The organism is Shewanella acanthi, assembly GCF_019457475.1.
GTDB lineage: Bacteria > Pseudomonadota > Gammaproteobacteria > Enterobacterales > Shewanellaceae > Shewanella > Shewanella acanthi.
The window spans coordinates 3,171,935-3,402,620 of record NZ_CP080413.1 but is presented as its reverse complement, the minus strand read 5'-3'; the positions used below and the strand labels follow the sequence as shown (position 1 = coordinate 3,402,620).

Genomic DNA, 230,686 nt, shown 5'->3' with positions numbered 1-230,686 from the left:
CTGTTACTGCGGTGGATAATGCTGGCGTGCTTGAAATCAGCGGTGTTGCCAGCGATAGCGATGGCAGCGTGACGCAGGTGTCGGTGAGTATTTATCTGCTCGATGGTGCGACGCAAACCCTGATTGGCATTTTTAGCACGAGCAGTATTGGTACCAATGGTAGCTTTCAGCTTTCGAGCCAAAGTCTGAGTGATGGTCTGTACAAGCTGGTGGTTCAAGCAACCGATGATGTGGCTGCTGTGAGTGTGCCTTCGGAACTTACCGTGCGTGTTGGCCCCGAGCCTGCCAATGAGGCGCCTATCTTAAGTGGGATTCAGGTGAATGTCTCTGGTGAATGTGCGACCGTGACGGGGACAGTTGTCGATGTAAACCAAGACTTGGCCTCTATCACAGTGAGTTTTAGTTCTGGTCAACAGGTGGCTGCTACTATCAATGGCACCCAATACAGCGCCCAGGCCTGTAGTTTACCCGGCGGTTCAAACCTAGCGACGGTCATGGCGCTAGATAGTGCTCAGTTATCTAGCCAAGACAGCATTAACTTCAATATAGATGCGGGCGTTACTGGGGATTACAACCTTCACATTAACCAAGGTCATATTACCTGGGGTGTGGGTTATTCAGCCTGCTATCTTGCCTTTGGTACAGGCCAGTTCACTATGCGTGAATATGCAGTGGGCACGTCACAATGCCAGTGGGTTGCCGATGGTGCTGCGAGCTGTGCAGGCCCTCAACAGGCGTGTTCTGGTAGCACGGGTGGCACAACTGAGCCAACCGACAGTGACAATGATGGTATTGAGGATGGGCTTGATAACTGCCCGAATGTCGCCAATGCGGATCAGGCCGATAATGACGGTGATGGTCTAGGTAATGCCTGCGATACCACGCCAAACGGTGGTACCTATCAATGTACTCAGGTTACGGCATCAAACTATGCCCATGTGGTTGCTGGCCGAGCAACGGCGACGGGCGGTTATGCCTACGCCAAGGGGTCTGGTCAATTAATGGGGCTCTATAACACTTTCTATAGCAGTACCTTGGCTAATACTGCGGCAAATTACTATGTGGTAGGTAATTGCCCTAACTAGTTAAAACGTGTGGAATGGTCTTGATTTAACTTGTTGTATTTAATTGAAAAGGCGAGCCTATTGGTTCGCCTTTTTGCTTTGATGAGATCTTTAATGCTTTTGCCTTTATATATCGCGGTTTATCTATACGCCTTTTAACAGGACTCACATTCAACATCAGTTTTACGTTGGTTGTGTGGATTCGATTGTCAATTACTCGCCTATGAGTCGCCAATTACACAATTTAATGTTTCTAGCCACTTATGCGTATCGGCTAGGATAAATTCATAGGATTGCTGGTTAGATAAGTTGATACGAATGGCGTTATAGGTAATGGGGATGATGCCTCCAGCTTTGCCGGAGCAAGGCTCCACTGAAAGGATCTCATCTAACGCTAAGCAGTAGGGGCCTAATCCCAATCTATGGTTAAAGGGCACAAAGGAAAGAATGTCCTCTGTGAGTGTCAACTTGCCATCGGCCTTGGCAACGCCAAGTTGCAGTGTCGCAACGGTGGATTTAGCGAGGGAGATAGCGCCCCTTTCAAGGGAGATATCTTGGGTAAATGAGGCTGCTTGAGAACACGTTGATTGAGTCATTGTTATTCCTTAAGGTAGTTAAGACCTTGGTTTTAAAGTGTTAGCTACTTACGAATACTCGTCCTTTCTTGCTGCCTTGCATTTTTACATGGCGCATTCTTATTTAAGAGGAATAAGCTGATTTTGCAAATAAGTTAATGACTTAACTTAGATTTGAATATAGCTTAATCATTTAAAATCAGATAGTTAGGTTTTAGATAAAATAAAGCACCTACCAAGGGAATCTTTTGTAGGTGCCTGAAGGGAGATTGGGCGAGAGAATAAGTTCGGTCTTAAGCGGTTTAGCTTTAGAACCTGCTATTTAGGCTCAGCTAAAAACTCCGCGATGAGTCGATAGGTCGCAAGGCACTCCTCAGTCACTAAATCCTGCAGCAACATATAGGCGTGGATCATATCCTCAAACTGATGGTGTTTAACCTTAACGCCTGCCGCTGTTAACGCCCTTGCATAGGCTACCCCCTCGTCTCGCAGCGGGTCGCAACCTGCGGTAAAGATGAGAGTGCTTGGGAGATTAGCGTTGATCTCACCATGCAAGGGCGAGGCTCGTTTGACGAGCTCTGCATCCTTTGCTGCATCTTGGAAATATTGCTCGAAGTACCATTGTACGCGTTGGGTTTCGAGTAAAAATCCCGTGCCATTACTCTGATAAGACGCGCCCGACATAGTGTAATCAACACTGGGGTAAACCAATATTTGCTTGTCTATCCTAAGCTTAGGATCCGATAGGCTGAGCATACTTAAGCTTGTGCAAATCCCGCCGCCCGCGCTGTCGCCCATAATGCTCACGCCTTGCTGATACTCCACCTCGGTAAGCACGCTTTGATAGTGGCGTAGCGCATGTTCACAATCCTCAAGCCCAGCTGGATAGGGATATTCTGGCGCGAGGCGATATTCCACACTGACCACAACGCAGTTCGCAATGCTCGCTAAGTGACGACAAATAGGGTCGTACAGCTCCACACTGCCGCACATATGGCCGCCGCCGTGAAAGTGCAGCACAACGGGCAGGGCCTGTTCTGGCGAAGGGCTATAGACTCGGCAAGCGATTTCACGTTCACCAACTTGCCAAGCCTTATCGGCGATATAGCTAACCTCGGGTTTTGCACTCATTAAGGCGGCTAATTTATTCAGATTTTCCCGCAATAATTGCGGAGTGAATTGAATGTTTTGCGCCTTGGCAAGAGCGATATTTTGGTTCGCGACCTTTAAGAATTCCGCCAGTTTTACCGAGGCGGAGCCTCTTAGTGATGTCTGCATGATTACTCCTTAACGCGTCCGGTTTCAGGAAGGAAATAACTACCGATAAAAACAGTGGTGCTTAGTAGGGTAATTAGGACGAAAGAGGCGAAATAACTGCCTTGATTTATATCCACTAACTTGCCAAATATCCACAGCACAAAGGTTGAAACCAGATAGCTGATAGACCAAAACAGGCTGAAAATAACCGTGATTTTTTGGCCGTTCATTTGGGGTAATTCGTGTGGAATGGTGACCAATGCAGTGACGGGTAAGAAGATACAAAAACCCAGCACAATCGCGCACAGGGTTTGTATCCAAGGCGATGAGCTAAAGGATAACCCGAGCACAGTTAAAAAGATAAGCAGGCCACTTAGGCGAATAATTGGCAGACGCATGGGTTCTTTGCGGCTATAGAGGATGCCTGCAACAGTACCGACAATCCCAAAGCCAATGACCCACTTGCTTTGACTAATCCCTGCCTGTGGATAGAAGGTAAACAGGCAAATGTAGAAGGACAGTAGACCAGAGTATGTTAGGGCGTAAGTCCAGTTAAAGGGATCTTTAATGCCATCCCAATAGGAATATAGACTTTGTTCTTGAGTCGAACTCTGATTATGGTGTTGAAAGCTCTCAAATTTTACCAGTAGCCACAGTAGCGCTAAGGCCAAGCTGGCAAGTGAAAACGCCAATAGACTGTGCTGCCAGCCGCCAGTGATGGCGTTAATCGATGGCATGCCCCAGAGCACGATAGCGGTGCCGATATTAAAGGCCACAGCGTTTAGGCCGTTTATCACAGGTCGCTCTTCGGGGGCGAACCAATGCATCACAATTGGGTTAAAATACACAATCATAAAAGCCCCCCCCAGCCCCATCAAAAAGCGACTGACGAGCAGTAATTCATAGTTAGGGGCATAGGGGGTCATTATCCCTGTCACAATTAGTAGTGCTGCCACTAGAAACGCATATTTCACCCCAAATTTTAATGTCAGATAGGCCGCGGCAAAGGTGCCGACAATTTTCGCTAAGGTCACGGCGCCGCTGATTAAACTCGCCGAGGCGAAACTCTCAATATGCATCGATGCCATGATGCTATTCATACTTGCGGTACCACCAACCCAGGCCATGGCGAACAAAACATAGCTGGTGAAAACCAAGCCTTCTACAAGATATTTATGGGTTATTTTCATAGACGTATTGTTTAAAACCTCGAATCAACATTGAGGCTAGGTTAGCGGATAGGGGGGGATAAATAAGTACTACCTTAGTGCACTGCGTGGTTGGCAAATGTTTAATGTTTTGTTGCATTAGTGTAGCTTGTGACCATGTTCACAAAATGGGTTGGGGTATACCTTGCTGGCTTGGTTGTCTGTTGATACTTGGTGGATCAGTGTTTTATCGATTGCGTACTTGGCTGTGTTGTTTATTGTCGCCCAATGGGGTCAAAATCAAGAAATAGGTCAATGGCGTAAGAGACCTTGGGTTTATAGCCTTTCTCTTGGGGTTTGTGCGACATCGTGGGCATTTTACGGCACTGTCGGTCAAGCGGCGGTAACGGGCGCTTGGTTAGCCCCTATTTACATAGGCTCTATCCTCTGTTTGGTGCTGGCTTGGCCTATGTTGATGCGTACCTTGCAAATCGTTAAAAGCCAAAACTTGACTTCGATTGCCGATTTTATTGCTTGCCGTTTCGACCGTTCTCCCAAAATTGCTGCCAGCGTTGCGATTGTCTCTCTGCTAGGGACCATTCCCTATATTGCGCTGCAGCTTAGGGCCATTAGTACCAGCTTTGACTTACTCACCGGCACCTTTCAATCGGGGATCAGTACCGCATTTATTGTGACGATAGTCCTCATTGTATTCAGTATTTTATTTGGTACGCGTCAGCTTGCCGCCAGCAATAATAATCAAGGGTTAGTATTAGCCATTGCCTTTAGCTCTGTGGTGAAACTGGTTGCATTAACCGCCGTGGGGATATTTGCCACTTTCTATATTTTTGATGGTTTTAGCGATCTGCTCTCCAAAGGTGCGAGTTTGCCACCCAGCAATGATGAGGGGTCAATTTACTTTGTCCTATCCCAGATCCTACTTGGGGCGATTACTATTTATGCCCTGCCGCAAGAATTTCACATGATGATGATTGAAAATCACCATGGTAAAGAGCTCAAAGCCGCTCGTTGGATGGTTCCCTGTTACCTATTGATGCTTAATATTTTTGTGTTGCCAATTGCCATTGCAGGGCAGCTAAGTTTCCCCGGTGGTAGTGTCGATGCCGATACCTATGTGTTGACCCTGCCGCTGTTTTATCAGCAGGCATGGCTAGGAATTTTGGTGTATATCGGAGGGCTTGCAGCGGCAACGGCGATGGTGATTGTGGCAACGATCGTGCTCAGTACTATGATATCGACTGAAATCTTAACACCTGCCCTGTTACAGATATCCAAATTTAATTCCCAACAAACCCCTCAACTCTCAGGTATTTTGCTGCGCCTAAGACGAATTTCAATTGCGGTCATTCTGCTGTCGGCCTTCGCCTTCGAGCGATACATCGACCAGCAAAATCATCTAGCGAGTATTGGTCTGTTATCCTTCGTGCTGTTATCCCAATTTGCCCCCGCAGCCGTAGGGGCGCTCTACTGGCGCCGTGCAACCACACAGGGAGCCTTTACTGGCTTATTGATGGGCAGTCTAGTTTGGCTTTATACCCTGTTATTACCTGTGACTTTAGCCGAGGCGCAGTGGGTACAACTTGGGCCTTGGGGGATTGATTGGCTAAAACCCACGGCACTCTTTGGTTTAAGCGGGCTTGATAATATCAGTCATGGTCTCTTTTACAGTTTATTGATTAACATCAGCTGTTTTGTACTGATTTCTCTATTGAAAGACCCAAGCGTTGGCGAAGTGCTACAGGCTGATGTGTTTGTGAACCGTAAAGTTCTGCCTCTGGAGCGGGATCTGTCCATCGAGGATCTTGCAAGCCTATTACACCGTTTCATTAATCGTGAGGAAGCACAGGAGCTACTTGCCAGGGCGAAAGTGCTTGGTTCAGAGGTGAACTTGCAGTCGCGCCGAGAGGAGTTGGTGGACTATACCCGACTTAAACTTTCGGGCGTGCTGGGTTCTGCTTCGACCCGAATGGTGATGAATGCGGCTTCTCGCTCGCAGCAGGTGCCGCTAGAGGATGTGGTGAGCATAGTCGATGAGGCCAACCAGATATTCGAGTTTAACCGCGAGCTGCTGCAATCTGGAGTAGAAAATATCGAGCAGGGTATTAGCGTGGTCGATGCCGATATGCGCCTTGTTGCTTGGAATAAACGCTATATCGAATTATTAGATTATCCAAAGGATTACGTAAAAGCGGGTATTCCGATTGAGAAGCTACTGCGTTACAACATCGACCGCGGCATTATCAAAGGTGATGAGGCCGAGGAGCTTATCGAAAAGCGCCTCGCCCATATGCGTAGCGGCAGTCCCCACCATTTTTTACGTACCATGTTAGATGGTAAGGTGTTGGAAATTCGCGGACAAGCCATGCCGGGTGGCGGCTTCGTCAGTACCTTTACCGACATTACCGACCATATTCAGGCCGAAAAGGCACTGCAACTGGCTAATGAAACGCTAGAGAAGAGAGTCGAGAGTCGCACCATGGAGCTGGCTAAAGCTAAGGCCGAAGCCGAAGCCGCCAATAGTAGCAAGACCCGTTTTCTCGCAGCGGCGAGCCACGATTTAATGCAGCCATTTAATGCCTTAACGCTTTTCACCGAAATGCTAAAACAGAAAGTCACCTCGACCGAATTGCATGATTTAGCGACCCATATTGAAGAGTCGTTAAATGTGGTGGAAAGTCTCTTGTCTGATTTAGTGGAAATCTCGCGTCTCGATAGTAACTCATTAAAGACAGAGCAGAGTCAGTTTGCGATTGATGATTTACTGTCGACCTTAGTGAATGAATTCAACGCGCTTGCTAATAAGCAGGGAATTGATTTTTCCTATCAGTTTTCCTCGTGTTTTGTGCAAAGTGATCAACGACTCCTAAGGCGCATCATTCAAAACTTTTTATCTAACGCCTTTCATTATTCGCCCGCAGGGGCGATGGGCGCGAATTCCAGTCGAGGTAAAAGCAGTCTGAATGGCACTAACGCCGAAGTTAGCGCCGAGGCTGATGGATTTATATCCTGTGACTTCAAGCCGAAGGTGACCCTTGGGGTGAGAAGACTGGGGAACAGCTTACTTATTCAAGTGTGGGACAATGGCCCTGGTATTCCAAAGGACAAACAGCAGGCGATTTTTGGGGAGTTTGAACGATTAGAGTTAACCCGTGAAATCCCAGGCCTTGGCTTAGGCTTAGCGATTTGTGACCGTATCGCTAAGCTGCTCGGGTTGAAAATCCACTTACACTCTGAGGTCGGAAAAGGGACCTGTTTCAGTATTGAAGTGCCCCGTATTTGCGAGCTTAAAAAGCCGAGTAATGTGGTGCAGTTGCACCGTGAGGAAGAGCTTGCCGCAGACAGGTTTAACCTAAAAGTGCTGGTTATCGATAATGACGAGCTTATGCTAAAAGCGATTTCATCCTTACTCTTAGGTTGGGGCTGTCAGGTGATTACCGCACGGGATAAAGTCACCGCTCTGCAGCAAATGACCGAGCATGGCCGACCCAAGCTTATCGTGGCGGATTACCATTTAGATGATGATGTTAATGGAGTGGATTTAGTGACTGAATTACTCCAGCAGCCGTTGATGACAGCACCTATGACTGAGAGCAAACCAACCTGTGTGATTTGCTCAGCCGATCCTTCGGAGTCGGTGCGTCAGCATACCAGTAGCGCCGAATTTAGTTTTGTGCGTAAACCGGTTAAGGCCATCGCCCTGAAGCGAATCGTGAAGCAGTTAGTTTAGGCTTTGATAGTAATGCGATTTGGTCGGTTTATTGGTATAGGATTGGTAAAACAGTGGCTGTAATTGCCACTGTTTTATTTTGGAGTGATAAATGGGAGAAAAGGACTAGCCGTTAACCACTTGCTTATCGTGATTGCTGTCGTTGTTGGTGAGCATCAATTGCTGGAAGACCAGTCCCGCTTGGGTACGGTTATAGACTTCGAGTTTTAATAAAATTGCCGACACGTGCTTTTTAACCGTGGTTTCTTTGATATCAAGGTCATAGGCGATTTGCTTATTGAGGCGGCCATTGGCGATACTGGCGAGCACTGTGTATTGCTGCGGTGTCAATTGGGCTAATTGTTTAGCGAGGCGTTGATGCTCGGCGGCGGTTTGCAGGTCGACATTGATGTCAGTGTGTTCGGGGAGCCAGACTTCGCCCTCTAATACGGTGGCAATCGCCGTTGAGATTTGGGTGAGATTTGCCGATTTAGGAATAAAGGCGCTAGCGCCTAAGTTAATCGCTTTACGGACAATATCGGGTTGATCGTCGGAGGACACCATAATAACGACGATATCGGGAAAATGATTTTGTAAGAGAGTTAAACCGGTAAATCCATCATTTCCTGGCATATGTAAATCGAGGAAAATAATTTCAATATCTGCATTTTGTTCAACGATTGAAATTAATTCTTGAAAGTTTTCAGCTTCCAATACTTCAGCACTATCAAAATTTTTTAGTACCGCCTGCGTCAAGGCAGTTCTAAATAGTGGGTGGTCATCTGCAATAGCCACTTTAATTTGAGACATAATCCATTCCCTTTGTTAGTCCAATGCCAGTTTAATCCCATTAGAAATTAATGCTAGAGAATCTTTCCCTGGTTTAAAAATAATAACCGACTCAGTTGAGTCGGTTATTTTAGGGCGAATATACAATATTATTCTAGAAGCTATAGCCGACTGTTAGTGAAATAGTCTCTGGATCGCCATAATAGGAAACTAATGTAGTGTCACCGCCGGTTGATGGAGTATATCCGCCGTTACCATCTGGAGTTACGAAGGCATAGTTACCCACCATATACTCTTCATCCGTGATATTTTTCCAGTGAACGCCGGCATTCCAATGACCATCGTTGCTATACCAGTTAACACCAAAGTTCAGCAGGCCATACCCATCTTGGGATAACAGGTTGTTTTCAACCGCTAGGTCGTACTCACCGCGATAGTAGTAGTTGCCATTGGCGACGAAGCTACCGATATCTGTGTCCATGGTATAACTAAAACCAACGTTTGCCGTGGTATCTGGCGTATAGGTAATAGTGTAATGGTCGGTGATGTCGATGCGGTTGCCGCTGTTGTCGTAGGAGAATACTTTATCGAAGCTAGAGTCGATTAAGCCTAAGGTCGCGAATAAATTCAGTGACTTAGTGGCTGCGTATTCGACTTCAAGCTCAAGACCTGTAGCGTTAGATGTACCTATATTACCTAAGCGTTGGTTAACTTGAGATGCGTTTTCTGCAGGCAGCGCAGTAACGAACTGTCTGTCCTTATGATCTAAGTAGAAGGCAGTAGCGTTTACACGCAGGCTATCAAACCACTCACTCTTCATACCCAGTTCATAGGAATCAACAACTTCTGGATCTACCGCAGGTTCTGCGAAGGTCGCACGTGGGTTGAAGGTACCCGACTTAAAGCCCTGTGAGTAGCTAGTGAACAGCATCATATCGTCGCTCAGTTGATACTCTAGACCTAGGCGAGGGTTAAGTTTTGACCAAGTTTCTTCATCGTCTAACACCTTAGGAATACTTGCGTTGATCGCATCTTCATCGCGAACATAACCTGGATACCAGCCTGTTTCTGGGTATAGCGCAGTAAACATGACGCCGTTATAAACGGTGGCATCCTTAGTTTCACGGGTATAACGCAGGCCAGCGGTCATCGATAATTTATCTGTGATATCGTAGGTACCTTGAGCGTAGGCAGCATAGCTTTCGCTGTTGTTACAACCACGTACCTCACGGGTTAGACCGCCTAGGGCTTTATAGTATTCATACAGGATGGCATCGAACATACCGCATGAATCGCCCTTAAAGTAATACAGGCCTGAAACAAGTTTCAAATCATCGCCATCGTAGTTAGCCTGGAATTCTTGGCTGAATTGCTCGTCATCATAGATAGCGGGTACGTCGAAAATACGCAGGCTAGTGTTATCGAAGTCGATGTTGGTCGGTGAGTAACTTTCACGTGATGAAGTCACTGATTTCAGTGTCCAATCATCGTTTAGACCATATTCAATCGTGAGCCCCCAACCCTCAGTATCGAGTTTGTTCCAAGTCGGTAAGCTGGTATAAGAATCGTATTTGCTGTCCGGTACTGGCGCATTGGTCAGAATACTTGGCAGCATACGATAACCGCCCTTTGAATTCGACTCGTCCTTGGTTTTATCGTAGTTGAGGCGCATAAACAGGTTATCGGTTGGCGTGTACTCTAAGCTCATACGGCCAGCCATAACGTCTTTGTTATAGTTCTCAGTATCTTGGCTCGGTAATGCCGAGGTTAAGAACTCACCGAAACCATCGCGGTTTAAGCTCGCGAAGGCACCGCCAATGTATAGCTTGTTGTCAATTAACGGTAATTGACCCGCAATTTTGTAGTCCTGTTGATTGTAGCTACCGATGGTGGCATTGAGGTTTAACTCGGCATCGCCACTCATCTTCTTGGTTACGTATTTAACCGCGCCACCGATGGTATTTTTACCATAGAGGGTACCCTGAGGGCCGCGCAGTACTTCGATACGTTGCACATCGAGAATGTCTAATACTGCACCCTGTGGACGGGCGATGTAGACGTCGTCGATATAGATACCGACACCTGGCTCATAACCCCAAAGCGGGTCATCTTGACCTACACCGCGGATAAAGGCGGTGAGGGTAGAGTTAGTTCCACGACTGGTTTGTAGCGTGGTATTTGGCGAAAATTGCTGGATCTCAGTGATCACGCTGATGCCATTTTCCGCTAGATCGGCTGCGCTGACTGAAGTCACGGCGACAGGCACGTTTTGAAGGCTTTCAACCGACTTACGGGCGGTGACTTCAATGTGTTCTAAGATGGCTTGCTTCTCCCCGGTGCCAGCAACATCTTCTTCAGCGATAGCATAATTCGCTGCAAGAACAGATGAGATAGCTAAAGCAATGCAACTCATTTTGATAGTATTCTGTTTCATACAGATTTCCCGTTGTAGTATTTATTTTTTAGAGGTTAGAACTTACTACTATTTTTCTTCACCTTGACTCTATAGTAATTCTTTAAAATTTAAATCGGTACTATAGTAGTATGTGTTTTTATTAAGCTATATTTGTATTACGATTAATTACGGGTGTTTAATTTTATATTTTTAATTTTTATTCAATCCTATATCCCCCAGGTTTTAATTATTTCAGGCATGCTGCTAATTGGTGCGTTAAGTAAATAATCACCTTCAATTCCCCCGTTTTTAACAGTGGAATTAACCGCAATTCCGTGCCCCATATTATTTATTTCAACCAGTGAGATGACGGGTTGATTATTTGAATCTTCCCACGTACTAAATTGATAATCGTTAAATTGCTCAACTTTCGCAGTGGTATTAATTTGGTTGAGATTTAACCATTGCGCCGTCAATCGATGGGAATTCTCGGGATTTACCACTTGATCGTTTTTTCCCGTCCACACCGTAAGCTTGGGCCAGCGTTGCTGATTTGGGTGAACCTGCTTGGCTAAACGGCTGAGTTCCTCAGTCGATTCGGCAGGCCCCTGCTTCATACAGGAAATGGCCTTTGTCAGGTTATCTGCGCAGGGATAGGGCAAACCAGCTATCACCGCGCCGCCTGTAAACAAATCTGGATAGTTAACCAGTGCAGCACTCGCCATAGCGCCACCTGCCGAGAGGCCGATCAAATAGACCTGTTTAGCGGCAGTTTGGCTTTGCAGCTTAGTGACCATGTTTTTGATTGATAACATTTCGCCGCTATCGATCTGTGTATCCTGAGCAGAAAACCAGTTATAACAACGCTTTACATTGTTTTCAAAACTTTGCTGAGGCACCAACAAGGCAAACTTTTTCTCCTCGGCTAGCGCCGTTAACCCGCTTTGATTGGCAAGTTCTACTCCGTCCTGCACGCAACCATGAAGCAGAACCACCAGAGCAGAAGAGTTTGCAAGTTGTTGATTGCTTGGGACCAAATAGGAGGCGGTTAGCTCACCTGGGTTACTGCCAAAATCCGTGAGTGCTTGATAAGCTGAAGTTTCTGCTTGGGCATGAATCGAAAATAGTCCCTCAAGGCCGAGGCTTAGCGTGAGGGCTTTTAGGGTAAAAGATGTTGGTTTGCGCATAGGGCGGATTCCACGTTTGTCAGATCTAAACTTTTATAGTGACAACTTGCGCGGATCCCAGGGCACTTACAATGGCACTTTAGTTCCAGATCCCTTTAACCCATTTTTCTAAAGGCATTGAACTTCACCATAGCCTAAGACTGCTAGCTGTAAAGATGTTGATTTTTCAGACAAAAATTTTCAAATCTTTACCTGATCTCGACATTTCCTTCGTCTACTCGAATCAATTAACGCTATATACTGGTTCAATTATTTTTCGCTGCTAGTACAAATCACTCAACTGCCCGACGTGAACGTGCCCGCAGATTTAGTCGGCCGTCGCCCTGATGTGAAATCGGCGCTGTATCAGCTGCGCTCATCCCTTGCCAGCAAAGATGCGACCTATGTCAGTTACTTCCCGACCTTAAGTTTTACAGGTGCTATAGGTGAATCGACCTCTGGGCTTAAGAAGTTGCTGTGTAACCCCGTGGGCAGTTTAGGTGCAGGCCTAGTGCTGCCGTTTTTGCAGTGGAATCAAATGCAAATCAACAATGACATCGCCGACATCGGTTATCAAACCGCAATCGTTAATTACCGCAAGACGCTCTATAGCGCCTTTGAGGGATGTCGATAATGCGATTTGTGCTAAGCAGCAGTACGCTTATCTGGAAGAAACTCGCCCTGCAATTTACCGCGCCGGCCAAAGCCGAGGTCATCAATGAGAGTCAGTACCGTAACGGTGCCGTCGGTATTCAGGATTGGTTAGATGCCCAGGAGAACAGACGCACGGCCGAGGCGTCGCTGCTTGAGCATCACGATAACCAGCTCTCTGCCCAGTCGATGCTTTATCAAGCCCTCGGTGGCAGCGAAATTGCGCCAAAGCTGACTGAGTAATGTCAATGGCAAGTGATGACTTACAGTCTGTTTAAAAGCAAAAACCGCGAACACTTATTGGTGTTCGCGGTTTTTAAATTTGCGTCTTGCTTTTTGCGGACAGTCTAGCTTCGCAGTATTTGCAGTGGCAGGCTGAGCATCTCATCGCCTGTGCCTGCTAAGTGCCAAATGATACCGACAAGGGCGGCAACGGTAAGTAAATACCACACAGTCGAGAAGACTTGCCCGTATCTGTCCAGTGGTAACAAATGGCTCTGGTGGCGGCCGCGCCACTCGAATACGATTTCTAAACTACCAATTAACAGCAAGAAACCGAGTAGCGCCAGTCCTAAGGTATAACTGATATAAACCCCAAAAGCGGCCCCAATCACGCAGGCAATCAATCCCATGATGCTGTTCATGGAAAAACTGATGCTCTTGAGGATATGGCCACCATCGAGCGGCAAAATGGGCAGCAAGTTAAACAAATTCAACAGGGCATTAAAGGCCGCAAGTCCGGCGAAGAAGATATTATCCGTCACGTAGTAGGCAATCAGTGAGGCGATGGACATCAATAGCCCGAATGTCGGCCCCATGATGGAAATCACCACATCCTGCCAGCGGGTGTTAATTTTTTCATCGCTGAGTGCGAGACCGCCCATAAAGGGGATGAGGTAAATGCCCTTGGTTTTCATCCCAAAGTACTTCATTGCCCGAATATGTCCGTATTCATGGAATACTAAGCAGGCAATTAAGGCTAACGCAAACTGCAATGAAAACAGCCAAGAATAGGCCGCAACACTGGCGCCTGCGAGCAGCACTTTGACAACCTTGGCGCTTTTTAGCAGTTTAAAGCCAAGAGAGGCTAATCCCACAAAGCTGAATTTTTGGGTTGCCACGACAGGGACTTCTGGGGTTTGGCGTTCTATATCCTTCTCGGTGCGTGTGCCTTCGGCAATGATTTCATCATCTTGTATCAGACGGTAATCGAAGCGGAAGGGCTGCCAGACGACATCGGTTTCGAGCCGCATGTTGATTTTGGTTTCTTGAACTTGGGTTTCGTCCGTATCTGGAAGGGCAATGCTGCGCTGCGCCGTGATTTCAAATTGATGCACTCTTAAGCCACCATTATCAACGCTGGCGGCCTTTTGTGATACTAGGTTGTTGTCCCAAAACAGTTGTTGCCAACCCGCGAGTGAGGCTTCTAAACGCAGTTGCTTACCAAGGCAATCAATCTTAAGTAGTTCCAATTTAGGTTCCGTTTATTTTATCGCTAATAAGTCCTGATCTCTGCCATAGGTGACCAAAAGATGCTGTTTGCATGATGTTGGTGCCGTAATTCTGGCAGTACGACAAATTATGCCTGTGATTTTGCGTCGAAGATATGCGCTTTTGGGCTTATACAGTGATAAAAGTGGCACGTCCGAGCACTATTGCTCATCTAAACTGCGAACTATGTCGATGCCTTGGCTGATAGTGGTGAATGCAAGTTTCGCGATACAACATTGGCCAATCGCATTGGCGTGGTTTTGAACCCATTTAATAAAATCGGTTAGTGGCAACTTTTGCTCTTGCTTGAGCAGCACCGGCAGCTCAGCAATCGGATCTTCGTTTTCATGGGTAGGAGCGGTTCGAATTGAATATTGCTGACCTTTACTATCGAGTAAAAGGTCGGTATTGATGAAGTGATGTTGATTTAGGCAGGCGATTTCGAGCCAATCTCGCTGGTGGGCGAGGTAGAGCATTTCATCATTTTCAGTGAGTTTGATAATGGCGGGCCATTCAATCTCGGCCATTTTTACCTGGGTCATTCACACTCCTTGATGCGGCTTGGGCGAAATTGGATTTAACACTCAGGGCTTATCTTGTTGGCAGTATGCCATGGGGTCAATAGGGATTAAAAGCGCGGCGGTCATATTGGCCGCCGTGTTAGGGTGAAATAGGCATATGCCTAAGATCAGGCCTTAGCCTTTGCGTTGTAATCAAAGTGAATTTCTTGATTCTCATTACTAATGGTGCAAGTGCCGTATTCCCGCGTACTGCGATAGTTGGCTTGACCTATGTGAAACTCGACATTGAGAAACACATGCTTGAGCACAGTGATACGGTAGTTCTCATAGTAACTCTCGACTTCCTGTCTGAGGCTATCAAACTCCAATTCCTCACGGGTGCGCTCATCAAGGATACGTTTCTTCTCATCGAGCATGATTTTGATTTGCTCAATCATAATAGGGTCATCCTGCCATTCGGATTTTGGCGGGAGTTTTTTGATTTTCGCTTCGATATCAAGGCTGGCGACTACCATGGCCTTTACGCTTTCATCGAGCTGTTTAAGTCCTTGCTTTAACTCGCCCTGCTCCATGGCGCAGTAGACTTCGGTTTTGGTGCCTGCAGTCGCACCAAATACCACTGCGGTGACGCCTTTTTCCGCATGGGCGACACCGCCCACTAAGTCACCTCGACGGCCACTTGGATCACTGACCGTAAGCGTGCCAGCGGTTTTTGTATTGCTATGGAGTAATTGTTTCGTGACCAGAATATCGCCTTTTGCAGTGAGCTGGGAATACTGCACAAATTGAGCGCTGATTTGGCCTTGGGCATTCAGACTAGTTGAGAATTCATTGACTCTCACCTGTCTGCCAATCACCCCTTTACTGACGGTGATATCGCCTCCAGCTTCAAGGGTTGCTGATTCGACAAAGCCCATCACGGTAATGTCGCCGGTTGCTTTAACTATCATGCTTTCGCTGACATTGCCCGAGATCAGTACGCTACCCTTAAAGTTGATATGGCCAGTCCCTACATCCACATCCTTAAGCACTAAAACATCATCGACATTCATGCCACTGCGGGTTTCGACGGGTTGGCCACTGACAGAGGCGATAAGCTTGTTGGGGTCGTCTGGGTGCAGCTCAGTGCCTATTCCCGCCTGCATTGCTAAGTCTTTGCCGACCTTTTGTGGCAGCGCTTGGCCTTGGATGTTATAGCCAGGAGCGCCTTCGGTGGCGCAGTGTTTGACCATGAGTAAATCCTTGGGTTTTACCATGATCAGGGCGCCGAGGTTACGCATATCCACTGAGCCGTCTTCGCGTTCTTGGGGTTGTAGCAGACGTTCGCGGGCGAGGGAGACTTTACGTTCTAGAAGGGCATTTTCGCCATTGATAGGTTGTTTGCCGAGGGCAATTTCACCTTGGCAACTTTCACCAGGTTGTAGGGAATGTAATTTTTGCAGCAGTGCTTGAATACGTTGTTTACTTAAACCCATGGAGACATTATGGGACTTAAGTTCGTGAAGAATATCAGGTAGGGTGACTTCTTTACCGCCCCAAGGGGCGGTAAGAGTCAGTGAGGCATGCATTTTATCTTCGCTGATTTCTACACTGACACTGCCATCGCGCCTTTCGGCGAGTACTGCAAATAATTCAAATTTACCGTCATCTTGATGGCAGAGGCTGTTGGTTTGATTGATGATTTTATCTATAGCTGGTTCGATGGGGAACAGAGTGGCAAATTCGGGTACAGACAATAAGCGCATGATATCGTCACGGGTGATGGGACCGTGCACATTTGGAACGAGGCGTAATTCAGCCTTGGTATGATCACTGCTTAGCTCAAGAAGTTCAGGGGCTAACATAGCTTACTACCTACCCAGTTGTTTTATTATTGTTCGAAGTTCAATTCGAGTATAACAGTAGAAACTTTATGCAAAAAAGCGTTTTCGGCTTAAAAATCAACAAATGTTGTAAATTTGTTATTCGAGAATGTGGCGTTGATTTTTAAACCATCTTCAATGCTGTTTACTGTCTACTTAGGTTGGTTGGGTTATTTCACCGCCCAGGTTTCGACTCGACATCCCCTCGTTTAATAATATGATTTTATTAGTAATATTTTTATTTGTTCAACAGATTTGTATCAGCTTGTGAAGGAATCCACAGAATACGGCTGAAAAGCGAGCTGAAAGCGTGATTATGCATTAGAAATCAGGGGGTAATAGAGGCTTATTCAGGGCGATTCCGGGATGGAATCTTGGCCACTTAAAGGATTCGAGTGGCCGGAATGTGAATGTCAAAATGAAAGTATTGGGCTTAAATCTTCTGAAAATAGTACAACTTGTATTTGTTATTCTCCGCTGGCACTGTCAGTTGGCCAAATTCGGCGGCAATGGTATCGGAATAGGGCAGATGGCGGTTAGCAACAATCTGCCAAATACCATTGTGCTGCAATTGTTTCGCACTGTCGGCCACGAAGCGCTGGGCAATGCCTGTTGTGCTGGCTAAGCCATCGTGAAATGGTGGATTAGAGATAATACCGTTAAAGCTGCCTGTGGTTTGTGCAAGGCCGTCGGAGGGATAGACCTTAGCCGTCATACCGTTGGCTGCTAATGTCAGTTCGCATGAGGCGAGCGCCATGGCATTGATATCGACACATTCGAGTGACAGACTCGGCTGCGCCTTTAACAGTGCAGCGGTAATCACCCCTGCGCCGCAGCCAAAATCGAGCACGCGGCCCGAGAGCGTTGGCAGGTGCGATAAGAGTAATTCGGTGCCTTCATCGAGGCGTTTCTCGCTAAATACCCCGACTAAGTTGCAGATAGTCACTTTACCCTGCGGCGTTGCCAGTTGATATTGGCTCGTCCAATCGCTGAGAGAAATGGCTGGCGCATCGCCAATCAGGCTACTGCCATAGAGCAAACAATGTCGAGCGTTATCGAGTTTTACAGCGGTTGAGAAGTAATCCGGCAGTAGTTTGACCAGTGATTTAATCCCACCTTTGTTTTCACCTACTACGAGCAGTTGCCCATCGGCGACCAAGTGTTTGGCGGCGAGGTTAAACAGGTAAGGGGCTAAGGGTTTGGCCTTAGGGAAATACACAATAACCGTATCGTATTTGTCATCGTGCGGGAGCTGATGGCCAAAGTAGCAACGTAGCTTGCTGTTCGCCTGTGGCTCAAGCTGTAAATAGTGATGGTAATCTAAGGCGAGGGCATCGATAGACTCAGCGACATCAAGTAGCGCCTTTGGCAGCGAATCCGCCTCATGGTTTAGCACGAGGACCCGCTGCTGGCTTAGGTGGTCTTGGTTACGAATGATGATCTGCGATGGATTGGTTAACACTATGCTGGTACCGATAGGAATAATTGAGGCCATTATAACCCTAAATCGGCCCTCGACCAGTTAGCTCTTATTGGAAAAGCAGACCCACTAACTTGTAATGGGTCTATCGGATGCTAGGCTATATTAGTTAACTGCCGAGTTAGCTGGCTCTTTTACTTTCTTCGGTTTTGGCAGCAGGCTAAAGATTTTATTGGCGATATCGGTATTGTCCTGATGGCCATTAAAGAGTCCTGCAGCAGGGCCTGCGGCAAAAACCTGTACATCCATGCCAGTGTGGCCTTCGGTTGTCCAGCCTGTTCCAGTACGGTTATCAATCACATGGCGAACGGCAGTTGACATGGTTTCTAGTCCCTGCATGCGAGCGACGTTTAACTTAGCAATTTCTTCTTCAGTTAATTCAAAACCTAAGCCGCGGGATAAATCGGTTTTCCATTCATCGCCACCTATGGCGGCCTTCGCAAGCGTGTCTGGACTGGCGGAGATATTACGCAGCACTGCAGGATCCCATTTGTAGTTTCCATCGGCGCCGATAGATAAGCCACCCGTGTTATGGTCCGCGGTGATGACCATCAGGGTGTCTTGGTGTTCACGTACATATTGCTCAACGACTTCGATGGCATTGGCAAACTCGTCCATTTCGCCCATGGCAGCGGCGATATCATTGTTATGGCCTGCCCAGTCAATCAGGCTGCCTTCGACTAATAGCACAAAGCCTTGGTCATTTTGTGACAGCAGATTTAGCGCCTTTTGGGTCAGGGAGCTAAGTCTGTGGGCATCCTTTTCATCCACCGCCCACGGTAATTGCACTTCGGCGAACAGACCGAGCACCTTAGGTTGAGTGATAGTGGCCAAGTCCTCGAAGCGGGTAATGTGTTGGTAACCCTGCGCTGTAAACTGGGCTAACAATTCGGGCGGAAAATAGCTTTGTCCACCGCCCAATAACACATCTGCGTTAGTACTTAGATAGCTTTGGGCGATAGCATCGTAGTTTTTACGGCTCTCGTTGTGGGACAAAAAGGCCGCTGGCGTCGCGTGATTAATCTGACAAGAAACGGCAACGCCGGTACTTAGTCCCAGCTCCTTCGCCTTTTCAAAAATAGTCGGTAAAGGCTGCTTTTGGGTATCAACCGAGATTGCCCCATTATAGGATTTATTGCCCGTTGCCAGCGCAGTCGCCGCCGCCGCAGAGTCGGTCACATAACCACTTACGCTCGCTGGATAAGTGCTCGCCATGCCCACGAGTAGCCTGTCGAACACGGTTTGCTCAACTTCTTCGGTGTCCGGATTGTCTTTGTAATAGCGATAGGCGCTGGTGTAAGCAGGCCCCATGCCATCGCCTACCATGATAACGATATTTTTCGGACGCGCAGGCGCCTTGGCTGGCCCAATATCATCGGCAAAGCTTGGGGAGGCGAAACCTAATCCCAGCGCAAGGAGCAAGAGTGGCGCTTTGGTAAAACTCATATCGGATCCTAGAATGATGCGGCGCCAATAACGGCGCCTTAAATCAGTAAATTGTGTCTCGCTTTCAAAAATGAACCTAGGCCTTAACGCGCGCTTCAATGGCGTCCATCAACATGCCAGTGATATCCACATCGAAGGCCGCTTGGATTTCACGAATACAGGTTGGACTGGTCACGTTAATCTCGGTCAGCTTGTCGCCAATCACATCCAGACCGACAAAGATCAGGCCGCGTTTTTTAAGCTCTGGGCCAATGGCGCGGGCAATCTTCCAATCGGATTCAGACAATGGCTGGGCGACACCGCTGCCACCTGCGGCTAAGTTACCACGGGTCTCGCCCTTTTTTGGAATGCGCGCGAGTGCATAGGGCACAGGCTCGCCATCGACCACCAGAATACGTTTATCGCCCTGGGTGATTTCAGGGATAAAGGCCTGAGCCATGGCATATTGGTTACCGTACTGGGTTAAGGTTTCGATGATCACCCCAAGGTTTGGGTCGTCCTGCTTTACGCGGAAAATCGAGGTGCCGCCCATACCATCTAAGGGTTTTAAAATGATATCGCCCTTAGCTTGGTGGAAGGCGCGAATGCGGTTGGCATCGCGGGTCACGATTGTCTCTGGGGTAAATTCGCTAAACCAGGCGGTAAATAACTTCTCGTTAGCATCACGCAGGCTCTGCGGTTTGTTAACAATCAGCACACCTTTTTCTTCAGCGCGCTCAAGCATATAGGTCGCGTAGATAAATTCGGTATCGAACGGTGGGTCTTTACGCATTAATACCACGTCGAGGGCTTCGAGCGGCGTATCTTGTGCTTCACCGAGCTCAAACCATTTACTGGCATCGTTGATGACTTTTAGCGGGCGCATATTGCCCATAGCCACGCCGTTCACCATGGCAAGGTCGGCCATTTCCATATAAAACAGCTCGTAGCCACGCGCTTGAGCTGCCATCAGCATGGCAAAACTGGAGTCTTTCTTAATGTTGATCTCACTGATGGGGTCCATCACTATGCCGAGTTTTATCATTAATCTGTTCCTTATTGATTGCCATGGTTGGCGTAAAGCTGGATGAAGGCTGAGTTTGGGTTAAGTCGTTTAGCCTAAATCACCAAATCTAAGTTGTAGTGCGGTAATGGCCGTGAGCGAGGCGGTTTCGGTTCGCAGCACTCGGGGGCCGAGGAGCACATCGGTAAACTGATGCGTCTCTGTCATGGCGATTTCTTCCGCCGATAATCCGCCTTCAGGGCCAATTAACAACCGCACCCGGCTATGGGACAAGTCCAAGCCGTTAATACCGTGAGCCGCACGCGGATGCAGGTTAAGTTTTAATGCTTCAGTTGGCTCGCTGCACCATTCCTGTAATTCCATTGCAGGGCGTACAACGGGAACTTGGCTGCGACCGGATTGCTCACAGGCGCTGATCACGATCTTCTGCCATTGCTGAATTTTCTTCTCGAGGCGCTCGCCACTGAGTTTGACGCCGCAGCGGTCTGAAAACAGCGGCGTGATGGTATTCACCCCAAGTTCAACGGATTTTTGAATGGTAAATTCCATTCTATCGCCACGGGAAATCACCTGACCTAAATGCAGGTTTAATGGAGATTCGGAATGATTGGCATCGCAGCTAAGTACTTTTACCGTAACTGATTTTTTACCCGCATCGATAATTTCGGCAAGATAATCATGACCATCACCATTAAACAGGCTGATTTGTTCACCCGCACCCATGCGAAGCACTTTGCCGATATGGGCCGCACCATCTTCGTCCAGATTTAACTGTTGATTGAGGGCAAGTGGCAGAGGTTGATAAATTCTTGGAACTCTCATTGTCGACCTTATTCGGCTAATTGTGGGCTCGGTGGTGCCTTACAGGCACTTTGCACAAAGGGATTATGGTTTCCCTGCAGCTTAGCGATGGCGTTATCGCGTTTGCATTCAATAGTATCAACTGGATAGCTTTTATCCCATGCTTTAAATAATTTTAATTGCTGTGAAGCGATCTTTAAGCCATAGGTTTTTTGCATGTACAGGTAGGTTCGGGCGATTTTGCCACGGGCGTGGGGCGCGGGTTGTGCCTGACGATTTTTAAAATCGATAACCATGTCGCATTGCCCGTATTGCTCAGGTTTTCCGTTCCATTGACTGAAGCGAAAGTTACTGCGATCGCCATTCACTTCGCCAATCGCGGGCACCAAATTGTGCATATCCGCTTCCATTTTATTGAACTCGGTGCTGCTGTCGGCGCAATGTTTACGACCACCCTTTTGCCAACACTGTAATTGATGGCCAAATTCCCAAGCGGGGACCACGTGTTCCCACTCGATTCGATTGGCACGCGTTTCCAGTTTTCGCACTTGATAACCGCAGCTATTCAGATCTGGTTTCCAAGATTTACCTTTGATTTGAATGTCACAGCCACAGTAAAAATCCACCGCGGGCAGGGCATTGGCGCCCTTGTCCTTGTAGAGGGACTGGGACAACACTTTGGCTTGACTGAAACTGCTGGGGTGAGAAGGGGAGGCATTGGCGGGCAGCGCAATGCTGGCAACACTGGCGAGGCACAATAAGAGCGCTCGGCAATTGGAGGTAATGGCTTGCTTATTCAACATTTATCCCAAAATCATCATACTACGTGGGCCTTGGGCCCATCTTTTATGGCGTGATGTTAAGGGAAATGCCAACTCTTATGCAAATTGAGACTTAAGCTAAGCTGAACAATTGTGAATCCTATACCGATTCGGCTCGCAAAAGTTGGGTTTTACAGCGTTTACATAGGTAACGAGTCTCACCGCGCATCACCTTATTATGGCGACGAATACTGAGTCGAATTGGGCCACATAGGCAGCGGTATTCGACATCGTTGCTTGTCACAGTCTCGGTATTAAAACTGTGGGTGGTTTTGGGATTCACCTTAAAGACTCGCCGCATTAGGGATTGCCACTCACGGCCATGGGGTTTGGTTTTGCCGTAGAGGGTGAAGCACAGAAGGTGGCAAATTTCGTGGGGCACGACTTCGGCTAAAAAAGCCTCACTGTTTTCCTTGAGTAACACAGGATTAAAGCGCAGACGATTTTGCTGTAGATGGGCCGTACCCGCACTTTTCCCCCTGAGGGTAAATTGAGTGATGGGGCGGATAAAGCTGCGTTTGAAATAGACCTCAGCCTCTTGGTAGCAGGTTTCGATTCTATCGTGAATTTGCTGTTCAAGCGGGCTAACTGCTTTGCTTTTTAATGCTTTTTTCGCACAGGGCTGGGATGATGCCTTCGACAAAGAAGCTGTTGGATAATTTTGCCCAAGTGAGTGCGCCGCTTTACGGCGAATAGAATTGAGAAGGGCGCTTGGGGATAACAGGGTCTTTGGCGATAACATCTTAGTGAGTACTAGCTCTCTGAAATAAGTCTATATCTTGGTGTGATAGGCCAAGTGGCATCATTAACAGCAATGCAGCTTACCCTTGGCATGATAACTAAGGGGGAGCGGCATTGCTAGCAAAGGGCTTTTTATCAGCCCCTATTCTAGAACTTTACTTAGCAGGGTTTGCTTACAGGCTTGCAGCGGCCTGCATTACCATGGCGCGAACCTGCTCAACAATTTGTTGTTCGGTTGGATTGTCGTAACCTTTTACCCTAGGGGTATGGATATGACCAACTTTAGCGCGGGAGTTGAATTTTTGCTGTAACACTATGGAGCGGTAGGATATTTCATTTGAGAGATAACCGCCGCCAGAGCCTTCGACCGAGGTAGCAGTTTGTAACTCGGCGAGGGATGTGGCCTTAAACTCACCGCGCGCTAAGGTAAAGACAGTTTGATTATCGTTAATCTTCCACTTGCCCTCCTGCAATTGCATTGCGGCAACGGGCAATGAAAACTCCACGAACTCTGGTCCCATAAATTCTTTGTTATTCAGCTTAGGCGCGAGCGGCGCTGTTTTGCTTGCGCCAGTGAGTACATTTTGGTTATCTGGCGCTGCCGCACTTCGGTTGCGGCCAGGGAAGCGTTCGAGGTCAAAATCGCTGCGGCCCATACTCACGGTAAACACCAACTGGGTTTTAGGGTCGCGATAAATTGGACTTAACAGAGATTCGATAATGCCTTGATCGAAATCGGCGAAACGTACTGGGATCATCGCGGTTTCAATCTGGGCTTTTTTGCCGTTCACATCGAAGCGAAATCCATCCAGCGCTAGGGCAACTAAGCCTGACGGATTACTCTGACTTATATCTTTATCGAGGAAGAAGGGATCGAATCCGGTCAGGAAGATTTTAATCTGCACATCGTCTTTGTATTGGATATCGCTAAAACCACGGGAGGACTTTTCAACGGCGCTGAGGAGAATTTTTTGTTGCCAATCTGCCATCTTAAAATCGGCGCTGGCGGTTTGCAGGTTTTTCAGCATGGATAATCGTCCCCAATAGAGGGAGCGATCGTCTGTATGGCCAGATTGCACGTCACGCACCGCCTGTTGCCATAGTCTTTGTCCTTGACGGGCGGCAATTTGCGTCGCATCCCGCTCATTTTTTTGTGCCGCTAATTGTGAGGCAAGACCTTCTTCGAGCGCTTGATAACGACTAACCACCTCGCCTAGGGACAGCTGCGCCGTCGGTAAACGGGAAATTTCAACATCACCGAACAATTGCACTGCGCTGGCCGTTTGAATAAGACTTAAGGTGAGGGCGAGGGCTAAACTGGTCTTCAACATGCTAATTTCCTTTTATTTTAATCTGTTATTCCCGTAATGGGGGGACTCCTAAGGGCGGCGTGCATAGCCAATGTTGCTCAAGGGATTACACCATTCCACTTTTCTGCCGAAAATAGGAGCCAAAAAATGAGCATCGATGGTTTGAGTATAAGAGTTTAGCCCCTGTGATTCGAGGAACTTATTGATCTTTTGAATAATTAGTCAGGAGCGGTTTGGGTAAAGAGAGTGGTTAGTGCGATGGAGATTTGAATAGGACTCGCACCTTTCGGCCAGATTTTTCTGGCCAAAGCGTAAAAGATTGGGGCAGCTTAAAAACTCAATCCTTTAATAGGGTTAACCCATTAAGGATTGGAGGCTTTCTTGGCTACTAAAGCGTTTTACAAAGAAGTCGAGGAAGGCGCTAATGTTGGTCGCTAATTGGCGGCGGCTCGAATACACCCCATAGACCTTAAAGGGCTCAATCGGCCATTCCTGCAAAATTGGCACAAGTTGGCCGTTAGCAAGCTCGTTTTTACAGGCTGAATTGGAAAGTAGAGCAATACCAAAATCGTCGATGGCGAGTTGCTTCACCATTATCGGACTATTCACCCGCACCTTACGTTGGAAGTTTACCATGGTTTTTCGTGCCCCCTTGCCTAGCGGCCAGATAGGTGCCGAACGTGAGGTACCGAGTAAAATCCCACTGTGTTCACTGAGTTCTTTAGGCGTGGCGGGGGTGCCACGTAGCTTTAGATAACCAGGGCTGGCAACCAGAATTGGCTGACGCTCAAACAGCAGTCTTGCCACTAAGTCTGAGGATTGCAATGGGCCATATTTGATAGCGATGTCATATCCTTCGCCCACCAAACCAATATCATTGTCAGTAAACTGGACATCTAATTCGACATTGGGATATAAACGCATGAATCCGCTACAGAGGTTAGCGATTAATTCTTGGCTAAATGACACCGGAATCGCGATTCTAAGTGAGCCCGCTACGTCTTCGTGAGTACTCTCAATCACAGCCTTAGCCGCTTCTACCTCATTGCGAATGGAATCACAGTGTTGGTAAAAAAGTGCCCCCACTTGGGTGAGGCTCAAATTGCGGGTGTCGCGCTGTAATAATCTTACTCCAAGCTCCTCTTCGAGCTGCGCGATCTTGCGACTAATGGTGGATTTTGGATGGCCGGTTTCCCGGGCTGCCTGGGAGAATCCCTTGGCTCGAACTACCGCTGCAAAGAGCATCATACCGTTTAAATCTGGCATGTTTTTCCCACTGTCTCATATTTGGAACATAGCGTCTTGCGCAGTTTAATGGCATTTGACGCGATAACAAAGCTATATTTATTGGCTAAAAATTTTCAGAGGCTAAAGCAGAGGATCTTTTGATGACCAGCAATAATCAGCCCAAACACACGACTCAAGCCCAAACGCCCGATCCGCTTTTTTTACAAGCCGAGCATTTGGCAAAAGATTTTTCGCTGTTTCCTAAGCACAGCAAACAGAGCCTATCAGACGAAATTAAAGGTCTGTTAAACGATGACGCCATTCAGGCAAACCTGAAGGATTTAGCATCGTTAGATGTCGACGGATACGTCGCTAAAGTTATCCAGCCGACCCAAGATAAAGGTCGTCCTGGCGCTAAGCGCATTATCGCCGATTTAAAAGGACGTTTAATCACCGAAACTCACTTGGGCTCTTTCTATAGCGCCGAAGTTGAATTGAATTTCGGTACTCGCACCCGTCGCGTCGGTTTTATCGCTCAAGAGCGTACGACCTCTAACGGCGCTTGGATGCCAGAACACCATTATGCGGCCTGTAAAGCGATTCGTCATTTTGCCGAATTGTCTATGCCTATTATCTACCTCATCGACACCCCAGGGGCCGATGCGGGCGAAGTGGCTAACAGCCAAAACCAAGCTCACTCTATTTCTAAAGCGATTGCCGAGAGTGCCAACGTTGACGTACCTACAGTAGGTATTGTTATCGGTGCGGGTTACTCGGGCGGCGCGATTCCATTAGCGGCGGCTAACATCCTGTTATCCCTACGCGATGGTATTTTCAACACCATTCAACCACAGGGTCTGCAAAGCATCGCCCGCAAGTACAATCTGTCATGGCAGGAATGTGCTAAGTCTGTTGGTGTGTCTCCAGAAGAGCTTTACACAGCAGGTTGTATCGACGGTATCATCGATTTCTCTCCGAGTGACCGCGATGAGCGTCAACACAATTTGCGCCGCGCTATCATCAGCTCTATCGAGGCTGTTGAACGTGCAGCAATGAACTTTGTGCGTGAATCTAAAGATTTACGTGAGCATTATGACCGCAGCTTAACCCGTTTCTTAAATCCATCAAAAAACCTGATGGCGCTTGAGTTAAACGCGGAATTAGCGGTAGCTAACAGCCCAACTAACCACCACAACTTATTCGGTAGCGCCTACCGTTACCTGCGTTATTTAACGCTGCGTAGCCGCATCCATTCAATCTCTCAGGAGCAATACGGACGTCTGTCACGTGTTAGCGTGCCTGAAGGTGACTTGTTAGCGCGTATCCAGCAAGAGCAGGACCGTGTTTTCCAAGCTTGGTTATCAAGCCCTGATAAGCTGGTTTACGATGAAGATCTAAACAAGCTGTGGGCGAACTTTATTGCTAAGCGCGATGAGGTCTCTACCGAGCGTAACATGCTGACGCGATTGATTTTGGGTGAGCCAAAAGAGAACTACAAAAAAGCACGTAAGGCGCTGTTATTTAACATCGGTTGGTCTTTATATCACCGCTGGAAGAGCAACGCGGCAAACAACTTCAAGGGCTTAATCCAGCACCTTGAAAATCTGCCAAAGTCTGTAACTCAAGCTAAATGGCCTGAACTGAATCAACTGACTGTGCTCGATGTGGTTGTTAACGATGAGCTGCGTGAAGATTTTATTTGGCAATGCCATAACATCCTGATCTTCAACTCACTTTACGACAACGTTGTGGGCAGCCTAGCGTCTATCGCGAAAGAAGCCATGATGTCTAAGAGCTTATCTCGCAACTCAGTGAACAATCTGCTGCACAAGTCGATTGATACTGCGCTGTCTACTCAAGATACCGCTAACGACAAGGCCAAGTTCTACAAGTGGCTGAAGTACTTTATGGGTCAATCTAACCGTGCCGATTTATTGGTGCGTGTAGAGCAATGGAAGAGCGTGGGTTTCCCGCAGCTTAACGACAGTCTGTTCGTTATCCTGACCTACTTCTTCGAGCGTTTACTGCCTGAATACTTCGACAGTGAAAGCGATAACAGCAAGTACACTGGCGCGATTAACCCTGTGCGTATCGGTCGTCGTAAGGACTTCTGGAACCGCTTAACTATGGGTTATCAAGACTTACTGATCCAGAAAGTACTCCGTGACGAGAAGCGTACCGGCAAGATGACTTGGGAAAACGTCATTAAGCAATTCTTCACTCACTTCGATGAAATCAACAGCGATAAGATGTCAGCTAACCTGCTGAATTTCCCTGGTTTCCGTTTATCAATCGAAGATGCGTTAGAGAAAGGTATTCGTCCTTGTGGTTTGATCACAGGTATCGCTGACTTTACCGAAAATGGTCAAAAAGTCCGTGTGGGTGTGGCTGTGTCTAACACGGCATTCCAAGCGGGTGCCTTCGATATGGCGAGTGCCGAGAAGTTCTCTGCGCTGTTAATCGAGTGTGCTAAGCGTAAATTGCCAGTGGTTTGCTTTATCAGCTCAGGCGGTATGCAAACTAAAGAAGGTGCGGCTGCACTCTTCTCTATGGCGGTTGTGAACGACCGTATTACCCGTTTCATCCGTGACAACGAGCTGCCAGTACTGATGTTCGGTTTTGGTGACTGTACCGGTGGTGCACAGGCGAGTTTCGTGACTCACCCATTAGTGCAAACCTATTACCTGTCGGGTACTAACATGCCGTTCGCGGGTCAAATGGTGGTACCAGCGTACTTGCCTTCGACGTCGACGCTGTCTAACTACCTGTCTAAAGTGCCAGGTGCAATGGCGGGCCTAGTCCACAACCCATTCAGCGAAACTTTAGATTCGCAATTAGCGAGCATCGATCCTTTAATGCCAATGCCAACGGCTAAGATCAATGACGTTATCATCAACGCATTGTCTACCCTAGTGGTTGAAGCGACGGTTGAAGATGATGTGATCGTACAGAACGACCCACGTCAGCTAATGAAGCCAATCAACAAGGTACTGGTTCACGCCCGTGGTTGTACTGCGGTGAAACTGATCCGTAAGGCCCACGACAACGACATCAACGTGGTGTTGGTGGCGTCAGATCCAGATATGACAGCGGTGCCTGCTGACATGCTGAAAGAGTCTGACAAGTTAGTCTGTTTAGGTGGTAACACCTCAGACGAAAGTTATTTGAACGCTTACTCAGTACTGAAAGTTGCCGAATACGAGCAAGTTGACGCACTACACCCAGGTATCGGCTTCCTGTCTGAAAGTCCACAGTTTGCTGCATTGTGTGTGAATAATGGGGTTAACTTCGTTGGTCCTAGCGTGCATTCGATGACGACTATGGGTAACAAGTCTAACGCGATTAAGACATCACAGGGCCAAAACGTACCTGTGGTTCCTGGTTCACACGGTATTCTGTCAAACGCTGAGCAAGCGGTGAACGTGGCGAGCGAAATCGGTTACCCAGTGCTGCTTAAAGCGGTACAAGGTGGTGGCGGTAAAGGTATCCAGGTCGTTAAACGTCCTGAGGATATGATTGGTTTATTCCAAAAAACCTCTACCGAAGCGGCTGCGGCCTTTGGTAACGGTGACCTGTACTTAGAGAAATATGTGACGTCATTGCGTCATATCGAAGTGCAGTTACTCCGTGACAAGTTTGGTAATGCCAAGGTATTAGGTTTACGTGACTGTTCGGTTCAACGTAACAACCAAAAAGTGGTTGAAGAATCTGGCTCAACCATGCTGCCGGATGAACTGAAGAAACAAGTGCTGGATTATACCCGTGCACTAGGTGATGCGACCGATTACATGGGTGCAGGTACGGTAGAGTTTATCTACAACCTCGATGCGAACGAAGTGTACTTCATGGAAATGAACACGCGTCTGCAGGTAGAGCATCCAGTAACGGAAGCGACTTCGGGTATCGATATCGTGAGCGCCCAGTTTGATATTGCTGCGGGCCGTTCAATCGAGCATTTGGAACCGAAGGAAATCGGTTACGCAATGGAAGTGCGTGTGACTGCTGAGAAAGCGGCGCTCGATAGCCAAGGCGTACTGCAACTGGTACCAAACCCAGGCAAGATCACTGAGTGTGTGTTCCCAGATCATCCCGATGTGGAAATCATCTCAATCGCTGCCGAAGGTAAAGAAGTCTCACCTTACTACGACAGCTTAATCGCCCAGGTGATTATGCGCGGTGAAAACCGTGAAGATGTTATCGCGAAACTGCACGCTTATTTAGACAGTGTAGTGCTGAAGGGTATTGCAACTAACATCCCATTACTGAAGCTGATTTTAAGTGACGGTACCTTCAAAGAAGGCGTCTACGACACTAACTACCTGCCGCGCTTTATGGCTGAGTTAGACATTCCAGCGTTAATCGCTGAAATGGAAGCTGCCGCTGAAACCGTTGGCGTAGATACTGAATCACTGCGTGTTGGTGAGAGTAACGAGCTGAAAGTACTGGCCCAAGGCGCGGGTATCTTCTATACCTCTCCAGCACCAGGCGAGCCTGACTTCGTGAAAGAAGGTGATATCGTGACTGCGGATCAAACGCTGGCGTTAACTGAAGCCATGAAGATGTTCTCGCAAGTGAACTTAGCGGGCTTCAACCGTCAAGGTGCAGTACTGTACCCAGAAGATAAGAAATACCGTATCGAACGTATCCTCAACAGTAATGGTCAGCAAGTATCTCAAGGTGACCTGCTGTTTGTGGTTTCACCGATTGAAGACTAATCATTCAGCCATAGCTGATAACTGAGTCGTTCTACTGAAAATCCCCGCCAATGGCGGGGATTTTTTTATGTTTTAAAAGTTTCTCAGTGCAAAGCAATGTTGATTGGCATTGTATTATTAGTTCACTTACCCCTTAACTAATTAAGGTTAATTGGTAAAGTTTGGATATAAAATGTACACTTTTAAACCAATCTAAATCGGATTTATTTTCACTCAGGGAAGGTAATGGGACGTTATGCCAGTGTCATCCTACTTTGTTTTTGCCTCCCTTTAGTGGCGAATGCCGAACGATTGGCGTCTATCTACTACCATTCCAGTGAAGATCAGCCCGCCACTATCACGACATCAATTCGTTACTGCGTCGACCCTGATTGGTTACCCTATGAGGCGATACGCGATGGCCAGCATGTGGGCATATCCTCTGATTACATTCAATACATCGAAGCCCATTCCCCGTTAAGATTCAATTTGGTGCCAACCACATCCTGGTCGGAAACCCTAAGTTTTCTGCAAACGGGTCGCTGCGATTTAACCCCGCTCCTCAATCAAACCGCCTCACGGGAAGAGTATCTTAGATTCAGCCATGTGTACTTTCGCTCCCCCAATGTGCTGGTGTCATTGAAGGATCAACCCTTTTTGCAGGGCTTTGAAAATATTGGTTCGCGAACCTTAGCCGTGCCAAAGGGCTACCGACTGGATGAATATGTGCAGCAGTACTATCCCGGAGTGCAAACGCTTGAGGTAGATAATGAGCCTGAGGGGCTTGAGGCTGTGCTCGATAAACGCGCTTCACTGTTTGTGGGCTCAATGTTCTCTGTGAATGCCTATATTCAACAAACGGGCTTTAATCATCTCAAAATTGCCGGTTGGGGCGGGCCAGAGGATGAATTACGAGTTGGGGTTACTGCGGGTAGTGAAGAGCTGCTGCCGCTGATTAACCAAGTGCTGGATAATGTCGAAGAGTTAGAGCGGATCAAGATTTATCAAAAATGGAACAATGTGGCCATTATCGACGAAACTAATTATCAGCTTATATATCAAGTGATTGCCGTAACACTGCTCATTGTGTTTTTACTGCTAAGTCGAACTTACCTCGTGAGTCAGTACAATAGGCGACTCACAGGCAAAAATGAGCAGCTCGAGGCGCTGCGCCAGCAATTGGTTACAACTAATGCTGAGCTGGAGTTTTTATCCAATCATGATCCACTCACTAAACTCTACAATCGGCACTATTTCAACCGTCAGATTACAGAAGACCTTAGGAGTGAAACCCAAGATGACAGTACCTGCCTCATCATCCTCGATATCGATTACTTTAAGCAGATCAACGATAACCTAGGCCATGCCATGGGGGATAAGATCCTGATGGAATTGTCCCATTTATTGCAGCAGGTGGTTCGTGAGACCGATGTGGTTGCCCGTTGGGGCGGGGAGGAATTTGTCATTTTGTGTAGGCACACCTCCCTCAATGCGGGGACCGCACTTTGTGAGCGTATCACCCAAGTGATTGCAGAATGTCACTTTAGTGGTGAGATCAAATTGACCTGCAGCTTTGGTATCGCCCAGCTTGGTGATGATGAGCCAATGCAGTCTTGTTTTGAACGAGCCGATAAAGCGCTGTATCAAGCTAAATCCTTGGGGCGAAACCGGATTTATATCGATGACAGCCATAATTAGTCGGTTGACCTTATTGACGCGTCACTGATGAGCAGTCAGTTGTTATTGTGCTTAGGCTGTGAAATTTAAGGATTTTGTGATTTTTAAGGGCCGAGTAGCAGTCTGAAGTGAGGATTTTTGCCTAAAGCTTCGCCATTTGATGCAATGAAAGAGGTTATCACCGTCACAAAAAATTCAATATCCGAGAAATTATTTGTATTTTGCAAAAATTTATTAAATGTATGAAAAATAAGCCTAAGTAATTTATTTTGTTGTTTTTGTGTATTTTTCTACATTTTTTTAGCGATTTTTACGCGACTTTATCGTGAAAAATTGCAAGAGCCATTTGCGCATAGCTGGGTTCCAATTTACAATATGCGCCTTAAATCTGATGTGCGGTGTGTCGGTTGTTTGTCGCATACTCCGTCTACTTCTTAAACTAATCATTAAAGTTGAATCATGACCGAATTATCCAAATACAGAAACATTGGTATCTTCGCTCACGTTGACGCGGGTAAAACCACGACCACCGAGCGTATTCTTAAGCTAACCGGTAAAATCCATAAGATCGGTGAAGTTCACGATGGTGAATCAACAACTGACTTCATGGTTCAGGAAGCTGAGCGCGGTATTACCATTCAATCAGCAGCTGTAACCTGCTTCTGGAAAGATCACCGTTTCAACGTTATTGATACCCCTGGACACGTTGACTTCACCGTTGAAGTTTACCGTTCTCTGAAGGTTCTTGACGGCGGTATCGCTGTATTCTGTGGTTCTGGTGGTGTTGAGCCACAATCAGAAACCAACTGGCGCTATGCTAACGAATCTGAAGTTGCTCGTATCATCTTCGTAAACAAGTTAGACCGTATGGGTGCTGACTTCTTACGCGTTGTTAAGCAAACTAAAGACGTTCTGGCTGCTAACCCACTGGTTATGGTTCTGCCAATCGGTATCGAAGACGAATTCACTGGTGTTGTTGACCTGTTAACTCGTAAAGCTTACGTGTGGGACAACACTGGCTTACCAGAAAACTTCGAAGTACAAGACGTTCCTGCTGACATGGTTGACTTAGTTGAAGAATACCGTGAAATGCTGATTGAAACTGCTGTTGAGCAAGACGATGAGCTGATGGAAGCGTACATGGAAGGCGAAGAGCCATCTATCGATGACCTGAAGCGTTGTATCCGTAAAGGTACTCGTGAACTAGCATTCTTCCCAACATTCTGTGGTTCTGCATTCAAGAACAAAGGTATGCAACTGGTTCTAGACGCAGTGGTTGATTACCTGCCTGCGCCAAACGAAGTTGACCCACAACCTTTAACTGACGAAGAAGGTAACGAAACTGGCGAATACGCTATCGTTTCTGCTGACGAAACCTTAAAAGCATTAGCGTTCAAGATCATGGACGACCGTTTCGGCGCCCTGACCTTCGTACGTATCTATGCTGGCCGCCTGAAGAAAGGTGACACCATTCTTAACAGTGCAACTGGTAAGACTGAGCGTATCGGCCGTATGTGCGAAATGTATGCAAACGATCGTATCGAAATTGAATCGGCTGAAGCTGGTGACATTATCGCTATCGTTGGTATGAAGAACGTACAAACTGGTCACACTCTGTGTGACGTGAAGAACCCAGTTACGCTTGAAGCGATGGTGTTCCCAGAGCCAGTAATTTCTATCGCAGTTGCGCCAAAAGACAAGGGCGGCAGCGAGAAGATGGCTATCGCTATCGGTAAGATGATCGCAGAAGATCCATCATTCCGCGTAGAAACTGACGAAGATTCAGGTGAAACCATCCTTAAAGGTATGGGTGAACTGCACTTAGACATTAAAGTGGACATCCTGAAGCGTACTTACGGTGTTGAGCTGATCGTGGGTGAACCACAAGTAGCATACCGTGAAACCATTACTCAAATGGTTGAAGACCAATACACCCACAAGAAACAATCTGGTGGTTCTGGTCAATTCGGTAAGATCGAATACATTATCCGCCCAGGTGAGCCAAACTCTGGCTTCGTGTTCAAGTCTTCAGTTGTTGGTGGTAACGTTCCTAAGGAATACTGGCCAGCAGTTGAGAAAGGCTTCGCGAGCATGATGAACACTGGTACTATCGCTGGCTTCCCAGTGTTAGACGTTGAGTTCGAACTGACTGACGGTGCTTACCACGCAGTTGACTCTTCAGCAATCGCGTTCGAAATCGCTGCTAAAGCGGCATTCCGTCAATCTATTGCTAAAGCTAAACCACAACTGCTTGAGCCAATCATGAAAGTTGACGTGTTCAGCCCAGAAGACAACGTGGGTGACGTAATCGGTGACTTAAACCGTCGTCGCGGCATGATCAAAGACCAAGTTGCTGGTGTAACTGGTGTTCGCGTTAAAGCTGACGTACCGTTATCAGAAATGTTTGGTTACATCGGTACTCTGCGTACTATGACTTCAGGCCGTGGTCAGTTCTCTATGGAGTTCTCACACTACAGCCCATGTCCAAACAGCGTTTCGGACAAAGTTGTTGAGCAAGTTAAAGAGCGTAAAGCTGCTGAAGCTAAGAAGTAATTCTTAACTCTCTGAGATAACTTCTCAAATAAAGACCGCTGCAAGCCAAGGCTAGCAGCGGTTTTTTTTATGGGCGAAATAAAGTGAGTGTGAAGTGAGTGCGCTCTGGTAAAACTCTTTCTTGGCGTCTTATTAGGTGCAAGGTTAGTAACGGACGTGCGTAAATCTTATTAATCCATGGCTCTGAAGAGCCCCTTTATCACTTGTTTTATACGTTTCTAAATAGGTTTAAACATCTGCTTGAGTGGTAATCTTTAAGCCTAAATCAGCAACAAAAAAAGCCACCCAGAATACTGGATGGCTTTTTAGATTCAGACGGCTTTTACAGATGAAATCAAATTATTTACCGTATTGATTTTCAACAATTGGGGTTTTATTTTCCGCCTGCGCTACGTGGCACTGGGTGCAGAAATAGTTATGCCCATTTAAGGTGCCCTTATCATCAATCACATGGGATTTGGCTAAAGGCGTTGCCTTCATGCGTGGCGCTTTATCCCAGCTATGGCAGCTCAAACAGCTGTTCTTATCCTTGGTAATTTTATAGTCATCCTTGTGGGGGATGAGGGGCGGTTGCTCGGCAAAGTTACGCTCAATGGCGCTGCCCTTAGCGGGGTAAACTGGCATAGCATCGGCTGGGCGCACATCGGTTATCTTGCTGTCGCCTGCAAGGGACTTAACATTGACAGGCTCGCCGATAGCGCCCTGTTGACCTGAGCAGCCGCTAATAGCAAATAGAATTGCGGCTAGGGTGAGTAATTTTTTCATTTGTCATTCTCCGCCTTCAAGGCAATTGTTGACGAATTTTTCATCTTAAAGTGATGGCGTTATGCCATTCATCCAGTGTTTGCATTGCGCTATTGCAGGTATTTTGGGGATTGAGTGGTGCGCCCTTGGGCTTATCATTTCCAATTGCAGCCTCGTCAAAGGCTGCAAACCCTGCTAATTAGCTCAAGCCTTTGTAACTTTCACTGGGCACTTCTTAAAGTCAGTTTCCTTCGACAGTGGATCGGTTGCATCGAGCAGTAGCTTATTGACTAACTGACGCGCATCGAAGAAGGGCATAAAGGCCACACCGCGTGGTGGTTTGTTACGGCCTTTGGTTTCGACGCGGGTTTTCACTTCACCACGCGGGGAAGCCACAACCACCTCATCGCCACGTTGTAGACCGCGCGCTTTAGCATCTTCAGGATGCATAAAGATTTGTGCGTCTGGATAGGCTTTATAAAGCTCAGGAACGCGTGCTGTCATTGAACCTGTATGCCAATGCTCGAGTACACGGCCAGTTGACAGCCAGAGATCAAATTCGCTGTTTGGCTCTTCGGCTGCAGGCTCGTAGGGCAGGGCGAAAATCACCGCGCGGCCATCGGGCTTACCGTAGAAGTTAAAGCCTTCACCCGCTTTGACATAAGGGTCGCTGCCTTCCACGAAGCGGCGTAGGGTTTCTTTGCCGTCCACAACTGGCCAACGCATACCACGGGTCTCGTGGTAAAGGTCAAAGTCGGCTAAGTCGTGACCATGGCCACGTCCGAAGGCGGCGTATTCTTCGAAGATGCCCTTTTGCAGATAGAAACCAAAGTGGGCGCTTTCATCGTTCAAATCGCCTTTACAATCGCTGCTTGGGAATTTGTTGATCACGCCGTTAGCAAACAGGACTTCGTATAGGGTTTTATCCGCGTAGGCTGGTTGCTTCGCAATCAGCTCTGCAGGCCACACTTCGGATACTTTGAAGCGCTTTGAAAACTCAACTAATTGCCACAGGTCCGATTTAGCGCCCTCGGGGGCTTTAACCTGTTGGTGCCACATATGGGTGCGACGCTCGGCGTTACCATAGGCCCCTTCTTTTTCTACCCACATTGCCGTTGGCAGGATAAGGTCAGCCGCCATTGCGGTGATTGTTGGGTATGGATCGGATACTACGATAAAGTTTTCTGGGTTACGGAAGCCAGGGTAAATTTCATCGTTGATGTTGGGACCCGCCTGCATGTTGTTGGTGCACATGGTCCAATAGCAATTAAGTTTGCCATCTTTAAGCATGCGGCTTTGCAGCACGGCATGGAAACCTGGTTTTGGCGGAATTGTGCCTTCGGGCACTTGCCAAATTTTTTCGGTAATGGCGCGGTGTTTATCGTTCGCGACCTCCATATCCGCAGGTAAGCGGTGGGCAAAAGTCCCAACTTCGCGGGCCGTACCACAGGCAGATGGTTGGCCTGTTAATGAGAATGGACTATTACCTGGAGTGGCGATTTTACCTGTGAGCAAGTGCAAGTTGTAGAGCATGTTGTTTGCCCATACGCCGCGCACGTGTTGATTGATACCCATGGTCCAAAGACTCATGACCTTCACCTTAGGATCGGCGTAGGCCTTGGCTAAGGTCAGGAGTTTTTCAGGTTCAACGCCACTCATTTTGGCCGCATATTCTAAGGTGTAAGTGCTGACGAACTTGGCATACTCATCGAAGTTAATTGGGCTCGATTTTCCGTTGCCAGGGTTTTTGGCCTTTTTCTCCAGCGGATGGTCAGGGCGCAGACCGTAGCCGATATCGTCGACACCCAAGGCAAACTTAGTGTGTTTATTCACAAACTCGAGGTTTACCGCTTTGTTTTGGATAATGTAGTTCGCGATAAAGTTAAGGATCACGAGATCTGACTGTGGGCGAAACACCATTGCGTTATCGGCCAAATCGAAGCTGCGGTTTTCGAAGGTCGATAACACATGCACGCGAGAATCGGTATGGCTTAAACGGCGATCCGATAACCGTGCCCAAAGAATAGGGTGCATTTCAGCCATATTGGCACCCCATAGCACGAAGTGGTCTGCGGCTTCTAAATCATCGTAGCAACCCATTGGCTCATCGATACCAAAGGTGCGCATAAAACCGCCCACGGCCGATGCCATACAGTGGCGAGCGTTAGGGTCGATGTTGTTAGTCAGGAAACCTGCCTTATGCAGTTTAGAGGCGGCATAACCTTCCCAAATGGTCCATTGACCCGAACCGAACATACCGACTGAGGTTGGCCCTTTAGTGGCGATGCTATTTTTCCACTTAGCGGCCATAGTGTCGAAGGCGACATCCCAGCTCACAGGGGTAAATTCACCTTCTTTGTCGTATTTGCCATCTTTCATACGTAGTAATGGCGTGGTTAATCTGTCCTTGCCATACATGATTTTTGATAGGAAATAGCCCTTAATACAGTTGAGGCCTTTGTTCACTGGGCTTTCAGGATCGCCCTTAGTTGCAACCACTTTACCCGCTTGAGTACCTACTAATACGCTACAGCCTACGCCACAGAAACGGCAGGGGGCTTTATCCCATTTGATGTTATCGGACTCGGCGGCTTCCACCATTTTAACGGGAAGCGTTATGCCAACGGCGGTAGCAGCGGCAACCGCTGCGTTAGCCTTGAGAAACTCGCGGCGGCTAATGCTCATAGTGTTTCCTCACTTTCTTGTTCTAAAGAATCTACTTGGTGGTAAATCAAGCTGGCAGATAACACGCCAGTCAGGGCATTGATGGCTTCAACATTGTCGAGAATGGTTTTTTGGCTATTTCCTTCAAGGGTAACGACTAACTTGCCCTCTGGAGTAATTGCGTGGATATCGCACCCGTTGAGGGCGCTAATTGACGCTTCAACCTGTTGTAAGGCATGGGGGGCGGCATGTACCACTAGGCTGGTGACATGGTATTCCTGACTCATAGCGGTGACCTTTAATTGATAGCGGCTCAATTGACTCCTAAGGGACAATTGAGTGTTGGTACTACGAGTCTAGACCCAATTATTTTTGTGGGTATACCTCTTATGAGGTAATGGGAGGGATAATCGATCGGGATCAAAGTTTTCGATGTGATCCAATTCTCAGTTTGAAATTTGGCCACGATTCAATCTGGACAGAAACGAGTCCGTCATCTAAGTCAAAGATTCACAGACGGTTTCAATGGGGCTTAAGACGTTATTGGTTGTTAATTTAGTATCCTGTCAGCTCCATATATCCAACTCCAGAATGGCTGCCATTGAGACTGACTGGGCCTTCCCAATAGGAAGTGGATAACGCCATTGAACTATTGGGATTTAAGGGGGCGACCTTCAGGTCAATTTGCTCACTAGGGATGGAGATTTGCCACTCTACGGGGTAGCGGGCAGTTTGAGTGTCATGAAACTTAAGGGCTTTCATTTCAATGGCCTTAGGATTATCGCGCGAAGTGATATTACGTCCCGTGCCATCCTTGAACATGCGTCTTGCGCTATAAAAGCCCTTTTGGGGCGACTGTGCAGCAGAGGTATTCCTCAACTGAAACACCATCAGGGTGGAATCATCGTCAAGGCGAAGAGCAAACCAGTCCCAGCCTTGTTGAGCTTTGGTCAGAAACTGTGAGCTCCATTCCCTATCTAGCCAGCCAAATCCGGTAACGTCTTCGAGATGGCCATTTCGTTCTATTTGCCCGCTGACTTCGATAAAAGGTTGGCTGTAGTAATAGGATGCGACTTCACCATCTAGGCTCTTAATGCTGAAGCCATTATCTCCCTGAAGCTGCAACGGGGCTTGGCTGCTGAGCTGTAGATTGAAGCTGAAATCACTGTTCCTGACCTTTAACGTGGCAGGAAATAGGTCGTCAGATTCACTCTGCCAGCGCCAATCATCAAGGTAAATCTGGTAGGGGCTTGGGTTTACATTCGCAAGTTTAGGATGGGCGCGAGACCATTTCTCGTGAGCAAGGTGCTGCTCCTGAGAGGTCAGGGCGCTATGGGCAAAATACAGCTGCTGTGTTGCCCAATCGGATTGAGCATCTTCGGATGAAGTCGCATCAAGCGAATTCTTTTGGGAGACTTGGAACTCTGACGCAAGTGCCACTCTAAATTGGGTCCATTGCAGCCCCAAAGGCTCGCCATTTTTTGTTTTAAGGTTGGCGGTGAAATACCACCATTCCTGCCTAAAGCCATTGTGGGCTAAGTGATCTTGAGGAAAGCGCAGGGAGGCGTTGGGCGTGACAGCCAAAAAGCGATTACCAGCAGTAGTGTTAGGGCTTCCCAAAATGTTGCCCATGGATTGAGTCGAGGGAGTATCGCAGCCTGCTAGCTGCAGTCCCATAAAAACGAGTGTTGTTAGGATGGGCAATTTGCGGCTCATAGGGTTTCCTGTTGCAAGCTGGAGACCAATGGCCTACGGGTTTGCCAATAGAGGGGAAAACCAACCGCAAGCGTACAGGTCACTAGCGCAATTCCAATGGCCTTGGCGTAGGCAAGCCAATCCCAACTCATTTGTATCGTCCAGCCAAAGGCCTGCAGGGTAATTTTATGGATAAGCAGATACCCAAGCAGTGCGCCCGTCGGCATGGCAATGAAGCAGGTAAGTAGGACAACTAACAGCATTTGAGTAAAGACTAAGATGCGTAATTGACTACGACTAACCCCGAGGGCATAGAGTCTTGCTAGTGGTGCTTGCCGCGCTTGCGTGAGCATCAAGCAAGTGCTGAATAAACCAATGGCGGCGACCAAAAGGGTCAAACTGTTCAGTACTAATGTAATGGAAAAGGTACGCTTAAATAGAGCTATTGCCTGGGTTTTGATGTTGCTTTGGCTATAAACCTGCGCAGGGGAGAGGTTTAGTTCAGTGGTCATTTGCCGCTGCAGTTTTTCAAGCTGCATTTCATCGACATTATTGCCAAACATACGACTTACACTGAAGGCCAAGCTAATCGGAAGCTCGGGTAAATGTGCCTGTTGCCAAAGGCTATGGCTAATGAGTAATTCGTTTGCAGTATTGCCATGGTCGAAATAGATGCCAGCAACCTTAGCGTGGGTGTTACCAGTTCTTGCGAACACATCCAGACTCACGTCATCCCCAAGCTTCAGGTTGTGTTTAATGGCAAGCGGCTCGCTCACGAGAAGATAATTCCCCTCGAAAAAAAACGACCACAGTTCGGGAAGGTTTTCCTTCATCACGCTGGTGTTTTTAATGGACTCTCTATCGCGGCTAATAAGGTTAACATCAATCCCTGGAGAGTCCCCTTCATGGTTCGAGAGTTTGGCCGTAATAGCCCACTGCTGATACAAGTGCTCCACCCTTGGATCCCGCTGTAATTTGGCTTGCACTTCGCCCATGCGCTCGGCGTTAGGACGCAGATAGATATCGGCATGAAGGCGGGTTTCAAGCCATGCCTTAAGTGTCCGTTCAAAGCTGCCAACTAAGGTATTCATCGACACATTGGCGCTCAGCGCCAGCAATATCGCCATCATCGCAAGGGAAAGCGGCGCAATCAGTTCACGGGTTTCCTGAACTATATAATGACGAAGGCCGGTTTGTGCTAGGGGCTGTAATCCTCTCACGCCCCAATGTAGTAGTTGTGGCAATAGCAGCGGAATGGCGACCGCAACCATCCCCAGCAGGACTAGGCTTATGTTGTAGTCTTGGCTGAAGGGAAAAACGATTACAGTAAGTAGCAGCAGGCTACAGGCAAAGATAAATTGCCCGCGGTGTTTTTGGCTAGCGGCTTGGGATTGTTGATAGCGCTGCGCACCTTGGGCGAGGGGTTGCCTCGTTAGGTCAAAGTACAAGGGCAGACAGGCTCCAAGCGCTGCAACTAGGGTGAGCGCAATCGCCTGTGCCAACCACTGCCATTGCCAAATTCCTGGCAGTAGATGCGCGCCATACAATTGCTCCAAAGTGAGCGACACCATAGGCTGCAGCCAGTGACTGAGTTGCAGACCCAATATAAATCCAAGTCCCGAACCTAAAAACACTAACACCAGAAGTTCAGTGAGCAGGGCAAGCATCATGTCCGACCGTTCTAATCCCTGCTGCAATAATTGGATGAACAGTCGCTGGCGTTTCATCAGGCTGTAACGTACGCCGTTGTAAGCGATAAAAAGCCCAACCACAAAGGCAAGCATACTCATCGCATTAAGGTTGAGGTGAAAGCTTCGAGTAAGGGCAATGAGTCCCTGTCCTTGATCTTCTTCGCTAAAACTGGCTCTAGCTGGGGTAATCCCTATTTTGGCGAGGTGTTGTTCAAGCTGTAGGTTGGTTTTATTGGCAGAGGAGGCTGTATGCTCCTCGGGATGATACAGCGCGATGTAACTCAATCTGCCCTCCATACCTAATAGGCGTTGGGCAAGGGAGATATCACCTAGAATCGCACTGCCTAGGCCTAAGTCATCATCGACCATCACGACGTCGACCTTGTGTTGTGCCAGTACTAACTGGCCATCGGGAGCGATTTTCTGTGCTTGGCTTTGGCTCATTAGAACAATCGGCTCGCCACTGAGTAGTGCTGCTAAAGGCAGTTCGCCAAGACTATTGCGAGCATTGCTTTGGGGGGCTTTGGATTGTCTTTGCAATGTCATTGCCGCAATAATATCGCTACCCGATATCGTCCAGAACTGTCCATTAGTGCCTGCGACTCGACCTGTCACTACCGCAAGACTTTGGCTCAATCCCGCTTGCCTTAAATCAAAATAGACTGACTCATCTAGATATTCTTGACCAGCGGGGGCAGTCAGCAGCGCATCGGCGCGTTGACTCAATAATTCGGTCGCTTCACTGTAGCTTCGAATCGCATTGTCGTTGGTGGCTTTAACGCCGATGAGTAGCGTTACTGCCAGGGCAAGTCCCAGTAAAATCGCTCCTGCTTGCAGCGGCGCTTGGCGATAGTGGCCGATAAAAACCCGCAGCAATAGGCTAGCTCTGTTGAGCCTTTGAGCCATATTTGAGGAAGTGCGAGTGACATGGGTTTGCATAGCCGCGTTTAACCGTAAATGGCGACATTGCCATGGGACAAGTGCCAGCGTTTTTGCATAAAGGCTGCGCACTCTTCGCTGTGCGTCACCATCAAAATACTGGTTTTACTTTCTTTTGCGAGCTCACAAAGGAGTGACATTACCTGTTTTCCCGACACATCATCGAGGTTGCCCGTCGGCTCATCGGCCAGCAATAAACTGGGTTTATGGGCCAGTGCTCGGGCAATGGCAACTCGCTGTTGTTGGCCGCCGGATAGCGCCTCTACGGATCTATGCAGCATTGCTTCAAGCCCAAGTTTTTCGACCAGATAATCACACCATTCTGACCATGTCTTACCGTTCAATTGCAACGGAAAGGCAATGTTGTTTTTTACATTGAGAGGCGTGAGTAAATTAAATTGCTGAAATACGACGCCTAAAGATTGGCGCCTAAACTGACTCCAGTGGGCATCTTGCCATTCATGGGTGGGTTGCTGATTCAGTGATATCTGACCTTGGTCTGGTTTTTCAAATCCGGCAATCAAATTGAGTAGTGTGCTTTTGCCGCTGCCACTGGGGCCGGTCAATGCGATAGTTTCACCCGCGTGAAGGGTTAAATCGACGGCTTGCAATACGCTGTGGCGAAGCTCGCCATCGCGAAAGCTTTTAGAAACCTGGGTCAGTTGGGCGACGACTGTCATGCAATCTTCCATGGCAAAACAAGTACTAAAGATAAAGCATTCTAGGGCATTTTCGGTACTGATATTTAGTTTCACCTCAGAAAATTGGGTGTTTTTATTTTGTATGACTCCATAGGCTTGAGCTCATCGCGGATTTATTGCATTCTGTGCGTCCTGTTAGGGGCAAGGCAACTTGCGCTTTAACAATCCGTTCGGATGAAGGTAGCAGGAGAGTGGGGAATTGACCCCACACCGACGAGGCAACTTTGTTTTGATGATTAAGACAAAGCACTCTTTCAGGTGCCATAGGGCGTGGACTGTTACTGGACGAGCCTCTGGAGAGACTACTTACCACAGAGTGTTAGGTGGCGCCGAAGGCGAAAGTAGTACCTCACTCTAAAAGGTGCTGCGAAACGCTCAGGCAAAAGGACAGAGGAGAGGATGACTGCATTTCCCTGTCTTGGGCGTTGAGGTATTTCCGTTGATTGATGGATGCCTATTACTATACTTCTGGCAGCGATGTGTCTCAGGCATTTCTTTTCCTCCTCCCTTATTAATTAAGCTGTTTAATAATTGAGGAATATCATGAGCTTTGAAGCTGTACTCAGCGAGCTAAATGGCATCGTCTGGGGACCCATTACCTTATGTTTGCTGGTGGGAACCGGCGTCTATCTCAGCGCACGCCTTAAATTAATCCAAGTATTACGTCTGCCTATGGCATTAGGTTTGTTATTTAAACCCGCTAAAGGTCAAGGTGACTTATCTTCCTTTGCTGCGCTTTGTACTGCACTCTCGGCCACCATTGGAACTGGTAACATCGTTGGGGTGGCCACCGCAATTAAGATGGGCGGGCCCGGGGCATTATTTTGGATGTGGCTTGCGGCCTTTTTTGGTATGGCGACTAAATATGCCGAGTGTATGCTTGCCGTCAAATACCGCACTATCGATAAACGTGGGCAAATAGCCGGCGGCCCTATGTATTACATTGAGCGCGGTTTGGGGCTCCCTTGGATGGCAAAACTCTTCGCCCTCTTCGGTGTGGGGGTAGCCTTTTTCGGTATCGGTACTTTTGCCCAAGTTAATGCGATCAGCGATGCCCTAACCATTGCCTTTGAAGTGCCGACTTGGGTGACCGCACTCGTGTTGACTTTACTTGTGGCGACAGTGACTTTAGGGGGCGTGCAGCGCATTTCTAATGTGGCTCAAAAGGTCGTACCTGCGATGTCGATTGGATATGTGCTCGCTTGCTTGTGGATCCTTATAAGCTTTAATGATGCCATTGTTCCCGCACTGAGTCTGGTGATTGAGTCTGCCTTTACGCCCGTTTCTGCCGTTGGTGGATTTTTAGGGGCAACCGTTGCACAGGCAATTCAAATGGGAATTGCACGCGGTGTATTTTCCAATGAATCAGGCCTTGGCAGTGCCCCCATTGCGGCGGCTGCGGCTAAGACCAAGGAGCCCGTCGAGCAAGGGCTGGTGAGCATGACGGGCACCTTTTTCGACACTCTTATCATCTGCACTATGACGGGATTAGTACTTATTATCACCGGCGTGTGGAACGGTGAAACCGCAGGGGCAGCTATGACCAGCGCTGCCTTTAGCATGGGCAGTTCGGCGCTTATTGGGCAGTATTTAGTGACCATAGCGTTAGTGTGTTTCGCCTTTACGACCATTTTAGGTTGGCATTATTACGGAGAGCGCTGCTGGTATTATTTGGTGGGTGAACGTGGCCTCAGAATCTACCAGTTGCTTTTCCTTGGACTCATCGCTGGAGGTGCTTTTATTAAACTGGATCTGGTATGGCTACTGGCCGACACGGTGAATGGTTTGATGGCTATCCCGAATTTGATTGCCATTATTGGTCTTAGAAAGGTGATTATCACTGAAACTCAACTGTATTTCAGTCGAATGTTTGATAAAAGTGTTGTGGAAGCCGCTTATTAAGGCATTTTAAAACAATATTTTAGTTCGAGTAATTCTAATTTTGGATTGTCGTCCCACGGTTCTTCGTTTACTTTATAAAGTGCTGTTCAAAAAATGAGTGCATTTAAAACGGGGACTTTGGGGCGACGCCATGGACAAAAGTAAACTTCGTACTTTCCGCAGTAGGATTCTATCCCATATCGCACTGCCTTTGATTCTGATTATGACGGGCGTTTATATGATAAACGCTTGGTTTAGCTATCGTTCTTCCGAAAGAGTCGTCTACGAAAAACTCTCGCAGGATTCAGCTGCGGCTGCAAATAAGCTACAACAATTGCTTGAACGTGCCCAAGCGAACACCCAAGGTTTGGCTGATTTTATTACGCTGCTCGCGGATAAAGGCGATATGAACGATCCTGCAAAACTTAAGCAGGTAATGATCAGCAGATTAGAACGAAATCCAGACTTTTTTGGCACATCGGTTGCGTTTAAAGAGAATACTTTTCCGGGCAAACGCCTGTTCTCTCCCTATGTTCACCGTACTGAAAACGGCTTTAATTATCTCGATATTGGCGCAGATGGTTATGACTACACGGATGGTAAATGGGACTGGTGGAGCAATGCCATCAATCAGCCTGGCGGTTACTGGTCTAAGGCCTATTTTGATGAGGGCGGTGGCAATGCGCTGATGATTACCTATTCAGTGCCCTTTGGGCCAGCCGATAATTTCACTGGGGTTGCAACAGTCGACCTCGATCTCGAGCGATTACCCGAACAGCTTGGCATTGCAGGGGATAAATTAGTCGTACTGGATGATCAAAGTAGACTTATCTATCACAAGGATAGAGATAAGGTCCTCAAATCGACTCCCGCCCAATGGCTCGACATTAACTCAAATCGTAATTCTGAGTTTTGGTCACTGCAACAAAAGGGAGAAAGTGGCCAGGCGAGTTTTGTTGATGCCAAAGGGACAGTTAATCTCGCCAGTGTTTCTAAGGTGCCTAAATTGAATTGGCACGTCATCATTGCAGTGCCGCAGAAGGATATTTTTACCTCAATGATGGATGAGTTGGCAGCGATAGTGCTCAATTTGTGTCTGTTAACACTTCTTCTTATCTTAACCTGCTATGTTGCCGCGAAACGATTAACACGACCATTAGAATTGTTAGAGGCTGGCTTTGTTGCCTTTGGTCAGGGTAAAGCGCGTAGGCTTGACATCCCCGATGGCGCCGTTAGCGAGATAGTGACGCTAAGCGAAAGCTTTAACCACATGGCCGATTTATTGGATGAACGGGAGCAAGCGATTCTTGATTCCCGTGGTAATCGATTTGCCCGTTTGATTGATGGTATGAGCGATAAGTCGTTTTACTGTTCACTCAATCCCGATGGGCAGCTCGCTCAGGTCAGTGATGGGGTGACTAAAGTGTTGGGGATTTCCCCTGACTTGCTAAAGCGCAAATATGAGCGTTTGTTCTCGGCCAATTCACTGAATGAGCAGAATTGGGAATATACCAATATCGCCCTCAGAGGTAAAAATGTGCCTCCCCATCAGGTGGAATTGCTTAATGCGGATGGGCAATTGCGTCGGTTGGATTTGTTTATGCAGCCGCTGCTGACGGATACGGGAGAGGTAATGTCGGTTGAAATGTTATTTACCGATGTTACCGAGCAGTTTTCTGCTGCCGCTTGGTCAAATGCCGTACTGGAAGCCGCACCCGAGGCCATGCTGATTGTGGATCAATCCGGCCAAATCATTTTTACGAATACTCAGTGCCAACAACTGTTTGGATACAATCCTCAAGAAATGCTCGAGATGCAGATTGAGGCGCTGTTACCTGAAGATCTTAAACAAACCCATATGAAGGAGCGAATTCAGTTCTTCAAAGAAGGGCGTGATCGCCCCATGGCAAATGCGCGTAATGTGCGTGCATTGAAGGCCGATGGCGAAGAATTTATTGCAGAAGTTGCCTTGAGTACCTTACCAGTCGATATCAATGGCCGAAAACAGGTGGCAGCATCGATTCGCGACATGACTCAAAAATTGGCGGTTGAGCAAAAAGTCCGTGACAGTGAGCTGCGATTCCGTGGACTTGTTACCAATATTCCCGGTGCAGTATACCGAACTCGAATTGGTGAAGAGTGGGTGATGGAATATGTGAGTGACAATATCGTCGATATTACCGGTTATGCCGCGAGTCAGTTTATTGAAAATCGCCAACGCACATTTGCTTCGTTGATCCTCGAAGAGGATCTGCCCGAATGCCATAAGCATATTGATAGGGCGCTGGCCGAACAAGAAACCTTTGAAGTGGAATATCGTATTCGTCACCGCGATGGCAGTATTCGTTGGGTCCATGAAAAGGGTAAGGCTAGTTATTCCGAGGACGGTTTTCCCCTTTGGTTTGACGGCAGTATCGACGATATAACTGAAAGTAAACTCGCGTTAGTCGAGTTGGAGTTTTCCCGTAAACAGTTAACCAGCATTACCGAATCAATTCCTTGTACCGTGTATCAATTGCGCTGGATATCGCCTTCAGAACGCTCATTTACCTTCCTATCGGGCGCGGCGTTCCATATGTTGGGGCAACACCGTGAGGATCTCATCGAAAACTTCAATCTGATAGCTGAACGCATTTTCGACGATGAACGGGCCGATATCGTGTTAGCACTCACCGGTAAGAGCGACGATAGGCTGCAGTGGGTACGTGAATTCCGCTATCGCCATCCTAACGGTAGCATTCGCTGGATGGAAGCCGGTGCCAGTGGCTTTGCTGAAGATGATGGCGCGATGATTTGGAACGGTTACATCATGGATATTACCTCCCGTAAAAAAATCGAGGAGGAGCTCGAAGTGAGTGAGGCGCACTTCAGGGCACTGTTTGACGGTTCTGCGATCAGTATTGTGAACGTAGATATCAAGGGGGTCATCCTCGACTGTAACGATCAATACTGTATTGAGATGGGGCAAAGTCGCGAGGAGCTTTGTGGCAACTCCATTTTCGAAGTATTAAGCCTGCAGAACAAAGAGGAAGCCAAGGCGCAATTTAAAGAGTTGGCGGAGGGACGCGTTAGCGAATATCGCGGTGAACGGCGCTTTGTTCGCCAAAATGGCGAGCTGCTGTGGATGTCGGTTAACGTCTCTGCGCTGTATGATGGCCAAGGTCAATTTGAATCCGCTGTGGTCAGTATGGTCGATATGACCGAACTGAAAACCTTGTCGAATGAGCTGATGATGGCGAAGGAAGAAGCCGATGCGGCCAGTAAAGCCAAGGGCGACTTCCTTGCCAACATGTCGCACGAAATCCGTACTCCAATGAATGCCATTATTGGTATGTCACAACTATGCTTGCAAACCGAGCTTGATACTAAGCAGCGCAACTATGTCGAAAAAATAGAGCGGGCCTCTAAGGCATTGTTATCGATAATTAACGATATTCTCGACTTCTCGAAAATTGAAGCCGGTAAGCTTGATATCGAGTCCGTGCCCTTCCAGTTAGACACTATGCTCGAAGATCTCAGTGATATGTTCTCCGAGAAAGCCGCAAATAAACAGCTCGAATTGCTGTTTGCGGTTTCCCCCAATGTGCCACGCCACTTGTTCGGCGATTCGCTGCGCCTTGGGCAAGTGCTCATTAATCTAATGAATAATGCGATTAAATTTACTGAGCGCGGTGAAGTACTGTTATCCCTCAATCTAGTCGAGCAAATGAACGATGATGTGGTACTGCGCTTTAGCGTGCGTGACAGTGGTATCGGTTTAACTGAGGAGCAACAGGCCAAACTGTTTAAATCCTTTAGTCAGGCGGATACTTCAACCACCCGTAAGTACGGAGGCACAGGTCTTGGGTTAGCTATTTGTAAACAATTGGTCGAATTGATGGGCGGAACCATCGGGGTGGAGAGTCAGTTTGGCCATGGTAGCACCTTCTATTTTACGGTTAAGTTGCATATTTCTAGTGGTCAAAAATTGGCTATCTCTCAAGAGCTAGAAGGCATGCCGATATTGGTGGTCGATGATAACGCCACCGCCCGTGACATTATGCGCACCACTCTTGAAAGTATGGGCTTCAGAGTCGATACCGTGCGATCCGGTGAGGAGGCTGTTACCCGTTGCACCCAGCAGGATTACGCAGTGGCGTTGATAGATTGGAAAATGCCGCAAATGGATGGACTCGAAACTGCGCGGCAAATGATTAACCAAGCGAAGAATCCTCCTAAGATTTTGATGGTGTCGGCCCATGCAAACCAAGAGTTCTTACATCAAATAGAAGAGCTTGATCTGGCGGGTTACATCAGTAAGCCCATTAGTCCCTCAAGACTCCTCGACGGCATTATGAACGCCATAGGTCGAACCGGTGTGTTACCGGTTAGGCGTAATAATGAGACGCTTGACCCTAATATGCTCATTCCGCTCAAGGGCAAACGTATTCTATTGGTTGAAGACAACGAGATGAATATTGAAGTGGCGACCGAGTTTTTGGAGCAGGTTGGCGTCATCTTATCGATTGCTACGAATGGCCAAATAGCATTAGATAAACTCGCTCAGCAGAGTTTTGACTTGGTGCTCATGGATTGCCAAATGCCAGTAATGGATGGGTATCAAGCCACTAAAGCCTTGCGTAAACGTCCGGAATTAGCCGATTTGCCTGTGATTGCGATGACGGCAAATGCCATGGCTGGAGATAGGGAAAAATGCATCGAAGCAGGCATGAATGATCATGTAGCTAAGCCGATTGAAGTGAATATTCTTTATCAAACTCTGCTCGATTATTTAGGGGACAAAGCGTTGCCCGCACAGGAGAATACAGAGCCTGCAGCAGAAGTTAAAGCCAAACCTATCAATACCGATCCATCGGATGTGGTGAAATGGCCTGAACATCCAGAACTGGATATCGACAGGGGATTACAGTTAGTTCAAAACTCGACTCGTTTATATCAGCGGATTTTCGATCGTTTCGCTAGCAGTCAGCGTAATGTCGTTGAGCAAGTGAATAAGGCCATGTCTGCAGGTAAGTCCGATGAGGCGGTCCGAATTGCCCACACACTTAAGGGACTGGCTGGTAACTTGAGCTCGAATAAATTGGTTGCCCTTGCGCGGCAGCTAGAACAAAACCTCGGTGAAAGTGCTCCCTATCAAGAAGAGCTAGACCAAATTAAAGTGTTAGTGGCTTCAATTTGTGATGCCATTGATAGGGCAAAACCCCAAGCGGTGGAAGTGGAAGTGTCTGATGTTGCACAGTTACCCAAGGAAGAATTGGTTCAAGCCTTAACGTCGTTAATTAAGAGCTTAGAAGAGGCTGACTCGGACGCGGTTGCACAAATTGATGCTTTAAAACCCCAAGTCAGCACGAATTTATGGCGGCAGTTAAGCCCAGCCCTGACTATGATTAATCAATACCAATTCGATGAGGCCATCGATTTGATCAATGATGTTCTCGCTGATTTAGGCTCTTAGGGGCGCCAGACTTGAACAGCGTCGTTCGAAGAAAAAGGTCGGTAGTGTGTTTGACAAAGGTAGGTTGTTAATGGAAAAAGCAACGATTTTAGTCGTAGATGATACACCTGAAAACATTGATATTTTAGTTGGGATTTTGGGCAACGATTATAAGGTAAAAGTGGCCATTGATGGGCCGAGGGCATTGGCACTGGTTGCCAAAACTCTACCTGATTTGATTTTGCTCGACGTGATGATGCCGGGGATGAATGGTTATGAGGTGTGTAAGCTACTAAAGCAGGAGCCTATGACCTGTCATATTCCGGTTATCTTTGTGACTGCACTTTCTGAGGCCGCTGACGAGACTCAGGGCTTTGAACTGGGGGCCGTTGATTACATCACTAAACCGGTCAGTGCGCCTGTGGTTAAGGCGCGGGTGAGAACCCATTTAGCACTCTATGATCAAAAGCGTTTGCTGGAGCAACAGGTCAAAGAGCGTACTCAGGAACTTGAAGAAACCCGTTTCGAAATCATTCGGCGCCTCGGCCGTGCTGCTGAATATAAAGACAATGAAACGGGCCTGCACGTTGTTCGCATGAGCCATTATGCAAGGTTGTTAGCAATTCAATTAGGCTTACCTGCAACCTTCTGCGATTTACTCTATAACGCTGCCCCTATGCATGATATTGGTAAAATTGGCACCCCAGATGCGGTACTGAAAAAACCTGATAAACTCGATGCTGAAGAGTGGGAAATCATGCAGCAGCATGCCACTATTGGCGCCGAAATCATCGGGGAACACGGTGATCCTTTATTGCAAATGGCGAGACGTATCGCCTTAACCCACCACGAAAAATGGGATGGTTCGGGTTATCCAAAGGGCTTAAAGGGAGAGAGTATTCCTATTGAAGGTCGCATAGTGGCGATAGCCGATGTGTTCGATGCGCTTACCTCGAGGCGGCCCTATAAACAACCTTGGACAATCGAGGCAACCATTAACCTGCTCGAAGAGCAAGCAGGTAAGCACTTCGACCCTAAACTGGTTGAAGAGTTTAAGAAGATCCTGCCCGAAGTTATCGCGATCCGTGACGACTATTTGGAGCATTAACGGAATTGATGAAGTAGAAAAAGGCGCCGATGGCGCCTTTTCTGTGTTCAAATCTTGCTTAGGCATTTGCCTACGCAATTAATCTTCTAGCGAATAGGGTAGCGGCAAAATGCTCAGGCTTGACTGTTCATCTTCGGCAAAGCGCAGTTTGGCATCACTCTCGGTATCGTTGGCCAATACCGCAGTTAATAGCACTTGGTTACCCCGTTGGACGAATTCAATGATCTGCCCACCGCGACGGAATCCGTCTTCCATGGCGATTTCAAGGGCTGTTTCAAGATCCACAGTCAATGAGGTGTGTCCCTGGAGAATATACAGGGCGCGTTTATTGCCGCCACGGTATTTCATCCGAGCAACGGTTTCTTGGCCCATATAACAGCCCTTGTTAAAGCTAATGCCATTCACTGCCTGAAGGTTGCACATTTGCGGCACATATTGATTGGCGTGGGATGCCGCGAGGTTAGGATAGCCTGCGAGGATTTCGATTGCTTGCCAAGCGCTGGCATCAAATACTGACTCGACGCTAGCGGCGATATCAGCCGCAGTCTCTGGGGTTAATGCCAAAATATAGCGCTCAGCATCCTTAATAATGGTTCCTTGTTCAGTGACAGTGAGCTCTAGGGTGATAGCGCCAAAACGGGCCTCCACAAAGGCCTTTGCCTCATCTCCCGCAACCCCTAACAGCACTAATTCGTCGGAAGCATTGGTAAGAGTCGCTTTGCTAAACACGGCGTATTTTTGTAACTGTGGCAAGTCGATGGCAACGGTATCCCTTGGCATCAGCATAAACAGCGCATCGTCAATGGCAAAGGTGCGGAAACTGGCAATCATCTTACCCTTAGGATCGCAGTGTGCGCCCCAGCGCCATTGATCCTTCGCTAAGGAGACGATGTCGGTAGTGACCTGACCGTGGATAAAAGTGCGACCCTGTTCGCCGACAATTTTGATAAGGCCTAGGTGGCTGAGGTTGGCGATCATCAGAGGAGGTAAAGAAGCGTCTAGCGCCCAAGTTGGGGTAGAAACTGAAATAGTCATAGCCAGATCCTGAAAATGAATACGGTGCGAGTGGCTGATTGTAACGGAATTAAGCCTCGCTCAAAAGTACAAGCCGCTCAAAAGCATAAGGCGCCGTTATCTTTGTGGGATAGGGCGCCTTATAAAGCCTAATCGGTGGAGGATTAATACTTAGAAGAGAACGCGGGTGCGTAATGTGCCTTCAATCGCTTTAAGCTCTACCAGAGCCTCTTCGGCCTGATGCGTATCAACTTCCATCACCACGTAACCAATATCTGCAGTGGTTTGCAGGTACTGTGCGGCAATGTTGATGCCTTTTTCAGAGAAGGCTTTGTTGATTTTGATGAGGATACCAGGGCGGTTTTGGTGGATGTGCAGTAGGCGAGAAGTGCCTTTGTGCATTGGCAGCGATACTTCTGGGAAGTTAACTGCAGATACCGTTGAACCGTTGTCTGAGTATTTCGCCAGCTTGCCTGCAACCTCGATACCGATGTTTTCCTGCGCTTCAGCTGTGCTACCACCTACGTGAGGTGTCAGAAGTACGTTGTCTAAACCACGTAATGGACTGATAAATTCATCATCGTTTGATTGTGGCTCGACAGGGAATACGTCGATAGCGGCACCTGCAAGGTGGCGCTCTTTGATGGCGACCGTTAACGCATCGATATCTACCACAGTACCCCGTGAGGCGTTAATAAAGATACTGCCCTTGCGCATGGCGGCAAATTCGGCGGTACTGATCATGTCCTTGGTTTGTGCCGTTTCTGGGACGTGCAAGCTGATGACATCGGCCATACCTAATAACTGCTCTAGCGAATGGATTTGCTGGGCATTACCCAGTGGCAGTTTGTCTTCGATATCAAAGAACACCACACGCATACCTAAGGTTTCAGCCAGAATACCGAGCTGAGTTCCAATATGACCGTAGCCAATCACGCCTAAGGTTTTACCACGGACTTCGTAGCTGCCTGCAGCTGTCTTCATCCAGCCACCACGGTGAGCAATGGCGTTACGTTCAGGGATACCACGCATTAGCATGATGATCTCACCTAATACCAGCTCAGCCACGCTGCGGGTATTAGAGAATGGGGCGTTAAATACTGGGATACCGAGAGATTCGGCAGTTGCTAAGTCCACTTGGTTTGTTCCGATACAGAAACAACCAATTGCAATCAGTTTTTCAGCGCGCTTTAGCACGTCGGCTGTGAGTTGGGTACGGGAACGGATGCCAACAAAATGCGCATCTTTGATGGCTTCAAGCAGGGCTTCATCGCCAAGGGAGGCTTTGTGATATTCAATATTAGAATATCCAGCACGTTCAAATACATCTACCGCAGATTGGTGGACGCCTTCCAACAACAGGATCTTGATCTTATCCTTGTCAAGCGAGTGTTTCGCCATGATTGGGTACCCTCTAATTAATTGAAATGGTTCTTGTATGCTATGCTGACAGCCTTCAGCCAACAAAGTAGCACTTTTTTATCGCACTGTGGAGGGCTAGATGGCTAAAGTTAATATTCTAGATTTAGAACAATATCTCATAAGAGTGATAAACAATGAATAATAAACTCGTTTGGACTGCTATCTACTTCTCTGTTTTAGCATGGTCAGCTATCAATCCTGCGGATCCTTTTACTTGGTGGCTCGAAGCGCTCCCCGCATTAATCGCTCTGCCAATCCTATTCTTCACTCGAAAAGGCTTTCCGCTCACCCCATTAGCCTATGGTTTAGTACTAGTACATTGCGCTGTATTGTTTGTTGGCGCCCACTATACCTATGCCGAAGTCCCCTTGTTTGACACTCTTGCCCAATGGATGGGTAGCGAGCGCAATAACTACGATAAAGTAGGTCATTTTACTCAAGGCTTTGTGCCAGTGATGCTGGCTCGTGAAGTGATGCTTCGACATCAAGCCGTTAAAGCCGGTGGCTGGTGTGCCTTTCTATCGACTTGTTTTGCATTAGCACTGAGTGCCTTTTACGAGTTAATCGAATGGTGGGTGGCAGTGGCAACTGGGGATGATGCCGAAGCGTTTTTAGGCACCCAAGGGTATGTTTGGGATACCCAATCGGATATGTTTTTAGCCCTGATAGGTGCTGTGGTTGCTCTGATTAGCTTGTCTCGCTTGCAGGATAAACAAATCGCAAACTTATCAAACTAAGTAGCCCCGCCCTCTTTTGAGCTACTTGCGATTATGCTGGCAATTTTTAGGGAAGTGGGGGAAAGCTAAGGAACGCGCAGATGTGTTCCTTAGATTAAGCCAAATAAGCACGGGCGAGTCGGGTCTATACTAGTTAGGCTTTGATTCGTCAGCTTCGGGCGGCGTCTCAGCAAGGATCTGAGTCTTACGATCGCTTAAATGCTTGATTGAACTGTCGTTACTTAAGGTCAGTTCATTGAAACGACCGTTAATATCTTGAACCGCTTCGATGTACTCAGGATCGTCCTTGCCCTTATTTTGCCAGTAGCGTTTGCGCTCCAGCTTTTGAATTTCACTCTCCCGTAAAATCTCGAAGTAGTTATTCTCTTGCTTGAGACGATAAATCTCACTATCGAGCAGCTTAACTAACTTTTCCTTGGAAATGGTTTGTTGTTTGTTTAGAAGTGCTTGGAATGGGTCTTCAGGAATATTGCGCTTGTCGGAATCGGTTTCTCTGGTGATCCCCAATTGGTATTCAATCTTGTGTTGGCTAAAGTCTTGGGGGCAGGCGGTTTGGCTAAACACAATTTTATCCTGCTTTTGACATTTATAGACAGTATTGGCCTGCGCAATCACAGGGAAAAGCAGCCAGCATAGAGTCGATATCAGTCGAGCCATTTTTATAAGTCCTTTTAAGCCTGCAAAATGGGTAATGATGGCGCTTAGGTGGAGCAACGCTCTACGGAGCAAGGATGCAATCCAGTAAGTATAAGCCTAAGTTGTTTGATTCACTGTGAATTCCAGTGAATTTAGGTGCGCTAATATGACTTAAATTTATATGAAATGCCAGTAATTTGACGTTTGAAGCTTGTTTGTCGTACGGTTTGAGTCGTTTGATTATAAAAGAGAAAATATAGACTTTGGGTAATATCTTAAGCATAAAAAAGGAGCCGAAGCTCCTTTTTATGTCAATCTAATCAGCGATCGAACCGTAAATTATCGATAAGCCGAGCCTTACCTAAATAGGCTGCGGCCAAGATGACTAGTGCACTATCGCTCTCTGATGCCTTGGCTAAGGTAAAAGCATGGCGCACTTCAAGGTAATCGGGTGTAAAGCCTGCAGCGATGATATGGTGCTCGGCGTTTTGAGTGACTAGCTCAATACTCTCGCCGCGTTTAATGCCTGTAGCCATTGCATCAATCGCTTGCTTCAGCGCAGGAGCTGCGGCTTTTTCTTCAGCAGTCAAGTAACCGTTACGTGAGCTCATGGCAAGGCCTGTTGCTTCACGAATGGTATCGATACCAATGATTTCAATAGGCAAAGATAGGTCTTCAACCATAGTGCGGATCACGAGCAATTGCTGATAATCCTTATTGCCGAAGAAGGCGACATCGGGCTGCACGATATTAAAGAGTTTACATACAACGGTTGCAACACCTCGGAAATGCCCAGGACGGCTTTCACCGCAGAGCACATCCGAAATCCCCGGCACTTCAACATAGGTTTGCTGCTCTAAGCCCTTGGGATAGATAATGGCCGGCGTTGGCGTAAACAAAAGTTCGGCACCTGCAGCAATTAGTGCCTGACTGTCGGCTTCCAACGTGCGTGGATAGGCGTCAAGGTCTTCATTTTTACCAAACTGCATTGGGTTGACGAAGATAGAAACCACTACATGGTTACACTTCTTAGCCGCTTCCTTCACTAAGGTGATATGCCCCTGATGGAGATTTCCCATCGTGGGCACAAAGGCGACGGTTTCGCCTTTTGCACGCCATGCTCGCACTTGGGTGCGAATATCATCGATATGGGCGCTAGTGATCATGACTACTTACCTTGCTAAAACAATAAATGAGTTGAACTTGTGTTCGGCACTCTTGGTTAAACGTGTGCTCCGCACTGTTAATTAAAGGTGTGCTCCGCACTTTTAGTTGAACGTGTGCTCTGCACTTTTAATTGAACGTGTGCTCTGCACTTGGGAAAGTGCCATTAGCTACTTCTTCGATATAGGCACGTACGGCCGCACGGATTTCGCCAGTTTGTTTCAGGTAGTTTTTCGAGAAACGTGGAATATAACCACTGGAGATACCTAAAACATCGTGCATCACGAGGATTTGACCGTCGGTCGTTGCGCCCGCGCCTATGCCGATGACAGGAATAGTCAACGCTTGGGTGATGGCGGTCGCAAGTGAGCTTGGAATACATTCAACCACAAGTAATTGGGCGCCAGCCGCTTCTAACGCCTTGGCTTCATCGATGATGCGCTGAGCATTTTCAGCATCACGACCTTGTACTTTAAAGCCACCGAAGACGTGTACCGATTGTGGCGTCAGACCTAAGTGGGCACACACAGGGATGCCACGTTCAGTCAATTTAGTCACGGTTTCGAGTAACCAATGACCACCTTCAAGTTTGACCATATTGGCACCCGCCTGCATTAGCATGGTGGCGTTTTCCATGGCCTGCTCTGGAGTCGCGTAGCTCATAAAAGGCAAGTCGGCGATAAGCAAAGAGCGTTTAATACCACGTCGTACGCAACGGGTATGGTAGGCAACCTCTGCTGTCGTTACAGGTAGGGTATCATCATGGCCTTGGAGCACCATGCCGAGGGAGTCACCGACCAATAGTACATCGACACCTTCATTATCGAAGGCGCCGGCGAAGCTGGCATCATAGGCTGTCAGCGCAGTGAACTTTCTACCTTCCTGTTTAAATTTCAACAGGGTTGAGCTAGTAACTTTAGACATAGGGATAATCTTCAAACCAATTGAGAAGTGGTGTTATAAGCTAACTGAACAAGGTCTTCAATGATCATTATCCAGTCGTTGTAACTCGGCCAAAAATTTGTCACTAATAAGACTGCGTAACGTTGTCTTACAAGGTAATACAAGATCCGGGGCGATGGCACTTAATGGCACCAACACAAAACTGCGCTCCTTCATCCCGTAGTGGGGCACTTTTAATCTAGGTTCATCAATGATCTCATCGCCATATAATAGCAAATCGAGGTCTAAGGTTCTTGGCCCCCAGCGTTCCTTGCGTACACGCCCTTGGGTATTTTCAATCTGTTGCAAAGCATCGAGAAGGGCTAAAGGCCTAAGCTTAGTGTTAAAGCTTGCCACGGCATTGATGTAGTCGGGCTGAACCACATCACCCATAGGTGTCGAACAATAATAGGGTGAGACCTTGAGGCTATCTTGCTCGGCTAAAGCAGACAATGCCGTTACGGCATTGTCTAATTGAGCTTTAGGATCCTCAAGATTAGCGCCGAGGGCGACAAAAACCTGGGTCATTACTCGGCCGCTTTTGGCTTAGGTGCGCTTGGGCGACGGCGACGGCGCTGGGGTGAGTTACGATTGCGGTTGCCACTGGCTTTGTTACCGCTGCGGGCAATCTCTAAACGCTCGGTTTCATCCGCTTCAACAAATTGTTGCCACCAGGCGGCGCTCTTAGCCAGATTGCCACCTTCGACTTCACCACGTAGCAGTAGTAAATCGTAGGCCGCTCTGAACTTTGGATGCTCTAAGAGTTTAAAGGCTCGCGTGCCTTGGCTGCGATCGAAACGCAGTTGTAACTGCCAAATATCCTTTGCAGGAGTACTGAAGCGGCGTGGGATGCTGATCGTTTGGCATTGCTGCTCAATCACATCACCCATGGCGGCGAAAAACGCATCGTACAATGTCAGTCCGCTTTCAACGGCAATATCTTCGGCGCGTTGGCGTAGCGGATACCACAAAATGGCGGCATAGAAGAAGGAAGGCGTAACCGGTTTGTCTTGGTTTACACGCTCGTCGGTGCTCTTCATGATGGCCTGCACCATCTTCATTGCATGGCCTTTTGGCGCATCTTTTAGCTGGGCATCGACCTGTGGAAACAGCGGTGCAAACAGCTTGTATTCCTGCATCATTTCGAAGTTATCGACGGCTTTACCGGCGAAGAATAACTTGAGCACTTCTTCGTACATGCGAGCCGCAGGGATATCTTTCAGTAGCGGTGCTAACTGACGAATCGGCTTGGCTGTGACATCTTCAATCGCCATGCTGAGTTTAGTGGCAAAGCGCACCGCCCTTAACATACGTACCGGATCTTCACGGTAACGGGTTTCTGGATCGCCAATCAGTCTTAATGTGCCAGTTTTGAGATCGTCCATACCGCCGCCGTAACTGCGGATAGAATAGTCGCTGATATCGTAATACAGGGCGTTAACGGTAAAGTCACGGCGCTCGGCATCTTCGTCGATGTCGCCATAGACGTTGTCACGCAGTAAACGACCTTCTGAGTTCGCCTTCGAAATCTTGTCGTTGCTTTCACCGTGGTGACCACGGAAGGTCGCGACTTCAATCACATCGCGGCCAAACACTATGTGGGCTAAGCGGAAACGACGGCCAACGATACGACAATTACGGAACAGCTTTTTGATTTCTTCCGGTGTTGCGTTGGTGACAACGTCGAAATCCTTAGGTTCGAGTCCGAGGAGGAGATCGCGTACACCGCCGCCAACTAAGTAGGCTTGAAAGCCAGCTTTATTGAGGCGATATAACACCTTAAGCGCATTTTCACTGATCTGCTTACGGGAAATAGAATGTCCATCCCGTGGCACAACGGCCAAGCTTAAGCCACCTGAAGAAACTTCAGGGATCTGGAGTTCAGTTTGAGCTGGAGTTGGAGCGGTCTTTTTAGGCGCGTCTTCAAATAGCTGCTTACAGAATTGGCTGATACGGCGAAAAATGGGACACCTCGAAATGTATCTGTTAAGTGATTAAAAATCTGGCGGCTATGATATACCAATTGGGCCGCAATGGGTATATCGCTGTCTTTAGCCTATGATGTTGCGCGTGATTCAGGTAACTATCTTGTTGGGCCATTAGTTTGCAATCAGGATTTCTCCCTGACGCGGTATGGCGTTGACATCGAATTGGGCGACAGCCTGCGCAATCATATTGGCGACATTGGCATCATTTTCAACCTTAGGTTGACCTAAAAACGCCAGCGCGGCATGCAAGCTTTGCTGCGGTTTATGGGTATCTATAGCTTGGGCATGGTTTTGTTTAGAAAGCTTAAAACCCGGTGTGAGGCAGGCCAGGGGTAGATGTAGCCATTCGGGGGCTTTAAGCCCTAAGGTCTGATAGAGACTTAATTGGCGACAACTAGCTTCAATCAGATCAAAACCCCTTACCACTTCGGTAATGCCTTGGTGGGCATCATCGAGCACCACGGCGAGCTGATAGGCGTATAAACCATCGCTGCGTTTAATAATAAAATCTTCGGCGGCGAAGGCACTCTCGACGCGGATTTTACCCATTATGGTATCGGTAAATTCAGCGACCCCTGCATGATTAACAATTCTTACTGCACCTTGCGTATGTTTAGGCATTAACTGATGGCAACGACCATCGTAAATGCCGCTCATTTCCTCTTGAATAAGCTTACGGGGGCAGCGGCAAAAATAGGCTTTATCTTGGCTGAGTAATGTGTCGATGGTGGTCTGATAGACCTCGGTGCGCTGGCTTTGATATAACAAGGTATCGTCCCACTCTAATCCATAGGCTTCGAGGGTGCGTAAAATATCATCGGCGGCGCCTGCAACTTCCCTAGGCGGGTCAATATCTTCGATGCGGACTAACCATTTCCCCCCAAGCGAACGGGCTCTTAAGTAACTGCCCAGTGCCGCAATGAGCGAGCCAAAGTGCAACGATCCCGAAGGTGAGGGTGCAAAACGGCCAATATAGGGCTGAGTGGGATGAGTTGTGTGAGTCAACATAATAGCGAAATAGTTGTTACGCGGGCCTGATAAGGCTGAAGTCTAGGGGGCGAGTTTACTAAAAGCGAGTGGTGAAACCATTCAACGACACAAACAATTAGGCGGGGAAATCCCCGCCCAAAATGGCTGATTAGCCTGCCATTTGTTTTTCTTTGATCTCAGCAAGGGTTTTGCAGTCGATACATTGGTCAGCGGTGGGACGTGCTTCGAGACGGCGGATACCGATTTCGATACCACAAGAATCACAGAAGCCGAAATCGTCTTCTTCAATTTTTTGCAACGTTTTTTCGATCTTTTTGATCAGTTTACGTTCTCTATCACGTGCACGGAGTTCTAAGCTGAACTCTTCTTCCTGTGCCGCACGGTCTACAGGATCGGGGAAGTTTGCTGCTTCATCCTGCATGTGACTCAGTGTACGGTCGACTTCCTCACGCAATTGATTACGCCATGCTTCAAGAATGGTCTTGAAGTGACTCAATTGCTTAGTGTTCATATATTCCTCACCCGCTTTTTCTTGGTAAGGATTTACACCTGCGATAGCGAGTACGCCAAGTTTTTTGGTGCCTTCAGGCATAACGCATCTCCTGTCATCATTTGCGTTTGTTGTGCGTCCTTTAGAACGGCCGCTATCTATAGCAGAATCTTCTTAATGAGGCAAATTTTTATTTTACGCTTATTTGAAAAAGTTGACTGCCTTCGCTTATTGAAAATTCATTAGAATTTTACTTAATCTTAACATCATACCCGCACCGAGCATGCTTGGGCTAGATGAATCTCATTTGAGGTAATTTCACAGCGATAGGCGAGCACTTCAACACCGGATATAACAGCTTCTTTCAATAACTTGGCATATTCAGGGTCTATATGTGCCGCCGCAGAGACGCTATTTATTTCCGTATGTTGAACCACAAACAGCAGCACAGCCCTGTGACCAAGGCTTACCATATGCATCAGTTCCCTAAGGTGTTTTTGGCCCCTTAAACTGACCGCATCGGGGAAATAACCTTGTCCATCTTCTAGCAAGGTGCAACTTTTGACCTCAATAAAGCAGGCGGGTTTATCTTTGGCTTCGAGGAGGATATCGATGCGGCTGTTTTCTTCGCCGTATTTTACCTCGCGGCTAAATTTGTCATAGCCTGCAAGTTCACTAATGATGCCGTTATTAATGGCTTCTTCGGCAAGCGCATTGGCATTGCCCGAATGAATACCGATTAGGCCGCCACTTGGGGTGGTCATCAGCTCCCAGGTATGGGCATATTTACGTTTAGGATTAGCAGATGTCGAAAACCAGACGGTCTCGCCCTCAAAAAGGCAATTGCGCATCGAGCCGGTATTAGGGCAATGAATGGTGATTTCGCTGCCATCATCAAGCTGTATATCGGCGAGGAAACGCTTATAGCGTTTGAGTAATTTCCCCTGTTTAAGGGCGGGAATAAACTGCATACGTTAACCTTTATTGCTTTTATCAAGCCTGCAGACTACCAAATTTCGCAATTGTTTACAGATTTTACCTAGCTAACTCGGGTTTATGGCTTTTCGTCCATGGCCTGTGTGAGTAAACTGCCGAAAAGAGTTTGTGAAATATCACAAATAGAACACAAAGGACCCCTCATGAGTGAACTTAACGTGACTGAAGTAATGAGAGTTGGATTAACCAAAGAAGCCCCTGCTGCCCATTGGGGCAAAGCCGATGTAACCTTCAACGCTGAGGGTGCATTAGTGCACTTAAGCACCAATGATGACCTGCGCCAAATTCAAATGGCGGCCCGCAAACTCCGTAGTCAAGGCTTAAACCATGTGGCGCTTGCTGGCGAATTTTGGGATTTAAACCGTCAATGGGTATTCGCCCAAGGGTTTGCCACGGCCAAATTAGGCTACAGCATTGCGTGGACTGGTGATGAAGCGACTCAAGCGGAACTTGAGCGCCGTTTATCGGCAGCGACCTTTGCACGTCAACTGATTAACGATACGCCAGAAAATCTATCGCCAGTAAAGCTTGCACAGCAAGCGGCTAACTGGTTGGCCGATGTGGGTGGCGATAAGGTGAGTTATCGTATTCTTGAGGGCGAAGCCCTGTTAGCAGAGCAATGGATTGGTATCCATGCCGTTGGCCGTGGCAGTGAGCGTCCGCCAGCAATGCTAGAACTGGACTTCAACCCACTTTCAAGCGATGCCCCTGTCTCAGTCGCCCTTGTGGGTAAGGGAATTACCTTCGACTCTGGCGGTTACAGCATTAAAGCTTCTGAAGGTATGCTGGGCATGAAATGCGATATGGGCGGCGCCGCCACTGTGACAGCGGCCTTAGGCCTAGCGATTAAATCGGGTCTGAATAAACGGGTTAAGTTATTCCTGTGCTGCGCTGAAAACTTAATCAGCGGCCGCGCTTATAAGCTAGGCGATATCCTGACCTACAAAAACGGCGTTACAGTCGAAGTGGTTAACACAGATGCTGAAGGTCGTTTAGTGCTGGCCGATGGTCTGCAGGCGGCTTCTGCCACTGGTGCTCCCTTTATTATTGATGCGGCGACTTTAACTGGCGCAGCGGTCACCGCTGTTGGCTCGAACTACAACGCGATTTTCTCGCCACAGGTTGAGGTATTGCAACTGGCGCAGCAAAAAGCGGCGAGCGTTGCCGAGCGTGTATGGCCACTGCCATTAGACCCTTGGCACAAAGACATGTGTCCATCTGCTTACGCTGATACGGCTAACAGCCGTGCAGTTAAAGGTGGTGGTGCGGGCGGCGCCTCAAATGCCGCTGGCTTCCTGTCACGCTTCGTCTCACCAGAAGCTAACTGGTTACACGTGGATTTAGCGGCAGCTTTTGAAGATTCGGCTTCAGCCCTGTGGGGCGCGGGCGCAACGACTCACGGCGTATTGACTATTAGTGAGCTGATTAAAGGCTAAGTTGGTTGGCAGATTGGCTTGTCAATCCCTCAGTAAAAACCGCCCTCGGGCGGTTTTTTTATGCTTTATTGGCATTGACCCCAAGCATTCATGTGGTTATCGCATAGCCTTAGCACTTGGCGAAAGCACTTCCCCATGCCATCTTAGGCTAGAGATACATTCATCATTTGTTGAGTCAGCCGATAGGGAATGCAATGATAAAAATCCGTAAGGCCACACAGGATGATGCTAAGGCGTGCTGGGATATCCGCAATGCAGCGATAAAATATGGCTGTACGGGATTTTACGATGCCAAGGAGTTGGCTATCTGGACCGAGGGTGAGTTGACCCAATCCTTTTGCCACATTGTGGCTGCACATTTCTATGTGGCGGAATTATTAGATATTCCCCCCCATAATGGCGGTAACCTTTCTCGAGTGGTCGGGACCATTATGTTGGATGAACCCTATGCCCAACTTGAGGCGCTCTTTGTCTCTCCAGAGGTGATGGGGCAAGGTGTGGGCAAACGATTGCTGCACTTTATTGAAGTCAAAGCCTTTAATCTTGGTCTTGCTCAATTGCGATTGCAGTCGACCCTAAATGCGGTGGACTTTTACCGACATTGCGGTTTTGGCGGAGAGGGACTGGAAGAAGACGCTATATACTGCTCGCCTCGGGGCATTAGGCTCGAATGCAAGGTGATGTATAAAAATCTTGCTTAAGGTTTTATACGGAATACGGATGCTGGCTACCTAAGGGTATTAGCAGATCAACATAGATGTGGGAAATAACCTTTATAGATTCGTTGAAGAATTGGGGGCTGGCATACACAAGGAAATCAGCAGATCAACATAGATGTGGGAAATAACATTTATAGATTCGTTGAAGAATTGGGTGCTGGCCTACTCAAGGAAATCAGCAGATCAACATAGACGAGGGAATTAACCTTTATAGATTCGTTGAAGAATTGGGTGCTGGCATACCCAAGGAAATCAACAGATCAACATAGACGAGGGAATTAACATTTATAGATTCGTTGAAGAATTGGGTGCTGGCATACTCAAGGAAATCAACAGATCAACATAGACGAGGGAATTAACATTTATAGATTCGTTGAAGAATTGGGTGCTGGCATACTCAAGGAAATCAACAGATCAAGATGGGGGAATTAACTCCCGAGAGTATGCCAACTATCGTTCTTTCGCCTGAAATCCCGATGCCAATAATCTTACTGAAATCGACTTAAACCAAACTTAATCAATAATTAAAAATGATTTCGTTGAAGTGCTTGCGGACTTTTTAGACCGCTGGAATGGCTGGTGAGTTAATTCGCCTGTGGGCTATTTAATTGTTTACGTTTTTCCATCAGATCTTTAATTAGCGGCGTGAGTATAAGCTCCATCGCCAGCGACATTTTACCACCCGGCACTACCAACGTGTTGATCCTAGACATAAAGGAGCCCTGGATCATGCTTAGGTAATAGGGGAAGTCGACATTGTTGATACCGCGAAAACGTATCACCACAAAGCTCTCATCTAGGCTTGGGATATCTTTAGCACTAAATGGGTTAGAGGTATCGACAGTTGGCACCCGCTGAAAGTTAATATGTGTACGGGAGAACTGCGGCGTCATGTGTTTAATATAGTCATCCATACTACGCACAATTGACCCCATCACCTTCTCACGGCTATGGCCGCGCTCCGAAGTGTCACGGATAATCTTTTGGATCCACTCCAAGTTTACAATTGGCACCATGCCAATCAGCAAGTCCACATGCTGGGCAACGTTGGCATCGTCTGTGACGACACCGCCGTGTAAGCCTTCGTAATAGAGCATGTCGGTGTTTTCGGGGAGTGGTCGCCATTGGGTGAAAGTGCCTGGCATTTGGTTAAAAGGCACAGCTTCATCAAAGGTATGTAAATAACTGCGGGTTTCGCCTTGACCCGTAGTGCCGTAGTCGCGGAAACATTGCTCTAGGCGGGCAAAGTTATTTGCCTCGGGGCCAAAGTAGCTAATATTACGATTCTCAGCTTGGGATTTACGGATCATCACTTCCATCTCGGCACGGGTATAGTGGTGGAAGCTGTCGCCTTCGACAAAGGCGGCATTAATGCTGAGCTGACGGAAGATATGACTAAAGGCCGTGGTCGTGGTGGTGGTTCCCGCACCGGATGAACCGGTGACTGCGATAATGGGATGTTTTGCTGACATTTTTTCTACCTAGGAACCAAAGTGCGGCTTGTTTGTTATCTGTATACGCTTATTTATACGGCACTGTGACGGGGGCGGTCAATCCTGCCGTTTTGCCACTTCATCAAAGTGACGAATAGCAAAAGATTCATCATCTTCGCTGTATTCAAGCACTAACTTGCCCTGTTTCAGTGCCTGTTGGCATTGGGCAATGGCAGTTGTGAATGCCTGATCATCTAGGCTGGAAAAACTGCCATCTTCGATTTGCCCAAGCAGATATTCCCGAATCAAATTGACTAAGGTTTCCTGTGGTAGCTGCAGTAGCGCTTCGTAGGGGATTAACATGGTTTGTCCTTAAATGGGTCAACGCTAATAACCAAGCGATTGTTAGGTAAGTGCTTAATTAGCTTAGTTCAGAGGGCGCGAGCAAAAATGCCAGAATGCGGCGCTCTAGATAGTAACGCGGTTTCCACGGCGTGCCGCCATCAATAAAGCCGACATGGCCGCCGTGGTGGTGCAGTTCATATTCCACCTGCGCCGAAATCTGACTCGGGTGTGGGATCACTGCATCTGTCATAAAGGGGTCGTCCTTGGCGTGCAGAATAAGTGTGGGTTTTGTAATCAGGCTCACATAGGGCAGACCGCTGGCGCGAGTGTAATAATCATCAACGCCTAAAAAGCCGTGCAGTGGCGCGGTCACCTTATCATCGAAATCATAGAAGGTATTGAGTGAATCGACCTGCTGCGGACTCAGCGGCATCGATTGCGCCAAGTGTGGATCAGACAATTTATGGCGAATTTTTTGTTGCAGCTGTTTAATCAAATGGCTTTGGTACACCTTAGAAAAGCCATTTTCCAAGCGTTTGGCACAGGCTGAGAGTTGCAGCGGCGCCGACACCACCACAGCTCGATTCAGCAGGCTATCATCCTGATATTCGCCCTGATACTTTGTTAGCACATTACCACCAAGGCTGTAGCCCACGGCGAGCAGCGGCGAGTAGGGATAAGCTTGTTGCAACAGGCTCAAGCTAAATTGCAGATCGTCGGTGTCGCCACTGTGGTAACTGCGGGCTAAGCGGTTGGCTTCACCCGAACAACTGCGGTGGTGATGCACCACTGCGGCAAGTTGCTGCGCCTTACAGGCCTGTAAAATCCGTCTGGCGTAGTGGGATTGGGCGCTGCCCTCAAGGCCATGAATAATCACCACAATCGGCTCGCCCGCCTTTGGAGTGTCCTGCCAATCTAAGTCGATAAAGTCGCCATCGGGCAGCTCAACACGCTGTCTTGTGAGTGTCGGTTTTGCCACTTTAGTAAACACGGGAAGGATGGTCTGAACATGGGGACTCTTGGCCCACCAAGGCGGTACAAAGGCGTTTGGCATCAATTATTATCTTATTTTTACAAAGTTCGAAATTAAAACGTTTGTTTGATATCTGATCGCTGGTATTGTAGCACAATTGTTTAACAGCATGAGACTTAGGAGAAATAGATGAATAGAAGAACCTTTTTGTTAGGCACCTTTGCCACTACGGCGGCAATTGCTTTAGGGGTTAATCTCTATTCTCCAGAGTTTAGTTCTACCGATGAGCAAACAGAAGGTAAAGATTACCGTCTGCTATTTAGTGTGTTATTGCCCGTATTACTCGATGGAGCGCTACCCGAGGTAGCCAGCCATAAGTTAGCGGCGCAAAATCGTACCTTAGATGCCATCAACCAATCCATTGCCGCCTTATCCGAGTCCCAGCAAGACGAGTTATTTCAATTACTCGATATGCTGGAGAACCGTTTGGGACTGTTAGTGCTGACCTCAAGCATGACGCCGTTATTAATGCGCAGCCCAAGCGAATTAACCCAAATGTTAGAAAATTGGCGCTACAGCTATTTTTCACTGATGCAGACTGCCTACTTAGGGTTAAGGGAGTTAGTCATGGCAAGCTTTTATGCTTGCCCTGAGCATTGGAGCCGAATTCATTACGCAAAACCTGTGTTATTTAAATAGTTAGCTCAAGATGCGCCCTAGCAATTCGATAATAATAAGAACATAAATCTGGAGTACTTAAATTGGCAATAGTAGATCCCATTATCAATGGACTTAACTCGGGGTGGCTACACACCGATGGTAGCCAGTTAAAAGAAAATCAACAATTTGAAGCCGATGTAGTGATCGTTGGTACTGGCGCTGGCGGGGGAGTCGCGGCAGAAATTTTAAGCCAAGCAGGGCTTAGCGTGATCATGATAGAGGCGGGACAACTGCGCTCATCCACCGATTTTAATATGGAGGAGCGCGTCGCCTATCCCAATCTTTACCAGCAGGCTGCGGCAATGAAAACCTCAGACAAGGCGATTGGTATTTTTCAAGGTCGCTCTGTGGGTGGCTCGACCACAATCAACTGGACAACCTCCATCCGCACCCCAACTGAAGCCTTAGCCTTTTGGGAGCAACAAAAATCCGTTAAGGGCCTTAGCCGCGAAACACTCGACCCATGGTTTGAGCAGATGGAGCAGCGTCTTAATATCCATGAATGGAAATTCGAACCTAATCGTAATAATGCCGCGCTAAAGCAGGGCTGTATTAATCTTGGTTGGGATTACACTGTCATTAAACGAAACGTGGCGGGCTGTTGGAACACAGGTTATTGCGGCATGGGCTGTCCGGTCAATGCCAAACAGTCGATGTTAGTGACGACCATTCCTTCGGCGCTCGATAAAGGAGCCCAACTCTTTAGCCGTGTTAAAGTGGTTAAGATTGAGCACCATAACGGCAAGGTACTCGCCCTTAAGGCGCAGGCTCTCGATAGCAACTCCAAACCGACGTCCGTTGAGCTGATGTTTAAGGCCAAGCACTATATTATGAGCGGTGGTGCCATTCACACGCCTGTGCTGATGATGCGATCCGATGTGCCAGACCCACATAAACTCTTAGGTAAGCGCACCTTTTTACATCCTGTTCTGCTCTCTGGCGCCATCTTTAGTGACGCCATTAATGGTCACAGTGGTGCGCCTCAGTCGATTTATTCCGACGAATTTGTCTGGAAAAACGGCGTAGCGGGAGAACTGGGTTATAAGCTCGAAGTGCCGCCGATCCATCCTGTGTTAATGGCGTCTAAGTTGCTCGGTCACGGTAAAGAGCACGCTGAAGCCATGGCTAACTTTAATCAGTTTCAACTAACGATTGCCCTCGTCCGAGACGGCTACCATCCCGATAGTCAAGGCGGTCAAGTGCGTTTAACTGACAAGGGCTTTGAGCTCGATTATCCGTTAACTGAGACCTTCTGGCGCGCAGCGCGCCGCTCCTTTGCCAGCATGGCTGAACTGCAGTTCGCTGCTGGTGCGATGAAGGTGATGCCAGTGAGTGATGGTATGCCGTATTTCACCTCTTGGAAGGATGCGAAAGAGGGGATTGAGCAGATGACGTTGGCACCGCTTAAGACTGTGGTGGCTTCGGCCCATGTGATGGGCGGCTGTCCATTTGGTGAGGATGAAAAGCTCTCAATGGTAGATAGTTATGGCCAGTCCCATTACCTCGAAAACCTCTCAGTAATGGATGGTTCTATCTTCCCAACCAGCCTTGGCGCTAACCCGCAGCTGTCTATCTATGGTATTACTGCGCGTAATGCCACGGCGTTAGCACAAAAGCTCACCGATGGCCGCGAGCCGCAATAGTGTGGGGTCTTTATGGGATCGGTAACATCCTTGGAGGGCGGCTGTTTATGTGGGGCGATACGTTATCGGATTGAGGGCAAGCCCTTCGACGCCGATTATTGCCATTGCCGCATGTGCCAAAAAAGCATTGGGGCCGTATTTGGTGCTTGGATGGATTTTAAGCTGCAACAGGTGACTTGGGTTAAGGGGCAAGTGACTGAGTTTGCTTCATCTGAGTGTGTGAGACGTGGCTTTTGCGCCCACTGCGGCTGCTCATTGTCCTACAGGCACACTGAGTATCCCGACTATCTCACCCTGACGATCGCAAGCTTAGACGATCCGAATTTAGTGCAGCCTAATTACCATATTTATACCGAGCAGCAGCCAAGTTGGCTCAAGATTGAGGATAACTGCCTACGCTATCCTCAGGCGCGTACTAAGTAAGCTAACGTTCGGTCTATTAAGGCGCGATAAAATCCAGCGCGTTAACATCCGCTGCGGATAGGCCAAATAGGGTGAGGTAACTTACCAGATTGGTTTGTTGGCCGGTTGGCGATAACCCATTGACGGCATTTAGAATCGTGCGCTGCGCCTTACGTTCCAACATCAGCTCAACAGCAAGCATCTGCTCGTATTCCGTTTGGCTTAGGCGATCCTTAGCAAGACGTCGCAGGCGGCGATAGGGGACGATTAATTTATCGTCCCACTCCATCACGCCTGTGATTAAGATCTGCCACTGCTTACTAGAAAAAAGATTGCTTGAGGTCTGTTTACTCGAAGTATCGGCGCTTACACCTGTCCTTGTATTATCCAAATACAAAGCCAGTAGCAGCAGATTCACATTCACCGCATAGCTGTCCTGTAGCATTAGGCACAGGGCTTGATTCTTCGCGTAGCAAGCATCTCCCCATTGCCATACTTGGTTGTCCAACGGTTTATTTTCCACTTTTCAATCCCTTGAATACTAGTGTCAGAAATAGAATGCCTTACACTTAAGCCTAAATTACTGGCTCATCAGCTCAAGTTCAATGGCATCGATTTCTTCTTGCAGTTCGAGCCATTGCATTTCGCTGTCTTCCAGCGTTTGGGTAAGGCCCGTTCGTTCGGTCAGTACGGCTGTTAGTTTGGCCTTGTTGTCCTGCTCGTAAATATCGCCATCGGCGAGCATGGTTTCTAGTTCGGCGAGACGGTCGTTCAGCTTTTGCTGCTCGGTTTCTAACTTGGCCTGTTTGCGTTTTAGCGGCGATACCTTTTGGCGCAGCTCGGCCTCTAATCGTTTTTGCAGTTTCTTATCGACAGCAGGTTTGGATTCTTCGCCACAGCTAGCTTGGTTTGCGCTCGCTTTAGCAGCATCGAGCAACCATTGGTGGTAATCCTCTAAATCGCCGTCGAATGAGCGCACTTCACCCTGATCTACCAGATAGTAATCACTACAGGTCAACCGCAGTAAGTGGCGGTCGTGCGAGACGATAACCATTGCGCCTTCAAAGGTTTGAAGTGCCATAGTTAGGGCATGGCGCATCTCTAGGTCTAAGTGGTTGGTGGGCTCGTCGAGCAGCAGCAGGTTAGGGCGTTGCCACACTAATAGTGCCAGCACTAAACGGGCTTTCTCGCCGCCCGAGAAGGGGCTAACGGGGCTGAGCGCCATATCGCCGTTAAAGCCAAAACCGCCGAGGAAGTTACGCAGTTCCTGTTCGCGGGCGTTTGGCGCAAGGCGCACTAAATGCTGCAGCGGTGAGTCGTCTAAACGTAAAAATTCGATTTGATGCTGGGCAAAGTATCCGATATTGAGCCCTGGATTTGGCTCGTACAGGCCTGTCATCGGCGATAATTGACCCGATAACAGTTTGATCAGCGTCGATTTACCCGCGCCGTTGCGACCCAAAAGACCGATACGGGCGCCGGGCACTAAGTTCAAATGCACTTTACTCAGGATTTGCTTGTCGCCATAACCCACGGCGACTTGCTCCATTTTAATTAATGGATTGGGCAGGGCTTCGGGCGGGCGAAACTCCATATAAAACGGGCTATCGGCTTGCGATGGCAGTAGCTCTGTCATCCGCTCTAGCGCCTTTAGGCGGCTCTGCGCCTGCTTAGCTTTACTAGCCTTGTAGCGGAAGCGGTCAACGAAGGACTGCATGTGCGCCCGTTCTTTTTGTTGGCGCTCAAAGGCGACCTGTTGCTGCGCCATTCGCTCGGCGCGGATGCGCTCGAAGGCGCTGTAGTTGCCTTTGTAATAATTGAGTTTTTGATTTTCGACGTGAACAATCTCATCGACAATTTCGTCGATAAAATCCCTGTCGTGGCTGATTAAAATCAGCGTGCCTTGATAGGACTTAATCCAACCTTCGAGCCAGTACATGGTATCTAAGTCTAAGTGGTTGGTGGGTTCGTCGAGCAGCAGTAAGTCGGAGCGGCACAGTAGCGCTTGGGCAAGGTTAAGGCGCATCCGCCAACCACCCGAAAAGCTTTTCACAGGGTTGTTTTGCTCGGCTTCACTAAAGCCTAAACCCGCCAGCAGGGCACCCGCGCGGGCGCGAATGGCGTAGCCGCCAATGGCGTCGATTTTACCGTGCAAAGTCGCAATCGCATGGCCATCGTTGTGTTCCTGAGCGATATGCAAATCAGCCTCAAGTTGGCGATATTCTTTATCACCATCAAGCACATACTCAAGGGCAGACACTTCAAGCGCTGGGGTTTCTTGGGCAACGCTGGCAATCAGCCAGCCCGACGGCATGCCAAACTCGCCTTTATCTAAGCTCAGGTGACCCATAATTAATGCCAGCAATGAGGATTTACCCGTGCCGTTGGCACCGACTAGGCCGACCTTATGGCCGGGATAGATGGTCAGAGAGGCTTCATCGAGCAGGGTTTTGCTGCCACGGATTAATTGTGCTTGGTTGATGCTGATCATTAACTACAACTTGGTCATATCGTGAATGGTTAAGGGCTGTGATGATAGCGTACAAGCTAATGGCAAACCACAATTTAGGCCGTGTTGCTGAGTATTTCTTACACTTTTTACCTCTTCTTTTTGGCGAGTGTTGTGGCGGCTTTTATGGCGCTCTTATGATGAGTGGTAAAGCGAGTGTACGGCCGATTTGGCAAATCCTTCTTGAGTGAATCCCGCAAGATGCTAACACCTGCTCACCTTTTATGGCATCACAACTTGGTTTAAAGGCTGGCAATAGCTGGGCACTGTGGCAAAATAGCCGCCAATTTCGGGCTCACGCTTTCGGTTTATCAAGCTAAGCGTAGTCATCTTCTGATTCAACTGTACTGGTCTGTGCGTAAAGGTATTAGCATGACAACCAAAATCAAAAAGCGCTTCGTAGCTGGCGCTAAATGCCCTAAATGTGGCGCCAAAGACAGCATTCTGCTGTTTAAAGAAAACGGTATCGAAACCGTAGAATGTACCGACTGCGATTACCGCGAACAGCAAACCGACGTTAAAGTCGCTGAAAAAGCGACTGGCGCCGTGATTGGGGTGTTTAAACCAGACTAGGTTTGGGTTCGTCTTAACTGTTAAAAACAGAATTTAAAAAGTTCCTTCAACTCGCGGCACAGGATTATCATTGTTTCCCCTGTGACACGCCATAAACACATCCTTGAAGGCTCGACGGCGACATCTGTTGTACATAGATGTACTAATGGCGCGATCACATGGATGTGAAAGAGCGGCCATGCCGCCAACAGTAACAGTTGCAACAATGCCAATCTTTACGACCATCGAATTGTTCATCTGACTAAAAGCTTTTTTGCCCCATTGCGCATTATCGGGGCTGCTAGCAATTAACTCTACAAGCTGTAAGTTGACCAAATTTTAGTAATGCTACGGAATAACTAAAGGACTCTGACTTTATAGTGTGTCTAACGGACTAGTTGTCCCTGCGAAATGTTGGCCAAGTACATGGGTATAGATTTGTGTGGTACTCACATCATTATGCCCAAGGCGTAAAAAACTCGCGCTCATTAAGCCACACTTGCATCAATCTCAGCCAGCCATAGCGAGTCCAGCGGTGAAGGAGCTCTATACGTGGCTCTGCCCAAAATGTCAGCACGGTCATCTGCAATTTCAGGGGGTAATAAAGCCTGCTGGATTACTGATAAATACAGCTCAGTTTGAGTTGCCTCGCGCCGCAGGGTTGCCTTGAACTCGAGGATAACGTAAGCGGTAGTTAACGTGTGAGGGGATGAGAGTGGATGGCGTGATGCCTATGCAGGGGAAGAGTCATGTTTGTCACTTGAACTTACGGGCCAACACGCGTAATCGGCAGCACTAAACACGGCCAAAACCGTTGCTGAGGAGGTTAAAGCACAAAATAATTCAAGCAATTAGTCCTCAATTGGTTAAAGAACCCCCTACCGTAAAAAAGCAAATTCCTATAGCATGATTAATACCAAATAGTACGGATGTGGCAGCGGCCAAGTCCAACAATCGATTGATGCCCAGCAAACAGCACAGGGCATCAATACTAAGACGTTAGGCGAAAAGAGAAGTACGTCATGAATCAAGAGCATAAAAAAGAACTGATACAAAGAGGCATCGATAACGGGAATTTTCCTAAGCTGCTATATAAGTACAGGACAATAGATCAAGCAAAACAAATATTAGATAATTTCTCATTTTGGTTTGCTACTCCAGACACATTTAATGACCCATTTGATTGTGGTCTTTCAGAGAATCCGGCTCCGACTTTGGGTGACGCACGAAAGCACTTTAAGAGGCTGATGATCCCTGAAGAGACAATAGAGCAAACAATAGAGTGGCTACAAAGAAATCCAGAAAAATTAGCTGAACTTGTAAAAACTACAAAGGAGAAGACTATTTATACTAAAGGTGTTCTATCTCTCTCAGAAAGATTTGATGACATCTTAATGTGGTCACATTATTCTCAATATCACCAAGGGGCTGTTTTCGGCTTAGATATGGAAGCCGACTTAGATTTCTTTGTGACACCGATAAGAGTCGATTACAAAGATAGTTATGAAGAGCTTAATTACTTAGATGATCCAGAAAAGTCAACCATTGATACACTAAAGATTAAATCGTCTCAATGGAGCTATGAAAGTGAAATAAGGATATATAAAAATAAATCAGGGCTACACAAAATTAGTGAAAAGGCTATTCGTGAAATCTATTTTGGAATCAACACTACTCAAGAAGATATTGATGAAATACGTAAAATATGTTGTAGCAAAGGTTTAACTGACATTAACTTTTTTAAAGGTGAAAAAGCCCACGGCTCATTCAAAGTAGAGTTTAAGGCTTTGTAATCGCCTAACAAGCGCATGTTGTCGGACTGGTTTCCCGCTGCGCTCCAAACCAGCCGCAAATACGGGCGTTATATGGCATCATGATTAAGAAGATTGCGATTACCTTTGGAGTTTTACATTTAAGCTTTGTCATATTTATGGCTTACGTAATTGCTACGTCATCAGATCCCGTGGCAGTTAATGCGTGGCTTTTATTTATTCCTTTAGATTTTCCCATTTCTTTAGGTATGTTTCCTGTCAGCTATATTTTCGACGGTAATTGGCTTTTAAGCTCTATTGACGAAAATGGTAATTACAATATATTTAGGGATATTAATAACTTTTGGGTGCCAGCTATTTACACCGGAATTGTCGGTACGGCATGGTGGTATTATTTACCAATTCTGTTTCATAAATTCGTTTTGCTAATAAAAACCAAGAAAGGTTAACCAGCCATATAACAAGCAATTCAACAGGGACAAATAACAGTTGGCTTTTGTTCACTTCGTTCACTATTTTAGCCAACTATTATTTGCCCGTTAGGCATCACTATGAACTTAGATGAGCTAGTCAACTCCGTGCAAGAGCCAGAATTAAGAGAAAGGCTTTCTCATTTGGTCGGGGAATGGAAGCAAGATGACAAAGATGTGGAAGCGCTCGCGTATCTAATTAGCAAGTGGCATGGAAATGTTTGGTTCCAAGATACGGAAGCTTCAAACAAATTTCACTCTGATTTTCATAATTTCAAAAATGCCGCCATAGACAATATTGGCGGCTTAACATTAAACGAAAGGCTATATTGGTTTGGTCTTTTTGGGGCATGGGAAAACGCTAATGAAACTAATCAACAGCGCTTGCGTAGTAAGCTCCATGCAAATGCCTAACAAGGCCAGCCAGAGGGAACAAAAAAACCGCCGCTTCGCTCTGGTTTTTCGTCCCCTGCTGGCGGCGTTATATGGCAAGGTGATTATGTGGGAATCGTTCGAACCAAGTGATTGGGAAAGCTTGCCTCACTTGTCTGGTAGAGTTGCGACCGAAGACGATGTGAAAAATGGTGTTGCTGTTTTTTACATCCCTGAAGGAAGTTTTGCACTGAATGCAATGTTGCCAACATGTGTTATTCAGATCGATGAAGATACTGGAGAGAGAACGCCTGCAGTTGTAATTCAGGCCGAACAAGCTGGGGACCAAGTCTATTTGGGGCTGCGTTATTTAACTGGCGGTAATGGAATTTGCGGTCTAGATGAAGTTGAGCAATTGGAGGAGCCTAATGAAGAGTTTGCCATATAACAAGGCCAGCCAACATCGCTCCCTTCGGTCGCTGGACCTCGTTACACTCGGCCGCTGCTGGCGGCGTTATGCCTAAGGAAAACGTATGAGCATCATCTCAAATGCAAAAGAAGTCGCAGAGTTGGTAAAAAAGTTAGGCGACATTGAGCTATATCGTAAAATTGTCGAGTTAGAAGGTGAAATTATTGACCTTTCGCGAACGAATCACGCATTGCAAATAGAAGTCGACGAGCTAAAAAAGAAGGTGCTATTAAATAAATCACTTTCTTTCAACGCGCCTTTCTACTATAGCGAAGGAGATGCTACACCTTACTGCCCGAAATGTTGGGAAAGCGAAGGAAAGGCCGTTCACCTGGTTAATGAAGGATATCATTCAGATTTGAATCAAACAGCATTCGGCTGCGTACCTTGCAAACATACCTATTGGTATAACGGGCGTCATGCATAACAAATTGCTCCATTTGACGCAGCGGTCTACGTTCCTTTTTGTGCATTCGCTTCGCTCATTGTTGCACAAAAATCCACTACAACCGCTGCGCAAATGAGCAAGGCGTTATAAGCCAGGGAGGGTTCGTGCCATCACAAGTTTTTGACAAGGCTTTGAAAATATTTTTTGAGGCAGAAGCGCAAAACATCTTAAGTGGTGTAAGTGAACGTAATCTTTGCGCTAGATTGGCTATGCATCTGCAAATATTAGCCAATGAAAATGGCTTCGCCGGGTACTATGCAGATCCTGAATACAACAGAAAGCAAAATGGCAAGGTGAAAACAATCCTTGATGAGCAAATGCAGGTTGTAAATATAACTTGTGATCTCATTTTGCATAGCCGAGGTGAGATCATGGAAAAAGATAATCTCATTGCCATCGAAATGAAAAAGTCAGAACGGCCAGAAGAAGAGAAATCTAGCGATAGAGCTAGATTGAGGACTTTAACAAAATCTAGTTTTGATGGCGTCTGGTCTTACGACGGAGAGACACATCCAGAACATGTTTGTGGCTATGAGCTCGGTTACTTTATAGAGCTGGATCGTGAAAATTACTCTTACATAGTTCAAGTGTTTAAAGCAGGAAATCTGGTTAGTGAGTATGGCGGCAAGTTCAGCTTATAACAATTTGCTGTACTCGGACCCAACTACGCGCCGCAAGCTTGTGGTTTGCTGCGCAAGCTTTACAACAAGCTTGCTCTGCTCCGTTGGGCCGGTAAGCAAGGCGTTAATCCATAGAAATTTTTATCCGAAACTGACTAGTTAGAGTTAATGCTTTAACTCAAAAATGTCCCTTAAGATGACGAAACGGTTGTGCGGATGTGTAAATTGCCATTGAAGCACCTGTGACCGTTGGCGACATGGATGTCGCCGTCGAGCCCTCATGGATGAGTTCACGGCGTGTCACTGGAGAGACAATGGCAATTAGCTGCACTAGCTCTGCACTTGTAAACCGCTCGCTCGCTTTTATTAAAACTCTATCTCACGGATTTTCTCTTTTAAACTGCTAGTCCTTAAAGGACTTTGCTTGTTCAATGTATACATTTACCAAGAGTGAACCATTCTACTTTTTCGAATAATCCAAGCGTGATTTCGCGTTATTCTTTTGTAAATTTCCTTGATATTCTTTCCTTCATATTAGGCAAATGGCGTTTAGGCTGTTTTGTCAGCAAGCAATGCCAGCAAGCAAATTGTGGCGGTTAAGCCTAGGAGCGCGTAATGAAAGTATTAGGTCAGTTTTCTGCCAGACCTGCGATGGATGGCGATGGGGTGAATATTCGTCGTGTGGCGGATTTTGTCACTACCCATTTCGACCCATTCTTGATGATGGATGAGATTAAATCCGATGATAAACAGGATTTTATTGGTGGCTTCCCGCCGCATCCGCACCGTGGGATGGAGACTTTTACCTATATCCGTAAGGGGGGCTTTGAGCACCGCGACCAGATGGGCAATGTCAAGGCGATTCGGGCCGGTGATGTGCAGTGGATGAGTACGGGTTACGGCGTGGTGCATTCTGAAATGCCGCTGGCCGATGCGCTCGATGGCCTGCATGGCTTCCAAATTTGGGTCAACATGCCAGCTAAAGACAAACTGCGCCCAGCGACCTATCAGGACACTGCATCAGTCCCCAGTGTTGAAACCACTAACGACACTGGCGCAACCCTAAAAGCTTTAGCGGGGGATTGGGCATTTGCTGGCCAAGCGGCGATTAGCTCTAGCATTCAGGGTTTGTCGGGTGAGGCGGCGATTAGCGATATGATGATTAACCCTAACGGTGAAGCGCAGCTCGATTTATCCAAGCATGAGTTTGCGGCGCTGTATCTTTACCAAGGCGGCCTGAAGAAAGGCGATAATTCACAGTGGTCATTCAATGAAGGCGAGTTTTTAGTCCTCGATAGCCAAGCGCCATTGCACTTTAAGGCCGATGAGCGTGGAGCGGGGATGTTACTGTTTGTGGGCAAACCCATCCGCGAAAAGATCGTCCAGATGGGCCCCTTTGTAATGAACACCCAAGCGGAAATTCAGCAAGCCATTCGTGACTACCAAGAAGGTCGCTTCGGGCAAATTGCTTAAAGCAAGAAAAAGAACGCTTTTAAATCTAAGGCCCATGAAAGTTTAAGCCCAGCCCTGCGCTGGGCTTTTTGTTGTGGTTGGGAAGCAAGCGGAGGTGCCCCTTCAGTATGTTTTATTAAACCAGTTGAAGACGTTTTACCAAAGCCTGCAGAAGACACTTCAAAGACTTCAGGAAAAGCGTGCGCTTTATTGCTACAATAGCCGAGCTTTGGGAATGGGCTTTTTACAAGATATATGTAAGTGATACGCATGCGTTAGCAGACTTTCCCTCAGAATGATTCAATTTTGTTAGTAAAAACAATGCATTTTCAGTGACCTGCTAAAGCGATTAACGCTGCTAAATCAACGAGCAGCTACCAATGGCGCGGGTTACCCACCACAGGATATTCGCCTTGAGCAATTCAGATACTCAGCCTTCAATGGCTTTCTCGACTCTTAAGCTAAAAACCGAACTGCTTGAGAACCTTACCACTATGGGCTACAACGAGATGACGCCAATTCAGGCGCAGAGCTTGCCAGCCATCTTAGCAGGCGAGGACGTGATTGGTCAGGGCAAGACAGGTTCGGGTAAGACTGCCGCCTTTGGTTTGGGGTTGCTGAACAAGTTAGACGTGAAACGTTTTCGCATTCAGACCTTAGTGCTGTGTCCAACTCGCGAGCTTGCAGACCAAGTCGCGCAGGAAATCCGCACCCTTGCCCGTGGTATCCACAACGTCAAAGTCTTAACCCTGTGTGGTGGCGTGCCTATGGGGCCGCAGATTGGCTCATTGGAACATGGTGCTCATATTATTGTTGGCACGCCGGGTCGGATTGTCGATCACTTAGAACGCAACCGTTTAGACCTGAGTAACCTCAACATGCTGGTGCTGGACGAAGCCGACCGTATGCTGGAAATGGGCTTCCAACCCCAGCTGGATGCGATTATCGAGCAGTCGCCACGCGAGCGCCAAACGCTGCTGTTTAGTGCGACTTTCCCTGAGCAGATCCAATCGATCGCTAAGCAAATCATGTACAACCCTGTGATGGTGAAAGTGGCCGTTACCCACGAAAAAAGCACCATTGAGCAACATTTTTACCACTTAAACGACGATAAGGCGCGCATGCAGGCGCTGCAATTATTACTGCTGGAACGCAAACCTGAGAGTGCTGTGGTGTTTTGCAATACCAAGCGCGAAACCCAAAAAGTGGCCGACGAGCTCAGCGATGCTGGCTTTAGCGTCATCGCCCTGCACGGCGATTTAGAGCAGCGTGACAGGGATGAAACCCTGCTGCAATTTGCCAACAAGAGTGCCTGTGTGCTGGTGGCAACCGACGTTGCTGCCCGTGGTTTAGATATCGACGCGCTGGACGCAGTATTTAACTACCACGTTGCCTTTGATACCGAAGTGCATATTCACCGCATTGGCCGCACCGGCCGTGCGGGCAGTAAGGGCGCTGCTTTTACCTTCTATAACGATCAGGATGGCTACAAAATTGCCCTGTTAGAAGAGTATTTAGAGCGCGATATTCAAAGTGAAGCGCTGCCATCATTAAGCTTGTTGGGTACCGCGCCCAATGCGCCAATTATGATCACCCTGCAAATTGATGGCGGTAAAAAGGAGAAGTTACGTCCAGGCGATATCTTAGGAGCCCTCACAGGGGAGAATGGTATCGAAGGCTCGCAGGTCGGCAAAATCCTTGTGACGGACTACCGCGCCTATGTGGCGGTAAATCGCAAGGTGGCTAAAAAGGCGCTCAGTAAAATCACTAGCGGCCGCATCAAAGGTAAATCTTATCGCGCATGGTTGATGAAATAAGCGCTAACGTTTAGTGAAATAAGCATTTGTCAGGCTAAAAAATCGGGGACGTAACGTCCCCGATTTTTTATCATATAGCGCTAATCCACTATGGGCAGGGCAGTCTGAATTTATCCGATAACTCGTTGAGTCGAGTGAGTAACTCGGGTGACAGGCTGACCTTCAAGCTGTCGATATTTTCTTTCAGCTGGTACAAGTCCGTAGCTCCGATAATGTTAGAGCCCACAAATTTACGAGAATTAACAAAGGCTAATGCCATTTGCGCAGGCGAGAGGTTAAACTCGCGGGCTAAGTCGACATAGGCTGCTGTGGCGTCGAGGGCGATTTGCGAGCTGTTGTAGCGGGCAAAGCGTTTAAACAGGGTTAAGCGCGCACCTTCGGGCCATTGATTATTACAGTACTTGCCCGATAATGCGCCAAAGGCTAAGGGCGAATAGGCCAGCAGTGGCAATTCTTCACGGTGGCTGATTTCACTCATGCCGACTTCAAAGCTACGGTTAAGCAGGTTATAGGGATTTTGTACCGAGATGATGCGCGGTAGGCCGTGTTTTTCCGCCAGCTGTAGGTACTTCATAATGCCCCACGGCGTCTCGTTCGACACACCGATATAGCGCACTTTACCCTGACGAATCACTTCGGCAAGCGCCTCTAGGGTTTCAAGGATGGGGGTTTGTTGCTCAATCTCTTGTTCGTCGTAGAAGAGTTGTCCGAAGAAGTTAGTGTTGCGATCCGGCCAGTGCAGTTGGTAGAGATCGATGGTATCGATTTGTAAGCGCTCAAGCGATGCATCGACCGCCTGATGAATGTTGTTCCAGTCCAGCGCCATCTTTTTGCGAATGTAGTCGCTCTTTCCACCGGGAGCCGCAATCTTAGTGGCAATAATCAGATCGTCACGGTTACCGCGCGCCTTGATGTATTGACCTAAAATTCGCTCGGTTTCCCCTTGGGTTTCTGGCCTAGGTGGCACAGGGTACATTTCTGCGGTATCGATAAAGTTGATGCCATTTCCGATGGCGTAATCGAGCTGAGCAAAGGCTTCTGCCTGTGTATTCTGCTCGCCCCACGTCATTGTGCCTAAACAGATTTTACTGACTTCGAGATTCGAATGCGGTATGCGTCTGTATTCCATCTATCTCTCCTGCTCAATCGTCTTACTTCGAGGCTATCAAGCTTTTGCTTTAAAGCAAAGGTTAATGCGAATGGTATTAATGATGTGCTTTAAAAATAACCAGTTAAAGTTTCAAGGCAGGAGACGGATTGGGCTGGATTTTGGTTTAAATTTAATCGCTAAACGAGGATTTTGGCTTTTTCAGTCGAAATGACGTCAACAACGGCTATTTTTGTTATTTTTCATAAAATTAGCACTTTCTAAATCAGATTTTATCTCAGTTTTACTTCGTTCGTTATAAAACTACATTTAAAGTTCATTGTTCCACCATGTGGCGATGAATGTCACAAAAGGATGTAAATTTACGTATGTAAATTACGAAAATGCGCCGAAGTGTGACCTCAATAGCGGAATATCTGTCCATAAGCATCTACTCTATTTTTATCTAAAAATTTTTTCATGGTTGATATTTGTGATGGCAGATCTTTCAAACCAAATTATAACGATCAAAAAAGGCCTTGACTTGCCGATTGCTGGCGAGCCTCGGCAGATCATTGAACCCGGAAATAGGCCATCGCAAGTGGCACTGCTGGGCGAGGAATATGTTGGCTTAAAACCGACTATGCTGGTGGAAATTGGCGATAGGGTTAAAAAGGGCCAACCTTTATTCGAAGATAAAAAGACCGAAGGCGTGCTGTTTACTGCCCCCGCCAGCGGTGAGGTTGTTGCTATTAACCGTGGGCTGCGCCGTGTGTTGCAATCGGTCGTGATCCGCTGTGACGGCCAAGATGCGCAGGAGCAAATCCGCTTTGATATTCATCAAGATATTGCTTCGCTTTCCTTTGAAGTGGTGCAGGCGCAATTAGTGAAAAGTGGTCTTTGGACTGCGCTGCGTACTCGTCCTTTCTCCCGCGTTCCAGCACTTGACACTAAACCTGCTGGTATTTTCGTGACGGCGATGGATACCAATCCGTTAGCGGCCGATCCGCGTTTGATTATTAGCGAACAAGCCGATGCCTTTAAGGCGGGCTTACAGGTGCTGAGCCATTTGACCGAAGGCAAGGTTTACCTGTGCCAAGACAAAGGTGAAGCCTTAATTGATGCTAACTTCGCTCAAACAACGTTGCCTAAAGTAGAACTGCGCCGTTTTGCCGGTGTGCACCCTGCGGGTTTAGTGGGTACTCATATTCATTTCATTCTGCCTGTGAGTATTGAGCGCCAAGTCTGGCATATCGGCTATCAGGATGTGATTGCCTACGGCAAACTGTTCCAGACTGGTGAGTTATATACCGACCGCGTGGTGGCTATTGGGGGTCCAAGTGCGCTTAATCCCCGTCTATTACGCACCCAACTTGGGGCGCAATTAAGCGCTGTTGTGGCCGATGAAGTACGCCCTGGCAATATTCGTGTGGTTTCGGGCTCAGTGCTGTCGGGGCATACCGCTAAATCAGTGCACGACTTTTTAGGGCGTTTCCACAATCAGATTTCATTACTCGCCGAAGACGATAAACACCGCGTATTGCCTTGGGTTCGCGGTGGTTCGGATAAGTTTTCGATTACCCGCACAGTGACATCCCGTTTATTCGGCCTCAGTAAAACCTTCGAATTTACCACCCGTCAGGGCGGCTCTGCCCGTGCCATGATGGCCTTTGGTCAGCTCGATCGCGTGATGCCGTTGGATATTTTGCCGACGCTGTTAGTGCGCGACTTAGTGGTGCGCGACACAGACGAGGCGCAGGCCTTAGGCGCACTGGAGCTGGATGAGGAAGATTTGGCCCTGTGTACCTTCGTGTGCCCTGGGAAATACGACTTCGGTAAAGAGTTACGTGCCTGTCTAGATGTGATCGAGAGGGAAGGTTAATGACCAAGCAATCTAAAAAGCCTGATTTACAGGAAGACTATTACGCTTCGGGCAAGTCGATTAAGGGGTTTGTGCGCTCTCTAGTGATCGCCAACGGTCGCAGTACTAAGGGTAAAGTACATGTCCGTGACGCGATTGACGTAAAACGTACCATGACCTTAGTGGGCCTGTGTTTATTACCGACCATTCTTTTCGGTTTATATAACTTAGGTTTGCAAGCGCAAATCGCACTGGCGAGTGGCCTAGGCACACCCGAGACTTGGAAATTATTTCTGTTCAATACTGTTACAGGCGGCTTAAGTGCCGATACCGGTGGCGTTGGACGTTTTTTCTACGGGTTAAGTTTTTTCCTACCGATTTATCTGACAGCTTTACTGACTAGCCTTTTCTGGGAAGTGGTATTTGCTAAGGTGCGCCGTCAGGAATTACATGAAGGTTTCTTCGTTACCGCACTGTTGTTCACTTTAATCCTGCCGGTATCGACCCCGCTGTGGATTGTGGTGATTGGCATCAGCTTTGGTGTTGTAGTGGCTAAAGAGCTGTTCGGTGGTATGGGATATAACTTCCTTAACCCTGCAATGGCGGGTCTAGCCTTTATCTATTTTGCCTACCCAACCGAAGTGCAAGCGCTTAAGCAACTGGTGGCCGTGGATGGTTTTTCGGGTGCAACGGCCCTGACGCAAGCTGCTGCAGGCAAGCTGCAATTTGCCGACTACAGCTGGTATAGCGCCTTTAGCGATCCAAACTGGTGGAATAATTTCTTTGGCTTTACCGTGGGCGCCATTGGTGAAACTAGCACATTGGCTATTCTTATCGGCGGTTTAATGTTGCTCGTGACCCGCTTAGCCGATTGGCGCATCGTAGCGGGCGTCATGGTCGGCATGATTGCGACCGCAACCCTCTTCAATGTTATCGGTTCTAGTACAAACCAGATGATGTCTATGCCGTGGACATGGCATTTAGTCACGGGTGGTTTTGCTATCGCGATGATGTTTATGGCGACTGACCCTGTAACAACCGCGTATACCCGTCAGGGCAAAATTGCCTACGGTATTCTGATTGGTTTTATGACGGTTCTTATCCGTGTGGCGAATCCTAAAATGCCCGAGGGCGTGATGTTAGCGATTCTGTTCGCCAACCTTTGGGCACCACTTTTAGATTACATGGTGGCTCGTGCCAACATCAAACGGAGAGTAAAACGTCATGGCCTTTAAGAAAGATACTGTGGTGGGGACCATGATCTTCACCATCACGCTCTGCTTGCTGTGCTCATTTATGATCACCGGCACTGCGGGAATTTTAAAAGAGCGCAAGCTGGCTAAAAAACGCGATGAACTGCAACGCTTTGTGCTGATGGCCTCCGATGTGGGTTTAGGCGAAGGCACTGAGTTTAGGGATATTTTTGCTAAGTCGGTGAAGCCATTATTGATTAACCTCGATACCGGTAAAGTGGATTCTGACACTAATGTGCTCGATTTCGATGAGCGCATGGCGGCGATTAATCCCGATACCTCAAGCACGCCGAAAAAGGATATCGCCAAAATCAAAACCCGCGCTAACGATGTGCGTGTGTTTAAGGTGTTCGATGATAACGGCAAGCTATCGAGTGTGGTTGTGCCATTCTACGGAAAGGGTCTTTGGTCGATTATCTATGGTTATATGGCGGTGGAGCCTGATCTCAATACCGTTAAGGGCATAGTGGTTTACGAGCATGGTGAAACGCCAGGTATTGGTGACTTTATTACCGATCCAGATTGGCTAGGGTTGTGGAAGGGTAAAAAACTCTTTGATGACAATGGCAAGTTTGCGATGCGTCTTGTTAAGGGCGGCGCCAAAGAGGGCGACACCCATGGCGTGGATGCGGTAAGCGGCGCGACCATGACGGGCCGAGGCTTACAACGTGCCGTTGAGTTTTGGTTCGGTGAAGAGGGCTTTCAGACCTTCTTCAAACAGTTAAAGGCAACTGAAGGTCTGGCTGATCCGCAAGCAGGCTCTCAAGGTGGCTCTCAACTAGAGAATGGAGGTGCGCAATGAGTCACTCTTTATCGATGCGTGACATGTTAGCGGGGCCGGTGTTTGCCAACAACCCCGTGGCGATGCAAGTGCTGGGCGTGTGTTCGGCACTGGCGGTGAGTAACTCAATGCAAACCGCCGTGGTGATGACGCTGGCGGTGACCTTCGTATTGGTTTTCTCGAACCTGATTATCTCGAGTATCCGGAATTTTATCCCTAATAGTGTGCGGATCATTGCTCAAATGACGGTCATTGCCTCATTGGTGATTATCGTGGATATGGTGCTTCAGGATGTGGCCTACGAACTGTCTAAGCAGTTGTCAGTGTTTGTGGGACTTATCATCACAAATTGCATCATCATGGGACGCGCCGAAGCGTTTGCGATGAAGTATCCACCGCACCTTGCCGTTGTCGATGCAGTGGGCAACGCCGCGGGTTATGGTTTTGTGCTTATCAGTGTGGCTTTTGTGCGTGAGTTATTAGGCACAGGTAATTTGTTTGGCCATAGCGTGTTAACCACGGTAGAGAACGGTGGTTGGTACTTACCCAACGAGATGTTCAAGTTACCCCCCAGCGCCTTCTTCCTGATTGGTGTGCTGATTTGGACCATTAACGTGATCCAGCGTAAACGCGGTTAAGGAACGGATATGGAACACTATATTAATCTCTTTTTACAGGCCACATTCCTCGACAATATGGCGCTGTCGTTCTTCCTCGGTATGTGTACCTTCTTAGCCGTGTCTAAAAAGGTATCAACAGCCTTTGGACTGGGTATTGCGGTCATTGTGGTGATGACCTTGGCTGTGCCGTTAAACCAGCTGATTTATGCCAAGGTGTTATCACCGGGTGCGCTGGCGTGGGCGGGCCTACCCAATATCGATTTAAGCTACTTACAGCTCATCACCTTTATCGGGGTTATCGCGGCATTAGTACAAATTTTGGAAATGTTTTTAGATAAATACATTCCTAGCCTCTATGACTCACTCGGGATCTTCCTGCCACTGTTAACAGTTAACTGCGCGATTTTTGCCGGGGTGATTTTTATGGCAAACCGTGACTATAGCCTTGCCGAATCGGCGGTATTTGCCATGGGTTCTGGTACAGGTTGGGCGGTGGCCATTGTGATGCTGGCGGGTCTTCGTGAGCGGATGAAATTCCATGCAATCCCAGAGGGGCTGCAGGGCATTGGGATCACCTTTATTACCACTGGGCTAATGGCGCTGGGCTTTATGTCTTTCTCTGGTATTTCACTTTAACGGGTATTTGTACCTGAGACATAGAACAGCATTCTTTTTATAAAGAGCTATAAAAGGGTTTATAGAATGGAAATGGCAATTGGTATAGGCATGTTCACCTTAGTGGTGTGCTTGCTGGTGATAGTGATCCTTATCGCCAAAAAGAAATTAGTCTTGTCTGGTGAAATCACCATTGGCATCAACGACGATGCCGAAAAGACCATTAAAGTGGCCGCGGGCGACAAATTATTAGGCGCGTTGGCGGGTAAAAACATCTTTATTCCATCGGCCTGTGGCGGCGGTGGTACCTGCGGTCAGTGCCGCGTTAAAGTGAAATCCGGCGGTGGCGATATTCTGCCAACCGAGCAGGGCCATATCACCAAGAAAGAAGCCAAAGAGGGCTGCCGTTTAGCCTGTCAGGTGGCGGTGAAAGCTGATATGGAATTGGAGCTTGAAGAAGAAATCTTTGGCGTGAAGAAGTGGCAATGTGAAGTGATATCTAACGATAACAAAGCCACCTTTATCAAAGAGTTATTATTGAAACTCCCTGAGGGCGAAGATGTGCACTTTAAGGCGGGGGGGTATATTCAAATTGAGGCGCCCGCCCATGAGGTGAAATACGCTGACTTTGATATTCCTGCGATGTACCGCGACGACTGGGAAAAATACGGCCTGTTCGACCTCGTGTCGACCGTGAAAGAAGACGTGTTGCGCGCCTATTCGATGGCGAACTACCCAGACGAGAAGGGGCGCATTATGCTGAACGTGCGTATCGCGACCCCGCCTTCAAATGATTTGCCACCGGGTAAGATGTCATCCTACATCTTTAATCTTAAAGCGGGTGACAAGGTGACTATATCAGGTCCGTTTGGTGAGTTTTTCGTGAAGGATACCGATGCCGAAATGGTGTTTATCGGTGGTGGTGCGGGTATGGCGCCAATGCGCTCACATATCTTCGATCAACTTAAGAGCAAGCACACTAAGCGTAAGATGAGCTTCTGGTATGGCGCCCGCTCAAGTCGTGAAGTCTTCTATCAGGAGGACTTCGATACCTTAGCCGCTGAGAATGACAACTTTGTTTGGCATGTGGCGCTGTCGGAGCCGCTACCAGAGGATAACTGGACGGGTTACACCGGTTTTATCCATAACGTGCTATATGAAAATTACCTCAAAAATCATAAAGCGCCCGAGGATTGTGAGTTTTATATGTGTGGCCCACCGATCATGAACTCATCTGTTATCAATATGCTTGAGAGCCTTGGTGTTGAAAGCGAAAACATTATGCTCGATGACTTTGGTGACTAATTTGAGGGCTAGTATTTAGGCTGTTTTTTTGAATTGAACTTGGGCACTAAGACTAGAAGCTCAATCATCAAATCGAGTGCATAAGTTTTAAGAAGAACCCGCGTTAAGTAGCCTTAACGCGGGTTTTGTTTTGCTGTTTGAAGCTTACTCTCGCTCAAGTGTTTGCGATTAATTACCGCCGCTAGCTTTGGGAGGCAAGGTGCTAATTTGGGCGTTTTCCACCATAAAGGGCTTGCTAAGCCAGGTAAAAATCTCAGTGCTGACCGCCTTAAGATGACTGCCGCCCACGGTCCAGTGGCAAGCTCCGGGTATTTCAACTAGCTTGGCGATAGCTCCGTATTTCTTGGCGATGGCTCGCTGGATTGTGATAGGCGTAATTCGGTCAGCCGTTCCACCAACGATTAACATGGGGCACTGAATACGTTTAGCATCGACTCGTGCAAAGCCATTGGGAAACATACCACCAATCCCAATTTGGAAGGTCGCTCGCCCTGACTCGTAGGTAGCGTTATCGGCGATAAAGCGCTGCACATCAATACTCTGGGTATTGGCAATGCCGTATTGCACATTGGCAAGGCCGATTTCGGTGACTTTCTTCCACAGTGGAAACAGTAATAGATTGCGACCAAAGGTACGAATCATCGACCAACTCCAACTGTTAATCCCCCCTGGCGCAGCCGAGGAGATAAGCACCAGTTTGTTAACATGTACCCTAGTGGCGACAAGCTGTGCGAGTACCCCCCCCATGGAGTGACCCACCAAAATGGGAGGCACTTTTAAGTTGTCCACCTTAGCGATGATAAAGTTGACATAATCCTCAAGACTCGTTTGCGCCAAGGCATTTTTATCGGCATTAGTGTAACTGGCTTTAGGTTTGTGCATAGGTAAACATAGGGCCTCGACACTGTAGCCCTGTTGTTCAAACTCGGCTTTCAGTTCGAACATGGCTTCATCTGTTCCCCACATTCCGTGGATGAGCAGCACCGGCGGTTTAATCAATTCAACTGGCATCATGGAAATCTCTCCATTGCTTAAGCGATAGCTTTTAAATCCTCGACCACTTGCTTTGCACTTTGGTGCGCCGAGGTGAACTGTAAAATGCCGTCTTCAATGGCATCCTCGGTGAGGATCTTCTTGTCTTTGCCATAATGCATTGTCACCTGCCAAGGACCTGCTTTGCCTTGTCTTGGCATTCTCGCGGTGGCGCGAGCCATATAACCAGGGGCGAAACCTTCAATCATACTGACACCCGTGTTGTTATTGGCGGTATCAATGGCTTTAGCTACAGCATAACCATTTTTTTGCATATGGCTGAATAGATTACATAAATAACGACCACCTATATCAGCTTTGAGGGTCCATGGCGCGTTGGTATAACCGAATATCCAGCCGTAATTGGGTAGCCCCTCGATCATAATGCCTTTGTAGATCATGCGCTCTGGCACATTAACTTGAGCACCGTTCACTGAGAATGCCATACCCCCCATCAGCTGCATTTCGAGCCCTGTGGCTGTCACTATGACATCGGCATCTAAATGTTGACCCGATTTAAGCCTGATCCCCTTCTCAGTGAAACATTCGATGTGGTCAGTGACGATATTGGCTTTCCCAGAGCGAAGGGCGGTAAAAAAGTCGCCATCGGGAGCGGCACACAGACGTTGTTCCCAAGGATTATATTGGGGTGAAAAGTGGCGCATATCGACATTTGGGCCAACTTGCTTTTGCACATGGGACAGCAAGCGTTTACGCATCATATTGGGCCACTTGCGACAGGCAAGATACAGTCCGCGTTGCAGCAGAATATTGCGCTTACGGGCGAAGTCGAAGACCCACTTTTTGGGGAGGATGCGGTTGAGCATCATAGATATTTTATCTACCGAAGGCACCGACATTATGTAGCTGGGCGAGCGCTGTAACATGGTCACATTCGCCGCCTTGTCGGCCATGCTCGGTACTAGGGTGATGGCGGTGGCTCCGCTGCCGATAACGATGACTCGTTTTCCGCTGTAGTCTATGTTTTCGGGCCAAAACTGTGGATGAACAATTTGCCCCTTGAAGGATTCTTCGCCTTCGAAATGTGGGCGATAACCTTGGTCAAAATTATAGTAACCGGCGCAGTTAATTAAGAAGGCGCAGCTGAAGAGCTTCTCCTGACCTGTGGCTTCGTGGCGGGCGGTCAGTGTCCAGCGCTGAGTGGCATCGGACCAATCCGCTTTTATGATGGCAAAGCCGTATTGGACCTTCTCATCAAAGCGAAATTCTTTAGCGGTTTCGATGACATAATTGCGGATGTTAGTCCCTTCGGCGAGGACCTTGTCAGAATACCAAGGTTTAAAGTCGAAGCCAAAGCTGGCCATATCCGAGTCGGAGCGAATGCCAGGATAGCGGAATAAATCCCAAGTTCCGCCCATTTTTTGCCTGCGTTCGAGGATGGCGAAGTTTTTATTGGGATGTTCCGTCACTAAACGGCAAGCCATACCAATACCTGACAAACCAGCCCCAATGATGATTGTGTCGTAATGCTTTGAGTCCATTGTGATTTCCTTTTTATAGTTATATTGGTTTACACCAACTTTACTATTTCAGGAATCGCGCGGGACAATATTGACTAATAAGGACATTTTTTTGACATAATGCGACAATTTTTAAAAAAATGTTATAAAGTACCGACTGATTTGGGTGACATGAACGGCGGTAGGTGCTGTTTAAACCGGATAAACGGGGAGGGAGTGTGCAGATTCTCATTAGAGCTTCTAACCTAAGGGGGTTCGATAAGTTAATGAAATCCCTTGGCGGGGATCCAATCGCGTTATTGGCTAAGTACCATCTCCCGATTGAGGCAAAACGGGATGATAATGACTATCTTATCTTTCGCAATATGATTGGTTTGCTGGAAGAAACCGCCCAGTCAATTCATTGCCCTGACTTTGGTTTGCAGCTCGCCGCTTACCAAGGGATGGATATTCTGGGGCCAATCTCAGTGATCGCCCGTAGCTCGGCTACCGTGGGTGATGCCATCAACAACATTGCCAATTATTTACACCTGCACTGTTCGGCGTTAAAAGTGCAATATTCCATTGAACTGAATAAGACTCCACGTACCATCAAACTGGAGTACAGCATTCAGGGGCGTGGTCTTGATTATTCTGTTCAGGCCTTTGAGCTTGGGCTTGCAAATTCTGTACAAGTGATAAAGCTACTTTGCGGTGGCACCTTTACGCCAATTTCTACTCACTTTATGCACGCGCAGTCGGGTAAGGTCGAAATATATCAGCAAATTTTCGGTGGCAAAGTGAAGTTCAATCAACAGTGGACTGGATTTGAATTGCCGCTTTCAACTTTTTCCAGGCCATTAAGCAGTGTCGATGAGCCAACCCGTAAACTGGCAAAGCTCTACCTAGACTCGCAGTATATATCCCTTGAGCACTCAACAGCGGAGGAGGTGAGTCGACTTATTCGGCGCTTACTGCCAACGGGGCAATGCAGCAGCAATACTATTGCCTCCCATCTCTCGATTCATAAACGCACGCTGCAGCGGCGACTCGCCGAGGAGAATACTTCCTACGAGCAGTTACTCTTAGCTGAACGTCAGGAAATGGTGCGCTTCTATCTGCAGGACCCTAACTTTAAACTCAGTCAAATTAGCGGCCTATTGGGCTATTCTGAGCAATCGGCCTTTAACCGTGCCTGCAAAGACTGGTTTGCAATGACGCCAAGGGCCTATCGGCAACAGCTAAAAGCTTAGTTTAAAGCGAGGTGCTCAGATTTATCTGAACCTAAGGTCAGGATAAGCCTGAGCAATACCAAGCTTTAGGGATACAAAACGCTAGAGGCTCAGCAACATAGGGATTTCACAGGCGTCGTGGCCTGTGTTGCCAAGTGGTGCGGCGAGGTGACTAAAACCCAGTTTCTCATAGAGTTTTAGAGCCTCAGTCAGTACGGCTGTAGTCTCTAAATAACACTGCTGATAACCCGCCCCGCGGGCAAAATCGAAACAAGTGAGGGCTAAGCGTGTTGCGAGTCCCTTACCACGGGCTTCTGGTAAAAAGTACATTTTTTGCAGCTCACAAACCCCGTCATTATCGGCGAGCGGGGCAATACCGGCGCCGCCGACAACTTTGCCTTCGCACTCAATTACCCAGTATTTGGCACCAGCTTGAGAGTAGACGTCACTTAGACAATCTAAGGTTGGATCAGCAACGCTATAGCCCTTATCCGCTGTTAGGCCGTATTCGGCGGACACATCACGAATCACTTGCGCGATGGCCGCATCATCTTCTTGGGTTGCTTGACGTATTTGATAACTACTTTGCAATTTCGCCTGTTGAATGGCTTGGTTGTATAGCATGAGCGCCTGTTCGATTTGTTGAGTTTGTTCTTGGGTCAATTGCGCCAAAATGTCTTTAAAAAGCGTATTTTGCTGCACGTCCAATTTTGCCAGCAGCTTTTTGCCCGCAGGGGTGATTTGCACGACGAGACAACGGTGATCCCTTGCGTGCATTTGACTATGGGCGAGATTCTTATCGACTAAGTGCTTGATGGCGCGACTGGCATTGGATTTATCAATGCTCAGCTTGGCGGCCAGTTCCTTAATGGTTAAAGCTTGGGTGCCAATTTCAAAGAGAGCATGGGCTTGAACTGGGGTGAGGGGTAAATCCCCATAGGCCGCGTTGAGCATGCCAAGGCTTCTCACTATATAGCGAGAAAGCTGCCTAAGCTGACTCGAAGAGGGTAAATCCTGTGTCATAGATAAGGGCTTGTACCTGTGTGAGTATCTGTCGGTACCAAACGATGACTCAGCTTAAGTGAGTGTCTGGCAAGAGGTTTTAGTTGTAAGCAACAACTAAATTAGCGAGCTTTGATGGGCTTTGCAATCATCAATTCGCTGTCACGGGTACAGTTCTGGGTTTAACAATGGCGCCATCGCGAGGATGATCGCCTGGGTGTAGTTACTCTGCCGCGTCGCATGGCCATGGGTGAGTAGGCCAATCGCACCGCCCTTTTGTTTGATATTGACCGTATTGAAGAGTTTATCCATCACATGACCTAACTCTTCGCCCGCTTCGAGTGCGCGGTAAACTTGAATTGGCAGAGGGAGTAAGGCTCCGCGGCCAATGGCAAGTTGTTTCTTGTGGGCGATGGCGATGTAGGCAAAGGTCGCGGGGCCAAATTCGAGGTAATCCACACCGCCTTCCATTGCAAAGTAAAAATCAGCTTCCTGTTGCTGTTGGCAGTATTTCACCCGATTAACTGCACCGTCGCGGGTCTCTTTGTCTGTCATAGGTTGGGCGCGTACGCCTGAGGGGGCATCCATCCCTTGAACTAGGATTTTATGGTCTGGGAACAGCTGTTCCATGGCGCTTTTGGCGGCATTCACTTTGACGGGGTTCTTGGAGCCCACGATGATATTGATAATATTTTGTTGCATATAAGTCATTTATTTTTTAGCTAGATATGGACGCTAATTAAAATCATTGATTAAATGGTCGGAGGTGTCAGCGCCTGGGCCTTCTATTTTGCCATAGTCGCCATTTATTCCCATAGACAGCGTACGAAAGGGGATACGAAATAGCCAGCGCTGGGATCAGGATGTGACATTCCACCATTGTGCCTCAGTCTGTTCTGCAGGACGACAATAAAGCGATGTCTTTGAAGGAACACAAACCAAGAGATAATAATAATGAAATTCAACAAACTTGTCCTTGCTATGGGCATGGCCTGCGGCGTGATGCTGGCTGGCTGTAACGATAGTGAAGATAGCACCTCAATCGACGCAACTAATGAACTGCAAACCTTTGCGCCTAATGGTCTGTTAAAGGCGAATATCAGACGTACCACCTACGGTGTGCCACATATCCAAGCCGATAACCTTGAGAGCTTAGCTTTTGGTAGTGGCTATGCCCAAGCGCAGGATAACCTGTGTGTGCTCGCTGATGGCTTTGTTAAAGCTAACTCTGAGCGTTCAATGTATTTTGGGCCACACGCCTCGATTGATTTCACCACGGGAATGCCAACCGCTGAAGATAACGGCAACTTAATTTCTGACTTTGCCTACAAAGCGTTAAAAATCCGCGAAAAGGCAGAAGAGAAATGGCCACAGCTTAGCGAAAATTCACGTGCTCTCGTCCAAGGTTTTACCGCGGGTTATAACCAATATCTCGCGGATGTCGCTGCGGGTAAAGAAACCGCAGAACCTTTCTGTGGCGGCCAACCTTGGGTTAAAGCCATTGAGCCAGAGGATGTGGTGACTTACCTGTTCTCTATCGCCCTGTTACCGGGTGCGGCAAACTTCCTCGATTTAATTTTCTATGCTAACCCAGGTGACGCGCAGGAATATTTACCGCGTATCGTGGGACCAGCACCAAGCTCAGCGCAAACCGCCTTTATCGCCGATATGCAGTCAAAACTGATTGCACGCGCTGGCCGAATTACAACCCCTGAGACTAACCCACGCGGTATGGGCTCTAACGGTTGGGGTTTAGGTAAGGATAAGACCGAGAACGGTAAGGGGATGGTGTTAGGTAACCCGCACTTCCCGCACACCGGTAACCTGCGTTTCTGGCAGTCTCACATTACGATTCCAGGTCAACTGGATATGATGGGTGGCTCATTAGTTGGTATGCCGGGTTTAGTGAACATCGGTTTTAACAAAGACTTAGCCTGGACCCATACATTCTCAACCGCTGAGCATTTCGTGATGTATAACCTCGAAATGGTTTCCGGTGACAGAATGCAGTACTTGTTCGATGGCCAGCCGATGCCAATCACTAAGGAAACCGTGTCTATCCTCGTTAACGGCGGTCCTGCGGGCATGCTGGTGGCCGAGAAGGACATATACACTACGCCAAAGGGACCTATGGTTGAAGCACCACCGTCCTTAGCCCCATTTGGTTGGGATGACGGCGGCGCCTTTATGATCCAAGACGCCAACATGGCCAACACCGACGTACTCGACCATTGGTTGGCGATGAACCGTGCAACCAATAAAGCTGAGTTCCAACAAGCCTTTAAAGACTTTGATGGCGTGATCTTCAACAACACCATGTACGCCGATAAAGAGGGTAATACCTTCTATATCGACGACTCAACGGTACCTGGATTATCCGATGCAGCGGTTGTAGTGTTAAGAACATCACCCGATGTTAAAGCGGCAAGAGCGCAGGCGGGCTTTACCATTCTGCCGGGTAACACCTCACTGTTTAGCTTCGACGGCCCAACGCCATACGAGCGTGCTCCAAAGCTTGAGCGTACTGACTTTGTTCAGAACTCTAACGATTCGTTCTGGATGACTAACCCTAACGAGCCTTTGACTTACGTTTCGCCAATGTATGGTCCAGAGGGGAATCAATTAAGCCTGCGTACCCGCATGGGCTTAACCCTGATGGAAGATGCGGCGGGAAGTGACGGCAAGTTTAGCTTAGAAGAGTTAGAGGCTGCGGTACTGTCTAATCGTAGCTATCTGGCTGAGTTAGTTGGTGATGAACTGATTGCTCAGTGTGAGGCTCAAGGTGCTACGCCTGTGGTTGTTTCTGAAACCTTATCTAAGGATGTCAGTGCAGCTTGTGCGGCGCTGAAGGCGTGGAATGGTCAGCAGGATAACGACAGTGTTGGCGGTGCTCTGTGGCGTGAGTTTGCCCATCAGTTCAGCCAAAGCAGTATGTTAACTGTTGGTTTTGATAAGACTAAACCTACCTCAACGCCTAATACCTTAGCGACTGACGGTAGTGCGCTAGTGGCCTTGGCTCGTGCCGCGCTTAACTTAGAAGCGGCAGGTTTTGCCGTAAATGCGCCTTTAGGTGATGTGCAGTTTGTAGAGAAATCTCTACCCGACGGTACTGCTAGTGGCGTGCGTTTACCTTGGCCTGGCACCCACAATGCTGAGGGTGGATTTAACGTGTTCTCTACCAGTTTATCGGGTGATGACACACTCATTCCACAGCACAAATACGCGCCAGTAATGGACGTCGTATCGGGCAAAGCATTGGCCTCTGGTTTAACTCAACAAGGTTATCAAATCCGTTACGGTTCTAGCTGGATGATGGCGGTAAGCTTTACCGATGAGGGTCCTGAAGCGCGCGGTATTTTAACTTACTCACAGTCGAGCAATATTTTGTCGCCATCCTTCACGGATCAAAGCAACCTCTACTCTAGCAGCAAGAGCTTCCGCCCACTGCTGTTTAAAGAGGACGATATTGCTCCAGCGGTGGTTTCAACGACTGAGCTCAGCTTACAAAAGTAGGTCTGCAGTAGTTGGCTTAAGCTTAAGTTGAATAACAAAAATGGCTCACCTAGGTGAGCCATTTTTTATGGATGTCATTTGATGCATACAGGGGTTATTTTGCCGCGGGTTTTTCTTCGTACATCAGGTAGTAACTTTGTTCCATCCCCAACGCCTGATAGGTTTGCTGAGCAGGCAGGTTTTCCTGCTCGACATATAAACGAAAGCTCGCCGCACCACCATTAGCCGCCGCTAAGGCTTTAACCTCAGCATAGAGTTTGCTGTAGATCCCCTGACGACGGTTTTGCGGGCGAATATACACGCTCTGGATCCAGTAATAATCCTTAGCACGCCAATCGCTCCACTCAAAGGTCACCATCAGTGAGCCTAGGATTTCTCCCCCTTGTTCGGCGACCAGATAAAACCCCTTATCTGGGTGATTCAGCAGGGTGTTCACCCCTTTCACTAAAGTGGTTTCGTCTAGGGCTAAGCCTTCGGTTTCGAGTGCCATCGCCTGATTAAATTGCACCAAGGCGTTAAGATCTTGCACTTTTGCTTTACGGATCAACATGTATCTGCTCCTAGGCGGTTAGGTCTCTTACCGCTCTTAATTCTTGGGATATATGGGCTGGAATAAATGGGCGGCACACTTTAACACGGAATAGGGGAGGGGGACGAGGGGCTGTACTTGGCAAGCGATGAAAGATTTTTATACGACTAAAGTCTAATCTGCTAGGCTTGAAATAAGGTCGATTGGAACAACGGGAGTGAGTGATTATGGGATTCGTAAAATCAACTCGTCGCTATAAACCCCAATTTTCACATGTCTATGATACCCAGCAGGAACAGCAGATTAATCACAGTTTGCACTTTGTCCTTACCTTGCTGACCTTTGGCCTATGGGGCATTATCTGGTGGCGATTGATTTTGAAATCCCAGGGCGGTAATGAGTCCCTCTTCAGTGGTTTTGACGATGACTATTGGAGTTATCTTATCGAGCGGGAGCAACCCCCCGCATCATTGTATCCACAGCGTTTTGCACCTTCCGCCGACTCTGTCTATTTTGATGCCTAACTACTAATGCCGAAGGTGTTCAGAGAAGCCGTTGGTCTCAACGTGATACAGATCATCCATGGTATTTTGTGCCCTATGTTAGACTCTGCGGCCGCATCGTAAAAACGGGCAAAATCTGTACGCTAGGGATAGACCAAACACCTAATCATTCCTCTTACTCAAGGTTATAAACATGTCAAAACAACGCTCATCGGCGCTGGGCCGAGCTTGGTCTGCTTGGATGTCAGTACCGTTATGGCTGCAAATTTTTGTTGGTATGGTGCTCGGCATTGTGGCAGGCGTCAGCTTAGGTGAGCAGGCAGTATTGCTAAAACCCATTGGCACACTGTTTGTGAATACCATCAAGATGCTTATTGTGCCTTTGGTTTTCTGCTCGCTGATTGTGGGTGTTACCTCGATGGAAGACACCGCTAAGATGGGGCGAATAGGCTTCAAGTCCTTCGGTTTCTACCTTTGCACGACCGCGATTGCGATCAGTTTGGGCTTAGGCGTGGGTTACATCATCCAACCTGGTGCCGGCGTGCCGCTAATGCAGCATGAAGAAGTAGTGCAAACCGCTAAGGAAGCCCCCTCGGTTATGCAAACCTTGATTGATATCGTGCCCACTAATCCCGTTGCTGCATTAGCCAGCGGTCAAATCCTGCAAGTGATTGTATTTGCTGTGGCGCTTGGGATTGCTCTGGTACTGATAGGCGACCATGGAAAACCTGCCGTTAAAGTGTTTGAGAGTCTCGCTGAAGCCATGTACAAGCTCACCGACATGGTGATGAAGCTAGCCCCTTATGGCGTGTTTGGCCTGATGGCATGGGTTGCAGGCGCCTATGGTATCGATATGCTCTGGCCGCTGATTAAAGTCATTATCGCCGTGTACTTAGGCTGTGCTTTGCATATTTTAGGTTTCTACAGCTTAGTGCTGAGCCTGTTTGCAAAGCTTAATCCGCTGCAGTTTTTCAAAGGCATCAGCAATGCGATGGCGGTGGCATTTACCACTTCAAGTTCGGCGGGCACCTTACCTGCGAGCATGAAATGCGCCAGCGAATACCTTGGGGTGAATAAGAAGATTTCAAGCTTCGTGCTACCACTGGGTACTACCATCAATATGGATGGCACTGCACTTTACCAAGGCGTAACGGCACTGTTTGTGGCCCAAGCCTTTGGCATCGACTTAACCTGGGTCGATTACCTCACCATTATTTTAACGGCAACTCTTGCCTCTATTGGTACCGCTGGTGTGCCGGGGGCGGGTTTAGTGATGCTGACTTTAGTGCTTTCAACTGTGGGCTTACCCCTTGAGGGCGTAGCACTGATTGCGGGTATCGACCGTATTTTGGATATGGCGCGCACGGTCGTGAATGTCTCTGGTGACTTAGTGGCTACCACTGTGATTGCCAAATCGGAGGATGAACTTGATGAGGATCATTACAACGCCGATATGGAGCAGAGCATGGTGATTGCCCAGCAAAATGCGGAGTCTGATATGGAAACAAAGCCGCTCTAAACGATTGCACAGTGATAGCATCGAAAAGGAGGTTAGGCCTCCTTTTTTGCCCTTATACGCGCTAGAGATAAAAGGGGCTCCACAAATGGATTTTTTTGGGGCGTCAACCTAAGCAACTGTCTCTTATGGCATCTTTGCCGTGCTAGGGCTAAAATTAGCCACTAAGCCGCAATCTCAAGCCGCTGTAATGCAGGTAAATTCGATGGGACTTAAATTAACCAATACCGAGATATACCGCGACGAGTTGTTGGCATATTTGGAACCTACGATGAACCGCATGATGCTAATCGGCGCTTTCGGGGCTTTTATTTCCTTTATCAATACCTTAATTATCCGACCCGATGCATGGGTTCATGTGTTCTTTACTTCAGCCACCTTCTTTTTGTTGATCAGTCTCTTTCTGCTGCGCCGCAGGGTTTCAGCTGATATGAAAATTAGTACTGTAACCGCATTTTTAACCCTGTACAGTTCGGTTTTGCTATTAACCGATAACGAGCTAGCGGGCATATTACTGGTCTTTCTCAATGCTGTGATTATCGTATTTCTTCAAAAGCCAAAATCACAATGGCTACTGCTCAGTTTGACCACAGTGGTGGTTATTGTCAGTTTTTTCCGAAGCGCAGCGGGTGACATTTCTGCGCTGAGTAACTATGCCTACAGCCTAGCCATTTACCTAGTTCTGATCAGTATTATGCCTATTGCCTTTCGGGCGATTTATTTTTTCCTCTACAACAAGCTAGAACTACTGCAACTAAAGCTAAAGGAAGAAGAACAAACTACAGAGTTGTTGCAGCAAAAAACTGACGAAATTGAACTGTTGGCTTACTTTGACAGGCTGACTGGGCTGTATAACAGATACCGGCTGTCTCACCTTATCAATCAGCAGTTGAGTCAGCGCCATTGCAAAGCCTTGGTCTTTATTGATATCAAAAACTTTAGAAAAATTAATTCGCTCTATGGACTGAAACATGCAGATGCCATTCTGAGCAATATCGCTGGTTTAATCCAAAAACAAGTGCAGTTGGGGTTAATCGGCTACTTAGGCGCCAATACCTTTGTGGTGTCAACGCAAAAAAAAGTTAGCCAAAACGAATATTTGCAGAAGGTAAAGGCCTTACAAGCGGATATCAACCAAGCGGCAAATCTGGCTCTGAATCTTGAACTCTATAGTCTCTGCCTACTCCCCGAAGATGATGCCTTGAAGGCAGAAGATTATTATAAGTTGGCAGAGGATCATCTGGCGGCAATGAAAGCTCAGGGCATTACCTCTAAGTACGTCGATGAAGCGGAAAAACAAGCGCTGCAAGCCGACGCAGAGCGTAAACAATTTATCCTCGAATCTATCAACAACCACAGCTACGAAATTCACTATCAGGAAAAATATAATGTCGTCACAAAGCAGGTTGTGGGTATTGAAGCCCTAGCCAGACTGCAGCGCGACGGTCAATTTATCAGCCCTGGGATTTTTATTCCTATAGTCGAAGCCGATGAACATATTATCAGCTTCGGTTACCTGATCCTTGAGTTGGTGTGCCGCCAGTTTAATCAAATTACCGACTTATACGGCCCGATTCCAGTTTCGGTTAATCTGTCGCCGAAACAACTGGCTGATAAAGATATTGTCAGCAATATTCGGGCGACGTTGGCCCACTATCAGATCGATCCAAGCCGGCTGGAACTGGAGATAACCGAGAACGAACTGATAGGCAATTTCACTGAGTTTAATCAGGTGATTACAGAGCTGAAGCATCTAGGGATTAAATTCTCCATCGATGATTTTGGCACTGGCTACTCCTCGCTTGGTTATCTGTCTGTGCTACCGGCCGATGTATTGAAAATAGACAAATCCTTTATTGATACCATTCATACTGATACCAAACAGCAGGCCATAGTGCGCGCCATATTGGATATAGCCGGTATTTCAGGAATGGAAATCGTGGCCGAGGGCGTAGAAACCACAGACCAACTGGATGCATTGCAGCAACTGGGGGTTGATGTGATTCAGGGGTATTTGTATTCGAGGCCTCAGCCTCTGGACAAAGTGGATACTCAAACTCAGGCGAAACTAAGCTCGGATGGGGCAGCATCAGCCTAAACCCGGTAAAAATACAAAGGAGACTAGGTCTCCTTTGCTATACACATTTACTTAAAAAGTGGATGCATTAATGGTATTAACACGTCATGTGTGATCTTTAACCGCCCAAGGGCGGATTTTTACGAATGGATAAGCGGTGTCGTTGTTTCGACTACCTACAACTTGAGTTTACTGAGTAGTAGCACGGTTTTGCCATCTTCACTTAAGAGGCTTAAACGGCCGCCATCGAGTTTGGCTTTTGTGACTTGAGGAAGCGCCTGCATCACTTTATTTTCTTGCATCATAAGCGCATTGACACAGGCTCGTCGGGAGGTGCCGGCTGTCGTTAGCGTCAGTTGTTCGCCCTGCTGTTGGTATTGACCAAATATCTGGTTGCAGCTGTTATTGCCTGCGAGTTTGCCATCGGCGGCGAAGGTCAGTTGTGCTGGGCTGTAATCGATAGTGGCTTGGCCGAGGACCATTTCGATATGCCAGCTGCCCTCTAGGGGAACAGGTTCATTTGCTATGTTGGCAGAAGATTGGCAGGCAGTCAGTCCAAAAAGAAGTGCACCTAACATGAATGTTTGCTTTAACATTGTCTTGGTTCCTTTTATCTATTCATGGCCACAGTGTACAAGTTTAGTCTGAGATCAAAAGAGGGTTGTATGTCGGACGCTATAAAAAGCACGATGAACTTGCTTAAGTTTTTACATTGGTTAGGTTTTTTGATGCTTGGTTGCGGTGCTGTGTTGTTTTTGTTGACGGACTTGAGTTTGAAGGTGTCTGGGATGTTGGTCATTTCAAGCCTAATAGGGCTCGGATTGGTTTTGATGTCGCCCTATCCCGTAGTGCTTTTTATCCAGTGGGCCAAAAAACAGGATGAAAGGACTAAGCCCTAATTTAAGCCTGATTTCATCCTGTCTCAGTTGTCGTGCATCATGTTGCTTATTGATGAGGATTAGAGCTCTGCAGAATTGGCCGCGGGATTATCATGCTGCGCTGAATCTATACCCAGGGTTGGTTGCTCTGGTTCATCGGTAACGGGATTCATGGAGCGCAATTTACCACGTGCCTCATCCATCATCGGCGCTAATTTGGCACTCGATTCTGGGGTGAAAAAACTGTAGCTGGTATCGAGCTTAAAGTCCTGATGTTGCTCAATCTGTTTTTCAACCCGTTTGATGATATGCAATATATCCCTTTCATTATCGACAAAGGCCAATACCACGAATTGGGTTGTACTGTAATGGGCCGCAACATCGGCGGTGCGAATGGTATCTTGGACAATATTACCTAATAACCTGTGGTGTTTTTCTTCTGGTGCCCCTTTATTGCCATAGGAAGATTCGATGAGCTCAAAAAAGATAATCCCCGCATGTGCACCGAAGCGTCGGCCGAGGTTAAGTTGCCTTGGTGCCATCATCATAAAACCATAACGATTGAGCATGCCGGTATCTTGGTCGCGCATCGATAGGGATTCCATTCGATGGTTCTGACATAGCAGCGACAAATCCTGTTGTAGCAAAATTTGGAAGGGCTCCATCATGGCGCTATTGCCCATACTTTCAGTCATGCGCGGATTGAGTACACACAGCGAGCCAAATTGAGTGCCATCGGGCCAGGTAATCGGGCGTGATAAGATATGTTGAATGCCGTCAAAATCCCGAGGTAATTCATCGAGCATAAAGCTGCCTAGATTGAGAAAATCGCCTTCGCTGGGTGAATTTTTCATTTTTTGAAACAGCGGAAAATCTTCGGGGTAGAAAGTACCCGAAGTGAATAGAGGCTTTTCGCTGACAGAGCTGACAATAATCTCAAAGCCTGATTGAGTTAATTGCAGCACAAAGGCACAGGTAGCGCTGTAATAGCTTTTGATCAATTCGCATTGGTGCATCCAGCGGCCTAAGTTGATTTGCTGGTGGTCACTATCGAGCAGACTGACATTGGGGTTTATTGTCTCAGGCAGCATGGATGAACCTTACTATTCAATAAGATGGGTTAAGTTTAGGAAAATAACAGGTTTTTTTGCAAATCGACAAGCTAAAAAATCAACAATTCATCTGCCGTATAGCTCAAGACTTAGCAGACTGGGGTATACTGCGGGCAATCATCGCTGTTAATAGCCCTTCAATGTACCGAGAATGCCAGTGAACACACGTTTAGCTACCCTTACAGATGTCGATGTTTTAGCCGTATTAGAAAAGCAATATCTGAATGATGAACTGAGTTCGACGGGCGGTAATCTTGAGGGACAATCTTTTAGTCGGGCCGAATTGATTGAATTGGTAAACCAGCACTGGATTATGTTGGCCGAGGACAAAGGCCAAATCATTGGCTATGTGATAGCGGGGCGCTGGTCATTCTTCGAGGCTTGGCCGATTTATCGCAACTTGCTTAATCGCTTGAGTAAAATTGGCGCAGGTGCCAGCGACGAGTTTCGCAGTTTAACTAAACAGAATAGTTGCCAATACGGACCTATTTGGGTGAATAGTCAATATCGCGGTCAAGGTGTATTTGAGGCGCTGGTTAAGGCTTTAAGCCATGAGATCCGTGCCCATTTTCGCTATATGGTGACCTTTATTGCCGAGGAGAATGAACGCTCCTTTGCCGCCCATACCCGTAAAGCCTCAATGCAAGTGCTCGATTATTTTAGCTTTAGTGGCCGGGATTATTACTTAATGGCGGCGCTTACCGAGTGATTTTTGTTAAACCGAATTACTTTGGTTAAACCGCGTGACTGTGGCTAAACCGAATGCTTTGCGCCTAAGCAATCTGAATTTAAGGGGCAGGAATGAGTAATATGGCTGATATTGCAGAAGAAATAGATAAGACGGTAACTCAGCTGTTAGTAAAGTACGCAGAAGTTAATTTATCCGCCTGGGATAATCTGAGGGTGCTGTTATCTGAACTTGCTTTAAATGGATTTCAAGCCGAAGGATTTGAGGTGAGCTTCACTGAGGCGAAACCTCACTACTGGTTAACCTGTGCTGGAGTTTGGCTCGATTGCGGCAGAACCAATGCCTATTTGGCTCAAATCGAATTGCTGAATGACTCGCAGGTGAGACTGGCTCAAGGGATGAAACAACAGGAATGCGCGCTGTTATCGGACGAGCAAATTACGCTGTTGTGTATGCAGAATAGCCATTTTGATCATTGCTAGAACGAACTGAGTTGCACTGATAATACTTGCGTCAAATTAAAGACATAAAAAAACCGCTCATTAGCGGTTTTTTTATGTCTGAATCACTTATCAAATCAATAAATCATGAATGACAGTGATTAGAAACCCGCGTCGGCACGCAGTGCATCAGCTTTATCAGTCGCTTCCCATGGGAATTCGCTGCGGCCGAAATGACCGTAGGCAGCGGTAGCCTGATAAATTGGGCGAGCTAGGTTCAACATTTCAGTCAGGCCGTATGGGCGCAGGTCGAAGTGTTGACGTACTAACTTGATTAAGACTTCTTCAGAGACTTTGCCTGTACCGAAGGTCTCAACGCTGATAGACGTCGGTTCAGCAACACCGATGGCGTAAGATACTTGGATCTCACAACGGTCAGCTAGGCCTGCTGCAACAATGTTTTTAGCGACATAACGGGCAGCATAGGCCGCACTACGGTCTACTTTAGATGGGTCTTTACCAGAGAAAGCACCACCGCCGTGACGCGCCATACCACCGTAGGTATCAACGATGATCTTACGACCCGTTAAACCACAGTCACCCATTGGACCACCGATAACAAAACGGCCAGTTGGGTTGATGAAGTATTTAGTGTCCTTGTTCAGCCATTGTGCTGGCAGAACAGGCTTGATGATGGTTTCCATCACGCCTTCGATCAAATCGTCTTGTGCGATGTCAGGGCTGTGCTGGGTAGACAGAACGATCGCATCGATGCCCACAATCTTGTTGTCTTCGTAAGCAAAGGTGACTTGGCTTTTCGCGTCAGGGCGTAGCCATGGCAGAGTGCCGTCTTTACGGACTTCTGATTGGCGTTTCACTAATGCGTGGGCATAGGTGATAGGCGCTGGCATCAGAATGTCAGTTTCGTTGCTGGCATAACCAAACATTAAACCTTGGTCGCCTGCGCCTTGCTCTTTTGGATCGGCACGGTCAACACCTTGGTTGATGTCTGGAGATTGTTTACCAATCGCGTTTAATACTGCACAAGAATCGGCGTCAAAGCCCATATCTGAATGGACGTAACCAATTTCGCGGACAGTTTTACGGGTCAGCTCTTCAATATCAACCCAGGCAGAGGTAGTGACTTCACCACCAACTAATACCATACCGGTTTTGACATAGGTTTCACACGCCACGCGTGCTTTAGGATCTTGAGCCAGAATCGCATCTAGCACAGCATCAGAAATCTGATCTGCAATCTTATCGGGATGACCTTCTGAGACCGACTCAGAAGTAAACAAGTGCTTTGCCATAGTAGGAAAATCTCGTCGTTAAAAAACAAACGTGTAGAAGCATCTACATCTAGACGGCTATTTTAGTGGAAATTCACTTCGATGACACCCCCTAATCTAAATATTTGTGTCTAAAGTGAGGCGTCGCCCAAATTCTGCCTTAAATGCATTAGTCGATTTTTTATCCTAACTAAATGAAAAAACGGCAGTATGTTTATGCTGGAATTATCACCGTTCTCATTATTAGTATTTTGGGGAGGATAACGTCGATAGATTTTTTATACTTGGGAGGGTTTGTTGCTGGGTTAAAAATGAATATCTTTATTTGAGTTATTGTATTACAAATGAGTGGTGCGGTGTTGGCTTAAGGGAAAATCTTCCACCAGTTAGCAGCCGCTATCCGTCATACTTTGGCTATTTGAATGCAATTTTCGTTTGCGTCAGCCCGTTATGTAAGGGAAAATATGCGTCCAAATTGCCCGCTAGACCTCACAAATTAAGCAGGAGAGAGCATGTCTTCCCGTAAAGTACTCGCCAACGCGATCCGTGCGTTAAGTATGGATGCAGTTCAAAAAGCAAACTCAGGTCACCCAGGCGCCCCAATGGGCATGGCAGACATTGCTGAAGTGCTGTGGAACGATTTCCTAAAGCACAACCCGAACAATCCAAAATGGGTCGATAGAGATCGTTTCATCCTATCTAACGGCCATGGCTCTATGCTGATCTACTCTCTGCTGCACCTAAGCGGTTACGATCTGCCAATTGATGAGCTAAAGCAATTCCGTCAATTACACTCTAAAACCCCAGGCCACCCAGAATACGGTTACACCCCAGGTGTTGAAACCACAACTGGTCCATTAGGCGCGGGTATCAGCAACGCTGTCGGTATGGCGATTGCAGAAAAAACCTTAGCTGCCCAGTTTAACCGTGAAGGTCACGATATCGTTGACCATTACACCTACTGCTTCCTCGGCGATGGCTGTTTAATGGAAGGTATCTCCCACGAGGCCTGTTCATTAGCGGGTACCTTAGGTTTAGGTAAGCTGATTGCATTCTGGGATGACAACGGTATTTCAATCGACGGTCACGTAGAAGGCTGGTTCACCGACGATACGCCAAAACGTTTCGAATCTTACGGCTGGCACGTGATTGCTGGCGTAGATGGTCACGATAGCGATGCTATCCGCGCGGCTATCGAAGCCGCTAAAGCGGTTACCGACAAACCAACCATGATTTGCTGCAAAACCATCATCGGTTTTGGTTCGCCAAACAAATCAGGCAGCCACGATTGCCACGGCGCGCCATTAGGTGATGCTGAAATTGCTGCGGCTCGCGAATTCCTCGGCTGGCCACATGCGCCATTCGAAATCCCTGCAGACGTATACGCGGGTTGGGATGCAAAAGATACGGGCGCGTCACGTGAAGCTGCATGGAACGACAAGTTCGCCGCTTACGCTGCTGCTTACCCAGAATTAGCCGCTGAATTTGATCGCCGCGTAATCAAGGGTGAATTACCTGCTGATTTCGAAGCTAAAGCTCAAGCATTCATCCAAGAATGCCAAACTAAAGGCGAAGGCATTGCGAGCCGTAAAGCGTCACAAAACGCGATTGCAGCCTTCGGTGCTATTCTGCCAGAACTGTTAGGCGGCAGCGCTGACTTAGCGGGTTCTAACCTGACCCTGTGGTCTGGCTCTAAAGGTATTCAAGAGGATCCTGCCGGTAACTACGTCTACTACGGTGTGCGCGAATTCGGTATGAGCGGCATCATGAACGGTGTGTCTCTGCACGGCGGTTTTATCAACTACGGCGCGACTTTCATGATGTTTATGGAATACGCTCGTAACGCGGTACGTATGTCTGCGCTGATGGGCATCCAAAACATCTTCGTTTACACACACGACTCTATCGGTCAAGGCGAAGACGGCCCAACTCACCAACCTGTTGAGCAATTAGCTAACCTGCGTATGACCCCAAGAATGGCGGTATGGCGTCCATGTGACGCGGCAGAAACTGCTGTGGCTTGGAAAGCAGCTATCGAGCGTCGTGATGCGCCAACCTCGTTAATCTTTAGCCGTCAAAACCTGAAGGCTCAAGCGCGCACGGCTTCGCAATTAGCCGACGTTGCAAAAGGTGCTTACGTACTACAAGATTGCGCTGGCACACCAGATTACATCCTGATTGCTACCGGTAGCGAAGTGCAGTTAGCAATGGATTCTGCCGCAGCACTGACTGCAGAGGGCAAAAACGTACGTGTGGTGTCTATGCCTTCAAACACTGAGTTTGATAAGCAAGATGCAGCTTACAAAGAATCGGTACTGCCAAAAGCGGTCACTAAGCGTGTTGCTATCGAAGCGGCTCACACTGACTTCTGGTACAAGTACGTTGGTTTTGAAGGCGCAGTTGTTGGTATGACCACCTTCGGTGAGTCTGCGCCTGGCAATGTGCTGTTCAAACACTTCGGTTTCACCGTTGAAAACGTAGTGAACACGGCTAAAGCCTTAGATTAATTGCCCGAGCTTAAGATTACCGACAAAAGGTTAAACTTTTGAAAGGTTAATCTGTATAATGCGGCCTGCAATCGTTTGCAGGCCGTTTTTGTACCTACAGCATTATTAAATGAAGCCTAAGAGGAAATAGAAACCTCAATGATCCGAGTCGCAATCAATGGTTATGGCCGCATTGGCCGCTCAATTCTGCGTGCGTTATATGAATCGGGAAAACGCCAGCAAATTCAGATTGTCGCGATTAATGAATTGGCTAAACCCGATGCCATAGTCCATTTGACTCAATACGATACTACCCACGGTCGTTTCCTGCATAAGGTCAGTCTTCAAGACGACTTAATGTTGATTGGCGATGATGCCATCAAACTCCTACACCAAGCCGATGCAGCAAAATTACCTTGGCATGAGATGGATATCGATATCGTCTATGAGGCCACAGGCGTGTTAACCGACCGCCAAAGCTGCGAAGCCCATATCCACGCTGGCGCTAAGCAAGTGCTGATTAGTCACCCCTCATCGGCGGATGTCGATGGCACTATCGTCTATGGCGTGAACCACGATTTACTGCGCGCCGACCACACTGTGGTGTCTAATGCCTCCTGCACCACTAACTGTATTGTGCCCGTCATCGATGTGCTCGATGAGCATTTTGGGGTCAAGAGTGGTGCTATCACCACCATTCATTCGGCGATGAACGATCAACAAGTGATCGATGCTTACCATGACGATCTGCGTCGTACCCGCGCCGCGGGTCAGTCGATTATTCCCGTCGATACTAAGCTTGCCCGTGGTATTGAGCGCATTCTGCCAAAGATGAAAGATAAGTTTGAAGCCATCTCAGTGCGGGTGCCGACGATCAATGTCACAGCAATCGATCTTTCTGTCACCCTAGCGAAATCCGTGGATATTGTGACCGTCAATCAAGTGTTAGAATTGGCGGCAAGCGGACGATTCCATGGCATCTTGGGCTATACTGATGAGCCGTTAGTCTCGTGCGATTTTAACCATGATCCCCGCTCCAGTATCGTCGATGGAACCCAGACTCGCGTGAGTGCAGGGCACTTAGTGAAGCTATTACTCTGGTGTGATAACGAATGGGGCTTTGCCAACCGCATGTTGGATACCAGCTTGGCAATGATTGCAGCTAAACAGCGCTAACTAAATTTTCTTGCCAATGGGTGAGTGAAGATTTGTGAATTCGAATGGACGTCGAAAGCCTAGAGAATCATCACCACCGATTGATCTGTAACAGTTTGTTTTTAAATCTAAAAGGAAGAGTTACCATGGCAATTATCAATATGTCAGATTTGGATCTTACTGGTAAGCGCGTGCTTATCCGTGAAGATCTTAATGTGCCAGTCAGCAACGGCGTTGTGACCAGCGATGCCCGTCTACGTGCCTCTCTACCAACCATCGAGTTAGCTCTTGCCAAAGGCGCGGCGGTGATGGTGATGTCCCACTTAGGTCGTCCGACCGAAGGCGAATTCAACGCCGAATTTTCAATGCAACCTGTGGTCGATTACTTGGCTAAGGCTTTGTCTTGCCCAGTACGTTTAGCGACTGATTACTTAGACGGTGTTGAAGTGGCGGTAGGTGAAGTCGTTGTATTTGAAAACGTTCGCTTTAACAAAGGCGAGAAGAAAAACGACGAAGCCCTTTCTAAGAAAATGGCGGCACTGTGCGACGTGTACGTGATGGATGCCTTTGGCACCGCGCACCGCGCCGAAGCCTCGACCAATGGTGTTGGCTTATTCGCCCCTATCGCCTGTGCGGGCCCTCTGCTTGCGCAAGAATTAGATGCCTTAGGTAAGGCGTTAGACAATCCAGCGCGCCCATTAGTGGCTATCGTGGGTGGCTCTAAAGTATCGACAAAGATCACCGTATTAGAAAGCTTATCTGGCATCGTTGACCAATTAGTTGTGGGTGGCGGTATTGCTAATACTTTCATCGCAGCGGCTGGCCACAATGTGGGTAAGTCACTATATGAGGCTGATTTAATTGATGAAGCAAAACGCTTAGTGGCTAACGCTCAGAGCCGTGGTGGCGATATTCCAGTGCCTACCGATGTGGTCGTTGCGGGCGAATTTAGCCCAACGGCAGCGGCAACCCTAAAGCCTGTGAACGCGGTGGGTGATAGCGATATGATCTTCGATATCGGCCCAGACAGCGCTGAAGCCCTTGCGAAAATCATCGAAGCTGCGGGTACTATTGTATGGAATGGCCCAGTAGGCGTGTTCGAATTCGACCAATTCGGTGAAGGCACTAAGCGTATTGCTCAGGCGATTGCGGACTCTAAGGCCTTCTCTATCGCAGGCGGTGGTGACACCTTAGCCGCAGTAGATAAGTACAATATCGCCGATAAAGTTTCTTATATTTCTACCGGCGGCGGCGCCTTCCTCGAGTTCCTCGAAGGCAAAGAACTGCCTGCAGTAGCAATGCTGAAAACCCGTGGTGCCTAAGTCACCACATAGCGGCACTTAAGCTATAGTGGCAGTTAAGTTTTAGAAGAACTTAAGTGTTAGCGGAGCTTAAGTGCCGCAATTAAAAAAATTATAAATAAACCGCTCATTCGCTTAAGTTTATTTAAACTGACTCAAGTGTTTAAGCATAAGAATCGATCCAAACGATAGCGACCTCGGTGACTAAGCGTTTAAGAATGTGATAGTCACCCTATTATTGGAGTTAAAAATGGCGTTAATTTCCCTACGACAACTGCTAGACCACGCGGCAGAGCATGGCTATGGTGTTCCAGCGTTCAACGTAAACAACCTCGAACAAATGCGTGCCATCATGCAAGCAGCAGAAGCGACAGACAGTCCTGTTATCGTTCAAGCTTCAGCCGGTGCTCGTAAATATGCCCGTCCTCAGTTCTTAAAATACCTGATGACTGCAGCCCTTGAGCAGTACCCAGATATTCCGGTCTGTATTCACCAAGACCACGGTACCGATCCTGATATCTGTCAGCGTTCTATCCAATTAGGTATGTCATCTGTGATGATGGACGGCTCGTTAATGGCCGACGGTAAGACACCTGCGTCTTACGAGTACAACGTTGACGTAACCCGCCGTACCGTAGCCTTTGCCCACGCCTGTGGTGTGTCTGTAGAAGGTGAAATCGGTTGTTTAGGCAGCTTAGAAACCGGCACCGCCGGTGAAGAAGACGGCGTTGGCGCAGAAGGCATTTTAAGCCACGATCAACTGCTGACTAGCCCAGAGGAAGCAGCTCGTTTTGTTGCCGATACCCATGTTGATGCTTTAGCTATCGCCATCGGTACCAGCCATGGTGCATACAAGTTCAGCCGTAAACCAACGGGTGATGTACTGCGTATCGACCGTATCAAAGAAATCCATGCCCGTATTCCTAACACTCACTTAGTAATGCACGGTTCTTCTTCTGTGCCTCAAGAATGGTTACAGATCATTAACCAATACGGTGGTCAAATCCCTGAGACCTACGGCGTACCATTAGAAGAAATCGTTGAAGGTATCAAACACGGTGTGCGTAAAGTGAACATCGATACCGACCTGCGTTTAGCCTCTACCGGTGCAGTACGTAAATACTTGGCTGAACACCCAAGCGAGTTCGATCCTCGTAAATTCTTAAAAGCGTCAATGGATGCGATGGCGGACATCTGTACCGTTCGTTACGAAGCCTTCGGTTGTGCCGGTCAAGCCTCTAAGATCAAGCCATTGTCTCTGCAAGCGATGTACAAGGCTTATCAATCGGGTGCATTAGATCCTAAGATCAACCTGTAATCGCTTAACTTTTATACCCTTAGCATCGCCTAAGGCATAAAAATTAACGCCCCTCAGTGACGCCATTTTTTGGTTAACTTAGGGGCTTTTTTTTGGATGCTTTTTGTCCAATTTTCAATCTGTTGCTCTAGCTGTTACTATTGCCAGGCTTTTTAAGGGGATACACAAAAAAGGAACGGATAAACATGAAGAAAGTATTGACCGCAGCGATATTAATGACTGCACCATTAATGGCCAATGCGGGTGCCGATTTTGTAAAAGGCGACAAGACCTTCGCAGGTGAAGCCGAGTTAGGGGCAACCTTAACAACAGGTAATACTGATACCTCGTCCTACAAGGGACGCCTCAATCTTAAACACGAATTAGGCAATTGGGAAAACCAATACCTGTTTGAAGGACTCTACAAAGAAGATACCGATGAAGTGACCGCTAAGCGTTATTTTATCGGCGCTCAAGGTAACTATAAGCTCAATGATAAGAGCTACTTATTTGCTAACACCAACTTTGAAGCCGACCCTTTTACTGGTTATGACTACACTGTCTCTGCCGCGGCGGGTTATGGTCACCGACTCTATGATACTCGCACCGCATTCCTAGATGTGGAAATCGGTCCCGGTTATCTGTACCAACGACTCGATGAAGAGCAAGCATTACTCGAAGGTTATAGTTCTGAATCCAGTATGGTTGCCCACGGCGTAGTGAACTTCGAGACTGAAATTTCTGACACTTCTAAGTTTCAACAACGTTTTGTGGCCGATTACGGTGAAAAGTTAGATGCCCGCTCTGAAACGGCACTCACTGCCAATATTATCGGCGCGCTTGCGATGAAGTTCGCGATTATCGTGCGTTATAACAGCGAACCGCTGGATAACAAGAAGAGTACCGATACTGAGACCAACATGACGTTGCTGTATTCTTTCTAAGTCACTAGCGAATCTAATTGAAATCAATAAAAAAGCACCGAAAGGTGCTTTTTTATTGGACGTTTATGAACTAATTTTTTAGGAAACGACAGTGATGCTTTATTAGTAAACGCTGTCGTTAACAAGAATTAATCATTTTTACTCCCTTGGGGGAGAGTTGAGCAACTAAAAGTTTGCGTTTTATCAACATTTACTGATGTATAGCTGTGGTAATTTTCGATCTAATTTCCTTCGAGAGATGAAACTTTGATGAGATTACAGCGGTGGTTTAAAGACAGTGGAATGACGCTGTTTAGCGCTTTATGTGTTGCAACTTTGAGTGGATTTTCACCTACAGCTTGGGCAATGACTGAGGGAGCGGAAGGACTTAATTTAACGACAGCCTCTGTGGGTTATATTGCCGTGGGGGTATTCATCATTGCCTATTTACTGGTGATGGCTGAAGAGGTGCTGCATTTACGTAAATCAAAACCTGTGTTGGTCGCTGCGGGATTAATTTGGGGAATGATAGGCTTTGTTTATACCCAAAACGGCATGTCTGAGGTGGCTGAAGCCGCTTTTAAACATAACCTGTTAGAGTATGCTGAACTGCTCCTGTTTTTGCTTGTTGCTATGACTTACATCAACGCCATGGAAGAGCGAAATCTTTTCGATGCTATTCGTGGCTGGTTAGTCGGGCGGGGATTTAGTTTAAGAACCGTATTTTGGTTAACGGGATTCATGGCGTTTTTTATCTCGCCCGTCGCCGATAACTTAACGACGGCCTTGTTGATGTGTGCTGTCGTGATGAAGGTTGGGGCTGGGCAACGTAAATTTATCACTTTAGCTTGTATCAATATTGTGGTGGCCGCTAATGCAGGGGGCGCATTTAGTCCCTTTGGCGATATCACTACTTTGATGGTGTGGCAGAAGGGACTAGTGCACTTTGGCGATTTCTTCCATCTGTTTATTCCTGCGCTGATTAACTTTGTCCTACCTGCAGCCATCATGAGTATTTTCATTCCCAGTTTTGTGCCTGAGCCGGAAAAGGAACAGATATATACCAAAACCGGCGCCAAGCGGATTGTCGCGCTGTTTTTAATGACTATTGCTACCGCCGTGTGCGCGCATTCGTTCCTTGGGATGCCACCAGTACTCGGGATGATGACAGGCCTAGGTTTCCTGCAATTTTTCGGTTTTTACCTGCGTAAAACCTTTGAGCGTTCGCTTGAACGTGAACGTGCTAAGGCAGAGCTGCGTCAAGATTTACATCGTTTAAAAGAGCTTGGCAGTGTGGTGCCCTTCGACGTGTTTAACCGTATCTCCCGTGCAGAATGGGATACGCTACTGTTTTTCTATGGCGTAGTGTTATGTGTGGGCGGATTAGGCTTTATGGGGTATCTGAGTCTTGTTTCTGAGGCCATGTATTCCCACTGGGATGCCACCTATGCCAACGTTGCAATCGGGGTGTTATCTTCAATCATTGATAATATTCCGGTGATGTTCGCAGTGTTGACGATGAACCCGGATATGGCTCTTGGTCAATGGTTACTGGTGACCTTAACCGCAGGTGTTGGGGGCAGTTTACTATCAATTGGCAGCGCTGCAGGGGTGGCACTGATGGGGCAAGCTCGGGGAATTTATACCTTTGGCGCCCATTTACGTTGGTCACCTGTTATTGCTTTGGGTTATGTCGTGAGTATTTGGGTTCATATGTGGCTCAATTCTGCAATGTTCTAAAAACAACTGAAACAGTTTGTATCTATCACTTTTTTTAGCATTAAATGTTTTGTTGATTGCAATCACAGATTATTTCACTACTCCTGTTAGAGGGGGTGAGATCACAGTGATTTTTTAGCGCAAAATGTATACTCAGCCCTCGTAAGAAAGTGAAGGGGCCGAGATGCAGATTGGTACTTGTTGGTTTAATGCACAGGAACAAGTGCTTGTAGATGCAAGCTCAGGGAGCAGCTGGTTATTAAGTGAAGATGAGTTCAACATTCTGACTTTGTTAAGTAAACAAAGTGGGAAGGTTGTGTCTCGTCTCGAATTGCAGCAGGTGATTGCTCCAAAAGTTAAGCCATCAAAAGCCGATGAACGGCTTAATACTTGTATCCAACGGTTGCGTTCTTTCCTTGGCAGAGAAGCTACACATCTGCTTGTGAATGTTGCCGATCAAGGATTTATACTCCACGCGATACCTCGAAACCAAGCTAAACAAGCGCTTTATCTTTCTAAGCGGACGATTTCCACTAAGCAGTTTTTTTTCATCATTGCGCTTGCAGTAAGCCTAGTGTTTTGGATGGGGTCACGGATTTCCCATCCGACGGTGATTGCTCCCGATTACGCTAAACAACTGCCGATGCAGGATGGTACTTTATCTGAAATTCAGTTTTATACTGGTCAGCGTAAGGACCACGCTATGCGTCCGCTGGTCAATCACTTTTTAACACAGATTTCTTCCTGTTCTGTTTTCCCGTGGCAATCCATTGCGGCAACGATTTCCGAGGATCGTCGATTAGTCAGCTTAGTGCTCAAAAATCAAGATGCTAATGGATTGCGATTTGAGACTATAAAAATGATGTCGGAAGATTTTAATGCCGATGTTATCGATGAGTTTTGGTTAAAAATGGTGGGGATCTGTGCTTAATCGAATCAATTCAACGCTATTTGGTCGTGGGCTGCAATTATGGCATCTGGTTGTGTTAATGGTGCTTTTATTCAGTCTGTTTGTTGTATTCAAGGCTAATGCTGTGAACAATAAGCATATTGCTTTGACCTGTGATGCTAGGTTATATAAATCGCCGTTCAATGTTAACGCTGCGCACTTTAGCCAATCCCTGAAACTCGACGTTGAGATCAAGGATAAGAGGGTGAAATTGAATTATCGCTATCGCATCGATGATCATGACTTGGCAGCCATTATTTATAATGGAACAGTCTCGACATTAGAGGCAGGTACTATGACCTACAAATTGGATTTAGACCAAGCCAATTTGAAAATGGATTTACTTGAAGATGAAGTGCCAGAACCTATCCGTGATGAAATCAAACAGGCCCGTGTATCACTCTTAGAGTTGGGTGAAATGAGTTACGATCTGCAGATTGTGGAAATGGATAGGATCAATGACTTTACTTTGATCAAGTTTTATCCAAGCGGAAACCTCTGGGCTTGCTCTGGTCGATAATTTGGCTTGAATAGAAACTATTTTTAATGAAAACGGCCTCTAATTAGAGGCCGTTTTGCGTAGGTACAACTAGGGTGCGATAGGGACTAAATTAAATTCGCTGTTGGCCTTGGCGCCATAAATTAACATCGAGACTTTAACTGTGGATGCTGCACCACTTGGATCCTGTGCCTGCCAGTTCAAACCCGGAATATCGAATTGATACTGGCCATTTCCCAATTCGGTTAAGGTGCCGGTACATTCGCCTTCAGTCTGGCAGCGATAGGTTTGGGTAACATGCCAACGCTTCCAAGCCTTAGGGTTCGAAGATTTTTTATCAGCAAAACCAAAGAAATAAGCATCATAATATTGAGCACCAATAATGGGTTTTTGTTCGCCGTCATTAAGGGTGAAGAGCAAGCTCTGACTATCGGCGCGATATTCATCCACGGTGAGATTAATTTGTTCTGCGTCATCGACATTGATAGTGCTAATGACAGGTTGCTCAGGAGTCGTGGGTTTATCTTCGATAGTCTCGCTATCGCTGCCACAGCCCGATAAAAACAGTGCGGCTAAGGCAGCTTTGAGCAATGGATAGTTCATCATACGCTCCTTAGTTAAAGTGTCCTGTGTGGCAAGTGGTGCATTCCATATCGGTTTTCACGCTTGCCGCTTGTTCATCAATAGTGCCACTGGCGCCATGGCAGCTTTGGCAGGCTTGAGTTTCACCTGAAGGTTTAGTGGCTACAAGGGCGCTGATGTCTTCACCTTTGTAGGCGCGATTGAGTAAATCGACTATGTAATAGGTCATTGATGCGGATAGACGTAGACAACGTTCGCCCTTTTTCGCGAAAGGGAGATTAGAGGCGCGTGACCAATTACTGATTGAGGAGTGGCATAGCACACTGTTGGAAATCGACGTTTTCCCCGCTGCCACGGATTTTTCTGCTGTAGTGGCTATGCCTGTAAGAAAGGCATCGTCGGCATATGGGAGGGGGGTTTTCTCATAGTAGCGGAAGGCATTGGCGATAATCGCGCTATTTTGGTCATTGATATCATCTAAAATATTGACCAGCATACCTATGCCATTAAGGTTACCGCAAATAGTACCTTGGCTTGCGATCCCACCACCGCCATAGGCAGTTAACGCGGTTGGAATTGTTTTAAATTTATCCGCATCGACACTCGCCGATTGTGCAAGCATAGTGATAACTGAGTGGAACACTTGGCGCATGCAGCCGCCACTGGTCTCGTAGGCAAGTTTTGCCGTTGCCATAGCGTCAAGTGGGACGTACTTAAGTTTTTCTCCCATCTCTAATTGGTATTGACCATTTTCGTCGGTTGCAGCAAAGGCAGATGTTCCGACTAAGGTAGCACCTGCTGCCGCGGTGCTGATACCGATAATGCGTGTTAATGCTTGGCGACGATTCATACTCATCATTAATATCCTCATGTCATTACTTAATTTATCAATCAGTTAATTTGGCTGATGACTTAAGTTTATTAAGCCAAGGGATAAATAATGTGATTTGCACTCGGGGATCATAATGCCCCAATTGGGCTGTATCTCTAGGGTGGTATACAGTGATTGATTCTTGTTTTAGATTAAAGGTTAAATCTTTTGTTAGCTAAACCGATTGTACTTTGTGATAGATCACGTCATTTGTCACATTTACGTGAATTTATGTTGAATTGACTCTCTGATAAATGTCATTTACGACTGTGATCTGGCTTGGATTTTTATCCATCGCTGTTAAAGCAAGCATGCGATTAGTTCACGAAATCAAACTCTTTACCGCTTGAGGTTAAGGGGATCACAGTAATCATTAGTTATCTTGCATAGACTCAATGCCATGCTTTTATTTACGCGAGGGTGGGGTTATGCAAGTGGGGGGCTGCTGGTTTGATCGAGAACGGGGCTTACTCATTGAACAGACCAGTCAAGAGTCTTGGCACCTGCCTCGTGCTGAGCTGCAGGTGCTTTGTCTGCTGGTTGAGCATCAGGGGAAACTGGTATCTAAGCATGACCTCAAAACGGGTGATGGAGTCCACACGCCGCTAACCGATACATCCCTAGCACGCGCGGTGTTTAAAATACGCTCTTTTCTTGGGCCGCAACATGAGGGTCTAATTGAAACCGTTAAAGGTCAGGGCTATTTACTCCATTCGGTACAAGGGGGGGCATCTAAGCGCCTGCTTACCTCCCAATTACTTGCTTTGCCAAGCTGGAGTCTATGGTTGGTTTTTGGTTTTATGCTGGCATTTATCGTTTTCTATATCCGCCTCATCGACCATAGCGCTCCGACCAATGCAATCCAATCCAGTCAGATTTATTTACCATCGGGTCAAGTGATCCAACAGCATCTCTATGCCCAGTCAAAAACTAACAATACCTTGTTATTCGAGTTGGGGGAGCGTCTTAGTCAGAGTTTAAGTCTGTGTTCAAGTAGTAATTGGCAGGAGGCATATATTTCTCTTTCCCATGATAAACAAGTGCTAAACATTACCCTTAGAGGGCAAAAACTGGGGCAGTCGGTTGTGAGAAATCTAAAAATTAGCGATCTGAGTAGCCCTAAGAAGTTTATCGATTCCGATTGGTTACAGGGGGTAGAGATCTGTGACTAAGTGGTTTAAGTGGCTATTAAATTTTCTGATCCTGACAGCGCTTATTGTGGCCTGTGGGGTTATTTACCAACAATGGTTGGCCAGCAAAGCTGTCATTTTGAATTGCAGTTCCGAGTTATTTGACCGTCAGATGCAACAGGTGGATGAAGGCCGGTATTACCTACTTGTCGATGTGCTTATTTCGGCAAAAAATGCTCAGATTAATTATCGCTATTTTAATCTCGATGGCAGTAGTGCAGGAATGATTGCGATGCAAGGAGACTTGGCGAGCATGGAACTGAATCGCAAAACTTACAATGTGTCGGTCAAAACCAAGACAGAATCAGAGGAGTCCAACAAGAAGGATTGGCCAGAACATATGAAATACCTCTCCTATATCAGCAGCTTGCACTTTAGTGAGTCTGGTAGACATAATTTGAGTATCGAGGTGTTAGATAGCGATAATCTTCAAGATTATGCCGTGGTGTTATTTCAGCCAAGTAATACGGTTTGCGGCTGTAGAATCGTAAATAGTCGAATTTAATCAGTGTATTTGTGCGGTTTTAGGTTTAGATTATATTTTAATATCCTGTGTTGGGCTCCTAAGTTAAAAAGGTTTTTGTGTCTAAGGTCCGAATTAAGCAAGAAGAATCCCTGTCGATTAAATTCAGCCATCAAATGGAGCAGGGTGATAACCGCCAGCTCGATTTGTACTTCTTTTTGCCTAAAGAAATGGGCATTGATTCACATACCTTAAACGAAGAAGAGTATTACTACAGCGCCATTGTTGGGCGACGTTCCTATTACTCAGAAGGATTACATTTGCCTTTAGTGCAGGGACGATTCGCCAGTATGAATCGTCGCACGGTCGAAGAATTCAGGCTGTACTTAAATCTCTTTGCATACCAATTTGCCCTTGCCATTGAAAACGACGTTAAGGAGCTAAATCGCATCACTGAGGTTGCGAGCTTTTATTCTCAATTGAGTGAAGTGTGCGATCAAGTCACTGTGCTACTGAGGAAATTTCGTCGTAATGAACCGAGCGATCCAAAATGGAAATCCTATTTTGCTAACTCGGATAACTATCTTTCATGGTTTTGCGAGCAGCAACTGTTAAAAGCCATCGCCCATGCGCCACGAAGCAGCGAATTTACTGAGGTGCAGGACAAGGTGTTAACTTTGTGCCGTAATGAATCAGCTTACCGAAACGCCAATAATTACAATTCGGCGCAGACCCAACTAGATGCCAACCGTATCTCCAATAAAATGCTGTTGTTAAGACGCTTAATTCAGCAAGGTGTGGTATTGAAAGAGGAATTAAAACCTCTCGGTGTAGGGCTTAAAAAGTTTACGACAGGGCTTGCTACTGGTTTGGTCATGTTAGTGGTGTCGGCGCTGATTATTGAAGCACAGGGCGTTTTTAGTGGTTTTACCATTGCGTTGGTGGTCACTCTTGCGGTGATTTATGCCTTTAGGGAAATCTTCAAGGAAGATGTACGTAATGCGATGTGGCGGATTATCCAGCGTGGTCGACCCCGTTGGAGCCGTATTTTAAGGGATACGACAACTCAAGCCGTTGTCGCGAAACAATTGGTGTGGCTGGAATTTATGCGCTCACAGGATCTCCCTGAAAAAGTGCATGAAATCCTCAAACACCGCCACAGCCAAAACAAGGTTGATAGCGAAATCCTGCACTATAAGATTGCCACTAAGGTGAGTAATAGTGAGTTTCAAGCCGGTTATTCGACAATTCAGGAACAGGTAAGTTTTAACTTTGTGCCATTTGCCCGCTACTTAGAGCGGGGAAAGGCCAAAATTTATCGTGAACAAGACGGTAAAGTCAGCCACGAATCGGTAGAGCGTCGCTATCAGGTAAACCTAATTTTAGTGCTTCGGGATGGTAAAGAAGAGCCATTTTACGAGCGCTATAAGATCACCATGAATCGTTCTGCCATTGTTGAAATTACCCAGAGCGTGTTACCTGATTCGATAAATCCCCCCACTAAACCTGATGGCGAGTAAAGGCCTGACCGATATTGTGCTGGTTATTTTGCTTGGCGCGTTTTAGTGCGACTTCAGCATTAATAATATATTGCTCAAGGCTTTGCCCTTCTAGGAAGCCTGCAATGCCCACGCTAATTCCCTCTCCTAGCCCATTGCTATTTAGCTTTTCTAAGGTGTGAAGCGCAAAGTAATGTGCTTGAGTCGCATCGGTATCAGGCAATAAAATCAGAAGCTTACCTAGTTGCCAATGCAGTAATTGATATTGGGTAGGCACTTCGAGTAGCAATTGCACTTCGACTTCCTGTTGGCGGGTTTCAAGCTGATCAATGTCGCTCATATGGCTTAGCATACCCTCGGGGTTGATATCCATTAGCATCAGGCTTGAGCCATTGCGACTTTGGGGCGACAGCGAGTTAAAATAGCGCTCAAGATCCGCAAGGTGTTTGAGCACTGTGCTGCGGTGGGGCACAAAACCACGGGGTTCGTTGCCACGAACACTCTCCGCTTGCTCTAGGGTGCAGATGATATAATCGACCTCACCGTCGCTCCCCAAGTGTCCCTTAAGTGTAGCCTGCAGGCAATTTGACTGACGTCGATTGGGTGAGCAAAGTATTTGCCCCTGCCATTGCCCCTGCATGCTAATTTGGGCGCTAATTCGAGGCCACTGGTTACCTATATCGTTTGCAAGCAGCGATCCTAAATCCTGTGTCAACTCGCCGTTTAATTGCATCCATTGGTCGAACAGCGGATTGACTTTGATGAGTTTACCATTTGCATCGGTCAAGGCCGCTGCGACCGTGGTATCGCAGAGTAATTCGTTTAAAAAGGCCTGTTCACGGTTATGGAGGATTTCACTGATATCCTCAAGAGTGACCAGTAGATGCGGTAAACCGCGGCCGATCCGCGGGGCTTGTTGCACTTCCACTTGTAATCGGCTGCCGCCATTAGCCTCCAGAGAGAGTTCATGACTCCAGTTACCCATGAGCTGAACCTGCTCAAGCATCTGGTTAAATGTTGCATCATCTAAATTGAGTGCGCGTTGTAAGCTGCGGTCATCAAGTTCATCGAGTGCCAAACCTGTGGCCGCTGCAGCTTTGGCATTTGCACTGATGATCCTAGCCTGTTCATTGGCGAGGATAAATCCTAGCTTGCTGTTAAACAAGGTATTGGCGACGTCAATACTGTATTGGCGTGAGCGGTGCTGTAGGCGGTAGGTATGACTGAGCAGCAGTCCCCAGCATGCCAGAAGGGTAATGATGAGTGCGGCAACGATGACCAATTGTTCCCATTTAGCAAAGCGGGAAGCAATATCATCGTTACGAATATAGGACAATAAAAAGTACTCTCGGCGGAGTTCAGGTTGCGCCGTCAGTTCGACCTTGAGGTAAACAAAGGTCGCATCATCACCATGGAATTGCCCAAAATTACTCATTGACATTTCCCGCCACAGTGCCGGGTATGTTTGGCGCAGGCTGGCTCCTAAGGTATCGGGCATATGGGTGAGTGGTTCTAATTCACTCACTCCCGCATAGAGCAAACCTTGAGTATCGAGTAAAAGCATGGGCGATTTATTGCTTGAAAACGCGGGTTTAATTGCTTCGAGCATCTGCACCATTGAATGGTAAGTCACCAAATAACCAATGGGTTTTTGGTTGGGCTTCTCAAGCTTTGTCAATTGATACAAGTAGGGCTCAAGCATGCCGTTGTGGGGGGTAAACTCCAGTGCCGAGGTAAACACTTCTTGGCTGCTCAGTTTACGCTCTAATCCAACTAACGAAGGCGGTAATGACTCACTCGTAAAGTTATCAGGGGTGGCAAACTTGAAATTACCCTTTGCATCGTAAAGGGCGATACCTAAAAGCTCGGGAATGTGTTGAACGAGATCATTCCAGTTAGTTTGAAGCTTTTGCTGTGAGTAGGGGGTCGGATATTTAAGGAATTGTCTTAATAATTCATCCTTGGCGAACTGCTGACTGCGAAACTGCTGAAAAGTGACTTTATCGGTAATCAGTGTACCAATGGTTTGCAGTTCACTGTATCTCTGGGTCGCCCATTCTTCTTGAAGGCGGCGCTCTCCAAGGGTGATGATGAGATTCGTCAATATAACCATGCAAACAACCAGCATTGAGATTTGGCTAGCTACGGCCAATATACGCTGATGGGACCAATGAAGCCCCTGTGTCAGGGAAAGTAGGGGGGCAAGAGGATGTATGCTCGATGTGTTATTCAGCATGGGCCGCTAGGGTTGTGAACTGTTAATTCGCCTATGTTAACACGAATGCACTCTTACGACAGCGACAAGTCGCTTGCTAAAGGGGGGCTAATCCAGAGTGACGGCTATCCTATTACTCCTAATACCCTCAGTTTAAACTCGCAGTCATGGGCGGTTACTTGTTCGCGGCACAGGTCGATATCGACCCCCTCTAATCCTTCAATCGCCGAGACTTGGACCTGGTCGATATAGTGTGGTGCTAGGGCGATAAATTGATTCACGGCAGCATAGGAGTTGGCAAGTTTTGGGCGACAATGCTGATTATAGGCCGCTTCATTATCGGCATTGAGGGAGATAGACAAACTGTCAACGCATTCGGCGAGTTCAGGCAGAATGTTTCGCCTATGAACCAGATTACCTAAACCATCGGTGTTGACGCGCACCCGTCCGCCAAGACGCTTAATCTCTTTCGCAACGCTCAGCAGGGTGGGTAAATTAAGGGTTGGCTCGCCATAACCGCAGAACACGTATTCTTCAAAATTGCTAACCTCACCCAGCAGAGGAATGATTTCTTCTGATTTAGGTTGATGGCTTAAATCGAGTTGGTATTCGTGGACTTGTTTACTGCCATTATGCTTTGGACAAAAGGCGCAGCGCAGGGTGCAGCGGCCTGTGATATTGAGATAACGGCTTTGACGAATGTCGTAAACTAGGGTGTCAGACGAAGCATTATCACGGGTGCAGATTTTATGCGGTGTATTGTGCGTGCGTTTTTTATCAAACATCCTTGAATTGGATGGACTTTTCGCTTGAGTTAATGGATTGGGGCTTGGCATAAATTTACTCTTAAACACACTCTGCATTAGGGCAGTGTAACTAATACGCTTGTGAAGAAATGTCTGTGAGATCCCAGTTAGTGGTAAATTCTTTGTCTTGAGAGAATCGGTATTTGCAACTCTTGTAAAAAAAAAGAGAGCCTAAGCTCTCTTTTTATGGGTCTTTATCTTATTTGTAGTGCTCGTCGCCCTTAAGATTAAGCTCAATACTATGGCTTTGCTGCTGAGTAGCAACTTCACGTGCTTTGGGGCGCCACCACCAGTGGAAGAAACGCGAACCGACACGCCTTACATCATCCAGAATGATGTAGAGTAGCGGCACTAAAATCAAGGTCACGACGGTCGAGAACAGGATACCAAAGGCCAACGACGTTGCCATCGGAATGACTATCTGTGCTTGTAAACTGCGCTCAAGGATGATGGGGACTAAGCCTACAAAAGTCGTCAGAGAGGTGAGGATAATCGCTCTGAAGCGATAACACCCCGAATCTACTGCGGCTTGCTTAATAGATTGTCCCTGTTCGCGGGCGCGGTTAACAAAGTCCACTAGAATTAGCGAGTCGTTTACCACCACCCCTGCTAGCGCCACGATGCCGCATAGGCTTAAAATGCTTAATGCAAGACCTTGGATCAAATGACCAAACAGGGCACCAATGATCCCGAAGGGGATCACAGACATAATGATCAGCGGTTGGCTATAGGATTTGAGCGGAACAGCCATGAGTGCATAGATGGCAAATAAGGCAAAGAAGAATCCCTGCAATAACCCAAGCAAAGCATTTTGTTCATCTAAACTGCCACCATCGAGGGTAGTTTGGATCTTGGGATACTTAAGCTGAAGCTGGGGGAGGAAATCCTGCTGAATTTCATTCACGACCTTTGAAGGTTCAACCTTGTCTTTATTGGCGTTAGCAACAATAGTGATTGCCCGTTTTCCATCGACTCGGGTAATAGATGCGAAGGATTCACCCTTCTCAATCTCAGCCACAGTCGAAAAGGGCACAGAGGTACCCTGCGGAGTTCGAATAAGCATGTTTTCAAGGTACCCTACGCTGCGGCGCTGTTCAGCAGGGTAGCGAACCATGACTTTGACTTCTTCTTTATTACGTAAAATACGTTGGGCTTCATAACCATAGAAGCCGTAACGTACCTGACGCGCTAAATCAGACAGGGTTAATCCTAGAGCTTCGGCTTCAGGGCGAATTTTTAATCGGATCTCATGGCTGCCCGAAGAGAAGTTATCGGCAACATCATAAACGCCTTCGTAGGTCGCCAGCTTTTGCTTAAGATCGCGAGCAGCTGCTGATAACTCTTCGAGATCGCTCGATGTTAAGCGGAAGGAAATATCCCCACCAGGACCTGAGCTCGTGCTGGCGTTAAAGTCGAGTTTTTTCACCGACAGTAATTCAGGGATCTGTTCACGCCAAGCTGTAGCGATGGCATCACCATTAACCTTGCGATCTTCCCCTTTCGTAAGCTCGGCGAAAATAAAGGCTGAAGTACGTGAGCTCATATCGATAAAGCTGTGTTTTACGACTTCACCACCGTGTTCTTTAGCCATATTGGCATTCATGCGGTAGAGGGCTTCTTCGATTTCTTGCACAACGCTAAGCGTGTTTTGCTCTGAGCTACCCTCATCCATCTCTAGCTGTACTTGAATAAAGTCAGAGGGAATACTCGGGAAAATCACCCAGCGTACCTTGCCACTGGCGACTAGGGCGATGGAGAGAATAAGCACCCCAATAAACACGGCCACCACGTTATAACGGTGCGCGATGCACCGCTCTAGGAAATTGCGGTAATTATGGTGAATAAAGAACTGTACTCGGTCGTTAAATTTAGCCTTGAAGCGTGCGAAAAAGCCGTTAGCTTCGCTCGGTTTTTTAAACTTCATATGGGCTAAGTGGGCGGGCAGAATGAACTTAGACTCCACCAGTGAAAATGCCAGCGACAGAATCACGACTATACCAATGGATTTCCAGATAATCCCCATCGGACCAGACACTAAGAGCATAGGAATAAAGGCGGCTATCGTGGTGAGAACCCCAAAGGTGGCTGGCATTGCTACTTTTTGTGCGCCGCGAATGACATTATCTAGCGAATGTCCGTGGCGCTCTACCTCGGTATAGGCGCTTTCACCAATCACTATCGCATCGTCAACCACTATCCCTAGCACGAGAATAAAGGCGAATAGGGTTAACATGTTGATTGTCATTGAGAATGGTTCTAATGGCATCACCAACATAGTGCCAAGGAAACACACAGGTAGACCCATCATAACCCAGAAGGCGAGTTTTAGATCGAGGAACAATGCCATGATCACAAAAACCAACAATGCGCCGTAAAACATGTTAGATAACATCATGTTTAGGCGACCTTTAAGGTAGTGTGTCATGTCACCCCAAGTGTCAATTTTGGCATTGGCCGGCAGGGTGGCGCGGCGTTTTTCAACATAGTCCTTGACTTGTTTGGCGATATCAAGGGCATTTTGATCGTTTACGCTGGTCACTTCGATAATGGCGGCGGGTTTGCCATTAAAGCGAGTGTATTCCAAACGTTCTTCAAAATCGTCTTTAATGGTTGCGACATCGGGGAGCATCACTCGGCTACCGTCGGCTCGTGTACTGACAACGATATTGGCAAAATCATCGCCAGTATAAGCTTGGCCCTTAGTGCGTAGCAAAATATCGCCATCTTCGGCGCGAATTGAACCACCGGGTAAGTCGATAGAGGAATTTTGAACAGCTAAGGCTACCTGTGAGAAAGTTAAGCCGTATTCACGTAACTTATCTTCGGAGAGTTCGATTCCGATTTCATAGTCACGCACCCCTGTCACTTTAGCGCGGGTAACAGCGGGAAGTTGCGTCAGGTCATCACGGACGGATTTCGCTAACTCCTTCATATCGTGTAAGGTCATATCCCCATACACTGACACCCAAATTACATTGTTTTCAGGCTCAATCTTGTAGATCTGTGGCTTTTCAATGTTAACAGGGAAGGTGGAAATAGCATCCAATCTGAGCTTGGCTTCATCCAGTACGGTTTGCACGTCATAGTTGTCTTCAACCTCGACGGAAATAGAACCTACCCCTTCACTCGCCACTGAGGTGACTTTTTTGATGCCGTTGATATCTTGGATGGCTTCTTCAATTTTGATATTGATGCCTTCCTCAATCTCCTGCGGCGCTGCGCCTGGATAGGCTACTGAGATGGTGAGCAGATTTAGGTTAACAGAAGGAAATACCTCTTTGTTGATCAAAAAGGTACTAAATAGGCCGCCAATAAGCAGTGCCCACATCAACAGGTTTGCAGCAACCGTGTTGCGCGCAAACCAGGCTAAGATCCCTTTTTGAGTGTCCATTATTTCACTCCAGCGGCCGCAAGACTCGATTCGGGCGCTTCATCCTTGGGCGCCGATACAGGTTTTGCATCATCCCCAATGATCTTAACGACTTGGCCATTAGCCATATTGCTAAAATGAGTAATGGCGACGCGCTCACCTGTTTTAATGCTGTCTTTGATAAATACATGCTCAAGATCGCTTCGCACGACATTGACGTGGCGCATTTCAATCATGTTTTGATCATTCACTATAGCTACTTCATTGTTACGCACTACGTGTCGTGGTAACTGAACTATCCCGGTTACAGTGCGACCTTTAATCAGTGCATTAACAAAACTGCCGTATTTGAGTGGCAGGCTACCCTTGGGTTTGCTGTTACGTAGGTAAGGGTCTTTAATTTCAGCGACTAAATACACCATGCGGTTTTCTGAATCGATCACCCCTTCACTGCGGGTGATGTTGCCAATCCAAGTATTTTCCTTTCCAGCAAGGGAAGCACTTAGGGTGACTTGAGTGTCTGGATGTTCAACGGATTCAAGGTAAGCTAAATCACTGTTAGTGATGGGTAAGCGAATTTCAGCCAGAGAAGTGTCGTAAAGTTCGCCTAGGTTGGTACCTAAGGTGATGTATTGACCTAGATCGACATTTCTTGCCTTGATAATACCGTCAAAGGGCGCACGGATCACAGTTCGTTCTAGGTTGCGTTTAGCACGAGCAAGAGCGGCTTCGGCGTATTTAACGTTAGCCTGTTCTTTTTTCAGTTGCGGAATACGCAGGCCTAATTCTGGTGGCAAGCCCTTGTCGTAACCTTTGAATTCAATTTTGGCGACTTCACCACGGGCGATTTCCTCATTGAGGGCTGCAGTTGCTTGGGCGAGTGAGGCTTCGGCTTGCATTAAATCTGCCTCGTAATCTGAGGGCTCAATTTGTGCTAGTTGCTCACCTTTTTTGACCATGCCACCGGCAACAAATTGTGGAGAAATGCTTAGCACTCTTCCTTGGACTTCAGTGACCAATTGGGTTTTATATTTTGGAGTAACAACACCGTAGGATGGCAGGTTTAGTGAAACCGTTTGCTGTTCCACCAGAGTCACATCCACAAGCGGAATGGGCATTTCCTCGGACTTTTGCTCCGGTGCTTCCTTGGTGCTCATTAGTATTTTCGCGCCAATGATAAACACTATCAGGATCAAGAATGGAGAAAATCTTCGTAGAGCAGTCTTCATCATATGATTGTTACATCCGTGCTAATCGCAAGTGTGCCTAAAATATCAGAGTCGGCATTGCCGATACATTAATTTTTGTAAATAAAATGTATCTAAAGATATTATCGAAGCAGCTGAGGTTTTACTATCTCTTTTGCTAATGAAACTTAAAGATATTCAAATAAATATTAAGTAAAACCGTTAACTAGAAAAAATCGGTGCTGAATTTTGCCATAAAAAAGCCGCGTTAACGCGGCTTTCATGTCATTAAATGTAAAGAAACTTACTGTTTCTTTTTGGCAATTTTAGCCGCCTTTTTCGCTGCCTCTTTCTTGTTATTCTTTTTCGCTGCTTCCTTTGCCTTCACTTTGGCTTTTTTCTTAGTCGGCACTCGGGCTTCTTTATGCTTTGGACGCAGTTCTTCGATAACACGACGCTTCAGCGGTTGCTCGATATAACGCTCAATCTTACCCACGATGCGCATATCATGGGCTTCAGCTAAGGAAATTGCAGTCCCTTTAGCTCCCGCACGACCTGTGCGTCCGATACGGTGAATATATGTGTCGGCCGAGCGTGGCATGTCGAAGTTAATCACATGAGTGATGTCGTCGATATCGATACCACGGGCCGCAACATCGGTCGCCAATAACACATTCACTTCACCCTTAGTAAAACGGCTCAGTGCTTGGAAGCGTTTCTTCTGTTCCATGTCACCGCGCATAAAGGCGCAGGGAATTCCAGCTTTAAGCAATTGACCTTCAAGGCTTGAAACGATGTCCCGTGTTTTTACAAACACGATAGCGCGCTTCACTTCTTCCTGTTGTAGCAAGTGGCAAAGCAAAGCGAACTTGTGAGTCTTATCGTCGGCTAAATGAATCCATTGGTGGATTTTGGCCTTTTCTTTACGTGGTGCATCGACATCGATTTCAATCGGATTGTTCAGGAGTTCACGGGCAAAACGGATCACGCCACCGCCTTCTAAGGTCGCGGAGAATAGCATGTTCTGTTTACGGCCTTGGGCTTCAATCGCGATGGACTTCACTACTGCAGAGAAGCCCATATCCAGCATGCGGTCAGCTTCATCGATAATTAATACATCGACGGATTCGGCACTGAATTTACCTTTGTCTAAGTATTCCATCAGCCGGCCAGGGGTAGCGACGAGGATATCGATGTTGCCCTTTAGGGCTTCTTCCTGCGGTGCATATGGCACACCGCCGGTAATAATCGCGATGTCCAGACCTTGGCCTGTGGCTAAGTGACTGGCATAACGGTGAATTTGGCTTGCAAGCTCTCGGGTTGGGGTGAGGATTAGAACGCGAGCTTGACCCGAATAGCGGCGAGGAAAGTCGATTAAGTGCTGCAGCGCAGGCAATAAGAAACTGGCGGTTTTACCTGTTCCCGTCGGGGCGCGTGCCAGAATATCCCGCTGCTCTAGGGCGTGGGGAAGTGTTTCTTGCTGGATTGTGGTGGGCGAAATATGCCCCATGGCTTTAAGTGACACTAATAAGCTAGGGTCAAGCTGGAAATCTTCAAATTGCATGCGCAGTGTCTCGACGAATAACAGCCCAGCATTATACAAGGTTATGGGAATTAACTTAAATCATTTAAGCCGATGGGATTAAACTTTTGTATCTTCCCTGCCGCTAGATGATTTTGCCTTAGCAAAACAATGGCTGCATTCTGCTTTGACAGAACGAGTTATATTAACAGGCTGATATTTTTTTAAAGATGTATATGATTAAGTTGGATGTAAATCGGCTTTGTTGAGGTGTCAGTCAAGGGATTGAGTGCGCGATCGGCCTTGATGATAAAAGACAGTGCATGCTGATTGGCAGTACCACTGCATTCCAAGCCTTAGCCCCGCTTGGTGAGTCAGTTCAATGGCGAGTTACGATTGAGTTTTACGTATGTGAAGGTGGGCTTTAACGAATGACATTTGACAGGTTATCGCAGTTTTTTATCATTGACTCAGACAGTTTACTGTTGAATGTCTATTACAATCCTTTTTTGGTTTCCCTCTCGATTATTATCGCTATTGCAGCCTCTTTTATGGCGTTTCAGGTGGCATCTCAAGCACTGGTCAGTCAGTCACACCTAAGACAACACATCATGCTTTTTACTGGCAGCATGGTACTAGGGGGCGGAATATGGTCGATGCACTTTATTGGTATGTTGGCCTTCGATTTATGCTCACCTGTCAGTTATAACTTCAAATTGACGGCATTTTCTTTACTATCCAGTATTGCCGCTTCTAGTGTTGCACTGAAATTATTATCCCGCCCAAGTGTTGATTTCGGTCAAGTCGTGGCAAGTGGTGTCTTGATGGGTACAGGGATTGGCGTGATGCATTATGTGGGGATGGCGGCCATGGAAATGGCGCCACTGCTACGTTATGACCCCGTTTTCTTCGTTATTTCAATTGTCGTTGCCATCATTCTCGCCATTATTGCCCTCTGGGTGCGAACAGGACTAAGAAACCTAAGGGGAGCAAGGTTCGGTTCTTTCGGCTGTAATTTTGTTGCCAGTGTTGTGATGGGGTTAGCCATCAGTGGGATGCATTACACTGGCATGGCGGCAGCACGATTTATTAGGCCTGAAGGGCTTGAGTTAAGTCAGCAATCATCTGATATATCAACACATTTGGCGTTATGGGTTGCTGTCATTACCTTTATGTGTATCAGTTTGGTGATGATAGTTAACGTGATTTATAAGTACAAAGAACTGTCACAATTGGCTGAGTCCAATGAAGATAGAATGCGTGCCATGATGAATACCGCCGTTGATGGCATTGTGACCATCGATGGCCGTGGCATTATCGTCAGTGTAAACATTGCCGTCACTCAGATTTTAGGGTGGAGTGCCGAGGAGTTAGTGGGAGCGAATGTCAGTAAATTGGTTCCCGAGCCACTTCGTCAGCACCACGATGGCTACATTGCTAGCTATATCAATACCCTAGAAGCTAAAATAATAGGTGATAGCCGCGAGGTTGAGGCGCTTCATAAAAATGGGAATTTAATTCCTATTCGGCTAAGCATTGGCCATGTGCAGCAGGGCAAAGCGCATTACTTCGTTGGATTTGTTTCAGACTTGACCCTGCGAAATGAGATGGAGCAGGAGATTAAACATAATGAAGCTAAATTTCGCTCCCTTATCGGCAATATCCCGGGGATTGCCTATCGCTGCCAAAATACCGAAGGCTGGCCCATGGTTTTTATCAGTGATGCAGTTGAAGGCATCACAGGTTACCCTGCAACTGATTTTATTCAACCTCATCCTAAACATACCTTTGTAGAGCTTTTTCATCCCGATGATGTTGCCCTGATTTATGAGAAGGTTAAACCACCTAGCTTTAAGCTTGAGTATCGCATCATTCGTCGCGATGGGGAGGTTCGTTGGTTATTAGGACACGGTAATTACATCCATGATGCCATTAGCGATGTAGAGTGGATTGATGGTTTTATCATGGACATCACTGAACGAAAGTTGATGGAGCAGGATCTGCTGACCGCAAAGAACAATGCTGAGCAAGCTGCAGCGGCTCGGTCTGCCTTCCTTGCCAATATGAGCCACGAAATTCGCACACCGATGAATGCCATTATTGGCTTTAGTGACATCATGCTGGAAAGCCCCCTTCAATCGGAACAAAAAAAACAGCTTTCTACTATCAATCGTTCTGCCAAGTCTTTGCTGCATCTGTTAAATGATGTGCTCGACAGCGCTAAGTTAGACAAAGGCAAGCTGGAGCTTGAACAGCGATTATTCTCCCTTACCGATGAAATCGACACTGTTATTTCAACGTTGTGGCTGCAGGCAAAGCGTCAACGATTGAGCTTAGAAGTGGATATCGATTCAAGTTTATCTAGTCATTATATTGGCTCGCCGGAGCGTATACGTCAGGTACTCATTAATCTCGTGGGTAATGCGGTCAAGTTTACGAATGAGGGACGGGTGAGTATCAGGGCATTCCCCGTTGCGGAGGCTAAGGTTTGCTTTGAAATTGAAGATACTGGCATTGGTATGTCGGAGGAGCAATTAAAGCGGGTATTTGAGGCTTTCTCTCAAGCTGATGCTTCGATGAGTCGCAAATATGGGGGCACAGGTCTTGGTACGACGATCAGTAAACAATTGGTTGAACTCATGGGGGGGGAGATTGAAGCGCATAGTGTGTTGGGGAAGGGCAGCTTGTTCCGTTTCTATATTCCGCTGCAGGAAAGTAGCCCTGTCTATCACTCTAAGGATAAAAGTAAAACCGCCTTGCCGGAGTTAACCGTCTTAATCGTCGATGATATTCAACAAAACATCGACCTACTCAACCTGTGGCTGACAAGGCAAGGCCATAGTGTGATTACCGCTAGAGATGGACAACAGGCGTTAGTTCGCATGGCTAATTCACAGATCGATGTGACGCTGATGGATTTACAAATGCCGATTATGGATGGGCTAAGTGCCGCTAAGGCCCGTCGCAAGCAAGAGGTATTAGAAGGTTTACCCCACATGCCAATAATTGCGCTTACCGCCAGTGTGCTTGAACAGGATAAAAGTGCTGCGCAGGAGGCGGGGATGGATGGCTTTGCCAATAAACCCGTGGATTTTGATCTCTTAACCCTTGAGATAGCGCGGGTGCTTAAGCTCGATTTATCATCCAATAACACTAATTCTAAAACACTTCAGCCAAGTTTATGGGTCGATGAGGCGAGGGGCATTAAATTGTGGGGCAGCAAGTTAATGTTCATTAAAGAACTCATGAAATTCATTGCCCAATGGCCTGAAAAACAGTCAGCATTGCTGCAGGCTATCCATCAGACAGATCTCCTCACCCTAAGACAATTGAGCCATAGCATTAAAGGGGTCAGTGGAAATTTAGGTTTGAGCCAATGGATGGAGCAGTTTTCCCAGTTAGAAGCGCTGACCCTCGCCGAAGAAGTGTCCTATGATGCAATTCAAGCGCAATTAGAGATGATTACCACCTCGCTCGTCGCGATTGCTGATTATGTCGAGGCGACGACTTTTGAGGTCAAGGCGAGTGCGAGTGAAGCCGATGTTCCTTCATTAACCACTGAACAACTCCTTGGGCATATTAATGCGTTAATCGCTGCAATTGCCCACCACAGTTTCGAAGAGTCAGATATTATCGCCCTTGAAAACCAAGGGGATGAACATTTTAGGCTCCGTATTGCTATTATTTCTGAAGCACTAGACAACTTCGATTTTGAGATTGCAGAGCGCGATTTGTTAGCCTTAAAACACATCATCAGCCAAGAGACGGAATAGCGAGCATGAACAATGCAATATTGCGCGACGTTCAGACGAGTAAGAAGACCCTGCTATTAGTGGATGATGAACCCGTGAATTTGCGGGTGTTAAAACAAGTCCTGCATCAGGATTACCAGCTGGTATTTGCCAAGAGTGGTGAAGAAGCGCTTAGGCTAGCCAAGCTTGAACATCCTGCCTTAATCTTACTCGATATTATGATGCCTAATATGACGGGGATTGAGGTGTGTCAGGCATTAAAGCGCGACCCAACTACCCAAGCTATACCGGTTATTTTTGTGACGGCGCTTAATGACGAGCACGATGAGGCCGCGGGATTTGCCGTAGGGGGTGTCGATTATATTGTTAAGCCCATTTCTGCCACCATAGTAAAGGCTCGGGTAAAGAACCATCTATCACTGGTGCAGGCCGATGAGCTGCGTCGCACTCGGTTGCAGGTTATACAGCGTTTAGGTCGCGCAGCGGAATACAAGGATAATGAAACTGGCACCCATGTGATTCGTATGAGTCATTATTCCAAAATTCTTGCCCTTGCCTGTGGGATAAGTGAGACACAGGCCGATGATTTGCTGCATGCCGCCCCTATGCATGATATTGGTAAAATTGGTATCCCCGATAGTATCCTCTCAAAGCCAGGCAAGCTGACGCAGGAAGAGTTTGAGGTAATGAAAACCCATCCGCTCATTGGCGCCCAGATTATCGGGGATGTGGATTCTGAGCTGTTAAGATTAGCAAAATCGGTTGCCTTAACCCACCATGAGAAATGGGACGGTTCGGGTTACCCTAAGGGATTAAAAGGCGAGGATATCCCATTAGAAGGGCGCATAGTGGCGCTGGCCGATGTGTTTGATGCGCTAACCTGTAAGCGCCCCTATAAGGAGGCGTGGTCGATTGACAAAACCGTGGCTTATATTCAAAGCCAAAGTGGGATTCATTTCGATCCAGAGTTGGTCAAACTATTTACAGAAAACCTCGAGTTATTTATTGAAGTTAAAGATAAATGGCTGGATACCTAGCACTTAAAGCTTAAGATAAAAATCTTTGGTTAAGGCAACCATCTCATCTGTGTAGTCACCGTCATTTGTGCGAACGCACAGCTCACTCTCTTTGCAATGCGCTTTTTCCCCCTTGCCCAGTAATAACAGCATGCGATTAGCCGTTTTACCCACAACACTTTTTACTGCTACCCGTTCTATGGCATTGAGCCCCGAATGATTCAAGCAGGTCATAAAGCGCGGAATACTTTGTACTGGTAGCACTATACTCGCTTGGCCATCAAAGCTTAGGCAAAATTCAATGGATTGGAGTAATTGGCTAAAGCTAAGGGAATCCGTGTGTCTTGCCATTGCTCGCTGATTGTCAATGGCTTTAGGGCCATGCTCAAAATAGGGCGGGTTACAAATAATATGATCGAAATATGCTTGATATTGCAGGTTTTGACAAAGGCTTAAAATATCGCCCTCAATTACCTTACACCTGTTCTGCCATGGGCTGTTGCTAATGTTATAACGGCAGGCTTCAGCGGCTTTCGGATCTAATTCGACACTTGTAATAGCGGCTTGACTGCGCTGCGCCGCCATCAAACTTAACAGGCCACTACCAGCTCCGATATCGAGAATGTGTTTTGCTTTGCCTAGCGGCGCCCAAGCCCCCAAAAGGACCCCATCGGTACTGACGGCCATGCCGCAACTTAGGTCATCAATGTGGAATTGTTTAAAGGTAAATGGCATGAATACTTATTACTACATTGAGTGAAGGGAGCTAATACAAACGCCATTCTAAGGGGATACATGGGCATTTGGCTAACGATTTTATACCCTGCTTTCTGTAGTTTTTTAATATAAAAAACAGATATTTTTTGACATTTTATGCTGCATTGATGGCGAGTGGACAAGTTGCAAGGCATAAATTGTTATTTTGGTAACCCTTGATTAGCATGGCGTTATCAACTGTCTGCTTTTTTGAGCATAAAATGTCGAATTGGTTGTATTGCTCTATTTATTTTGATATTAGTTCTGCCCCCATTTTCAATCGATTTAATATGTATCGGTACGTTTAGTGGGGTTTTAGATCAAATAATCGTCAGATTAGTCGTTTTTACTTTTCATTTGGTTAATTGTTCATCAGTCGTTTAAATATTTACTTCTTTTATAGTGTAAACATAATTAAACGCGCGTGCGGCTTGACGTTTTAGCTGTGGCGAATAGTCACAGGATCAATTAAGTTTATTGAAAACAATAAGACAAGATGGGGCTTTCAGTGCAACACAATCACATGAGTATCTCTGATACATTAGGCTTAGGTTTTATGACCTTTGCATTTTTCTTAGGGGCGGGTAACTTGATTTTCCCGCCATTCGCAGGAATGTTAGCTGGGCAAAATATGCCCCTCGCCATGTTAGGTTTTCTCATCACTGCCGTAGGTTTACCTTTAGTCGGGCTCATCGCTGTTGCTAAGGCTCAAGGTAAGGTTATGGCGATGCTGCCAGTATTTGCTGCAACCGCGCTGGCTGTGGCTATTTATATCATCATTGGGCCTGCATTTGCGGCGCCGCGTACCGGCCTTGTAGCTTATGAAATTGGCGCTAAGCCCTTTATCGACAATACCACCGCGACCATCATGTTTGGCTCAACAGAGCTTAATCTGTCACAACTGCTTTATACCTTGGGCTTTTTCATCGTGACTATGTTGCTGGCGCTATTCCCCGGCAAATTGCTCGACAGCGTGGGTAAAGTGTTAACCCCAATTTTGTTAACTCTTTTAGTCGGCCTAGCTATTTCAGTGATGTTTTTGCCTGCAGTGGATGCAGGTGTTCCTGTTGCCGAATATGCCCGTCATCCGCTGACCAAGGGGGTGCTAGAAGGCTACAACACTATGGATACCTTGGCGTCTTTGATGTTTGGTATGCTGATTATCGATATTCTGCGTAAGAAGGGCGTTGATGCACCGGCTGCGCAAACTAAGTATCTTATTCGCGCAGCGTTAATCGCCGCGAGCGGTTTAGCCTTTGTCTATGTTTCACTGTTTTTCCTCGGGGCAACTGCGGGTGATATCGCAGCGGGTGCTAAAAATGGCGGTGAGATATTAACTAACTATGTGACTCATGAGTTTGGCGGCCTAGGTACTGTACTATTATCGACTGTTGTGACCTTAGCCTGTTTAACCACTGCGGTGGGCTTAGTGAGTGCGTGCTCAGAGTTCTTCAACGAGTTAATGCCGAAATTATCTTATCGTTTCTTGGTGATTTTCTTCAGCGTCATTTGTGCACTGGTGGCAAACGTTGGTTTAACTCAACTGATTTCTATCAGTATTCCCGTGCTGATGACGGTTTATCCTGTAGCCATTGCTTTGGTTGCTGTGACCTTCTTAACGGGCTTTTTCCGTAATCCGCAGTTTTCCCACCGTGCAGCCTTATTGGTTGCGCTGTTCTTCGGTATCTTAGACGGCATGAAAGTCGCTGCGGGAGGCTTAGTTGGTGAAAACGGTCAGGCAACCAATGGCTTAGCCCAAGGCTTTGTTGATTTAGTTAACGGCATGGCGCCAGCCCTGTCTAAATTGCCTTTATATGAAGAGGGCATGGCATGGTTAATGCCGACGGCGATAGTGATTGTGTTGTGCTTATTTGTTGGTAAACCACAGCAAGCGACAACAGTTTAAGTTAGCCCTCCCTTTAGCGGGGCTGTTAAGTTAATATCGACGGCGTATCCTTTGAATACGCCGTTTTTTATGGAGTTTTTGTGGCTAAAACCTCTCAGGGCGAACAGTCCTACCAGTGCGATCCGTTAATTGATGCATTTCTCGATGATCTATGGTCCAGTAAGGGCTTAAGTGACAACACCCTCAATGCCTATCGCACCGATTTACGTCATTTCGACCGTTATCAATTTGAACGTGGAAGAAAGTTAGTCGATGTTACCCAAGGTGATGTCAGGGATTATCTAGCCTTTCGGGTCGAGCAGAAGTTTGCCCGCACCAGTAGTGCAAGGCTCCTCAGTAGCTTAAGGCGATTTTACACTTACCTAGTACAGACTAAACAGATCTCGACCGATCCCATGGCCTTAATCGAGTCGCCTAAATTAAGCCCTCAGTTACCCGACTCCTTAAGTGAAGCCCAAGTCGATAGATTACTCGGTGAGCCCAATGTGGAAGACCCTATCGAATGTCGCGATAAGGCAATGCTCGAACTCTTGTATGCCACTGGATTACGGGTGAGCGAGCTGGTGGGACTCACCATGGAGCAAATGAGTCTGCGCCAAGGCTTAGTACGGATTGTGGGTAAGGGGGGCAAGGAGCGCTTAGTGCCCATGGGCGAACTGGCTATTACTGAGGTAGAGCAATACCTCAAATATGCTCGCCCAGAGCTCTTGAAAGGCGGTCAGTCTGACGTGGTATTTCCTTCAAATCGCGCACAGATGATGACCCGTCAAACCTTTTGGCATCGAATTAAACTCTATGCCCTGAGGGCGGGAATCGAAACCGAGCTTTCACCCCACACACTACGTCATGCCTTTGCTACTCACCTACTAAACCACGGCGCCGACTTAAGGGTTGTGCAGCTTTTGCTGGGACATAGCGATCTTTCAACAACTCAAATTTATACCCATGTGGCAAGGGCAAGATTGCAGGAGCTGCATCAACAGCACCATCCCCGAGGTTAAGGTGGAGTGCCATTTTAAGTGATTGAGCGAAGGTATTTCTCACTCATTTAGTTACAGTATAAAGTTGCATTCTTAATGGCTTGTCTGTAACTTTTTGCCCCCATGCAGGGTCTATTACATTACCGAATGAAAAGTCGAATACAAAGTCTGGTAATCGTCGAACAAAAATCGAACAAATGACCCAATTACTTGCCGTTGCGATATCAATTTATAGGACGTCCCATGAAGTTGACCCGAGCCTTATCCTTAGTTTTCGCCCTTGTTGCTCTGCCTATAGCGGTTGCGCCTTTTGCTAGCGCAGACACTGCGCCAAAGTCTGACACATCAGCGCCTGACACCGCTGCGATTAAGCAAAAACTCAGCCAGATGCTGGATCTTGACGTGATTTCAATGCAGGACTCACCGATTGATGGCCTGTACCAAGCGATGACTAACCGTGGTGTACTCTATATCAGTCGTGACGGGTCTAAACTGTTCCACGGTAGCCTTTACGATATGGATAAGGGCATGAAAAACCTGACTGAGTCTGCCATGGCTGGCCCTCGTCTAGAAATGATGAAGCCATTGGAAGACCATATGCTGGTTTACAAGGCCAAGGATGAAAAACACGTAGTGACAGTGTTTACCGATGTTAGCTGCGGTTACTGCCGTAAATTGCATAGCCAAATGGCCGACTACAACAAGCTAGGGATTACCATTCGCTACTTAGCCTTCCCGCGTGCGGGCGTGCCTTCGGCGAATGCTGACGAGATGGAAGCTATCTGGTGTGCGAAGGAGCCATTAAAGGCGATGACAGAAGCTAAGGCCGGTAAAAAAATCTCTTCTGCTACTTGTGATGCCAAAATTGCTGAGCAATATAACCTAGGTGCTACTTTCGGTGTTAATGGTACGCCTGCTATGGTGCTTGAAGATGGTAACATGGTACCAGGTTATCAACCGCCAGCCGATCTGCTGCGCACCTTAGAATCGCGTCGCTAATCCAAGCACGCATCTAAGCGTCTAAAATTATCTATTGAAAGGTGAGCTTAAGGCTCACCTTTTTGTTATCCTCCCTATTAACGAAGTCCCCATTATTTACAAAGAGTTTGTCGCCCTTGATCCATAAGATTGTCCGTCGAAAAACCGTTGATGATAGCCATTTACCCGCCCATCTACCGCCACTCTTAAGGCAGCTTTATGCTCGCCGTGGTGTCAAGTCCCATGAGTGTGAACTTGGCCTTAAAGGGCTGCTAAGACCCGAGACTATGCTCGGTTTAACGGATGCAGCAAAGCTTGTTGCCGACGCCATTGAGCAGGATAAATCGATTTTGATCGTCGGCGATTTTGATGCCGACGGCGCAACCTCAACCAGTGTGTGTTTGCTAGCACTGCGGATGATGGGGGCCGTTAAAGTGGATTTCCTTATTCCGAATCGCTTCGACTATGGCTATGGCCTAAGCCCTGAAATTGTCGCCGTTGCGGCTTCGAAACAAGCAGAACTATTAATCACGGTCGATAACGGTATTTCATCCATCGAGGGTGTCGCAGCGGCTAAAGCCTTCGGTATGCAGGTGGTCATTACCGATCACCATCTGCCAGGGCAAAGTCTGCCGCTCGCCGATGCGATTGTGAATCCGAATCAGCAGGGCTGCCAGTTTGCCAGTAAGTCGATTGCCGGAGTGGGAGTTGCCTTTTATTTGATGACGGCGCTTCGCGCGGAGCTTCGATCCCGAAACTGGTATGAAAGACGCGGCATAGCCGAGCCTAATCTAGGGACATTGCTCGACATTGTTGCCCTAGGCACAGTCGCGGATGTGGTCTCGCTCGATGCTAATAACCGCATCTTGGTCGAGGCAGGTTTACAAAGGGTGCGTAGCGGTCGTTGCCGCGTAGGGATCACGGCGCTGCTTGAGGTTGCGAAACGCAATCCCGCCCGTATTGTGGCCTCGGATTTTGGCTTTGCCGTCGGGCCAAGGCTAAATGCGGCGGGCAGGCTCGATGAAATGGCGCTCGGGGTTGAAACCCTGCTCTGTGAAGACATTATGTATGCGCGGCGGATGGCATCGGAGCTCGATGGCTTAAACCAAGAGCGCCGTGAGCTTGAGGTTGGCATGCAGCAGGAGGCGCTTAAGAGCCTCGAATATTTAAAGCTCAATGAAGATGAGCTCCCCTGGGGGATTGCGTTATTCCAAGAGGATTGGCACCAGGGCGTAATTGGGATTTTAGCCTCGCGAATTAAGGATAAATACCACAGGCCAGTAATCGCCTTTGCCGATGCAGGAAATGGTGAGATTAAAGGTTCTGCGCGCTCTATTAAGGGCTTGCATATGCGCGACCTGCTGGAGCTAGTCAATGCCCGCCACCCTGGCCTTATCATTAAGTTCGGCGGCCATGCGATGGCGGCAGGATTAACCCTAAAAGCGGGCGGTTTTGCCCAGTTTGCCAAGGCCTATGATGATGCGGTGCGCGAGCAATTGAAGCCTGAGCAACTCACCGGCGAGTTATTCTCGGACGGCGAGCTGACTCCCACCGATTTAACCCTTGAGCTAGCGCAGCTGTTACGTAATGCCGGCCCTTGGGGACAATCCTTTGAGGAGCCGATGTTCGATGGCTATTTTAGAATTATTCAGCAGCGGATTGTCGGTGAGCGCCACTTGAAGCTGGTGCTCGAAACCGAGTGCGGCGCTGTGATGCTCGATGCTATCGCCTTTAATGTGGATTTACACACTTGGCCGGATGCGACGATTTCCCATGCGCGAATCGTCTACAAACTGGATGTGAATGAGTACCGCGGTAACTTCTCGCTGCAACTCATGGTAGAGCAAATCGAGCCAATGTAGCTTGTGGTTAACAGTCATCGAAGCAGATGAATTGCATTGTTTGAGGCGCAAATGAGCAAACAAAAAAGCCAGCTTTCGCTGGCTTTTCTTTTGAAATCTATACTTGAAATCAAGTTTAGATTTCATTGCTTAATCGATTGATTAAGCTGCTTTTGTATCTGTGCTTTTTGTTTCAGTGCTGTCATCGCTGTGGCGGATTAAGTAATCAAACGCACCCAGTGAAGCATTGGCACCGCTACCCATAGCGATGATGATTTGCTTGTAAGGTGAGTTAGTCACGTCACCTGCGGCAAATACACCTGGGATAGAGGTTTGGCCGCGCTCATCGACGATGATTTCGCCGTGTGGGGTTAATTCCACAGTACCCTTTAACCATTCAGCGTTTGGCACTAAACCTATTTGCACGAAGATACCTGCTAGCGCGATATGGTGGTTTTCACCTGTCGCACGGTCGGTGTAGTTCAGGCCGTTTACACGGGTACCATCACCTGTCACTTCGGTCGTCAACGCCTGCGTAATAATATGGATGTTACCCATAGAGGCCGCTTTACGTTGCAATACGTCATCGGCGCGCAGTTTGCTATCAAACTCGAGTACAGTGACATGCTCAACGATGTTTGCTAAGTCGATTGCCGCTTCGATACCTGAGTTACCGCCACCGATAACCGCAACGCGTTTACCTTTGAATAATGGGCCGTCACAGTGTGGACAGTAGGCAACGCCTTTACCACGGTATTCCTTCTCGCCTGGTACGTTCATTTCACGCCAGCGGGCACCGGTGGCTAGAAGAACGGTGCGGCTGCGCAGTTTAGCACCGCTTGCGAGTTCCAGTTCGAATAAACCATCGCTCGCCAGTTTAACGGCTTTTTGGTTATCCATGATGTCGACTTCGTAGTCACGCACATGGGCTTCAAGGTTAGCCACCAGTTTTGGACCTTCAGTCTCTTTAACCGAAATAAAGTTTTCGATACCAACAGTCTCGCTTACCTGGCCACCGAATTTATCGGCAACCACACCGGTGCGAAGACCTTTACGGGCAGCGTAAATCGCAGCCGCAGCCCCAGCAGGGCCCCCACCAACAACTAAGACTTCGTACGGGGCTTTTTGGCTCAGTTCTTCGGCTTTACGGCTTGCTGCGCCAGTATCGAGCTTGTTTAAGATCTCACCGATGCTGATGCGACCCGCGGCAAATACTTCGCCGTTTAAGTACACCGAAGGTACGGCCATCACGTTACGTTCAGCCACTTCATCCTGGAATAGGGCACCGTCGATCATCACGTTGGTAATGTTCGGGTTGATTGCAGCCATCATGTTCAGCGCCTGAATTACGTCAGGGCAGTTTTGGCAGGTGAGTGATACATAGGTTTCAAACTCATATTTGCCCGGCAGATTACGGATCTGCTCAATGACTTCATCGCTGAGTTTGATTGGGTGTCCACCCGTGTGCAGCAGGGCTAACACAAGTGACGTAAATTCGTGACCCATAGGCAGACCAGCAAAGCTAATCTGAGTATTGAGTTCTGGGTTAACTACTGTCATTGCCGGCGTACGAGAGCCCTGAGCTTCTTTGATGCTCACTAAAGAGGAAAGGCTGGCAATGTCGTTAGCTAAGCTAGCTAATTCTTGAGACTTTTTGCTTTCATCTGCAGACACGACAAGTTCAACTGGTCTCTTGAGGTTTTGCAGGTAGGTTTGCAGTTGATTTTTTAAATTCGCATCTAACATGATGACTCCAAAATCCTTGAAAATGAGATAATTGAAACGCGAGGGGTGCCAACCTAGAACCTTGCAGGGGGCGGTTCTCTCTTCCTATTTGGCACCGCAGTAGCGTTGGCTGCATTTACTCACCCCAATCACTTAGCTACTAAGCTCATGGGGATTCGTGCAATTGCCGTCTTACTGCGCTGCCAACTAGCTTGAGATACTAGGTTGGCGGGGTTGACGCTTGTTAGGCTAGATTAGATTTTGCCAACTAGGTCTAAAGATGGAGCTAAGGTTTCGTCACCTGGCTGCCATTTAGCTGGGCAAACTTCGCCATCGTGAGTCGCAACGTATTGAGCAGCTTGGATCTTACGAACCAGTTCAGTTGCGCTACGGCCGATACCTAAATCGTGGATTTCAGCAACTTTCACTTGGCCTTCTGGGTTGATAACGAAAGTACCACGCAGAGCTAAACCTTCTTCTTCAATCATCACACCGAAGTTACGGCTGATAACGCCAGTAGGGTCAGCCAGCATTGGGAAGTTGATCTTCTTGATGGTGTCAGAAGTATCGTGCCATGCTTTGTGAGTGAAGTGAGTGTCAGTCGATACTGAGTAAACTTCAACGCCCATAGATTGTAACTTAGCGTAGTGATCCGCCATGTCGCCTAATTCAGTAGGGCAAACGAAGGTGAAGTCTGCTGGATAGAAGAATACAACTGACCATTTACCTAACAGATCTTGTTCTGTTACAGGAACGAACTCACCATTGTGGTAGGCAGTGCTTTTGAATGGTTTGATTGTGCTGTTGATAATTGATTGAGTCATTTTATGCATCCATTTAGTTAATTAGCTTTAAGATTAAAACGTAAACACGCTTGTGTTCCGTTGATGTGAAGCATATTACCTAGGCATGCTAAATAAATATAACGCATAAAAACTATTATTCTAATCGGTTTTGTCGAACACCTTGCTGGGGTTTAACTCATAGGTCGAAAGCGTAGGCAGGCTGCGGCTTTGACGCCAATTGATTGTTTACCTTTTAAAATATTCCTTAAATTACGGCCAATAAAAAAGGGATACCAGTGGTATCCCTTAACGTTTGCTAAATCAGAAATCACATCAGGTTCTTGGATGTTTCCGCCGTATTTAGCTCAGAATTGACTTGTTTGGGGAGCTGATTTATCCAAGTGCTGAGCAAACGTACTCCGTAACCCGTTGCACCCGCAGGGACTAATGGAGTGTCGGTAGCGGTTAAGGCATTTCCTGCGATATCAAGATGCGCCCAAGGCTGATCGCCAGCGAAATGCTTAAGGAACATTGCCGCAGAGGACGCGCCCGCGCTACCTTCCTTACCGGTATTTTTAAGATCGGCAATGCTCGATTTTAGTTCGTCACCATAGGCCTGATCTAGCGGTAAACGCCAGACTTTTTCACCTACCTGCTGACCTGCATAGGTGAGTTGCTGCACTAGGGTATCGGAATCGGTAAATAGACCAGCGTATACATTACCAAGGGCGCCAACTTTGGAACCGGTTAAAGTCGCGACATCGACAATCACCGCTGGGTTGTAGTTCTCACGGGCATACCAGAGACCATCGGCCAACACTAAGCGGCCCTCAGCGTCGGTATTTAACACTTCAACGGTAAGACCTTGGGCTGTGGTTATCACATCGCCTGGGATCATCGAATGACCCGAAACCATGTTTTCCGCCATCGGCATGACGGCAACGACGTTTACCGGCGCCTTTTGGATCGCCATGGCTTTTACTGTGCCAAGCACTGTGGCTGCGCCAGCCATATCGGACTTCATTCGCGCGATAGAGGTGCCAGTGGCCTTGATATTGTAGCCGCCAGAGTCGAAGGTAATACCTTTACCCACCAGAGCTATAGGCGCTTCTTTGCTACCGGGCCAGTGGGCGACAACCAGCTTAGGTGGACGCTCGCTGCCTTTACCCACCGCGGCTAAGGCGCCTAGGTTTAAACGTTCAATGTCTTTGGCTTCGAGCACAGTAACTTTTACACCGAGGGCTTTGAGCTTTCTGGCTTCGTTGGCAAAGCTTTCGGGGTACATCTTGCTTGCGGGGGCATTAGTTAAGTCACGCGCCAAAAATACTCCCGCTTCAATGGCTTGAAGTCCTTTATGATGTTTTTGGTTTTGGCTTAAATCATCAACAGCGATTTGATAATTCTTTTGTGCGTGCTGTGAGGCCTTGTACTGGCTATAACGGTAGCTGCGCAGTTCGATACCGTGGGCAAGCTCAGAGCCAAAGTTAGGGTTAGCCGTTAATCCTTGAGTAAAGACCCGCACTTTAGCTTGGGGAACCGTCTCGAGTTTATTGGCAATTAAGCCTCCGAGGGCATTAATTTCACCCGGTGTAAGGGTCTTTGCTTCACCGATACCAACAAGCAGCACCCGTTTAGCGTCTATCTCGCTTGGCACCAAAATTTCGATCACTTCACCACGTTTACCGGAGAAGCTGTTATCGGCTACGGCCAAGGTAAGCTGATCTTGGGTTGATTGTGGAAGTACATCGATACTGTAAGTCGTCGAATCAGCATCTTGGAATAAAATCAAAGTGTCTGAATTCAGTGAGTTACGACTGTCAAAACTAAAGGTTTCGGCGTTAGCATAAAGAGGGTTAAGGCACGCCAGGGCCATAACGCTTAAGCGTAATTTGTGCTGGGTTTTCATGGTGACAGTTCAGTTCATTCGAGGGCGAGAAGCATACCAAAGCCAAGGGTTAGGGGTAACTAATTTAGCGCAAATGATCGAGATAAATTCTAACTATTTTTACTATAAATTTTCAAACCCAAGGGCCGAATCGGTTCAGGGATCGCTCGAGGGCAAAGTCCAGTTGCTGTGACAGGGCTTGAGCTTGGTTTTTAAGGGAACTGTCGCCGAGTATTTGCGACGTTTGGCTCGCAAATATCACCCAATTACCGCCGCTAGTGAGGCAGGCATCGATATGGGCAAAATGCTGCTTTAGATCCTCGAGTAATTCGCGGTTTTGGCTATGTTCCTTCCAGCAATTCAGCACTAAATAGCCATTGGGTTTGATGAGTTTGGTGCAGTTTTCGAGAAAGCTGGGTGAGAGTTGGGCGCTGTCGACGCCTTTGGCGCTATAGATATCGGCGAAAATCACATCGACCTTTTTATGGTCCGGATTTTCTAAAAACGTGATGGCATTACCGTTGATAAGATTAAGTTTTTTCCCAATCGGTAGTTGAAAGTAACGCTTGGCAAGTTCAATCACCACTGGCCGCAGTTCAACCGCCGTGAGTTTTATAGCGGCATCGAAGTTGCGAAGCGCATGGATCAAGGCGCCGCCGCCAAGCCCAAGCACAATAGCACTCTTAGGCTTACAGAATAGCAAAACCAGCAGCATGGCCTGAACATAGGTGTGCTGCGGTACATGGGGCGAGGTTTTCAGAATTTTACTTTGCTCGTCATTATCCCCAAAGGACAGTACCCGAGATTCACCGTAGTCGAGTACGCGAATGACGCCGTATTCATCTTGGGTTTCGTGTAATAGGGTCGCGTCTGTCATAGTCGGTATCACTCTGTTTGCTGCTTGGCTTTTTTGTCTGTGTTATAAATGGCAGACAAAGAAGTGTGAATTCAGTCGGTTTCGTTTTCTAAGTGGCTATTATGACAAATCAAATCCTGCTTGCCTGTATTTATCTTGTGGTGTTTATCTTTTTGCAACGGGCGTTAACCACGTGGATAAGAAAACTGGCTGCGATGAAGCAAGTGAGTGTAGCGCGCACTAGCCTAGTGACACGATTTATTTCCTATTTGATGTTTTTTGTGACTCTGTCGCTAATGGCCATTTCCCTTGGGCTTGGGTATCAGGATGTTTCGCTATTTGTCTCTTCCGCGTTTGCGGTCATGGGCGTTGCCTTAGTGGCACAGTGGTCGATTTTGAGTAACCTTACCGCAGGTGTTTTAATTTTTTTCGTGTTTCCCTATCGCATCGGTGAGCGTATTCGCGTAGTGGATAAGGATGAAGACATCAGTGGTGTGATTATTGAAATTGCCCTGTTCCATGTCCTTATCCAGCGGGCCAATGGCGACACTATTACTTATCCTAATAATTTGATGTTGCAGAAGGCTGTATTAAAGTTGGCCGCTCAGCCATCAATTTCCGAGACTAATAAAACCTTAGATAAGGAGTAATTAGCCTCGGTTGTAATGTGGCAGTGTTAGTTCAATACGCGGTGGAAAAAGGCAATTGATTGCTGGTACATCTGTAGCGCAAGTGCTGGGTCGTAGCGCTCTCCCTCATCACGCATAAAGGCGTGCTGGGCGTTCACCTCAAACCAACTGAAATTTCGCTGCAGACTCATCAACTGCTGGTGAATCAGCACTCGTCCTTCGGGTGAGACATGGGGATCTTGTTTACCAAACACTAGCACTAATTCCCCATGAATATCGCCGGTGCGGCTTAGGGAGTCGTTGCCATAGGCACAGGGCAGCGTATTGGAGTGAATATCGGTTGGATAGAGGCAGAATGCACCTAAAATTGTAGGGTTCAGTGCGGCGCGATAGGCGAGATGGCCACCAATACACACGCCCATGCTGCCGACCTTTCCAGTGCAATAGCTGAGGCTGCAGGCAAAGTCGATAAGCGACTGTGCATCACTGTCGTGATGCTCTAATGGTTTGGCAAATTTATCCGCATTACCTTTATCTTTACCCACATCATCGTAGGCTAGCACTGTACCTATGGGGTTGAGTTCATGGAAAACTTCGGGCACTAACACCACAAAACCGTGGCCAGCCAGCATCGTTGCCGCCCGAGCAATAGGAGCTGTTTGCTGGAAAATTTCTGAATAAAAGATGATGGCTGGGAAGGCTCCCTTAGCGTCTGGCCGATAGAGATAGGTGCGCATTCCCCCTGTGGGTGTCGCAATATCCTGAGTTTCTTGAGTTACTAACATTGTTTATTATCCTGTCGGGCGCCTGACTGAAGATTCACTTTATCAGTCAAGCGGTTAGCTGTCAGTTAATTCGATTCGACATCGGTTAACAAGCGCAATATTAAAACAGTTCGTTACCAGAGCGTTCCCCTGCTAAGAGTGCCTTGACGTTGGTTAATGTAGTATGGGCAATCGCGCCCAGCGCCTCTTCGGTGAGGAAGGCTTGGTGACCAGTAAAAATGACGTTGTGGCAAGCAGAGAGTCGGCGGAACACATCGTCCTGAATGATTTCATTGGATTTGTCTTCGAAAAATAGCTCTTTTTCGTTTTCATAAACATCAAGCCCCAACGCGCCGATTTGACCGACTTTTAAGGCTTCCATCGCATCGAAGGCGTTGAGCAAACCGCCACGGCTAGTATTGATGACCATGACGCCAGCTTTCATTTTGGCGAAGCTATCTTTGCTTAATAGATGATGATTTTCGGGAGTAAGTGGGCAATGCAGACTGATGATATCGCTGTTGGCATAAATGTTATCTAGGGTTTGATATTCCACATTTAGCGATGTGACAGCGGGATTTGGGTAAGGGTCATAGGCAATCACCTTACAGCCAAATCCGAGCAGGATTTTAATGGTGGCGACGCCAATTTTCCCCGTGCCAATAACCCCCACGGTTTTACCGAACATATTGAAACCGACTAATCCTTCGAGGGAGAAATTAGCGTCGCGAGTACGTTGATAGGCCTTATGGATTTTACGGTTCAGGGTCAGCATTAAGGCGACTGTATGTTCGGCAACGGACTCTGGGGAATAGGCTGGGACATTGACTACCTGCATACCGAGGCGTTTAGCTGCAACTAAATCGACATTATTAAATCCTGCACAGCGCATGGCGATGATCCGAGTCCCCCCCTTGGCTAGCTCGACTAGTACTTCTTCGCAGAGTGAGTCATTCACAAAGGCGCAGACCACTTCAAAGCCTTCAGCGAGTTTGACGGTCTGCATGCACAGGCGATAATCGAAATACTCAATCTGCGCACCGAAAGCGGCATTAGTTCGGTCAAAATGCTGCATGTCGTAGTGTTTCGCGCTAAAAAATCCAATCTTCATTTCAATCACCTAAATGGCTGCCGTTATCTGGTTTTGAGTGTATGTGACTATGCTGAGTTTGTCCTTAAGCTCATTGCTTGACCTGTAAAAACAGTGAGCTGGGTCATTTCTTTTCTCTGATTTTATTGGCAAATAAAAAGCGAGCCCCTGACGGCTCGCTTTGAATTGAGTGTGCATTTAGGCCCTAGGTTTGCTGCCTAATGAAATTTGGTGATTACGTATGCCTATGGGGGAATCCTTTCCCCACTTCGCTGCTAATTATCTTTAGCATATTTTGCGGCAGAGGCACCCGCGATTCGACCGAAGGTCACGATATCGGAAATCGCGTTACCGCCTAGACGGTTAGCGCCATGAACACCGCCGGTAACTTCCCCGGCAGCATAGAGACCAGAGATAGGTTTACCGGTTTTTTCACTCTTCACTTCGGCCTGGGTGTCGATTACCACACCGCCCATTGTGTGGTGCACTGCCGGAGCAATTTCTAGGGCATAGTACGGAGGGGTGACCAGTTCGCGCGGCAGGTTTGGGCGCTCAAATTGGCTGTCTTTTGCCGCCTTAACAAAACCATTGTAGGTGGTCACTGTAGTGGCAAGTTCCGCAGCGGGCACGTTGAGCTGCTTTGCTAATTCCTCAACCGTATTCCCTTGTTTAACAATCTGTAAGTGCATATAGCCTTCGATGGCTTTTAAGCTCTTACGCACCGAATCATCGAAGAGCAGATAGGCACTTTCTCCGGTTTGTTGCAAGATAGCGGCGGACGCCTTATCACGGGTGGTGATTTCGTTCATAAAGCGTTTACCTTCGCGGTTTACGACGATAGCCCCGTTACCACGAACCGCTTCGGTGATCATCACCCCGCCATCGGGTGAATAGGTTGGGTGAGCTTGGATATATTCAAGATCGCGCGTGGCTGCGCCTGCAAGCTGGGCGACATCGAGACCATCACCCGTTGCGCCAGGGTGGTTAGTCGCCTTAAAGCCTTTTAATTTAGGATCGTACTTGGCAACACGGTCGTTGTTTTTGGCAAAGCCACCCGCGGCAATGACTACAGCATCGGCTTTAATCACGTAGTAACCAGTGTATTCGCCCTTCACTAATACGCCTGTCACTTTACCGTTGGCATCCTCAAGAATACGAACCACTCGGCTGTTAAGGCGGATATCAGTGCCGCGTTTTACTGCGCTATCCCATAGCACCTGTGCTACATGGGCGCCAACACCCGCACCACCTGTGGGTCTGTGGCTGCGGTTTACACTGGCGCCGCCCATACGACCCACGTCGGTCATATCGGCGCCTAAACTGGTAAGCCAATCAATGGAATCAGATGAGTTATTGGCCAGTACTTTGACTAATTCTGGGTCATTAAGCTCACGGCCGCCCTTCATGGTATCGTCGATCATAATCTGTTTTTTGTCTTCGATACCCAGCTTTGCTTGGGATTTTGTTTCTGCGGCGTTCATGCCTCCTGCGGCCAGTTTTGTATTGCCCCCAGGAATCGGCTCTTTCTCAAGCAGAATCACCTTAGCACCCGCATCCCGAGCCGATACGGCGGCGGCAAGGCCTGCGCCACCGGAGCCGATAATGACGACGTCGGTGGTTTCCTTAGCGCCCGCGGCAATCGCCTTGTCTTGAATATCTTTATCCGCATTGACCGGTGTGAACTTGCGCTCCCACTTGCCACCATAGGGCATGTCGAAGCTAAAGCTATGGCAAGAATCGCAGTAAGTGACGGATTTTTCGTGGCCTTTATGGCAGCTGGTACAGGCGATTTCACCGATTAAGTGGGATTGATGGGGAGAAACTTTATCTTTAGGGGCTGCTGCGGCCAGCTCTTTTAAGTCACCGTGGCAACTGACGCACTGGGCATTTTCGTGGCTAAGGTTATCGTCGCTAACACTACCTTTGGCTGAAGCATGGCAACTGTCGCAGCCATTCTCGGCGTGAAAATCGGCCAGAAACTCTGGTGCGGCATAGGCCGTGCCAGTCACGAATCCCGATACCAGCAATGCAAGAGCGGTTTTTTTTACTTTTCCTGAGAACATCTTTGTTCCTCCACCTTATATTTAAACGACTTAATAGGCGTTAGATGATGGCGTGAGCATGAGTTTAGGTTCACGCGCTTTAGGTCTGCGAGGCAAAGTTACCACTCCCTAAAGAGGTATAAGGCTGATTGGGTCACATAAACTGAGGCTGGTGGCGCGGGAAATATTTGAATTGTGCAGCATGGCTTAAAATAGCCGTTTAAGAGAGCTTAATTACCTTATTGATGCGGTATAAGTTGCGTGAGTTAACAAATAATTGAATGCTAAATCAATGATATTTAATTTAATAGATTAGAAGTTACCGGATATTTGAATATTGGCTTTGAAATATGTGAACACCTATAGCGTAATCCACTGCATCATAATTTATGCTAGCTATTCTGGCACTTGTGAGTAGACAAATCAGCGATTGATGCATTTTGAGGTGATGAAATAGGGATGAACTATGCCGCGAGATAAAAAGCCTAGGGAATACGAATCAAAATCCAGGCTGTCAGAAACACGCTTTTGGATACAGCGCCTTAGCAAAACCAGTCTAAGGGCACTGCATATCCTAGGGATTTGTGGTGCGGGGGGAGGCATTCTTCTGGCCGTTGAAAAATCACTTTGGCTTAATTATTGGTACATTGCGATGGCGACGGGCTGTATTTTAATGCTGTGGGAAGTGGTGCGGGATTGGCGTTGGTTGATCCAGCTAAAAGGCGTGTTAACCCTGATGAAAATTGGGCTTATTTGCCTATTTGTGCCGATGGCGGATTATAAACCCGAATTGTTTATCTTAGTATTACTCCTGTCTGTGGTCGTTTCCCATGGTCCATCGGGATTAAGGCATTTCTCGGTTCTGCACGGTAAACAAATTGATACTAAAAGAGAAATCAAAGGATGAACCATGCATCTCTTACTCAAGTTTGTAGCTTAATCACTCAAGTTCAGTTACCGAATGTCAGCGGGCTTAAGGTATTGGATTTAGCCTGTGGCTCAGGGCGTAATGGATTGTGGTTTTTAGCACAGGGTGCCCACGTCACTTTTATCGATAGGGATATTTCGGCACTAAACGGGTTCAATCATCTAAGGGCAGAGACGTTACAATGGAATTTAGAGGACGGCAGTGCGCCAATACTACCCGTTGAAGCCTTTGATATAGTACTCGTGTTCAACTATTTACACCGGCCTTTGTTTGACCAGATTGCTCATTGTATAAAGCCGCAGGGGCTTATTTTGTACGAAACCTTTACTTGGCAACAGGCTGAAATTGGCAGACCACGAAATCCTGATTTCTTACTCATGCCCAATGAACTCTCAATGGTGTTTGCTAACTGGCGGCCTTTGCATTACTTTGAAGGTCTGTTAGCTGAGGCTGACAATCGCAGTTACAAGGCGCAGTTAGTTGCACAAAAACCTTGATTGCCCGAACGGCACTTTGCTGGGAGGACTGTGCCTAAGGATGATGCAGATTCAAGTCATTGAATAAAGACAAAGAGGGAAGGGATGTTTCCATATCCAGATCAATACCGCATAGCATTGCCACCAGTAACCACGGCCATTATGGTGGCATGGGCCTTACTCAGTCATAGCGTGCTTGCCGATGCCAGTCCCTATGCCCTATATCCGCTGTTTTCTCTATTTCCTTTAGTGATAGGTCTTCACTGTTATTTGATTTGGCTTGCCAAAGGCATGAGTCGCCTCGACCAGTGTTTTTATGCCCTAGTGCATATTCCGCTGGCCTTTGTTGTGTGGACATTCACGATTATGCATGTGAATGGTCATGCTTTTTCTTAAATGTCCTCTAGGCTTACAGCAATTTAAGCTAAAACGACAGATACAAAAACGCCCCAAACATGCGGGGCGTTTTTATTTATACGGGTGACATCAACAAAGCTATTAAGCCTTGGTATTGATATTGTGGCCCGTATTACCTACAGGTTGAGGTAGGGCTGCTTGAATCAAATCGACAGCAATTTGGCCTTCGGCTTTTTGTTGCTCTTTAGCCAACTGTGCGACCTTCACACCAATGGCACCATTTTCTAAGTTTGGTGTAACGGCTTGAGTGTTCAGTGAAATAGACATAACTAACCTTTTTTGTAAGCTGAGTCTTAGTATCGGCAAGCTGAAACTTTACTTAAGACCTAAAATGTCAACTTGCCAATTAAGCCTCCGATGTTGGCCTAAGCCGTTTTACTTTCCTTACCTGAGATTAATTTCCTACCTAGAACTATGATTGCCGTGAGCCCAAGCGAACCAAGAATTAACCCTAGCGCTAGCGCAATATTCTGCAGCGCCGTAGGGTCGATAACCAGCGCAATACCCATGCCGACCATCATCACACCAGACATGAGTTTTAAGGTCTGGCCTTCTTTTTCGGTCAGTTTACGTTTCCCTAGCGTCGCGCTAAACACAATTACAATGGCAGCTAACGGGATGACATAAACAATATTGTATAAAACCAGATACATGTAACGCTCAATTTCCGGCAGATTATGCATCGACAGCACGCTGGTATAAATCATGGGGAAGCCCGCTGTGCATAAGAGTTCATAGGCATTGGCTAGAATGGCAAGCACAGTTGAACCTAATATAAGTGCACCTAAGCTGCTGGAATTAGAGAGTTTACCCATGCGTTTTATTAAGCTGGTGCGATTTTCCGCCGACATGGACAGACTGACTTCGCCCTTAGTGAAAAAGTATTCCTTCACATTAATGGTGCCTGCAATAAGCGCCAGGATCCCTGCGGCAAAGATGATCATCGAGCCGTCGTTGCCTGCACCGAGGAGTTGGAAAATATTCAGCCAAGCAGTCATAAACAGGAAGTAAATAAAGCCTGAGAAGAACACAAATATTCCGCCGACTAATAACATGCGACCGCGGCTCTTTGCGTTCACCATAATCGATAACAAAAATAGCAGCACGAAGAAGGCGCAGGGATTAAAGGCATCCACCCCCGCCAGCACAAGAGTGAGGAGCGGCAGCGACATGGTCTCGGGTGTCACAATGCCGACAATTGGTAATTCCACGGGCTGAACCTCTGCGGCACTGCTGGTCACTGTTGAAGCATCACAGGTGCCTTCGCCAGTATCTGAGCCGCAGGTGCCAAATAAGGGTTCATCTGGATTACTCGTGGGTGTAGACATGGTGCTTGGCATATCTTCTGGTGCCAGTTTTCCACCGAGGGTTAAGTAACATTGTTTTAAGCGGTTGACTAAAAACTCACCGGTGACGGCTTCGCTGGTGTAGCCGACGATGGCTTTTTCACAACTTGCCATATAGGGAACAGATCGCGCATCGGTTTGGGTTTTAGTGGCGATATTTTGCCAAATCTCTTGAACGCCAGGGTCTGACACCATATGGGATTCTAAGCTTATCCAAGGATATTTTTGTGGCAGCGAATCGATAAAGGGGTGGGCCTCGGCGCAGTGTGGACAGGTTTTAGACCAAAAGAAGTAGAGTTTGAGCTTAAGCTCACCTTGGGCATCGGTATAGTGCCAGGTTTGGTCATTAACCGACGGGGTTTCTGCCCATGCAGGCACAGCTATAAATGTTAAAAACAGAGAGCACAGCAGAGTAAATTTCGCCAAGTATTTAGTCATATAGCCTCCCACTATCGTGGGTTAATGAATGATCAAAGTTGCTGTCACTATTTACTCTACTCAATAAAAATCACTTGATTAAATTCGGTATTCAGAAGTGTTAGTTAACTCGCGAAACCTTTTATTTTGGGAACTAAGGCAGGTTTATTTTAAATGGTTTAAGTCAGTGTTGGCCCTCTTAACAACTCCAATGCTAAACAAGAGGGCTTCACCGAGTAAGGAATTAATTGAGATCAACTCCATTTACATTTAATTTAACGTCGATGTTATTGCGTGTTGCGTTCGAGTATGGGCAGACCTGATGCGCGTGACGAACTAAAGCTTCGGCCTCCTGTTGGGGTAAGTTCAAGTCAACTTCAAGCGCCACTGTTAAGCTAAAACCGCCCATAGCATTCGCGCCGATACCGACGATCGCACTAACGGGGGCTTCTTTGATAGCAACCTTAGTGATGTGTGCTACGTGTAGCACGGCGTTTGAAAAACAAGCCGCATAGCCTGCCGCAAATAATTGTTCAGGATTGGTTGCTAAACCCGTTCCCCCCATAGATTTTGGGTAGGCAAGGGCGACATTTAATAATCCATCATCGGTACTGACTTCCCCTTGGCGACCCGCTTTTGCAGTGGCACGTGTTTCATAAAGTGTTTTCATCATAGACCTCATTCAGTAGTGGATATTTAATTGCGCACAATTAAATTGTGTTAAACTATAATTCGATCTTTAGGGAGAATGCAAGTATATTGTGCGCAATGTATTTAAGTTTTTAGACCACAGCCATGACGAAACCTCTTACTAACCTTTGTGCAGATCCCATTCCTTCTGGTGATATTGCTATTTCAGACAATCTCTTATGCTTAGATAATCAGGTCTGTTTTTCGCTTTACAGTGCCGCCAATGCGATAGTGCGTGCCTATCGTCCGCTTCTCGAAAAACTGGATTTAACTTATCCCCAGTATTTAGTACTGCTAGTGCTTTGGGAGGAGCAGGGGATCAGTGTTAAGACATTAGGGGATAAATTATTCCTCGACTCAGGCACGCTTACGCCATTATTAAAACGCCTAGAGTCTAAGGGGCTAGTCAGTCGCGGTCGCAGCGAGCAGGATGAGCGTGTGCGGGTATTGTCGTTAACGCCAGAGGGGCAGGCGCTGAAGCTACTGGCCAGAGAAGTGCCGACTCAAATGCGCTGCAAAGTTGGCGGAGAAGATGCCGAGCTGAAAATGCTTAAGGAATTGTGTGATAAAACCATTAGTGCATTACATTCCTCGGAGATTAAATAAGACTTTTTACCCGTTTGCAAGGTCAAGACTTCACAATTAATATGTTGATATATCGAGCTTAACTGTTAATTGCTTCATTGAAATAGCAGGGTGGACTGCAGTAAGGAAAGGCTGGAAATGGTTAAGCTTAATTGGGGCGCGTTGTTAGGAGTCAAGCGGTTATGAGCTCATTTGACATTGCGATTATCGGAGGGGGGATCAGTGGTGTTGGCATTGCCCAATTTGCTGCTGCGGCTGGGTTTCGTACTTTGCTTATCGAGAAGGGGGACATTGGCGGTCAAACCTCGGCAAACTCCAGTAAGCTTATCCATGGCGGACTACGTTACCTTGAAACAGGGCAAATCAATCTGGTGCGCAAATCCCTGCAGGAGCGGCGCCATCTACTCGATTTAGCACCCAGTTTAGTCAAACCCATTCCCTTTTATATTCCAGTTTATAGTGGCAGTCAGCGGAGTGCATTTGCCATTCGGGCTGGCTTAAGTCTCTATGCGGTGCTCAGCGAATTTGACTGCCTTGGACGCTTTTCTTCCGTGCCCGCAGTACATTGGCATCGTCTTAATGGGCTTAAGTTACAAGGATTAAAAGCGGTGTTCCAATATTGGGACGCCCAAACCGATGATAAGTTGCTGACTCAGGCCGTCGCTAGGAGTGCGCAGGCGCTTGGTGCCGATGTCTATGCCGAGGCCGAATTGTTAAGCCTTGAGCACCAAAGCGATGGCTGCAAGCTCACGTTCAGTCACGCAGGCAAAGAGCAAGAGGTCGAGGCAAAGCTGGTGGTCAATGCTGCAGGGCCTTGGGTCAATGATGTGATTGCTAAAGTCACACCTCCCCTTGCAGGTGTTGAGCTGGATTGGGTGCAGGGGGCACATCTGTTGTTAGACATTCCCGCGCCGGAAGGGATTTTGTATCTCGAGTCCTGTTTCGATAAACGGGTAATATTTGTGATGCCCTGGTATGGCCAAACCCTGATTGGCACCACGGAAACCGTGCTCGAACATCTTGATTCTCAGCAGGCGGTGACTGAATCTGAAATTCAATATCTGCTTGGCATCTATCGGCATTATTTCCCTTTAAGTCCAGATGTTGAGCAGCTTAAAGCAAAGATAGTGAAAACCTTTTGTGGCGTGCGGGTATTGCCCAAGCAGTCAAGTTCAGCCTTTGAGCGCCCTCGGGATACTCTAATGCAGACTTCGGTTTCTCACCCTAGGCTACTCAGTTTATATGGTGGCAAGCTGACGACCTTTAGGAGTACATCGAGCGAAGTGCTTCAATGGATAGAGCAGCATCTGGGTAAGCGTCAAGCCATTGCCGATGTCAACAGCTTGAGTTTGAGTTAACGGGCATCTGCGACTCTTGGGCTTTTCGGGGTGCTTTTTGGGCGCAAAAACGCTAAAGTGTGGCGCTTTTTTACTGATCTTTAGGAATTGCAGTGAGTGTTTTAGTGCAGTGTGGGTATTTTAATCAAGGCCAATGCCTTTCCTGTCGCCATATTCAAGTGCCTATGGCGCAGCAATTAGCTGCTAAAACTCAAGAATTACAGCAACTCCTCACGCCATTTATTGCAAATCCTGAGCAGATATTTCTTCCTCCAGTGGTGGGGGACAGTAGTGGTTTTCGCAATAAAGCGAAAATGGTTGCCCTTGGCGCCGCCCATGCTCCGATACTTGGTATTGTCAGTCCAGGTGGTGAAGCGGTCAGCCTATGTGATTGCCTACTGTATCCTACTGATATGCAAGCTTTACTCCATCGTCTAGAGCGCTTTGTGCAGCAGGCGGGGATTCCGCCATACCGTGTTGATAAAGCTAAGGGGGAGCTGAAATTTATTCTTCTGACTCGCAGTCAGGTACGCGGTGAATATTTACTGCGTTTTGTGCTTCGTTCCCGCGATGCCATTGCCCGTATTGAGCGAGAGTTGCCTGCCTTGATGGCTGAATTTCCACAGATCAGTGTCGTATCGGTTAATCTTCAGCCAATTCATATGGCAATTTTAGAGGGTGATGAGGAGATTTTTTTAACCGAGAATACTCGCCTCGAAGAGCGCTTCAACGATGTCCCTCTATTTATACGTCCAAAGAGCTTTTTCCAGACAAATCCTGAGGTTGCCGCCAAGCTTTACCAGACGGCCCGCGAGTGGGTTGCCGAGTTTGCACCACGTTCTCTGTGGGATTTATTTTGTGGGGTGGGCGGTTTTGGGCTGCACTGCGCCTCGAAGGAAATTCCATTAACAGGGATTGAGATTGAAGCCGAAGCTATTGCTTGCGCTAAGATGTCGGCGCAGATGATGGGGTTAGATAAAGTGCAATTTATGGCGCTCGATTCAACCGATTTTGCCAAGGGGGAGGCCGCTGAGACTAAGCCAGATTTGATTATCGTTAATCCGCCGCGCCGTGGTATTGGTGAGTCACTGTGCGAGTCGTTGAGTGAATTTGCCCCAAAGGCGATGTTATATTCGAGCTGTAATCCTAAGACGCTCGCCAAGGATCTTGCCCATATCCGTGGTTATCATCTAACTAAAGTGCAGCTATTTGACCTGTTCCCACATACGGATCATTTCGAAGTCTTAGCTATGCTAGTAAGGGATTAATTATACTGAATTAATCTTGGTTAGAGCACTGCACGTCATCCCAAATAATACTGATTTCAGCGCCGCCTAGATGCTTTGAACGGTTAAGTTCTAGCTTGCCATGGTGCCAAGTGGCAATCTTTTTCACTATGTATAGGCCTAAGCCAAAACCACTGCTATCACATTGTTGAGTATCCCGCTCGAAGGCGGCAAAAAGTTGCTTGCCTTTGCCTTCAAATCCCGGTCCGTCATCTTCAACACTGATACGATTGACACCGTTATTCTGGGTGAAATAGACCTGGATTTCATCGGTGGCAAAGCGCATCGCATTTTGGATCAGATTTTGAATCGCAATCGTCATAGTTGTGGGATCGAAATGAGCATGCTGGTGTTGATGCTCGAAATGGATTTTGAGTTTCGGCTGATAAATGGCGTATTTTTGGGCAATTTTCTCCATAAAATGCTCAACCGATTGTGACTCTTGGCTAATATTTTCTTCCTTGTGCTCGAGGCGGGCAAAGGACAGGTAATTTGCAGCAAGTTGCTCAATTTCATCGATATCTTCATTGAGACGCTTAGCGTAATTAGGATCTATCTGCCCCTTAACCAGTTCGAGCGCGAACCGCATCCTCGCGAGCGGGGTGCGTACTTCATGGGAAATGGTACGCGATAGTTCCTTGTGCATTTGTACAAAGTCGACCATTTGATGGCTGACGCTGTTAAATACTTTCGCTAAGGGATAGATAGCCGAATGCCGATGGATATCTTGAGGTAATTTGCGGGGGGCATTGCCATAATCGATCGCTGCTTGCTGCAAATTGTGTAGATCGCGGAACACTGGCCAGATCCACCATAGCGCTACAAGGCATAAAGAAGAATACAAACCTAATAGAATCAAACTGGTATTTCGTTCTTTAGGCTCGGGTGGAATTACCGGGCCAAGCATTAATATGTCTTCGCCGCTTTTGGTTTTGCGGTAAAAATAACGCTCGCCATTGCTGTGGCGCAGAGCAATGGTTTCGCCCTGTTGCAATAGATTGGCCAACTGTGGCGGTAAGGACAGAGCGTCAGCTTGGATATGTTTGACCGTAATAGGGTCGCTTTCATCATAGGTTTGCAACAGACTGTCGACATCTATCTGATATCGATAGTCATCATCTGCAATATGTTCCGCTAATTGACCGAAGCTCCAGATCACTAGGCCGCAGGACAAGAGCAGAAATAATATTAAGCGGTAGAACTGGAATTTCATGTATTTCAGGCTCTACGTTTTGGTGGTAAGTAGTTGAATAAATAGCCTTTACCATGAATTGTCGTAATAGATAAACCTGGAACATTTAGCTCGTCTAATCGTTTACGCAGACGGCTGATCTTTAAATCAATCGCTCGGTCGAGTCCATCGTATTCACGACCCACAAATTGCTCAAACAGGAACTCACGGGAAAGCACTTTGCCCGCGTGTAGGGCAAAAATCCACAGCAGGGCAAATTCCTTTGTTGTGAAGGAGAGCTGTTCATCACCCAGACTCACCTGTTGCAGATTGGGATTTAACAACAAGTTATGCAATTTGAGATTGCTGCGTCCATTGTTGGCCTGTAATTTCCGCAGGTTTGAGCGAATGCGCGCCAACAGTAGCGGCGGTACAACCGGTTTTAACAGGTAGTCACAGGCACCTAAATCGAGTCCGCGGATTTGATCTTGATGATTATCCAAGGCCGTTAAATAAATGATCGGGCAAGGGTAAGTTGCTGAAAGTTGTGGGTAAACGCTGAACCCATCCTGCCCTGGTAACATCACATCACAGATGATTAAGTCGAATTCATCGCTGTCTTGGCGCAGTAGCGCATCTTCAGCATTGTCGAGGTGAATAATTTGATAACCTTCCTGGGCGAGGTAGGTGCAGACTAACTCAGCAAGGGCAAGATCGTCTTCGATTAGGAGAATTTGCGGCGGCGTCTTAGTACTTGTCATAGTAAATTCCAGTTAAGTCCACGACGCTTTCTGCTGTTAGCGGGTTCGAATTTTGCCACTTTAACTAAACCTGTTTTAATGGTGTTATTGTTTTTAGGGTCCCTCAACTCGAACAAGGTATCGTCTTCCAAGGTCAATTGGATTTGATATTTGAAATCGAGTTTTTCTTCGAAACAGGCTAATACAACGGCTTGTTCTGCCATCCATATGCATAAAGATTGTGGAATATCTGATTGATACTCAAAAAGTAAGTCAATGTCGCACGCTGGTTTTTCCCCTGTCACAGCACAGGTGTTAGGGGTGAGACGCCATTCATCGGCCTGGGCCTTTGCCCCCAAATTACTTATTATCAACAGCGAAGTTGCGATTAGCCAGAGAGAGCTAGAATAATGCTTAGAAGGCATAGCTTATCCCAACAAATCCAGACGCATAACTGTCTTTGTCTATTAATACACTATCGGTTATCCCTTGCCCAAGCCAAGTGTATTCGAGGATACCAACAAAATTTACCTGCTCCATTAAAGGAACATTAATCACACTTCTGACATGCAGGTTGGTCGTAGGTTTTGGCTCGAAGTTCGTGCGCAGTGGGCCTTGTTCTTCGCTAGTGAGGTCATAGTAGTAGCCAATGAGATTATCACTCTTGCGGATGGCGCCTATCTCAAAGCCTAACGCACCCCATTGAAAACGTTGGCTGTGTTTGACCCTGAGTTGGATTTCATTGCCTTGATGAAGGCCTGTGATGTCATGGTAATAACCCAAACTGACATCCAAATAGCGGGCTACCCAAGTGGCATTAATACCACCGAGATAAGAAAGATTTCGCTCAATATCCTCAAACTTCACGGCTTTAGGGTTAAGTGGCAGTTTCACAGGTGTGTAACCTAATATATCGCTCAGTAATAGTTTATTCAGTCCATCGAATTCAAAGAAAAAACCATCCTCATTAAAGCGAGTCTGTAGATCGACAATAAAATTGTTCGATTCATACAGGCTATATCCTAAGGTGAAATTCTCGACATAAAAATCCTCGCCATAGTAATACCAACTAGGTAATACCCAAGTGCTAATGTTTTTGACTTTAGCCCGTGGATTTTCCAGCGCACCATAGCCCGCAGCTAACGAAATTTGCCAGTCACCTGGAGAGACCGACTCAACATCTTTAGCTTGCAGCTTAGCGCTGCTACCGAGTAGCAGTACTGAGAGCAATGTTGCTTTTATGACTCGAATTGTCACTTCTTAGTAAATCCCCAATGTAGTTCAAATGTATTGTTAAACCTCATTAAGACGAAACTCAGCCTATCACTTTGTTGGCGATATTTAAGCATAATTATTCGATGTGCTACAAAATGATACATCGTTTCAATTGCTACACACATGTTAAGTTTTTTGATGTGATTGTTATCAAAGTGTACAAATTGCTACTAAAAAGCACTGCCCAATTCACTTTGCCGAATGTTTAGATGGGGACGCCGAAAGGCAGCTTGGCCGTAATCAACGGCTAGCTATAACAATAACGGAGAAGCAAAGTGAAGATTAAGTTACTAACTTGTACTATTGCTGCCGCCCTTTATGGCGCTGGAGCTATGCAGGCAGCTGCTAGCATTGGCGAAGTGCATAAACTAAGAGGGTTGCAGTTAACACCTGAGCAAATTGCAGCAATAAATGCTCCAAAAGTAAGCGTCGAAGACGGTGCTCTAGGCAAAGGTCTCAACATTCAAATCAATCAGCAGGCAAATAAGTTTCAGTTTGAAGAGGGGTTGACTGGTGAGCAGGTTTATATTGTACGTCTTAATCAAAAGCCTTTGGCGCAGCTCAGTGCAGCGTTATTAAGCACGGATAATTCATCAGCAAAATTGGCTAAGACTTCCAAGCTTTTTGTTGCTGGTCAGCCAGCAAGCAGCGCAGTACAAAGTTATCGCTCACAATTGTTATCTAGCCAAAAACAAGTGATTGCGGACATTCAGTCAACCGTTGGTGCGCGTCAAGTTCGTCAGCAGTTTACCAATGCGGTAAACGGTTTCTCGATGACCATGACACAGGAAGAAGCACAACGTGTTTCTCAATTGGCCAACGTGTCATCTGTTCGTCGTTCTAAAACCTATGAACTCCTATCTGATGCGGGTCCAGAGCTTATCCAAGCCGATAAGATTTGGACGGGGGTTGCTGCGGCCGATACCGTTGCCTATAACGGCGATGGAATGAAAGGTGAAGGGATTATTGTTGGTATCATCGATACCGGTATTAACTCGGATCACCCATCGTTCGCCGTAACCGGCGCTGATGGTTATACACATAAAAACCCTTGGGCTCCAGGCAAGTATGTTGGTGACTGTACCAAGGATGGTTTTGAAACTATGTGTAACGACAAGTTAATCGGTGTTCGTTCTTATCCTGTGATCACCGATAACTTCACTAGTGGTGTTTTTGGGGCGACTCGCCCAGCAGTAGGTGAAGATTACCAAGGTCACGGTTCACACGTTGCCTCTACCGCTGCCGGTAACGTATTGTTTGATATTGATTATATAAGCCCTGATGCAGGACAAGCGGTATCTGATGGTTCGGTAATCAAAGAGAAATTATTCCCCCGTATGAGCGGTGTGGCTCCACATGCCAATATTATCGCTTACCAAGTGTGTCATCCTGATAACCAGCTTACAGCTGGCTGTCCTGGTGAAGCCTTGATTGCAGGTATTGAAGATGCGATCAAAGATGGTGTTGACGTTATCAACTTCTCTATCGGTGGTCAGGAGTCAAATCCATGGGCTGACGACGTGGAACTCGCCTTCCTCTCCGCCCGTGAAGCCGGTATTTCTGTTGCGGTTGCAGCGGGGAACTCTGGTCAATATGGTGGCGCCCCTGAGTTCTTCGGTGCAATCGACCATGCATCACCATGGTTAATGAACGTTGCTGCATCGACCCACGCCCGTGAAGTGGAAATCACCACTAAATTGGTGAATCCTGTTGGCGGGGCGCAAGTGCCTACTTGGCCAGAAATCGTCGGTGGTGTAATCAACAAAGAAGGCGTAACAGGCCGCGTAGTACTTGCGTCTAAATATGGCGACCAATACTGTGCCAAGCCGTTTCCTGCCGATACTTTTGTTTTAAAAGATGCTGATGGCAATCCAACCGATGAAAACGTTATCGTGGTTTGTCAACGTGATAGTCTGACTAACACCAATGGTACTGCCCGTAGCGTAAAAGCCGACAACGTTAAAGCTGGCGGCGGCGACGGTATGATCCTGTACAACTACACTATCGGTGACCCTATCGTTCCTGCGGCTTCTTACTCAATTCCTTCAATCCATATCACCAAGGAAGAGTACGACGGTCGTTGGGATAACGGCATGGCAGGTTACGGTTTAATCGATTGGTTAAACAAAGGCAGCGGCCATATTCTGACCATCACAGGTACTGAAATCGAACGTACCATGGATGATGCTCGTGCCGATTGGTTAGCGCCATTCTCATCACGCGGCCCAAGTAATTCTACTCCAGAAGCGCTTATTCCAGCGGTCGCCGCTCCAGGTGTTAATATTTATGCTGCTTTTGCCGACGAGCATCCATTCAGCTCTTCAGCTGCATCGGGTGACTTTGCCTTCTTAAGCGGTACTTCGATGGCATCGCCACATGTTGCAGGTGCTATGGCACTACTGCGTCAAGCACAACCCAGCTGGACAGCGACTGAAATCCAGTCAGCACTGGCGATGACCGCTGAAAACAAGGTTTTCTACCATCGTTCGAACAGTGCGACTGGGGACGTCAAGTTAGCATCGACCTATCGTGCGGGTACCGGTCGTATTAACGTTGCTAACGCGGTGAATGCGGGCTTTGTGATGGATGAAACCGTTGATAATTTTAAAGCGGCCGATCCTAACAATGGTGGAATATTACATAAGCTCAATCTTCCGCAATTAGTCAACTTCGAATGTAAGCCGAAGTGTCAATGGATTCGTACTATTAAGGCGACTAAAGACGGCAGTTGGAGTGTTACTAATGGCGATGTGCTTAACTGGAACACTGATTCTTATTATCAAGTTGTCCAAAATGGTGTAACTATCAAAGTTTCACCAAGTGAGTTTACCTTAGCCGCCGGTGAGACTAAGGATATCGTGATTGAAGCGTCAATCATGGACACTCAAGATATGTTCAGTAACTCGGAAGTGGAGTTGCACTCTAACTTAGTGTTCACCGAAACCAGTGGTAATGCTTCTGAAGCTCATTGGCCAGTTGTATTTAAATACGACAAAAATAGTATGCCTGCCAATCTTTTAGCAACAGCGCATCGTAACGATGCCAACGTTGTGTTTAAAGGAATAACGTTACCTGAAGGGGATAGCATACACGGTCGCGTATTTGAGCCGGTAAAAGCTGACGTAAAAACCGTTGTCTTACCAAAGGATGATGACGCCTACTTCCCTTGGGCAAGTACTGGTGATGCAGGGGTTCCTATGGAGCAACGCATCGACGAAGCGACTCATGTTGAGATGATTGATGTACCCGCGGGTAGTCGTCGTTTGATGGTTGAAGTTTTAGGAAATATTAAGACAGAGCTTTTACCTGGTGATTTTGATAGAGGTAACGCAAACGTTTATGTCGGTAAGGATTATAACGGCAACGGCAAAGCGGATCCGTTTGAAGAACTGTTATGTTTATCTAACGACAGCCTCTATAACAACTTCTGTAACATTAACCAACCTGATGAAGGTACTTATTGGGTGATGCTTTATAACCCAAGAAAAGGAACTGCACAGAACGGTTATAATGGCGGTATGGAAGAAACCTTCCAGTTCGCTACTTCAGTTGTGAGTGACCAAGTGGCCAGCAATATGAGTATTGATGTCCCTGCCAGCAACGGTACTGATACTGTGGATGTGACCCTAAACTGGGATATTCCTGAAATGGTTGAAGGTGACATCTATTACTCATTAGTGGATTTCGGTACTTCAGCGGTTAATGCCGGCAACATCGGTAAGGTGGCATTGAAGCTGGTACGTGGTGTGAATGATGTTCACTTAGATGTGCCACAAACAGGTGCTCTACCTGGTAATCAAATTCCATTTACTTTCGAAGTGCAGCCAAACGATTCTGGAGCAGACCGTGCCTTTAGCATTGTGGCCACAATACCTGAAGGCCTGAAACTGAAAGCAGAAGATATTCTGAGTTCATCTAAAGCAATTGTTCAAAATGTAAAATTTGAAGACGGTAAGCTGATTATCAGTGGTGTTCAACCAAATACTGCGGATGTTTATGCTCATTACGAGCTCAGCACAAATGAAACTGATCCCATGTGCCGTACACCTGATTTTGGTAACAAAAATCCGGGTGGTTATGTGAATCTAGAAGAGTTTGCTATCTATCCAAGTTTCAGTGGTTTTGAACCAACGGTTATTGGTGATAATGGCAGAGCGACACCAGGTAATACTAACGCTATTCGTTTTAGCAATAATCCTGTTGAAATCCCTGTAAGCACCTTATTTAGCGGTGATTATACGGGTTACCACTTGTATAACAATGCTGAAGCAATGAACGCCTATCACAAAAATAGCTTGCGCATTTTTGGTACAGGAATCGTTGCACTTTACGGCGGAAATTTCAGCCTCTGGCATGACATTTTCTCATACAACCGCTCTCCTTACTCCAGCTTAGGGATTCTCTGGCGTGCTTATGGACTTGGTGCCGGTGCAACGCAGGAGTTCATGAGTGTACCTTTAATCAACACTTCATCTGAGCGTGCAGGTATTACTCTGGCGAGCACGAGTACAGGTTGGGGGATCTTGGAATATGATAACGCTCGTTCTTATAAGTCTCTTGGTCTAGATGCGCAGCGCGTCTATCAATGGGAAGAGAGTGACGATCGTTTCGATTTCGAGCTTATCTTCAACGTCAACACCCGTTTCGGTGATGGTCAATACGAGATGATGATGGCCTACGATAATATCGACTTTGGCTCAAAGGATGACCGTGGTTCTATTGGTATTCAAGGCTTTAAGGGTCCGCTGACAAAAATTGGACCAGATCGTGGTTACAAGGGTGAGCAGTATGCTTGGAATGGCCTGAAAGATAAAATCCGCAATGGTCTGGTGCTTTGTTATGACTACGTAGGTCCTGAGTCTTCACAATTTGAAGTGACAGCTTGGACAACCGTTAAGAACAACACCGCGGGTAAAGTGTTAACGGTTGATGCAGTCAGCAAGGTTGATGGTATGGCTGATATCAACATGACTCACAGTATCACTGTGCCAGGTAACATTACTGTTGCTAGCATCGCTAACCAATCGATTGCTGAAAACACTAGCTTAGAAGGTCTAAAGGTATTTTATGCCGATGAGCACAACAGTGTTAACACTATCAGCGTTACCGGTGACAACATTACTGCCGTGGTTGACGGTCATACTTCAGGCTCAAGCGTGAAGATCACACCGAAGAAGAACTTCTATGGTGATGTTGAAGTGACTGTAACGGTGAGTGATGTTGAAAACCCAGCTGATAAAGATAGCACTACCTTCATGCTGCATGTTGAGTCTGACGGTAAGAAAACCACTGAAACTAATGAAACCAATGAAACGCCAGTTGAAGAAACTGAGTCAAGCAGCGGTGGTGCATTAGGTGGTCTGTCTATGCTACTTGCTCTGGGTGCAATGATTAGAAGAAGAACACGTTAATCGCGTTTCAAATTCATAATCAATTGTTATTTATCCTGAATTTAGGATGCCGGTAAAAGGATTTACCGGCTTTTTTCCTTCAAGGATGTACGGCATTATCAATTAAAAGCATTTACATTGGTTGATATTCACCCAATTGCATGCTCCTTTCTTCGTTTTTATCCTCTGTCGTTCAAAACGTCCCCACCTCCCGCAGCGCGAAATGCTGGGTAATAATTCTTTGGCCTTGTTTTGATGTTGTTATTAAGGTTTTTTGCAAAACAATAAATTGTTAAAACGATGGTTAATTGATTTTATTTGTGAGCGGATGTTAATTGGTAGTACAAAATGTTACTCAAAAGTTCTGACTTATTTGCTCGCTTGAGTGGTTAGATTGCTCGCCGCAAGGTGCTGGACCATTAAATATGGCTGGCTATAACAATAATGGAGAGAGCAAAGTGAAGCTTAAGATAGTAACTTGTACTGTTGCTGCAGCCCTCTATGGTGCGGGTGCTATGCAGGCTGCGGCCAGCATAGGGCAAGTGCATCAACTCAAAGGTTTGCAGTTAACACCAGAACAAATCAGTACTTTATATACTCAGAATGCACAAGTTGATGATTCAGCTCAGGGCGTTGGACTGAATATTCAAATTAATCCTCAAGCAAGTAAATTTGAGTTTGAAGAAGGTTTGACGGGTGAACAGGTTTACATTGTTCGTTTAAATCAAAAGCCTTTAGCGCAAGTGAGTGCAGATCTGTTAAGCACTGGCAACGCATCGGCAAAATCAGCTGCTAAACCCGCTAAGCTGTATGTTGCTGGCAAGCCTTCAAACAGTGCAGTACAAAGCTATCGAAACCAATTATTAACTAGCCAAAAACAAGTTATTTCTGACATTCAGTCCACTGTCGGCGCCCGTCAAGTTCGTCAACAGTTCATTAATGCGGTAAACGGTTTTTCTATGGCTATGACCCAGGAAGAAGCATTACGTGTTTCTAAACTGGCCAATGTGGCTTCTGTTCGCCGCTCAAAAAACTATGAATTGCAATCAGATGCAGGTCCTGAGCTAATCCAAGCCGATAAGATTTGGACCGGTGAAGTGACTCAGGACTCAGTGCCTTATAAAGGCGAAAAAATGATCATAGGTATCATCGATACCGGCATTAACTCAGATCATCCTTCCTTCGCAGCTGTTGATGCCGAAGGGTATCAACATACAAACCCATGGGGTAAAGGTAACTACGTTGGTGATTGTACCAAAGCTGGTTTTGAAACCCTCTGTAACGATAAGTTAATCGGTGTGCGTTCGTATCCAGTCATCACCAATAATTTTACCAATGGTCTTTATGGTGCAATTCGTCCAGCTGTCGGTGAAGATTATCAAGGCCACGGTTCGCACGTAGCCTCAACCGCTGCAGGTAACGTATTAAAAAACATCGATTATATGTCACCTGAAAGTGGTAAAGCGGTTTCCGATGGCATGGTAATGAAACCGAATATCTTCCCTGTCATCAGCGGTGTGGCACCCCGTGCCAACATTGTGTCCTATCAAGTGTGTCATCCAGATAATGCCTTAACTGGCGGCTGTCCTGGCGAAGCCCTCGTTGCTGGTATTGAAGATGCCATCAAAGATGGCGTGGATGTCATCAACTTCTCAATTGGTGGCCAAGATTCAAATCCATGGGCTAATGATGTTGAATTAGCATTTTTAGCGGCCCGTGAAGCCGGTATTTCAGTTGCAACTGCGGCAGGTAACTCTGGCCAACCTGCTGGTCATAAAGAGTATTTTGGTCTTATTGACCATGCTTCACCTTGGTTGCTGAACGTGGCTGCAAGTACCCATGCCCGTGAAGTTGCGATCACAACTAAACTGGTTGATCCCGTCGGTGGTGCGCGCGTTCCTGCTTGGTCTGAAATTGTAGGTGGCGCAATCAATACCGGCAGTGTCACAGGTCATGTTGTTGAGGCTATCAATTTCGGTGATCAATTCTGCTCGAAACCATTCCCTGAGGGGACTTTCGTTTGGAAGGATGCTGATGGTAATCCAACCGACGATAACGTTATCGTAGTCTGTCAGCGTGATAGTTTAGCTAATGCTGCGGGTACTTCTCGTACCGCTAAAGCCGATAATGTTAAAGCTGGCGGCGGTGATGGCATGATCATGTATAACTTTGATAATGCTGATGCAATTGTTCCTACGGCGATGTATTCAATCCCAACCATTCATATCACTAAACAGGAATGGGATGGTCGATGGGATAACGGCATGGCTGGGTATGGTTTGGTTGACTGGTTAACGAAAGGTTCCGGTCATATGATAACCATCACATCAAGTGAAATTGAGCGAAAGATAGACCCTGAACGTGCTGACTGGTTAGCGGCGTTTTCTTCGCGTGGTCCTAGCTCATCAACTCAAGAAGCACTGATCCCTGCGGTTGCGGCTCCGGGTGTAAACATCTATGCAGCTTATGCTGACGAGCAACCATTCAGCCCAACACCTTCGACGAGTGATTTTGCGTTCTTAAGCGGTACTTCTATGGCATCGCCACACGTTGCCGGTTCGATGGCGCTGCTGCGTCAGGCACAGCCAACGTGGACTGCGACCGAAATTCAATCTGCGCTGGCTATGACGGCTGAAAACAAAGTGAGATACCGTCGTCAAGATGACCCTAACGGTGATATCGCGTTAGCGTCAACTTACCGTGCGGGTACTGGTCGTATTAACGTTGCTAACGCGGTGAATGCGGGCTTTGTTATGGACGAAACCGTAGAAAACTTCAAAGCGGCTGACCCACACAACGGTGGCACAGTTCATAAGCTTAACATTCCTCAGTTAGTGAACTTTGAATGTAAACCTAAGTGTCAATGGTTCCGTACCATCAAGGCGACTAAGGATGGAACTTGGAGCGTAACTAACGGTGAGGTGGTCAACTGGAGCACTGATTCTCGTTCACAGGTTGTTCAAAATGGTGTCACGATTAAGGTGTCCCCAAGTGAGTTCACTTTGGCTGCTGGTGAAACCAAGGATATCGTGATTGAAGCATCGATCATGGATACTCAGGATTTGTTCAGTAATGCTGAGGTTGAACTGCATTCAAACCTCGTGTTTACAGATACCTCTGGTAACGCCTCTGAAGCCCACTGGCCTATCGTATTTAAATACGACAAAAATGGTATGCCTGCTCGCTTAAAAGCGACTGCACATCGTAATGAAGGCAGTTCGGTTCTGAAGGATATTAATTTACCTGAGGGTGACAGCATTTTCGCCCGCGTCTATACGCCAGCTAAGGCTGAGGTGAAAACTGTTACACTGCCAAAAGATAATGACGAATACTATCCATGGTCTGCAAATGCAGATAAGACGATTGATATGGCGCTTCGCATAGATGAAGCGACCCATGTCGAAATGATCGATGTACCTGCTAATAGTCGTCGTCTCATGGTGGAAGCATTAGGAACCACTCAATCTGAGTTAATGCAAAACTTAGACAAAGGTAATTTGGTGGTATTCGTTGGTAAGGACTATAACGGCAACGGTCAAGCTGATCCGTTTGAAGAACTGCTATGTGTATCTAACCATATTCAATACAACAACTTCTGTAACATCAACGACCCTGATGAAGGCACCTATTGGGCACTGTTCTATAACGCAAGAAAAGGTACTCGATTCAATAATTACTACAATGCATTGAAAGAAACCTTCGAGTATACGACGAGTGTGGTAAGTGACGAAATTGCTAACAACATGAGTATCGATGTACCTGTTAGCAATGGTACCGAGCCTGTCGATATCACTGTGAACTGGAATATTCCAGAGATGAAAGCGGGTGATTTTTACTATTCATTAGTTGATTTTGGTACTTCGGCAGTGAATGCGGGCAACATAGGTAAAGTGGCTCTGAAGCTGGACCGCGGTGTGGATGATGTTCATTTACAAGCATCAAAAACCAAAGCGTTACCTGGTGATCAAATTCCATTTACTTTCCAAGTTCAGCCGAATGATTCGGGTGCCGACCGTGCCTTTAGCATTGTGGCGACCATTCCAGAAGGTTTAGGTCTGAAGGCCGAAGATGTATTGAGCTCATCGAGCGCTATTGTAAAAGACGTTAAGTTTGAAGGTGGTAAGCTAACTATCAGCGGTGTTCAACCCGATACACGTGATCTGGATGCTCACTACAATATATCAACCAATGCTGACGACCCAATGTGCCGTACGCCAAATTTTGGTAACAAAAATCCTGGCGGGTATGTGAACTTGGAAGAGTTTGCTATCTATCCCACTTTTGGTGGTTTTGCACCGGTTCAGTATGCCGCAAATGGTAGAGCTATCCTTGAAAAGGATAATAATATCCTAACGGAGTTTGGTATTACTGTTCCAGTTAGCACCATATTTGGCGGTGCTTACGACAGTTTCCACTTATACAACAACAAGGATGACATCAACATCTGGAAGCAAAACTCACTGGAAATTCGTGGTCACGGTTTTGTCTCTTTGTTTGCTGGACAGAAGTTGTTCTATCCATGGCATGATGTGTTCCCGTACAACAGCAATCCATACTCAAGTATCGGTATCTTATGGCGTGGACATGGTTTTGCACAAAGTGGCGCACAGGAGAAGATGAGTGTTCCATTAATCAACACATCTACAGAACGTGCGGGGATCACTCTCGCGAGCACTAGCACGGGTTGGGGTATCTTAGAATACGATAATGCGCGTTCGTATGAGCCATTAGGCAAAGACGATAAAGGTGTTCATCAATGGAATGAGAGAGACGATCGATTTGACTTCGAGTTACTCTTCAACGTAAACACCCGCTATGGTGATGGTGAATACGAGTTGATGATGGCTTACGACAATATCGACTTTGGTTCTCAGGACGGACGTGGTTCTATCGGTTTTCAAGGTTTTAAAGGTAGCCTAGATATGTACGGACCATTAGGTAAGTACCGTGGCGAACGTTATGCCTACAACAACCTTAAGGATAAGGTGCATAGTGGTTTAGTGATTTGTTACGACTACGTAGGTCCAGAATCGTCGCAATTTGAAGTGACCGCGTTGACCACTGTGAAGAACAATACTGCAGGTAAAGTGTTAACTGTGGATGCAGTGAGCCAAGTCGATGGCATGGCTGATATTACTATGTCACACAGCGTAACTGTGCCAGGTAACATTTCTGTTGCCCGTATCGCCAATCAATCGATTGCTGAAAACACGAGCTTAGAAGGCTTAAAGATCATTTATGCCGACGAACATAATAGTGTTAACACGATCAGTGTGACGGGTGAAAATATCACTGCCGTGGTTGACGGTCATACTTCAGGTTCAAGCGTGAAGATCACACCGAAGAAACACTTCTATGGTGATGTTGAAGTCACTGTAACGGTTAGCGATGTTGAAAACCCTGCGGACAAAGCCAGCACGACCTTTATCTTGACCGTAGTGTCAGACGGTAAAGGCGCAACCACTGAAACCCCGACTGAAACGCCAGTTGAAGAGACTGAGTCAAGCAGCGGTGGTGCCTTAGGTGGATTAACTATGTTGCTTGCATTGGGCGCAATGATCAGACGAAGAACACGCTAATTAAGTGTTAAGCCCCATAATCAGGTGTTATTTATCCTGAATTTAGGATGCCGGTAAAGGGATTTACCGGCTTTTTTATTTTTACACATACCTTCCCTAATCAGGTTGTAATTTATTTTTAAAGTCTCCCGGTGGCTTGTTGCATTTTTGTATCGTCAATCGATTTGATGGCATAAAAGTCCGACTTTTGAAGTTTTATTGACGCATTTTTTGATACAAAAACTCACAATTGAAAATAAGTAACAGAATGTATCTTAGTCAAATGTGCTTATTTTTTATTTGTTTTTGATTTTATATATAAAATTTTCATATTTTTTAGGGTTACATGCTGAGTTTTGGGTGTTTGCTGAGTGATGTTGCTGTTTGGTGTTTTTTGTGGATACAAAATGTTACTTCAAAGTGCTGATTTTTTTAATTTGTTGGTGTTTAGATTAGGGCGCCGTCAGGCAGTTAGGCTGTGTGATAAATGGCCAACTAACAACAATAACGGAGAAGCGAAGTGAAGCTAAAGTTACTAACTTACACTGTTGCTGCCGCCCTTTATGGTGCTGGTGCTATGCAGGCTGCTGCAAGTATGGGCGAAGTACATAAGAACCAAGTACACACGATTAAAGGTTTGCAGTTAACCCCTGAACAAATCAATCAATTAAATGCAGAGCAAGCAAAAGCTGCAGCAGGAGAGCAGGGTGTTGGTGTTAACATCCAAATCAATCCTCAGGCGAGCAAGTTCCAATATGAAGAAGGTTTGACTGGTGAACAGGTCTATATTGTTCGTTTAAACCAAAAACCTTTGGCACAAGTGAGTGCTGAATTATTAGGTTCAACGAATGCTTCAGCGAGATCGACTAAGCCTTCAAAACTGTTCGTTGCGGGTCAACCTGCAAACCGTGCGGTACAAAACTACCGTACTCAATTGTTAAACACTCAAAAGCAAGTGCTAGCTGATATTCAGTCGAATGTAGGTGCGCGTCAGGCTCGTCAACAGTTTACTAACGCGGTAAACGGTTTCTCGATTGCGATGACCCAGGAAGAAGCACAGCGCGTTGCCGAACTGCCTAATGTTGCCTCGGTTCGCCTATCAAAAACCTATGAATTACAGTCAGATGCTGGTCCTCAGCTGATCCAGGCTGATAAGATTTGGACTGGTACTGCAACCCCAGACGGCCTGCCTTACAAAGGTGAAGGCATTGTTATGGGTATTATCGATACCGGTATTAACTCGGATCACCCTTCATTCGCCGCAATCGGTGAAGATGGTTACAAACACGACAACCCTTGGGGCGCAGGAAACTACGTTGGTGACTGTACCAAAGTGGGTTTCGAAAGCATGTGTAACGATAAGCTCATCGGTGTTCGTTCGTATCCTGTGATCACCGATAACTTTACTAACGGTAACTTTGGTGTAACTCGCCCTGCAGTGGGTGAAGATTATCAAGGTCACGGTTCACATGTGGCTTCTACTGCTGCCGGTAACGTACTGTTAAACGTTGATTATCTTGCTGGTGTTAGCGACACGGAAGCTTCCGATGGTCGGGTGATCAAAGCGGGGTTATTCCCAAGCATTAGTGGTGTTGCACCACACGCGAACATTGTTTCTTACCAAGTCTGCTACCCAGATAACCATGTTGGTGCAGGCTGCCCTGGTGAAGCGTTAGTCGCGGGTATTGAAGATGCCATTAAAGACGGCGTGGACGTGATTAACTTCTCTATTGGTGGTCAGGAATCGAATCCTTGGGCCGATGACGTTCAATTAGCCTTCCTTGCTGCCCGCGAAGCAGGTGTATCTGTTGCTGTTGCAGCGGGTAACTCAGGCCAATACGGCGGTGCTACGGAATACTTCGGCCGCATTGACCATGCTTCACCATGGTTATTAAGCGCAGCAGCAACGACCCATGACCGCGTGATTGATATCACCACTAAGCTTGTAGACCCTGTTGGTGGATTAACCACTCCTTCATGGAGTGAAATCACCGGCGGCGTGATTAACAAAGAATCGGTCACTGGTCGTGTGGTAATGGCGAGAAACTACAACGATGAATACTGTGCGAATCCGTTCCCTGCGGGCACTTTCGACTTGACCGATGCCGATGGCAATCCTGTCGATGTGATTGTTGCCTGTCGTCGTAACAGTACAACTAGCACAACTGGTATTGCCCGTAGCGTGAAAGCAGACAACGTTAAAGCCGGCGGCGCAGACGGTATGATCCTGTATAACTTCGCTAAAGGCGAAGCGATTGTACCCGCGGTATCTTACTCAGTGCCTTCAATCCATATCACGCAAGAAAACTGGGGTACATCGAGCGGTAGTGGTCTATATGGCTGGTTGAACAAAGGTACTGGTCATACCCTGACGATCACTGCCACTGAAATCGAGCGTAATCTCTACCCAGAAAAAGCCGATTGGTTAGCGCCGTTCTCATCACGTGGCCCAAGCTCATCGACGCCAGAAGCCCTGATCCCTGCGGTTGCAGCCCCAGGTGTGGATATTTTTGCCGCCTATGCTGACGAGCATCCATTTGATACAAGCTCGCCATCAAGCGATTTTGCGATGATCAGCGGCACTTCAATGGCATCGCCACACGTTGCAGGCTCTATAGCATTGATTCGTCAAGCCCATAAAGATTGGACTGCGACGGAAGTGCAATCTGCCCTAGCAATGACCACGGAGAACAAAGTTCAATACCGTCGTCTTAATGAAGCAACAGGTGATGTTGAACTTGCATCAACCTACCGCGCGGGTACTGGCCGTATTAACGTGAAAAATGCGGTTAATGCAGGCTTTGTAATGGATGAAACCATTGATAACTTCAAAGCGGCTGATCCTAATAACGGTGGTGTGGTGCATAAGCTGAACATCCCACAATTAGTTAACTTTGAGTGTAAGCCTAAGTGCCAATGGATCCGTACCATTCGCGCAACGAAAGACGGCAGCTGGAGTGTGACTAACGGCGATGTGATCAACTGGAACATGGATTCACAGAATCAAGTCGTTCAAAATGGGGTGACCATCAAAGCTTATCCAAGCGAGTTTACGCTCAAAGCGGGTGAGACTCGGGATATCGTGATTGAAGCGTCAATTATGGATACCCAGGACCCATTCAGTAACGCTGAAGTTGAATTACATTCAAACCTGATCTTCACCGAAACCACTAATAACGCCCCAGAAGCCCATTGGCCAATCGTGTTCAAGTATGACAACAACGATATGCCATCAAGCTTGCAAGCAACTGCTCACCGTAACAATGCCAGTGCATTGATTAAAGGCATTAATTTACCTGAAGGTGATAGCATTTACGGTCGTATTTTCGAGCCGGTGAAAGCGGAAGTGAAAACGGCAACCCTGCCAAAGGATGATGATAATCTTTTCCCTTGGACTATTAATGCCGATCCTAGCGTTGCTATAAACAAACGTGTTGATGAGGCAACCCTCGTTGAGATGATCGACGTTCCTGCGGGCAGTCGTCGTCTGATTGTTGAAACCTTAGGGAAGATGCAGTCTCCTTTCGAGGGGGATTGGGATAAAGGTAACATCACTATCTACGTTGGTAAGGACTATAACGGTGATGGTCAGCCTAATCCGCTAGAAGAAATCCTGTGCGTATCTAATGACAACCTTTATAACAACTTCTGTAATATCAATGAACCAGAAGAAGGCACTTATTGGGCTATCTTCTACAACCCAAGAAAAGGTAGTTCTTCAAATAACTACAACGCTGGCGTGATGGAAACCTTCCAATATGCCTCGACCGTTGTAGGTGGCCAAGTTGCTAACAACTTGAGTGTTGAAGTACCAGCCAGCAATGGCAGCGATGCTGTAAATATCAACGTGAACTGGAATATTCCAGAGATGACAGCGGGTGATGTTTACCACTCGTTAATTGACTTTGGTACTTCTGCAGTGAACGCAGGTAACATTGGTAAAGTATCCTTTAAGCTAATACGTGGTGTGGATGACGTTAATCTCAATGTCACTCAAACTAAGGCGTTAGTCGGTGATAACTTACCATTTACCTTCCAAGTTCAGCCAAACGATTCTGGTGCAGACCGTGCATTTAGCATTGAAGCAAATATCCCAGAAGGACTAAGACTGAGAGCGGAAGACGTATATACCTCTTCAAAAGCGATTGTTAAAGATATTAAAGTTGAAGGCAATAAGCTGACCATCAGCGGTGTTCAACCGAACACACTAGGTGACTATGCTCACTACAATATCACTACAAGCGAAGATGACCCTCTGTGCCGTACGCCAAACTTTGGTAACAGCAACCCAGGTGGTTACGTTAACTTAGAAGAGTTCGGTATCTACCCAACCATGAGTGGTTTCCAGCCAACGGTCATTAATGAAGCAACCGGTAGAGCACCTACAGGTAGCAACAATATGATCAACTACCAAAATGGTGTTCAGATGCCAGTCAGCACCTTCTTTGGCGGCGCATATACAAGCTTCCATTTGTATAACAACGCTGAAACCATGAACATGTGGAATAACAATACCCTGCAAATTATGGGTACTGGTACCGTCACTTTATACGGTAACGAAAAGTTCTTCTATCCATGGCATGATATCTTCCCATACAACAACGCACCTTTTGCGAGTATTGGTATGTTGTGGCGTGCGTATGACTATAGAGGAACAGTTCAAGATCTAATGAGTGTGCCTTTAGTGCTCAGCAGCACTGAAATTGCAGGTATCTCTGCCGCTAGTACTTCAACGGGATGGGGTATTATTGAGTATGATAATGCACGTTCTTACAAGCAATTAGATAGAGATGCTCAAGGTGTTTGGCAGTGGGAAGAGCGTGACGATAGATTCGACTTCGAACTGCTGTTCAATGTAAACACTCGCTTTGGCGACGGTGAGTTTGAACTGATCATGGCTTACGATAATATCGATTTTGGTAGTCAAGATGACCGTGGTTCTATTGGTCTTCAGGGCTTCAAAGGTGCTTTATCTCGATTAGGCCCTGCAGGTGGGTACAAGGGTGAACAATACGCTTGGAACAACCTGAAGGACAAGATCCACAACGGTCTAGTGGTTTGTTACGACTATGTGGGTCCTGAGTCTTCACAGTTTGAAGTGACTGCATGGACTAAAGTGACTAGCAAGGCACCAGGTAAAGCGTTAATTGTTGATGCTGTTAGCAAAATTGATGGTATGGCTGATATCAAGATGTCACGCACTGTAACAGTATCATCAAACATTTCTGTTGCTAGTATCGCTAACCAAACCATCGCTGAAAACACGAGTTTAAAAGGCTTGAAAGTGTTCTATGCTGACGAGCAAACCAGTGTTAACACCATCAGCGTAACGGGTGACAATATTACTGCGGTCGTTGATGGTCATACTTCAGGTTCAAGCGTGACTATCACACCTAAGAAAAACTTCCACGGTGATATTCAAGTGACAGTAACCGTAAGCGACGTTGAAAACCCATCGGATCAAGGTTCTACAACCTTCACCCTAACGGTTGAATCTGACGGTAAAGGCGCTGTAACGGAAAACCCTGTTGAAGACGATGAAACGTCAAAAGACAGCGGTGGTGCCTTAGGGGGGCTGTCTATGCTCCTTGCATTAGGTGCAATGATCAGAAGAAGAAATCGCTTCTAATTGAGTCTTAACAATCTCATCGATTGTTTATGATTAATGTGAAATGCCGGCAAAGTGATTTGCCGGCATTTTTATTAGTGGGTGTTATTGTTTTTTAGCATTTTCATCAACTTGTCGTTTTAGTGGCATACTCTAAGTAAAACTTGCTAGGGATTTGGATGATGCAACTTATTTTCTTACGTTTTTTAATCTTAGGGTTAACCGGTTTTGGTGGTCCTGCAGCCCACATTGGGTACTTTCGCCAAACCTTTGTAAACGAATTGAACTGGCTCGATGATAAGCGCTTCGCCAGCTTTATCGCCCTTAGCCAATTGATGCCTGGCCCAAGTTCGAGCCAATTAGGTTTTGCCATCGGTTATCACAGGGGCGGGATTTTTGGCGCCTTATGCGCATTTGCAGGTTTCACCTTACCCTCTTTTGTATTGATGTATCTGCTCGCCATCAGCACTGCGGCTTGGCTAGGCAATAGCTATTTACAGGGTGTCGTTCATGGCTTAAAGCTGCTGGCTGTCGTGGTTGTCGCCGATGCGCTGCTCAGCATGTTTCAGCAGTTTTGCCAGCGGCGATTAACTCGTTTTTTGATGTTAGCGAGTGCCTGTTGCCTATTAATCTTCCCATCACTTTGGATGCAAATGGGACTGATTCTATTAGCCGCATCGATTGGTGCATGGCGTAGTGGCGGTGCTAAAGACTCTTCGGTCGAACCTTCTCAAATTAGTCTTAACTACCGTTACTTAGGGCTGTTTCTGTTGCTATTTACAGCCAGTTTTTTTATTGGTCGATTGAGTTCAGGCGCAGAGGTTTTTGGGGAGTTTTATCGCGCGGGAAGTTTGGTATTTGGTGGTGGTCATGTGGTGCTGCCACTGCTCGAATCTCTGATTGGCGATTCTGTGAGTAGCGATAGGTTTTTAACGGGTTATGCCTTTGCTCAATCTGTTCCAGGGCCGATGTTTTCCTTCGCCAGTTTCCTTGGCGCCGAAATCCTCATCGATAGTCCATTTATCGGTGCTTGTATTGCCACCCTTGGCATATTTTTACCTGGTTTTTTACTCATGCTAGTGGGGCTAAATTGCTGGCATGTTTTAGCGGCAAGGCCAACGTTTGCTGGCGCAATAGCGGGTGTTAACGCCGCTGTAGTAGGTTTTTTAGCCGCGGTATTATACCAACCCGTATTTATTCAGGCGGTATTGTCCCCCCTCGATATGGCGCTTGTATTAGTTGGCTTTGGCCTATTGAGATTAGTTAGACCAACCATTTTGCTGCTCGTATTCGCTTTTGCTGTATTAGGTTTTTTGCGGAGTTTTATTGGTTAAGTTTGCAAGATTGAAGAGGATTTTTTATAAAAAACTGCAAAATTGTTATCTTTATACCTTAGTCATGCGGTAATTTTAGTTATAATTCCTAAGCACTTATGAATGCCCTCGGAGCCGCTTGCCATGTTTAATCTGAGTCTACGTAACAAATTATTACTATTATCGCTGTTTCCCCTGCTGCTTGCCCTCATCATTTTGATGTCCATTTCCTATTATGTCGAAAAGGGGGCCTTGGCGGAGGAAATTGTGACCTTCAGGACTAAATTAGTTGATGAGCGAAAGCAACAAATCAAAGAGGCGACACAAATTGCCGCGGGGATTGTCGAGTACCAATTATCACTTAAGGATAAGGGCGATGTGAATCAAGCCCTGCGAAATATTCGTTTTGGCAGCGCGGGGTATTTCTTCATTTATGACTCCCAAGGTAAAAACCTCTTTCATGCCCTGTTACCTGAGCTCGAAGGTCAAAATAAAATTGATATGACCGACCCCCGCGGTACTAAAATCATTGTCGGTTTACTGGAAGCTGCGCAGCGGGGTGATGGTAACTTTTCCTTTTACTTCCAAAAGCCTAATACAAATGAGCAGATCGAGAAACTCGGCTTCTCTATGATGATCCCAGGCACAGATTGGATGTTAGGCACCGGGGCTTATATCGATGATATTGAGGCCGATGTGGAGAAGTACAGTGATACTGTGACCGAGCGAATGGCCAGTAAGTCGATGATGATACTGTTTATTGCTTTTATCCTTATCCTAGTGACTGTGTTGATTATTTTAGTGTCGGCCCACCGCATGGTGATTCCGATTAAGCATATGGCCGATAGCCTCAATGATATTGCCAAGGGAGAAGGGGATTTAACCAAGCGGTTAGATGTGGAAGGCAGCGACGAAATCGCCCAGTTAGGACAATCCTTCAACCTGTTTGTCGATAAATTACAGACCATTATCGGCGAGGTTGCTAATGCCACCGACAAGGTCAAAATGGCGGCTATCAGCATTCAGGGGCAAACCGAGGCGATGGCGAGTCAATTAATTAGCCATAACAACGAAACCGACCAAGTGGTGACCGCCATTACCGAAATGTCGTCGACGGCAAGCGAAGTCGCACAAAATACCACTCAGGTGGCCGAAGCAACCCATGCAGCGACGGGCGATGTGGCTAATGCCCAGCGCTGTGTTGATGCTTCTTTAGAAGAAATCTCTGTGCTGATGGAGCAGATAAACCATGCTGCGGGTAACATCAAATCCCTCAGTGCCCAATCGCAAAAAATTAACAGCGTACTTTCAGTGATTGGTGGCATTGCCGAGCAGACTAATTTGCTTGCATTAAATGCAGCTATTGAGGCCGCGCGTGCCGGAGAGCAGGGGCGTGGTTTTGCGGTGGTAGCCGATGAAGTGCGTAATTTGGCGAGTCGCACCCAAGCCAGTACATTGGAAATCAATGAAATGCTTTCTGAGCTGCACAAGTTGGTTTCCCTAGCGGTTAAGACGATGGATGAGAGCCAGCAGAGCTGCGTGCGGTCGGTGGAATCTTCCCGCGCCATTTCTGAGAGCCTAGGTTCGGTCACCTCGGCGGTGACTGCAATTAATGACATGAGTACACAAATTGCAACCGCGGCAACAGAACAAAGCTCTGTCACCGAGGAAATCAACCGTAATGTGTATGCAATTCAAGATATTGTGAATGAGTTACTCCATTCCAGCGAAGAGGCGGCTAAGGTGAGCCAAACGGTTTCACAGGAAGGAATGTTGCTGGGTAATTTAGTGGGCCAATTTAAGATTTAAGCGTTAATTGATTACTTGAAAACGGGGCCTTTGCCCCTTTTTTTTATGCGGTTTACCCTTGTACTCGCCCTGTGCTTTTACGGTGCAGCTCAATGAATATTCGTTAACTCAATTGTTGAACTAATATTTATCCGCCTGCGCCGTTTACTCAGTATTCAAATTTCGGGATTTGGACGCGAATGACAGAACAAGGGGATTTTCGTGAGCAAATCACAGTAAAAATCGCCCTTTAACGCTATTGCACCCTAGGTTTAAGGACACTGTTAGGTTAAAATGCGCGGTTGCAAATACTGTTTATCGCCGTCCCCAGCTCTGGTGGTGTTAACTGGCTATGTTTAACAACTGCCATCACGGGGCAACTCAATAAAGCGAAGTTGAAAATCCATGTTTGAAGTTAATCCAGTAAAATTCAAAATTAAGGAGCTTGCCGAGCGTACGCAGCTTCTTAGGGGGTATCTTTGACTACGATGCCAAGCATGAGCGTCTAGAAGAAGTCAGCCGTGAACTTGAAAGTTCCGAAGTGTGGAATGAGCCAGAACGTGCTCAAGCCCTAGGTAAAGAGCGCGCTAGCCTCGAAGCCGTAGTGAAAACCATCAACGATATGGACGCAGGTCTTGAAGATGTTGAAGGTTTGCTAGAGCTTGCCGTTGAAGAGGAAGATGAAGATACCTTCAACGAAACCACTAAGGAGCTGGATTATCTCGAGACCCGTCTGGCAGAACTCGAATTCCGCCGTATGTTCTCTGGCCAACACGATGCATCCGATTGTTACTTAGACATTCAATCGGGCAGTGGTGGTACCGAGGCGCAGGACTGGGCCAACATGGTACTGCGTATGTACCTGCGTTGGGGCGAAGCCCACGGTTTCAGCCCTGAACTGATGGAAGTCACCGACGGTGACGTGGCTGGTATTAAGGGCGCGACCATTAAATTTACCGGTGAATATGCCTTCGGCTGGTTACGAACTGAAACGGGCGTGCACCGTTTAGTGCGTAAATCGCCATTCGACTCTTCGGGTCGTCGCCATACGTCGTTCTGCTCGGTATTCGTTTACCCAGAAATTGACGATGACATTACCATCGATATCAATCCTGCTGACTTACGCATCGACGTTTACCGCGCCTCGGGTGCCGGTGGTCAGCACGTTAACCGAACCGAATCTGCGGTACGTATTACCCACTTACCGACCAACACGGTAGTGCAGTGCCAGAACGACCGTTCACAGCACAAGAACAAAGATTCGGCAATGAAACAGTTAAAAGCCAAACTGTTCGAATTAGAAATGCATAAGCAAAATGCGGAAAAGCAAGCGGCCGAAGATGCTAAATCTGACATCGGCTGGGGCAGCCAGATCCGTTCTTATGTATTGGATGATTCCCGTATTAAAGACTTACGCACTAGCGTGGAGACGCGCAATACCCAAGCAGTACTCGATGGCGATCTGGACAAGTTTATCGAAGCCAGTTTGAAATCTGGGCTGTAATTTATTCAAGGTATAGACGAGAAAAAAGATGACTGAACAAGTACAAGATGAAAACAAACTGATCGCCGAGCGCCGTGCCAAGCTAGAAAGCATTCGCCCGAACTGCAGCGCTAATGCTCACCCTAATACCTTCCGTCGCACCCACAAAGCGGCTGAGTTACAGGCGACTTACGGTCAAAACACGAAGGAAGAACTCGAAGCCTTAGGTTTTAAAACCAGCATCGCTGGCCGTATCATGGCAAAACGCGGTCCATTCTTGGTAATTCAAGACGTGTCAGGTCGAATCCAAGCCTACGCTGAAAAGGGCGTACAAGCGGATCTGAAAGACAGATACCAAGGTCTGGATATCGGTGACATCATCGGCGTAACCGGTCAACTGCACTTGTCTGGCAAAGGCGATCTGTACGTGAACATGGAAGAGTACCAACTGCTGACTAAAGCGCTGCGTCCTCTGCCTGAAAAATTCCACGGCTTAACCGACCAAGAAACCCGTTACCGCCAACGTTACGTTGACTTAATCGTTAACGAAGAGTCTCGTCAAGCCTTTATGATGCGCTCTAAAGTGGTTGCAGCTATCCGTAACTTCATGATCAAAAAAGAGTTCATGGAAGTTGAAACCCCAATGATGCACGTGATCCCAGGCGGCGCTTCAGCCCGTCCATTTATCACTCACCACAACGCGCTGGACATGCCAATGTACCTGCGTATCGCCCCTGAGTTGTATCTCAAGCGTTTAGTGGTTGGTGGTTTTGAGCGTGTATTCGAAATCAACCGTAACTTCCGTAACGAAGGTCTGTCGCCACGCCACAACCCAGAATTCACTATGATGGAATTCTATATGGCCTACGCCGACTACAAAGATCTGATGGACTTAACCGAAGAGCTATTAAGCTCTATCGCGATTGAGCTATTAGGCAGCGCGCAAATGCCATACGGCGAGCACACCGTTGATTTCGGTGGTCCATATGCCCGTCTGAGCATGTTAGAAGCGATTCAGAAGTACAATCCTGATAACGCAACTATCCAGGCTATGACCTACGAGCAAGTGAAAGATCTCGAATTCATGCGTGAACTGGCTATCAGCCTTGGCATTAAGATCGAGAAGTTCTGGACCTGTGGTCAGCTATTAGAAGAAATCTTCGGTGAAACCGCTGAATGGCAATTAATGCAGCCTACCTTCATCACTGGCTACCCAGCGGACATTTCGCCACTGGCACGTCGTAACGATGACAACCACTTCATCACCGACCGTTTTGAGTTCTTCATCGGTGGCCGTGAAGTGGCTAACGGTTTCAGCGAATTAAACGATGCTGAAGATCAGGACAGCCGCTTTAAAGCGCAGGTTGATGCGAAAGACGCCGGTGACGACGAAGCCATGTTCTACGATGCAGACTACATCACTGCATTAGAGCACGGTTTACCACCAACAGCGGGTCAAGGTATCGGTATTGACCGTTTAGTGATGCTATTCACTAACACTCACACTATCCGTGACGTGATCCTGTTCCCAGCGATGCGCCCACAGGCTTGATCGCCATAAGTGAGTGAGCAGGTAACCACTGCTTATGAATAAAAACCAGCCCTCGGGCTGGTTTTTTTATGCTGTGAATCGAAAAGCGTTCGCTAAACACTGCCAACCTTTGTTCGTTGGATTAAAATATCGGATGCGATTCTGCGTTGTTTTTTAGGATTAATTTCCAATTTAAATTCACTTTATGGTGACAAATGCTGAAAATTTGACGGATAGCTTGAGTTAGTTGCTTGATTATTCGATTAATTTGATTGTTTAAGCTGTTATTTTATTTCAAGAATTGTACAAAAACTGCTGATATTGCTCATAAATGTCGTTCTCTGTTCTATTCCTTTGTTCATATACCTCTTATACTTAGCAAAATGATAGTGCCTTGCACTTTTGACTAATAACAACTCAGTGAATTTTCAATGAAGATCCCATCTTTACTTGGTAGTTTTATCCTGATGTGCGGCAGCCTTGCTGTTGTTCCGACAGCTTTTAGTGCCGATTCGGCCTCTGTCGCTACCAAAACCCCAGTGAGCAAAGCGGCTGCAAATAATAGCACCTCAAAACACCAGGAAGTCGCGGCAAACAGTGCGTTAGTGGTCGACCTAAAAACCAATGAAATTCTCTATTCAAGTAACCCTGATACGGTTCGCCCCATTGCCTCTGTCACAAAGTTGATGACAGCCATGGTCGTACTTGATGCCAAGCTGCCTATGGATGAAAAGCTGGATATCAATATTAAAGACACAAAGGAGATGCGCGGTGTTTATTCCCGTGTACGTATTGGCAGCGTGATCAGCCGTAAGGAAATGTTACTGCTGACATTAATGTCATCGGAAAACCGTGCGGCAGCCAGTTTAGCGCACCACTACCCTGGTGGTTATAAGGCGTTTATTCGGGCTATGAACGATAAGGCTAAAGCCCTTGGGATGAAGAATACCCGTTATGTTGAACCAACTGGGTTATCTGCTAAAAACGTCTCAAGTGCGCGCGATTTAGTGGTACTGCTTAAGGCGAGTCAGGGTTATCCAATGCTGGGTGAACTCAGTTCGACCGAAAAGAAAACAGTGACCTTTGCTAAGCCAAAATACAGCCTAGATTTCCGTAATACTAACCGTTTAGTCTCAAAGGATAACTGGAACATTCACTTGACTAAAACTGGCTTTACCAATCCTGCAGGCCATTGCCTGGTAATGCGTACCGAAATGGCGAAACGTCAGGTAGCTTTTGTGGTGCTCGATGCCTACGGTAAATACACCCATTTAGCGGATGCTAACCGAGTGAGAAACTGGTTAGAGACAGGCAAAGTCTCACCGCTGCCCGCCGAAGCGAAACGCTATAAAAAGCAGCGCAGCCAACAACTGGCAAAGGTAAGTGAAACCTAAAAGGACTTAGGTGAAGCCCAGTTTCGACCGCTTTACTTAACCCCATCATGTAGTAAAAAGGCCAGATGATGTCTGGCCTTTTTCGTTTTTATAAGCTCTGTAGCGTGCGAAAATCCTCAGTCGCAAAACCGTTTAATCCATTTCTTCACCTCTTGTCTTCTCAATCTATTTTATCGTCACCGTTTGTTACTTGTTGACTCGATTAAAATATGTATGGCCAATTGATTTTATCAGCTTTATTCCATTATCTTTAATCAGTTAACAGCAGCTTATTACCCCACAAGCTTATGGAATTGCCTCATTGTGGTTAGCTTGTTCTATGGAGACAGAACGATGACATCCCAACTTTGCCCCGATAAAACCGCTACGCGAGCCAATACAACTGCTCGTCCTATCCCGCAGGAAGCCTTCGATTGGTACGATGAATATGCCCATGGTGTAATCGATAGGCGCGAGTTTATGAAGCGTCTCGCAGGACTTGTGGCCCTCGGCTATAGCATGACGGCGCTAACGGGTGCCTTGATGCCAAACTATGCCATGGCCGAGCAGATCAATTTCAATGATCCTAACATCCTGCCAAGTTATGTGAAGTTCCCATCCCCAGAGGGTTTTGGCGAGGGCCGTGGCTATTTGGTTATTCCCAATAGTCTGTTGATCGCAGGCAAAGAAGCGGGTGAACCTAAAACCCTCGATCCCACCAAGAAAGCGCCCGTAGTGCTGGTGGTGCATGAGAACCGAGGACTCAATCCCTACATTGAAGATGTTGCCCGTCGCCTCGCCGCTAAGGGCTATATCGCCTTCGCACCCGATGCGCTTTACAGCCTCGGCGGATACCCTGGCAATGACGATACCGGCCGCGCCATGCAGGCCAGTCTTGACAGAAGTAAAATCGAGCAGGATTTTATTGCCGCCGCGCGCTTTTTAAAGGCTCATCCTAATAGCAATGGCAAACTCGGCGCCGTCGGTTTCTGCTTCGGTGGCTATATAGTCAATATGCTGGCCGCGACTATTCCCGATGAGTTAGCCGCCGGTGTTCCTTTCTATGGCACCCCTGCGGCCAAAGAGCTGCGTGCAAAGGTGAAAGGTCCATTAATGTTGCAGTTTGCTGAATTGGATCAAAGGGTGAATGACACTTGGCCTGAATACGAAGCGCAGCTTAAAGCTAATCAAGCCGACTATGTGGCCTATCTCTATCCCAAGGTAAATCATGGGTTTCATAATGACTCGACAGGCCGTTATGACGAGGCAACGGCAGAATTCGCCTGGGAGAGGACTCTGGCGTATTTTGGGAAATACTTAAATCCCTAATTGGAAATTGTGTTCCTTTCATACCGAGCTTGTTAGTTCGTTAAGTTGAACTGGCTTAGTTTGGAATTGCGGCCTACCGGCCGAGATATGTTTAAAGTCGTGGGTCTTCAACCCACACCCGACCAAGAGGGGATCAACAGCAATCCCCTCTTGGAACTCCCTGCCGTTTCCCCAATGGAGTTGAAAGCCCCTTGGCCTCATAGTCAAATTTGCTATCGCTTCCGAAGGATGCGTCCCTGCACCTGCGAAAGCTAGTCGGTCATCCATGACCGACTCACGCAATTTGCCTATTCGCCCTGCGGCAACTCCGAGGGGATGGTGTAATCCTCAATCCTTGTATACTTAACTAACCCTTTTTATAGGTTCTCATTTCTGACTTAAAAAGTGCCTCAAATGCTCAGGAAAACACCCTGCCTCGGAGTTGCCGAAGGGCATTGGTGTTCGTTGCGTGGGCGAGGCATGGATGCCGAGATAGCGTCAGTCGAATCAGGGACGAGCGTCTGACGCGGTAGCATAAGAACAGCGAATGCCCGAGGGGCTTTCAACTCAGAAGGGGCGTCTTGGCTGATGTGAAAACAATTGGCAAGGACGATAGGACGAGCAGTCCTCCTTGGTCGGGTGTGGGGTGAAGCCCCACGACTTTAAGCTTTTGTTTTAATATTTAAATTTCCAAATTAAAACCCAAAAATAAGGGGCTATTACTTAGCCCCTTAAAAGTCTAATCACCCAAGTGAAACTTGGGTCTTAATGAGTCTTAATGATTACTCGGGATCACTCTCTATTCTGGGTCATAATCAAGTATTGGTGCTAACCACTTCTCCGTCTCACTCACTGTCATCCCTTTACGCTTAGCGTAATCCTCCACCTGATCGCGGTCGATGTTGGTTACTCCAAAGTAGCGGGATTTTGGATGGGCGAAGTACCAGCCAGATACCGCAGCGGTGGGGAACATGGCGTAGCTTTCGGTAATGTTTAAGTCGATGGTTTCATTCGGCTTTAACAAGTCCCACAGCAGGCCTTTTTCGGTGTGATCCGGGCAGGCTGGATAACCCGGTGCTGGGCGGATACCTTTGTATTTCTCGCGAATTAAGGCTTCGTTGTTTAAGGCTTCATCTGCCGCATAACCCCAGAATTCCTTGCGCACGCGCTCGTGCATCCGCTCGGCAAAGGCCTCGGCTAAACGGTCGGCTAAGCATTTGAGCATAATGGCGTTGTAGTCGTCGTGGTTGGCTTCAAAGCGTGCCACGTGCTCGTCGATACCATGGCCTGCGGTGACCGCAAAACCGCCCATATAGTCGGCAACACCGCTGTCCTTTGGTGCCACAAAGTCGGCCAAGCAGAAGTTATCGTTACCCACACGCTCAAGCTGCATCCGCAGGTGATGGGTAGTCATTTCTACCTCTGTGCGGGTTTCATCGGTATAAAGCTCGATATCGTCATGGTTAACGGTATTAGCGGGGAATAAGCCAATCACGGCCTTGGCGGTGAGCCATTTTTCGTCGATGATTTTTTTCAGCATGGCTTGACCATCGGCGAACAGTTTTTGCGCCTCAACGCCAACTACCTTATCGCTTAGGATCTCGGGGTAGTGGCCATGCAGCTCCCAAGCGCGGAAGAACGGCGTCCAATCGATACGATCCACTAAGTCGGTTAATGGATAGTCTTCAAACACTTGACGACCCAGTACATTTGGCTTGAACGGGGTGTAGTTCGCCCAGTCGTGCTGGCAGCGATTTTCACGGGCGGCTTCTAAGGACACAATTTCCTTACGCTTGGTTTGGGATAAACGCTTAACGCGCATCTCTTCGTATTCGGCGTAGGTTTCATCGATTGTCGTCTGGCGGGTTTCGTTGCTGACGAGTTTGCTCACCATAGGCACAGCACGTGACGCATCGGCAATGTAGATGGCGCCATGGGGATAATGGGGCGCAATTTTCACCGCGGTATGGATTTTAGAGCAGGTTGCGCCGCCGATAATCGCTGGAATGGTAAGGCCTTCACGGTGGAAGGTTTTCACGTTATGCACCATTTCATCGAGACTTGGGGTAATCAGCCCCGACATACCGATAATATCGATATTGTGTTCTTTCACGGCCTCGAGGATTTTTTCGACCGACACCATCACGCCTAAATCGACCACTTCGAAACCGTTACAGGCCAGTACCACGCCGACAATGTTCTTGCCGATATCGTGTACGTCGCCTTTAACGGTAACCATTAAAATCTTGCCGTTGGACTGGCCTTCGACTTTTTCGAGTTCGATAAACGGGTTAAGGTAGGCAACGGCTTTTTTCATTACCCGAGCTGATTTTACCACCTGTGGCAGGAACATTTTGCCTGAGCCAAAGAGGTCACCAACTATATTCATGCCGTCCATCAGCGGACCTTCGATCACATCGAGTGGTCTTGTGGCAAGTTGGCGCGCTGCTTCGGTATCTTCATCGATAAATTCGGTAATACCTTTTACTAGCGCGTGGGCTAAACGCTGATTCACCGGCCATGAGCGCCATTCTAGATCTTCCTTCTTGGCGGCAGTTGCGCCGTCGCCACGGAATTTTTCGGCAATATCTAAAAGCTGTTCGGTATTGCTCGAACCGTCAACTGGACAAGGCAGGTTGAGCACGACGTTTTCGACCTTGTCCTTCAGTTCTGGGTCGATATCGTCGTAAATCGCTAATTGGCCCGCGTTAACGATACCCATATCCATGCCGACTTTAATCGCGTGGTACAGGAATACCGCGTGAATAGCCTCACGTACTGGGTTATTGCCGCGGAAGGAGAATGACACGTTCGACACACCGCCCGAAATCATCGCATGGGGCAGGGTGGCCTTAATCTCTTTAATGGCATCGATAAAATCGACGGCATAGTTATCGTGCTCATCGATACCAGTTGCGATAGCGAAGATGTTCGGGTCGAAGATAATGTCTTCTGGCGGAAAACCGACTTTATCGACCAGCACGCGGTAGGCGCGGGTACAGATTTCAACTTTGCGCGCCTTAGTATCGGCCTGACCCTGCTCGTCGAAGGCCATGATAATGGCCGCGGCACCGTAGCGTTTTACTAAGGTCGCCTGCTCAATAAATTTCTCTTCGCCTTCTTTTAAGGAGATAGAGTTAACAATCCCCTTACCTTGAATACATTTGAGGCCTGCTTCAATCACTTCCCACTTAGAGGAGTCGATCATAATCGGCACGCGGCTGATATCCGGCTCTGAGGCGATAAGATTTAAGAACTTATGCATCACCTCGACGCCATCGAGCATGCCTTCGTCCATGTTGATGTCGATGATCTGCGCGCCGCTTTCAACCTGCTCGCGGGCGACATCGAGCGCCTGTTCAAATTTGCCTTCTTTAATCAGTTTGAGGAACTTGGCCGAGCCCGTGACGTTGGTACGCTCGCCTACGTTCACAAACAGGGTTTGAGCGTCGATAGTGAGTGGTTCCAAACCCGATAAACGGCAGGCGACGGGGATCTCTGGCAGTACACGTGGCGAGTGGGCTTCAACCGCTTCGCGAATGGTTTTGATGTGGGCAGGCGTGCTACCACAGCAGCCGCCGATGATATTCAGCAGCCCTTCACTCGCCCATTCTTGAATAACCCGCGCCATATCCTCTGGGGTTTCATCGTAGCCACCAAATTCGTTCGGCAGACCCGCGTTAGGGTGCGCAGACACATAGCATTCGGCAATGCGAGATAATTCTTCGACGTAAGGGCGAAGCTCTTTTGGCCCGAGGGCGCAGTTAAGGCCGATGGATAAGGGCTTGATATGGCGAAGGGAATTGTAAAAGGCTTCGGTGGTTTGTCCGGTAAGTGTTCGGCCAGAGGCATCGGTAATAGTACCTGAAATCATCACAGGTAAACGGTCTGGCGAATTTGGCCCAAAAAGTTCATCAAATACGGTTTCGATGGCGAACAATGCGGCCTTAGCGTTTAAGGTATCGAAAATGGTCTCGACCATAATGATATCGGCGCCGCCTTCAATTAGCGCTTTGGTTGATTCGCAGTAAGCGGTCACTAACTCATCGAAGTGAATATTGCGAAAGCCGGGGTCGTTCACATCTGGGCTGATAGAGCAAGTGCGGTTAGTGGGCCCGAGCACTCCGGCCACGTAGCGCGGTTTGCCCGTGGCTTTTTCGATTTCATCACAGGCCTCGCGGGCAAGGCGGGCACCTTCACGGTTAATCTCGGCGGACAAGGACTGCATATCGTAGTCGGCCATGGCGATAGTGGTGGCGTTAAAGGTATTGGTTTCAATGATATCGGCACCGGCATTGAGGTAGTCGATATGAATTTGCTTGATGATCTGCGGCTGAGTGAGCACTAACAAATCGTTATTGCCCTTCACATCGGTATGCCAATCCTTGAAGCGCTCGCCGCGATAATCCGCTTCCTCTAGCTTGTAGCCTTGGATCATAGTACCCATGGCACCGTCTAGGATAAGAATACGTTGCTCAAGCTGATTACGAATGTCAGCCAGGATTTGGCCAGCTTTTGCTCTCGGTATCGCCATAAATTATTACCTTTACTACAGCTAGATTATGTCTAAAAGTCGCCACCCTATGTGGAGTGCAACCTACTTTCGCCTTCGATGATTCTAATATTTATCGCTAATTTTATTAGCTTTTTGTTTTATGTTGTCACTACATCGCCTGATGCTTGCAGTGGCAATTCAGTTTAAACTCATTTGGACATTTAAACGTATAGACGTCCATAATACGCGACATGGGTTTATCAGGGCAAGGCTAAATCAAAGTCTAAGGTGAAGTTGATCATCTAGGGGACTTTGGGCTTGGCTGTAATGGCACCGCATCGGTTTTTAAGTATTCGAATTGCAATGGCAGTGTACCCGATTGCGGGCGCTGCTAGAAAGAAGTGGTTGTAAGCGTTGATTGTCAGTGAAGCAGGGGAGTGTCGATGAAGCGAGTGAGATTATTACTGCTGCGCCACGGTGAATGTGAGGGCGGGGCAATTTTAAGGGGGCGAACCGATGTGTCGCTCACTAAGAACGGCTGGCAGCAGATGGCTGCGGCAGTGGCCAAACATTCCGAGTTTGCTATTGATACTTGTCATGCAATCTATAGCTCGCCCCTAAGACGCTGCGCCGATTTTGCTAAGCAATTTAAGGATAAACTCTCCCTTGTCGATGGACTTAAGGAGGCGGATTTTGGTGACTGGGATGGCCAAAGCTTCGATGCCTTATATCAGGAATGTGGTGACATGCTTGATGCCTATTGGCAAAATCCGTGGGCGATAGCGCCGCCCAATGGCGAGAGCATGGCGCAATTTGAAGCGCGTGTCGATGCTGCTATCGATAGCATCTTAGATAATGTTTTTGAAAACAGCTTTATGGCATTAACCCAATCAAAACAAGCTAATGAATCTCAATTGGCAGCGCAAATGCAAAGCGAGCATATCTGGGTGATTACCCATGGCGGTGTGATTCGGCATTTAATGGCACGCGCCTTAGGTGCGGTGAGGGTGGCGGGATTCTATAGGCAATTATCGCTGCCCTATGGTGCTCTGGTGACCATTGAAGTCTTGCAAGAGGCAAATGGCACGCGTTACTGGCAATTAGAGTGGCCAACTTCTTCTACTTAGCACCAAGTCTCTAGCTCCTATAACCTAGCATCTAGCACTTAGTCTTGAGGAGATGATGAATTATTTAACTGTAATTTAAGTTTTAAACAGCATTGCCTAAACGGCAGGATATAGGATAATGCTAGCCCCAGATAGCTGAATGGATAGTGAAAACGCCACTATACCGTACAACTATCGCAGAGTTAGGTGTTGGGAATTTAACCTAAATGGCGAGCGCCACAGCTTAAGTTAAATCAACCCAAACATAATAGGGAATCGGGAAGCTCAACTGCCTGCCCGAACTGTGCCCGCAACTGTGAGGGGTGAATTTCACCTCGAGTCAGGAGACCTGCCTAATTCTGTTATCGCTGCGTGCAGCTTTAATTCTCGAGCGGGTAACTCGGGGGAGCAGAAGATGATATCAACGCCAGTTGTGCTGTTAGCCTGCAAGATGCAGGTTGCGGCGGTCTATTTTATGGGGGCAAGCCTTAAGTGAAGCCTGCTCCATCTATCGGTATGCCAGAGGCTGTTAAGCCTTCGTCTGAGCCAACGCCAATCTCACTCGCCCTCAATGTGCAGCAATTAAGCTGGCGTCACGATGACAAGGCTATTTTATCTCAGGTGAGTTTTACCCTTAATCAGGGTGAAATGCTCGGCTTGATAGGTCCTAACGGTGCGGGAAAGTCTAGCCTGCTACGCTGTCTGTACCGTTTTATCCAACCAACGGAGGGGAGTATCAGCCTTTTCGGTCAGGATATTGGACTATTTTCCCCTAAGACTTTTGCCCGTCAGGTGGCTGTGGTGCAGCAAGATACACCCCATTACTTCGAGATGAGCGCCGCGCAAATTGTTGCCATGGGCCTCACGCCGCACAAGGGCATGTTCGAGAGTCATTCCCACATCGATACCGACAGAGTGAATCAGGCTCTGGCTAAAGTGGGATTAAGCCATAAGAGCAATCAACAATACGAGCGTTTATCGGGCGGTGAAAAACAGCGCGCACTGATTGCCCGCGCTATAGTGCAGCAGCCTAAATTGCTGATTTTAGATGAGCCCACCAACCACTTAGATGTGCGATATCAAATTCAAATTCTGACCTTAGTGCGCAGCCTTGGCATCAGCGTCATTGCTTCTATCCATGACTTAAATCTTGCCAGCGCCCTGTGCGATAGCCTGTTGCTGTTAGACAAGGGCGAAGTCGTGGCTAAGGGGGCGCCTAAACAAGTGTTAACCGAGGCCAGTATTGATGAGGTGTTTGGCATTAAGGCGCGAGTGACGACCCATCCAGACCATGGAAATCCACAAATTAACTATTACTACGGTGTGACAAATAGCGATGATAACACTCGGCGGTCAGAGTCATCTGGGAATAACCCTAGGGAAGTTTGCGGGGGTAATCAATGAGACAGTCGTTTAAATATGCCATGGGGCAACTACTTGCACCGATTCTCACCCCCTTGGGAGCCCAGCAGTGGCTTATCTTGGGATTGGTGGTCTTTGCCCTTATTACCCCGATTGCGGCGGCAAGTTTTGGTGCGGCAAGCTCAGGCTTTGTGGATGTGCTGCATGTATTTATCAGTAAATTCAATCAACTTTTCTCATCCGAGATTCAGCCTGTCACCCGCTCAATGCTCGATAGAATCGTGTTTGAGCTGCGTCTGCCGCGTATTCTGTTGGCCTTTGTTGCTGGCGCAGGCCTGTCACTTGCTGGCAGTGTGTTGCAAACCGTGACTCGTAATCCCTTGGCCGATCCTTACCTGTTTGGGATTAGTTCGGGGGCATCCTTTGGCGCAGTGGTGATGTTGACCCTGTTTTCTCCATTGGGCAATCTCGATACCAGTATCAGTGAAGGATTGTTCAGCGGCGCCCTCGGCGGCTCATTTGGTGTGCATACACTGCTGTGGTTTAGTTTACCGCTAGGCGCCTTTATTGGCGCCAGTTTGTCTGTGTTGATTGTGTTAGCACTTTCTGGTCTTGGGCTTAACAGTCAAGTCGAACGCATGTTGCTCTCGGGCGTTGCCACCTCTTTTATGTTTGGCGCTCTGACCAGTTTATTGCTGTATTTTGCTAGCCCGCAGGCCACTGCCTCGGTGCTGTTTTGGAGCCTGGGCAGTTTTGCCAAGGCCAGTTGGTCTTTACTGTTATTACCTGCACTTGTCATTGGTACCAGTTTAGTTGTTATTCTGGCCTATAAACGGCAGATCCTCGCCCTGCAGGCGGGGGATGAAACCGCCCATACCTTAGGGGTGAACGTGCCTAAACTTAGGCTCAATATGTTACTGCTGTGCTCACTCATCACCGCCATACTAGTGGCTACCTGCGGTGGTATTGGCTTTGTGGGTTTGATGGTGCCCCATACGGTGCGGATGTTATTCCCAGGCCGTCAGCCGATAGTGTTAACGGCACTGATTGGCGGGTTATTTATGGTATGGGTCGATGTGCTGGCGCGCTGTTTATTAGGCAATCAGGAATTACCCGTGGGCATTATTACCGCCGCGATCGGTAGTTTTTTCTTTTTGCTGATCCTGCGTCGTCGCAGGGTATCCATCTGATAAGGTTTGTGCAATGTCTAACGTAGAAGTGTTATTTCAGATTACGCCTGTTAGTCATCTTAACGATGGTGTTATAGCGCAGAAAATCGATTTGAAAACTAAACCCCAGGGCTCACTTGGCAAACTTGAATCCCTTGCACTGCAAATTGCCCGTATTCAAGGAGCTGAATGCCTAAAGATTAACGCTCCAACCATGCTGGTCTTCGCAGGTGACCATGGCATAGCCCGCGAAGGCATTTCAATTGCGCCGAGTGAAGTCACTGCGCAAATGGTGCAAAACTTTGCCAATGGCGGCGCGGCCATCAATGTGTTTTGCCGTCAGCTCGGTTGGCAATTGGAAGTGATTGATTGCGGTATCTTGACTCCTTCTAAGGCTGAAGGCATTTGCTTGCAGCGCCTTGGGGCGGGGACTCAAGCCATCCATTTGGCTCCTGCGATGGATATTGCCACGGTGGATAAAGGGTTTGAAATGGCGCGCCAGTTGGTCGAGCGTCATTGTCAGGCGGGTTGTAATTTAATAGGTATCGGTGAGATGGGCATAGGCAATAGTTCAGCCGCATCAGCCATTATGGCGGCCATACTCAAGCTGGATGTAAAGGATTGTGTCGGGCGCGGTACCGGCATTAGCACTGAGGTGCTTGCGCGTAAAACCGAGCTGCTAGAATTGGCTCTGCGTCGTCATCAAAGTGAACTTGATTCTCCTAAACAGATTTTGGCCCACCTTGGCGGCTTTGAAATTGTGCAGATGACAGGTGCCATGTTAGCGGCGGCGGAGCGGGATATGTTGACTGTGGTCGATGGTTTTATTGCAACCGCCGCGGCGTTAGTGGCGGTCGCGATAGCGCCTAATGTGCGCGATTATTTGATTTTTGCCCATCAATCCGAGGAGCAAGGTCACCAAGCTATGCTCGCTCATTTGCAGGCTAAACCACTATTAGATTTGGGCCTAAGGTTGGGTGAGGGGACGGGGGCGGCTCTAGCGCTTCCGCTTATCCAAGCCGCAGCAAATTTTTACAATCAAATGGCGAGTTTTAGTGATGCCGGTATTGAGGCTGTTGTATGATGTATCTCGGCTAAGTTGTTTATTTAAAAAATAAAACTTTTAGCTGATTTCTTAAACCCAACGCAAGTGTTCACTCACTAAGGAAGCTTTATGTCAGAGCGCGAAAGCTGGCACAAAGAGATAGATTTGTTTTTAGTCGCCATGGGCTATTTTACCCGTATTCCTATGCCGAAATGGGTCGAAGTCGACACCGATAAACTCAATAAGGCCAGTCGTTATTTCGGCTTGGTGGGCCTATTGGTTGGTCTGCTGTGCGCGATTGTTTTCTGGCTCACTCAAAATTGGTTACCCGCAGGGGTTTCAGTGTTGCTCGCCATGGGCACAGGGGTGTTGCTCACGGGAGGCTTCCACGAAGATGGCCTTGCCGATACCTTTGACGGCTTTGGCGGTGGTCATACCGCTGAAGAAAAACTCAGTATTATGAAGGACTCGCGCCTTGGCAGCTTTGGCGCTATCGCGCTGGTGTTGTTCCTTGTGCTCAAATGGCAATTGCTGGTGGAACTAGCCCTGTACGACCCCGTCGTAGCGGGTTCGGCATTAATCGTTGCCCATACAGTTAGCCGCGTGGTTGCGGCGAGTCTTATCTTTACTGAGAAGTATGTGCGTGAAGATGCGACCAGTAAATCTAAGCCCCTGTCTCAACACCAAGGCATCAATGAGCTGTTTATTTTGATTGCTAGCGGTGTGTTGGTGTTACTGTTCCTTAAGGGCTTAGCGGCACTTTCATTACTGTTGGTGATGATAGGTTTACGCCGATTAATTGTGGTGATTTACCGTCGCCAAATCGGTGGCTATACCGGAGACACCCTAGGCGCTGCGCAGCAAATTTGCGAAATCGTCTGTTATTTAGTGCTACTGATTGTAGGTAGTATCCTGTGATCCATTTGGTGCTAGGCGGTGCCCGCAGTGGTAAGAGCCGCTATGGTGAATCCTTGGTAAAAGGCTTTGCCTTAAAAGGTGCCAAAGCGATTTATCTGGCAACGGCGACCGCCAAAGACGAGGAGATGGCTTCGCGTATCGCTAAGCACCAATTACAGCGTCAGGAAACAAATATTGATTGGCAGCTGGTGGAAGAACCCTTAGCGCTAACGGCTAAGCTAAAAGCCTTGGCCGCACCCGATAGCGTTATTTTGGTTGATTGTTTGACCCTCTGGCTAACCAATCAATTACTCGCTCAAGATGATGAAGAACCCGCATCGACCGAGTCAGATTTTGCCTTAGATTTTGCCAGAAGCAGCAAACGAACATCGCCTATCGAGGCATTGCATCGAGCCAAAACGGAATTTTTAGCTGCGCTTAGCGAGCTTGATGGCGAGGTGATTCTCGTCAGCAACGAAGTTGGCTCTGGGATTGTCCCCTTAGGTGAACTTAGCCGCCAATTTGTCGATGAAGCGGGCTGGTTAAATCAAGCCATTGCTGAGCTAGCTGATAGTGTCACGCTGGTTGTGGCGGGGTTGCCATTAACACTTAAATAGCAGTTATCGAATTTTCGTCGCCATGTCAGTAGCAAGCTTTATAAGGTAGATCGCTTGTTAACAGCGCCTTTTATTGCTTGTCTTATCCATTGAGAGATTTTCAATATCGCTTTTATGCCTGTATCTAATCACACAACCCAAGCCAATCTATCGGCTGAACAGCCAAAAACGGCTCGGCCATCAAAAGCTAAGGTATTGATGGTGCAAGGCACGACATCCGATGCGGGCAAGAGCACCCTCGTTGCTGGAATATGTCGATTACTCGCCCGTGAAGGGTTGAAAGTGGCTCCCTTCAAGCCACAGAATATGGCGCTAAATAGCGCGGTAACCGTCGATGGTGGCGAGATTGGCCGAGCTCAGGCGTTGCAGGCTGCAGCCTGTTTTCTTGCGCCTCACACGGACTTTAATCCGATTCTTTTAAAGCCGAGTTCAGATACCAATGCGCAGGTGATTGTCCATGGTAAAGCTTTGGAAACCTTAGATGCGGCGGCGTTTTTTGGCCCTGATTCGGCGGGGTATAAGCAGCGAGCGATGGAGGCGGTTATCACCTCCTTTACGCGCTTAAGTCAGCAATTCCAAAGCATTTTGGTGGAAGGTGCGGGTAGCCCCGCCGAGATCAATCTTCGTCAGGGTGATATTGCCAATATGGGTTTTGCCGAGGCTGTCGATTGCCCTGTGATCATCATCGCCGATATCGATAAGGGCGGTGTTTTTGCCCATCTGGTTGGCACGCTTGCACTGTTATCGCCCTCGGAACAAGCGAGGGTGAAGGGCTTTGTGATCAATCGTTTTCGCGGTGACATAGGTTTATTGCAACCGGGTATTGATTGGCTGGAGTCCTATACCCAAAAACCAGTGTTAGGGGTTTTGCCTTATCTGCATGACTTGTATTTGGATGCTGAAGATGCGCTGCCGATTAAGTCGTTCGACGAATCCCCGATACTGGCTACGCCACGCTTTAAGGTGCGAGTGTTGGTTTATCCTAGGATCAGTAACCACACCGACTTTGATCCCTTAAGGCTGCACCCCGATATCGATTTTGACTATGTATCATTGCAAAGTCTGGCGGCTAATTCCCAATCGGGCTTCCCATCGGCGGATCTGTGGATTTTACCGGGCAGTAAAAACGTGCGAGCCGATCTCAATTTTATGCGTTCCCATGGCTGGGATCGAGAACTTGCTCGCCACTTAAGATATGGCGGTAAAGTGCTGGGTATCTGCGGCGGCTATCAAATGCTCGGGCAAGCGATTGCCGATCCCCATGGCATCGAGGACGTCGCGGGGTCGATTGAAGGCCTTGGCTATTTGCCGATAACGACCCAACTTGAAGTGGCAAAACAGCTTAGAAGCGTCAGTGGTAAATTAACACTGCTGGATACTGAGATTGCTGTTAAGGGTTATGAAATCCATTGCGGCGTGTCCACTTATACGGAACAGCGCAAGGCACCACTGCAACTTTGTTGTCATGAAATGATCGATGCTGAAGTTTATGGCAGTTTAAGTCATAGCCCTTTAAATGAAACAAGTTGGAGCGATGGCTGCTTAAGTGACGATGGATTAATCCTTGGCACTTATCTTCATGGGTTATTCGATTGCCCTGAGGCCACAAAATTAATTCTGCGCTGGGCGGGATTTACCGCTGCATCGGGTATCGACATTGATGCCCAGCGTGAAATCCAGCTGGAGCGCTTAGCCGATGTACTCGCTGAACATATAGATTTGCCACGTTTATATTCGATTCTCGATGGCAAATAGTAAAGACAATAGACAGATTTGAAGAGGGGACATAATGGAACAGCCAAGCGATAACTCAGAACAAAAGGCTGAGCGCCACAAAGCGCGCCAGCAAAAACTTAAAGCTGGGGTCGATGCTAAAATTGCTGCCGCCCAGGATGAAAAGGGCATTTTGTTGGTGCTTACTGGTAACGGTAAGGGTAAATCCACCGCAGGTTTTGGCACTGTTGCCCGCGCCGTTGGGCATGGGCATAAAGCCGCTGTGGTGCAATTTATTAAGGGCACTTGGGAGTGTGGCGAGCGAAAACTACTTGAAGGTGCAGGGGTTGCCTTTGAAGTCATGGGAACAGGTTTTACCTGGGAAACCCAAGATAGGGAAAAGGATACCGCAGCCGCGCTTAAGGCATGGGAAGTCGCCGAGCAATGGCTTAAGGATGAGAGTATCCAATGCCTGCTTCTCGATGAACTGACTTATATGGTGAGTTACCACTACCTAGATCTAGAGCGGGTGCTCACAGCCCTAAAAGAACGTCCACCGATGCAGCATGTCATTATTACTGGCCGCGCTTGTCATCGCGCCATCATCGAACTTGCCGACACCGTTAGCGAAGTGCAGCCGATTAAGCATGCCTTCGAGGCGGGAATTAAGGCGCAGCCCGGTTTTGATTACTAGGCTAGTTCCTTATAAAACAAGCTTTATGCGCAATAAAAAGGATGATCATGTTTAAGCGGATAATCTATCGACTGAGTCAAGCAAAATCAGTCGGATTCAACTTAATGTTGGCCCTTAGTTTAAGCTGCATTGCATTGCCAAACACAGTAAATGCTGAGCCTGCGAAGCGAATAGTGGCACTTTCACCCCACGCCGTTGAAATGCTTTATGCCATAGGTGCGGGTGATCAAATTATCGCGGCCACCGATTATGCTGATTACCCTCAAGCCGCGACCAAATTGCCACGGGTAGGCGGTTATTACGGGGTGCAAATTGAGCGCATTATGGAGCTGCATCCTGACCTGATTGTGGTTTGGGATAGCGGCAATAAGGCCGAAGATATTCATCAGCTTAAATCCCTTGGCTTTACACTCTACAGCAGTTCACCTAAGACCCTTGAGAGTGTTGCCAATGAACTCGAAGAGTTAGGCGCGTTAACGGGACATAATGCACAAGCTAAGGAAGTGGCCGCAGATTATCGCAAGCAGTTACAAAATCTTAGGGATGAAAATGCCGTTAAATCCAGACCTAAAGTATTTTATCAGCTTTGGTCAACACCCTTAATGACGGTCTCTAAAAACAGTTGGATCCAACAAATTATTGATGTCTGCCATGGGGAAAACGTCTTCTATAGTGCGGCGAGTGATTATCCTCAAGTGAGTATAGAGAACGTGCTGTTGACCATGCCTGAGGTAATCCTTCGCAGCGAGGAGGAGGGCAATATTCAGGGAATGGATTGGAGTCAATGGGGCGAAATTCCTGCCGTTAAAAATCAACAAATCTATCAACTCAATGCAGACCTTTTACACAGAGCAACTCCAAGGGCGCTGCTGGGGGTTAATGCGCTATGCGAAACCTTGGATAACGCTAGGGGGCATGAAAAACAATAATCTTAACATTGGGTGATTTGCTGGTAATCTATAATACTTTTATATAAATGGAATCCAAGTTAATGAATACCCTACTGATTTGCCTCTTTATCGCCATGTTATTACCCTACCTCAGTAAAATGCCCGTGGCTTTTGCTATGGCTAAAGCGGGGGGGTATGACAATAATCATCCCCGCAGCCAGCAGGCACAGCTTACCGGTTTTGGTGCCAGAGCCGTGGCAGGGCACCAAAATGCTTTTGAGTCGTTACTCATTTTTGGTCTGGCTGTCGTGACGCTGATTGCAGCGGGTAAGGTTAATGTTACCGCTGAGTATTTTGCTATCGGGCATGTGCTAGCCAGAGTTGTTTATCAAGTGCTGTATCTGATGAACCTAGGAACATTGCGTTCATTGTCTTGGTTTGCGGCCATCTTCTGCTCATTTGGGGTGTTTTTCCAAGCCTTCTAGTCTTTCTGCACTCAATACGCCAAAAAAGCCGTTTTGCTCAGTTGCCGTCGAGATTTTGTCTTTTGGTGATTGCTTGCGGATTTTTTGGCGCCTTATTTTTATTGTCAAAATCATGGAAAATCCAATGGTGATTATTGTTTTTTGACGGCTTAGAGCTGCAATTTATTGTCAAATGCTAAAATGATGATATTTAAGATTTTTGTTGTTTTCTATCCTATTGATAATTGGTGTTAATTTGACGATTTTAAGCCAGTAAATTGACAGTTTTCTTTCTAAAAAACCTCAGCTATAGTCAGTTTCGTTGATACATTTGTTGGGGTTTAGATACCATGTTACGTCCTCTGATCTATGGCCTAGTGGCCTCTGCATGTTGGTTTATTTACCAAGATGTTTCCGCCTATTACGGAGTGGAGACTTTCGATAAGCCCTTTATCGAACACGTGCAACGTAAGGTTGAGGAGCGAAAGGCGAAGGCCGCTCTAGAGCAGTTCGCTCAGGAAGCCAGCCAAGCCGCAATTGAATGCAGCCGCGATAAGACATGTACCTAATTGACCGTCACCCGTATCAATGTTGATCTTGCTGCGCAAAGTGAGAAAGTGGCTAAACTAGTGTTGCTCAAAGAAAAGTTTAGCCACAGACGAAGAGGGGCAAATAACCATATTTGCCCCTCTTTGGGATTAGAGTTTTTTTCTTGTAGTCTGCATTCCAAACTAAAAAGTCATTTTTGATGTGTTGGTTTGGTTCTTTAGACAAATTCAAACACAAATCTAAGTTTATCTGCCAAAGTTAAATCCAAATTGGTGGGATTCTCCCCCCACAAGATGAGCCGGCTTAAGCCTTGATACATAGATTAATCAAAAATTAGGTTAATCAAAAATTAATTTAATCAAATAAATAGTGCCTTTCGAAAATCTAAGGTCCAAGTAGCTTTTGCTCACCTATGCGGTTTACATACCTGACACACTACAAGATTAATCCCTAAGACGGTTTTACATAAATACGGCGTTGCCGAAGCGCTTGTACGCCAATCATATAATGATTTTCTTCCTTTAAGTCTGACTCGGGCAATGATCTTTAGAAGTAGTCAGTAAGTCTTTACATAATTATTAACTACTTACCTCTATACAGATTTCGATTTGTGCTGTTATTATTCCGTCAGTTTTTTGACTTTTAACGGATTGTTGACTGATATGGAAATCACTAAGATCAAAATCAACACTGGATTTACGCTCATTGAATTGATGGTTGCCGTTGCAATAGTCGGCATTCTGGCCAGTATTGCGTTACCGTCTTATCAGGAGCATGTGCGTAACACCCGCAGGATTGATGCACGTGATGCATTGATTAATGCCGCCCAGAGTCTGGAGCGTCAATACACCTCAACCAATGCCTATACCGGTGGCACTATTACCGAAGATGTCGCGTTTTCCTCCCCTAGCGGTTACTACAGCGTGACGGCTACCGAACTCACCGCTGGGACTTATACCTTAGTCTCAACGGCTAATGCCCCCCAAGACAAAGACGTTGCCTGTAAAACCATGATTATCACCCACCAAGGCACAAAGACGCCTGAGGCCTGTTGGTAGCCATACAATCAAAGCGAGCGCATGGATGAGCACGAAAAAAATTCAAGGTTTTACCTTAACTGAACTTATGGTCGTTGTGGCCATAGTGGCAATCATAGCAGGCATTGCTGCCCCCTCATTTGCGGCCATGATCCGCGAAAATACCGCACGCACTCAGGCCAATGAATTATTGGCATTGGCGAATTTCGCTCGGTCAGAAGCGATCAAACGCCAATCCGATATTCAAGTTGCTATCACTTCCTCGGGTGCCTCTGGTTGGAAGGCTCAAATACTGTCTGGCACTGAGTTACTGAAGGAAATGGATAAGTCCAGCAGTGTAGTTAGCGTGAGTGCTGCCAACTTAGGTTTTGATATGCGCGGTCGGCGCACTAGTACGAATAACTGTGTCAGTGTCAGCTACAGCAGTTACGCAAAACAGTTACAGGTTGGACTCGGGGGAAACCTCAAAGTGATTAATGGCAACTGCTCATAGCCTTAAGATTTATAAGCACAAGTGTATGGGAAATGGAATGAACAAGTGTAAGCAAAAGGGATTTTCTCTAATAGAAGTCTTGGTGACTTCCTTTATTGTGGCCTTTGGGATTTTGGGGATGGCGGCTTTGCAGCTTAAGTCACTCCAGGCCGCGCATTCGGCTTATCAAAGAACAATCGCCAGTGTGATTGCAATGGATGTGGTTGAGCGTCTTTGGGCCAATATGGCCATGGATACTCAGCTTGACGAAACTGAGTTGCAGGAACAATCCCTCGCACACTGGCAGCAGACGACGGATAGCCGTCAGTCGTTACCCGGTTTGGGGCTCACGCTAACCAATACCACTGGTAATACCTATGTGATTACTGTGGCGTGGGGAGAGTCCCGCTTTGGGGCAAATGATGTGCCGTCGCAGTTTATCTACTCCGTCGATCTCTATCCCAGTAGTTGAGGCCTGCCATGCACAAAATCATTTCACTATTTAACTTCAATCAAGCTAATCCCAATCAAGTTAAAGCTTATCAAGCGGGGTTTACGCTCATTGAGTTGATGGTCAGCCTTACACTCGGGCTAGTCGTCATGCTGGGTGCATCGCAGATTTTTATCAGTGTGAATAAGGCTTATAGCGAAACGGAGCGGTTTGCCCAGTTGCAGGGCGATTTGTCACTTATCAGCGACATGCTCGCATCGGACGTACGAGAGGCCTCTGAGGTTAGCATTGTCCCCGATGCAAACGGCAACAGTATACTGACTCTGACATTAGCTGCTGGCGATATTGTTTATACCTTAGCTAGCGGTAATTTAAATCGCACTCAAGCTGGTGTAACTGAAACCATGACGGAACAAGGCGCGAGTTTTACGAGTGAATGTATTGCCTCAGATCTAAGTGCTTCGTGTACCAGCCCTATCATGCTTAAGCTTGCTGTCGGACTTAATTCAAAGGATGGCGCCACAACTCATGTTCACTTAGTCGAATTTAATGTCGCGATACGTAATAACGTGTTAGCGGTTAAGTTTGCCAGTTAGATGACAGTTTTTGAGCTATTAACAAATGATTTTCACTCATAAATAACTGCATAAAAGGGAATTGTATGCAAGCAAAACAAAAGGGAGCGGTTTTAGCCATAGGGCTGATATTTTTACTGATCATCACCATTATCGGCGTCGCAGGATCGGGGCATTCGCTTTTAGGTGAGCGTATGGCCGGTAATAACAAACAGATTTCTGAAGCTTTTATGGCCGCTGAAACCGGGCTCGTCAACGCGGTCACTTGGCTCGATAACCCAGATAATGAAGCATCATGGGGTGAGGTGGACGTGAGTCGAAGCGCCATCAATGCCATTGCCGTTTCAGCTCAAAGCGGCAGCGCTGCTCGTTGGCAAATAGACAGTTTGGACTTTGATGACGATGAGGCCACTATTGTCAGTTGTGGGGCTATTAATGGCTCAGCGGTGCGCCGTTGTATCTCCAGCACGTATATCAAAGGCTCCGGTGGTGGCAATCTGGCCGCTATGAATATTATTGGTAACATCACGGATTTTAAAGAGGCTAACAGCGCTAACTTCACTGTGACTGGTGGCGATGGCGGCCCCGCGCTAGCGACCAATTCGGCGGCGAATGTCACGCTCATTACCAACAAGATCCCAGTTAATAGAATGCAAAACTATGTCGGTGGTATCAAAGAAGTCAAATTCGACGATCCCTTTGGTGATCCTGAAAAAATGAACCAATTTATCGAAGGTATAAAAGCTCAATATGACTACTTGTTGATAAATGATCCCTCAAAGGCGGGGTCTATCAGGATTGGGAATGGTAATAAAATGACCTTTGATTTAGGTACTAAAGCATCACCCAAGATTACTTACTATGAGGGCGATGTGACAACGAGTGGTAATGCTGCCATAGGCGCAGGCATATTGGTTATCGTCGGGAATTTAACCATATCTGGTAACATTCTAGATTTTGATGGGCTTATTGTCGTCACGGGGCAGTCATTCACCCTTAATGGTGGTGGCAGCAATAACAATAACGTTATTGGAGCGATAGTGTTCGCTAACCCTGTTAAAACAGGCGATAGTTGGTCTTTTGGTGAAGCTAATGCCACCTTCGACTTTACGTTTAATGGTGGTGGTAACGGTAAAACTGCTTTTACCTATGATAAGCAAGCGCTGAGCAATGCGTGGGCCTTACTCAGTGATGGTAATGCAGCCAAGACACTTTGGCAGGTTGATAGTTCAAGCAGCGGTGCTGCGAGTAAAAGTAAAGTCACCAATTGGAGTGCTTATACCAATTAATAAATCGGATATGCATCATCCTGTTTAATAAGTAGCCAGTGTCAAAGCTAGCTAAATCGAATTAAGTGCTATTTTGCAGAGCCTAATGGCTGAACGTGGAAAGCATATCAAGCACCACTTGATTGATAGCAATTAAGTGGTCGCAAAACTCCACATATTTTGTATCAATCCATCTTTAACTTCAAACACCACCATGACCTCAAAGGGCTCATCTCTAAGCCCTGTAATCCTTTCATGGTCGACGACCTTTTTGCCTACCACCATGCGGCTCATGATTTCGGCATATAGGTTCGGCATGTAGGGTTGGCAGATTGAAGCGTTCATTCCGATAGAACTCACTAAAGGCCTGTTTGCCACGGATAACAGGCTCAGTTGCTGGTGGGCGATAGATACACACATCATCGCTAAATAGCGGGATAAAGGCGGCTAAATCGTGATTGTTATAGGCTTCAAGCTGCGCTTGTACCAGCGACTGCGCTGAGGGTTGCTCGTTTAAAGCGGCCATGGGTGACACTTTCATTAATCACAACGCCATTCCAAATTGGAACTTCAGATACTAATACGGCCGCATCAGCGGCCGTATCATTTCGATCATATAATCAATCATTCAATCAATAGCTTATTGAAGATTACTCAACTTGCCATTCGATGGTTTCGCCTGCGCGAATGGGGACCACTTGGGTATCACCTAATGGGTAAGTCGCTGGCACATCCCATGATTTTTTCACGAGCGTGATAGTGTCGCTGTTGCGTGGCAGATTGTAGAAATCTGGGCCGTTGAAGCTGGCAAAGGCTTCGAGTTTATCCAGAGCGTTGACCGATTCGAAGGCTTCGGCATAAAGCTCGATTGCCGCGTGGGCGGTGTAAGAACCTGCGCAGCCACAGGCGGCTTCTTTGCGATCTTTCGCGTGTGGCGCAGAGTCTGTGCCTAGGAAGAATTTCTTGTTGCCACTGGCGGCAGCCGCGAGCAGTGCTTGCTGGTGGATGTTACGTTTTAAAATTGGCAAACAGTAGAAGTGTGGGCGAATACCACCGGCGAGCATATGGTTGCGGTTATATAGCAGGTGATGGGCGGTAATAGTTGCTGCCACATTGTCAGAAGCTGACGTCACAAAGTCGACCGCATCCTTAGTGGTGATGTGCTCGAGCACAATCTTAAGATCGGGAAAATCGGTAACGATCTTGCTTAAGGTATTTTCGATAAACACTTTTTCGCGATCGAAGATGTCGATGGATGAATCAGTCACTTCACCGTGAACCAAGAATAACATGCCCACTTCCTGCATTGCCTGCAGCGCTGGGTAAATGTTTTTCAAATCGGTTACACCCGAATCTGAGTTAGTGGTTGCGCCAGCAGGGTAGAGCTTAGCGGCAACAATCTTACCCGAGGCTTTAGCCTTGCGGATTTCGTCAGGACTGGTTTTGTCAGTCAGGTACAACACCATTAACGGTTCGAACTGCGCGCCTTTACCCACTTGCGCCTTAATGCGATCGTAATAGGCGAGCGCAGTTTCAGTATCTATGGCTGGGGGAACTAGGTTTGGCATCACAATCGCGCGGCCCATATAGCGGCTAACGTCGCGCACTGTATCTGGAAGTTGTGCGCCGTCTCTTAAGTGGATGTGCCAATCGTCTGGGCGGGTAATAGTGAGTGTTGTCATAGGGCTAACCGTTATTATCAATGTTTCTACTGCGAGGGTGCGGGGATCTTATGTGTCAGGGATTTTACTGTAAAGGGAAACTCGGTACTTAAGGTGAATAAATCTGCCAAGGCGGCTTATTTTCTGTGCTGATTGTCTTCAGTTGTATGTTCAGATGCGGACACTTTTAGCTCTTTAATGCGGACACTTTTAGCCATTAGACGAGGGTGTCCGCGGACATAATTATACATGAATTAATTTAACTGTTTGAAAATAAATGATTATAAAGTTTGGCACGCCCATTGCTATCACAGTGATATTCATAAGCAATTGTGTCCGTTGAACCCGTTAAGGGGGATATCGACAGGGAAACGAGTTTCGCCATGATTAAAGATACCAGCGGCCAAGATGTGGTGCTGACACCATCGACCGGCCAACGCCTTAAACTACCTGTGATTGTGGGCTGCTGTACCCTATTAGTTAGCGCCTTAGTTTGGGCGAGTTTTGGAAGTTCAACTGCCACTCAATCGATGAGCCGCGCTGATATCACCACCGCCAAACTCTATGTCGGCACGCTTACCCGCGATGTGGCAACCTCTGGCAAGATTGTGGCCGCCAACGCCCCCATACTGTATAGCACCGAAGAAGGTACAGTGACTCTGCTTAGCAATCCGGGTGATACGGTGAATAAGGGGGATTTAGTTGCCAAACTCGAAAGCCCAAGCCTGACGAACAAACTCGAACAGGCCAAGTCTTTATTGGTCAGTATGGAAAGTGCGCTTGAGCGTGGCAAGTTAGATGCAAGACGCACTCAACTGCAGGTCAATCAAACCTTAGATATGGCCACTGTGGATTTAGAGGCGGCGGACCGCGAAAGCCGCCGTGGCGATCTGCTTATCCAAAGCAAACTCATCAGCGAAATCGATTACGAGAAAGCGAAGGATGAACTCCACAAGGCTAAGCTGAAGTTCAAGCATGCCGAGCAGGAAGTCGCGCTCACCAAAGATACACTCACCTTTGAATTAAAAAACAAAGCCCTCGAGGTCGACAGGCAAGCGTTAGCAGTACAAGAACTGGAACGTCAGGTCGAAGCCCTCAATATCAAGGCCCCAGTGGGTGGCATTATCGGTAACTGGTTAACCGAGCAAAAAACACGCTTAAGTGCTAATCAACCCATTCTCACCGTTGTGGATTTAAGTGCCTATGAGGCCGAGTTAGCTGTGCCAGAGTCCTACGCCGACGAACTGGGATTAGGCATGGAGGTTGAACTGAGTTTCGGCGAACTTAAGTTAATGGGTAAGTTGTCTTCTATTTCCCCCGAGGTACGTAATCGCGAGGTCACGACTCGGGTGCAGTTTGCTCAAAGTGACAGCCTGAAACTGCGTCAAAACCAACGTATTTCTGCCCGTATTTTATTAGACCACAGGGCCAATGTGCTGATGGTGAAACGGGGTGCCTTTATGAACATGGGGAGCGAAGAGGCCTATCAAATTGATGGTGATGTTGCGACCCGTCGTGACATTAAGCTTGGCAGCACCAGCATGAGTCAGGTGGAAGTACTCGAAGGCGGTAAAGCAGGGGATGAGTGGGTTATTTCAAGCCTCGAAAGCTTCAATCATGCCGAGCAAGTGAAGTTGTACTGATGAATATGTCAAATGAGTTAAAGAGGGAATATTCATCTACCGCCCACGGCTGAGCATTAAGGTAAGGCATTGAGTGCAGGGTCTGCGGTGAAAGTTGGAGGGACGCAATATGCAGCATAAATCATTTACTATCAGTGCATTACTGTCATCAAAAGTGATGGGGATGTTGGCGTTGGTGCTTTTAGTGGTGGCGGTGGAGTTCAGTATTGGCGAGGCCAATAGCTGGTTTTTACTCGGACTGAATTTACTGGAGTGGACCAATCCCGTTCAGACGCAGCAAATAGGTCAGGCTTCGATGCTTAATGCTGAGGTCATCCTTGGCACTTTAAATGGGTTAGCTGAGCTGGTGTTAATGCTATTGAATCGATAGCACTGAGTTGAATACTGCGGGGCGATGATGTGATTGATGCCCGTTGCTTAGTGGTGATAGAGAAAAGTTGACGAATTTAAGCGGGCATATAACAGCAGTTTATGCAGCGAAATACGAGAATATTAAAGGAAATTAAAATGTTATCAATGAAGAGTGTGAGCAAGGTTTTTAAAACGGACCTCGTCGAAACCCATGCGCTGCGGGACTTTAATCTTGAAGTGAATGAAGGTGAGTTTGTCGCTGTTACTGGCCCATCGGGCTCGGGAAAAACTACCTTCCTTAATATTGCGGGTCTGCTTGAAGGCTTTACCCACGGCGACTATTTTCTCGATGGCATCAATGTCTCTAACCTCAGTGATAACAAGAGTGCTGCTGTACGTAACGAGAAAATCGGCTTTATTTTCCAAGGCTTTAACCTAATTCCTGACTTAAACCTCGCCGAGAACATCGAAGTACCACTGCGTTACCGTGGCTTTAACGGTAAGGAGCGTAAGCGCCGTGTCGAGCAGGCCTTAGAGCAGGTTGGTTTAGCCTCGCGGATGAAACATTTACCAACTCAACTATCGGGTGGTCAGCAGCAACGTGTGGCGATTGCCCGCGCCTTGGCCGGTGAGCCGCGATTCTTACTCGCCGACGAACCTACGGGTAACTTAGATAGTTTAATGGCCCGCCAAGTGATGGAATTATTAGAGAATATCAATCAGTCGGGCACAACGATCATCATGGTCACCCACGATCCTGAGCTCGCTCGCCGCGCCCAACGAAATATCCAGATTGTCGATGGTCAAGTGTGTGACTTTACTATGTATCAGCCCCATGGCGTCCACAGCAGTTCCCACGACACTGCCTCTCACGCTTCAAAGAATGAACTCGATAAATTAGTGGCTAACGCCAAGGCCTAGGAGCTTCTATGTTCTTCTATTACTTAGACTTAGCTTGGCGTAGCATCAAAAAAACGCCCATGCTCTCGGCCTTGATGGTGATGGCGATTTCCATCGGTATCGGGATTACCATTACGACCCTTAACATCTACAAAATGATGTCAATTAACCCCGCGGGTGAGAAATCGAGCCAGCTCTATGCGGTGCAGCTCTGGAGCCAAGGGCCTGATACTTGGGATAGATTCGATTCGCAAATTACCTACCAAGATGGTTTTAATTTGCTAAGAAGCGAAGTTCCAACCTATCAAACCTCGATGTTCCGTACTGGCGGCGCTGTGCAGACTGACGATCCCAATCTATTGCCCGCGATGCAATCGGTGCGGGTGACCAATAATGATTTCTTTCAGTTATTTGCGATTGATTTCCAATATGGTCAGGCTTGGGATGATAGCGTAGATACGTCACCTCGTTATGAGGTGGTGTTGTCGGATGAACTAAACCAAACCCTGTTTGCGGGTAAAAATAGCGTCGGCAAAACGGTGTATTTCAACGCTAAAGCCTATCAGGTGGTTGGGGTACTTAAACCCTGGGCGCCGAGTCCGAATTATCATGACCTCAATAACGGCTCTTTTGGTGAAAGCGACAAGATGTACGTGCCCTATTCATTAGCGCCTATCGAGGAGTATCAGAGCTGGGGGAACACCAATGGTTGGAATTATGAGTCGGTGGATACCTATGCTAAACGCTTAACTTCGGAAAAACACTGGACCCAGTATTGGGTGCAATTAGATACGCCAGCCCAAGTGGAAGAGTATCGCCAATGGTTAAATAACTATATCGAACAGCAGAAAAAACTTGGCCGTTTCACTTCGCCTAAAGCTGCCGCGCAATTTTTGGATGTCGCCCAATGGTTGGACTTTAACAAAGTCGTGCCTAAGGATAACAAGATCCTTGTAGGCTTGAGTTCGTTGTTCCTATTAGTTTGTCTCGTCAATATGTTAGGTCTGCTGCTATCTAAGTTCCTGCGCCGCGCTCCCGAGATTGGTGTACGCCGCGCGATTGGTGCTAGCCAAGGGCAAATTTTTGCTCAGCATATGGTTGAAGTGTCTCTAATGGGTCTTCTCGGTGGCTTATTAGGGCTTGGCTGGGCATGGGGCTCCCTTTTACTGCTTACTAAAAAGTTTGAGCTGCAGGCATCACTCACGCACCTCGATGCCAGCATGTGGGTTATTGCGCCTGTGATTGCGATTGTTGCCGCGATTCTGGCGGGAATTTATCCGGCATGGCGCGTATGTACCACTAATCCAAGTGTCTATCTTAAGAGCCAATAATCGGGGGCTGTATGCTACATATCAAACCAATTCTGAGTGGTTTACTGCGAAGCAAAAGCGGCCCCTTGCTGCTGTTAATGCAGATGATCTTATCGGTCGCCATTGTGGCAAACGCCAGTTTTATTATCACGGAACGCTTAAATTTGATGGCCCGTGAGTCAGGGGTTGAAGAGGCACAAGTCTTCGACTTTACGATTTATCACTTTGACAAATCGACGGATCTCGTTGCACAAAATATCCGTGATTTAGATATTCTGCGCACTCTGCCAGGGGTAATCGATGCATCGCCGACTTCCATGGTGCCGCTCAGTGGTGGTGGCTGGTCGAGTAACTTTAAGTTATCGCCAGAGAAGGACTCTAAGTCGAGTCCAAACTCGGCCATGTATTTAGGCGATGAGCACTTTATCAATACCTTAGGCGTTAAACTTATCGAAGGACGCAACTTCTACCCGCAGGAGATCACCAACGAATTTACTGAGTCCGGTGGTAAAATGCTTGTTTCTAAGGCCTTAGCGGAAAAAATTTGGCCCGATGAATCGCCGCTGGGCAAGCGCCTCTACATGGGGACTCAGCAGTTTGAGATTATTGGGGTGATTGAACGTCTGCAACATGCTTGGGTAGATAACGATAACCTCGAGTTTAGTACCGTGATGTCAGTCGATTTAACCTCGGAGTTTAAGCATTACCTGGTACGTGCTAAGGCCAGTGATATAGAACATCTTAAGGTAAAAATCCCTGAGGTTTTGCATAAAGATAACCAGAGCCGCGTGATTGAAGGCTTTAAAACCATCGCCGAGCGCCGGATTGAGGCTTATCGAGACCACGAACTGATGGCAACAGTATTGACTATGATGGTGATATTGTTGCTGCTTATCACCTCCCTAGGCGTAACGGGGATGGTGATGTTTAATATTCAGCGCCGTACTAAACAAATTGGAACTCGCCGCGCCCTTGGTGCTAAAAAGCGCGACATTATCAGTTACTTCCTGGTTGAGAATTATCTGTTGTGTCTAGTGGGAGGAACCATCGGTGTGCTGCTGGCCATTCAATTAGGGAAACAGCTGATGAACTTCTACAGTTTACCTATGCTGGAACTGAGTTATCCGCTGCTCACTGTCGTAGGCTTGTTTATGGTCACTACGCTGGCCGTGTATATGCCAGCGCGCAAAGCGGCTAAAATCTCCCCTGCAACGGCAACACGTAGCGTTTAATTGGACAGACTGAACTATAAGAGTGCAATAACATTAGAGGGTTATTGCACTTTTTGTTACTTTAAAGCGAATCGTTATACTTAAGGAAACACAAGCCAATATGGATACCATCCTGATTGTCGACGACAACCACGCCATCTGTCAGGCATTAGCCCTAATGCTGGAGATCAATGGTTATCGAGTGTTGACTTGCCATACGCCAGAAGATGCCCTCGAGCTTGTCTCGGCCCAAGAGATTGAGTTGGTGATCCAAGATATGAACTTCAGCCGCGATACCACATCCGGTGAAGAGGGCAGGCAGCTTTTTTACGATCTGCGTGAACGTCAGGCGGATTTACCCATTATCTTGATGACGGCTTGGACTCAGTTAGAAACCGCAGTTGAATTAGTGAAAGCCGGTGCCGCCGACTATATGGGTAAACCGTGGGATGATGCTAAGCTTTTAAATACCATAGCAAATCTGATTTCACTGCATAAATTATCCCGTACAAACCACAAGCTTGAGCGGGTCAATCAGCAGCGCCAAATGGCGATTGCCGATGCCGATTTATGCGGCATTGTTTTTGGCAGTGGCGCCATGCAGCGTTGTATCGATCTTGCGCTGCAACTGGCGCGTTCCGATGTTTCTGTACTGATTACAGGCCCTAATGGCGCGGGTAAAGATAAGCTCGCCGATATCATTCACGCTAATTCTCCCTTAAAAAACAAACCCTTTATTAAGGTTAACGTAGGCGCTCTGCCCGTGGAGCTGCTTGAGGCCGAGTTGTTTGGCGCAGAAGCAGGTGCCTTTACGGGTGCGACTAAGGCGCGTATTGGCCGTTTCGAAGCTGCCGATGGTGGCACGCTGTTTTTAGATGAAATAGGTAATCTGCCACTCTCGGGCCAAGTGAAATTACTGCGGGTATTGCAGACGGGTGAGTTTGAACGTTTAGGAAGCCATAAAACGATAAAGGTTAAGGTGCGGGTTATCAGTGCGACAAACGCAGATTTAGCGCAGGACATTGCCGAAGGCCGATTCCGTGAGGATTTATTCTATCGCTTGAATGTGATTGAACTGGCGTTAGCGCCACTTAATCAGCGCACCGATGATATTCTGCCCTTAGTGAAACACTTTGTCGGTAACGGCTTTAGTTTAACTAAACCTGCGCAGCAGGCGCTGCTGCAGCATCGCTGGCCAGGCAATGTGCGTGAGTTAGAGAATGCCTGTAAACGGGCCGTACTACTTGCCCAAAGTCCGCTGTTAACCGAGGCCGATTTTGGTTTGGTAAGGGTGAAGTCAGCCCCAGATATGCCAGTGTTTCAGCCTGAATCTGTGGTGCTCCCTGCAAGTGCGATGCTTGCAAAGAGCGGTATGAATGGTGCTGATGAAAATCATGCTGAGAGCATGGATGTGAGCCGCGAGGAGATTGAAGCGGCGCTTAAACTCCATAATGGAGTGATTGCTCGGGTCGCTAAGGCATTAGGCCTGAGTCGTCAGGCACTGTATCGGCGGATGGATAAATTTGGGTTAGAGAAATAAGGTGATGCCTTGGCACGTATCAAAGGCTGTATGGTGAACTCAATGACTTGCAAAAACCTGTTGGCGGGTAATTAAAATTGCAGCTTCGAACCAAACTTATCATTTATTCGATGGCATGTTGCGCACTTGGGGTGATTATCTCCTTGAGTCTGATGCATTATTTTGCACCCAGTCAGCCACAGTTAATGAGCCAGCCTTCGAACTTACTAGAAGCTCCCGAACTCCCCGATTTATCTGACATCGAAGTGCCAGAGATTGATTTAGAACACCTCAAGGAAACCTTAACAGCTATCGATACTGCCATCGATATGACTGAGCAAGTGCAAATAGCGCTCTCGATGCAGGAAAAAATCAGGGCTGAGCAAATTAAGATTGAACTGCAGCAACTTGAGAAGCTTAAGGAGGAGCAATTACAACGCAGTATGATGCGCCTCGAGCAGCTCAAAGAAGGGCTTTATGGTAGTGCGCCGTATTCCGCAGTACCTATACCGCCGATGCCTGAACTTCCCCCCGTTAAATTACCGACGATTAATCAGGTCGCTGAGACAATCAATCCCCCGTCCTGGGTCGATGGGTTGTTGTTATTGCTGTTGGCCTGTGGTGTGTGCGGCATAGGTGTTGCGTTTTTAACGCGCCATTTAGGCCGCAGTCTTAATGCACTTGAGGTAGGGCTGCTCAATTTTAACGATAACGACTTTAGCGTCAGCATTCCCGAGGTGGGTGAAGGGCAGCTTAAAGCATTAGCCCATCTTTTTAATGAATCCGCGGGTAAGCTTCGTCAGGAGCGCCAATATATTTACCAGCGCGAATTGCTGCTCGATAAGGTTATTCAAAGCTCGCCCAATGTGATGTTACTGCTCAATGACCAGCAAAAGCTGATGTATGCTAATGATGCGGCTCGCCATTTATTCCAAATAAAGGGCAAGATGGAGGGGCTGCATCTTGATGATTTACTTGCGAGTCTTCCTGAGGTTTGGAGCCATGCCCTTAAGCAGGAAAAGAGCGGGCTCTTTACTATGGGGGATGAGGATGCCGATACTTGGTATTTGAATCGAGGTCACTTTTTACTGAATAATCAGCAGCATCATTTGATTTTACTCAAGCAAATGACGCGGGAGCTGAATCGTCAGGAAGTGGCGGTGTGGAAGAAGGTGATTCGGATTATAAGCCATGAACTGAATAACTCGGTCGCGCCAATAGCGTCGATGGTTAATTCGGGGCGTTATCTCACTAAGGAACTGGATGACCCTAAATTAACACTCATCTTTGATACCATCGAGAGCCGCACTCATCATTTGAGTCAGTTTATTTATAACTATGCCCGATTTGCCAAACTACCGCTGCCGCAGCGCCGCACAGTGAAATGGGATGAGTTTATTAATCAGCTTACCCAGCATTATCCCTTTAAGTTAACGTCGTCCTTACCCGACATTGATGGCTGTTTTGACCAAGGCCAGCTCGAACAAGTGTTATTGAATCTGTTGAAAAACGCCCATGAGTCGGGGTCGAATCCTGATGATGTAACCCTCTCGATCCGCTATCAAGTATTAGCCGAAAGCGCAGGATTTAATTTACGGATTGAAGACAGGGGTTCAGGTATGTCGGGTGAAGTGTTAGAGCAAGCTTTGCTCCCGTTTTACTCGACAAAACAATCGGGCACAGGTTTAGGTTTACCCCTGTGCCGCGAAATTATTGAAGCCCACGACGGTAGCATCAATTTGCATAATCGCAGCGAGGGTGGCTTATCGGTGCAGCTGTGGTTGCCACTTTATCAACAGGCTAACTAAAACAAAGGCACGAGTGTATAAACTCGTGCCTTGAGTATCAGGATGGACTCAATCAATAAAGACATCAGTCAGGTTTCATCGCCTTCCAAAACAGCGCAAAACTGGCCTCTCGGTAGTTTTTATCCTTACCCAATTGTGGATTGTCGATAAAAAATCGCGTCGCTGCCAAATATTGACCGTGGCAATTTTCTAGCATTAACTCAATCGGATATTGAGCAATTAGCCCCGATGTTTGCCCTTTTTCAATCAGTTGGCTGATAAAGCCTAAAATCCCATTCATCGCCTGTTCGCGCACGCTTAAGGATAGCATGGGGGACATAGAGTACTGCTGAAAAAACAGCTGCTTATCGGGATGAGCAATCGACCAGTCGATAGCGCTCTGCCACAGTTGCTCGGCATTTTGCTTAAGATCCCCACCTTCAGTCACCATAGACAATAAACTGTCGGCAAATTCCTGTTTGATGGTGAGGAACAGGCTTTCCATCAAGGCTTCTTTCGTTGGGAAGTGATGGAATAGGGTGCCTGTTGCTACGCCCGCCTGTTTGGCTATCGATGCTGTTGAGGTGCCATGAAAGCCCTGACTGACGAATAACACCAAGGCGGTATCGAGTATCGCTTGGCGTTTGTCTGTCATGCTTTTGGGCCCTGGTTTTAGCGCTCGGTTATTGGACATTGGCTGACTGTATTCCTACTGCAATTAACGTAAAAACAGCTTCATCAACATACGTTGCATAAAAGTACCATAGGGTGGGTGTACCAATTTGCCGGTATTTAAGCGGCCACGGCTCAGCACGGTTTTCGCATGGCTGAAGGTTAAGAAACCTTCCTTGCCGTGGTAGTGCCCCATACCCGATGGGCCGACACCACCAAATGGCGCATCATCGGCGGCAACGTGGAAGACGGTTTCGTTGATACAGACACCACCCGAGTGAGTGTGAGTGAGGATTTTTTGCTGCGTGCCACTATCAAAGCTCATCACATACAGGGCGAGTGGGCGGGCGCGTTGATTAACGTAGCTAATCGCTTCATCGAGTGAGTCGTAACCGATAATAGGCAGCAGTGGGCCAAAAATCTCCTCCTGTAACAACAGCATATCTTCAGTGGTGTTGCTAATAAGCTGAGTTGCCAGTTTGCGGTTTTTGGTATCAATTGGCTCATTGGTGGCGGAAATGACAGTTGCACCCTTGGCTTTGGCGTCTTCAAGGACCGTCATCAAACGCGCGAATTGGCGATCGTTGATGATGCTGCCATAGTCTTTGTTGCTATTGATGGTGCCATACATGGCCTGAAACTTAGCTTGATAGGCACAGATGAAGGCCTCGACCTTGTTTTTGGGGCAAAGTACATAGTCGGGCGCAACACAGATTTGCCCTGCATTTAAACACTTGCCGTAAATCATTCGCTCAACCGCAATATCGAGTGGCATATCATCGGCAACGATAACGGGGGATTTGCCACCAAGTTCCAGTGTGACTGGTGTTAAGTTATTCGCGGCAGCACGCATCACATGGCGGCCAACCGTGGTGGAGCCGGTAAAGAGTAGATGGTCGAATGGCAGGGCTGAAAACTGCGCCGCGACCTCGGCTTCACCTTCTACCACTGCAACATGGGATTCCTCGAAAATATCTCCAAGGAGTTGTTTTATCACCTTATTGGTCGCAGGCGTAAATTCCGACAGTTTAAGCATGGCGTGGTTACCGGCAGCGATGGCGGTGACCAGCGGGCCGATTGACAACATCACTGGGAAGTTCCATGGCACGATAATCCCAACGACCCCTAAGGGTTGATAATGTACTTTTACCTTAGCAGGGGCGAGTAACATGCCCGCATGGCGGCCGCTGGGTTTAAGCCAGCTTTTCAAATGCTTAAGACTGTAATTGATATTGTTGATGACCGGCATGATGTCGGAAATCAAGCTGTCATCCTCCGATCTGTGGCCATAGTCCTGGCTGAGTGCCTTTAGTAGTGGCTGTTGGTATTTCAACAGCGTGGCTTTGAGCTGCAGCAAGCGTTCTTTGCGGATAGCGTAATCCGGATTGGGGGAGGCCAAATAACTTGCACGTTGGCGGTGAAGCAACTCGGTAAGTGGCGAGATTTTATCGGGGGAGGTGGCCATGTTCATCGTGATTCCTCGGTACAAGTTCATTATTTAAGTCGTTAGCGTCGGCGTGTTCATGAAAAGTCCTAAGATCTGTTAGGACTGAATTTTTCAAACCGACTGATTAGTCGGTTTATCCTACTTCGCTTTATTTAAGGATGCAACTTAACTGGTGTAAATATGAGCAAGATCACGTCCCTAACACCGCTGAGCTTCTAAACTTAAGGGGTGGAGTGTTAAATGTGGAGGATATATGACTCTGATTAAACACGGTATTTCGATTGGGATTGAGCGTTATGACGATGATGACTTTTTTGTCACCTTTAAAGCTGTAGGCACGCTTACCCATCAGGACTATGAAGTGATGGTTCCGTTACTGGAATCCGCTTTAGAGGGGGTTAACGATCCTGAAATCTTTGCCCTTATTGATGTCACCGAATTCGATGGCTGGGAACTCCAAGCCGCTTGGGATGATCTAAAGCTAGGGGTTAAGCATATGCGTCAATTTGAGCGTATTGCGATTGTCGGTAAAACCACACTACATGATGTGATGGCGAGATTGGCAAACTGGTTTACTCCCGCAAAAGTGAAGTTTTTTGTCGATAGGGTTGATGCCATTACCTGGCTTAAAGCTGAGCTTTCCCAGGACTCAACATAAAGGAGGACTGATTATGCGTACAGGTCAAATACTCTGGCCGACAGATTTTTCTGAGACCGCCGCCCACGCGCTACGTTATGCCATTGAAATGGCAAACCTTTACCATGTTGGCCTTAAGATTTTAAACGTGGTTGAGCAGCCGATGGGCGATGAAAATTTTATGATTTTGGCCATCACGCCTGAGGAGTTGGCGAAAAGTATGGAGGAGGCTGCGGCAACCAAGATGCAGGCGCTGCTCGAAGGACTGAAAACTGAGTTACCCATTACTACCTTAATTCGCCGCGGCGATCCCATAGATCAAATCTTGGAAGAGGCCAACAACTCGGACGTGGGCATGGTCGTCATTGCCAGTCACGGCAGAACTGGGATTTCGCATTTTCTTCATACCAATGTTGCCGAAGCCGTCGCCAATGGCGCTAACTGCCCGGTGTTGGTGGTCAAGTAGCCAAGTCTAAAGGGCGCAGCCGCGTCCTTTATTTTGTGTTTTGGAGCCAGTAAGTAAGCTTTATCTCGTTCAATTATTTTCAGGTTTAAAGGCCAATATCAATGGAAATTCATATGCGTACACGTGATGTGCTTTGTCCAACCGACTTCTCTGCAACAGCTTCCCATGCACTTAAGTATGCCATTGAAATGGCAAATCTTTACCATGTCGATATTCGCTTACTCCATGTGACCAGCCCAGTAAAAAGCGCGCATTTTTACGGGATTAGTGTCGATACTCCGGCCTCGGTAGAGCAAGAGTTATCTCACTTTGTTGAGCAAAAAATGCAAGCGATTAAAGCCGAGATGCAACAGGATTTAGCTAAAGGACTTTCAATTAACACTGTCGTTCGTCACGGTGAGGCAGGCGCTGAAATTCTTGCGGAGTCCGAGGAGGTTGGCATGGTGGTGATTGCCAGCCATGGAAGTCGTGGCTTAAGTGACTTTTTAAGGCACCATGTCAGTCAGGAAGTAGTACGATTCGCTAAATGCCCTGTATTGGTCGTCAAACAGCCCTAAGCGTTAAGCGATTCTTAACAAATTGCCGATGAATGCTTTAAAAGGACAATAGGCAGAGCTACTGGGGCTTAACTGGGCTATCGAGTAAGATGCTAGTGACTTCTGTATCTTTCTGTAATCTAAGTAAATGTTGATATTTTTCCTGCAGTTCACTTAGGGTGCCATCTTGGGTAATCTGTTTTAATCCCAAATTAAAATCATCGCGGATTTTTTCATTTGAGAAGGCAAAACGATAATCGGTTGGCGGAAAAAGCTGATGACAAATCGCCACTTGCTTTACTTCAGACTCGGTGAGCTTTCCTTCGATAAAGGCTTGTTTAGTATAATATTTAAAGATATTTCTATCCATCACAACCACATCCGCCCTGTGCTTAAAGAGCATGTACACCTGTTGGATTTGTTTTGCTTGTTCTTGGTAGCTGCTATTCGCCTTAGCCATTTGCGAAAATTCGTCACCTAGCACAACCGAGGCTCGTTGAAAGGCGACCACTTTTTTATCCGCTAAATCACTAATACCTTTAATATCAAGGTGATTCTGTTGCAGGCTGATGGCACAATTCTGAAAACTTAAGGCAATATCGGTGTAAAACACCTTATCGAGCATTCCCTGCTTTATATTGATAACCCCATCGAGTTTACCTTCGCTGAGTTCATGGAAGGTTCTAGCTAATGGGAGATAATGAATTTTGGCGCTATGCCCCTTAACGGCCAATGCCTGAAAAAGGAGTTCGAGTTCAAGGCCGCTGTCATTTTCTTGGATCACATAGGGTGGTATGGATTGACTGACACCAATTTGCAGTTCTTCACAATAGCCCTGAGACCCCATCAAACCGATAAGGCCCATCAATGAGCATCCAAACGGTGTGCCTGTGGGGCGATTAAGTGGCTTCTTCGATTGGGTCATCATTCACCTTTGTTTGCTTACTGTTAGAGCGCCATCGGAAGGGTTGGATAAAACGATTATGGGTGAATGACTAACGTATAGCTTGTTTCTTTAGTGTAGTGAATCAATCCCGTGATTTCCTGCCAGCGTACGCTTAAACTCCGCAATGGTATAAAGGCTATATTGTTTCTACCGCGTTCAGTTGAGGGCTGACATTGAATCTTCACATTTATGTTTCAGCTTATTTAGCGTGCCTCACTAGCCACTGTCATCATCTAAGCACTCCATAATTGGTTTTTCAGCTGCTGATACAGAAACTGAGGGCATTGTAATTTTGCTCCCCATTGCTATTGAATCTATCAATAGCAATGTTCTGGGGTTAGGTTCAAGCGATAGTTCCACCTTATTTACGTTGTTGGGCTGCATGAGGCACTGGGGAATTATTCTCGGTTTCCTATTTCTTATTCACTGAATATCAAGTAATTTTGGCTTAACTTCCTCGATATTTGGACAGAAGAATTATGACCCTTACTTTGTCAGCGATGCAGCCGATTTCAAAACAACATAAGGCCTTTTTACGCAAGTTGTATTTGGCGCATTTAATGGATGATGAACGTCATAATCTGTTGTCATTAAACAAGTTAACGGGAATGCCAAGGCGCACACTGCAGGATGCTATCGCCTCCTTCGTGGATATCGGGATTCACGCTGAGTTTGTGCAGGATGGCAGCCGTAATAATGCGGGTTACTATCGAGTAGTGACTTGGGGTCCCATCAGCAGTGCTTGGGTCGATACCCACGTGAATGATATAGCCAAGGTGATTGGTGTTACCCCAAGTGATGGCGGCGAATGACGGAGCGCGGCTTCTGGTTTGATACTGAGCCTGAGTTACAGGCAAGAAGTGTATCGGCGCCGATAGAGCAAGAAATTGATGTTGATGTTGCCATCATTGGCGCTGGCTATTCTGGATTGTGGACAGCCTATTACTTGAAGCAATATCGACCCCAGCTATCCGTGGCTATCCTCGAAGCAAACACTGTTGGTCAAGGTGCTTCTGGGCGCAATGGCGGCTGGTTGATGGGAAGCTTTAGCGGTGATGTGAATTATTTAAATAAGCTCGACGGTGAGCCGCGCCAGCTCGCCAAGGCCATTATTCAAGATACCATTCATGAAGTATCCCGAGTCTGCCAAGCACAGGGTATCGATTGTGATTTACACCATGGGGGAAATTTGAGGGTTGCAGCTCGATATCCCGAGCAACATCAAACGATCAAACATGAGCTTAGCTATTGGCGTGAGCAGGGATTTACCGAGGCAGATATACGCTGGCTCGATAAAGCCGAATTAGATAATCAAGTGAAGATGGCCAAAGGGCAAGCAGCCTTGTTTACGCCGCACTGTGCCCGCATACACCCTGCAAAACTAGTGTGTGGATTAGCCGATACGGTGAAGCGCCTCGGGGTGAAGATTTATGAGAACTCGGCCGTCGTCGGTATCAGGCATAATAGTGCAGGTAGTACCCAACTACGGACTGCTAAGGGGCGTATCACTAGCCGTATTTATATCCCTGCGCTCGAAGGGTATCAGCGTGAATTCGGGGAACTTGCGCGTTATTCTTTGCCTGTTCAAAGCCTTTTAATCGCCACTGAGCCATTAACCTATGCCCAGTGGCAATCAATTGGCCTCGATAATCGCCCAACCTTCAGCGATGCTAGTCGCATAGTGACCTATGGCCAACGCACTCCTGATAACCGTTTAATCTTTGGTGCCCGTGGTGGCTATCAGTTTGGCGGAAAAATCCGTACCGAATTTGGTTTTAATGCAACTGAATTTAATGTAAAGCATCCATCACAGAGCCAAGCCGACTTTCGTTTCCGCCATCGATTATTACTGGCGTTATTTCCGCAACTTGAGGGCGTGAATATTACCCATGGCTGGGGAGGAACGCTGGCCATTGCCCGCGATTTTGCTCCCCATGCGGTGTTTGATCCCCATTCAGGTTTAGGCTTTATTGGTGGTTATGGTGGTGAAGGCGTAGGGGCGGCAAACCTGTTCGCCCGCACCTTAGTCGATTTAATCCTTGAGCGTAAGACGCTGCTTAGTACCATGCCTTGGGCATTTAAGACCGATGTAAAAAAAGTGCTCAAGCCCTGGGAAAGCGAACCGTTTCGCTATCTTGGCTACCATAGCATGAACCGTGTCTTTGCCTGGGAAGATAGACTCTACAGCAGGGGAGAAAGCTCAACTTGGCAAAGGAAACTGGCCAAAGGATTAGCCGACAGACTCGAGGGCATGATGTCATAGCGCCTTACTAAAACATGCAGTCAACGCTGCCATTAGCGCAGCAGATATAGGCCGAAACCTAACCAGCTAACTAGCAGTAGAGTGAGGCAAATCCAAGTGGCGGTCGTAAATTGAGAGAGTGCGCTTTCGTACTCATCACTTGGCTCATCTTCAAATGCGATGCTGGCTTGGGCCTTAGATTTTAATTGTTGCTTGCGAAATTTATCCCGCTCACGGGCCTTTGCTTTTTGCTGTTTTTTATATTCGGCGATACCCTTTTCAATCCCTTGGGCGATAAGCTTAGTTTGCTCCTTGGTCTGCCCCGGTTTTTGGATGGACTTTGCGACAGCAAGGGCATCTTGCTGAGTTTCTGCTGAAATTGTGGGTTTCATTTTTGCACCATTACGAAGGTTAAGCGCCTATTATACCTAAATCTTTTACATCAAACTTTTCTTCAAATTTATTTAACTAGGTTATTGATGTTTTTACACCGAAGATGTCCTAGTCAGTTGTGTTATGGGAAGGAATAACTGTGAATTTATCGAGCAACAAATCCGCGCTAGTTACATCTGAAGATGACAATATCGTAAATTCGTCGGCGAAAATGAATATTCGTCAACGCGCCGTATTGCCTTGGATTTGGAAGTTTCTTAAACCCTATCGTCTGCAAGTGATGGCCGCCTTAGTGTTTCTTATGATTGGCTCCCTCGCTTGGTTATCCATGGGGCAGGGAGTGCGCTTGATGGTGGACGAGGGCTTTATTAAAGATAATGCGGCAAGGCTGAATGAAATTATCCTGCTGGTTCTTGGGATTACCGCCTTGAGTGGCACAGCGGTGTTTTGTCGTTTCTATTTAATGAGCTGGCTTGGGGAACGGGTGAGCGCTGATATTCGTCTTACTGTTTACAATCAACTGCTTAAATTGTCTCCAGCTTTTTATGCCAAGATCAGAACCGGTGAAGTGATCTCCCGTTTTACCGCCGACTCCACTCTGCTGCAAACCGTGGTAGGGTCGAGTTTGTCAATGGCGCTGCGTTCGAGTGTCACCGTGATTGGTGGCCTTGGAATGATGGCGCTAACGAGTGTAAAGATGACGCTGTTAGTATTACTCGCGGTGCCATTAGTGCTAGGTCCCGTTGGCTTTTTTGGTCGCAAAGTGCGGGCATTGGCGCGAGACAGCCAGGATAGAGTTGCCGATCTTGGCGCCTACGTCGATGAAACCTTACATGAAATTCATACGGTGCAAGCCTATGGTCATGAGGATAAGGATCGCACCCTGTTTAATGACAGAGTTGAGGATGTGATGAGCGCTGCCAATGGACGGATACGCTATCGGGCGCTACTCATTTCTTCGGTAATGTTTTTAAGTATTGCCGCTATTGCTTTAGTGACTTGGGTTGGCGCCCACGATGTGATGGCTGGCAAGATGACGGGGGGAGAGCTCTCGGCCTTTATGTTTTACGCGGTGATGGTTGCAGGTGCCGTTGCCACTATCAGTGAGGTCGTGGGGGAAATTCAGCGCGCATCGGGGGCGGCGGAGCGCCTGATTGAGTTGGCTGAAACCGAGGTAGATATTCCCGCCCCCATAGAGCCACACCCTTTACCTATGCCGGTAAAGGGTGAACTTCAAATCGCTAAATTGAGTTTCCATTACCCTGAGCAATCGGGCCTAGTACTTAAACAAATCGATCTGGCGATCAAGCAAGGTGAGCGTGTGGCCCTTGTGGGGCCTAGTGGGGCAGGTAAGAGTACTTTGTTCCAATTACTGCAGCGGTTTTATGTACCATCAGAGGGGAAAATTACCCTCGATGGCGTGGATATCGCAATGCTTTCACCGACGGATTTACGGGCACAATTTGCATTGGTGCCCCAAGACTCGGTTATCTTTGCAACCAGCGTGCTTGAGAATGTGCGTTATGGGCGAGTGGATGCGACCGAGCAAGAGGTGATTGATGCCTGTATTGCCGCCCGTGCCCATGAATTTATTAGTGAGTTTAGCGAAGGGTATCAAACTTACCTTGGGGAGCGTGGAGTACGTTTATCGGGCGGTCAAAAGCAGCGTATTGCGATTGCCAGGGCCATCTTGGCCGATAGGCCTATTTTGTTACTCGATGAGGCGACGAGTGCGTTGGATGCGGTCAGTGAGCAAAAGGTTAAGCAGGCGCTGGATGTGTTGATGGCTGGTAAAACGACCCTGATTATCGCCCATCGTTTAGCGACAGTGATCAATGCCGACCGAATCTTTGTCTTTGATAAGGGCGAAATCGTCGCGAGTGGCAAGCATCAGATGTTGATGCAAACGAGTGAGTTATACCGCGAGTTTGCAAGCCTTCAGCTGCTTACTGAAGATGCGCCAGTGTGATAATCCTAAAATAAAACCCCAGTACTTGAAGCACTGGGGTTTCTTATTCATACACTGCCTTGAGCTGATTAGGCCTGAGTTTTCAGCTCGCGGCGCAGGATCTTACCGACTGTGCTCTTCGGAAGTTGTTTCATAAACTCGATAGCTTTAGGCAATTTATAGGCTGTTAGCTGTTCACGGCAATAGCTTAGAATGGCACTCTTCATTTCGGTTGGATCAACGCTGTCGTCTTTTAATACGATAAAGGCTTTCACCGCTTCACCAGAATGCTCATCTTTCACGCCAATCACTGCACACTCGATAATATTCGGGTGGCTAGCTAACACGTTTTCCACTTCGTTTGGATACACGTTAAAACCGGATACGATGATCATATCTTTTTTACGATCAACGATTTGGTGAAAGCCATCTTCAATTTGCACTGCGATATCGCCTGTCTTGAAGAAGCCATCGGCAGTCATCACATTGGCCGTTTCTTGGGGATTATTCCAGTAACCTAGCATGACTTGTGGTCCACGGGCGGCGAGTTCGCCAGCTTCACCTAGAGCAACTTCTTCACCGTTCTCATCCAGCAGTTTCACCTCAGTGCTGAGTACTGGCTTACCAATGGTTCCCAGTCTTTGATGCCCAGGAGCGTTGAGCGAAATCACCGGTGAGGTTTCAGATAATCCGTAACCTTCACTGATCATCACGCCTGTCGTTTGTTGCCAAATATTAGCGGCGGCGGCTGTCAGTGCTGTCCCACCTGAGATAGTGATTTTAAGGTGGCTGAAATCCAACGCTTTAAACTCGGGTTGGTGGCAGAGTCCGACGAACAGCGTATTTAGTCCTGCAAATCCTGTGAACTTAAACTGTGACATAGTTTTGATTAACCCATTGATATCACGTGGGTTAGGGATCAACACTGAGCAAGCACCGCACTCGAAGTACAGCACTAAATTCACCATAAAGGCATAAATGTGGTAGATGGGCAGTGGAGCAACAAATATCTCTTCACCTTCAACTATGGTGCTACCAATACGGGATTTAACCTGAGCGGCGTTAGCTAGCATGTTGGTATGGGACAGCATGGCACCCTTAGATAAACCCGTAGTGCCACCAGTATATTGTAGTGCGGCTAAATCACCTTGATTGGGTGTGAAGCGGGTAAAAGGTAGTTCAGCCCCTTTTTTAAGTACGTCACAGAACTCGACATTTTTAAGGCCGGTTTTAGGCTGTACCTGTGGATCGATGAGATCTAATGGATGGGTAGAAATGACCAATTCCAGCGGCGTATTAGCGACAACCTTGGCTAGAGTAGGTAACAGATCTGATAATACAACCAGTGCCTTAGCACCAGAATCATTAAATTGATGAATTAGCTCACGTTCAGTATACAGAGGGTTTGTGTTAACTAAGATAAGACCTGCTCTGAGTGCACCATACGCTGCGATCACAAACTGGGTAATATTGGGTAATTGAATCGCAATGCGATCGCCTGGTTGCAACGTGGTGTTGTTTTGCAAATAGGCGGCAAAATAGCGTGAGTCGCGTTCTATTTCATTAAAGCTGCTTGTTTTCCCCAAACAAACATATGCATCTTTGTCACCGAAGCGTTGGCTGGTTTGTTCGATTAAGTCAATAAGAGAAGAGTATTTGCCAAGATCGAGTTGAGGATATTGATCGTATGCCATGCCTAATTACCTCAAAATAGGTTTATTCGTTGTTATTATTTTAAAATCAAACGGGTGTTTAGATTAGAGGGACAGACCTAGCAGGTCAATGTTTATCGTTAATTTATTGTGGTTGTTGTGTAGATTATCTACTTGTAAAAATAGAATTTTTACTCTAAATGTTAAAGGTGGAACACGTCCGATGAGATAAAGATGCGAAGAAATTTTTAGATTAAAAATCAGCAGTTAGATTTGAATAATCCTAAGTAATATTTTGATATAGGTCACATTTTATCGCTTCGCAACCTAGTGTATCAGCAAATGCTGAACCCCCTTTCTTTTGGTCGTTTTTTGTTCGCCTTCAATTGCGACTTATAAATCATGCTTGTTTTTTGAACGATTGAGTTTCTTTTCATTTTGGTTTGAATGTCATTGATCCGCTCTTGGCCTCAACGGATATCATTTCAGCAGGAACATGAATAACCCTAATCATAGGCATTAATTGCTGGATCATTTACTCTATTTGTTATAAAAATGTTTTGTAAATGTTTTGTTTTGGTGCGAGAAAATAACAGCCACAGTTGAGGGCGTTCGTAATCAGAATCAAAATATTTAAGTAATGCTTACTTTAGATCTTTTCTTGGTCTAATGGGTTTGACAGCTGTTGAACAAATAAAGCAATTTCTGCCCACCTTTCCAGAAATTTGCCTTTACCTATTTGAAGTATCCAAAAGGGCTGCAATGCAGCCCTTTTTCTTGGCGAATATCCCTGCGATAACATTCAATAACACAGTTCGAATAAGAGTTTTAAGGACAATATTTGACGCATTCAGTTGCAATTGCACTTTTGCACCCATCGCAGAGAATTTGTAAGCTTGCCACAAAATAAATACAAATAAACAAAGGACTTTTATGGCAAGCAACAGATTAATTAAGCCTCACTTTTTGACCCGATTAAGTGCAATCTTTTTGCCCCTATTATTGCTCATTACCATGGCATCGCAGGCAGAGCCCAGCAAAAAGCCCGAGGTAAGAGTAGAAAAAATTGTGCCGGAAGTGGTGAAAACCAGCCATCGCTTTTCAATCCGAAATCAAAAAATCAGTTACCAAGCAATCGCAGGTGAGACTCTGCTTGAGGATGACAAGGGCGAGCAACAGGCGAGTATTTTTTCCATCACCTATCTGCGTGACGATATTAAAGACGCCACTAAACGCCCTGTGACTTTTATTTTTAATGGCGGGCCAGGTTCAGCTTCATTATGGTTACACATGGGGCTCTTTGGTCCAAAACGGGTTGTTGTCCCTGGTGATGGTCAAGATGATGGCGCAGCACCTTATCGGATGGAAGCCAATGAGTTTTCGATGTTAGATGAATCGGACCTAGTATTTATCGACCCCGTTGGCACAGGTTTTAGTCGCGCACTGGGTGAGAAAAAGGCAGCTGATTATTGGGGCGTTAATGAGGATGCGCAGTCGATAGCCGAATTCATCCGCCGTTGGCTGATTGAACATAAGCGCTGGAATTCACCTAAATACCTTGCTGGGGAGAGTTACGGCACGACACGTGCTGCGGCCTTAGTGGATGAGTTGCAAGGTGGCTGGACTGATATTTCCGTCAACGGTGTTATGCTGATTTCATCTATTTTGGATTTCAGTCATGCCCGTTATCAACCGGGTAATCATCAGCCCTATATCGGCTTTTTACCCACAATGGCGGCGACAGCTTTTTACCATAATAGAGTCAGTGATGCCGATAGGGCGTTAGGGTTAGAACAATTTGTTGAACAAGCGCGACAATTTGCAATTAAAGACTATGCGCTCGCGCTATTGCAGGGTAGTCGATTAGCTGAAGCAGAATATCAAACAGTGAGAACGGAATTAGCCCGTTTCACGGGGCTGAGCGAGCACTATCTTGATAGGGTCAATCTGCGAGTGAGTGCCAGCCGTTATACGAAGGAACTACTTCGTGATCAAGATTTAACGGTCGGGCGATTAGACAGTCGTTACACAGGCAAAGATTACGATAGTGGTGGTGACTCAACCGATAATGATCCCTCTGGCTATGGTATCGATGGTGCCTATACTGCTGCGATGCACCAATATCTTTACGAGGATTTAGGGGTTAAATTGTCTCGCCCCTTCAATGTATTATCCACCGATGTCAACCGGGGCTGGAATTGGAGCGTAAGCGGCAAACAAATGCACTATGTAAACGTGGCACCTTATCTTGGCCAAGCACAGCGCGAGAATAAAGATTTACGTATCTTTGTGGGCAATGGTTACTTTGATTTTGCAACGCCGTTTTTTGCCACCGAAAATACCTTTGCCGATAATGGCATAGATAATAGCCGAGTGACTATGCATTATTATAAAGCGGGGCACATGATGTATGTTGAGCCACAATCTCTGGCGCAGCTTGCTAAGGATATTCGCGATTTTTATCATCCTAAATAAGCGCCTAAGAGGAGTTACTCCTCTGGATTGTGAGTGATAGAATTCCACCATTGTTAAGGCCCTTGTAGGGCCTTTTAATTCTTCAAGGCATTAGGCATGAGTTTTAGTACTTGGTTAGGGTTACTGGCTATTTGTTGTCTGGGTGCTATGTCACCTGGACCGAGCTTGGCTATGGTTGTGCGTCATACATTGGGTGGCGGTCGTGCTAAGGGAATTGTGTGCGCCTGGGCGCACTCTATTGGTATTGGTATTTATGCGTTAGTTACGCTATTGGGTTTAGCATTAGTGCTAAAAAAAGCGCCGCTAGTGTTTAATGGCATTGCGATTATCGGCGCCCTATATCTTGCTTGGATGGGTATTCAAGCGCTGCGTTCAAACGGTGGGATGCAGACCAAACTTGCTGCAGGTGAACCTACCGATGCGCTTACAGCGGCTCGTGATGGCATTGCTATATCGCTTTTTAATCCCAAAATTATGCTATTTTTCTTGGCGTTATTTAGTCAATTTGTGATGGCGGCACAGACGCTGACAGGACAGGTGATTATCGTGATAACGCCATTAGTGGTCGATGGTCTTTGGTATACCTTAATTGCGCTTATTCTTTCTCATTCGAGCGTATTGCCCAAGTTGAGGGAAAAAGCCGGTCTAATTGATAAACTCTCTGGTGTAGTGTTAATCCTATTGGCGCTTAGGGTGGTCTATAGCCTTTAATAAACAGCGCTTAAATAAAAAACGCCATCGATGGATGGCGTTTTTTATTGGAAAAGTCGCTCGCATTAAACCTTAAAAATTTGCACCGACTCGTCAACATGAGCTGAGTCTTCAGCGATCGCGGGTGGGTTTGCGATATGATCGTCCAAATTCTCATTAAGCATTTCACGGTACTCTGCACTAAACCAATTTAGGGCTTCTTGTTTTTCTGCCACCAAGTCTACCGATTTAATTGCGGCTTCAAAGGCATTAAAACGTGCAGCTGCGAAACGTAGCGCCGTTCCGACTTTGCCCACATCTTCTTCCTGCTGGCTAAGCTGGTTTGCTAGTGCAATAAATTGATCGGCAAGTTCAAAAATAGTGGTGTTGCTGGTTTCGGTCATTGCATACGCTCTGAAAATAATAAGTGTTGGCCGATTCTATCCTAAATTTAGCTGGAAGGAATGGTTCAAGCTTAACTATTGGGATCTGAATCTAGGGTCGAAAATTCCATTGTGAGTACGTCATCGATGGCGGAAATCAGGCTTGATATATGACTGGTCGTATTAAAGCGTAAATATAAATCTGAGTGTCGATCACATACATTTTACTGTGCTCGGTGATGATTCATCTTCTGTTCAGTTTTCCGCTCGCATACTGGCGCCAATTAACAGGAGAACTGTCATGAAAGCCATTAAACTCACACTGTCAGCTTTGCTACTCACTGTAGCTTCATACTCGGCCGTTGCGGCAGATGTTGGGGTGTCGATTGATATCGGCGACCCAAATTTTTACGGTCAAATCAATATCGGTAAATTTCCACGTCCACCTGTGATTTACGAGCAACCCGTGATTATCCAGCAGGCACCGGTTATGTATGAGCCTATTTATCTACGCGTACCGCCAGGCCATGCGAAAAAATGGCGTCGCTATTGTGCTAACTATGGCGCTTGTGGTCGTCCAGTCTATTTTGTTCAGGATGGTTGGTATCGTGACGAGTACGCACCCCGTTACCGCTCCCATAAACACGAAAAACATTACCACAAACACCACGATAAACATTATGACAAGCATGACCGCCGTAAAGACCGAGACGATGGTGGTCGAGGTCATGGGCACGGCCATGGTCATTAATGAATACGTTTGAAAATTGCCCCTGCAAAGGTAGTTTTTTTAACACTCTGCTGTTGGCTGATTAGATTATTGCGGTAACACCTTCATTTAGTCGGTTTGAAATGTGGCAGTAGCGGGCGATTATGACACTGAGCAGTTTGGTTAATGTGGCTAATTAATGCTGCTTATTGGCAAGAGTTGTCAACACAGGGGATTTAAAACCGAGTCAAGCTTGTCAGAGCGTACTATCACTTTTAAGCTATCGGCATTGTAACTTTGAGTAGAGAAAGTGATTTTGACGACCTGGCAGGCATTTATCGACCATCAACGCAACGAGCCTTATTATCAAAAGCTCATTGCGTTTGTGAATCAAGAGCGGGAAGCGGGTAAGGTGATTTATCCGCCTAAGGATGAGGTCTTCAATGCCTTTAAGGCCACACCCTTAGAAAATGTGCGGGTCGTGCTGATTGGTCAAGATCCTTACCATGGCCCAAATCAGGCCCACGGCCTGTGCTTCTCGGTTAAGCGTGGCATTAAACCACCACCCTCATTAGCCAATATGTACAAAGAGTTACTCACTGATATTCCTAGTTTTAGGATTCCTGAACATGGTGACTTAAGTCGCTGGGCAGAGCAGGGCG

General features: G+C 47.2%; 182 protein-coding genes, 3 pseudogenes and 2 riboswitches (2 of these 187 cut by a window edge). Of the genes and pseudogenes, 104 read left to right on the top strand and 81 right to left on the bottom strand.

Annotation, left to right across the window (positions count from 1 at the left end; genetic code table 11):
* Window positions 1-1,085, top strand: partial view of an extracellular catalytic domain type 1 short-chain-length polyhydroxyalkanoate depolymerase gene (locus tag K0H61_RS14580; RefSeq protein WP_220050210.1) — the 3' portion only. Its footprint begins 967 nt before the window's first position; the window shows 1,085 of its 2,052 coding nt (coding positions 968-2,052); its start codon lies beyond the left edge, outside the window; its stop codon occupies window positions 1,083-1,085.
* 200 nt (window positions 1,086-1,285) lie between these two features.
* On the opposite strand, the gene K0H61_RS14575 is transcribed toward K0H61_RS14580, so the two are convergent.
* The 3 genes from K0H61_RS14575 to K0H61_RS14565 all read right to left on the bottom strand — a co-directional run bounded on the left by K0H61_RS14575 (window position 1,286) and on the right by K0H61_RS14565 (window position 4,086).
* Entirely contained in the window at window positions 1,286-1,660 is a 375-nt protein-coding gene (locus K0H61_RS14575) for a hypothetical protein (protein WP_258405957.1), read from the bottom strand.
* A gap of 297 nt (window positions 1,661-1,957) precedes the next feature.
* Complete coding sequence (locus tag K0H61_RS14570; protein WP_220050209.1) at window positions 1,958-2,917, bottom strand: alpha/beta hydrolase; 960 nt, start codon at window positions 2,915-2,917, stop codon at window positions 1,958-1,960.
* Between the two features lie 2 nt (window positions 2,918-2,919).
* Window positions 2,920-4,086, bottom strand: a complete 1,167-nt coding sequence (locus K0H61_RS14565) for an MFS transporter (RefSeq protein ID WP_220050208.1) — start codon at window positions 4,084-4,086, stop codon at window positions 2,920-2,922.
* A 163-nt stretch (window positions 4,087-4,249) separates the two neighbouring features.
* Between K0H61_RS14565 and K0H61_RS14560 the strand changes: the two genes are divergently transcribed.
* Window positions 4,250-7,792: a hybrid sensor histidine kinase/response regulator gene (locus K0H61_RS14560; protein WP_220050207.1), complete on the top strand. Its 3,543-nt coding sequence runs from the start codon at window positions 4,250-4,252 to the stop codon at window positions 7,790-7,792.
* Window positions 7,793-7,897: 105 nt separating this feature from the next.
* Here K0H61_RS14560 and K0H61_RS14555 read toward each other — a convergent pair whose 3' ends face one another.
* The 3 genes from K0H61_RS14555 to K0H61_RS14545 form a co-directional block, all read right to left on the bottom strand.
* The gene (locus K0H61_RS14555; protein ID WP_220050206.1) at window positions 7,898-8,581 is read right to left on the bottom strand and encodes a response regulator transcription factor; all 684 of its coding nucleotides are present in this window, start codon (window positions 8,579-8,581) and stop codon (window positions 7,898-7,900) included.
* A gap of 133 nt (window positions 8,582-8,714) precedes the next feature.
* Entirely contained in the window at window positions 8,715-10,994 is a 2,280-nt protein-coding gene (locus K0H61_RS14550; RefSeq protein WP_220050205.1) for a TonB-dependent receptor, read from the bottom strand.
* A 188-nt stretch (window positions 10,995-11,182) separates the two neighbouring features.
* Window positions 11,183-12,142: an extracellular catalytic domain type 1 short-chain-length polyhydroxyalkanoate depolymerase gene (locus K0H61_RS14545; protein ID WP_220050204.1), complete on the bottom strand. Its 960-nt coding sequence runs from the start codon at window positions 12,140-12,142 to the stop codon at window positions 11,183-11,185.
* 265 nt (window positions 12,143-12,407) lie between these two features.
* On the opposite strand from K0H61_RS14545, the pseudogene K0H61_RS17925 reads away from it, so the two are divergent.
* Window positions 12,408-13,015 (top strand): annotated as a pseudogene (locus K0H61_RS17925) (TolC family protein); the annotation flags it as partial.
* 104 nt (window positions 13,016-13,119) lie between these two features.
* On the opposite strand, the gene K0H61_RS14535 reads toward K0H61_RS17925, so the two are convergent.
* The 11 genes from K0H61_RS14535 to K0H61_RS14485 all read right to left on the bottom strand — a co-directional run bounded on the left by K0H61_RS14535 (window position 13,120) and on the right by K0H61_RS14485 (window position 25,514).
* The gene (locus tag K0H61_RS14535) at window positions 13,120-14,244 is read right to left on the bottom strand and encodes a site-2 protease family protein (RefSeq protein WP_220050203.1); all 1,125 of its coding nucleotides are present in this window, start codon (window positions 14,242-14,244) and stop codon (window positions 13,120-13,122) included.
* Between the two features lie 180 nt (window positions 14,245-14,424).
* Window positions 14,425-14,805, bottom strand: coding sequence for a DUF4144 domain-containing protein (locus K0H61_RS14530; protein WP_220050202.1), 381 nt, complete (start codon window positions 14,803-14,805; stop codon window positions 14,425-14,427).
* 146 nt (window positions 14,806-14,951) lie between these two features.
* On the bottom strand, window positions 14,952-16,628 hold the full coding sequence (locus K0H61_RS14525; RefSeq protein ID WP_220050201.1) for a FapA family protein: 1,677 nt from the start codon (window positions 16,626-16,628) through the stop codon (window positions 14,952-14,954).
* A 451-nt stretch (window positions 16,629-17,079) separates the two neighbouring features.
* On the bottom strand, window positions 17,080-18,108 hold the full coding sequence (locus tag K0H61_RS14520) for a methyltransferase (RefSeq protein WP_220052740.1): 1,029 nt from the start codon (window positions 18,106-18,108) through the stop codon (window positions 17,080-17,082).
* A gap of 123 nt (window positions 18,109-18,231) precedes the next feature.
* Window positions 18,232-19,572, bottom strand: a complete 1,341-nt coding sequence (locus K0H61_RS14515) for an alkaline phosphatase (protein WP_220050200.1) — start codon at window positions 19,570-19,572, stop codon at window positions 18,232-18,234.
* Between the two features lie 76 nt (window positions 19,573-19,648).
* The gene (gene gshB / locus K0H61_RS14510) at window positions 19,649-20,596 is read right to left on the bottom strand and encodes a glutathione synthase (protein WP_220050199.1); all 948 of its coding nucleotides are present in this window, start codon (window positions 20,594-20,596) and stop codon (window positions 19,649-19,651) included.
* Between the two features lie 69 nt (window positions 20,597-20,665).
* Complete coding sequence (gene rsmE, locus K0H61_RS14505) at window positions 20,666-21,397, bottom strand: 16S rRNA (uracil(1498)-N(3))-methyltransferase (RefSeq protein WP_220050198.1); 732 nt, start codon at window positions 21,395-21,397, stop codon at window positions 20,666-20,668.
* An 8-nt stretch (window positions 21,398-21,405) separates the two neighbouring features.
* On the bottom strand, window positions 21,406-22,179 hold the full coding sequence (gene endA, locus K0H61_RS14500; RefSeq protein ID WP_220050197.1) for an endonuclease EndA: 774 nt from the start codon (window positions 22,177-22,179) through the stop codon (window positions 21,406-21,408).
* Between the two features lie 118 nt (window positions 22,180-22,297).
* Window positions 22,298-22,939 (bottom strand): SprT family zinc-dependent metalloprotease, encoded by a 642-nt coding sequence (locus K0H61_RS14495; protein ID WP_434086590.1) that lies wholly within the window; start codon window positions 22,937-22,939, stop codon window positions 22,298-22,300.
* Window positions 22,940-23,111: 172 nt separating this feature from the next.
* Window positions 23,112-24,269 carry a PA0049 C-terminal domain-containing protein gene (locus K0H61_RS14490; RefSeq protein ID WP_220050196.1) on the bottom strand — a complete coding sequence of 386 codons (1,158 nt, stop codon included), beginning with the start codon at window positions 24,267-24,269 and terminating at the stop codon, window positions 23,112-23,114.
* 333 nt (window positions 24,270-24,602) lie between these two features.
* Window positions 24,603-25,514: a LysR family transcriptional regulator gene (locus tag K0H61_RS14485; RefSeq protein ID WP_220050195.1), complete on the bottom strand. Its 912-nt coding sequence runs from the start codon at window positions 25,512-25,514 to the stop codon at window positions 24,603-24,605.
* A gap of 122 nt (window positions 25,515-25,636) precedes the next feature.
* Between K0H61_RS14485 and K0H61_RS14480 the strand changes: the two genes are divergently transcribed.
* From K0H61_RS14480 to fusA, 3 genes are all read left to right on the top strand, one after another.
* Complete coding sequence (locus K0H61_RS14480; protein WP_220050194.1) at window positions 25,637-30,190, top strand: ATP-binding protein; 4,554 nt, start codon at window positions 25,637-25,639, stop codon at window positions 30,188-30,190.
* A 225-nt stretch (window positions 30,191-30,415) separates the two neighbouring features.
* The gene (locus K0H61_RS14475) at window positions 30,416-31,867 is read left to right on the top strand and encodes a diguanylate cyclase domain-containing protein (protein WP_220050193.1); all 1,452 of its coding nucleotides are present in this window, start codon (window positions 30,416-30,418) and stop codon (window positions 31,865-31,867) included.
* A 438-nt stretch (window positions 31,868-32,305) separates the two neighbouring features.
* Window positions 32,306-34,399, top strand: a complete 2,094-nt coding sequence (gene fusA / locus K0H61_RS14470; protein WP_220050192.1) for an elongation factor G — start codon at window positions 32,306-32,308, stop codon at window positions 34,397-34,399.
* Between the two features lie 339 nt (window positions 34,400-34,738).
* Here the strand turns inward: fusA and K0H61_RS14465 are convergent, their stop codons facing one another.
* The 6 genes from K0H61_RS14465 to K0H61_RS14440 form a co-directional block, all read right to left on the bottom strand.
* Window positions 34,739-35,164, bottom strand: a complete 426-nt coding sequence (locus K0H61_RS14465; protein ID WP_220050191.1) for a nitrate reductase cytochrome c-type subunit — start codon at window positions 35,162-35,164, stop codon at window positions 34,739-34,741.
* Between the two features lie 183 nt (window positions 35,165-35,347).
* Complete coding sequence (gene napA, locus K0H61_RS14460) at window positions 35,348-37,828, bottom strand: nitrate reductase catalytic subunit NapA (protein ID WP_220050190.1); 2,481 nt, start codon at window positions 37,826-37,828, stop codon at window positions 35,348-35,350.
* On the bottom strand, window positions 37,825-38,094 hold the full coding sequence (locus K0H61_RS14455; protein WP_220052738.1) for a chaperone NapD: 270 nt from the start codon (window positions 38,092-38,094) through the stop codon (window positions 37,825-37,827). The genes napA and K0H61_RS14455 overlap by 4 nt, the downstream gene beginning before the upstream one ends.
* A 268-nt stretch (window positions 38,095-38,362) precedes the next feature.
* Complete coding sequence (locus tag K0H61_RS14450; protein ID WP_220050189.1) at window positions 38,363-39,523, bottom strand: lipocalin-like domain-containing protein; 1,161 nt, start codon at window positions 39,521-39,523, stop codon at window positions 38,363-38,365.
* Entirely contained in the window at window positions 39,520-42,132 is a 2,613-nt protein-coding gene (locus K0H61_RS14445; protein ID WP_220050188.1) for an ABC transporter permease, read from the bottom strand. The genes K0H61_RS14450 and K0H61_RS14445 overlap by 4 nt, the downstream gene beginning before the upstream one ends.
* An 8-nt stretch (window positions 42,133-42,140) precedes the next feature.
* A complete protein-coding gene (locus K0H61_RS14440; RefSeq protein ID WP_220050186.1) occupies window positions 42,141-42,812 on the bottom strand; it encodes an ABC transporter ATP-binding protein in 672 nt (223 codons plus the stop codon).
* Between the two features lie 304 nt (window positions 42,813-43,116).
* Window positions 43,117-43,234: riboswitch (glycine riboswitch) on the top strand.
* 142 nt (window positions 43,235-43,376) lie between these two features.
* On the opposite strand from K0H61_RS14440, the gene K0H61_RS14435 reads away from it, so the two are divergent.
* The 3 genes from K0H61_RS14435 (at window position 43,377) to K0H61_RS14425 (ending at window position 51,256) form a co-directional block, all read left to right on the top strand.
* Window positions 43,377-44,735: an alanine/glycine:cation symporter family protein gene (locus K0H61_RS14435; RefSeq protein WP_220050185.1), complete on the top strand. Its 1,359-nt coding sequence runs from the start codon at window positions 43,377-43,379 to the stop codon at window positions 44,733-44,735.
* 130 nt (window positions 44,736-44,865) lie between these two features.
* Window positions 44,866-50,169, top strand: coding sequence for a PAS domain S-box protein (locus K0H61_RS14430; RefSeq protein ID WP_220050183.1), 5,304 nt, complete (start codon window positions 44,866-44,868; stop codon window positions 50,167-50,169).
* 70 nt (window positions 50,170-50,239) lie between these two features.
* On the top strand, window positions 50,240-51,256 hold the full coding sequence (locus K0H61_RS14425) for a response regulator (RefSeq protein WP_220050181.1): 1,017 nt from the start codon (window positions 50,240-50,242) through the stop codon (window positions 51,254-51,256).
* 78 nt (window positions 51,257-51,334) lie between these two features.
* Here K0H61_RS14425 and ygfZ read toward each other — a convergent pair whose 3' ends face one another.
* On the bottom strand, window positions 51,335-52,291 hold the full coding sequence (gene ygfZ / locus K0H61_RS14420) for a tRNA-modifying protein YgfZ (protein WP_220050180.1): 957 nt from the start codon (window positions 52,289-52,291) through the stop codon (window positions 51,335-51,337).
* Window positions 52,292-52,441: 150 nt separating this feature from the next.
* On the bottom strand, window positions 52,442-53,671 hold the full coding sequence (serA, locus tag K0H61_RS14415) for a phosphoglycerate dehydrogenase (protein ID WP_220050178.1): 1,230 nt from the start codon (window positions 53,669-53,671) through the stop codon (window positions 52,442-52,444).
* Window positions 53,672-53,826: 155 nt separating this feature from the next.
* Here serA and K0H61_RS14410 point away from each other — a divergent pair, with 155 nt between their 5' ends.
* Window positions 53,827-54,429 carry a DUF2238 domain-containing protein gene (locus tag K0H61_RS14410; protein WP_220050177.1) on the top strand — a complete coding sequence of 201 codons (603 nt, stop codon included), beginning with the start codon at window positions 53,827-53,829 and terminating at the stop codon, window positions 54,427-54,429.
* Between the two features lie 129 nt (window positions 54,430-54,558).
* On the opposite strand, the gene K0H61_RS14405 is transcribed toward K0H61_RS14410, so the two are convergent.
* From K0H61_RS14405 to sfsA, 8 genes are all read right to left on the bottom strand, one after another.
* Window positions 54,559-55,086, bottom strand: a complete 528-nt coding sequence (locus tag K0H61_RS14405) for a DUF4124 domain-containing protein (RefSeq protein WP_220050176.1) — start codon at window positions 55,084-55,086, stop codon at window positions 54,559-54,561.
* A 299-nt stretch (window positions 55,087-55,385) separates the two neighbouring features.
* Window positions 55,386-56,231, bottom strand: a complete 846-nt coding sequence (panC, locus tag K0H61_RS14400) for a pantoate--beta-alanine ligase (RefSeq protein ID WP_220050175.1) — start codon at window positions 56,229-56,231, stop codon at window positions 55,386-55,388.
* 127 nt (window positions 56,232-56,358) lie between these two features.
* A complete protein-coding gene (gene panB, locus K0H61_RS14395) occupies window positions 56,359-57,153 on the bottom strand; it encodes a 3-methyl-2-oxobutanoate hydroxymethyltransferase (protein ID WP_220050174.1) in 795 nt (264 codons plus the stop codon).
* A 57-nt stretch (window positions 57,154-57,210) separates the two neighbouring features.
* Entirely contained in the window at window positions 57,211-57,699 is a 489-nt protein-coding gene (gene folK, locus K0H61_RS14390; RefSeq protein WP_220050173.1) for a 2-amino-4-hydroxy-6-hydroxymethyldihydropteridine diphosphokinase, read from the bottom strand.
* On the bottom strand, window positions 57,699-59,006 hold the full coding sequence (locus K0H61_RS14385) for a polynucleotide adenylyltransferase PcnB (RefSeq protein WP_258406064.1): 1,308 nt from the start codon (window positions 59,004-59,006) through the stop codon (window positions 57,699-57,701). Before K0H61_RS14385 ends, folK begins: the two co-directional genes overlap by 1 nt.
* A gap of 264 nt (window positions 59,007-59,270) precedes the next feature.
* Window positions 59,271-60,167 (bottom strand): tRNA glutamyl-Q(34) synthetase GluQRS, encoded by an 897-nt coding sequence (gene gluQRS, locus K0H61_RS14380; RefSeq protein ID WP_220050172.1) that lies wholly within the window; start codon window positions 60,165-60,167, stop codon window positions 59,271-59,273.
* Window positions 60,168-60,297: 130 nt separating this feature from the next.
* Entirely contained in the window at window positions 60,298-60,741 is a 444-nt protein-coding gene (gene dksA, locus K0H61_RS14375; RefSeq protein ID WP_220050171.1) for an RNA polymerase-binding protein DksA, read from the bottom strand.
* A gap of 164 nt (window positions 60,742-60,905) precedes the next feature.
* Window positions 60,906-61,610 (bottom strand): DNA/RNA nuclease SfsA, encoded by a 705-nt coding sequence (sfsA, locus tag K0H61_RS14370; protein ID WP_220050170.1) that lies wholly within the window; start codon window positions 61,608-61,610, stop codon window positions 60,906-60,908.
* 168 nt (window positions 61,611-61,778) lie between these two features.
* Here sfsA and pepB point away from each other — a divergent pair, with 168 nt between their 5' ends.
* Together pepB and K0H61_RS14360 are read left to right on the top strand one after the other, a co-directional pair.
* A complete protein-coding gene (gene pepB / locus K0H61_RS14365) occupies window positions 61,779-63,071 on the top strand; it encodes an aminopeptidase PepB (RefSeq protein ID WP_220050169.1) in 1,293 nt (430 codons plus the stop codon).
* A 194-nt stretch (window positions 63,072-63,265) separates the two neighbouring features.
* Window positions 63,266-63,772 carry a GNAT family N-acetyltransferase gene (locus K0H61_RS14360; RefSeq protein WP_220050167.1) on the top strand — a complete coding sequence of 169 codons (507 nt, stop codon included), beginning with the start codon at window positions 63,266-63,268 and terminating at the stop codon, window positions 63,770-63,772.
* Window positions 63,773-64,374: 602 nt separating this feature from the next.
* Here K0H61_RS14360 and K0H61_RS14355 read toward each other — a convergent pair.
* The 3 genes from K0H61_RS14355 to K0H61_RS14345 form a co-directional block, all read right to left on the bottom strand.
* Window positions 64,375-65,262 carry a phosphoribulokinase gene (locus K0H61_RS14355; protein ID WP_220050165.1) on the bottom strand — a complete coding sequence of 296 codons (888 nt, stop codon included), beginning with the start codon at window positions 65,260-65,262 and terminating at the stop codon, window positions 64,375-64,377.
* A 78-nt stretch (window positions 65,263-65,340) separates the two neighbouring features.
* The gene (locus K0H61_RS14350) at window positions 65,341-65,586 is read right to left on the bottom strand and encodes a YheU family protein (protein ID WP_220050164.1); all 246 of its coding nucleotides are present in this window, start codon (window positions 65,584-65,586) and stop codon (window positions 65,341-65,343) included.
* A gap of 58 nt (window positions 65,587-65,644) precedes the next feature.
* On the bottom strand, window positions 65,645-66,622 hold the full coding sequence (locus K0H61_RS14345) for a hydrolase (RefSeq protein ID WP_220050163.1): 978 nt from the start codon (window positions 66,620-66,622) through the stop codon (window positions 65,645-65,647).
* 108 nt (window positions 66,623-66,730) lie between these two features.
* Between K0H61_RS14345 and K0H61_RS14340 the strand changes: the two genes are divergently transcribed.
* The 3 genes from K0H61_RS14340 (at window position 66,731) to K0H61_RS14330 (ending at window position 69,327) form a co-directional block, all read left to right on the top strand.
* Window positions 66,731-67,240 (top strand): TAT leader-containing periplasmic protein, encoded by a 510-nt coding sequence (locus tag K0H61_RS14340; protein WP_220050162.1) that lies wholly within the window; start codon window positions 66,731-66,733, stop codon window positions 67,238-67,240.
* Window positions 67,241-67,302: 62 nt separating this feature from the next.
* Window positions 67,303-68,904, top strand: coding sequence for a GMC family oxidoreductase (locus K0H61_RS14335; RefSeq protein WP_220050161.1), 1,602 nt, complete (start codon window positions 67,303-67,305; stop codon window positions 68,902-68,904).
* Window positions 68,905-68,916: 12 nt separating this feature from the next.
* Window positions 68,917-69,327 (top strand): GFA family protein, encoded by a 411-nt coding sequence (locus K0H61_RS14330; protein WP_220050160.1) that lies wholly within the window; start codon window positions 68,917-68,919, stop codon window positions 69,325-69,327.
* Between the two features lie 16 nt (window positions 69,328-69,343).
* On the opposite strand, the gene K0H61_RS14325 is transcribed toward K0H61_RS14330, so the two are convergent.
* Together K0H61_RS14325 and K0H61_RS14320 are read right to left on the bottom strand one after the other, a co-directional pair.
* A complete protein-coding gene (locus K0H61_RS14325; RefSeq protein WP_220050159.1) occupies window positions 69,344-69,829 on the bottom strand; it encodes a DUF2390 domain-containing protein in 486 nt (161 codons plus the stop codon).
* A 57-nt stretch (window positions 69,830-69,886) separates the two neighbouring features.
* Complete coding sequence (locus K0H61_RS14320) at window positions 69,887-71,797, bottom strand: ABC transporter ATP-binding protein (protein ID WP_220050158.1); 1,911 nt, start codon at window positions 71,795-71,797, stop codon at window positions 69,887-69,889.
* Window positions 71,798-72,187: 390 nt separating this feature from the next.
* Here K0H61_RS14320 and K0H61_RS14315 point away from each other — a divergent pair, with 390 nt between their 5' ends.
* Window positions 72,188-72,388: a YheV family putative zinc ribbon protein gene (locus K0H61_RS14315; RefSeq protein ID WP_220050157.1), complete on the top strand. Its 201-nt coding sequence runs from the start codon at window positions 72,188-72,190 to the stop codon at window positions 72,386-72,388.
* A gap of 354 nt (window positions 72,389-72,742) precedes the next feature.
* Here K0H61_RS14315 and K0H61_RS14310 read toward each other — a convergent pair.
* Window positions 72,743-72,835, bottom strand: a pseudogene (locus tag K0H61_RS14310) (tyrosine-type recombinase/integrase); the annotation flags it as partial.
* 554 nt (window positions 72,836-73,389) lie between these two features.
* On the opposite strand from K0H61_RS14310, the gene K0H61_RS14305 reads away from it, so the two are divergent.
* The 6 genes from K0H61_RS14305 to K0H61_RS14280 all read left to right on the top strand — a co-directional run bounded on the left by K0H61_RS14305 (window position 73,390) and on the right by K0H61_RS14280 (window position 76,539).
* The gene (locus K0H61_RS14305) at window positions 73,390-74,160 is read left to right on the top strand and encodes a DUF2971 domain-containing protein (RefSeq protein ID WP_220050156.1); all 771 of its coding nucleotides are present in this window, start codon (window positions 73,390-73,392) and stop codon (window positions 74,158-74,160) included.
* A gap of 80 nt (window positions 74,161-74,240) precedes the next feature.
* Window positions 74,241-74,588 carry a hypothetical protein gene (locus K0H61_RS14300; protein ID WP_220050154.1) on the top strand — a complete coding sequence of 116 codons (348 nt, stop codon included), beginning with the start codon at window positions 74,241-74,243 and terminating at the stop codon, window positions 74,586-74,588.
* A 102-nt stretch (window positions 74,589-74,690) separates the two neighbouring features.
* Window positions 74,691-75,023, top strand: a complete 333-nt coding sequence (locus K0H61_RS14295; RefSeq protein ID WP_220050152.1) for a hypothetical protein — start codon at window positions 74,691-74,693, stop codon at window positions 75,021-75,023.
* The gene (locus K0H61_RS14290; RefSeq protein WP_220050150.1) at window positions 74,974-75,429 is read left to right on the top strand and encodes a hypothetical protein; all 456 of its coding nucleotides are present in this window, start codon (window positions 74,974-74,976) and stop codon (window positions 75,427-75,429) included. Before K0H61_RS14295 ends, K0H61_RS14290 begins: the two co-directional genes overlap by 50 nt.
* 85 nt (window positions 75,430-75,514) lie before the next feature.
* A complete protein-coding gene (locus K0H61_RS14285; protein ID WP_220050148.1) occupies window positions 75,515-75,877 on the top strand; it encodes a hypothetical protein in 363 nt (120 codons plus the stop codon).
* Between the two features lie 125 nt (window positions 75,878-76,002).
* Entirely contained in the window at window positions 76,003-76,539 is a 537-nt protein-coding gene (locus tag K0H61_RS14280) for a hypothetical protein (protein WP_220050146.1), read from the top strand.
* A 157-nt stretch (window positions 76,540-76,696) separates the two neighbouring features.
* Here K0H61_RS14280 and K0H61_RS14275 read toward each other — a convergent pair whose 3' ends face one another.
* Entirely contained in the window at window positions 76,697-76,849 is a 153-nt protein-coding gene (locus K0H61_RS14275; RefSeq protein WP_220050145.1) for a hypothetical protein, read from the bottom strand.
* Window positions 76,850-77,133: 284 nt separating this feature from the next.
* On the opposite strand from K0H61_RS14275, the gene K0H61_RS14270 reads away from it, so the two are divergent.
* Complete coding sequence (locus K0H61_RS14270) at window positions 77,134-77,991, top strand: pirin family protein (protein ID WP_220050143.1); 858 nt, start codon at window positions 77,134-77,136, stop codon at window positions 77,989-77,991.
* Here K0H61_RS14270 and K0H61_RS14265 read toward each other — a convergent pair.
* On the bottom strand, window positions 77,988-78,242 hold the full coding sequence (locus K0H61_RS14265) for a hypothetical protein (RefSeq protein ID WP_220050141.1): 255 nt from the start codon (window positions 78,240-78,242) through the stop codon (window positions 77,988-77,990). The two genes, K0H61_RS14270 and K0H61_RS14265, sit on opposite strands and share 4 nt — an antisense overlap.
* A 168-nt stretch (window positions 78,243-78,410) precedes the next feature.
* On the opposite strand from K0H61_RS14265, the gene dbpA reads away from it, so the two are divergent.
* Window positions 78,411-79,787, top strand: a complete 1,377-nt coding sequence (dbpA, locus tag K0H61_RS14260) for an ATP-dependent RNA helicase DbpA (protein WP_220052736.1) — start codon at window positions 78,411-78,413, stop codon at window positions 79,785-79,787.
* An 88-nt stretch (window positions 79,788-79,875) separates the two neighbouring features.
* Here the strand turns inward: dbpA and K0H61_RS14255 are convergent, their stop codons facing one another.
* A complete protein-coding gene (locus K0H61_RS14255; RefSeq protein WP_220050139.1) occupies window positions 79,876-80,916 on the bottom strand; it encodes an NADP(H)-dependent aldo-keto reductase in 1,041 nt (346 codons plus the stop codon).
* Window positions 80,917-81,370: 454 nt separating this feature from the next.
* Between K0H61_RS14255 and K0H61_RS14250 the strand changes: the two genes are divergently transcribed.
* From K0H61_RS14250 to nqrF, 6 genes are all read left to right on the top strand, one after another.
* Window positions 81,371-82,756: a Na(+)-translocating NADH-quinone reductase subunit A gene (locus tag K0H61_RS14250; protein ID WP_220050137.1), complete on the top strand. Its 1,386-nt coding sequence runs from the start codon at window positions 81,371-81,373 to the stop codon at window positions 82,754-82,756.
* Entirely contained in the window at window positions 82,756-83,970 is a 1,215-nt protein-coding gene (locus K0H61_RS14245) for an NADH:ubiquinone reductase (Na(+)-transporting) subunit B (RefSeq protein WP_220050136.1), read from the top strand. Before K0H61_RS14250 ends, K0H61_RS14245 begins: the two co-directional genes overlap by 1 nt.
* The gene (locus K0H61_RS14240) at window positions 83,960-84,790 is read left to right on the top strand and encodes a Na(+)-translocating NADH-quinone reductase subunit C (protein WP_220050134.1); all 831 of its coding nucleotides are present in this window, start codon (window positions 83,960-83,962) and stop codon (window positions 84,788-84,790) included. The genes K0H61_RS14245 and K0H61_RS14240 overlap by 11 nt, the downstream gene beginning before the upstream one ends.
* Window positions 84,787-85,407: an NADH:ubiquinone reductase (Na(+)-transporting) subunit D gene (locus K0H61_RS14235; protein ID WP_220050132.1), complete on the top strand. Its 621-nt coding sequence runs from the start codon at window positions 84,787-84,789 to the stop codon at window positions 85,405-85,407. Before K0H61_RS14240 ends, K0H61_RS14235 begins: the two co-directional genes overlap by 4 nt.
* Before the next feature lie 9 nt (window positions 85,408-85,416).
* Window positions 85,417-86,025 carry an NADH:ubiquinone reductase (Na(+)-transporting) subunit E gene (nqrE, locus tag K0H61_RS14230; protein ID WP_220050130.1) on the top strand — a complete coding sequence of 203 codons (609 nt, stop codon included), beginning with the start codon at window positions 85,417-85,419 and terminating at the stop codon, window positions 86,023-86,025.
* A 66-nt stretch (window positions 86,026-86,091) separates the two neighbouring features.
* Window positions 86,092-87,309, top strand: coding sequence for an NADH:ubiquinone reductase (Na(+)-transporting) subunit F (gene nqrF, locus K0H61_RS14225; protein ID WP_220050128.1), 1,218 nt, complete (start codon window positions 86,092-86,094; stop codon window positions 87,307-87,309).
* Between the two features lie 168 nt (window positions 87,310-87,477).
* Here the strand turns inward: nqrF and K0H61_RS14220 are convergent, their stop codons facing one another.
* Complete coding sequence (locus K0H61_RS14220) at window positions 87,478-88,323, bottom strand: alpha/beta hydrolase (protein ID WP_258405954.1); 846 nt, start codon at window positions 88,321-88,323, stop codon at window positions 87,478-87,480.
* A gap of 17 nt (window positions 88,324-88,340) precedes the next feature.
* Complete coding sequence (locus tag K0H61_RS14215; protein ID WP_220050126.1) at window positions 88,341-89,843, bottom strand: flavin-containing monooxygenase; 1,503 nt, start codon at window positions 89,841-89,843, stop codon at window positions 88,341-88,343.
* Between the two features lie 197 nt (window positions 89,844-90,040).
* On the opposite strand from K0H61_RS14215, the gene K0H61_RS14210 reads away from it, so the two are divergent.
* The gene (locus tag K0H61_RS14210) at window positions 90,041-91,054 is read left to right on the top strand and encodes an AraC family transcriptional regulator (protein ID WP_220050125.1); all 1,014 of its coding nucleotides are present in this window, start codon (window positions 90,041-90,043) and stop codon (window positions 91,052-91,054) included.
* A gap of 81 nt (window positions 91,055-91,135) precedes the next feature.
* Here the strand turns inward: K0H61_RS14210 and K0H61_RS14205 are convergent, their stop codons facing one another.
* Both K0H61_RS14205 and yjjX read right to left on the bottom strand, forming a co-directional pair.
* Window positions 91,136-92,056, bottom strand: a complete 921-nt coding sequence (locus K0H61_RS14205; protein ID WP_220050123.1) for a bifunctional helix-turn-helix transcriptional regulator/GNAT family N-acetyltransferase — start codon at window positions 92,054-92,056, stop codon at window positions 91,136-91,138.
* A gap of 141 nt (window positions 92,057-92,197) precedes the next feature.
* On the bottom strand, window positions 92,198-92,737 hold the full coding sequence (yjjX, locus tag K0H61_RS14200; protein ID WP_220050121.1) for an inosine/xanthosine triphosphatase: 540 nt from the start codon (window positions 92,735-92,737) through the stop codon (window positions 92,198-92,200).
* 252 nt (window positions 92,738-92,989) lie between these two features.
* On the opposite strand from yjjX, the gene K0H61_RS14195 reads away from it, so the two are divergent.
* Entirely contained in the window at window positions 92,990-95,548 is a 2,559-nt protein-coding gene (locus tag K0H61_RS14195) for an acylase (protein ID WP_220050119.1), read from the top strand.
* Window positions 95,549-95,642: 94 nt separating this feature from the next.
* Here K0H61_RS14195 and K0H61_RS14190 read toward each other — a convergent pair whose 3' ends face one another.
* Window positions 95,643-96,098: a GNAT family N-acetyltransferase gene (locus tag K0H61_RS14190; RefSeq protein ID WP_220050117.1), complete on the bottom strand. Its 456-nt coding sequence runs from the start codon at window positions 96,096-96,098 to the stop codon at window positions 95,643-95,645.
* 206 nt (window positions 96,099-96,304) lie between these two features.
* On the opposite strand from K0H61_RS14190, the gene K0H61_RS14185 reads away from it, so the two are divergent.
* The 3 genes from K0H61_RS14185 to K0H61_RS14175 all read left to right on the top strand — a co-directional run bounded on the left by K0H61_RS14185 (window position 96,305) and on the right by K0H61_RS14175 (window position 100,194).
* Window positions 96,305-96,601 carry a hypothetical protein gene (locus tag K0H61_RS14185; RefSeq protein WP_220050116.1) on the top strand — a complete coding sequence of 99 codons (297 nt, stop codon included), beginning with the start codon at window positions 96,305-96,307 and terminating at the stop codon, window positions 96,599-96,601.
* Between the two features lie 172 nt (window positions 96,602-96,773).
* Window positions 96,774-98,099, top strand: a complete 1,326-nt coding sequence (locus K0H61_RS14180; protein WP_220050114.1) for a dicarboxylate/amino acid:cation symporter — start codon at window positions 96,774-96,776, stop codon at window positions 98,097-98,099.
* Window positions 98,100-98,301: 202 nt separating this feature from the next.
* On the top strand, window positions 98,302-100,194 hold the full coding sequence (locus K0H61_RS14175; RefSeq protein ID WP_220050113.1) for a putative bifunctional diguanylate cyclase/phosphodiesterase: 1,893 nt from the start codon (window positions 98,302-98,304) through the stop codon (window positions 100,192-100,194).
* Window positions 100,195-100,349: 155 nt separating this feature from the next.
* On the opposite strand, the gene K0H61_RS14170 is transcribed toward K0H61_RS14175, so the two are convergent.
* Window positions 100,350-100,769, bottom strand: coding sequence for an META domain-containing protein (locus K0H61_RS14170; RefSeq protein WP_220050111.1), 420 nt, complete (start codon window positions 100,767-100,769; stop codon window positions 100,350-100,352).
* Between the two features lie 69 nt (window positions 100,770-100,838).
* Between K0H61_RS14170 and K0H61_RS17845 the strand changes: the two genes are divergently transcribed.
* Window positions 100,839-101,072 (top strand): hypothetical protein, encoded by a 234-nt coding sequence (locus tag K0H61_RS17845; protein ID WP_258405953.1) that lies wholly within the window; start codon window positions 100,839-100,841, stop codon window positions 101,070-101,072.
* Window positions 101,073-101,131: 59 nt separating this feature from the next.
* Here K0H61_RS17845 and K0H61_RS14165 read toward each other — a convergent pair whose 3' ends face one another.
* Complete coding sequence (locus tag K0H61_RS14165; RefSeq protein ID WP_220050109.1) at window positions 101,132-102,142, bottom strand: GGDEF domain-containing protein; 1,011 nt, start codon at window positions 102,140-102,142, stop codon at window positions 101,132-101,134.
* Between the two features lie 172 nt (window positions 102,143-102,314).
* Between K0H61_RS14165 and K0H61_RS14160 the strand changes: the two genes are divergently transcribed.
* Complete coding sequence (locus tag K0H61_RS14160) at window positions 102,315-102,872, top strand: GNAT family N-acetyltransferase (protein ID WP_220050107.1); 558 nt, start codon at window positions 102,315-102,317, stop codon at window positions 102,870-102,872.
* A 92-nt stretch (window positions 102,873-102,964) separates the two neighbouring features.
* Complete coding sequence (locus K0H61_RS14155) at window positions 102,965-103,333, top strand: hypothetical protein (protein WP_258405952.1); 369 nt, start codon at window positions 102,965-102,967, stop codon at window positions 103,331-103,333.
* A 119-nt stretch (window positions 103,334-103,452) separates the two neighbouring features.
* Here K0H61_RS14155 and metK read toward each other — a convergent pair whose 3' ends face one another.
* On the bottom strand, window positions 103,453-104,604 hold the full coding sequence (metK, locus tag K0H61_RS14150) for a methionine adenosyltransferase (RefSeq protein ID WP_220050105.1): 1,152 nt from the start codon (window positions 104,602-104,604) through the stop codon (window positions 103,453-103,455).
* Between the two features lie 491 nt (window positions 104,605-105,095).
* On the opposite strand from metK, the gene tkt reads away from it, so the two are divergent.
* The 8 genes from tkt to K0H61_RS14110 all read left to right on the top strand — a co-directional run bounded on the left by tkt (window position 105,096) and on the right by K0H61_RS14110 (window position 114,933).
* On the top strand, window positions 105,096-107,090 hold the full coding sequence (tkt, locus tag K0H61_RS14145) for a transketolase (RefSeq protein ID WP_220050103.1): 1,995 nt from the start codon (window positions 105,096-105,098) through the stop codon (window positions 107,088-107,090).
* 138 nt (window positions 107,091-107,228) lie between these two features.
* Window positions 107,229-108,245 carry an erythrose-4-phosphate dehydrogenase gene (epd, locus tag K0H61_RS14140; protein WP_220050102.1) on the top strand — a complete coding sequence of 339 codons (1,017 nt, stop codon included), beginning with the start codon at window positions 107,229-107,231 and terminating at the stop codon, window positions 108,243-108,245.
* 125 nt (window positions 108,246-108,370) lie between these two features.
* Window positions 108,371-109,546: a phosphoglycerate kinase gene (locus K0H61_RS14135; RefSeq protein WP_220050100.1), complete on the top strand. Its 1,176-nt coding sequence runs from the start codon at window positions 108,371-108,373 to the stop codon at window positions 109,544-109,546.
* 229 nt (window positions 109,547-109,775) lie between these two features.
* Window positions 109,776-110,843, top strand: a complete 1,068-nt coding sequence (gene fba, locus K0H61_RS14130; protein ID WP_220050098.1) for a class II fructose-bisphosphate aldolase — start codon at window positions 109,776-109,778, stop codon at window positions 110,841-110,843.
* Window positions 110,844-111,028: 185 nt separating this feature from the next.
* The gene (locus K0H61_RS14125) at window positions 111,029-111,766 is read left to right on the top strand and encodes a DUF481 domain-containing protein (RefSeq protein WP_220050096.1); all 738 of its coding nucleotides are present in this window, start codon (window positions 111,029-111,031) and stop codon (window positions 111,764-111,766) included.
* Window positions 111,767-112,015: 249 nt separating this feature from the next.
* Window positions 112,016-113,485, top strand: a complete 1,470-nt coding sequence (gene nhaD / locus K0H61_RS14120) for a sodium:proton antiporter NhaD (protein ID WP_220050094.1) — start codon at window positions 112,016-112,018, stop codon at window positions 113,483-113,485.
* A 163-nt stretch (window positions 113,486-113,648) separates the two neighbouring features.
* A complete protein-coding gene (locus tag K0H61_RS14115; protein ID WP_220050092.1) occupies window positions 113,649-114,395 on the top strand; it encodes a winged helix-turn-helix domain-containing protein in 747 nt (248 codons plus the stop codon).
* Window positions 114,388-114,933, top strand: coding sequence for a hypothetical protein (locus tag K0H61_RS14110; RefSeq protein ID WP_220050090.1), 546 nt, complete (start codon window positions 114,388-114,390; stop codon window positions 114,931-114,933). The genes K0H61_RS14115 and K0H61_RS14110 overlap by 8 nt, the downstream gene beginning before the upstream one ends.
* A 69-nt stretch (window positions 114,934-115,002) precedes the next feature.
* On the opposite strand, the gene K0H61_RS14105 is transcribed toward K0H61_RS14110, so the two are convergent.
* Window positions 115,003-115,518, bottom strand: coding sequence for a hypothetical protein (locus K0H61_RS14105; RefSeq protein WP_258405951.1), 516 nt, complete (start codon window positions 115,516-115,518; stop codon window positions 115,003-115,005).
* 7 nt (window positions 115,519-115,525) lie between these two features.
* A complete protein-coding gene (locus K0H61_RS14100; protein ID WP_220052731.1) occupies window positions 115,526-116,350 on the bottom strand; it encodes a cytochrome c3 family protein in 825 nt (274 codons plus the stop codon).
* A 443-nt stretch (window positions 116,351-116,793) separates the two neighbouring features.
* Here K0H61_RS14100 and K0H61_RS14095 point away from each other — a divergent pair, with 443 nt between their 5' ends.
* The 3 genes from K0H61_RS14095 (at window position 116,794) to K0H61_RS14085 (ending at window position 119,538) form a co-directional block, all read left to right on the top strand.
* Window positions 116,794-117,537 (top strand): winged helix-turn-helix domain-containing protein, encoded by a 744-nt coding sequence (locus K0H61_RS14095; protein ID WP_220050088.1) that lies wholly within the window; start codon window positions 116,794-116,796, stop codon window positions 117,535-117,537.
* Complete coding sequence (locus K0H61_RS14090; RefSeq protein ID WP_220050087.1) at window positions 117,530-118,060, top strand: hypothetical protein; 531 nt, start codon at window positions 117,530-117,532, stop codon at window positions 118,058-118,060. Before K0H61_RS14095 ends, K0H61_RS14090 begins: the two co-directional genes overlap by 8 nt.
* A 77-nt stretch (window positions 118,061-118,137) precedes the next feature.
* Window positions 118,138-119,538 carry a hypothetical protein gene (locus tag K0H61_RS14085; RefSeq protein ID WP_220050086.1) on the top strand — a complete coding sequence of 467 codons (1,401 nt, stop codon included), beginning with the start codon at window positions 118,138-118,140 and terminating at the stop codon, window positions 119,536-119,538.
* Here the strand turns inward: K0H61_RS14085 and K0H61_RS14080 are convergent.
* From K0H61_RS14080 to srmB, 5 genes are all read right to left on the bottom strand, one after another.
* On the bottom strand, window positions 119,519-121,753 hold the full coding sequence (locus K0H61_RS14080; RefSeq protein ID WP_220050085.1) for a PAS domain S-box protein: 2,235 nt from the start codon (window positions 121,751-121,753) through the stop codon (window positions 119,519-119,521). The genes K0H61_RS14085 and K0H61_RS14080 overlap by 20 nt on opposite strands.
* Before the next feature lie 104 nt (window positions 121,754-121,857).
* Window positions 121,858-122,517 carry a TatD family nuclease-associated radical SAM protein gene (locus K0H61_RS14075; RefSeq protein WP_258406063.1) on the bottom strand — a complete coding sequence of 220 codons (660 nt, stop codon included), beginning with the start codon at window positions 122,515-122,517 and terminating at the stop codon, window positions 121,858-121,860.
* A 220-nt stretch (window positions 122,518-122,737) separates the two neighbouring features.
* On the bottom strand, window positions 122,738-125,929 hold the full coding sequence (locus K0H61_RS14070) for an efflux RND transporter permease subunit (protein WP_220050083.1): 3,192 nt from the start codon (window positions 125,927-125,929) through the stop codon (window positions 122,738-122,740).
* A complete protein-coding gene (locus tag K0H61_RS14065; protein ID WP_220050082.1) occupies window positions 125,929-127,140 on the bottom strand; it encodes an efflux RND transporter periplasmic adaptor subunit in 1,212 nt (403 codons plus the stop codon). Before K0H61_RS14065 ends, K0H61_RS14070 begins: the two co-directional genes overlap by 1 nt.
* Before the next feature lie 259 nt (window positions 127,141-127,399).
* Window positions 127,400-128,659 carry an ATP-dependent RNA helicase SrmB gene (gene srmB, locus K0H61_RS14060; protein WP_220050081.1) on the bottom strand — a complete coding sequence of 420 codons (1,260 nt, stop codon included), beginning with the start codon at window positions 128,657-128,659 and terminating at the stop codon, window positions 127,400-127,402.
* A 389-nt stretch (window positions 128,660-129,048) separates the two neighbouring features.
* Here srmB and K0H61_RS14055 point away from each other — a divergent pair, with 389 nt between their 5' ends.
* Together K0H61_RS14055 and K0H61_RS14050 are read left to right on the top strand one after the other, a co-directional pair.
* Window positions 129,049-132,390, top strand: a complete 3,342-nt coding sequence (locus tag K0H61_RS14055) for an MHYT domain-containing protein (RefSeq protein WP_220050080.1) — start codon at window positions 129,049-129,051, stop codon at window positions 132,388-132,390.
* Window positions 132,391-132,395: 5 nt separating this feature from the next.
* The gene (locus K0H61_RS14050) at window positions 132,396-133,406 is read left to right on the top strand and encodes a response regulator (RefSeq protein WP_220050079.1); all 1,011 of its coding nucleotides are present in this window, start codon (window positions 132,396-132,398) and stop codon (window positions 133,404-133,406) included.
* Between the two features lie 3 nt (window positions 133,407-133,409).
* Here K0H61_RS14050 and K0H61_RS14045 read toward each other — a convergent pair whose 3' ends face one another.
* Window positions 133,410-134,120, bottom strand: coding sequence for a tRNA1(Val) (adenine(37)-N6)-methyltransferase (locus K0H61_RS14045; RefSeq protein WP_220050078.1), 711 nt, complete (start codon window positions 134,118-134,120; stop codon window positions 133,410-133,412).
* A 517-nt stretch (window positions 134,121-134,637) separates the two neighbouring features.
* Here K0H61_RS14045 and brnQ point away from each other — a divergent pair.
* The 4 genes from brnQ to recJ all read left to right on the top strand — a co-directional run bounded on the left by brnQ (window position 134,638) and on the right by recJ (window position 139,867).
* Entirely contained in the window at window positions 134,638-136,047 is a 1,410-nt protein-coding gene (brnQ, locus tag K0H61_RS14040) for a branched-chain amino acid transport system II carrier protein (RefSeq protein ID WP_220050077.1), read from the top strand.
* An 80-nt stretch (window positions 136,048-136,127) separates the two neighbouring features.
* Window positions 136,128-137,048, top strand: a complete 921-nt coding sequence (gene xerD, locus K0H61_RS14035) for a site-specific tyrosine recombinase XerD (protein ID WP_220050075.1) — start codon at window positions 136,128-136,130, stop codon at window positions 137,046-137,048.
* Between the two features lie 222 nt (window positions 137,049-137,270).
* Window positions 137,271-138,026: a bifunctional protein-disulfide isomerase/oxidoreductase DsbC gene (gene dsbC / locus K0H61_RS14030; protein ID WP_220050073.1), complete on the top strand. Its 756-nt coding sequence runs from the start codon at window positions 137,271-137,273 to the stop codon at window positions 138,024-138,026.
* A 116-nt stretch (window positions 138,027-138,142) separates the two neighbouring features.
* Window positions 138,143-139,867: a single-stranded-DNA-specific exonuclease RecJ gene (gene recJ / locus K0H61_RS14025; RefSeq protein ID WP_220050071.1), complete on the top strand. Its 1,725-nt coding sequence runs from the start codon at window positions 138,143-138,145 to the stop codon at window positions 139,865-139,867.
* 141 nt (window positions 139,868-140,008) lie between these two features.
* Here recJ and ahpF read toward each other — a convergent pair whose 3' ends face one another.
* The 4 genes from ahpF to K0H61_RS14005 form a co-directional block, all read right to left on the bottom strand.
* The gene (gene ahpF, locus K0H61_RS14020; RefSeq protein ID WP_220050069.1) at window positions 140,009-141,592 is read right to left on the bottom strand and encodes an alkyl hydroperoxide reductase subunit F; all 1,584 of its coding nucleotides are present in this window, start codon (window positions 141,590-141,592) and stop codon (window positions 140,009-140,011) included.
* 233 nt (window positions 141,593-141,825) lie between these two features.
* Complete coding sequence (gene ahpC, locus K0H61_RS14015; RefSeq protein WP_220050066.1) at window positions 141,826-142,395, bottom strand: alkyl hydroperoxide reductase subunit C; 570 nt, start codon at window positions 142,393-142,395, stop codon at window positions 141,826-141,828.
* A 289-nt stretch (window positions 142,396-142,684) separates the two neighbouring features.
* A complete protein-coding gene (locus tag K0H61_RS14010) occupies window positions 142,685-144,262 on the bottom strand; it encodes a leucyl aminopeptidase (RefSeq protein WP_220050065.1) in 1,578 nt (525 codons plus the stop codon).
* 112 nt (window positions 144,263-144,374) lie between these two features.
* Window positions 144,375-145,118, bottom strand: a complete 744-nt coding sequence (locus K0H61_RS14005) for a spermidine synthase (protein ID WP_220050063.1) — start codon at window positions 145,116-145,118, stop codon at window positions 144,375-144,377.
* A 101-nt stretch (window positions 145,119-145,219) separates the two neighbouring features.
* On the opposite strand from K0H61_RS14005, the gene K0H61_RS14000 reads away from it, so the two are divergent.
* Window positions 145,220-145,747, top strand: a complete 528-nt coding sequence (locus tag K0H61_RS14000; protein WP_220050061.1) for a mechanosensitive ion channel family protein — start codon at window positions 145,220-145,222, stop codon at window positions 145,745-145,747.
* Window positions 145,748-145,773: 26 nt separating this feature from the next.
* Here K0H61_RS14000 and K0H61_RS13995 read toward each other — a convergent pair whose 3' ends face one another.
* From K0H61_RS13995 to fccA, 3 genes are all read right to left on the bottom strand, one after another.
* Window positions 145,774-146,511 (bottom strand): dienelactone hydrolase family protein, encoded by a 738-nt coding sequence (locus tag K0H61_RS13995; RefSeq protein WP_220050060.1) that lies wholly within the window; start codon window positions 146,509-146,511, stop codon window positions 145,774-145,776.
* A 100-nt stretch (window positions 146,512-146,611) separates the two neighbouring features.
* Complete coding sequence (locus K0H61_RS13990) at window positions 146,612-147,601, bottom strand: 2-hydroxyacid dehydrogenase (protein ID WP_220050058.1); 990 nt, start codon at window positions 147,599-147,601, stop codon at window positions 146,612-146,614.
* A gap of 254 nt (window positions 147,602-147,855) precedes the next feature.
* A complete protein-coding gene (gene fccA, locus K0H61_RS13985) occupies window positions 147,856-149,643 on the bottom strand; it encodes a fumarate reductase flavoprotein subunit FccA (RefSeq protein WP_220050056.1) in 1,788 nt (595 codons plus the stop codon).
* 445 nt (window positions 149,644-150,088) lie between these two features.
* On the opposite strand from fccA, the gene K0H61_RS13980 reads away from it, so the two are divergent.
* From K0H61_RS13980 to K0H61_RS13970, 3 genes are all read left to right on the top strand, one after another.
* On the top strand, window positions 150,089-150,529 hold the full coding sequence (locus K0H61_RS13980; protein WP_220050054.1) for a hypothetical protein: 441 nt from the start codon (window positions 150,089-150,091) through the stop codon (window positions 150,527-150,529).
* Window positions 150,526-151,047 (top strand): class I SAM-dependent methyltransferase, encoded by a 522-nt coding sequence (locus K0H61_RS13975; RefSeq protein WP_220050052.1) that lies wholly within the window; start codon window positions 150,526-150,528, stop codon window positions 151,045-151,047. Before K0H61_RS13980 ends, K0H61_RS13975 begins: the two co-directional genes overlap by 4 nt.
* A gap of 84 nt (window positions 151,048-151,131) precedes the next feature.
* Window positions 151,132-151,422 carry a hypothetical protein gene (locus K0H61_RS13970; RefSeq protein WP_220050050.1) on the top strand — a complete coding sequence of 97 codons (291 nt, stop codon included), beginning with the start codon at window positions 151,132-151,134 and terminating at the stop codon, window positions 151,420-151,422.
* Window positions 151,423-151,524: 102 nt separating this feature from the next.
* On the opposite strand, the gene K0H61_RS13965 is transcribed toward K0H61_RS13970, so the two are convergent.
* The 3 genes from K0H61_RS13965 to K0H61_RS13955 form a co-directional block, all read right to left on the bottom strand.
* Window positions 151,525-151,710, bottom strand: coding sequence for a cytoplasmic protein (locus tag K0H61_RS13965; protein WP_220050048.1), 186 nt, complete (start codon window positions 151,708-151,710; stop codon window positions 151,525-151,527).
* Window positions 151,711-151,808: 98 nt separating this feature from the next.
* On the bottom strand, window positions 151,809-153,227 hold the full coding sequence (locus K0H61_RS13960; RefSeq protein WP_220050046.1) for a cytochrome C biosynthesis protein: 1,419 nt from the start codon (window positions 153,225-153,227) through the stop codon (window positions 151,809-151,811).
* Window positions 153,228-153,450: 223 nt separating this feature from the next.
* The gene (locus K0H61_RS13955) at window positions 153,451-153,876 is read right to left on the bottom strand and encodes an organic hydroperoxide resistance protein (protein ID WP_220052730.1); all 426 of its coding nucleotides are present in this window, start codon (window positions 153,874-153,876) and stop codon (window positions 153,451-153,453) included.
* Window positions 153,877-154,001: 125 nt separating this feature from the next.
* Here K0H61_RS13955 and ohrR point away from each other — a divergent pair, with 125 nt between their 5' ends.
* The 3 genes from ohrR to rlmC all read left to right on the top strand — a co-directional run bounded on the left by ohrR (window position 154,002) and on the right by rlmC (window position 157,086).
* A complete protein-coding gene (gene ohrR, locus K0H61_RS13950; RefSeq protein WP_220050045.1) occupies window positions 154,002-154,502 on the top strand; it encodes a transcriptional regulator OhrR in 501 nt (166 codons plus the stop codon).
* A 161-nt stretch (window positions 154,503-154,663) separates the two neighbouring features.
* Complete coding sequence (locus tag K0H61_RS13945) at window positions 154,664-155,839, top strand: glycerol-3-phosphate dehydrogenase/oxidase (RefSeq protein ID WP_220050043.1); 1,176 nt, start codon at window positions 154,664-154,666, stop codon at window positions 155,837-155,839.
* Window positions 155,840-155,931: 92 nt separating this feature from the next.
* The gene (gene rlmC / locus K0H61_RS13940; RefSeq protein ID WP_220050041.1) at window positions 155,932-157,086 is read left to right on the top strand and encodes a 23S rRNA (uracil(747)-C(5))-methyltransferase RlmC; all 1,155 of its coding nucleotides are present in this window, start codon (window positions 155,932-155,934) and stop codon (window positions 157,084-157,086) included.
* Window positions 157,087-157,096: 10 nt separating this feature from the next.
* On the opposite strand, the gene K0H61_RS13935 is transcribed toward rlmC, so the two are convergent.
* Genes K0H61_RS13935 through K0H61_RS13920 form a run of 4 tightly spaced genes read right to left on the bottom strand, consistent with a single transcriptional unit; the run spans window position 157,097 to window position 160,272 of the window.
* The gene (locus K0H61_RS13935) at window positions 157,097-158,317 is read right to left on the bottom strand and encodes a sensor histidine kinase (protein WP_220050039.1); all 1,221 of its coding nucleotides are present in this window, start codon (window positions 158,315-158,317) and stop codon (window positions 157,097-157,099) included.
* A 5-nt stretch (window positions 158,318-158,322) separates the two neighbouring features.
* Window positions 158,323-159,036 carry a response regulator transcription factor gene (locus K0H61_RS13930; protein WP_220050037.1) on the bottom strand — a complete coding sequence of 238 codons (714 nt, stop codon included), beginning with the start codon at window positions 159,034-159,036 and terminating at the stop codon, window positions 158,323-158,325.
* Window positions 159,033-159,440, bottom strand: coding sequence for a DUF3019 domain-containing protein (locus K0H61_RS13925; RefSeq protein WP_220050035.1), 408 nt, complete (start codon window positions 159,438-159,440; stop codon window positions 159,033-159,035). Before K0H61_RS13925 ends, K0H61_RS13930 begins: the two co-directional genes overlap by 4 nt.
* Window positions 159,430-160,272, bottom strand: a complete 843-nt coding sequence (locus tag K0H61_RS13920) for a MipA/OmpV family protein (protein ID WP_220050034.1) — start codon at window positions 160,270-160,272, stop codon at window positions 159,430-159,432. Before K0H61_RS13920 ends, K0H61_RS13925 begins: the two co-directional genes overlap by 11 nt.
* 293 nt (window positions 160,273-160,565) lie before the next feature.
* On the opposite strand from K0H61_RS13920, the gene K0H61_RS13915 reads away from it, so the two are divergent.
* The 9 genes from K0H61_RS13915 to K0H61_RS13875 all read left to right on the top strand — a co-directional run bounded on the left by K0H61_RS13915 (window position 160,566) and on the right by K0H61_RS13875 (window position 185,663).
* Complete coding sequence (locus tag K0H61_RS13915) at window positions 160,566-165,701, top strand: S8 family serine peptidase (protein ID WP_220050032.1); 5,136 nt, start codon at window positions 160,566-160,568, stop codon at window positions 165,699-165,701.
* A 437-nt stretch (window positions 165,702-166,138) separates the two neighbouring features.
* Window positions 166,139-171,259 carry a S8 family serine peptidase gene (locus K0H61_RS13910; RefSeq protein WP_220050030.1) on the top strand — a complete coding sequence of 1,707 codons (5,121 nt, stop codon included), beginning with the start codon at window positions 166,139-166,141 and terminating at the stop codon, window positions 171,257-171,259.
* A gap of 499 nt (window positions 171,260-171,758) precedes the next feature.
* Complete coding sequence (locus K0H61_RS13905; RefSeq protein ID WP_220050029.1) at window positions 171,759-176,867, top strand: S8 family serine peptidase; 5,109 nt, start codon at window positions 171,759-171,761, stop codon at window positions 176,865-176,867.
* 161 nt (window positions 176,868-177,028) lie between these two features.
* Window positions 177,029-178,180 (top strand): chromate efflux transporter, encoded by a 1,152-nt coding sequence (gene chrA, locus K0H61_RS13900; RefSeq protein ID WP_220052728.1) that lies wholly within the window; start codon window positions 177,029-177,031, stop codon window positions 178,178-178,180.
* A gap of 123 nt (window positions 178,181-178,303) precedes the next feature.
* The gene (locus K0H61_RS13895) at window positions 178,304-179,968 is read left to right on the top strand and encodes a methyl-accepting chemotaxis protein (RefSeq protein ID WP_220050028.1); all 1,665 of its coding nucleotides are present in this window, start codon (window positions 178,304-178,306) and stop codon (window positions 179,966-179,968) included.
* Between the two features lie 384 nt (window positions 179,969-180,352).
* Window positions 180,353-181,451, top strand: a protein-coding gene (gene prfB, locus K0H61_RS13890) for a peptide chain release factor 2 (protein WP_220050026.1) whose coding sequence is annotated in 2 segments (ribosomal slippage) — window positions 180,353-180,427 and window positions 180,429-181,451 — 1,098 coding nt in all. Because the reading frame shifts where the segments join, the coding sequence is not laid out codon by codon here.
* 28 nt (window positions 181,452-181,479) lie between these two features.
* On the top strand, window positions 181,480-182,982 hold the full coding sequence (gene lysS, locus K0H61_RS13885) for a lysine--tRNA ligase (RefSeq protein ID WP_220050024.1): 1,503 nt from the start codon (window positions 181,480-181,482) through the stop codon (window positions 182,980-182,982).
* Window positions 182,983-183,392: 410 nt separating this feature from the next.
* Window positions 183,393-184,355: a D-alanyl-D-alanine endopeptidase gene (pbpG, locus tag K0H61_RS13880; RefSeq protein WP_220050022.1), complete on the top strand. Its 963-nt coding sequence runs from the start codon at window positions 183,393-183,395 to the stop codon at window positions 184,353-184,355.
* Window positions 184,356-184,688: 333 nt separating this feature from the next.
* A complete protein-coding gene (locus K0H61_RS13875) occupies window positions 184,689-185,663 on the top strand; it encodes a dienelactone hydrolase family protein (RefSeq protein WP_220050020.1) in 975 nt (324 codons plus the stop codon).
* A gap of 778 nt (window positions 185,664-186,441) precedes the next feature.
* On the opposite strand, the gene metH is transcribed toward K0H61_RS13875, so the two are convergent.
* Window positions 186,442-190,176, bottom strand: a complete 3,735-nt coding sequence (gene metH, locus K0H61_RS13870) for a methionine synthase (protein ID WP_220050018.1) — start codon at window positions 190,174-190,176, stop codon at window positions 186,442-186,444.
* Between the two features lie 404 nt (window positions 190,177-190,580).
* On the opposite strand from metH, the gene K0H61_RS13865 reads away from it, so the two are divergent.
* The 16 genes from K0H61_RS13865 (at window position 190,581) to K0H61_RS13790 (ending at window position 204,467) form a co-directional block, all read left to right on the top strand.
* The gene (locus K0H61_RS13865) at window positions 190,581-191,264 is read left to right on the top strand and encodes a histidine phosphatase family protein (RefSeq protein WP_220050016.1); all 684 of its coding nucleotides are present in this window, start codon (window positions 190,581-190,583) and stop codon (window positions 191,262-191,264) included.
* A 167-nt stretch (window positions 191,265-191,431) separates the two neighbouring features.
* Window positions 191,432-191,614, top strand: a riboswitch (cobalamin riboswitch).
* Window positions 191,615-191,759: 145 nt separating this feature from the next.
* Window positions 191,760-192,647, top strand: a complete 888-nt coding sequence (locus K0H61_RS13860; RefSeq protein WP_220052726.1) for an ABC transporter ATP-binding protein — start codon at window positions 191,760-191,762, stop codon at window positions 192,645-192,647.
* Window positions 192,644-193,795, top strand: coding sequence for a FecCD family ABC transporter permease (locus K0H61_RS13855; protein WP_220050015.1), 1,152 nt, complete (start codon window positions 192,644-192,646; stop codon window positions 193,793-193,795). Before K0H61_RS13860 ends, K0H61_RS13855 begins: the two co-directional genes overlap by 4 nt.
* A gap of 13 nt (window positions 193,796-193,808) precedes the next feature.
* The gene (gene cobT, locus K0H61_RS13850) at window positions 193,809-194,858 is read left to right on the top strand and encodes a nicotinate-nucleotide--dimethylbenzimidazole phosphoribosyltransferase (RefSeq protein ID WP_220050013.1); all 1,050 of its coding nucleotides are present in this window, start codon (window positions 193,809-193,811) and stop codon (window positions 194,856-194,858) included.
* 90 nt (window positions 194,859-194,948) lie between these two features.
* Window positions 194,949-195,737, top strand: coding sequence for an adenosylcobinamide-GDP ribazoletransferase (locus K0H61_RS13845; protein WP_220050011.1), 789 nt, complete (start codon window positions 194,949-194,951; stop codon window positions 195,735-195,737).
* Window positions 195,734-196,333, top strand: coding sequence for a bifunctional adenosylcobinamide kinase/adenosylcobinamide-phosphate guanylyltransferase (gene cobU, locus K0H61_RS13840; protein WP_220050009.1), 600 nt, complete (start codon window positions 195,734-195,736; stop codon window positions 196,331-196,333). Before K0H61_RS13845 ends, cobU begins: the two co-directional genes overlap by 4 nt.
* Before the next feature lie 198 nt (window positions 196,334-196,531).
* The gene (locus K0H61_RS13835) at window positions 196,532-198,088 is read left to right on the top strand and encodes a cobyric acid synthase (RefSeq protein ID WP_220052725.1); all 1,557 of its coding nucleotides are present in this window, start codon (window positions 196,532-196,534) and stop codon (window positions 198,086-198,088) included.
* A gap of 34 nt (window positions 198,089-198,122) precedes the next feature.
* Entirely contained in the window at window positions 198,123-198,740 is a 618-nt protein-coding gene (gene cobO, locus K0H61_RS13830; RefSeq protein WP_220050008.1) for a cob(I)yrinic acid a,c-diamide adenosyltransferase, read from the top strand.
* Window positions 198,741-198,844: 104 nt separating this feature from the next.
* Complete coding sequence (locus tag K0H61_RS13825; protein ID WP_220050006.1) at window positions 198,845-199,669, top strand: cobalamin-binding protein; 825 nt, start codon at window positions 198,845-198,847, stop codon at window positions 199,667-199,669.
* A 62-nt stretch (window positions 199,670-199,731) separates the two neighbouring features.
* A complete protein-coding gene (locus tag K0H61_RS13820) occupies window positions 199,732-200,115 on the top strand; it encodes an MAPEG family protein (RefSeq protein WP_220050004.1) in 384 nt (127 codons plus the stop codon).
* A 329-nt stretch (window positions 200,116-200,444) separates the two neighbouring features.
* Window positions 200,445-200,663 (top strand): hypothetical protein, encoded by a 219-nt coding sequence (locus tag K0H61_RS13815; protein ID WP_220050002.1) that lies wholly within the window; start codon window positions 200,445-200,447, stop codon window positions 200,661-200,663.
* A 642-nt stretch (window positions 200,664-201,305) separates the two neighbouring features.
* The gene (locus tag K0H61_RS13810; RefSeq protein WP_220050001.1) at window positions 201,306-201,701 is read left to right on the top strand and encodes a type IV pilin protein; all 396 of its coding nucleotides are present in this window, start codon (window positions 201,306-201,308) and stop codon (window positions 201,699-201,701) included.
* A gap of 25 nt (window positions 201,702-201,726) precedes the next feature.
* The gene (locus tag K0H61_RS13805) at window positions 201,727-202,173 is read left to right on the top strand and encodes a pilus assembly FimT family protein (protein WP_220050000.1); all 447 of its coding nucleotides are present in this window, start codon (window positions 201,727-201,729) and stop codon (window positions 202,171-202,173) included.
* 37 nt (window positions 202,174-202,210) lie between these two features.
* Complete coding sequence (pilV, locus tag K0H61_RS13800) at window positions 202,211-202,624, top strand: type IV pilus modification protein PilV (RefSeq protein WP_220049999.1); 414 nt, start codon at window positions 202,211-202,213, stop codon at window positions 202,622-202,624.
* An 8-nt stretch (window positions 202,625-202,632) separates the two neighbouring features.
* The gene (locus tag K0H61_RS13795) at window positions 202,633-203,199 is read left to right on the top strand and encodes a PilW family protein (protein ID WP_220049997.1); all 567 of its coding nucleotides are present in this window, start codon (window positions 202,633-202,635) and stop codon (window positions 203,197-203,199) included.
* A 65-nt stretch (window positions 203,200-203,264) separates the two neighbouring features.
* The gene (locus K0H61_RS13790) at window positions 203,265-204,467 is read left to right on the top strand and encodes a pilus assembly PilX family protein (RefSeq protein WP_220049995.1); all 1,203 of its coding nucleotides are present in this window, start codon (window positions 203,265-203,267) and stop codon (window positions 204,465-204,467) included.
* Window positions 204,468-204,599: 132 nt separating this feature from the next.
* Here K0H61_RS13790 and K0H61_RS13785 read toward each other — a convergent pair.
* Window positions 204,600-204,987, bottom strand: a pseudogene (locus K0H61_RS13785) (nuclear transport factor 2 family protein).
* 109 nt (window positions 204,988-205,096) lie between these two features.
* On the bottom strand, window positions 205,097-206,128 hold the full coding sequence (pyrC, locus tag K0H61_RS13780; protein WP_220049993.1) for a dihydroorotase: 1,032 nt from the start codon (window positions 206,126-206,128) through the stop codon (window positions 205,097-205,099).
* Between the two features lie 362 nt (window positions 206,129-206,490).
* Between pyrC and K0H61_RS13775 the strand changes: the two genes are divergently transcribed.
* The 7 genes from K0H61_RS13775 (at window position 206,491) to K0H61_RS13745 (ending at window position 214,849) form a co-directional block, all read left to right on the top strand.
* Window positions 206,491-207,750: an efflux RND transporter periplasmic adaptor subunit gene (locus K0H61_RS13775; RefSeq protein WP_220049991.1), complete on the top strand. Its 1,260-nt coding sequence runs from the start codon at window positions 206,491-206,493 to the stop codon at window positions 207,748-207,750.
* A 109-nt stretch (window positions 207,751-207,859) separates the two neighbouring features.
* Complete coding sequence (locus K0H61_RS13770; RefSeq protein WP_220049989.1) at window positions 207,860-208,120, top strand: hypothetical protein; 261 nt, start codon at window positions 207,860-207,862, stop codon at window positions 208,118-208,120.
* A 137-nt stretch (window positions 208,121-208,257) separates the two neighbouring features.
* Window positions 208,258-209,022, top strand: coding sequence for an ABC transporter ATP-binding protein (locus K0H61_RS13765; RefSeq protein WP_220049988.1), 765 nt, complete (start codon window positions 208,258-208,260; stop codon window positions 209,020-209,022).
* A gap of 8 nt (window positions 209,023-209,030) precedes the next feature.
* Complete coding sequence (locus K0H61_RS13760; RefSeq protein WP_220049986.1) at window positions 209,031-210,332, top strand: ABC transporter permease; 1,302 nt, start codon at window positions 209,031-209,033, stop codon at window positions 210,330-210,332.
* 11 nt (window positions 210,333-210,343) lie between these two features.
* Window positions 210,344-211,543, top strand: a complete 1,200-nt coding sequence (locus tag K0H61_RS13755; protein ID WP_220049984.1) for an ABC transporter permease — start codon at window positions 210,344-210,346, stop codon at window positions 211,541-211,543.
* Window positions 211,544-211,643: 100 nt separating this feature from the next.
* Window positions 211,644-213,062, top strand: coding sequence for a sigma-54-dependent transcriptional regulator (locus tag K0H61_RS13750; protein ID WP_220049983.1), 1,419 nt, complete (start codon window positions 211,644-211,646; stop codon window positions 213,060-213,062).
* A 77-nt stretch (window positions 213,063-213,139) separates the two neighbouring features.
* Window positions 213,140-214,849: a sensor histidine kinase gene (locus K0H61_RS13745; RefSeq protein ID WP_220049981.1), complete on the top strand. Its 1,710-nt coding sequence runs from the start codon at window positions 213,140-213,142 to the stop codon at window positions 214,847-214,849.
* A gap of 64 nt (window positions 214,850-214,913) precedes the next feature.
* Here the strand turns inward: K0H61_RS13745 and K0H61_RS13740 are convergent, their stop codons facing one another.
* Together K0H61_RS13740 and K0H61_RS13735 are read right to left on the bottom strand one after the other, a co-directional pair.
* Window positions 214,914-215,483 (bottom strand): TetR/AcrR family transcriptional regulator, encoded by a 570-nt coding sequence (locus K0H61_RS13740; protein WP_220049979.1) that lies wholly within the window; start codon window positions 215,481-215,483, stop codon window positions 214,914-214,916.
* A gap of 63 nt (window positions 215,484-215,546) precedes the next feature.
* Window positions 215,547-216,971, bottom strand: a complete 1,425-nt coding sequence (locus tag K0H61_RS13735; protein WP_220049978.1) for a coniferyl aldehyde dehydrogenase — start codon at window positions 216,969-216,971, stop codon at window positions 215,547-215,549.
* A gap of 229 nt (window positions 216,972-217,200) precedes the next feature.
* On the opposite strand from K0H61_RS13735, the gene K0H61_RS13730 reads away from it, so the two are divergent.
* The 3 genes from K0H61_RS13730 to K0H61_RS13720 all read left to right on the top strand — a co-directional run bounded on the left by K0H61_RS13730 (window position 217,201) and on the right by K0H61_RS13720 (window position 218,607).
* The gene (locus K0H61_RS13730) at window positions 217,201-217,605 is read left to right on the top strand and encodes a SpoIIAA family protein (protein ID WP_220049976.1); all 405 of its coding nucleotides are present in this window, start codon (window positions 217,201-217,203) and stop codon (window positions 217,603-217,605) included.
* Between the two features lie 13 nt (window positions 217,606-217,618).
* Window positions 217,619-218,050, top strand: a complete 432-nt coding sequence (locus tag K0H61_RS13725; protein WP_220049974.1) for a universal stress protein — start codon at window positions 217,619-217,621, stop codon at window positions 218,048-218,050.
* A 113-nt stretch (window positions 218,051-218,163) separates the two neighbouring features.
* Window positions 218,164-218,607 carry a universal stress protein gene (locus K0H61_RS13720; protein ID WP_220049972.1) on the top strand — a complete coding sequence of 148 codons (444 nt, stop codon included), beginning with the start codon at window positions 218,164-218,166 and terminating at the stop codon, window positions 218,605-218,607.
* Window positions 218,608-218,665: 58 nt separating this feature from the next.
* Here K0H61_RS13720 and K0H61_RS13715 read toward each other — a convergent pair whose 3' ends face one another.
* Window positions 218,666-219,511 carry a substrate-binding periplasmic protein gene (locus tag K0H61_RS13715; protein ID WP_220052724.1) on the bottom strand — a complete coding sequence of 282 codons (846 nt, stop codon included), beginning with the start codon at window positions 219,509-219,511 and terminating at the stop codon, window positions 218,666-218,668.
* 500 nt (window positions 219,512-220,011) lie between these two features.
* Between K0H61_RS13715 and K0H61_RS13710 the strand changes: the two genes are divergently transcribed.
* On the top strand, window positions 220,012-220,344 hold the full coding sequence (locus tag K0H61_RS13710; protein ID WP_220049971.1) for a winged helix-turn-helix domain-containing protein: 333 nt from the start codon (window positions 220,012-220,014) through the stop codon (window positions 220,342-220,344).
* Complete coding sequence (locus tag K0H61_RS13705; protein WP_220049969.1) at window positions 220,341-221,795, top strand: NAD(P)/FAD-dependent oxidoreductase; 1,455 nt, start codon at window positions 220,341-220,343, stop codon at window positions 221,793-221,795. Before K0H61_RS13710 ends, K0H61_RS13705 begins: the two co-directional genes overlap by 4 nt.
* Window positions 221,796-221,827: 32 nt before the next feature.
* On the opposite strand, the gene K0H61_RS13700 is transcribed toward K0H61_RS13705, so the two are convergent.
* A complete protein-coding gene (locus tag K0H61_RS13700; protein ID WP_220049967.1) occupies window positions 221,828-222,166 on the bottom strand; it encodes a DUF2956 domain-containing protein in 339 nt (112 codons plus the stop codon).
* 212 nt (window positions 222,167-222,378) lie between these two features.
* Between K0H61_RS13700 and K0H61_RS13695 the strand changes: the two genes are divergently transcribed.
* Window positions 222,379-224,136: an ABC transporter transmembrane domain-containing protein gene (locus K0H61_RS13695; RefSeq protein ID WP_220052723.1), complete on the top strand. Its 1,758-nt coding sequence runs from the start codon at window positions 222,379-222,381 to the stop codon at window positions 224,134-224,136.
* 68 nt (window positions 224,137-224,204) lie between these two features.
* Here K0H61_RS13695 and K0H61_RS13690 read toward each other — a convergent pair whose 3' ends face one another.
* On the bottom strand, window positions 224,205-225,809 hold the full coding sequence (locus tag K0H61_RS13690) for an AMP-binding protein (protein ID WP_220049965.1): 1,605 nt from the start codon (window positions 225,807-225,809) through the stop codon (window positions 224,205-224,207).
* 891 nt (window positions 225,810-226,700) lie between these two features.
* Here K0H61_RS13690 and K0H61_RS13685 point away from each other — a divergent pair.
* Together K0H61_RS13685 and K0H61_RS13680 are read left to right on the top strand one after the other, a co-directional pair.
* A complete protein-coding gene (locus K0H61_RS13685; protein WP_220049964.1) occupies window positions 226,701-228,242 on the top strand; it encodes a S10 family peptidase in 1,542 nt (513 codons plus the stop codon).
* A 96-nt stretch (window positions 228,243-228,338) separates the two neighbouring features.
* Window positions 228,339-228,953 (top strand): LysE family translocator, encoded by a 615-nt coding sequence (locus tag K0H61_RS13680; protein ID WP_220049962.1) that lies wholly within the window; start codon window positions 228,339-228,341, stop codon window positions 228,951-228,953.
* Between the two features lie 65 nt (window positions 228,954-229,018).
* On the opposite strand, the gene K0H61_RS13675 is transcribed toward K0H61_RS13680, so the two are convergent.
* Window positions 229,019-229,336 carry a DUF3144 domain-containing protein gene (locus K0H61_RS13675; RefSeq protein WP_220049960.1) on the bottom strand — a complete coding sequence of 106 codons (318 nt, stop codon included), beginning with the start codon at window positions 229,334-229,336 and terminating at the stop codon, window positions 229,019-229,021.
* A gap of 280 nt (window positions 229,337-229,616) precedes the next feature.
* On the opposite strand from K0H61_RS13675, the gene K0H61_RS13670 reads away from it, so the two are divergent.
* Both K0H61_RS13670 and ung read left to right on the top strand, forming a co-directional pair.
* The gene (locus K0H61_RS13670) at window positions 229,617-230,066 is read left to right on the top strand and encodes a hypothetical protein (protein WP_220049958.1); all 450 of its coding nucleotides are present in this window, start codon (window positions 229,617-229,619) and stop codon (window positions 230,064-230,066) included.
* Window positions 230,067-230,334: 268 nt separating this feature from the next.
* On the top strand, window positions 230,335-230,686 hold the 5' portion of the coding sequence (gene ung / locus K0H61_RS13665) for a uracil-DNA glycosylase (protein ID WP_220049957.1). Its footprint extends 314 nt past the window's final position; the window shows 352 of its 666 coding nt (coding positions 1-352); it begins with the start codon at window positions 230,335-230,337; the stop codon falls past the right edge of the window.

What these genes read in the sequence shown, in the direction of transcription:
- K0H61_RS14575 (WP_258405957.1), bottom strand. Translation starts at nt 1,660, where the DNA reads ATGACTCAATCAACGTGTTCTCAAGCAGCCTCATTTACCCAAGATATC.
- K0H61_RS14570 (WP_220050209.1), bottom strand. Translation starts at nt 2,917, where the DNA reads ATGCAGACATCACTAAGAGGCTCCGCCTCGGTAAAACTGGCGGAATTC.
- K0H61_RS14565 (WP_220050208.1), bottom strand. Translation starts at nt 4,086, where the DNA reads ATGAAAATAACCCATAAATATCTTGTAGAAGGCTTGGTTTTCACCAGC.
- K0H61_RS14555 (WP_220050206.1), bottom strand. Translation starts at nt 8,581, where the DNA reads ATGTCTCAAATTAAAGTGGCTATTGCAGATGACCACCCACTATTTAGA.
- K0H61_RS14550 (WP_220050205.1), bottom strand. Translation starts at nt 10,994, where the DNA reads ATGAAACAGAATACTATCAAAATGAGTTGCATTGCTTTAGCTATCTCA.
- K0H61_RS14545 (WP_220050204.1), bottom strand. Translation starts at nt 12,142, where the DNA reads ATGCGCAAACCAACATCTTTTACCCTAAAAGCCCTCACGCTAAGCCTC.
- K0H61_RS14530 (WP_220050202.1), bottom strand. Translation starts at nt 14,805, where the DNA reads ATGACCCAGGTAAAAATGGCCGAGATTGAATGGCCCGCCATTATCAAA.
- K0H61_RS14525 (WP_220050201.1), bottom strand. Translation starts at nt 16,628, where the DNA reads ATGTTAGCCCCTGAACTTCTTGAGCTAAGCAGTGATCATACCAAGGCT.
- K0H61_RS14515 (WP_220050200.1), bottom strand. Translation starts at nt 19,572, where the DNA reads ATGAGTTTTACCAAAGCGCCACTCTTGCTCCTTGCGCTGGGATTAGGT.
- gshB (WP_220050199.1), bottom strand. Translation starts at nt 20,596, where the DNA reads ATGATAAAACTCGGCATAGTGATGGACCCCATCAGTGAGATCAACATT.
- rsmE (WP_220050198.1), bottom strand. Translation starts at nt 21,397, where the DNA reads ATGAGAGTTCCAAGAATTTATCAACCTCTGCCACTTGCCCTCAATCAA.
- endA (WP_220050197.1), bottom strand. Translation starts at nt 22,179, where the DNA reads ATGTTGAATAAGCAAGCCATTACCTCCAATTGCCGAGCGCTCTTATTG.
- K0H61_RS14495 (WP_434086590.1), bottom strand. Translation starts at nt 22,939, where the DNA reads ATGTTATCGCCAAAGACCCTGTTATCCCCAAGCGCCCTTCTCAATTCT.
- K0H61_RS14490 (WP_220050196.1), bottom strand. Translation starts at nt 24,269, where the DNA reads ATGTTGAAGACCAGTTTAGCCCTCGCCCTCACCTTAAGTCTTATTCAA.
- K0H61_RS14485 (WP_220050195.1), bottom strand. Translation starts at nt 25,514, where the DNA reads ATGCCAGATTTAAACGGTATGATGCTCTTTGCAGCGGTAGTTCGAGCC.
- K0H61_RS14480 (WP_220050194.1), top strand. Translation starts at nt 25,637, where the DNA reads ATGACCAGCAATAATCAGCCCAAACACACGACTCAAGCCCAAACGCCC.
- K0H61_RS14475 (WP_220050193.1), top strand. Translation starts at nt 30,416, where the DNA reads ATGGGACGTTATGCCAGTGTCATCCTACTTTGTTTTTGCCTCCCTTTA.
- fusA (WP_220050192.1), top strand. Translation starts at nt 32,306, where the DNA reads ATGACCGAATTATCCAAATACAGAAACATTGGTATCTTCGCTCACGTT.
- K0H61_RS14465 (WP_220050191.1), bottom strand. Translation starts at nt 35,164, where the DNA reads ATGAAAAAATTACTCACCCTAGCCGCAATTCTATTTGCTATTAGCGGC.
- napA (WP_220050190.1), bottom strand. Translation starts at nt 37,828, where the DNA reads ATGAGCATTAGCCGCCGCGAGTTTCTCAAGGCTAACGCAGCGGTTGCC.
- K0H61_RS14455 (WP_220052738.1), bottom strand. Translation starts at nt 38,094, where the DNA reads ATGAGTCAGGAATACCATGTCACCAGCCTAGTGGTACATGCCGCCCCC.
- K0H61_RS14450 (WP_220050189.1), bottom strand. Translation starts at nt 39,523, where the DNA reads ATGAGCCGCAAATTGCCCATCCTAACAACACTCGTTTTTATGGGACTG.
- K0H61_RS14445 (WP_220050188.1), bottom strand. Translation starts at nt 42,132, where the DNA reads ATGCAAACCCATGTCACTCGCACTTCCTCAAATATGGCTCAAAGGCTC.
- K0H61_RS14440 (WP_220050186.1), bottom strand. Translation starts at nt 42,812, where the DNA reads ATGACAGTCGTCGCCCAACTGACCCAGGTTTCTAAAAGCTTTCGCGAT.
- K0H61_RS14435 (WP_220050185.1), top strand. Translation starts at nt 43,377, where the DNA reads ATGAGCTTTGAAGCTGTACTCAGCGAGCTAAATGGCATCGTCTGGGGA.
- K0H61_RS14430 (WP_220050183.1), top strand. Translation starts at nt 44,866, where the DNA reads ATGGACAAAAGTAAACTTCGTACTTTCCGCAGTAGGATTCTATCCCAT.
- K0H61_RS14425 (WP_220050181.1), top strand. Translation starts at nt 50,240, where the DNA reads ATGGAAAAAGCAACGATTTTAGTCGTAGATGATACACCTGAAAACATT.
- ygfZ (WP_220050180.1), bottom strand. Translation starts at nt 52,291, where the DNA reads ATGACTATTTCAGTTTCTACCCCAACTTGGGCGCTAGACGCTTCTTTA.
- serA (WP_220050178.1), bottom strand. Translation starts at nt 53,671, where the DNA reads ATGGCGAAACACTCGCTTGACAAGGATAAGATCAAGATCCTGTTGTTG.
- K0H61_RS14410 (WP_220050177.1), top strand. Translation starts at nt 53,827, where the DNA reads ATGAATAATAAACTCGTTTGGACTGCTATCTACTTCTCTGTTTTAGCA.
- K0H61_RS14405 (WP_220050176.1), bottom strand. Translation starts at nt 55,086, where the DNA reads ATGGCTCGACTGATATCGACTCTATGCTGGCTGCTTTTCCCTGTGATT.
- panC (WP_220050175.1), bottom strand. Translation starts at nt 56,231, where the DNA reads ATGATCACTAGCGCCCATATCGATGATATTCGCACCCAAGTGCGAGCA.
- panB (WP_220050174.1), bottom strand. Translation starts at nt 57,153, where the DNA reads ATGTCTAAAGTTACTAGCTCAACCCTGTTGAAATTTAAACAGGAAGGT.
- folK (WP_220050173.1), bottom strand. Translation starts at nt 57,699, where the DNA reads ATGACCCAGGTTTTTGTCGCCCTCGGCGCTAATCTTGAGGATCCTAAA.
- gluQRS (WP_220050172.1), bottom strand. Translation starts at nt 60,167, where the DNA reads ATGTTGACTCACACAACTCATCCCACTCAGCCCTATATTGGCCGTTTT.
- dksA (WP_220050171.1), bottom strand. Translation starts at nt 60,741, where the DNA reads ATGCCTGAAGGCACCAAAAAACTTGGCGTACTCGCTATCGCAGGTGTA.
- sfsA (WP_220050170.1), bottom strand. Translation starts at nt 61,610, where the DNA reads ATGCAGTTTATTCCCGCCCTTAAACAGGGGAAATTACTCAAACGCTAT.
- pepB (WP_220050169.1), top strand. Translation starts at nt 61,779, where the DNA reads ATGAGTGAACTTAACGTGACTGAAGTAATGAGAGTTGGATTAACCAAA.
- K0H61_RS14360 (WP_220050167.1), top strand. Translation starts at nt 63,266, where the DNA reads ATGATAAAAATCCGTAAGGCCACACAGGATGATGCTAAGGCGTGCTGG.
- K0H61_RS14355 (WP_220050165.1), bottom strand. Translation starts at nt 65,262, where the DNA reads ATGTCAGCAAAACATCCCATTATCGCAGTCACCGGTTCATCCGGTGCG.
- K0H61_RS14350 (WP_220050164.1), bottom strand. Translation starts at nt 65,586, where the DNA reads ATGTTAATCCCCTACGAAGCGCTACTGCAGCTACCACAGGAAACCTTA.
- K0H61_RS14345 (WP_220050163.1), bottom strand. Translation starts at nt 66,622, where the DNA reads ATGCCAAACGCCTTTGTACCGCCTTGGTGGGCCAAGAGTCCCCATGTT.
- K0H61_RS14340 (WP_220050162.1), top strand. Translation starts at nt 66,731, where the DNA reads ATGAATAGAAGAACCTTTTTGTTAGGCACCTTTGCCACTACGGCGGCA.
- K0H61_RS14330 (WP_220050160.1), top strand. Translation starts at nt 68,917, where the DNA reads ATGGGATCGGTAACATCCTTGGAGGGCGGCTGTTTATGTGGGGCGATA.
- K0H61_RS14320 (WP_220050158.1), bottom strand. Translation starts at nt 71,797, where the DNA reads ATGATCAGCATCAACCAAGCACAATTAATCCGTGGCAGCAAAACCCTG.
- K0H61_RS14315 (WP_220050157.1), top strand. Translation starts at nt 72,188, where the DNA reads ATGACAACCAAAATCAAAAAGCGCTTCGTAGCTGGCGCTAAATGCCCT.
- K0H61_RS14305 (WP_220050156.1), top strand. Translation starts at nt 73,390, where the DNA reads ATGAATCAAGAGCATAAAAAAGAACTGATACAAAGAGGCATCGATAAC.
- K0H61_RS14300 (WP_220050154.1), top strand. Translation starts at nt 74,241, where the DNA reads ATGATTAAGAAGATTGCGATTACCTTTGGAGTTTTACATTTAAGCTTT.
- K0H61_RS14295 (WP_220050152.1), top strand. Translation starts at nt 74,691, where the DNA reads ATGAACTTAGATGAGCTAGTCAACTCCGTGCAAGAGCCAGAATTAAGA.
- K0H61_RS14290 (WP_220050150.1), top strand. Translation starts at nt 74,974, where the DNA reads ATGAAACTAATCAACAGCGCTTGCGTAGTAAGCTCCATGCAAATGCCT.
- K0H61_RS14285 (WP_220050148.1), top strand. Translation starts at nt 75,515, where the DNA reads ATGAGCATCATCTCAAATGCAAAAGAAGTCGCAGAGTTGGTAAAAAAG.
- K0H61_RS14270 (WP_220050143.1), top strand. Translation starts at nt 77,134, where the DNA reads ATGAAAGTATTAGGTCAGTTTTCTGCCAGACCTGCGATGGATGGCGAT.
- K0H61_RS14265 (WP_220050141.1), bottom strand. Translation starts at nt 78,242, where the DNA reads ATGCGTATCACTTACATATATCTTGTAAAAAGCCCATTCCCAAAGCTC.
- dbpA (WP_220052736.1), top strand. Translation starts at nt 78,411, where the DNA reads ATGGCTTTCTCGACTCTTAAGCTAAAAACCGAACTGCTTGAGAACCTT.
- K0H61_RS14255 (WP_220050139.1), bottom strand. Translation starts at nt 80,916, where the DNA reads ATGGAATACAGACGCATACCGCATTCGAATCTCGAAGTCAGTAAAATC.
- K0H61_RS14250 (WP_220050137.1), top strand. Translation starts at nt 81,371, where the DNA reads ATGGCAGATCTTTCAAACCAAATTATAACGATCAAAAAAGGCCTTGAC.
- K0H61_RS14245 (WP_220050136.1), top strand. Translation starts at nt 82,756, where the DNA reads ATGACCAAGCAATCTAAAAAGCCTGATTTACAGGAAGACTATTACGCT.
- K0H61_RS14240 (WP_220050134.1), top strand. Translation starts at nt 83,960, where the DNA reads ATGGCCTTTAAGAAAGATACTGTGGTGGGGACCATGATCTTCACCATC.
- K0H61_RS14235 (WP_220050132.1), top strand. Translation starts at nt 84,787, where the DNA reads ATGAGTCACTCTTTATCGATGCGTGACATGTTAGCGGGGCCGGTGTTT.
- nqrE (WP_220050130.1), top strand. Translation starts at nt 85,417, where the DNA reads ATGGAACACTATATTAATCTCTTTTTACAGGCCACATTCCTCGACAAT.
- nqrF (WP_220050128.1), top strand. Translation starts at nt 86,092, where the DNA reads ATGGAAATGGCAATTGGTATAGGCATGTTCACCTTAGTGGTGTGCTTG.
- K0H61_RS14220 (WP_258405954.1), bottom strand. Translation starts at nt 88,323, where the DNA reads ATGATGCCAGTTGAATTGATTAAACCGCCGGTGCTGCTCATCCACGGA.
- K0H61_RS14215 (WP_220050126.1), bottom strand. Translation starts at nt 89,843, where the DNA reads ATGGACTCAAAGCATTACGACACAATCATCATTGGGGCTGGTTTGTCA.
- K0H61_RS14205 (WP_220050123.1), bottom strand. Translation starts at nt 92,056, where the DNA reads ATGACACAGGATTTACCCTCTTCGAGTCAGCTTAGGCAGCTTTCTCGC.
- yjjX (WP_220050121.1), bottom strand. Translation starts at nt 92,737, where the DNA reads ATGCAACAAAATATTATCAATATCATCGTGGGCTCCAAGAACCCCGTC.
- K0H61_RS14195 (WP_220050119.1), top strand. Translation starts at nt 92,990, where the DNA reads ATGAAATTCAACAAACTTGTCCTTGCTATGGGCATGGCCTGCGGCGTG.
- K0H61_RS14190 (WP_220050117.1), bottom strand. Translation starts at nt 96,098, where the DNA reads ATGTTGATCCGTAAAGCAAAAGTGCAAGATCTTAACGCCTTGGTGCAA.
- K0H61_RS14185 (WP_220050116.1), top strand. Translation starts at nt 96,305, where the DNA reads ATGGGATTCGTAAAATCAACTCGTCGCTATAAACCCCAATTTTCACAT.
- K0H61_RS14180 (WP_220050114.1), top strand. Translation starts at nt 96,774, where the DNA reads ATGTCAAAACAACGCTCATCGGCGCTGGGCCGAGCTTGGTCTGCTTGG.
- K0H61_RS14175 (WP_220050113.1), top strand. Translation starts at nt 98,302, where the DNA reads ATGGGACTTAAATTAACCAATACCGAGATATACCGCGACGAGTTGTTG.
- K0H61_RS14170 (WP_220050111.1), bottom strand. Translation starts at nt 100,769, where the DNA reads ATGTTAAAGCAAACATTCATGTTAGGTGCACTTCTTTTTGGACTGACT.
- K0H61_RS17845 (WP_258405953.1), top strand. Translation starts at nt 100,839, where the DNA reads ATGTCGGACGCTATAAAAAGCACGATGAACTTGCTTAAGTTTTTACAT.
- K0H61_RS14165 (WP_220050109.1), bottom strand. Translation starts at nt 102,142, where the DNA reads ATGCTGCCTGAGACAATAAACCCCAATGTCAGTCTGCTCGATAGTGAC.
- K0H61_RS14160 (WP_220050107.1), top strand. Translation starts at nt 102,315, where the DNA reads ATGCCAGTGAACACACGTTTAGCTACCCTTACAGATGTCGATGTTTTA.
- K0H61_RS14155 (WP_258405952.1), top strand. Translation starts at nt 102,965, where the DNA reads ATGAGTAATATGGCTGATATTGCAGAAGAAATAGATAAGACGGTAACT.
- metK (WP_220050105.1), bottom strand. Translation starts at nt 104,604, where the DNA reads ATGGCAAAGCACTTGTTTACTTCTGAGTCGGTCTCAGAAGGTCATCCC.
- tkt (WP_220050103.1), top strand. Translation starts at nt 105,096, where the DNA reads ATGTCTTCCCGTAAAGTACTCGCCAACGCGATCCGTGCGTTAAGTATG.
- epd (WP_220050102.1), top strand. Translation starts at nt 107,229, where the DNA reads ATGATCCGAGTCGCAATCAATGGTTATGGCCGCATTGGCCGCTCAATT.
- K0H61_RS14135 (WP_220050100.1), top strand. Translation starts at nt 108,371, where the DNA reads ATGGCAATTATCAATATGTCAGATTTGGATCTTACTGGTAAGCGCGTG.
- fba (WP_220050098.1), top strand. Translation starts at nt 109,776, where the DNA reads ATGGCGTTAATTTCCCTACGACAACTGCTAGACCACGCGGCAGAGCAT.
- K0H61_RS14125 (WP_220050096.1), top strand. Translation starts at nt 111,029, where the DNA reads ATGAAGAAAGTATTGACCGCAGCGATATTAATGACTGCACCATTAATG.
- nhaD (WP_220050094.1), top strand. Translation starts at nt 112,016, where the DNA reads ATGAGATTACAGCGGTGGTTTAAAGACAGTGGAATGACGCTGTTTAGC.
- K0H61_RS14115 (WP_220050092.1), top strand. Translation starts at nt 113,649, where the DNA reads ATGCAGATTGGTACTTGTTGGTTTAATGCACAGGAACAAGTGCTTGTA.
- K0H61_RS14105 (WP_258405951.1), bottom strand. Translation starts at nt 115,518, where the DNA reads ATGATGAACTATCCATTGCTCAAAGCTGCCTTAGCCGCACTGTTTTTA.
- K0H61_RS14100 (WP_220052731.1), bottom strand. Translation starts at nt 116,350, where the DNA reads ATGAGTATGAATCGTCGCCAAGCATTAACACGCATTATCGGTATCAGC.
- K0H61_RS14095 (WP_220050088.1), top strand. Translation starts at nt 116,794, where the DNA reads ATGCAAGTGGGGGGCTGCTGGTTTGATCGAGAACGGGGCTTACTCATT.
- K0H61_RS14080 (WP_220050085.1), bottom strand. Translation starts at nt 121,753, where the DNA reads ATGCTGAATAACACATCGAGCATACATCCTCTTGCCCCCCTACTTTCC.
- K0H61_RS14075 (WP_258406063.1), bottom strand. Translation starts at nt 122,517, where the DNA reads ATGTTTGATAAAAAACGCACGCACAATACACCGCATAAAATCTGCACC.
- K0H61_RS14070 (WP_220050083.1), bottom strand. Translation starts at nt 125,929, where the DNA reads ATGGACACTCAAAAAGGGATCTTAGCCTGGTTTGCGCGCAACACGGTT.
- K0H61_RS14065 (WP_220050082.1), bottom strand. Translation starts at nt 127,140, where the DNA reads ATGATGAAGACTGCTCTACGAAGATTTTCTCCATTCTTGATCCTGATA.
- srmB (WP_220050081.1), bottom strand. Translation starts at nt 128,659, where the DNA reads ATGCAATTTGAAGATTTCCAGCTTGACCCTAGCTTATTAGTGTCACTT.
- K0H61_RS14055 (WP_220050080.1), top strand. Translation starts at nt 129,049, where the DNA reads ATGACATTTGACAGGTTATCGCAGTTTTTTATCATTGACTCAGACAGT.
- K0H61_RS14050 (WP_220050079.1), top strand. Translation starts at nt 132,396, where the DNA reads ATGAACAATGCAATATTGCGCGACGTTCAGACGAGTAAGAAGACCCTG.
- K0H61_RS14045 (WP_220050078.1), bottom strand. Translation starts at nt 134,120, where the DNA reads ATGCCATTTACCTTTAAACAATTCCACATTGATGACCTAAGTTGCGGC.
- brnQ (WP_220050077.1), top strand. Translation starts at nt 134,638, where the DNA reads ATGGGGCTTTCAGTGCAACACAATCACATGAGTATCTCTGATACATTA.
- dsbC (WP_220050073.1), top strand. Translation starts at nt 137,271, where the DNA reads ATGAAGTTGACCCGAGCCTTATCCTTAGTTTTCGCCCTTGTTGCTCTG.
- ahpF (WP_220050069.1), bottom strand. Translation starts at nt 141,592, where the DNA reads ATGTTAGATGCGAATTTAAAAAATCAACTGCAAACCTACCTGCAAAAC.
- ahpC (WP_220050066.1), bottom strand. Translation starts at nt 142,395, where the DNA reads ATGACTCAATCAATTATCAACAGCACAATCAAACCATTCAAAAGCACT.
- K0H61_RS14010 (WP_220050065.1), bottom strand. Translation starts at nt 144,262, where the DNA reads ATGAAAACCCAGCACAAATTACGCTTAAGCGTTATGGCCCTGGCGTGC.
- K0H61_RS14005 (WP_220050063.1), bottom strand. Translation starts at nt 145,118, where the DNA reads ATGACAGACGCGACCCTATTACACGAAACCCAAGATGAATACGGCGTC.
- K0H61_RS14000 (WP_220050061.1), top strand. Translation starts at nt 145,220, where the DNA reads ATGACAAATCAAATCCTGCTTGCCTGTATTTATCTTGTGGTGTTTATC.
- K0H61_RS13995 (WP_220050060.1), bottom strand. Translation starts at nt 146,511, where the DNA reads ATGTTAGTAACTCAAGAAACTCAGGATATTGCGACACCCACAGGGGGA.
- K0H61_RS13990 (WP_220050058.1), bottom strand. Translation starts at nt 147,601, where the DNA reads ATGAAGATTGGATTTTTTAGCGCGAAACACTACGACATGCAGCATTTT.
- fccA (WP_220050056.1), bottom strand. Translation starts at nt 149,643, where the DNA reads ATGTTCTCAGGAAAAGTAAAAAAAACCGCTCTTGCATTGCTGGTATCG.
- K0H61_RS13980 (WP_220050054.1), top strand. Translation starts at nt 150,089, where the DNA reads ATGCCGCGAGATAAAAAGCCTAGGGAATACGAATCAAAATCCAGGCTG.
- K0H61_RS13975 (WP_220050052.1), top strand. Translation starts at nt 150,526, where the DNA reads ATGAACCATGCATCTCTTACTCAAGTTTGTAGCTTAATCACTCAAGTT.
- K0H61_RS13970 (WP_220050050.1), top strand. Translation starts at nt 151,132, where the DNA reads ATGTTTCCATATCCAGATCAATACCGCATAGCATTGCCACCAGTAACC.
- K0H61_RS13965 (WP_220050048.1), bottom strand. Translation starts at nt 151,710, where the DNA reads ATGTCTATTTCACTGAACACTCAAGCCGTTACACCAAACTTAGAAAAT.
- K0H61_RS13960 (WP_220050046.1), bottom strand. Translation starts at nt 153,227, where the DNA reads ATGACTAAATACTTGGCGAAATTTACTCTGCTGTGCTCTCTGTTTTTA.
- K0H61_RS13955 (WP_220052730.1), bottom strand. Translation starts at nt 153,876, where the DNA reads ATGAAAACACTTTATGAAACACGTGCCACTGCAAAAGCGGGTCGCCAA.
- ohrR (WP_220050045.1), top strand. Translation starts at nt 154,002, where the DNA reads ATGACGAAACCTCTTACTAACCTTTGTGCAGATCCCATTCCTTCTGGT.
- K0H61_RS13945 (WP_220050043.1), top strand. Translation starts at nt 154,664, where the DNA reads ATGAGCTCATTTGACATTGCGATTATCGGAGGGGGGATCAGTGGTGTT.
- K0H61_RS13935 (WP_220050039.1), bottom strand. Translation starts at nt 158,317, where the DNA reads ATGAAATTCCAGTTCTACCGCTTAATATTATTTCTGCTCTTGTCCTGC.
- K0H61_RS13930 (WP_220050037.1), bottom strand. Translation starts at nt 159,036, where the DNA reads ATGACAAGTACTAAGACGCCGCCGCAAATTCTCCTAATCGAAGACGAT.
- K0H61_RS13925 (WP_220050035.1), bottom strand. Translation starts at nt 159,440, where the DNA reads ATGCCTTCTAAGCATTATTCTAGCTCTCTCTGGCTAATCGCAACTTCG.
- chrA (WP_220052728.1), top strand. Translation starts at nt 177,029, where the DNA reads ATGCAACTTATTTTCTTACGTTTTTTAATCTTAGGGTTAACCGGTTTT.
- K0H61_RS13895 (WP_220050028.1), top strand. Translation starts at nt 178,304, where the DNA reads ATGTTTAATCTGAGTCTACGTAACAAATTATTACTATTATCGCTGTTT.
- lysS (WP_220050024.1), top strand. Translation starts at nt 181,480, where the DNA reads ATGACTGAACAAGTACAAGATGAAAACAAACTGATCGCCGAGCGCCGT.
- pbpG (WP_220050022.1), top strand. Translation starts at nt 183,393, where the DNA reads ATGAAGATCCCATCTTTACTTGGTAGTTTTATCCTGATGTGCGGCAGC.
- K0H61_RS13875 (WP_220050020.1), top strand. Translation starts at nt 184,689, where the DNA reads ATGACATCCCAACTTTGCCCCGATAAAACCGCTACGCGAGCCAATACA.
- metH (WP_220050018.1), bottom strand. Translation starts at nt 190,176, where the DNA reads ATGGCGATACCGAGAGCAAAAGCTGGCCAAATCCTGGCTGACATTCGT.
- K0H61_RS13865 (WP_220050016.1), top strand. Translation starts at nt 190,581, where the DNA reads ATGAAGCGAGTGAGATTATTACTGCTGCGCCACGGTGAATGTGAGGGC.
- K0H61_RS13860 (WP_220052726.1), top strand. Translation starts at nt 191,760, where the DNA reads ATGCCAGAGGCTGTTAAGCCTTCGTCTGAGCCAACGCCAATCTCACTC.
- K0H61_RS13855 (WP_220050015.1), top strand. Translation starts at nt 192,644, where the DNA reads ATGAGACAGTCGTTTAAATATGCCATGGGGCAACTACTTGCACCGATT.
- cobT (WP_220050013.1), top strand. Translation starts at nt 193,809, where the DNA reads ATGTCTAACGTAGAAGTGTTATTTCAGATTACGCCTGTTAGTCATCTT.
- K0H61_RS13845 (WP_220050011.1), top strand. Translation starts at nt 194,949, where the DNA reads ATGTCAGAGCGCGAAAGCTGGCACAAAGAGATAGATTTGTTTTTAGTC.
- K0H61_RS13835 (WP_220052725.1), top strand. Translation starts at nt 196,532, where the DNA reads ATGGTGCAAGGCACGACATCCGATGCGGGCAAGAGCACCCTCGTTGCT.
- cobO (WP_220050008.1), top strand. Translation starts at nt 198,123, where the DNA reads ATGGAACAGCCAAGCGATAACTCAGAACAAAAGGCTGAGCGCCACAAA.
- K0H61_RS13825 (WP_220050006.1), top strand. Translation starts at nt 198,845, where the DNA reads ATGTTGGCCCTTAGTTTAAGCTGCATTGCATTGCCAAACACAGTAAAT.
- K0H61_RS13820 (WP_220050004.1), top strand. Translation starts at nt 199,732, where the DNA reads ATGAATACCCTACTGATTTGCCTCTTTATCGCCATGTTATTACCCTAC.
- K0H61_RS13815 (WP_220050002.1), top strand. Translation starts at nt 200,445, where the DNA reads ATGTTACGTCCTCTGATCTATGGCCTAGTGGCCTCTGCATGTTGGTTT.
- K0H61_RS13810 (WP_220050001.1), top strand. Translation starts at nt 201,306, where the DNA reads ATGGAAATCACTAAGATCAAAATCAACACTGGATTTACGCTCATTGAA.
- K0H61_RS13805 (WP_220050000.1), top strand. Translation starts at nt 201,727, where the DNA reads ATGAGCACGAAAAAAATTCAAGGTTTTACCTTAACTGAACTTATGGTC.
- pilV (WP_220049999.1), top strand. Translation starts at nt 202,211, where the DNA reads ATGAACAAGTGTAAGCAAAAGGGATTTTCTCTAATAGAAGTCTTGGTG.
- K0H61_RS13795 (WP_220049997.1), top strand. Translation starts at nt 202,633, where the DNA reads ATGCACAAAATCATTTCACTATTTAACTTCAATCAAGCTAATCCCAAT.
- K0H61_RS13790 (WP_220049995.1), top strand. Translation starts at nt 203,265, where the DNA reads ATGCAAGCAAAACAAAAGGGAGCGGTTTTAGCCATAGGGCTGATATTT.
- pyrC (WP_220049993.1), bottom strand. Translation starts at nt 206,128, where the DNA reads ATGACAACACTCACTATTACCCGCCCAGACGATTGGCACATCCACTTA.
- K0H61_RS13775 (WP_220049991.1), top strand. Translation starts at nt 206,491, where the DNA reads ATGATTAAAGATACCAGCGGCCAAGATGTGGTGCTGACACCATCGACC.
- K0H61_RS13770 (WP_220049989.1), top strand. Translation starts at nt 207,860, where the DNA reads ATGCAGCATAAATCATTTACTATCAGTGCATTACTGTCATCAAAAGTG.
- K0H61_RS13765 (WP_220049988.1), top strand. Translation starts at nt 208,258, where the DNA reads ATGTTATCAATGAAGAGTGTGAGCAAGGTTTTTAAAACGGACCTCGTC.
- K0H61_RS13760 (WP_220049986.1), top strand. Translation starts at nt 209,031, where the DNA reads ATGTTCTTCTATTACTTAGACTTAGCTTGGCGTAGCATCAAAAAAACG.
- K0H61_RS13755 (WP_220049984.1), top strand. Translation starts at nt 210,344, where the DNA reads ATGCTACATATCAAACCAATTCTGAGTGGTTTACTGCGAAGCAAAAGC.
- K0H61_RS13750 (WP_220049983.1), top strand. Translation starts at nt 211,644, where the DNA reads ATGGATACCATCCTGATTGTCGACGACAACCACGCCATCTGTCAGGCA.
- K0H61_RS13740 (WP_220049979.1), bottom strand. Translation starts at nt 215,483, where the DNA reads ATGACAGACAAACGCCAAGCGATACTCGATACCGCCTTGGTGTTATTC.
- K0H61_RS13735 (WP_220049978.1), bottom strand. Translation starts at nt 216,971, where the DNA reads ATGAACATGGCCACCTCCCCCGATAAAATCTCGCCACTTACCGAGTTG.
- K0H61_RS13730 (WP_220049976.1), top strand. Translation starts at nt 217,201, where the DNA reads ATGACTCTGATTAAACACGGTATTTCGATTGGGATTGAGCGTTATGAC.
- K0H61_RS13725 (WP_220049974.1), top strand. Translation starts at nt 217,619, where the DNA reads ATGCGTACAGGTCAAATACTCTGGCCGACAGATTTTTCTGAGACCGCC.
- K0H61_RS13720 (WP_220049972.1), top strand. Translation starts at nt 218,164, where the DNA reads ATGCGTACACGTGATGTGCTTTGTCCAACCGACTTCTCTGCAACAGCT.
- K0H61_RS13715 (WP_220052724.1), bottom strand. Translation starts at nt 219,511, where the DNA reads ATGACCCAATCGAAGAAGCCACTTAATCGCCCCACAGGCACACCGTTT.
- K0H61_RS13710 (WP_220049971.1), top strand. Translation starts at nt 220,012, where the DNA reads ATGACCCTTACTTTGTCAGCGATGCAGCCGATTTCAAAACAACATAAG.
- K0H61_RS13705 (WP_220049969.1), top strand. Translation starts at nt 220,341, where the DNA reads ATGACGGAGCGCGGCTTCTGGTTTGATACTGAGCCTGAGTTACAGGCA.
- K0H61_RS13700 (WP_220049967.1), bottom strand. Translation starts at nt 222,166, where the DNA reads ATGAAACCCACAATTTCAGCAGAAACTCAGCAAGATGCCCTTGCTGTC.
- K0H61_RS13695 (WP_220052723.1), top strand. Translation starts at nt 222,379, where the DNA reads ATGAATATTCGTCAACGCGCCGTATTGCCTTGGATTTGGAAGTTTCTT.
- K0H61_RS13690 (WP_220049965.1), bottom strand. Translation starts at nt 225,809, where the DNA reads ATGGCATACGATCAATATCCTCAACTCGATCTTGGCAAATACTCTTCT.
- K0H61_RS13685 (WP_220049964.1), top strand. Translation starts at nt 226,701, where the DNA reads ATGGCAAGCAACAGATTAATTAAGCCTCACTTTTTGACCCGATTAAGT.
- K0H61_RS13680 (WP_220049962.1), top strand. Translation starts at nt 228,339, where the DNA reads ATGAGTTTTAGTACTTGGTTAGGGTTACTGGCTATTTGTTGTCTGGGT.
- K0H61_RS13675 (WP_220049960.1), bottom strand. Translation starts at nt 229,336, where the DNA reads ATGACCGAAACCAGCAACACCACTATTTTTGAACTTGCCGATCAATTT.
- K0H61_RS13670 (WP_220049958.1), top strand. Translation starts at nt 229,617, where the DNA reads ATGAAAGCCATTAAACTCACACTGTCAGCTTTGCTACTCACTGTAGCT.